We start from the raw sequence: 201,971 nt of genomic DNA, 5'->3' as shown, positions 1-201,971 counted from the left end.
GCACCGACGCTTGCGATCAGTGCAACTGACCTTAACCTGTCTGTAGGTGAAAGCACCACAGTAACCTTCACATTCAGTGAAGCAGTAACTGGCTTTGATGCAACAGATGTGACCTTGGCAGGTGGTACGCTTACTGGCTTGACCACAGCAGATGGTGGTGTGACCTGGACAGCGACCTTCACTCAAGATGGCAGTGCAACAGCACCGAGCATCAGTGTGGCGGATAACACTTATACTGACCTTGCAGGTAACCTAGGTACTGGTGCGGCATTGGCTGGTTTAGTGGCAGATATTGTTGCACCGACGCTTGCGATCAGTGCAACTGACCTTAACCTGTCTGTAGGTGAAAGCACCACAGTAACCTTCACATTCAGTGAAGCAGTAACTGGCTTTGATGCAACAGATGTGACCTTGGCAGGTGGTACGCTTACTGGCTTGACTACAGCAGATGGTGGTGTGACCTGGACAGCGACCTTCACTCAAGATGGCAGTGCAACAGCACCGAGCTTGAGTGTTGCAAATAACACCTATACTGACCTTGCAGGTAACCTGGGTACTGGCGCTAACCTTGCTGGTCTTGTTCTTGTGCCAACAATTACTGCACATGACAATGTAGATAGTGTGGCAATTGATATTGTTCCATTAACTACAACGGGTATTAATGCTGGTTCTGCAACCTATCTAGCATTGATAGGCGTAACTGAAGGTCTCAACGTATCGCTTCTAGGTACCCCGAGTGTGAGCTTCAGTATTGCTGCTGGACATACTTCAGACGCAACGATTAGCTATGGCGCTTTACTAAGTTTGTCTTTGCTTAACGACTATAAAATAGTGTTACAAAAACAAGCACCAGATGGTTCGTGGCAGAATGTTGCAGGTGATGCTAGTACGGGATTAATTAACGTCGGAATACTCGGTGGTAATGGATTCGGTGCGACTATCACAGACTTGGCAAGTGGTTCTTATAGAGCGTTTATGGTCTATACCGGTGTTGGTGTAGGATTGTTAGGCACAATGAGTGTGGTTCGCGATGACTATAATCACACAGTAGTACCTACATATAGTGCAGCAACAGTGAGCGGTAATGTGCTTACTGATGATGATTCAACTATATATGGTCCTTCATATGTACCAGATACAATTACTGGAACAACAGTTGTGTCTACTGTTGTGGGTGAGCAAGTAGGTGCAATACCAACATCTATTGGTTCTTCAACCCCAGTAATAGGAGCTTATGGAACACTTACTATTTCTGCAAATGGTTCATATAGCTATACACCAACTGCTAATGCTGCAAACATTGGTAAAGTAGATAGCTTCACTTACACGATTACTGATCCTGTATCAGGTGGTACTAGTACAGCGGTATTGCACATACAGATTGGGTCACCTGATGTCAGCATTACTTGGAATACAGCTAGTCCTGGAACGGATGGTACGACTCAAATCGTTGCCAATGCAGACCAAGCTGTTGCAACGGTTGACTTTAGCAACTCAACTGATACACCTGTAGATGTTCCAAGTCCGGTCGTATCTGTAAGTATAATTGGCTCAAATAGCGTATTATCAAATACCTTTACTGTTGGAGCAAATGACCTAGTAGATGTACAGGTGGCAGCAACTTATGCCAACCAACCTCTAGTAAGTGTGTTGCCAACTGTGAGTTATGTTGTTCAACAATTTGTTGGTGGAGTATGGGTTGATACTACTTATACCGGTTCAGCAACTGCACTTGGAAGTGTGGGAACAATTAGTTTGGGAACTGTAGCTTTCCAAGATGCTGTTCTACACTTAGGAGCTGGTACATACCGTGTTCAATATACGTTGACTGGAGTATCACTTGGAACAACAACGTTGGATACCCAAGTAACGACAACTACAACGCATTTGAATAATTATTCATCTGATTGGATTCATGGAAACATTGTCCATGGTGACACAATTGGTGGGGTTGCAGACAGTGGCATCTTTACCGCTGATGGTGTCAAACTCTATGTTGAAACAAGTCCTGGTGTGTATGTTGAGGCTACTGGACAATCTATCACTACTGCGAATGGTACGTTTGTGATCAATTCAAATGGTGACTATGATTACCGTGCCAATACTACATCGTTAACATTAACCAATCCAACCGATACCATTAACTATAAGTTGGTGGCAGCGAATGGTTCCGAGTCTTTATCATCATTGACAATTAACCTGACTACTTCTGATTACAATACTCATGTAATTAGCACAACAGGAAATGACACGTTCAATACGGATACTGGCACGATTGGGGCTGGTTCAGATACTCTCATTTATCATGTATTAAATAACGTTGCTATAGGTAATGGTGGTAATACAGGTGGTAATGGCGTAGATACTTGGACTAACTTCCATGTGGGTAATGTTGCGACAGATCAGCAAGCTGATTTGATTGATATCAGAGGATTACTCGATGGAGCTCAAACAGACCTTACTATTGGACAATATATCAATGTCGTTGTAAGTGGTGGTAATACAACTATTCAGATTGACCGTGATGGATTAACAGGAATTATTCCTACCAATAACTTTACGAATCTGTTGGTTTTACAAGGTGTTACGACTAGTGAGGCAGAGTTACTTGCTAATGGTCAAATTATCTATTAATAGATAATTAACCAAATAAAAAAAGAGCCTTCGGGCTCTTTTTTTATGTTTAAACAATACGTTAATCTAGCTTTTAGCTTGTCCGTGCTATGATGTATTGAAAATTTTATAGAACAACAATTAACGAATAGGGACTAAATTCGAGTGACGGCATTTTTAAAATTCCAAAGAAAAATGAGCCTTTGGTTAGAACACGTTGTTCAGCACATTCCGAGTCTTAAACAGGATATTATTTTATTTTTATCTTATGGTCCTAAAGACCAGAGATGTAGCGTTTGGCACAGTGAGAAAACAAATTTAGAGCAGGCCAAAAAACAATTATTAGATTTTATTAATGAACAGTTTGCACAGTCACCGCTGGATGATTATATAAAAATTGATGTGGCATACAACTTAACGAAACAAGCTTGGAAGGAAGTAGAGCAGCAGGTTCACCATCAATTTCACAACAATCACTACCGTAAAGGGATTGGATTTGATGAACACTGTTCAGTAGCTTTTCTCGAACAAGAGATTTATGGAAAAGCAATCATTCGAGGCCTGAGCTACGACAAACCGAACTTTTTTGATGAAACAAATCTGAATTATGCAGTTAAGCAAAAATATAACGCTCCAAAACCACAGATTAAATTACAAGAGCTGCAAGACATTTGGACTTTTGATACCTACGCAGCATTTTATGAAAATGAGGAATTTATTAACTTAGCGAGTGGTTATGATGTAAATGGAATTAGAGGAATTTCAAGCAATAAAAAACAGCATTTTCAGCATCTAATTGAGCAAAATTCGGCATTTCTGCATGACCAGATTCAAGAAAATGGCAAATTTATTTATGGCTATTTCTCTGCCTATGATCGGGACATTCGTAACTACAATACAGTGCGCCACTGTACCTCAGTATATGCCTTACTAGAAACTTTTGAGGTGCAGAGCAAGCCAGAATATTGGCCCAAAATACATGCTGCCATTCACTATGCACTGGCCAACTTTTATAAAGAAAAAGACTTAGAAACTGCTTTTATGATTGATGGTAAAGAAGGGGAATTCGAAATCAAATTAGGTGCCAATGCGGCCGCCATTTTAATGTTAACTAAATATCAAGAAATTACTCAAAAAAATGATTATCAAAAATATGCAGAAAAACTAGCAAATGGTATTTTAAAATTAGTCGATTCAAATGGCTCAACAACTCATGTATTAAATTATCCAGATTATGATTTAAAAGAAAAATTCAGAATTATTTATTATGATGGTGAAGCTGCTTTAGCTTTATTAAGGTTATATCAAATTAATCAAAATTCTATTTTATTAGAAACTGTTAAATTAATGTTTGAATATTTTATTAAAAATAGATATGAAAAATATCATGACCACTGGTTAAGTTATTGTACAAATGAACTCACTAAAATATGCCCCGAAGATAAATATTTTATTTTTGGTTTAAATAATTATTTAAAACATTTTATTTTTATTAAAAATCGAAAAACAACATATGCAACTTTATTAGAAATGCTAATGGCTGCTTATAAAATGGTGAACCGTTTAAAAGAGCAGGGGCGGACAGCACTTTTTGAGCAGGCGTATATGCCTGAGCTTCAAAAGCTAATTGAGTTTAGAGCTGATTTTCAAACTACAGGATTTTTTTATCCGGAAATGGCGATGTATATGGCTCGGCCAGATAAAATTTTACATGCGTTTTATATTCGCCATGATCGTTTTCGAGTACGGATTGATGACCAAGAACATAACTTATCGGGTTACATCGCTTACGTTAAAGATTACAAAGGTGATGAGCCATGAAATATCAGCCTGTTGAAATCAAGTTATTAGCACATATCGATACGACAAGTTTCGATGAAGATTTATGGCAATTCGAATTTGACGATGATATTTCAACACTACTGCTAATCGACTATGCATTAGAGCAATTTCAGCAAAAAAATGTACAAGCTCAAGATGACTATGTTGTCCCTGGACACCTATCTGAGCAATTAGGTCAGCAAAATCTAGGCTTAAAACCTTCGGAACATTACACTTTTACTGATCTATTGCAGTTGCTAATTTTCACCCAAGCAGTAGATGTGAAGGATGCTTTAAGCAATATGCTCTGCGGTACAGATGAGCAAGCCTATTTAATTTTGTCAAAAAGAGCTGCTACTTATAATTTAAATTTGAAAAAAGAAAGTACACAAAACCAGTTAAAACATTTGTTTTTATTAGTTAAAAATATTTATAGCCATCCAGCTGAAATTAGAAAACTTTTCTTTATAAAAGAGCTGAATTTTAAAGGAAAGTTTTATCTACCACAGACTCTATTAATGGCACAGAATGTAGTAGAGGTCTTATATCTTACAAATTCATTTAGAAAAATTTATCTGACGTTCTTTGAGGAAAACCAGACTATCGGTTTCTTTTCTTTCTTAGATGATATTCATCGTGCTGAGCACTTAATTCCTTATTATCACTGTTTTCAAGCACAGACTGTAAGACCTAAAGTTTGTTCTACCCCAAGTGGCATTATTAACATTTTAGGTGATACCTACTTTGGGGAAATCTACACCGAAAAACGTAAGGCTAAAGGGCAAATAGATGCTCTGCAACAGTATGGATATGACTATTCATTTAAAAAAATAAAAGCCTTTTTAGGGGAACATGACCTAAATATTGCTAACTTTGAAGCGGTTTTCTCTTTAGAAAAACAATCTCCTTTAGTACATAAAAAGTCATTTATTCTTAAAGCTGATGCAGAAGAAACATTAGCAGCGTTCAAAAATATTCACCTTAACCATGTGGTATTGGCAAATAATCATTTAAAAGATTATGGGGATCGTGGATTAGCCTATACATTACAACAATTTGATCAGGCTAATATTTCTTATATTGGTGCAGGCACAAATCAAAAAGATGCTCATAGCCACTTTGAAATCACTTTTAATAACAAGCATTACACTATTTTTAACGGCTATTGGCACAGAGACACTGCCTATCTAGATTATGATTTTTATGCCTTAGGTCCTAAGAGTGGAGTTGCATGTCTAAATGGGGTTTTGCTTGAACAAATAGGTCGTTATAAGCAGACTAACCCTGAGCATAAAGTTATTGTTATTTGTCATTGGGGCATCGATTTTAAGCCGATTACCAAGGAACAGAGCAAGCTTGCTGATATTTTGACTCAAGCTGGTGCGGACCTCGTTATCGGTCATGGAGCTCATACCATTCAACCGATTAAAGTGATTAATCAGAAGCCTGTGGTATTTGGTATTGGGAATGCGGTTTTTAATAGCAATGGTGAATATACAGAGCAAAACGCTTTGCCGTATGGATGTATAGCACGGCTAGATTTGTCAAAAGATCGACTGCGTTTATATCCAATCTATACCAATAATTTGAAAACATTTTGGCAACCGCATCCAGTCAATGAAGACGATTTTTCAGAGGCCAGCAATTATATAACTTCATTACTGACTCCTGAAAATTATTATGCAGCACAAGATGATTTAGGTTTTTACGTCGAAATGAGTTTTTAAAATCTTTATGGATAACGTTGGTAATTTTCTAAAATTGTTTGAAGTTGGACCGGTGTAAAACCTAAATTTCTAAGTCCACCGCTGCCACGTTTACATTCGGCACTCGCCATGATGTTGGTTGGTGTACGTTTTGTAGCATTCGGCGCGCAGACATGTTTTAGTCCGAACACATGCCCCATTTCATGTACGCTACCAGCCTGAATATTATAATTGAGTCGGTTCCAATCTAATAAAACAAAAGGTTTACCATTATTACGAAATGCTCTACTTGTTACATCTTCAAATTTCCATTTAGTAGAATAGGCATCATAAATAAAAACGATGACTTCCTTGCTGGCAGTTCTTTTAGGAAAGCAGGTGTTTACACTGGCAGGAATAGTTTCAGTAGAGATCGGGTAGGGTTGATTGATCTGCTGCTTTAAATCGCAATGTAATTTTGAAAACTCTTCGTAAGGGATATAACGGTGTAATTTGAATTTAAAAATCTTATTATTTTTATCATCTACATAATATTTATTTAATATTTTGATTTCTTTACGCATCTGTTGGTAATTATCAAACTTCGTAGCTTCTGGAGAATTAGTGGTAAAAACGAATGTGACAGGAACGATAGGGCGGCCATCTATTGATACTTTAGGTACTTCTCCTGAAGGAATAGGAGGGCGAGTAGTACAAGAAGCGCACAGTAAAGTCCCAGTAACCACCAATAATATTTTTTTCATGCAGATTTCCCTCAAGCCCACCTTGGATTGCATTTAGTTTTAGTCAAAAATTTTTATATGATATGAATTATGTCAATTTTTATGGAGTCCATTTTGACAACTCAGTATGAACTACATCGGCAGATTTTAGAAGTCATTGCTTTGATTCCTTACGGAAAAGTCGCAACTTATGGGCAAGTAGCTCGTATGGCAGGGTTACCTAAACATGCGAGATTAGTTGGCTATGTTTTGAAACATCTTGAAGCAGATCATCAAGTCCCTTGGTATCGGGTTATTAATTCTCAAGGCAAAATTAGCCTAAGTAAATTTAATGACAAAGGTGAAAATGTTCAGCAGTTAAAGCTAGAAGCTGAAGGAGTCTATTTGTTAAACGGTAAAGTAAACTTAAAGCAATTTGCTTGGCAGCCTTAAAGATCCTGAAAAGGCTTTTTTTAAATCATTGCCTAAATTATTAGAATTAACAAAATAGGCAATATTGAAATTATCGAACAATTAAAACAGGAATATGACTTTCGCCTAAGACTTTTTGTGCAACACTACCCAGTACAAGTTTTCGGACCCCTGTACGGCCATGAGAACCCATAACAATCAGATCTGCATTTAAGTCTTGAGCTGCCTGAATAATCTCTTCATGTACAACAAAACCTTCAAGTAGTTTGGTTTCGACAGTAATGCCTTCATCGGCAAATTCTTGTTTTGCGTGTTTTAAAATATCGAGTAAATAGGTTCTTGTCCGTTCAATCAAATCATTCGTTTGACCAGTTTTTACATAGGCGTCAGCAATAAATGGATCAAGAGCCATAACTTGCACAACCGTAATTTTGCTATTTAACGCTTTTCCCAGTTTGATTGCCTCTTTCATGGCAATTAAAGAAGTTTCAGAACCGTCAATTGGTACAAGAATATGTTGATATAACATGAGTGTTTTCCTTATTGTAATGATGCTTATTTATTCAATACTTTATACTTATTTTTTGACGATTTAAATTCAAGCACGTAATCATTTGTGAGTTTATACCAACAAATTTTTGTAGATATATTTTTATAGATTCCGCAAATTTTCCATATGTATAGATAAAGCATCTATATCTTCAGTTTGTAAATATTCGCGTATTTTCAAAATTTGCTTCTCATCCAAATCATAGAGTTTTAAAGCAAGCAGTTTATCGATTTGTTCTTGTGGAAAACGATATTTAATAATTTTTGCAGGTACGCCACCTACAATTGCATAGGGGGGAACATCTTTAGTGACCACAGCTCCAGTTGCAACGACAGCACCTTCACCAAGTGTGACCCCTTGCATAATCATTGCACGACTACCAATCCAGCATCCATCGCCAATTACAGTATTACCAGCTGCTAAAAAACTACGGGTATCAAAAGGGAAAGTCGAAATCCAGTCTGGTCTATGAAGTTGGTTGCCACCCATCATAATGACGCATTCAGCACCAAAGCAAACAAAATTACCAATATAAAGTTGGTCAATTGGTTTGTCTGGTGTCGAGGCTTTATCATGTAAGTAACGCACGACACAACGTTCAAAACCTTGATCCCAATAGGCTGAATAATATGAGTAATTACCTTTAATATGGATATTCGGGTTTTTAACAGTTTTATGGATAAATTCAAACTCACACCAATGACGAACTGGTGTGTTAATTAAAGAGTTATCCATGTGTGATTTCCCAAAAATATATCAATGATATTGAATAAAAACCCCTCATAAAGAGGGGCTAGTTGTGCATTATCTTAGAGATATTCTACACTTACGATTTCATATTCGACTTCGCCTTGAGGAGTCACGATTTTTACTTCATCGCCTTCACTCTTACTCAAAAGACCACGTGCGATTGGTGAGTTCACCGAGATTTTATTAATTTTAAAATCTGCTTCGTCATCGCCAACAATTTTATAAGTTTTACGTTCTTCAGTATCAAGATTTTCAATTGTTACTGTTACACCAAAAACAACACGGCCATTTTGCTCAAGTGTTTTAACATCAATTTCTTGAGCAGCGCCTAATTTACCTTCGATATCCTGAATACGACCTTCACAGAAACCTTGCTGTTCACGTGCAGCATGATATTCAGCATTTTCCTTTAAGTCGCCATGTTCACGTGCTTCTGCAATAGCTTGAATAATACGTGGACGTTCAACAGATTTTAAATGTTGTAATTCTTTCTCTAAGGCAATTTTACCTTCAGGGGTCATTGGATAGCGTTGCATTTTGGTCCCTCTTAATTTGAGAAAACACAGTTAAAAAAAATGAAAAAATCCCGCCACCGATAAGGTGACGGGACTTATCGGTAACAAATTAACCTACAGTTAAATCTTGCAAGCGGTATACATCCATTGGCAATTTCACATCAAAAGCTTGGCAAACAGCTTCTGCACCATTGATAGTCGTTGTGTAATACACTTTGCCTTGTAGGGCAGCACGACGAATCATTGCAGAATCATATTGAGCTTGTTTACCTTCAGTGGTATTGACAATAAGGTGTATTTCACCATTTTTCAAGCGGTCAACAATATGTGGACGACCTTCAGTCACTTTATTCACAGATTCGCATTCTAAACCTGCTTCTTTAAGTACTAGGTATGTACCACCTGTTGCAATAAGCTTGAAGCCATATGCAGCTAATTTCTTAGCGATATCTGCAATATATTTCTTGTCAGATTCACGTACAGATAAGAAAGCATGTTTTACTTCGCCTTCAGTCGGTAAACCTGGTAAGCGATCATTTGAGCCTAAAACAGCTTTATAGAATGCTTCACCAAATGTTTTACCAACGCCCATTACTTCACCTGTAGATTTCATCTCAGGTCCAAGCATTGGGTCTACGCCTTGGAATTTAGCGAATGGGAAAACAGCTTCTTTCACAGCAAAGTGCGTTGGAATGATTTCTTTAGTAAACCCTTGAGATTCAAGAGATTGACCAGCCATACAACGTGCAGCTACTTTTGCTAAAGAATCACCAATACATTTCGATACGAATGGAACTGTACGTGAAGCACGTGGGTTAACTTCAAGAACGTAAACATCATCGCCTTTAACTGCGAACTGAACGTTCATCAAACCAACCACACCAAGTTCTTTTGCCATCGCAACAGTTTGACGACGCATTTCATCCTGAATTTCTTTAGATAAAGAATAAGGAGGAATTGAACATGCAGAGTCACCTGAGTGAATACCTGCTTGTTCGATGTGCTGCATGATACCGCCGATCACAACGTCTTTACCGTCAGATACACAGTCAACATCAACTTCAGTTGCATCATCTAGGAAACGGTCAAGAAGAACAGGGGCTTCGTTAGATGCCTGAACTGCTTCACGAAGGTAACGTTTAAGTTCTTCTTCGTTGTATACGATTTCCATTGCACGACCACCTAATACATAAGATGGACGAACAACTAACGGATAACCTACTTTCGCAGCTTCAGAGATACCTTCTTCAGCAGATTTTACAATGCTGTTGTTTGGTTGACGAAGCTGTAAACGTTGGATCATTTGCTGGAAACGTTCACGGTCTTCTGCACGGTCAATTGCATCTGGTGATGTACCAATAATTGGTGTACCAGCTTCTTCTAAAGCACGTGCCAATTTAAGAGGTGTTTGACCACCGTACTGTACGATCACGCCTTTTGGCTTCTCAGTACGTACGATTTCAAGTACATCTTCAAGTGTTACAGGTTCGAAGTACAAACGATCTGATGTGTCGTAGTCAGTAGAAACAGTTTCAGGGTTACAGTTAACCATGATTGTTTCATAACCATCTTCACGCATAGCTAATGCAGCGTGTACACAGCAGTAGTCAAATTCGATACCTTGACCAATACGGTTTGGACCACCACCAATCACCATGATCTTGTCACGATTTGATGGATTTGCTTCACATTCTTCATCGTAAGTTGAATACATGTATGCAGTACCAGATTCAAACTCGGCAGCGCATGTATCAACACGTTTGTAAACTGGATAAACACCCAAGTTCCAACGTTGTTTACGGAATTGCTTTTGTGAAATACCCATGAGGTGTGCAATACGAAGATCAGATAAACCTTTGCGTTTGAAAGCACGGATATTGTCAGCGTTTAAGTCACCAAAACCTAAAGCTTTTACTTCAGCTTCAGTTTTAACGATGTCTTGAATTTGAATGAGGAACCAACGATCAATTTTGGTTGCTTCAAACACTTCATCTAAAGAGAAACCATGACGGAAAGCATCTGCTACATACCAGATACGCTCAGGGCCTGGAACTTTAAGCTCTTTTAAAATGGTTTCTTTTGCATTTGTTGCGCCAGCTTCGATTTTTTCATCGAAACCGCTTACACCAACTTCAAGACCACGTAATGCTTTTTGTACAGATTCCTGGAAGTTACGGCCAATTGCCATGACTTCACCAACAGATTTCATCTGAGTGGTAAGAACTGGTTCTGCTTGCGGGAATTTCTCGAAGTTAAAGCGAGGAATCTTCGTTACAACATAGTCAATCGATGGTTCGAAGCTTGCAGGAGTCACGCCACCAGTGATGTCATTTTTCAATTCATCAAGGGTATAACCAACAGCAAGTTTTGCTGCGATTTTTGCGATTGGGAAACCTGTTGCTTTAGAAGCAAGAGCAGATGAACGAGATACACGTGGGTTCATCTCAATGACAACCATACGTCCATCTTTCGGGTTAATACCGAACTGAACGTTAGAACCACCTGTTTCAACACCAATTTCACGAAGAACTGCAACCGAAGCATTACGCATCAATTGATATTCTTTGTCTGTTAATGTCTGAGCAGGAGCAACGGTAATTGAGTCACCCGTGTGAACGCCCATTGGGTCAAAGTTTTCGATCGCACATACGATAATACAGTTGTCGTTTTTATCACGAACAACTTCCATTTCGTATTCTTTCCAGCCAATTAAAGATTCATCAATCAATAACTGGTGAGTAGGAGAGAGGTCAAAACCACGTTCACAAATTTCAAGGAATTCTTCGCGGTTATATGCAATACCACCGCCCGAACCACCCATTGTAAATGATGGACGGATAATTACTGGGAAACCAAAGCGTGACTGGATTGCTAAAGCTTCTTCCATTGTTTCAGCAATGGCAGCTTTTGGACATTCCAATCCAATTTTACGCATAGCGATATCGAAGAGTTTACGATCTTCGGCTTTCTCAATCGCTTCTTTGCTTGCGCCAATTAATTCAACATTATATTTTTCAAGAACACCATGCTCATCAAGTGCGAGGGCACAGTTCAATGCAGTTTGACCACCCATAGTTGGTAATACTGCATCTGGACGTTCTTTTTCAATAATCTGTGCAACTGTTTGCCAAGTGATCGGCTCAATATAAGTTGCATCAGCCATTGAAGGATCTGTCATGATGGTAGCTGGGTTAGAGTTAACCAAAATAACACGGTAGCCTTCTTCACGAAGAGCTTTACATGCTTGAGCACCTGAGTAGTCAAACTCACATGCCTGTCCAATCACAATCGGGCCAGCACCAATAATTAAGATGCTTTTAATATCCGTACGTTTAGGCATTATTCGCTCCGTAATTACTGTTTAGATGCTTCGATAAGTTCGATGAAATGATCGAACAAAGGTGCACAATCATGTGGACCAGGACTTGCTTCAGGGTGACCTTGGAAGCTGAAAGCTGGTTTGTCTGTGCGGTGAATACCTTGTAAGGTGCCATCGAACAATGATTTATGCGTTGCTTTTAAGTTAGCCGGTAAAGTTTCTGCATCTACAGCAAAACCATGGTTCTGTGAAGTAATCATCACTGTACCATCTTCAAGATTTTGTACAGGATGGTTAGCACCGTGGTGACCATGGTTCATTTTTACAGTTTTTGCACCAGAAGCGAGTGCCAAGATTTGGTGGCCTAAGCAAATACCAAATACAGGTAATGTTGTGGTTTCAACAATAGTTTTTACAGCTTCGATTGCGTAATCACAAGCAGCTGGATCGCCAGGACCATTTGAAAGGAATACGCCATCCGGATTAAGTGCCAATACTTTTTCAGCCGGAGTTTCTGCAGGTACAACGGTTAATTTGCAACCGCGGTCTGCAAGCATACGTAAGATGTTGGTTTTGACACCGTAATCGTATGCAACTACATGATATTTTAATTCAGGTTGAGAGAAGCCCTGACCTAGAGTCCATGAACCTTCAGACCATTCAAAACCAGTTGGATCACAACATTCTTTTGCAAGGTCTAAGCCATTTAAGCCACCAAAAGCACGAGCTTTTGCAATTGCTTCTTCTTCAGTAATATTTTCACCAGCAAGGATGCATCCGTTTTGTGCACCAGTCTGACGTAAAATACGTGTTAATTTACGCGTATCAATATCTGCGATTGCAACAACATTGTGTTCTTGCAGATATTCGCTCAGCGATTGCTCAGCACGGAAGTTACTGTGTAGTAGAGGAAGGTCACGAATAATTAAACCATTCGCCCATACTTTATGGATACGACCAGATTCAACGTCTTCCGCGTTACAACCTGTGTTACCAATATGAGGGTAAGTTAATGTCACAATTTGTTGTGCATAACTTGGGTCAGTCAAAATTTCTTGATAGCCAGTCATGGCTGTGTTAAAAACGACTTCTCCAGTCGTACTTCCCGTTGCGCCGATTGACGTTCCTTTAAAGATCGTTCCATCTGCGAGGGCTAAAATGGCGGGGATGCTCAAACCAAAGCTCCTGAATTTCGGCTGTAAAAAAGCGAGTAGACCCAAAAAAGATCGGCAATGTTTGGATAAAACATGCCCTCCCTATCGGTCTGCCCGCTTGTAACTTAACAGCGCATTATACGCATGGAACCCCTAAAAGTCTATTTCTTTTCTGCTAAAAAATATAATTCATTGCTTGCTTTTTATAAAAAAATTATCCACTCATCTGAATCAGATACTTTTGATAAATTGTCTAACAATTTGCAAGGAGAATTCTTTGAACTGGATTTATTGTATTGCTAGTTAAAAAATAAACAATATGAGGAAATAGTATGAGCAATAATGAAGTTTCAAAAGAAGTGAGTGAAAAAACTCAAGCAGTAGTTGAATCAGTCAAAGCTGAGGTCAATGAAGTGAAAGAAACGATAGCTGCAACTACAACTAAGGCTAAAAAAACAGTAACCGCTAAAACTGCACAGGTAAAAGAAACTGTTGCTGAAAAAACTGAGCAAGTTAAAGAAGTTGCTACTGAAGCTAAAGCTCAGGTAAAAGAGGCGATTGCTGAAACTCAAGAACAAGTCCAAGAAGTTTTAAGCGAGGCTCAAGAGAAAATTGAAACTGAAACTCACGAGTTAAATAAAAATATTCAAAATCAATTTGTCCAAATTAAACAAGATATTTTACAACGTCTTGATGTGATTAAGGCTCAGTTTAGTACTTCGCAAGAAGGCTTATCTGATCTTAAAAATGCTTTGAAAGCAGAAATTAATGCGCTTATTGAAGATTTAACAAAAGTGAGCAAAGAGCTTAAAGGTGATATTAGCCAGATTTCTTTGAAACACAAAGATTCTCTAAGTGAAAGTATTAAACGTACTAAAAATAATGCAGTCGAAGCTTGGAATAAAGCACGAGACAATTAATGATCTCTGCTTTGGTCCAGCTATAAAAAAGCGAGAATTAATTTCTCGCTTTTTTATTTTTAGAACTGATGTAACCAGTCACGTTTATTATGGAAATCTGCACTTTTTCCACTATGCTGCATTGCATAGTACTGCATACCTTCTTTGGTTTTTAAAACTGTAGTTAAACCTAAATAAAGGTTTGCCCATTTCAAGCGATGCTGTTGCATAAATTGCCCTAAATCGAGACTAACATTTAAGCCATAGTGAGTACGCTTGAGATGATTCAGTTCAATATCGTAAGCAGCAAGGGGAGGTATACTTTCTGGATAGCGATATTCTTCAAACTGATATGATTGCCATGCTTGAGAAGGGGAAAGATTAATCTCCCGATAATAATCTTCATCATGCACGCCAACAAAAATTTCGAAACAAGTTTCTTCCCACAAAAAATCTTGACGAGGATGAGCCGCGACTTCTTGAGGCCAGATAATAAGTTGATTTGGATCACGAATCCAAAAACCGATATTTAAAGTATAGGGTGCTTGCTGTTCAATTGCGCCAACAACGGAAACAGCATGAAAACGATCAAAAGCTGAAAGTTCGTAACTTGCCATAGTTTGTCAAATTAAATTAGTTTGCTAAGTGAGCGTGACGAACAAGATTAGACAAATGCTGGTTTTGTTTAGCTGCTTTTTTGTAAAGCAAAACAATTTTACCAATTTTTTGCACAGCTTCTGCACCAGTTGCTTCTACAATTGCTTCAATTGTTGCAGTACGTGCTTCACGGTCTTCACCAGCAATCTTAACTTTAATAAGCTCATGGTCGTTTAAAGCACGAAGCGTTTCTTCGATTACCGCGTCTGTTAAGCCTTGTCCACCAATCATGACAACTGGATTAAGCACATGACCAATTTGACGTAAACGTTTACGTTCATGGATAGATAAAGCGGCCATTAAAAATACCTGATTTTAAAAACGGCTTAGTATAGCAAAAAACTTAAATCCAGATGTACGAAAAACTGTATAAATAATCGATCAACATTATTGGAAAAAAACTGTAAAACTTAGTGAGATTACGCTACATCCGTACTGTAATGAGAGTAATTTTCACGTACAATGAACGATCAGAAGTTTTTTTGATATTTAGTGAGTTATGGCAACACGCATTACAAACCAGAAATTGTCGAAAAGTAGTCGTGCGTGGATGAGAGAACATCTAGACGATCCTTTTGTTAAAAAAGCTCAAAAGGAAGGGTATCGTGCTCGAGCGGCCTATAAACTTCTTGAAATTCAAGAAAAATATAAGCTGATCAAGCCAGGCATGACGGTAGTAGATTTAGGCGCGGCTCCTGGTAGTTGGTCTCAAATCGCTGGGAAACTTGTTGGTAGCAAAGGTTTAGTGATTGCTTCCGATATTTTGCCTATGGATGCTTTGCCTGATGTCACTTTCTTACAAGGCGACTTTAGAGAAGAAGATGTATTTGAAAAATTGTTAAATATTTTAAATGGGCGACAAGTAGACATTGTAATTTCTGATATGGCCCCCAATACATCTGGTAATAGGGCTGTTGATCAACCTAGACAGATTTACTTATGTGAACTGGCTTTAGATTTTGCTCAAAAGGTTCTTGGTCCTAATGGACAACTTGTGGTTAAAGTGTTCCAAGGTGCAGGATTTGATGAGTTTCGTAAACAAGTAGTTGATAGTTTTGATGTGTTAAAAACAGTAAAACCAGCAGCTTCTCGTGCACGATCTAAAGAAGTTTTTTTGGTTGGACAAGGGCGTAAGAAAGCATTGCAATAAAGTTTACTTGCCAAGCTCCTAAAAATTGTGCATTTTGTACTTTTAGGTTATCCGCAAGCAATACAGTTGCTGCTTTTATGACGATCGGCCAAGATTGGGCATGATCAAATTAGATCGATATGGGAATAAAGCTTTGAGCGATTACTTCAAGAATGCCGTATTGTGGCTAATAATACTTGGTGTTCTGATTTTAATTTTCAGTAATATCAGTGACCGCAACAAGCCTACTGCGATGAAATATTCAGATTTCGTTGCAGCGGTGAATAGTGGCCAAATTAAGCAAGTCACAATTGACGGTTTAAATATTAATGGTGAAAAAACTAACGGATCACAGTTTGAAACTGTTCGTCCGCAAGTTGAAGACACTGAGCTTATGCCAAGCTTAAATAAACAAAATGTTGTTGTTGAGGGAACAGCTCCACAACGTCAAGGCATTTTGATGCAACTTCTCATTGCTAGTTTCCCTGTACTGTTAATCATTTTGTTATTCATGTTCTTTATGCGTAACATGGGTGGTGGTGCAGGCGGAAAGAATGGACCGATGAGTTTTGGTAAATCGAAGGCAAAAATGCTTTCTGAAGACCAGATCAAAGTCAATTTTTCTGACGTCGCCGGCTGTGATGAAGCAAAACAAGAAGTTGTTGAAATTGTTGATTTCTTAAAAGACCCTGCAAAATTCAAACGTTTGGGCGCGACTATTCCTCGTGGCGTACTTATGGTTGGTCCTCCGGGTACTGGTAAAACATTATTAGCTAAAGCAATTGCTGGTGAAGCGAAGGTTCCTTTCTTCAGCATTTCAGGTTCTGACTTTGTAGAAATGTTCGTAGGTGTGGGTGCGTCCCGTGTCCGTGATATGTTTGAGCAAGCGAAGCGTCACGCGCCATGTATCATCTTTATCGATGAGATTGATGCGGTTGGTCGTCACCGTGGTTCGGGTACAGGTGGTGGTCATGATGAGCGTGAACAAACCTTAAACCAGATGCTTGTGGAAATGGATGGTTTTGAAGGTAATGAAGGCGTAATCGTTATTGCTGCAACTAACCGTGTTGATGTGCTTGATAAAGCATTATTACGTCCAGGTCGTTTTGACCGTCAAGTAATGGTTGGTTTACCGGATATTCGTGGTCGTGAGCAAATTCTGAATGTACATTTGAAAAAATTACCTTCAGTTACAGGCGTAGATATGAAAGTGTTAGCACGTGGTACGCCAGGTTTCTCTGGTGCACAGTTGGCTAACCTTGTTAACGAAGCTGCATTATTTGCTGCACGCCGTAATAAAAATACGGTCGACATGCATGACTTTGAAGATGCAAAAGACAAAATCTACATGGGTCCAGAGCGTAAGTCGATGGTTCTACGTGAAGAAGAGCGTCGTGCAACTGCTTATCATGAAGCAGGTCATGCAATTGTTGCAGAGATCTTGCCTGGTACAGATCCTGTCCATAAAGTAACGATCATGCCACGTGGTTGGGCTTTGGGTGTAACTTGGCAGTTACCTGAACAAGACCAGATTAGCCATTATAAAGACAAGATGCTAAATGAAATTGCAATTTTGTTTGGTGGTCGTATTGCTGAGGAAGTGTTTATCCAACAGCAATCTACTGGTGCTTCAAACGACTTTGAGCGAGCTACTAAAATGGCGCGTGCAATGGTTACTAAGTACGGTATGTCTGACAAAATGGGCGTAATGGTTTACGAAGATGAAAACCAGAATGGTTTCTTTGGAAATGTAGGAAGCCGTACGATTTCTGAAGCAACTCAACAGTTAGTTGATGAAGAAGTACGTCGTATTCTTGATGAGCAATATAAAGTTGCACGTAATATCTTAGAAGGTAACAAAGATATTGCACATGCAATGGTAAAAGCTTTGATGGAATGGGAAACTATTGATCGTGATCAAATTCGTGACATTATGGAAGGTCGTGAGCCACAACCACCTAAAGTCTATGTTGCTGAAAATCCAGTGGCTGCATTTGAACCACCAAAAGATGGTCCATCTACACCACCACCATTACCAGCAATGAACTAAATGAGTTAAGCAAAAGAGCCACAGTCATGTGGCTCTTTTTTTATGCATGTATTTCAGACAAAGCCGAAAAGAAATCAGCAGTATATTGATCAGAGTCTTGTTAAAATGTTGCCGAATATTAAATTGGAGCTTGTCATGCAGTTAATGCCTTTACCTCAGCAAATTCTACAATGTGGGCAGCTTCAGTTGGATTTATCACAGCCTCATGTTATGGGTATTTTAAATGTCACGCCAGATTCTTTTAGTGATGGTGGAAAACATAATCAAGCAGATCAAGCTATTGCTCATGCGCTAATCATGATAGAGCAGGGCGCTACCATTATTGATATTGGTGGGGAATCTACCCGTCCGGGGGCATCTGAGGTAAGTGTAGAAGAAGAAATTAGAAGAGTTGTACCTGTAGTTGCAGCTTTAGCTAAACATGATGTGATTCTATCAATTGATACGAGTCAGCCAGATGTTATCCGTGCAGCAAAAGAAGCGGGTGCTCATATTTGGAATGATGTACGTGCGCTTACTCGACCAAATGCTTTAAAAACGGCAGTAGAGTTGGATATCCCTGTGGTGATTATGCATATGCGTGGTGAGCCCACCACAATGAATCAGCTAGATCAATATACGAATGTGACATTGGATGTAATGCAAGAGCTTCAGCAGCGCGTTGAAGAGGCTTTAACTGCAGGTGTAAAAAAACAGAATATTATTATTGATCCTGGATTTGGTTTTGCAAAAAATGCGCAGCAAAATTTAAGACTGTTAAATGAATTCTGGAAGCTTAGTGAAATGGGTTATCCAATTTTATCTGGCCTTTCTCGTAAACGTTTTATTGGTGAAGCTTTACACGGCGTAGCTGCAGATGAGCGCGCAGTGGGAAGCGTTACGGGGCATTTGCTTAGCATTCAGCAAGGAGCGTCAATTGTTCGAGCACATGATGTAAAAGCTATGCATGATGCAATTCTTGTTTGGAAAGCGATGAAACAAGCTTAAAAAATAGGCTTTTATAATCAGACTATGATTGATTAATTTCATGGGTTAGATGATTGAGTCAGGGAAAATTGTCGTTATTGTTTTGAAAATATGTTATAAGCGGCAGGTTTCTGCTGCTGTGTAAACTTTTGTATGTTCGAAGACTTACTTCTCCCAATGTTTGATGACGAGTATTATCCAGATATTTTAGTCGCTGAACTCAAGCAGTTAATTGAACAATTTGCCAAAAAAGTTCAGAAGCCTGCTTTAGCTGATCAGGATATTTATCGATATGCTCATCAAACTGTAATTGAAATCAATGAAATGAAACCTCAGTTCGAAGATCTAGATTCTTCCTTGGATGATAGTGCTGCTGACTATATTGCTGAAGCAATGATGATGGTGGCACAGGATGCAGGATATCTAGACCTTGAAATGGAAGAGCTAGTGATGAATCGAGAGTGGTGATTACTCTCGATTCACAATACCTTCAAATGCATCTAATAAATGACAAGATGCTTTTAAATGAATTTCATTTATTTCCTTAATCTTTAAAATTAAAACACTATCTTTTGAGAGTCGGCATCTGCTAATAAAGTGACCTAATAAGTTTCTTTTTTTGTTCTAATGCTTTGAATTTATCTATTATCTGTTTGGATGCTTTAATTAAATAGTCATGTTTGGTGATAGAGCAACCTGAAAAATACTAATGGTTATCTCTGAAATAAACAGTGCTAGAAAAAAGATCTGTAGCATGAATCTTTGTTAAGAGAAGAATGCTAAATAAAAGTAATAATATTCTTATCATACAATTCATTTTAATTAGGCATAAAAAAACCAGCTTACGCTGGATTCTTTGTAGCACCAAATTCAATATTTGAAAATGGTGCCCGGGGCCGGACTCGAACCGGCACGCTTTGTGGGCGGGGGATTTTAAATCCCCTGTGTCTACCTATTTCACCACCCGGGCATGTGCGCAATAATAGAGGACAAGTACGCGATTGGCAAGAGAAAATCAGATAGTTTGCTTTATTTTCAATCAGTTCTTGTTAGTATTTATATAAATTAACCAATTTATGTCATGATTTGTTCATTAAACTGAGATCAGTTGTTCATCTTATCTACTTAACTTTAAGACACTCATTGCTTAAAACTTAGGTAATTTTATGTCAGAGAAAATTTCACGCCGAGAATTAATTCAAAAAAGTCTGTTCGGTTTTGGGGCGCTATCTTTGCCTGTAGCTTTTTCGGGTTGTAATGATGGTTCCGATGAAGAAAGTTCGGAGGCACAAGCAGATTTTTTACATGGAGTTGCGAGCGGCGACCCTTTGCAGGATAAAGTAATTTTATGGACGCGTTTAACACCGGTAGATCTTAGTGCGCGCCTTAAGGTCACTTGGGAAATTGCTACCGATGACCAGTTTAAGCTGAATTTAAAGACTGGTGTGGTTCAAACGACTAAGACGGATGATTTCACCGTGAAAGTAGATGCAACAGGTCTACAGGCGGATACCATTCATTATTACCGTTTCCATTTTGGTAATAAAACTTCACCTGTTGGTCAAACTAAAACTTTGCCTGTAATTACCAATAAGGTCAGCTTTGCGGTATGTTCTTGTTCTAACTATCCTGCGGGTTACTTCTACGTTTATCGTGAAATAGCAAAACAGAGTGTGGATGTAGTCATCCATTTGGGAGATTACATTTATGAATATGGCTCTGATGGATATGCGACAGAAGATGCAGAAAAATTGGGTCGTACTTTGCCATCTGATAATAATAAAGAAATTATTAAATTAGATGATTATCGCAAACGTTATGCGCTATATCGTCAGGATAAAGACTTGCAGGCAGTTCATCAACGTCATCCTTTCATTGTAATTTGGGATGACCATGAGTTAGCAAATGATACTTGGCGTGATGGTGCGGAAAACCATCAAGATAATGAAGGATCTTTTTCTGATCGTAAGTTAGCTGCTCTACAGGCTTATTTTGAATGGATGCCAATTCGCCCTGTTTCTAACACAGATCATCTAAATATTTATCGTCAGTTTAATTTTGGGTCACTTGTACAACTAACAATGCTAGATACACGCATTATTGCGCGAGATAAACAGCTTGAATATAAGGACTATATGACAGCTTCTGGTTTAGATGCTCAAAAATTTCAGGCTGATTTAACAGATTCAAAGCGTACTTTAATGGGGCATACACAAAGAGATTGGTTGGTTGGTAAATTAAAGCAATCGACATCAACATGGAATGTGATTGGTCAGCAAGTCTTAATGAGTAAAATGTGGATTCCTGCTGAGTTGTTGGTCTCTCTGGGGCAGATTACTTCAGGTGGAACTTCGCCAGATGCGTTAGCTAAAATGAATGCGCAAATTACGGAATTAGTCACATTGAAATTGCGATTAGAGCAGGGTGATCCAACTTTAACTGTTCAAGAAAAAGCGCGGGTCACAACTTTAGTTCCATATAATCTCGATGCTTGGGATGGGTACTATGCTGAGCGGGAGTTTGTGTATGATAAATTGGCAGAGTTTAATAAGAAAATTATTGTTTTGGCCGGCGATACCCATAATGCATGGACATCTTACTTGTATAGCCAAAAAGGGAAGTATGTCGGTGTTGAACTGGCGACAAGCTCGGTTTCTTCGCCGGGTCTTGAAAAATATTTAAGTATTCCTTTGGATCAGTTGCAAAAGTTTGAATTTGCCTTTACTACACTTATCGATGAATTGACGTATTGTAATTTAAATCAACGCGGTTATTTGGTCGTTACACTCGATGATACGCAAGTGCAATCGGATTGGATTTTTGTAGATTCAATTAAAAATGCAGAATATAAAGTAGATTCAAGTCGACACTATCAATTAGTGTTAGATGCGAATTTAACGCCTGAACAAGATAAGCAAAAAACTGCTTAAATATATGGATGGGAAAGGGATGCTAATAAGTATCCTTTTTCTTAGGCATAAAAAAACCAGCTTACGCTGGATTTTTTATTGCACCAATTTCTATACTAGAAAGTGGTGCCCGGGGCCGGACTCGAACCGGCACGCTTTGTGGGCGGGGGATTTTAAATCCCCTGTGTCTACCTATTTCACCACCCGGGCTTTACCAAATTTGGAGGCGGAGGTCGGAATCGAACCGGCGTCCACGGAGTTGCAGTCCGCTGCATGACCACTCTGCCACCCCGCCTACATTTGGTGATGCACATATTAGCAACCTTTAGAAAAAAAACAATACTGTTTTGAGATAAGATGAACATAAAAGCAACATCTAGAATAAATTTGTCCAAATAATCATGTATTATTGGCACATTAAATTCATGTCTACCTTGGAGATGTGCTGTGGCATTGGTTTTAGACGGTCGTGCATTAGCAAAGCAAATTGAAGAAAATTTGTCAGTACGTGTTGAAGCTTTAAAAGCTAAAACAGGTCGTACCCCAATTTTAGCGACTATTTTGGTTGGGGATGATGGCGCATCTGCAACTTATGTACGCATGAAAGGAAATGCTTGCCGTCGAGTAGGCATGGATTCTTTAAAAATTGAGTTATCACAAGAAACTACAACAGAACAATTATTAGCTGAAATCGAAAAGCTAAATGCTAATCCAGATGTTCACGGTATTCTTCTACAACATCCAGTTCCTGCACAAATTGATGAGCGCGCATGTTTTGATGCAATCTCATTAGCTAAAGATGTTGATGGCGTAACTTGTCTTGGTTTTGGCCGTATGGCTATGGGCGAAGCTGCATATGGTTCAGCAACTCCTGCGGGCATTATGACCATTTTAAAAGAAAACAATATCGAAATTGCTGGTAAACATGCGGTTGTGGTTGGTCGTTCAGCAATTTTAGGTAAACCAATGGCAATGATGCTATTGCAAGCGAATGCAACAGTAACGATTTGCCATTCACGCACACAAAACTTACCTGAACTCGTGAAACAAGCTGACATTATTGTTGGTGCTGTAGGTAAAGCTGAACTCATCCAAAAAGACTGGATTAAACAAGGTGCAGTAGTTGTTGATGCTGGTTTCCATCCACGTGATGGCGGCGGTGTAGGTGACATCCAGCTACAAGGTATTGAAGAAATTGCTTCTGCTTACACGCCAGTACCAGGTGGTGTTGGTCCAATGACAATCACAACTTTGATTCGTCAAACTGTAGAAGCTGCTGAAAAAGCTTTAGGTTAATTTAATTTATTCACGACGGCGTCCTACCATTTAACGCAAATGTTAGGAGCTCGTATGTTACTTTTCTTTCGGGATGAGTAGCGAATGCTACGCAAGACCAAAACGGTTGCACTAATTAAAGCAGTGGAATTGAACTAACGTATTTTTAGTAACTAGCCACTATCATGCTTTAAGCTACTGTTTTAGTCTTGCTCACAATGTGGTTAATCAAATAGTAATTATAAATTGTTGAGCTTATTTATGAGCTGCACCTTTCAATTTGCCAAAGCCCCTGAACATTTACTTCAAGCCTTGCATGAAGTCATTCCTCATTGTGAGTTGATGGTACAACAGTTACCAGAAACACCTGTTTCCTTGTGGTTGATTCCACCCGTTTTCCCAACCGATCGCTTAGATGATGAAGTTATTCGCCGAATCTGGAATGATACGCCATATTGGATTTTTTGCTGGGCATCTGGTTTAGCAATGGCGCAGTGGTTACTTACAGAGCCACATCATGTTAAAGATAAAGTTGTTCTAGATTTTGGCGCAGGTTCGGGCGTAGTCGCAATTGCAGCTAAAATGGCTGGTGCTAAAAGAGTAATTTGTTGTGATATTGATCAAGTTAGTCTTGCTGCCTGCCGTGAAAATGCTTTATTGAATGATGTTGAGCTAGAATATCTAGACGATTTATATAAAGCAGAGCAAGTTGATGTTTTATTGGCTGCTGATGTGTTGTATGACCAGTGCAACCGTTTCTTTTTAGATGAATTCTTGAAATTTGCGCCAGAGGTTTGGGTCGCAGATAGCCGTGTTAAAAACTTTAGTCATCCAAAATATCAAAAAATTGATGAAAGAAGTGCATCGACATGGCCAGATCTTGATGAAGCTAAAGAATTTAGAAATGTAAGTTTTTATAAGACGCTGTAAAAGAACAGCGTCTTATTTATATTATGAGCAAGTATAACGAACTACTTTTAACGTACTTGGACGTGCTTCAAGTGCTTGGCGAGTCGCATAATCTTCACCATTGTTTAAGCTTGGCGTATTCGATAAACCAAATGAGGCACGAGTTTCACCCAATTGAACGCCATAATGTTCTTGTTGAGCTGGGTTTGAAATCTCATTAATGCTTAGAACTGATAATTTATAAACTTTTTGAGCGCCTAATACATTTTGACAAGCACGTTGCAATTTACGTTCATCTAACTGCTGATTATTGCGGCTAGCCAATGTGTAAGCTAAAGTTGCCGAAGTTTTTGTTTGGTTTTCAATCTGGTAGCCAGTTGAACCATTGTATTGTCGAGGGGTGGTTTGACAAGCGGTTAAAACAAACATACTGCTTAATGCTAAACATAAAATACTTCTATTCATCAGTATCATCCTTATATTCTTATCTCTAGTATCTCATAAAACACAGCGATTGTTGGGGCTTAATCGCACGATTTAAGCTAACATCGGCTGGCGATATTAGCTCTTTTGTTAAAATATTAATGTTCTTTAATTTTTGAATGATGCTTAGTATCTTTCATAAAAATATAAATAATAAGTGAAATGAAGATCATAATACTCACATAAATAAAGTACCAAGATTCATGTCCAGCTTCTTTAAAACTTAAAGCAAAGAACTCTGCTGTACCGCCAAATAATGTATTGGCAATCGCGTAGGGTAAAGCTACCCCTAAAGCCCGAATATGAGCAGGGAAAAGTTCGGCCTTGACTACAGCATTAATTGAAGTGTAGCCAGTCACCATCACTAGACCTCCAAAACATAACCAGAAAGCTGTCCAGTAGTTATGCGTATTTGCGAGTGCATCAAATAAAATATATGTGAATAAAACACCCGTTATTCCGAAGAAAATCATAAGAGGTTTTCGACCGATTCGGTCTGACAAAGCACCCGCTACAGGTTGTAAGCACATGAAAATAAATAGTGCTAACGTGGTAATTTGAGTGGCCTCGGGTTTTGTAAATCCGGACGTATTTACTAAATATTTTTGTAGGTAAGTGGTATAAGTGTAAAAAGCTAAAGTTCCACCAGCTGTTAAAAATAATACTGTAAAAGCTTCTTTAGGGTAGTGTTTGAATAAAGCAAACATGCCCGATTGTGGTTGGTCTTTTTCAGCTTGGGCATTTTTAAAGGATTGTGTTTCTAATAAACCACGACGAATACGGAACACAACAATGGCAAGTAAAGCACCAATAAAGAATGGAATACGCCATCCCCAATCATGTAACTGTTGTTCGGTTAATACCAGTTGTAATATTAAAAGAACACATAGAGCTGTCAGTTGTCCTGCAATTAAGGTGACATATTGAAAGCTCGAGAAAAAACCACGTCGATTTTTTTCGGCCATTTCACTTAAGTAAGTGGCACTAGCACCATATTCACCGCCTACGCTTAAGCCTTGAATTAAACGAGCGACAACTAATAAAAGAGGTGCAAATACACCAATACTTTCGTAACTTGGCGTCACAGCAATAAGAAGTGAGCCTACGCACATCAAAGTAACGGAAAGTGTGAGACCTGCTTTACGTCCTTTGCGGTCTGAATAGATTCCCATAATCCATGCACCAATTGGGCGCATTAAAAAACCTACAGCAAAAATTGCAGCCGCTTGAAGAAGTTGAGCTGTTTGACTTCCTTTTGGGAAAAATGCATGAGCAAAATAGAGCGTAAATGCGGCATATACGTACCAGTCGTACCATTCGACAAGGTTACCCGCGGAACCGCCCAAAATTGATTTTAGCCGGGTTTTTGTATCTAAATTAGAATGCGGAGTTGTTGCGGTAGAAGGTTGATCAACCATGAGTCGCTCCATGTTTCGCTTGGGTTGAATGCTAAAAAAGAGAAGTTTTATTCCGTTTTTACATATTATCTAGAGGAGTATTTCACTTTATTTTTTTTATGTCTGTAAAACAATGTTTATTATTTAAGCAAAGGAATAAGTTGAATATTCATGTGATTTCAAATTAGCCGATCAGCTCATTTTTATAGTCTTACTCCAATCTTTGACATACTATTTTTTCCAAGTAGTAAAAAGTGATAAAGAATGCGTAATGTTTAAGCCAAGAAAACCTATATCTCTTAAAAATAATGATATATTCCAAAGAAAATTTTAAATAAATACAGTTAGGCATGATGTCTTGGCATTGTGGACTAGATGTGTGTGGATAATGAAAGGGACATTCAGATGTCAAATTGCCCGAAAAAATATATTGTTGCTTTTGATCAGGGAACAACAAGCTCAAGAGCAATTGTTTTAGATCATGATGCTAACGTTGTAAGTATTGCTCAAAAAGAATTTACTCAGATTTATCCGCAGCCAGGTTGGGTTGAGCATGATCCTATGGAAATTTGGGCCACACAAAGTGCTGTTTGGGTAGAAGCTCTAGCTCAAGCTGGCATCAAGAGTGAACAAGTTGCGGCAATTGGAATTACAAACCAGCGGGAAACCACAATTGTATGGGATAAGAAAACAGGAAAACCTATTCACAATGCAATTGTTTGGCAAAGTCGACAGACAACTGAAATATGTAATCAATTGCATAAAGCCGGTTGGCAAGAATATATTCGTAAAACAACTGGTTTAGTTATTGATCCTTATTTTTCTGCTACCAAAATAAAATGGATTTTGGACCATGTAGAAGGAAGCCGTGAGCGTGCTGAGCAAGGGGAGTTATTATTTGGTACGGTGGACACATGGCTAATCTGGAAATTAACTAATGGCGCAGTCCATGTCACTGATTTTACGAATGCTTCACGAACCATGCTTTTTGATATTGAAAAGCTTGAGTGGGATGGAAAACTTTTACAAGCTTTAGATATTCCTAGAGCAATGCTACCAGAGGTGCGTAGTTCATCTGAGGTTTATGGATACACACATACCATTAGCGGGCAAGAAGTGGGGATTCCGATTGCCGGTATAGCAGGGGATCAACAAGCTGCACTTTTCGGGCAAATGTGTGTAGAACCTGGACAAGCAAAAAATACCTATGGCACAGGCTGCTTTCTACTCATGAACACAGGTAAAAAGATTGTTCGTTCAGAGCATGGTTTACTGACGACGATTGCGTGTGGTTCAAATGGTGAAGTGAATTATGCTTTAGAGGGCGCCGTGTTTAATGGAGGCTCTTGCGTACAGTGGCTTCGTGATGAGTTAAAGGTAATTAAGAATGCTAAAGACTCTGAGCTTTATGCAACACGTGTAAAAGACAGCAATGGTGTATATGTTGTACCTGCTTTTACAGGTTTAGGTGCTCCCTATTGGGACCCGACAGCGCGTGGGGCAATCTTTGGTCTCACTCGTGGAGCAGGTATAGAACATATTATTCGTGCAACTTTAGAGTCAATTGCTTATCAGACAAGAGATGTACTTGATGCGATGCAGCAAGATGCAGAAGAAGAGCTTCGTACACTTAGAGTCGATGGAGGGGTAACGGAAAATAATTTCTTGATGCAATTTCAAGCTGATATTTTATCAACCCCAGTAGAACGCCCAATAATGAAAGAAACTACTGCTTTGGGGGCAGCTTTTCTTGCAGGATTGGCAACGGGTTTCTGGCAAGATCTTCATGAGTTAAGAAATAAGTCTGCGATAGAAAAAGTATTTGAACCAAAAATGTCTTGTGAGCAATCTGAAGTTATTTATAAAGGTTGGCTGAAGGCAGTTAAGCGTAGTCAAAGTTGGGCTGAGGATTGATCTGTTCTTTAACTGGTTAAATTCAATAGTAGGGTAATCAATTAACGGTAAATACTCGGTTATTTAAAATTGATTATTCTACTTTTTTGATTGTTGTTTCATCAATTTGATGTTTTAATTTTTATAAGATCAACAATAAAAAGAAAATGAGAAATGACAGTACAGCCTAATGATTATTCAAAAATATATGACATTGCCGTGATTGGTGGCGGTATTAATGGCGTCGGTATTGCTAATGATGCGGCAGGTCGGGGATTATCGGTATTTTTATGTGAAAAAGATGATTTAGCAAGTCACACCTCATCTGCGAGCAGTAAATTAATTCACGGCGGTTTACGCTACTTAGAACATAAAGAATTTCGATTGGTTAGAGAAGCTTTAGCAGAGCGTGAAGTCTTGTTGGCTAAAGCTCCGCATATTATTAAACCAATGCGTTTTATTATGCCTCATCGGCCACATTTGCGTCCTGCGTGGTTAATTCGGGCAGGCCTATTTTTTTATGATCATTTAGGAAAACGAGAAAAATTATTAGGGTCAAATCTTATTTATTTCAAAGAAGATAGTCCCCTAAAACCCGCTATAACGCGTGGCTTTGAATATTCGGACTGTACTGTAGATGATGCACGTCTTGTTGTGTTGAATGCGCTACAAGCTAAAGAGAAGGGTGCCAAAGTTGTAACGCGGACAAGATGTGTTAAGGCTTATAGACAACAAGAACTGTGGCATTTGGAACTACAAAGCGGGGCTGAGTCTTATCAAATACGAGCAAAAGCCTTAGTGAATGCAGCAGGTCCTTGGGCCGAAGAAATTATTAGTGAAAACCTACAATTAAAATCGCCATATCAAATTCGGCTGATACAAGGTAGTCATATTGTTGTGCCTAAACTCTATGATTGTCATAAAGCATTTATTATGCAAAATGAAGACCGACGCATAGTGTTTGCCATTCCTTATTTAGAAAAATACACATTAATAGGTACGACAGATCAGGAATATTTAGATGATCCACAAAAGGTAGAGATTACCGATGTGGAAATAGATTACCTTTTGACAGTCACAAATTCACATTTTAAAAAGCAGCTCACCCGTACAGATATCGTCAGTCAGTTTTCTGGAGTTCGAGCTTTATGTGATGATGAGTCAGATAATCCGTCTGCAGTTACACGTGACTATACTTTGGCATTGCAAGTTGAAGATAAAACAGCTCCCTTGCTGTCGGTATTTGGTGGAAAGATTACAACTTATCGGAAATTAGCTGAATCGGCTCTGGAGCAACTTGGCCCGTTTTTTACAGATATGGGAGAGGAGTGGACTGCAAATGAAGTATTACCTGGGGCGGAGAATTGGACCACACTTGAAGATTTAGTTATAAAGATTCAAAACCAAGTTGAAGGGATAACCGAGCAGCTTGCTACTCGCTGGGCAAATGCCTATGGCTCTAGGGTTTGGGATATTTTGCATGAGCGAAAAGCTCTTGAGCAGTTAGGGCAAGATTTTGGTCACGGTTTATTTGAATCTGAAGTTCAGTATTTATGTGAAAATGAATGGGCAAATACGGCAGAAGATATATTGTGGCGTAGAACTAAGTTAGGTTTGGCATTTGATGAAAAACAAGTAAAAAATTTGGAAAGCTATTTGACTGGACGTCGACAAAAAGATGATGCCGCATAATAAAAAAGGCCGCACAAGGCGACCTTTTTTATATTTAGCAATTAGAAGCCAGTTTTTACAGCTTCAAGTAAAGCTGCTTGACGTTCTTTTAATGCTTTTGGTAAGCGCTCACCAAGTTTATTGAATAACTCAGTGTGGCTTTCAATTTCAGTAACCCACTGATCTTTATCTTGAGCTGTGATAAGGTCAAATTCTTCTTTAGAGAATTCAGTACCTTCCCAGTTCAAGTCATCGTAAGTTGGAACAAGACCAATTGGTGTTTCAACAGCGTTTGCACGACCTTCACAACGGTCAATGATCCACTCAAGAACACGCATGTTTTGACCGAAACCAGGCCATACGAAATTGCCCTCAGCATCACGACGGAACCAGTTTACATTGAAGATTTTTGGTAATTTATTACCAGCAGCTTCAGCTTTTGTGCTTACTTCTTGACCAAGGCTTAGCCAGTGATCGAAGTAGTCAGCCATGTTGTAGCCAGCAAATGGAAGCATCGCGAATGGGTCACGACGAACGATACCTTGTTGACCAACAGCAGCAGCAGTAGTTTCAGAACCCATAGTTGCAGCTTTATAAACGCCATCAACCCAATCAAAAGCTTCAGAAACTAAAGGAACCGTATCTGCACGGCGACCACCGAAGATAAATGCAGAAATCGGAACACCTGCTGGATTTTCCCAGTCAGCATCGATAGAAGGGCATTGACCAGCAGCAACAGTGAAGCGCGCATTTGGATGAGCAGCTTTTTCACCATTTACGTGAGGTTGACCTTTCCAGTTAGTTAAGTTAGTTGGAATTTCTTTAGAAAGACCTTCCCACCATACTTGACCGTCATTAGTTACCGCAACGTTTGTATAGATAACATCTTTGTGAAGAGTTGCCATACAGTTAGGGTTAGTCTTGGTATTTGTACCAGGAGCAACACCAAAGAAACCAGCTTCTGGATTGATTGCGTATAGACGACCGTCTTCACCTGGTTTGATCCAAGCAATATCGTCACCTACAGTCTCAATTTTCCAGCCTTCATAGCCTGCTGGTGGAATTAACATTGCGAAGTTTGTTTTACCACATGCAGATGGGAAGGCTGCAGCGATATAGTGTTTTTCACCTTGTGGGTTAGTCACACCAAGAATAAGCATGTGTTCAGCTAACCAACCTTGTTCGCGACCCATAACAGAAGCGATACGAAGTGCTAAACATTTTTTACCAAGTAACGCGTTACCGCCATAACCAGAACCGTAAGACCAGATTTCACGAGTTTCTGGGTAATGAACGATGTATTTTTCAGGGTTACAAGGCCATGCAACGTCTTTTTGCCCTTCAGCAAGTGGAGCACCTACGGTATGAATACAAGGAATAAATTCGCCGTCTGTACCTAGTACGTCATAAACTGCTTTACCCATACGTGCCATTTTGCGCATGCTAACAGCAACGTAAGGAGAGTCAGTTAACTCGATACCGATATGAGCAATATGGCTTCCAAGTGGACCCATAGAGAAAGGCACAACGTACATTGTACGACCTTCCATTGATCCTTCGAACAAACCATTTAACTTTTCACGCATAACAGCTGGTTCTTCCCAGTTGTTTGTCGCACCAGCATCTTCTTTCTTTTGAGAGCAAATGTAAGTACGATCTTCAACACGCGCAACATCAGATGGGTCAGAATTTGCAAGATAAGAACCAGGATGTTTTTCTTGGTTTAATTTCTGCATGGTGCCGTTAGCGATCATCAAGTCGATTAGACGTTGATACTCTTCTTCGCTTCCGTCACACCATTCGATTTTTGCTGGTTTGGTTAAGTTTGCAATTTCTTCAACCCATGCGATAAGCTTAGGATGACGAACGAATTCTGGTGCGTTCACTGTGGTCATGGTGAGGCCTATTCAAAATATGTACAACGTACAAGTCATTCATTGAGGTACAATGAAAGATCAAATAAAAAAGTGGCTGTATTAAAGCACAAAATCATAAAAAAAATAAGACTAAAGAATAAGAAATAGATATTTTGATTTTTTATTTTTTTTAATTTAAATCATATATTTATTGTTTTTTGGTGTATTTTATTCTTTACATTTTTATGTTGTATGTGTGTTATTTATATTATTTATTTTTTTTAAAATCAATAACTTGATGTTTAAATTTTTCTTGAGAATTATTATTGATTAAACAAATGATCATCATTCGAAATTTACATAAAGAGACTTTTATTAGGCGATTTTCTATACAAAATACAAGGTAAATCCTCTTTAAGATAATAAAAATGCGGACTTTAAAACCTCTCTCTATCATCTATAACCAGAAGTCGGGTTTTCATGCTTCAAAACATGAAGATATGTATGAACAATTAATGACTGCACTCACCGAATTTGGTTTTGAAATACAAGTTTTTGAATTAGCGGAAGATGTTTCATTTGATGATTTAATGAATCAAGTGATTCATCGGCATAGTCAAAAAGCAAATTTAGGTGTTGTTGTGGCAGCAGGTGGAGACGGGACGTTAAATGCAGTAGCATCAAAACTTCGTCATACCAATATTCCTATGGGAATTTTACCTTTGGGAACTTTTAACTACGTCGCTAAAGTTTTAGATATTCCTTTAGATTTGTTAGAGGCGGCTGAAGTCATTGCTACAGGAACACCCCGTTCTGTACATATTGCGACTATTAACGATCATATTTACTTAAATAATGCGAGCCTAGGCCTTTATCCATTGTTTATAAAAAAACGTGAGCTCTACAATAAATACTTAGGACGTTTGCCTTTACATGCGTATACCTCAGCTTTGGATGTTTTATTAAGAGAAAATAAATCTATGAAGCTCTCCGTCACAGTTGATGGAAAAAAATATCCAGTCAAAACCCCACTAATTTTCTTTGGTAATAATCAACTGCAACTTTGTGATATGAAATTAAGAATTGCTGATTGTGCTGCACAAGGGAGAGTCGCTGGAGTAGTCATTACAAAAAGTGATAGGCTTAGTTTATTACATATGCTTTGGCAATGGATTCAAGGAAAGGTTGAAGAGACAAAAGATGTTTATAGTTTTTGTGCTGATCATGTCATTGTTGAATGTGCAAAAAAATCAAAACTTACTGTAGCTTTAGATGGTGAAATTTTAGAGATGAAAACACCATTAAATTTCACTGTAGAAAAGAATGCTTTAAATATTATGGTGCCCAATGTTATTACATCTGTCTGATTTGCATTTTGGAACAGAAATTGAGGCCTGTTTAGATGCAATTCGGCTTTTTTGTACCGAACATAAACCTGAAGTTATTGTTGTGAGTGGAGATATCACTCAGCGAGCCAGATATCAACAGTTTTATAATTGTCGTCAGTTTTTAGATAGTCTTAATATTCCTTATCTTGTTGTGCCTGGTAATCACGATATTCCGTTGTACCATGTCTGGAACCGTTTTTTCTCACCATTTACTCGCTATCAATATTTTTTTGGCCAGCTTGAGCCAACTTTAGAAACTGAACATTTCTATATTGTTGGCGTAAACAGTATACGCCGCCGTTATCATACTCGTGGACATATTTCGATTGAGCAAATTCAAACTACATATGAGCGATTACAGCAAGGGCCAGAGAATAAAATCAAATTAGTTGTTTTTCATCAGCCTTTTTATACCCCACCTGATGATGAGCATGGTATTAAAGATTGTCCTGTATTAGGGAAAATGGCTCTCGAAAAATGGAGTAAGACAGGACTATTTGGTATGTTACATGGGCATCTTCATAAAATAGCCGTATATGATTTAACGCAAATTTATCAATTAGAAATAGATCATCCTATTTATGATATTCATGCAGGAACAGCGACATCTAGCCGTTTGCATTATCATGTTCCAAATAGTTTTAATGTCATTTCAAATGAAGGAAGAATTAATCATTATTGGTTTAATTATGATTTAAAGATTTTTCAATTAATTTAATTTATAAAAATTCTATAAGACATTTAACTTAAGAGTAGATTGATAAAATTTTATCCATTACAATGCCTAAGCTTTAAATTCTATATATGGGGAATAGGAAAACATTCTTAATGTTTTATCATTTTAAAAATAATATTAATGGATACATAAAAATTTTTAACTATATAAAAAGCCATGTTTTTAACTAGCTATAATAAGGGTTTTAGTCTTTTGTGAAATTTAATAATATTTTATAAAATGAGTATCTATTGACTTAATATTTTAGAAAAACTTAATAATATTTAAAATTTCATGGTGGATAAATGGTACAAGTATCATTAATGGCAAATAATGCTTCAAAAAATAATACAGTTGATATTGATGTAGGCCAGACAAAAACTATTGTAGTAGATCCTAAAGAAATCGCAAAGATCGATATAAGCCCAGAAAAAATTGCCTCAATAACAAGAGAAGGAAATAATGCAATTATTCATCTAAAAGATGGAACTGAAATTATTTTAGAAAACTATTTTATTAGCGAAAATCCGCAAATTCTTTTAAATGATGGGCAGAGTTATTGGACTGCCAGTTTAGGTGAAGATGCTACTGGACAGACTACTGTTAATTATTTAGAAGTAAAAGATGCACCAAAACTTATAGACTCTTCATCTTCTGTACCTCTCTGGACTGGGGTGGTCAGTGCTTTAGCAGGCGCAGGAACAATTGCTTTATTGTCAAGGAAAGATCCTAAAGACACGACGCCTCCTGAGCCAGGTCATTTGATTCTCAAAAATCTTTTAGACTCAGGCGCCTCAACAACCGACCAGATCACTCAAGATAAAAACTTCACTTTAAAGATTGAGGGACAGGAAAGTGGAAGTCGAGTAACGTATTTGGTCTCTACCGATGATGGTAAGACGTGGCAAGAAACAACAGTAACTCAAAAAGATTTAGTAGATGGAAGTTATCTTTACAAAGCTGTAGTAACAGACCGAGCTGGAAATACATCGGAAACCGCTATACAAAAAGTGGTTGTGGATACCACAGCACCACAAGCAGGTGAACTGACTTTATCTGATTTGACTGATACAGGCGTCTCAGCAACGGATCAGATTACGCAAGATCAAACTTTTGATTTAAAGATTAGTGGACAAGAAGTAAATAGCCAAATTACTTACTGGATATCGAAAGATGATGGTAAGACGTGGGAGGAAACAACAGCTGAACAAAAAGATTTAGCTGATGGAAGTTATCTTTACAAAGCTGTAGTAACAGACGTTGCAGGTAATACCTCAGAAACTGCTATACAAAAAGTGGTTGTGGATACCATAGCACCGCAAGCAGGTGAACTGACTTTATCTGATTTGAGCGATACAGGTGTTTCAGCAACGGATCGACTTACGCAAGATAATAATTTTACTTTGAAGTTAACTCAACCAATTGTGATCGGTGAACAAGCTGCTTTACTAGACCACTATGAAATTTCGAAAGATGAAGGAAAAACTTGGCAGGAAACAACAGCTGAACAAAAAGATTTAGCTGATGGTATTTATCTCTATAAAGCCGTAGTAACGGATCTTGCTGGCAATACCTCAGAAACCGCTGTACAAAAAGTGATTGTAGATAATTCTTTAAATGTTGAAGAAATTGCAGTAACTGTAAAGCCGATTACTGAAGACAATACAATAAGCCTAGTTGAAAAAGATCAAGTTATTTCTATAAGACTGGACGTAGATAATCTACCAACAGATTTAAATAGCTCACTGACTTCAATAAATACGACATTAAATGATGTTGTTTATAACTTTCATTTTGATGAGCTAACTCAAGAATGGGTTGCTGAAATTCCAGCAGAGTTCTTGTGGTCAGAAGAATCGCAAACCAATATATCAATTAATATTAGCCTTACTGATCAAGCTGGCAATACAGCGATTATTAAACAGATTCAAAATTATAATGTAGATCATACTCCGAATTCACCAACACTAGATTCACTAACCTTTAATAATATAGATGGAGCTATCATTTCGGGTAGCGCATATAAAGGAAGTAAAGTCGATATCTACAATAAAAATGGAGATTGGCTTGCAAGTACAATAGCCAATGAAGAGGGTAACTTCACCTTACAAAATCTTTCAATTAGCTCAAATAATGAAGTTTATGCAGTTGCTACTTATAATGGATACAGCAGCGAAAACTCATCAATTGGACTAGTTACTGAAGTTCCAGCTCTTAGTATTTTACGAATTAGTCCAGAAGGCGTGATCACTGGTTATGCGACTGAAGGCAGTCATTTTATTGTAAAAGATCAGAATGGAAATATTCTACAAGAGTTTAACTCTATTGCATTTGAGGGCTCAGGTATTACACCTTTTAGTGTAATGGAATTAGGTGAAGTTAGACCATTTACTTTGTCCCTCGACCAACCTTTGGAGGAAGGTACTCAAATTATTATCTCTACCGATAAAGATAATGTTTCAGGCCATCCACAATATATTACCGCAGACTATACGCCCGCAGTATTTTTAGAAACGCCACAATTTGATATCAGTGGTGAAACCTTATCAGTACATGTCAATGAACCTAACAGCCTTATTCTTGTGTTTTCCGGAACAGGAAATCTAATCGCTAACGGTGTTACAGATGAACAAGGCTTTGCAAGTTTACCTGTGTTCCAATTTTTAAAAGAAGGTGAGTCGGTTACCGTACAAGTAGTAGATAAAAATCAAAATACGAGTGAAGCCCTAATCGAAGTTCCAAACTTTGCTTATATTCCACATGTTGAACGTATTACACAAGAAGGCTTAATTTCTGGGTTTGCTGAAGATAATAGTACGGTAATTGTGCGTGATGCTGACGGTAATGAATTAGGAAAGGTTACATTAGGTGATGACAATAGTTGGAATGAATTTAGTCATTTTAGCTTGAGTGTAAACCGACCTTTAATTGATGGAGAGCAAATTTCCGTTCAAATTATTGATAATAAAGGTCTGATGAGCCCTGAGCAGAATATTGTTGTAGATCTGACTCCTCCACCTGTTCCAACAGATTTAAATTTTAATGATGCTGGCGATTTAGTTTATGGTCATGCAGAACCTTTCTCTGAAATTTTAGTTAAAGATGGACAAGGAAACATTCTTAATAAATGGTTTTGGAATAACTGGACCGACGAGAGTGGAAGTTTCTCGATAGAATTAGGTATGTTTTTAACCAATGCTGAGACAGTTTATGTTACGGCTACAGATGTAAATGGAAATGTAAGTTTAGCTGCTCGGATACAGGCGCCTAACTATGCTTTTGCCCCATATGTAGATAGCTTTACTTCGGATGGAGTGATAAGTGGGCAAGCTGAAAATAATAGTACTCTCATTGTTAAAGATACCAAAGGTGAAGTCGTAGCTGAAATTAAAGTCGGTGAAGATAACGGCTGGAATGGATCAACTTATTTTAAACTCCAGCTTGACCGCCCTCTTGTTGATGGTGAGCAGTTGTTCTTATCAATTAAGGATGCTCGTGGACAAATAAGCACCGATACTGTAATTACTGCTGATACAGTTCCTCCTACACCAGCCAGTAATTTAGTTTTCTCAGAAGATGGTTCATATCTTACGGGTGTAGCAGAACTGAATACTACAATTCAGGTTTTTGATCATAATGGTCAGCCATTGAATATATGGAATAATACCGTCAACTCGGACGGTACATTTACTGTTTTCTTAGGTAGCAATAATTTACATGGGGAGGCATTCACGGTCACCGTTAAAGACCAAGCTGGAAATGTGAGTGAAGCTGTTTCAATAAATGCTCCACTTGATGATATTGCACCGGATCCAATTAAAAATATTTTACTTGATGCAAACGGTCAAAACTTTACAGCGCAAGCAGAAGCAAATAGTCAGATCGAAGTTTTTGATTCATTAGGTAATCAGACGGGTTGGGGCTCTACAGATAGTGCTGGTAATGTCTCAGGCTTTTTCAATCAAATCTATTTACATGGTGAAGAACTTACTTTTGTTGTTATAGATCGAGCAGGTAACCGCAGTATCGAATTTAAGCAAAATGCTTTAATTGATACCATTGCACCAAATCCGATTGAAAATATCATCTTCAACGAAGAGGGCCAAAGTTTTACAGCTCAGGCAGAAGCTGGAAGCTCTATTGAAGTATTAGATCAGGCTGGAAATAAGATTGGTTTTGGTTACACCGATAGCTCAGGTAATGTATCTGGTTATTTTCAACAAGTTTACTTACACGGTGAGGAACTTACTTTTGTCGTAATCGATCGAGCAGGTAACCGCAGTGCAGAGGTCACGCAGAGTGCTTTGAATGATGATGTCGCACCAAATCCGATTGAAAATATTGTACTTGATGCGAACGGACAGAACTTTACAGCTCAGGCAGAAGCAAATAGCCAAATTGAAATCAAAAATAATAACGGTGACGTCGTAGGTTATGGATCAGCAGATAGTGCAGGTAATGTTTCAGGATATTTGTATCAAGTGCATTTACATGGCGAAGAGCTTACTTTTGTTGTCGTTGACCGAGCGGGTAACCGCAGTACAGAGGTCAAGCAGAATGCCTTGATTGATGATATTGCACCAAATCCGATTGAAAATATTATATTAGATATCAATGGTCAAAACTTTACAGCGCAAGCAGAAGCAAATACTCAAATTGAAGTTAAAAATGCTGTTGGTGAGATTGTTGGTTCAGGTTATGTGGATGGCGCTGGTAACGTGTCAGGTTATTTATATCAAGTCTATTTACATGGAGAAGAACTCACTTTTGTTGTCGTTGACCGAGCGGGTAACCGTAGTACAGAAGTTAAGCAAAACGCTTTAACTGATGATGTTGTACCAAATCCGATTGAAAATATTGTACTTGATGCGAACGGACAGAACTTTACAGCTCAGGCAGAAGCAAACACTCAAATTGAAGTCAAAAATGCTGCTGGTGAAGTCATAGGATCTGGTTCAACCGATAGCATGGGGAATGTTTCAGGTTACTTCTATCAGGTCTATTTACATGGTGAAGAACTCACTTTTGTTGTAGTTGATCGAGCTGGTAACCGTAGTACCGAGGTCAAGCAGAATGCCTTGATTGATGACATTGCTCCGAATGTGATTGAAAACATTATCTTTAATGAAAATGGTCAAAACTTTACAGCGCAAGCAGAAGCAAATAGCAAAGTTGAAGTTAAAAATGCTGTGGGTGAGGTTGTAGGTTTTGGTTATGTGGATGGTGCTGGTAATGTGTCAGGTTACTTGAATCAAGTTTATTTAAAAGGTGAGGAACTCACTTTTGTTGTGATTGATCAAGCCAGTAATCGCAGCGCTGAATTAAAACAAACAGCCTTTCTTGATAATACAGCACCGGAAAATGCGACTAATTTAGTATTTAGTGAAGATGGCTCATATCTAAGTGGTATCGCTGAGCCAAATGCGACGATTCAAATATTTGATCAGAACGGTCAATTATTAAATCTTTGGAATAATAATGTTAATTGGGACGGAACATTTAACATCTATTTAAATAGTAACTACATGCATGGAGAAGTATTTAAAGTAGTTGTAGTTGATCAGGCTGGTAATTTGAGTGGTGAGGTTACTGTAAAAGCACCGCTTGATGATATTGCTCCTGTAGCTGCAAGTAATCTGGTCTTTAGTGAAGATGGTTCATCCCTTTCTGGAGTAGCTGAACCAAATACTTTCATCCAGATTTTTGATCAAAATGGTCAGCAGATGAATACGTGGAGTCAGAGTGTAAATGTTGATGGTACATTTACTATTTTTTTCGGTATTTACAATTTACATGGTGAAGAGTTTACAGTCATTGTTAAAGACCTTGCTGGAAATGTGAGTGAAGCTGTTTCAGTTAAGGCGCCGCTTGATGATATTGCGCCTAATCCGATTAAAAATATTGTACTTGATGCGAACGGTCAAAACTTTACAGCACAAGCGGAAGCAAACAGTCAGATCGAAGTTTTTGACTCATTTGGTAACCAGATAGGTTGGGGCTCTACCGATAGCACTGGTAATGTGACGGGTTACTTCTACCAAGTTTATTTACATGGAGAGGAATTAACTTTCGTTGTCATAGATCGAATGGGTAACCGCAGTGTCGAACTTAAGTTAAATGCTTTGGTAGATACCATTGCGCCAGACCCAATTGAAAACATCATCTTTGACGAAAATGGGCAAAATTTTACGGCACAAGCAGAAGCCAATAGTTTTATTGGTGTCAAAAATGCTGCGGGTGAGTTTGTCGGTTATGGTTATGTCGATAGCACTGGTAATGTGTCCGGTCACTTCAATCAGGTTTATTTAAAAGGTGAGGAACTCACTTTTATCGTTATAGATAAAGCAGGTAATCAAAGTATTGAATTTAAGCAAAATGCTTCGATTGATGATATTGCACCAAATCCGATTGAAAACATTGTCTTAAATGAAAATGGTCAAAACTTCACAGCGCAAGCGGAAGCAGATAGTCGAATCGAAGTTAAAAATGCTGTTGGTGAGGTGGTAGGATCTGGTTCAACCGATAACATGGGTAATGTTTCTGGTTACTTCTATCAAGTGTATTTACATGGAGAGGAGCTTACTTTTGTTGTAGTTGACCGAGCGGGTAACCGCAGTACAGAGGTCAAACAGAATGCCTTAATTGATGATATCTCGCCAAATCCGATTGAAAATATTGTGCTCGACTCAAACGGTCAAAACTTTACTGCACAAGCAGAAGTAAATACTCGGATTGAAGTCAAAAATGCTACGGGTGAGGTTGTAGGCTATGGTTATGTAGATAGTACTGGTAACGTGTCAGGTTATTTTAATCAAGTCTATTTACATGGAGAAGAGCTTATATTTGTTGTAATTGATCAAGCAAGTAACCGAAGTATTGAGGTTAAACACAATGCTTTAATTGATGATGTTGCACCATCAGCTGCTTCAAATATTACATTAACCTCAGACGGATTGCTTTTTGGTGAGGCTGAGCCAAATGCAACGATTGAAATTATTGATCAATATGGTGCAGTTATCGCAACAACTTATGTTTGGTACGATGGCACATTTAATCAATGGATTAATCTGAGTCAATACCAGACACAAAATTTGAGTATTGTTGTCAAAGATATTGCTGGTAACCGAAGCGAAGTTGCTCATCAGTTAGTACCTGTATTTTCGAACTCACCAATTACTGCAACAGAGCTAAAACTGGATGTAGATGGTCATATTCTGACAGGAAAGGCAACAGCAGGAATGTCGATTGTTGTTACATCTACTGATGGTCAGATCATTAATGGAGGGTGGAATAATGTTGCGAATGAAGATGGTAGTTTTGCCATTCAGTTAATTGATTACTATCTACAGGGACAAACATTACAAGTTCGAGTTTATGACCAGAATATCAATCAATACAGCCTAATCTCTGAAATTATTGCGCCTTTAGACAATATTGCTCCAGTAATTAATGATGTGGTGATTAGTAATGACGGTTATGGTATTACGGGACAAGCTGATCCGAAAGTAATCATTAAAGTAATGGATGCGGATGGAGATTTTAGAGCAGAATTTCAATCGGATGAAGCTGGATATTTCAATGCTAGTATTTATCCACCATTATTACGTGGAGAGCAGTTATTTATCACGGCAACAGATTTAGCCAAAAATATAAGTACCCCACTTAATATTACTTTTAATCCAGACACTAATGCACCACCAACAGTAGATCAGGTCGTTGTATCTGAAAATGGTTTCTTTATTGAGGGAACTGCTTCACTTAATAGTGAGGTGCGTATTTTTGATGTGTATAGTAATTATATTGGTGGTGGTTCTGTAGATGAAACAGGGCATTTTAATATCCAGTTATACTCACCTCAGGCGAATGGGCAAACTTTACGCATTGTTGTGGAGCAAAATGGCTATCAAAGCGCTTACACCGAAATTAAGGCACCCATAGACATCGTCGCACCAAATGCAGCAACTCTGCTTGTCTTAGAAGATGGAAATATACTTTCAGGACAAGCGGAAGCATATTCAACGGTTAATATTTTTGATGTTAATAATAATTTAGTTGGTCAGACTACGGTTGGAAGTAATGGTACTTTCTTAGCGCAATTATGGTCACAATATTGGCATGGCGAAACATTGACGGTAAAAGTAGTTGATGCCAATCAAAATGTGAGTGTAGGTACAACGGTTGTTGCTACGAATGATACAACAGTACCGAATGTAGCCACACAGCTTGCCATAAATGGATGGGGAGAGCTCACGGGACATGCAGAAAGTAAGGCTACTCTTGAAGTTACATATCATTTTGCTGATCAAGAACCTTCTGTAACAAGTACGACGGTCATGGCAGATGGAACTTTCTCTACTTATATGTATGGGAATGCAACATCATTTGACCTTACCGTTATTGATCGTGCCGGAAACCGTAGTGAAACCATTAGCCAAATAATTAATGATTTACCTACCATCACTGTTGATCAGTTTAAAGGTGATGTTACTGATAATACTTATATAGTTGATCATATAAGTGATTTTGTTCAAGAGTATGGCGTTGCTACTGTTAATGTATTTCAGGATGTCTGGATAGATACAAGTCATTATGAGGAGCAATGGGTAGCTTCTGGTTATACTGATAATATATGGGTAGATACAAGCCATTTTGAAAATGTTTGGATTGACACAAGTTACTCCCAAGATATTTGGATTGATACAAGCTATTATCAAGATACATGGGTCGTTGATGGCGTAATAGACGTCTACATGGACTCAAATGGCATAAATTACTATTCAGATGATGGTTCGTATAATCAATATGTGAATACGTACTATGATTATAATTTAAATCAATGGCAGTCAGGATATGAACTATCAGGTCCTAATACTCTAGAGGTTGGACATCTTGAACAACAACTCGTTCAAGATGGGCACTATGAATCTCAATGGATTGAACAAGGTTATTATGAGCAACAATATGTGTTTGATGGTCATAATGAAGAGGTTTGGGTAGATACGAGTCATTACGAAAGTGTTTGGGTTCAAAGTGGTTATTCGGAAACACAAATAGTTGGGTCTGAACTTAAAGATACGGATTTTGGTGGACACGATAAAATAATTAGTTCTGTGAGTTATAGTCTGGTTGGATATTCTGATTGGTCGACAAATATAGAAAGTGGTCGTTATGTTGAAGACTTGGAGTTAGTTGGCTCTGCTCATCTAAATGCAACAGGCAATGCTTTAGATAATCTTTTAACAGGTAACTCTGGGAATAACGTTTTGAATGGGCGTGAAGGTAATGATACCTATATGACTAATGACGGTGCTGATACCATTTTGTTCCAATTGCTAAATAGCCAAGATGCGACTGGCGGGAATGGACATGACACGGTGTTAGATTTTACTTTAGGTGATGTAAGAACTGACCTCCAAGCTGACAAAATTGATTTAAGTGAACTATTAATTGACTATTCTAAAGATGTAAGCACATTAGCGAAATTTATTACTGTAGAGCAAGATGCAGGAAACACGACTATTAGTCTTGACCGAGATGGCGAAGGTACAATGTTTAGTAGTGTGTCATTGATAACTTTAAATCAGGTAAATACAACATTAGATGAATTGTTGAATAATCAGCAACTCTTTGTTTAACATTAAAATTTATCTTTATAAAAGAGGCTATGAAAATAGCCTCTTTTATTTTGTGCTTTAAATTTAATAAAAACTCTTCACAACCTGTTAAAAAATGACCAAAAAAGATAAGTTTTTTTTCATTTCCCCCTTGAAGCCTTTTTTTTCATCCCCACAAAAGTGACATCTAAATATTTTGTTATTGCTCTGGATTAAAGCAATAACGATTAATCAAAAAGACTTAGTCTGATGGAGTTAATTATGAGCAACATTCGTCCATTACATGATCGCGTTGTAATTCGTCGCGTAGAAGAAGAAACCAAAACTGCTGGTGGTATTTTACTTCCAGGTTCTGCTGCTGAAAAACCATCTCAAGGTGAAGTAATTGCAGTAGGTAATGGTCAAATCACTGAGAATGGCGTACGTGCTTTGGATGTTAAAGTTGGTGACAAAGTATTGTTTGGTACTTATGCAGGTACAACAGTGAAAGTAAGTGGTGAAGAACTCTTAATCATGAAAGAGTCAGACATTTTAGCTGTGTTGGAAGGCTAATCAATCCATAACTCAATTCATTATCAGATTCAGTATTTAAAAAGATTTGGAGTTTAATATGTCAGCTAAAGACGTAAAATTTGGTGATTCAGCTCGCTCAAAAATGATTGCAGGCGTAAACGTACTTGCAGATGCTGTTAAAGTGACTTTAGGCCCTAAAGGTCGTAACGTAGTGATTGACCGTTCTTTCGGCGCTCCGCACATCACTAAAGACGGCGTAACTGTTGCTAAAGAAATTTCATTAAAAGACAAGTTTGAAAACATGGGTGCTCAACTTGTTCGTGAAGTTTCTAGCAAAACTAACGACATCGCTGGTGACGGTACTACAACTGCAACTGTACTTGCTCAAGCAATTTTAAATGAAGGGATCAAATCTGTAACTGCAGGTATGAACCCAATGGATTTAAAACGTGGTATCGATATCGCAGTAAAAACTGTAGTTGAAAATATCCGTTCAAATGCAAAACCTGCTGATGATTTTAAAGCGATCGAACAAGTTGGTTCTATCTCTGCTAACTCTGACACTACTGTTGGGAAACTTATCGCTCAAGCGATGGAAAAAGTAGGTAAAGAAGGCGTAATCACTGTAGAAGAAGGTTCTGGCTTCGAAGACGCTTTAGACGTTGTAGAAGGTATGCAGTTTGACCGTGGTTACATCTCTCCGTACTTTGCAAACAAGCAAGATACTTTAACAGCTGAGCTTGAAAACCCGTTCATTCTTCTTGTTGACAAAAAAATCGGTAATATTCGTGAATTGATTTCTGTTTTAGAAGCAGTTGCGAAAACTGGTAAACCACTTCTTATCATCGCTGAAGATGTTGAAGGCGAAGCGCTTGCTACACTTGTTGTAAACAACATGCGCGGTATTATCAAAGTATGTGCTGTTAAAGCTCCTGGTTTCGGTGACCGTCGTAAAGCAATGCTTCAAGACATCGCAATCTTGACTGGCGCAACTGTTATTTCTGAAGAAGTTGGTATGTCTTTAGAACAAGCAACTCTTCAGGATTTAGGTACTGCACACAAGATCACTGTTTCTAAAGAAAACACTGTAATTGTTGATGGTGCTGGTGATGCAGCTGCTATTGCTGAGCGTGTTCAGCAAATCCGTGCTCAAATTGAAGAATCTTCTTCAGAATACGACCGTGAAAAATTACAAGAACGTGTTGCTAAATTAGCAGGCGGTGTTGCTGTAATTAAAATTGGTGCGGCAACTGAAGTTGAAATGAAAGAGAAGAAAGACCGCGTAGACGACGCACTTCATGCAACTCGTGCAGCAGTTGAAGAAGGTGTGGTTGCTGGTGGTGGTGTTGCGCTAGTACGTGCTGTAAATGTATTAGACAACCTAAAAGGTGCTAACGACGATCAAACAGCGGGTATCAATATTTTACGCCGTGCGATCGAAGCTCCACTTCGTCAAATCGTTTCAAACGCTGGTGATGAGCCATCTGTAGTTATCAATGCAGTTAAAGCGGGTGAAGGTAACTTCGGTTATAACGCTGCAACTGGCGAATATGGCGATATGTTAGAAATGGGTATTCTTGACCCAGCTAAAGTAACTCGTTCTGCACTTGAACACGCTGCTTCTGTAGCTGGTTTAATGTTAACTACAGAATGTATGATTACTGACATTCCAGAAGATAAACCAGCTGTTCCAGATATGGGCGGTATGGGTGGTATGGGCGGAATGATGTAATAACGCATCAACGCTTGAACTAAAAAAATCCCTGTTTATACAGGGATTTTTTATTTTACGTGATTTTAAGAAATAGTTAAGTTCAATAACTTATATTAAAAAACAGGAACAGCAGCTAGAAGTTCCTCTTTGTTACAGCCATGCTTATTTACTTATAAGCATGGTTTTTTTTATCCTAATAAAATGAACAACCATGTAATAGCAATAATAGAAAGCGCAACAAATTGAGCCGCACTTCCCATATCTTTTGCATTTTTAGAAAGCTGATGTTTTTCAAGAGACACTCGGTCAACAACTGCTTCAATAGCCGAATTGAACAGTTCAACAATCATTGCAAATAGACATACGATAATAAGTAAGACGTGTTCACTGCGGGTTACGTCAAGAAAAAAACTGACTGGAATTAAAATAAGATTAATCAAAACAATTTGACGGAAAGCTGCTTCATTTTTATATGCTGCTTTAAATCCGGAAATCGAGTAACCCGTTGCATTTAATATACGCTTAAGGCCTGTTTTACCTTTATAAGGAGAATAGCTATTCATTTACTTATATTTCTGACACATTTCATGCATTATATAATTTGGGTCTTAAAAAATTATTAAATCTTTTTTAAAGATTTTGACTTTATAACTGAATAGAGAAGAAGAGATGAAAAAATTATGTGTAGCTTTGGGTCTTGCATTTTGTAGCATGCATGCTGCGTATGCCGAACAAACTCCTACTCAACAAGTACCTGGATATTATAAGCATCAATTCGGAAAATACCGTGTAACATCTTTACTTGATGGCACGATTTATCTAAATCCTAACTTGTTTAAAAATTTAAATCAGACTCAAAAAACTAAAATATTAACGAAATATGCCGCTGTGAATGAGAAGGGTATTCAAACTTCGGTCAATGCATTTTTAGTAGATGATGGTAAGAATTTAACGCTTGTCGATAGTGGTGCAGCAAGTTGTTTTGGCCCACAACTGGGTTCGATTGCAAAAAATATTGAATTGGCAGGTTATCAACTTGCTGATGTAAAAACAGTATTGCTCACACATTTACACCCAGACCATGTGTGTGGTATTGCTCAAAATGGGAAAGCTGTATTTCCAAATGCAACCGTATATGCGCATGAACGCGAGGCTGATTATTGGTTAAATCCAGCTTTTGAAAAAACAGTACCAGCAGATAAAAAGCAAAACTATTTAGGTACTGTGAAAAACATAAAAACTGCTCTTGCTCCATATCAAGCAAAAAAAGCATTTAAGACCTTTAAAGATGGTGATGTTATTCAAGGTTTTGAAGTGATCGATACGCGCGGTCATACACCTGGGCATCATAGCTTTCGCTTAAAGAGTAATGATCAGCAAATCATTTTTGTTGGAGACATTGTTCATTCGCATTCTTTGCAGTTTGATGCTCCAAAAACTGGTGTGGATTTTGATGTGAATTCTGAACAGGCGATTAATACCCGTTTAAAAATGTTTGCTGAAATTTCAAATAAACAGCAATGGGTCGCAGCACCACATTTACCATTCCCAGGCATTGGTCATGTTTATAAAGTAAACGCTGAGCAATATCAGTGGATCCCACTTTATTTTGATAATGTTGTAGAGAAATAAAAAAAACAGGGCATTTATTGCCCTGTTTTTTTTATTAAAAACTTTAATTATTTTGCGGCTTTTTCATAATTAATAACGGCTTCACGGCCAAGTGCTGGGTCATCTGTAAAGACTCCATCAACACCCGCTTTGAAATAGGCTTCAAATTCTTTTAAAGCACCAGTTGGGCAGCGCTCAGCTGGTTTATCTTGACTGCATTTTAAAGGCGTTGGTAAGAAATTATTTTCTGGACGGAAAGTATAAGGATGTACTTTTAAGCCAACATTATGCGCATCAGAAATAAACGAAGTCGTTTGAACTGAGCCATTGTCATTAAAGTTTAGAATATAACCTTTACTTGGTCCTACACCGTTTGCATATTTAGCAACTTCTTTTAAGCTTTGTGCTGTGGCTAAATCACCATAAGTTTTAGTTTCACCAGATTCAACGAAGTCGGCTGGTTGCGAAGTTTTAGCATCATAAAGTTGAATGATTTGTGCGTGTTTAATGGTTTTATGAAGGTCGAGCTGATCTTTCAAATATTTTAAATTACTTACTTCAAAAGACTGTAGATAGACAGGTGCAATATCACGTGTATATTCATATTTGGCTAATGTTTTAAGAAGGGTATCTTCCATTGCCAGATTATGATTTTTAAAGTAAGTCGGATGTTTGGTCTCAATATATAAGCCGATAATTTTTCCCGTTTTTTTATAATTTGCTTCTGCCAGCTCAATCACTTGTTCTAGAGTCGGGACAGGGTAAAGGTCATTATAGGCTGTGTTTGCTGGTCGGAACTCTGGAATACGTTCACGAGCTTTAAGCTGCTGTAATTCATTTAAAGTGAAGTCTTCTGTAAACCAGCCTGTTAAGTCTTTACCATCAATATTTTTTGTTGTTTTACGGTCTGCAAACTGAGTTAAAGTGCTTACATTGGTTGTTCCACCAATCTCATTTTCATGGCGAGTAACTAACACGCCGTCTTTTGTAGACACTAAATCTGGTTCAATAAAATCTGCACCATCATCAATGGCTTTTTGATATGAAGCTAAAGTGTGTTCAGGGCGTAAAGCGCTAGCGCCACGATGTCCTATTACTAAAATTTTAGGAAGTTGATACTCTGGTGTAGTTGGCGTGTTTTCAGTTTTATCATCGTCATTACAACCAACCAAGCTAATTAAACTTAAGCATAAAATTGCTCTTTTAAACATAATTCTACTCATATTGTTTTAGTTGAAACGGCTCTAGTCTGCTTATTGAGTTTGACGTGATCATGAAGAATTCATGAATTTTCAGTGACACTTGTTAAAACCTTCTTTATAGGTTTGTAGGAAATGCCCATTCCTGCTTTGTTTTTGTCCTAATTGCATTTATTGTGTTAATTCTACTTGTCTTTTATATATCGCTCGTTGATGATCAAGATGCCGAATTCGGTATTGCCACCTGTTAATTGACGACTTAATTCTGAGCAGCCATGCTATCTAAATTTTTTATTCAGCGCCCTATTTTTGCCAGTGTACTTGCAATTATTGTTATGGCATTTGGTATTTTCTCGGTTCTGAATTTGCCAGTAGAACGCTACCCCGATATTGCACCTCCAAAAATTACAGTATCGGCAAGTTATAGTGGGGCAGATGCACAAACGGTTGAGCAAAGTGTTACTCAGATTTTAGAACAGCAAATACAAGGGATTGATCACTTACTTTATTTTAGCTCTACCAGCGACTCGTCGGGACGTAGCCGAATTACCATTAGTTTTGATAATGGAACAAATCCAGATACAGCACAGGTACAAGTACAAAATAGCATTAGTGGCGTGATAAGACGTTTACCAGATGAAGTACAACGCCAAGGGGTGACGGTAAGTAAGTCGCTGGGCGATACCTTTATGGTGGTGGGTTTATATGACTCGACTGGTAAAGCTGGGAATATTGAGCTATCAGACTATTTAACGACACACGTGGTCGATAACCTGAACCGGATTGAAGGGGTGGGTGAGTCTGATGTCTTTGGTTCGCAATATGCAATGCGAATCTGGTTAAACCCTGATAAATTAAAACAATATAATTTAATGCCAAGTGATGTTGCCAGTGCAATTACCGCTCAAAATACCCAAGTGGCTGCGGGTGCAATTGGTGATTTACCTGTTATTGATGGGCAATATTTAAATACTAAAGTTACAGCTGGTTCTCGACTAAAAACAGTCGAAGATTTTAAAAATATTGTAGTGAAATCAAACCAAACAGCGAGCTATGTCTATTTAAAAGATATAGCTAGAGTTGAGTTGGGTGCAGAAAACTATCAGTCTTTTAACACCATTAATGGTTATCCTGCCGCAGGTTTAGGTATTTCACTATCTTCGGGTGCAAATGCCATTCAGACCTCTAAACTCATCCATCAAACTCTAGATCAGCTTACAACTAAACTACCTGCGGGTTATAAAATTGTTTATCCACGTGATAACACGCCGTTTGTTCAAGAGTCGATTAAGGAAGTCGTAAAGACGCTTATTGAAGCGATTATTTTAGTTATTCTGGTAATGTTTTTGTTCTTGCAAAGCTGGCGCGCGACACTCATTCCGAGTATTACCGTTCCGGTTGTTATTTTAGGAACTTTTGCTGTTTTATATGTGCTCGGTTTTAGCATTAATACCTTAACCTTATTTGCACTGGTACTCGCCATTGGCTTGTTAGTGGATGACGCGATTGTAGTCGTGGAAAACGTTGAACGGCTTATGCATGAACAGCACTTAACTCCGAAAGAAGCAGCTATTGAGTCAATGGGCGAAATTAGTGGTGCTTTAATTGGGATTACATTGGTATTAACTGCTGTTTTTATTCCAATGTCTTTTTTAGGTGGCTCAATTGGGGTGATTTACCGCCAGTTTTCAATTACCTTAGTTGCTGCTATGGCATTATCGCTCGTTGTTGCATTAGTTCTAACACCTGCATTGTGTGCCTTAATTTTAAAGCCTAGCCCTCAGCCTATGCGTTGGGCAGTTTGGTTTAACCAAAAGATTGATCAACTTAAAAATCAATATATCAAGATCGTCCAAACAAGCATTCGTTACAGTAAGTCGGTTGTTGTGATTTTTGTGGCTTTAATTGCTGTATTCATGCTGTTCTATAGCGGTTTAAAAAGTGGATTTATTCCTAAAGAAGATCAAGGGATTTTAAGTGTTCAAATTAAACTTGTTGATAGCGCCCCGATTTCTCAAAGTCAGAAAATTGGTGAACAAGTTCGTCAATATTTCTTAACTCAAGAAGATAAAAATGTGGATTTAGTCTTAATCCGCTATGGTCGAAACAATTCGGGTACAGGGCAAAATTTAGCACAAGGGTTCATTGCTTTAAAACCGTGGGATGTGCGTACTGGAAAAGAAAACTCAGCGGATGCTATACAAAAGCGGGCAATGAAATATTTTAGTCAATTAAATAATGCTCAAATTAATGTGACTTTACCACCTTCAGTAAATGGTTTAGGTCAAACCGATGGTATGGATTTATGGATTCAAGATTTAAATGGGCAAGGACAAGATTTTCTAGATAGCACCTTCCGTCAATTGCAAACTCAAAGTAAAAATTATTCAACTTTTGAAAACTTTGATAAGCAATCAACCAATAGTAAAGCAAATCTCAATATCAAAATTGATCAGAAACAAGCATTAGCAAATGGTTTAGAACTACCCGCAATTAACAACACTTTGTCGAGTGCGTGGGGTGGAACATATGTAAATGACTTTATTGACCGCGGTCGTATTAAGCGTGTCATGATTCAAGGTGATGCCGAGTTTAGATCGAAACCTGAAGATTTATATAACTGGTCTGTGCGTAACAACCAAAATGAAATGGTGCCTTTTAGTTCATTTGCTAACTTTAGCTGGGGTGGCGCTCCTGAAATCGTAAAACGCTATATGGGTTATAGCGCCTTGCAGTTACAGGCAGATGTTGCGAGTGGTAGCAGTTCAGGTCAGGCAATGAAAGATATTGAACAACTTGTAAATCAGCAAAAAGACGTTGGTTTAGCTTGGACAGGTTTATCTTTTGAAGAACAGAAGTCGACAAATCAGGCCGTCTGGTTATATTTAATTTCGGCAGGCTTTATTTTCTTATGTTTAGCCGCTTTATATGAAAGCTTGAGCATTCCAGCCGCTGTGATGACCTCTATTCCGTTAGGTGTCGGAGGAAGTGTCATTTTCTCTTATATTTTCGGACTACCCAATGATGTGTATTTCCAGATTGCACTGTTAACCACAATTGGTCTGTCATGTAAAAATGCAATTTTAATTGTTGAGTTTGCAGCTTTGGCTCAAGAAAAGGGTAAGAATGCTATTCAGGCGGCTTTAGAGGGCGCTAGCTTGCGTCTAAGACCGATTTTAATGACCTCTTTAGCTTTTGGTGCAGGTGTGATTCCTCTCGTGTTTGCTCAAGGCGCTGGAGCTGTGAGCCGTCAAGAAATCGGTATTAGTATTTTAGGTGGTGTTATGTTTGGTACGGTGCTGGTTTTATTCTTTATTCCAGTTATGTATGTGTTATTGCGTTCACTATTTAGATCGAAAGCATCTAGTTAAAAGTAAACAATTTAAAAAGAGGCATTAAATCAAGTATATTAAGTTTAACTTCTCTTCATATATTTGATTTAGATGCCTCAAGAAAAAAAATTAACAGAGCAACAGGTCATCGCATTAGAACGAGACCTTGCCAAGTTTGCCACCATGATGGACAGCGCGGTGCGTATTCCTTTTACAAAGCAGGGCATTGGTGCCGATGCTGCACTGAGCACGATTCCGATTGCTGGCGATGTCGCAGGTTTTGTGCTGACGTGTTATGCGATTTATAAAGCTAAACAGATTGGTGTACCACAACACAAGTTAACCCCAGTTATCAAACTCGCTGTTGTAGATGCTGTAGTAGGTTTTGTTCCAGTTGCTGGAACTATTTTTGATATTTTTATACGCCCTAGTAGAAAAGCATTAGATGTGGTTCATACGCACATACGCGAAGAATATGCGATTCAAAGTGATATTCATGTTGTTCATCCATATTTGCATGAAAAACTCGAAAAGAAGCAGCAGCATTCAGCTTTTTGGCGTAATCCTGTGGTGAGTTGGTTATGGTTGCATATACCTGATTTATTAGGCGCGTTTGTACTGCTTTTAATTGGTTTCGCTGTGTGGTGGGGTGCAAGTTATCTTTGGGGTCTCTATCAAACCATGTAATAAAAATAAAGCCTCCAGTTGGAGGCTTTATTTCTTCACGTTAAACGTTTTATGGGCAATCTAATTGATGTAAAGCTGCCACACGTTGTTCAATTGTTGGGTGGGTTTGGAACAAAGCAGCTAAGCTAAAGCCTTGTTCTTTACCTTCCGCAATCGCGAAAGCTTTCATTTCTTTTGGCATTTGATCTGGCAATTCTGTCTCAGCTTGTAGACGTAATAATGCAGAAATCATTGCTTGTTTACCTGCTAAACGTGCACCTGCTTCATCAGCACGGTATTCACGATAACGAGAGAACCACATCACAATCGCAGAAGCGAGAATACCAAAGACGATATCTAATACCATGGTAATGAGGAAATAACCCATACCTGGGGCTTGATCATCTTGACGACCAAAAACATTACGGTCGATAAAATCACCGACTACGCGAGCAAAGAACATAACAAAGGCGTTCACGACACCTTGGATGAGTGCTAGGGTAACCATGTCACCATTCGCAACGTGACCAATCTCGTGCGCAAGCACAGCACGTAGCTCATCTTTGTTCATACGTTCAAGTAGACCAGATGAAACGGCAACTAAGGCATCATTCTTATTCCAGCCTGTTGCAAAGGCATTGGATTGATATGATGGAAAAATACCAACCTCTGGCATGTTAATACCAGAACGTTGAGAAAGTTCAGCGACTGTTTGCAATAACCAGCTTTCAGCTTGGTTACGAGGAGCATTCGGGTCGATCAGTTCTGTACCGGTCGTTTTCTTAGCCATCCATTTTGACATGAATAACGAGATTAAAGATCCCACCATACCAAACACAAAACAGATCACTAAAAGGTTGCCTAGATTCAAGCCACCCGCGCCATGGTAACTACCGACACCGAAGAGTGACAAAATAATGCCAGCTACAACCAGTACCGCGAGGTTGGTAAGCAAAAACAAACCAATCCGCATCATTGAGAAAATCCTCTTATAAATAAAATGTTATCTGATTTACAAATTTTAAATCATGCAGCTAATATGCGGGGCTTAGGGGAAAAATTCAAGATAAAAATAAGGAATTGATACATTCTTTCACGAAGTAGAATGTACCGAAATTCAAAGAATAATTGGCTAAATTCGCCTAAATGGTAAGGATCAGGTAATAGATCATTACAATTTAAAACACATAAACTTGACGGAATAAACCCTCAGTAAACGTTCTTACTCTATTCGAATATGTGCAATTGCTGTGGCATTGTTTGTGACATAAGTACCTGTAGGCGCATCAGTAAATGTTCCATTAGATAAAGTCACAATTTGACGAGAATTGGAATGTTTAGGAGCTGGTGCTGCTATTTGAGCTGTTGTGTTTTCCACTAAATTGGAAGATTGAGAAGTGACTTGTGCTGAAGTATTAGAAAAAGATGAGAAACCAGAACCAGATGAATACAAGTTTTGATATCGGCTCGTTACACGGCGTACATAGTCTTGTGTTTCACGAAAAGGTGGAATACCGCCGTATTTATCAACATTTCCTTCGCCAGCATTATAAGCAGCAAGCGCCATTTGAGTATTACCTCCAAAACGCTTGAGTAACCAGCTTAAATATTTTGCACCTGCAAAAATATTTTGCTGAGCATCAAAGGCATTAGTCACGTTAAATCGACGTGCAGTCGCAGGCATGAGTTGCATAAGACCTTGCGCGCCTACTGGAGAGCGAGCATTGACGTTAAATCCTGACTCGGTATGCATGACAGCCTTAATTAAGCCTTCAGATACACCATGCTGTAGAGCAGCTTGTTTAATAATATGATCAAAAGCATTTTTATTTTTATTGTAGCTTGGCAGAACAGAAGCTTCTGATGCTCCCCAGTTCGTATAACTATGAATATTACTATCAGGATAGTAAGTCACTTTTACTTTTTTAAGTGATTGATCATAACTTTTTCGGTTGGTCAGCAATGTACTACCATTTTTATCTTGGTAAATATACATTTGGCCTGCTGAACTCGAAGTTATGCCGACCGTAAAAGTGGTCATCCCCAGCAAACAAGAAATAAGAAATTGAACCGAATTTTTCATTTTATGTTATTCACAATTTTAAGGTATTTAAAACTTGTCAAAGAGTTTATCAAAAAATATTACTTAAAGAAGTTTTGTGTAATTTTTTTTATTTCGACTCTTTCAAAAAATCAAGCTGTTTTGTTCGAATGCTCATCAAAAAAAATTAAAAATTATTTTTAAAATGATTCTATTGACTTGAATAACATGTTGATATTAAAGGGTAAAAAACATTGGTTAAAAAATGATCAATTTAAATAAAACCCTTAACAGAAGGTCAAAACAGTTTGTCAAGTACGAAGAAATCCACAATTTTATCCACAGGTTTTGTGGAAAACTGTGGAAAAGTCCAAAAAGTAAGCATTTTGCACATTTTTTGAACGCTTCAGTCAAAAATAGAGCATCACTTTTGCATCATGCATGAGCAATGTGACGACTTCAAGAATTGAAACTATTCTTTTGATGCGATTCTCTTCTGAATCATATAAAATTGCGCGGTATTTTTATTTATGGGTATATCTCGTCTATGTACGCGCCAGTTGAGTCCAATCAGGGATTTAATTTTAAGCCTGAACTTCCAACAAGCTCGGCCTATTACCGTTTGCTCAAGAAGCTTCGCCGTCAAGTTGGGCATGCTATTCGTGACTTCAATATGATTGAAGAGGGCGATAAGGTCATGGTGTGTGTGTCTGGTGGTAAAGACAGTTATACCTTGCTCGATATCATGTTGCAGTTTAAACGTATTGCACCAATCAATTTTGATGTTGTTGCGGTTAACCTTGACCAAAAGCAACCGGGCTTTCCTGAAGATGTCTTACCTCGTTATATGGAAGAAAATAACATTCCATATTACATTTTAGAAAAAGACACCTATACCATTACTAAACGTTTAACACCTGAAGGTAAAACCTACTGTGCAGTATGTTCACGTTTACGCCGTGGTTCTTTATATGGCTTTGCACAAGAAATTGGTGCGACTAAAGTTGCTTTAGGACATCACCGTGATGATATTCTTGCAACGTTCTTCTTAAACTTGTTTCATGGCGGAAGTTTAAAGGCGATGCCTCCAAAGCTTTTATCATCGGACAAGAAGAATATTCTGATTCGTCCATTGGCATATGTTGAAGAAAAAGACATCATCAAATATGCAGAGTTACGTCAGTTCCCAATCATTCCATGTAACCTTTGTGGTTCGCAGGAAAACTTACAGCGTGCAATGCTTAATGAAATGCTGCGTGACTGGGATAAACAATATCCGAAACGCTTACACAGTATTTTCGGTGCGTTACAAAACGTATCACCGTCTCAGTTAGCGGACCGTGAATTGTTCGATTTCGAAGCTTTAGATTCTCAGCGCGAGTTAGATTTTAAAGATCCGGAAGAGCTTAAAAACCGTTTAGATGTCGTGAACTTAAGCTTTGCTGCTGAATAAACGCTAGACATAGACAATGTTAAAGGCACTTTATAAACAAGTGCCTTTAATGTATCAAAATACTAAAAAATGAATGTTCCGTACAAAAAGTCATAGCCCTAAATTTAAATTACATGCTATAACAACGCTCAAGCAGAATTGCTTCACATGATGTTGTCTGGATAGACAACTAGAGAAATTGAACAAATAAATTTGAGGAAGAATCATGCCTGCATTTTTAACTGAAGATTGGTTTGCTACTGTCGAAAAATTAACTGCTGAAGCAGGGGATCTTAATTTGCCACCTGCTCTTGCGAATTTGGCAATTAATTTAGTAGTTACAGATGCTTCTGGAAATACCGAATTAGCTTTAGATGGGGGTAAAATCCAAAAAGGTTTGTCTTCAAATGCCAAAACAACTTTAAATATGGATGCTGAAACTTTACGTAAAGTATTCTTAGAGTTTGATATGGCTGCTGCTATGCAGGCATTCATGACTGGTAAAATTAAAGTTCAAGGTGATATGTCTCAATTAATGGCTTTACAAACAGCTAAGCCAAGCCAAGAACAAAAAGATTTGTTTAAGAAAGTATTAGAGCATACAGCTTAAATCTAAAAGAATTCATATAAAAAGCTTACCCCAAGAGGTAAGCTTTTTATTCACACAAACAAAGAATTTATCAACTTTTAAATAATAAAATTAGATATTAATTCGTGTTTGCGCTGTTTTGATATGTTCAAGATAAGCACGAATACGCGTGACATATTGAACCGCTTGCTTATATCGACCATTACGCGTTTTATTACTTTGCAAATAATCGTAGAGATTAACCCATTGGTTCGGATCTTTCCCTTGTGCTTGCAAGCGCTTCTGAATCTGGTTTACCGCACCTGGTCCCATATTATAGGCCACCAGCGCATACCAGTTCCGATCAGGGAAAGGAATATCATCATATTCACTTAACATCTGGTCGTAATACTTCGCGCCACCTTGAATGCTTTGAGCTGGATCACTACGATTGCTCACACCCATTGCTCGAGCAGTGCTATTGGTCAGCATCATTAAGCCACGAACACCTGTGGGAGAAACAGATTCTGGCTTTAAATATGATTCTTGATAACCAATTGCGGCAAGTAAATGCCAGTCGAGATCGTATTTAGCTGCACTTTGTTTAAAGCTCGCTTTATAAATCGGTAAACGCGTCGTTAAGTCACGTTGAATGGTTGACCAAGCTTCTGGTTTCACCACATTACGATTATAGAAAGAAGCGAGTTGCTGAGTCACACCATTTTGCTTACTTTGGCATACAAAGCCACTAGCGGTCTGGGTGAGGGGGTCATCAGCTTGTTTAAACACCCAGCTTAACTCAGGATTTAAACCATTTTTTTGCAGATCGACTATGTCACCACAGCTTGCAGAAAAAGACATCAAACCTTTGTTCTCGATGGTACTTAAACCAGCGGTCGTCATCGCAAAGTTTGCTTTACCTTGCTGAACCCATCTAAGGGCAGTGGCATTGTCTGCCACGATTTTAAAGTCCAGCTTTACATTAAGGCTTTGTGCATAGTTACGGGCTAAGTCGTAACCAAAACCATGTAAAAACTGATCTTCTTTGAAAACGGTTGTCGGGCTTTCTACCGCAACAACAGTTAAAGTGTTTGTATTTACTACAGTATTGTACTGTAGGGTTTTTCCTGCATTAATACTATGAAATGGAAAAAGCATAGTACTAAGTGCAAGTGCTTTTAACGGGAGAGAAGAAAATAAAGAGTTAAGGCAAAGCCTCGACCCTGAACTTGAATTACTGTGCATGTTGTCTCCGCTACAGGTAATTTATGCCCCAAAAGTTAGACAAAAAGCTGCCATAACTTCTAAAAGTTGATAAATTCAATAAGGGGTGGGCAGTCATGACGTCATTCAAAATGACATGAAATGAAAAAAACAAACTGTGTAGAAAATCTACATAGTTTTCTAGAAGGTTAAAAATTGCTCAACATTTAATCTGCGCGCATCATAGTATTGAAAAAAAGTATTGTCAAATTTCGTACAATTAAATATTCGATATATCATCATAAACACATGAATTTCTTAAGGAAGAAAATTTATACACTTCTGATATGAGAAAATAGGGTATAAAATGCTACATCTTGTAAGCGATATGTTGTTAAACAGTGGTTTTTAATCATGAAATCTAACTTAATCACTCGATCTGGGCATGACAAATTAGTTGCTGAATTAAAACAACTTTGGCATGAAGAACGACCGGAAATCACAAAGAAAGTGAATTGGGCTGCAAGCTTAGGTGACCGCAGTGAAAATGCCGATTATCAATACAATAAGCAGCTACTTAGAAAAATTGATCGACGAGTACGCTATTTAGGAAAACGTTTAGAAGAATTAAAAATCATTGATTACGCTCCTGAACAAGACGGTAAGGTTTACTTCGGCGCTTGGGTAGAGATTGAAAATGAAGAAGGCGAGCAAAAAACTTTACGTATTGTAGGGATCGATGAAATTTATGATCATCACCCGCAGCATATCTCAATTGAATCGCCGATGGCTCGTGCACTGCTCGGCAAAGAAGTCGATGATGAGATTGAAGTACACACGCCATCTGGAAAAAAGCTTTGGTATATCAATACAATTCGCTATGAAAAGAACGAAAATCCAGAAAACTAAATTAATTTGTATTTATTTTGAGCGTTTGAATTAAAAGTTAAATAAAAGGTTTGCCAACTTGAGTTTTTATTTATATTATAGCGCTCGTTGGAAGCGTGGCAGAGCGGTTTAATGCACCGGTCTTGAAAACCGACGAGGGTGTGAGTCCTCCGTGAGTTCGAATCTCACCGCTTCCGCCAAATTCTTAAAAAGCCCTTGTTAATGACGAGGGCTTTTTTTTTACCTGTAATTTAAAACTGCTCAAGTGAAGAGAAAATACAGTATAGGTGTGATTCAATATGACTATTAAATTGTAGGAATCGTCCCACCATCAATCACATATTCAGTACCTGTAATTGCAGACGCACGGGATGATGCCAAAAAGGCGATAAGATTTGCTATTTCATCAGGTTTAGCTGGTCGTCCAATAGGAATTCCTCCGATTGAATCCATAACTATCTTTTTGCCACCCTCGTAATCTGTGCCAGCTTGTAAAGCCAGTCGCTCTGCAAGAGCAATAGATGCCTCTGTTTCAATCCATCCTGGAGAGACTTGAATAACCCGAATACCTTTGGGAGATATTTCTTTTGACAGGCTTTTACTATAAGTCGCTAGCGCTGCTTTTGCAGCAGCATAAGCTGTCGTAGCTTCTGGTAATGGAAGTGAACGTTGTATTGACGTAACGTGGATTACAACACCTTGGCCTTGCTGAATCATATTGGGAATTAGTTGACGATCAATACGTATTGCAGGCATCAGATTTAGGTGAAGTTCTTTATACCACTCTTCATCGGTTAATGCTGCGAATCCACCTGCTGGTGCAGATGAACCACCAAGCATGTGTATAATTATGTCCACACCACCTAATATCTCTTGTACTGATTGGACGATAGCTTCACAACCTTCTCGAGTTGTGAGATCAGCAGAAACAAAATGTGCATTATTCGGTAAATAATCTGGTTGAGTTCTAGCAGTAGTTAGTACTGTTGCGCCTAGTTCATGGAATAATTGAACTGTGGCAGCGCCAGTACCTTTTGTACCCGCAGTGATTAAGGCACGTTTTCCTTTTAAAGTAATAAAATCTTCCATTAATAAATCCTCAATTTAACAACTTTGCCATTTTCAAGTGTGAACTGAAACTTAAGTTTCACAGGGCTATTTGGAAAGTTGCCACTCCCTTGTGTTAAAACCGTGCTGATATGGTCTGTATTAGAAACCTCAATAATTTCAAGTGAGTACTGGTATTTTTCTTTCATTGCCAGCAACCATGTACGAATTTCCACAATTCCTCTGTATAGACTGCCATCGTCTTCAACAATGGCAGAGTCAGAAAAAATTTGGTTTAAAGCATCTACGTCGTTCGCTTGATCAGCATCAAAGTATGCGCTAACAATTTCTGGTATATCTTTCATGAGTCGCTCTTTTTCAATGATCTAAATTGATGTTTTAAATTTTATAATTTGACGATTGTTCTAACAATCCGTATAAAATGGGATGTTTAGTTGAATAAATCAGGATAATGGAACGAGCAAATTTAAATGATCTAAAAGCAGTAATGGCAATCGCCAAGCGAGGAACTTTTCGTGGCGCTGCGATTGAACTTGGGATGTCTACAACAGCTTTAAGTCATGCAATTAGTAAATTAGAGGAAAATTTGGGTGTACGTCTGTTTAATCGAACAACACGTAGTGTCTCATTGACAGAAGCAGGCAGACTTTTTGTAGAACAAGTCGGGCCTGCTCTTCAGGATATTCATAGTGCCTTAGATATTGTACGTTCGCAGAGAGAAACACCCTCAGGTACATTAAGAATCAATGCGGCCGCATTTGCAGCGAGAGAAATTATTTCTCCTGTGATTATCGAATTTCTTCGACGTTACCCAGAAATGAATATTGATTTGGTGACTGAGGGTAAACTTGTTGACATTATTGCTGATGGTTTTGATTTAGGTATTCGAGTTGCCCATCTTGTTCCAAGTGACATGATTGCAGTGTCTCTTGGTAAACTTCAAAGATATGTTGTTGTTGGTTCACCTGAGTATTTGGAGCGTTACGGAAAGCCAAAAATACCAACAGATCTTTTTAGACATAAATGTATTCGAGTACGTCTTCCTGATGGTGCACTATTTAGCTGGAAGTTTGAAAAAAATGGAGAAATTATTCAAATTGATGTGCAAGGACCGATTACCCTTGATGAAGCAAGCTTATCAAGAGCTACAGTATTAGAGAACATTGGCCTAGGATACTTTATGGAACAAGATGTTCGTACTGAAATTGAGTCAGGTCAACTTATTTCTGTTTTGGACGATTGGATGCCTTGTATGTCTGGTCTCTGTTTATATTATTCAGGAAGACGTAACCAATCTGCTGGTTTGAAAGCCTTTCTTGCCCTAGTTCGTGAAGTAGCGTTGTGCAATGAGTAATTCGTTATATATCAATTTTGAATAACGCTATTTAATTTTTATAAAAATATGTGCTTATATTTTTCCTTATTGTCATCTTAGTTTGATTTATAAGTAATAAAAATCGTTTGTTCTTCTCATTTAATAGTTCACTCTCCATTCTTAAAATAAAAACTTTAATCTTCATTTAAGTTCAACTCTTTAATTTATTACATAGCAATTGATTTCTTTAATAGGTCAGAAAAACTCAAACATGACTTTATTTTAGCTAAATCAAAAAATTAAAGTGAGTTATAAAAAATGAACCAATTCGTAACAAGTTCGAAGAATATTATTCGTGGTAAATTTCACCCCGAATTTTTGCAAGATGAAGTACTCGCCGATATTTTTATTCAAACTGCTCAAAATCTCTCAGATAAAACAGCTTTAATTGAAGCAAATAAAACGTTGACGTATGGGGAGTTATATCAGCAAGCCTTAATTATGGCTCAACATTTGACGATAAGAGGGGTAAAACCTGGTCATATTGTTGGGTTATGGGTACCTCGTGGTATTGAGCTTTTAAAAGCCCAATTGGCGATTTGTTTGAGTGGCGCAGCTTGGCTTCCTTTTGACATGGATACGCCAGCCGACCGTATTGCGGTTTGTCTTGAAGATGCCGAAGCTGTCGGGATGATTACTACCGATGAATGGTATGAACACTTAGCTGAAGTGCCACAAACCAAATGGACAAATACTGAACTTCAAAAGCCACTCAGTGAAAATATTCCTTTAGCTAAAACGACCTCCGATCAACCTGCTTATATTATTTATACGTCAGGCTCAACGGGTAAGCCGAAAGGGATTGTAATTACTCAAAAAAATATTTGTCACTTTCTACGTAGTGAAAATAATATTTTAGATATTCAAGAGCAAGACAAAGTCTATCAAGGCTTTTCTGTTGCTTTTGACATGTCGTTTGAAGAGATTTGGCTTTCTTACTTGGTGGGTGCAACATTGTGGATTGCACCTAAGTCGCTTGTGAGTGACCCTGAACGTTTATGCCAAACATTAAAGCAGGAACAAATTACTGTATTACATGCTGTTCCAACCTTACTGGCTTTGTTCCCTGAAGATGTACCTAACTTAAGAATTATTAACTTAGGTGGGGAGATGTGTCCAGACTCACTGGTGGACCGTTGGGCATTACCTCATCATCAAATGTTTAATACCTATGGCCCAACTGAGACTACGGTTACTGCAAGTCTTGAGTCGTTAGAACGCGGTAAACCCGTCACGATTGGTAAACCTCTACCAAACTATGGCATGTTAGTGATTAACGCTGAAAGAGAATTACTGCCTCAAGGTGAAACAGGTGAGCTCTGTATTTTCGGTCCGAGTGTAGCACCAGGCTATTTAGGCAGACCTGATTTAACGGCTGATAAGTTTATTGAAAACCCTTGGGCAATGAGTGCTGATGAAGAGTTGCTTTACCGTACTGGTGATTTGGCAAAAATTGATGAATTTGGTCAAGTCCATTGCTTAGGGCGTGCTGATGATCAGGTAAAAATTCGTGGTTTCCGTGTTGAACTCGGTGAAATTGAAGCGGCACTTTGTGATATTGATGGGATTGGTACCGCAGCGGTAATTTTGCGTCAAGAAGATGGAATTGATCAGCTTATTGCTTTTATTGCAGCTGAGCTTGATGCCAAACAACCGATAGAAATTAAGCAACTTCGACATACCTTAGCTCAACGTTTACCACCTTATATGGTGCCGAATCGTTTTGAGATTATTGAAGAAGTACCGCGTTTATTATCTGGAAAAATTGACCGTAAAGCGTTAAAAGTAAGACCACTTACGAGTGTAATTGACCGTAGTGAATCTGATCAGCCGCAAAATCCAGCGGAAGAAATTTTATTTGAAATTTTAAACCGCCTGTTTCCTAACATGCCTATTAAACTAGATTCGGATTTCTTTGATGATTTAGGTGGGCATTCGCTTTTAGCCGCCGTCTTAATTTCTAACCTGCGCGAACATCAAGAATATAGCCATCTTACAATTCAAAGCTTATATCAAGCGAGAAGAGTGGGGGCAATTGCTGCTTTAATGTTGGAACAGCCAGAACCGACATTATTTGATAGCCAGATTGGGCAAGACAACCCGCGTAATCAAACTTATAAATGGTTATGTGGTATTGCGCAGCTTGCGACCATTCCAGTTTTAATTTCAATTAATATTTTGCAGTGGTTAGCGCCATTCTTTACCTATCACTATTTTACAGGTGGAACCCGAGACAGCATTCCATATGCAATCGCGTTATCTTTATTGGTCTATGTAACTGTCATTATTAGTAGTTTTGTGCTTTCAATTACGGTGAAACGATTATTAATGTTGGGCGTTGGTGCAGGACGTTATCCACTTTGGGGAATGACTTATTTCCGTTGGTGGTTAGCAGACCGTATTAGCAATATTTCACCAGTTTATTTATTGTCAGGTTCAACTTTACTTAACCTCTATTTAAAAGCACTCGGCGCAAAAATTGGACATGATGTCACCATTAGTTCAGTTCATATTCGCATGCCATCTTTATTAACTGTTGAAGATGGCGTGAGTATTGGTTCTCAAGTGAATTTAGAAAATGCCAAAGTCGAACATGGACATTTGGTGTTGGGTTCAATTCACCTTAAAGAAGATAGTTATGTGGGTTCATATGCTGTATTAGAAGAAAATACAGTGTTAGAAAAACAAGCTCATGTAAATGCCTTAACTTCAATTGAATATGACACGGTTGTACCAGCCGGAGAAATTTGGGATGGTACGCCAGCTAAGAAAATAGGGCATGTAGATGAACACCCTAAAATGCCAGAACGTCCTAAATTATCGTTCATTCGTAAGATTGCTGAATATGGATATTATGGTGTTAGTGCGTTAATCATTGCTTGTCTGTTCTTTATTCCAATTTTCCCAAGTTTCCTTTTGGTCGATTGGTTAGATGTAAACGTATTTAATATCAATCCGAATAACCACCTGCAAATCGCACTTTATTATTTTGCTTTAGCGATTCCAGCGAGTGCAATGATGATGATGATTACTGCTGTTATTTCTTCAGCAATACGCAAAATTGCATTGCCTCGTCTTGAGACTGGAACTTACGCTGTTCATGGCAGCACCTATTATCGTAAATGGTTTGCATCTCAAATTTTAGAAACAAGCTTACAAACATTGCACGGCCTGTTTGCTACGATTTATGCGCCTACATGGTTCCGTATGTTAGGAGCGAAAGTTGGTAAAAATACCGAAATTTCTACAGCAAATGGTGTTATTCCTGAAATGCTGACTTTGGGCGAAGAAAGCTTTATTGCCGATGCTGTAATGTTGGGTGATGAAGAGATCAAAGGCGGTTGGATGACATTAAAATCGACCAAAATCGGTAACCGTAGCTTTGTCGGAAATAGTGCTTATATTGCTGATGGAACTATTTTACCAGATAACGTTTTAATTGGCGTACAGTCAAAAACACCAGATAACCTTGAAATGTATGATGGTCAAACTTGGTTTGGTTCGCCGCCATTATTATTGCCTGCACGTGAAGCTGCTGAAAAATATCCTGACCACTTAACGTTTAAACCAAGCTTCAAGCGCCGTTTCATGCGTGGTTTTATTGAAGGCCTTCGCGTTGTATTGCCAGCCGCACTCGCAATTGGTGTGGGGTATATGATTGTGCTTGAAGTGATTGATGTTATTAACAAATACAACATTCCAACTGGTTTATTGGCTTTAACGCTTGCTGGTTTGCTCTATGGTGTTGGCTGTTTCATTATTGTTGCATTGATGAAGTGGACTTTAATTGGTCGTTATCAACCGCGTTCAGCGCCAATGTGGACCATGTTTGTGTGGTTAAGTGAAGGGATTACCAGCTTATATGAATCAGTTGCGATTCCAAACTTCTTAAACTACTTAAGAGGAACGCCAATGCTGCCATTCTTCTTGCGTATTTTAGGTGTTCAAATTGGTAAAGATGTTTACATGGATACGGCTGACATTACAGAGTTCGACTGTGTAAGCATTGGTGACCGTGCAGAGTTTAATAGCTTCTCAGGCCCACAAACCCACTTGTTTGAAGATCGTATTATGAAAATTGGACAAGTGAATATTGGAAATGATGTGGTTGTAAATTCACGTAGTATTATTTTATATAACGCTAATGTTAGCCATCATGCAGTGTTAGGGCCATTAACTTTGGTGATGAAAGGTGAAAATATTCCTGCTAAATCTGCATGGATTGGTTCACCAGCTGTGCCTTGGGTTCATAAGTAATTAAAACTGAGCTTAACTAACTAATTTAAAAAGCCTTTGTGAAAACAGGGGCTTTTTTTATGCATACGGCATAAATTACAGTCATAGTTAGCTTAAATATTGCTAACAAATCCTGAAAATTTCATATAAATCAAATAAGTACATATTTTAATCAAAACTGTTTTATTTATATAATATGTTTTTTATTATCAGTCCCTTACCAAGAGCACATCTATATATCAAAATCGAACAAGTTATTTGTAGAATATTCACTTATTGATATATGATGATCCAATATTTAGAAACTGATTCAAAACATAATTCTGTTGTTCAGCGAGCAAGATCAAGGAAGAAATAAGGCTGAATTCAGGCTTCTAAACCCTTATATATCTGGAATTACTTCCAGCCAAATATTGCATTTCGACCCAATGGTTGGGAATGCCTCGCTCTTTTGTAGAGTAGGCGTTTCCTATTTTAGGATGTATCTATGAAAAAATTATTTAGTGTCCTGTTCAGTGCATCTGTACTCACACTGACTGCATGTAATAAACAACCTGCACAAACTGAAAATTCAGCACCAGCTAAAGACAAAACTGAGTCAGTACGCACAATTAAACTTGTTTCAACAGGTTCAGACACTGACGTATGGAAATATGTTGCAACGCTTCCTGAAACTAAAGAAGCGGGCATTAAACTCGAAGTGACTAACTTGACTGACTACGTTGTGTTGAACACATCTGTAGCAAGTGGCGAACAAGATGTAAACGCGTTCCAGTCATTTAACTATTTAGCAGCTTACAATGCTTCAAATACAGCTAAAGTTGCGGCTGTTGCGACGACTTACTTGGAACCAATGGGCCTTTATGCAAATAAAGTTAAAACTGTTGATGAGTTCCCACAAGGCGCTACAATCGCGATTCCAAACGATACTGCTAACGAAGCGCGTGCATTAACATTATTACAGTCTGCTAAACTTATTAAACTTAAACCAGACTTTGACCCTGTAAAAGGGACAACGAATGACATCGCTGAAAACCCTAAAGGTTTAAAATTAAAACCAATTCAAATGACTACAGCAGTTCGTGTTAAAAACGACGTAGATGCAATTGTATTGGGTAATACATTAGCACTTGAAGGCGGTTTAAACGTACTGAAAGATTCTATCTTCCGTGAACCTATTGACCAGTCTACAAAGCTTTATGTGAACTTATTAGGTGTGGCTGAAGCGAATAAAAATGACCCGATTTATACGAAATTGGGTGAACTTTACCACTTACCTAAAGTACAAAAGTTTGTGAGCGAAAAATTTGCAGGTACAAAAGTTGAAGTTAACAAACCTGTTTCTGAGTTTACTGACATCAAATAAGTAATTTTTTAATTTAAAATTATTTTTCAAAGCTAAGCCTCGGTGATCGGGGCTTAGCTTTTTTATTTAGATTAGCGTTATTGGGTTCGTTTTATTTTTATAATTCATATAATGCCCATTATTTGAAATTGAGAAAAAGATATATTTATTTAAAAATATAAGTATTAAATAGCAATGCCTATTTTTAATACAGATATACAATTTTCTTAGGACTCACCTTTGAAAAATATGAAGTTAAAGATTTAACAATTATGATACCAATACAACCATTCTCCTTTTTTGCAATTTTTCTGTTGTTTATTGCACCATTGATCGGTGTTGTACTAACACTAGGCTTATTGGTGAAAGCACTATTCTTTTGGCGAAAGAAGGCTCAAAAGCCTGTGAGATTTTTTTCTCGAAAGACATTGTTTATTACTGTATTGGCATTGATATGTGACCTATGGGCAGGTTATTTATTTTATATGACTGCATCGGTAAAGTATGAGTTCGCACTCGAGCAGCATTACAAAGAAAGTCGCAGTCATTTCGTTTTATCTCAAGATGTACAATATGGCGAATTGTTGATTCCCAAAGGGAGTTTAATTAGTCGCTATGATGCTTTTGACAATGGTGAGCCACAATTACCCTTAAGTTTACGGGGATTACAGGCTGTACGTTTCCCTCATCCTGTAAAAGTCGCAGGGATGTGGGTAACTGCGATGGAGCCTCCTCGAATGGAGTTGGCGTGGGATCAGCAAATAGGTCGAGTTATGCGCTTTGATCCTAATGAGGAAAATGGTTATGGTAAATGGGTTTACGACACAAAGCATCCTACAATCGCTTGTTCTCGTGGAGACATCGTACTACTTGAAATTCCATTAATTGATCATGATATTCAAAAGGAATTTGGTAAACCTGAACCCGATGGATCTAATGCGCGTTTTCGCCCTAGTGAGTGGGGTGTTCAAGAATGCGAAAAAGGTCAAGGATCAATTAAAGTTAGCTCTGCATATACTGGGACTGCACCAAAGAAACCTTGGTTTCAACTATCTGGCTGACAATAACCCATGTTTAAAAAACCTTTATTTAGTCTAATAATTCTCAGTTGTAGTATTGCTCTCTATTTTATTTTTAGAATTTAATAGAGTTAATGGTTGTTTAATTTTTGGTTATTAAAGACGAAAATATTCTGGCTAAATCTGCTTGGATTGGTTCACCAACTGTGTCTTGAGTTCATAAATAATTTAGTTGTTAAATTGAAAAAGCCTCTGCAGAACAGGGGCTTTTTTTGTAGATAAGCAATGATTAAACTGCTTAGCTTAGGCCTATTTAGAAAGGTGTGTTTAAACTACTGTACACCTAAAACTATATTTTTATATTTTAGATAATACCCATAATGTTAAATGAATGGACATAAATTTCTAATTTAACGTATATAGTTGCGATTGATTAATTGGGAAAGTCCAACCTAGTTTTTCTACCAATCCTTTTATCATATCAACAAACCATTTGGGCGAATCTGGTGCAATTACTAGTTCTTCAATGAGAATAGATGGATCACAGGCTATTTTAATTACAGGTAGAGAGTTTAACTTTATTTGTTCCACATCAATACCTGCGGCAGCAAAGGCGAAGATTTCCTGATTTGGAAGAGCTAAAACTCTATATTCTTTTTCATGTTCAAATGAAGGTCTTTTTGAGTATAAAAAATTTAAAGGATGTATATTGATTACTTCTCCAGGTTCACGATCTGCTTCATAAAAACAACGTAAACTATCGACTGTTGTATCATAGTTTACCAATCCAAACTCTAATTTTTGATTAGTAATTGTTGAATCTAATGAGGCTTTTAAAGATTTAACGGAAGTTTTTATTGCTACAGTATCTTTTTGATTTCCATATAATTTCCACATTGCTGCAGATTCATTTTGATTAGCATGTAAACAAAGTACATGGGATTTATACTTTACTTCTTGATACCCCTTTATTGCTGATTTCTCGAACATTTCGATTAGATCATCAGTAGCTCCTTCAGCATGTAAAATATCTGATGTAGCTTTAATATAGTCTGAATGATTTCCCTCATAAACATCTTCAAAAAAATCTGGACGGCAGAAGCTAATACTTTCTGTTATTAAAATATCTACAAATTTAGATAAAGGCATATATCTCCAAAGGATATCATCATCATCAGTATCGCGATAATTCTTTGACATAAACTCAATATTCACAGTAAAAGCTAAATTATATCAGTATATTGTTTTAAATATCCCTTAGATAAATCTCTAACCTCATTTTTTAAATGAAGATTTTATTTCTCGCTTTGTTAGTTATATTTCATAGAGTTCCCATGTATGTAGAATAAAGAGAATTTCTTTTAATGATTTTATATTGATAAATATGTATATAATAAATACATGTTTATCAAAAAGAATTTGAAATGACAAAGATAGCCATTCTTTTAGCAGCAAGTGAATATGAGTTATATGATCCTTTAAATGCATGTAAAAATGATCTAGAAATGATGAAGAATCTATTAGAGGCATCAGGAGAGTTTTCTAATATTTTAACATCTCTAAATGATTCTGCATCTATAGCTCAAGATAAAATTATTGATTTTATTAAGATTTTTGAAGGGAAAGAGATTGAGCAAATATTCTTTTACTTTAGTGGTCATGGCTATAGAGACTCAAATAACTTCTATTTCTGTTTTAAAGATACGAATTTAGAGCTTTTAAAAAGTACAACTATTACTAATGACGTTATAGATAGCTATCTCAAAAGATTAAATCCTAAGGTAGCTGTCAAGGTCGTTGATGCTTGTTATTCTGGGGAAAATTATATAAAAGAAGCTGAAGATTCTTTGATTAGGAAAAATTTAGATAAAGAATACTCTTTTGATGAAGTTTATTTTATGTATTCATCTAGAGGAAATGAAACTTCGGAAGCAACTAATAAATATAGTAAATTTACTAAATTATTTTTCGATGCGATTCTTAAACAAAAACAATCGGATAGAATAACTTATAAAGCAGTTATAGATTACATCTCTGATTTATCAGAAAAAAGGTTAAGTCATACTCCAATTTTTGTAACCCAAGGAGCTTATTTAGCATATCTCTTCAATAGCTTAACTGCCCCTAAAGAAATATTATCTGCAATTGATTTAATAACACCAATAGTTACTGGCAGTACTCCTTTAGAAAGAGCTCCATCATTAATTGAAATGATTAAAAAAGAGTCTGAGATGTATTGTTCAGAGGAAGAGGGTATAAAAAAAATAAAACAAATATTCAATTTAATTGAAAAACATAAATTTTCGCAAGATATAGAAACTTTATTTACTCTAGATTTATCAAAGTCTGATATCGTTTTATTCAATGCTAAAGATATCGGAAACTGGTTAGTCGTTAACAAAGATAAAGATGAGTACTTGGTTGAAGAGCATTACCATGAAATAGAAGTTCCAGAAAAAAAGTATATTAAGTATCCTAGAAAACCTAGGTCTTCTATTGGTAGTTCTTCTTTATCTTTTTTATTAGGATTAAATTCTGAAGATGATTATCGATTGGAAGATGTTGTAGTGAAAAAGCAAGTTTTAGATGGAATTAGATACTTAGTACCTCTGGAGCAAGTATTTTTATCTATACGTTTTTTACCAAAAGAAGATTTTCAAAATTTAAAAAATTATTCAGCTTGTTTTGCAGTTATTTTTTCAAAAAAAGAAATTGTACTTTTTTACAGTATTGAAAAGCTTAAAATATTCAATTGGACTTCTAGTTATCAACCTGAATGTTCTAAATGGAATTATGTAACTATGCTTTTGAAGGATAATAATCAAAAAGTAATAGATAAAATTTGTCAAAAGATTGAGGAATTTATATTTGATGACGTTAAAAAATCTTTAGCCTTAGTTAAAGATAGTACTAAGCAGTCGGAAACTAAGAGTTAATTTAAGATCCATAAATTATCTATTTAACTTTCCTTAAATAGATAATTCTCCTTACTACATACATCCACTCTAAACAGCCTCCTAAGGCTGTTTTCCCTCCCTTTATAAACCCCACTTTAACAATAACTCTCTCATTATTTATCCTTACTTTTTAATGATCTAATTTAAAGCAAATGTCATTTTGTGTGCTTGACTGCAATAGGGCGGAGCACTATCCTTTGCCTGCTGGCCTACATTGCCAGTCGGTTTTAGCAGACCGTACTCAAGAGCATTGAAAAAACTCGTTTTTTTAATGTGAACTCGTTCGTCTCCCTTTTGTTGCGGTAGGACGGAAGGGGGACACCTTCGGGTGTGCTGGGTCTTGAGCCAGTCTGCTAACCCCCTTTCGTTCTGCCACCATAATTCCTATTCATGTCTGGCAGAACTCCCAATAAAAAGGAGTTGGCTTTGCACATTCTTAATTTCTTGGCAGCCTTTGCCAAAGTCTATATCGACACAACTTAAACTTTTAAAGCAGTTTGATAGCCATTGGGCTTTTCAGGCTTTAAATCGTCACGTCCAAAAAACTTAATCAACAATAAAACTTGAGATGTGCCATGCACAGTCTTTATGGCTTTGCTATGCCTTTTTTTCTCCCAAAAAAGTATCTCGTTTATCTACAACAAGAATTTAATAACGGTAAAACTATGCGACATTTAGTGATCTCTCCACGTGCCATACAAGTCGTAAATAAATCGATTAATCTGTTTCACAATCACGGATTTCATACTGTTGGAATAGACAGAATTGTGAAAGAATCTCAAATTCCAAAAGCGACTTTTTATCATTATTTTCACTCTAAAGAGTGGTTTATCGAAATCTGTTTGAACGTTCAAAAAGAACGCTTAAAAGAAAAAGTAGTTTCAATTGCTGACTACGACCAAGGTGCAGATGTGATGGATAAACTTAAAACACTTTATCTTTTACATACTGATTTAGAAGGGCTGTACTACTTATTATTTAAAGCCATTTTTGAAACGAAACTGACCTATCCCAAAGCCTATCAAATCGCAGTGAGGTATAGAACGTGGTTACTGAATGAAATCTATAGCCAACTTATAAAACTAAAAACCGATGTTTCCTTTCAGGATGCCAAACTATTTTTATATATGATTGAAGGCGCGATTATTCAGCTTTTAAGCTCAGATAAAAAAGGGGAGCGAGAGATGATATTAGAATGTTTTTTGAAGCAGTTTAAAGCGGCGTAATATGTATCATTCATCGTTTTCAAGTTTAGCTATTTCATAGAAAAGCCCTTCTTATCAAAGGGCTTTTTATAAAATCTATTCTTTATATTGCCATGCTTTTAAAAAGGTCCGGCAAACTTCTTCATTTAACTGCTGTAGCTCTTGAGGAGTCGGAATGTTTCCGCTAATCAGCGTAGCAGGATATGCATATCCCATTACAGCACCGAGGAATGCTTTTGTTGCTTCCTCTGGCTGATCAATTTTAACAATGCCTGCATTGTGTGCTGTTGCAAGAATATCGGTTAACGATCTTTTAATATTTCCTTGAGTACGCTGTTGAATTTTTGGAAGAATTTCCTTCATTTCAACTAATGCAATAATCAGCAATCTTTGCAGACGAATGACGTCAATATTATAAAAATGATTTTGTACAGCCTGCCCAATTTCTAAGAGTAATTGATCTAGGCGCTTATTTTTTAATTCATGTTGTTCAACAAAAGGCACTTCCATTTCTGTTTTTAAATGATCAAAAACTTCAATAAGTAGAGCCGTCTTAGTTGGGAAATGGTTATATAAAGTTTGTCGATTTGTTCCTGCTTTAGCTGCGATAGCTTCTAAACGAACTTCTAATCCATGCTCAAGAAATAGTGCACGTGCTGCTGCAAGGATAGTAGGGCGAATTCGAGAAGGACGACCTGGAGATTTTTTTAACATATGAGGATTTCTTGCACATCTTATTTATTTACTTTACAGTAAAGTAAATAAATTGTCTATAAGTCTGGGGTCCCAGATATGCTTGTTTTTAATTTTTTTCATCGTAATACATTGTGTTTATTGCCTTTGTTGCTTTTCTTGAATGGCTGTGATGCTGACCAGCCTGCGACCAAAAATATTCAACAGGTGGGCACAATCACTATAAAACCAGAGACGATTGAATCTACCTATCAATTGGCTGGAAGAACTGTTGCCTCTGAGATTTCTCAAGTGCGGCCACAAGTAAATGGCGTGGTGGTCGAGCAATTGTTTAAAGAAGGCTCTCAGGTGAATAAGGGGCAACCCCTTTATAAAATTGATTCTTCACTTTATCGGGATAGCGTTGACGAGGCCGCGGGTAACCTTGCACTTGCTAAAGCAACAGTCAATTCGACTCGTTTGCAAGCCGAGCGCTATAAAGAATTGATTAAAGTAAATGGCGTGAGTCAGCAAGAGCTTGATAATGCTCAAAGTGCATATGAACAAGCAAAAGCCACCGTGACAGTAAATGAAGCCTTACTGAAAACGGCACGAACCAATTTACGTTATACGCAAGTTACGGCGCCTATTTCAGGACGGATAGGGCGCTCTTCAATTACACGTGGAGCTTTAGTCACCTCGGCCCAAACAGATCCTTTAGCAACGATTCAAAAACTGGACCCCATGTATGTTGATTTGACTCAGTCGAGTGACGAATACATGGCGCTGCGCAAACAGCTTACTGAAAATGGAATAAAACCGACTGAGCTTTCAGTACGTTTACAGCTTGAAAATGGCACGAACTATGCGGAACAAGGAACATTTAAATTTAGTGATATTGCAGTAGATGAAGCCACTGGAAGTGTCACGTTACGTGCTGCGTTTTCTAACTCGAATAATGCTTTATTACCGGGAATATATGTACGGGCGGAACTTGGAACAGGCACACGTCCTAACAGCATCTTAATTCCTCAAGGTGCGCTGTTCCGAGATGCAGAAGGAAATGCGCTTGTTTGGGTTGTTGGAAAAGATAATAAAGCCGAACAACGAAAAATTACTTTAGGGAGTGCGATTGATAATCGTTGGTTAGTGACCTCTGGCTTGAAAGCGGGAGATCAAGTCATTGTTGATGGTCTGCAAGGTTTAAGTGCCGGCATGACGATTGATCCTACCCCAATGAGCTGAGGATTCTCTATGTTGTCGAGTTTTTTTATTGCACGACCTATTTTTGCTTGGGTTCTCTCTATTTGTATTATGGCATTGGGGACGATTTCGATTTTAACGTTACCCATTGAGCAATATCCTGACATTGCACCACCAGGTGTAAATGTCACTGCGAATTATCCGGGCGCATCGGCCAAAACTGTTGAAGACAGTGTTACCCAGATTTTGGAGCAACAAATTAAGGGTATTGATGGTCTTCTTTATTTTTCATCGAGTAGTAGTTCGGCAGGACAAGCACGCATAAGTCTTAGTTTCGATCAAAATACCAATCCCGATACCGCGCAAGTGCAGGTGCAAAATGCTGTGAATCAGGCGCTGAGTCGATTACCTCAAGAGGTTCAGCAGCAAGGGATCACTGTAACAAAATCACAGGGTGATAGTTTACTGGTCTTTGCGCTTTACGATGAAAGTGGGACTAGATCTTCTGTCGACATATCTGACTATATGGTGAGCACACTTCAAGACCCATTAAGTCGGGTCGATGGAGTAGGTGAAATCACTGTATTTGGTGCTCAATATGCAATGCGTATCTGGCTTGATCCTCATAAATTAAACAGTTATGGATTAATGCCATCAGATGTTAGAACCGCAATTGAAGCACAAAACACTCAAATTACTGCGGGAGAATTAGGCGCATTACCCACGCGTGATGGGCAGGCTCTAAATGCAACAGTAACAGCATTATCTCGGCTACAAACCGTGAGCCAATTTGAAAATATTATTTTGCGGACACAAACAAATGGTGCGGTTGTATTACTTAAAGATGTTGCCCGAGTCGAGCGTGGTGCAGAGAGTTATCAGACGTCTACACGTCTGAATGGAAAGCCAGCTTCGGGAATGTCTATTCAACTTGCATCCGGTGCCAATGCATTAGAAACGGCTGAACGAGTTAAAGCTGAGGTCACACGATTAACTGCCTCTATGCCAGCGGGTTTAAAAGTTGCATACCCACGCGACAGTACGCCATTTGTAGAAGCTTCGGTAAATGGGGTGATTAAAACTTTAGCTGAGGCGATTGTTCTCGTCATTATTGTCATGTTCTTATTTTTGCAGAGCTGGCGTGCGACTTTAATTCCGGCAATTGCAGTTCCGGTCGTATTGTTAGGAACATTTGGTGTGTTGAGCGTACTTGGCTATAGCATTAATACACTGACTTTGTTTGCGATGGTTTTGGCAATTGGTTTGCTTGTAGATGATGCAATTGTGGTCGTGGAGAATGTTGAGCGGGTTATGCATGAGCAAAATGTTGATGCTCGGCAAGCCACCTTAATTTCAATGCAAGAAATATCTGGCGCGCTCGTTGGTATTGCAATGGTACTTGCGGCAGTATTTTTACCTATGGCATTTTTTGGTGGCTCAGTCGGGATTATCTACCGCCAGTTTTCGGTAACGCTCGTATCGGCTATGGTACTTTCTGCAATTGTTGCTTTAACACTTTCACCTGCGCTATGTGCAACCTTACTTAAACCTGCAAATGAAAAGCATAAACAGAGAAAATTTTTTACTTGGTTCAACCGTAAAGTAGAGCAAGGTCAATCAGGCTACCGCACAAAGCTAGTTGCTGTTTTAGGTAAACCCAAAATATTTATGATCATATTCTTAGGTATTACAGCTTTGTTAGGCTGGCAATATACGCGTATGAATACTGGGTTTTTACCACAAGAAGACCAAGGCTCGGTTATGGTCCAGTTTAGTACACCTGTAGGCACGACACTCGCTGAAACAGAACGGGTAGGTAATCAGATCGCAGATTATTTCTTGACGAAAGAAAAGGATAATCTCAATGTGATTTTCATGGTGATGGGTAGAAATAATGCGGGCAGTGGTCAAAATGTGGGAATGGCATTTGCTGGACTCAAACATTGGGATGACCGAGAAGGTAGTGAAAATACAGCCGAAGCTGTGATTGCTCGCGCAAATGCACATTTTAAGTCGCTGCGTAACGCACGTGTTCAGGTACTTTCACCCGCTGCTGTAAGGGGTCTTGGTCAATCAAGTGGTTTTGAACTTTGGTTGCAAGATGCGGAAAATAAAGGACGAGATGCTTTAATTGCTGCACAAAATAATGTGTTAAAAGCAGCAAATGCTGATTCTGGCCTAGCAGCAGTACGTTTGAATAGCTTAGAAGATAAAGCCCAGTTACAAGTCGATATCGATCAACGAAAAGCCAGCGCTCTTGGTTTAGCCCAAGCTGATATCAGTAATACATTATCTTCTGCTTGGGGCGGATCTTATATTAATGACTTTATTGATAGGGGACGTGTTAAGCGAGTTTATTTACAAGGCGAAGCGAACTATCGTTCTTTACCTCAAGATATTGGGCAGTGGTATGTTCGTGGCGCTACTGGTCAAATGACACCATTTTCTAGTTTCTCTTCTGTGAAATGGCAAATGGGGCCTCAAATGTTGCAACGCTTTAATGGTCTTTCAGCCGTCCAACTTCAAGGCTCTGCTGCAACAGGTGAAAGTTCTGGCGGGGCTATGGATAAAATGCAGCAGTTAGTTGACCAGCAACAAGGCTTTAATCTTCAGTGGAGTGGATTGTCTTATCAAGAGAAGTTAGCGGGTGGCCAAACGATCTGGTTATATTTAGCCTCAATCATCTTTATCTTTTTATGTTTGGCAGCACTTTATGAAAGCTGGTCTATTCCTGTCTCTGTCATGTTGGTTATTCCTTTAGGTCTTATTGGCGCTGTAGTTGCTGCAAGTCTGGCAGGTTTTGTTAACGATATTTACTTTCAGGTCGCTATGCTTACCACGATTGGACTTTCTGCCAAAAATGCTATTTTGATTGTTGAATTTGCGGCAGCCAAATTGGAGGCTGGTCAGGCATTAATGGACGCCATTATTGAAGGTGCGGGTCAGCGATTACGGCCAATTATTATGACATCTCTGGCTTTTGTTGCAGGTGTTCTACCATTGGCTGTATCTACAGGAGCAGGAGCTGTAAGCCGAAAAGAAATTGGTATCGCCGTCACTGGTGGGATGATTTCGGGAACTCTACTTTCTATTTTCTTTGTGCCTTTATTTTTTCTTTTAGTTCGTCGTTTAACCAATAAGTTAAATGCCCAAAAGGCAAAATGATTTTACAAAACAGAATGTCTTTAACAATTAGACCCTCATGCTATAAGAAGCATGAGGGTCTAACTCCGACTAAAAACTTAGAATGTATTTTGAATAATGACATCATCGTAAGGAAGTTTGCCCACACGTGGGTAAGGCTGAGAGGCTGACTTACCAACTGCAATCATTAAACACACCACATGATCTTCAGGTAAGTTAATCAGCTTTGCCATGGCATCAAAGTCAAAACCATCCATAGGGCAACTGTCTAAACCATGCTCTTGAGCAAGTAACATTAAAGTTTGAGCAAAAATACCCGCACTACGCATAACTTCATCACGTTGAGTTTGTGGGCGGTCACGGTAATATTGATCAATCGCACCTACCATAATATTTTGCACTTCTGGAGTCGCGCCATCCCACACGCGTTTAGCGTCGGCTTCCCACGAGCTTACTTTTGCGCATAACACAATGAGTAAAGAAGCCTCGGTAACTTGTGGTTGATCCCATGCAATGGTGCGAATTTTTTGTCTTAACTCAGCATCTTCAATCACAACAGGGCGCCAGTGCTGCAAATTAAACGCACTTGGAGCATTTGCTAAAACTTCTTGTAATAACTGCTTTTTATTATCGTCAGAAAGTTGAAATGCAGGGTCAAAGCGTTTAACTGCACGGCGGTTACGGATGGCGTCAATAACATTCATAAGATTTTCCTACTTGAGAATTGGGTAGCAGTATTAGTTAGTTTTATAACGTTGGGCTACATCAGCCGAAGAAAAGTTTGGTAGTAATGTGATACGTGATTTTTCAAAATTATTCCATTGATTTTCGTCTTTCAGCACAGGAATTGTAATCGTTTCTTTGCGGTCAAAACCAATCAGAGCCGCATCGACCAAATCATTGACATCCATTAATGGTGGAACTTGGCTTAAGTCGATGCCTGAACGTTCCCAAATTTCGGTTTTAGTTGCAGATGGCAATACGGCTTGAACATGCACGCCATGATCTTTTAATTCTAAATATAAACCTTGGCTAAAAAATTGGATGAAAGATTTACTTGCGCCATAAATGGTCGAACCAAGTTCAGGAGCTAATCCAAGCACTGAACCTAAATTAATAATCGCGCCTTTACCTTTGCGTAGAAGAGGTTGCGAAATTGCATGAGACAACCGAACAACTGCGGTCATATTTAAAGTTATAAGTTTTTCAATGTCTTTAATATCTTGAGTCAAAAAGTTTCCATTCAGTGCAATCCCAGCGTTATTTACCAAAATTTCAATATCAGCATCGTTTTTGAGTACATCTTCAATTTTAGTGATGTCTTGATCTTTTGATAGATCGGCTTGAATGAACTCGACCTGTACACCGTATTTTTCTTGAAGGTCTTTTGAGATTTTATCTAAGCGGTTGGTGTCTCGTGCAACCAAGATTAAGTTATGGCCACGTTGAGCAAATCGGTCTGCATACACAGAACCAATTCCTGACGAAGCTCCTGTAATAAGTACTTTTGATTGAGCTGACATGTGATGTCTCCACGCTTTAATTTTTAGATGATGACTACAATCTAAAATATACAATTTTTGATGTCAACCATAATCAATGTATAATTATGACCAGTAGGGTGAATAAAAAGTGAGTAGGCCAACATGAAAGTCAGTAAAACTCAGGTAAAAGAAAACCGAGATAAAATTGTTGAAAAGGCGACTCAACTCTTTCGTAGCAAAGGCTATGACGGAGTTGGCATTGCCGAGTTAATGTCTAGCGCGGGCTTTACTCACGGCGGCTTTTATAAACATTTCACTTCGAAGACCGCCCTTGTCTCAATTACCGTTAAACATGGACTTGAGCAGGTTTTAAAAAGAATAGAAGGTTTAAACTTAACTCAATTTATTCAGCTTTATGTGTCCCGCACTCATCGAGACAACCGAGATTTGGGATGTACCTTAACAGCGTTATCTTGTGATGCTGCAAGACAGCCAGACGAAGTAAAAGTCGAATTTGAAGAGGGTATTGAGCAACTTATTCAGTTCATTATGAATGAACGAGCCAAACAAGTTTCTTTGGAAGCGCCAGAGTTGAGAAAGCAAGCCATTAATATTCTTGCCCAATCTGTAGGGGCAATTGCATTGTCTCGCGCATGCCCAGACCAATCAAACCTTAGCGATGAAATATTGGAAAGCTGTAAAGAAAGCCTTTTAAAGTTAGCTGATTAAACTTTTTTATCTCTCAAACTGGTTTGGCTAAATTGAATTAACCTCGCAATATCGACAGTTCTTTCATAAATAAGTTTGGCCGCATGTTCGCAGGCTTGTTCTAATGTGATCGGGCCATTAGTTAGCGAAAATGCAGCTGTAACGCCGTGCTCATAAAGCGCTTGATAGCCTTCGCCTAATGTTCCTGCAATGACAATGACAGGAACATTGTGTGTTTTGGCAATTTGACTCACCCCAAAAACTGTTTTACCACTTAAGGTTTGTTGGTCAAATTTACCTTCACCCGTAATGACCCAATCTGCATTAGAGATTTTTTGGGCAAGCTGATTGAGTTCGGCCACAACCTTAACTCCAGCCTTAAACTCAGCATTTAAATAACTTTTGGCTGCAAAACCTAAACCTCCCGCAGCGCCAGAACCCGCTTCATCTCGTTTATCGAAACCTAAAAGCTTAAGTGAGACATCGGCAAAATGGGCAAGAGCTCCATCGAGTAACTTTACTTGAGCAGGTGAAGCACCTTTTTGTGGACCAAAAATATGAGATGCGCCGTTTGGACCACAAAGTGGATTGGTCACATCGGCAGCTAGTAGAAACCGTGTGTGCTGAATACGTGGGTCGAAATGCGTTAAATCAATTTTTGATAGGCTTTTAAGCGCGAGTCCACCTGCGGGTAAAACGTTGTGGTTAGCATCGAGCAAAACTGCGCCCAAAGCACTGAGTAACCCTGTACCACCATCATTGGTTGCACTGCCACCCACAGTTAAAATAATATCTTTTGCACCTGCGTCTAAAGCATCTAAAATGAGCTGGCCTGCGCCAAACGTTGTGCTTCGGCAGGCATCACGCTCAGATGGTGGTACTAACTGTATGCCGCTCGCTTGAGCCATTTCAATGATGGCGATTTTTTGTTTTTCTAACCATCCCCATTTTGCTTGAACAGGCTGACCTAATGGTCCCATTACGGTTTTTTCACGCCATTCCCCTTCACAGACCTCTAACACCGCTTCTATGGTTCCTTCACCACCGTCTGCCATTGGACATATCAGTGTTTCAGCATTTGGAAAAACCTCTTGCCATCCTTTGGCAATGGCTTGAGCGACGCCCAAAGCCGATAGGCTGTCTTTAAAAGAGTCTGGCGCAATCACAACCTTCATAAGTTCTCTGAATCTGTTTTTTTCAATTAATTTATACTGCTTAAACCCATAAAAACCTACTTAAAATGACGTAAATTTCAGCTCATTACATCATTTCTATTTTTTAAAAATATAAGGTGAATTATGTTTTTATCTGTAAAAAACAGGTCATTTTGTTTTTAAGGTATTGTTATTATTTAATTTAAATAATTTTTGGGTTTTGGCTGAATGATTGTAATTATAAAAAATATGGCACATATTATAACTAGCGTTGAGGCTGCCTCTAAATATCATGAGTAAGATAAAAGTGGATTTTTACTTATTAAGATAAACAGCAAATAGCGTAGATATAACCATAATTAAGTTGTGATTTATTGCACCTATAGAATGTGTAAAAAGTAATAAGAGGATGACAAAGTGGATAATTCAGAAGAACAAAAGCATATTCAGGAAAATAACGGCTTTGCACGAATTGAACCCTATACTCATCCTGCGGGCGGATGGGGAGCACTTCTTAGTGTCGCTCGAAACTTAAAGCGGCAAGATATTTTAAAAAAAGGTTCGATTACCTTACTCAATATTAACCAGCCTACAGGGTTCGACTGTCCCGGTTGTGCATGGCCAGAAAAGAAAAATGCTCATGCCTTTAACTTCTGTGAAAACGGCGCAAAAGCAGTTGCATTTGAAGCAACCAGTAAAACAGTGACTCCCGAATATTTTGCAGGTCATACCGTCAGTTGGTTATCAGAACAAAGTGATTTCTTTCTAGAAGACTTAGGTCGCTTAACAGATCCAGTTCGCTACGATGCTGCAACCGATAAATATGTGGCAATTTCATGGGATGAAGCATTTCAGATTATTGCTAAGCATCTTCATGCCTTAGATAACCCAGATCAAGCTGCGTTTTATACCTCTGGCCGTGCAAGTAATGAGGCAGCATTTTTATATCAATTGTTTGTGCGAAGCTTTGGAACAAATAACTTCCCAGACTGTTCGAACATGTGCCATGAAACCACAAGCGTTGGATTACTTGATTCGATTGGTTTAGGAAAGGGCACAGTCACCCTAGAAGACTTTGATTTAGCTGATGCAATTTTTAGTTTTGGGCACAATCCCGGAACTAATCACCCACGTATGTTAGGTACTTTGCGTGAAGTGTCTAAACGTGGCGGTAACATTGTTGCGATTAACCCAATTAAAGAACGAGGACTTGAACGTTTCCAAGACCCACAAGCACCACTTGAAATGATGACTAACGGCAGTACCCCAATTAGTCGTTATTATTTCCAACCTAAAATTGGTGGTGACTATGCACTGATGTTAGGGATTTTAAAGCACCTAAATGAGTGGGATAAAAAGGCGCTCGCTTCAGGTAAACCAAGCGTTTTTGACCGAAACTTTATTGCGGTGAATACAATCGGTTTCGACGAGATGATTGCCGAGGTTGAAAAAACTGAGTGGGAAGATATTTATAAACACTCGGGTCTATCACCAGAGCATTTAGAAAAACTCGCTAAGCTCTTTTTAGAGTCTGAGCGCTCAATTTTCTGTTGGGGGATGGGTATTACTCAACATCGCCATGGAACAGCTAATGTGTATATGTTGGCGAATTTATTATTGGCTCGTGGGCAAATTGGTCGTCCGGGTGCAGGGCTTTGTCCAGTTCGTGGGCACAGTAATGTGCAAGGCGACCGAACTATGGGCATTAATGAGTTACCTAGTCCTAAATTACTCGACAACATTGACCGCGTGTTTGGGATTAAATCTCCTAGAAAAAATGGGCATGGTGTCGTTGAAACGATTAAAGCTATGGCTGAAGGTGAGGTCAAAGTCTTTATTGGTTTAGGTGGTAACTTTGCAGTTGCGACGCCAGATACACCGTATACCCAAGAAGCGCTTAGAAAGTGTAATTTAACCGTTCATGTTGCAACCAAGTTAAACCGTAGCCATTTGGTTTGTGGTAAAGAGGCGCTGATTTTGCCATGTTTAGGCCGTACCGAAATTGATGAGCAGCTTCATGGTCCGCAGGCCATTTCAGTCGAAGATTCGATGAGTAATATTCATTTGTCGGCTGGGCGTAATACCCCAATTTCTGAAAATATTTTATCTGAACCCGACATCGTGGCAAGAATGGCTGAAGCCGTGCTACCAGATAGTAAGATCAAATGGAAATGGTACATTGAAAGCTATGATCGTATTCGTGACTCAATTGCTGAGGTCTTTGATGAGTTCCATGATTTTAATTTACGTGTCTATAACCCGGGTGGTTTCCATCTAGAGCATCCAGCCAATCAGCACATTTGGAACACAAAAAGTGGTAAGGCGCAGTTTATGATTACACCTCTGAGTGAAGTCTATGGCGATAAAGAAAATCAATATGCTGCTGCTTATACTGACAGCAAAGTTTATACCTTAATGACCACTCGCTCTCACGATCAATACAACACGACGCTATATGGTCTCGACGACCGTTACCGCGGAGTTTTTGGGCAACGCCGTGTTTTGTTTATGAACCAAGCAGACATTGATGAAGCTGGCTTTGAAGCAAATCAGTGGGTTGATATTGAAAGTGTTTTCTCAGATGGGGTTAAGCGGATTGTACATAGTTTCCGTATTGTGCCTTACAACATTCCACGTGGCAGTTTAGCTGCGTACTATCCAGAGACTAATCCTTTAGTGGCGTTAAGCAGTCATGATAAATACGCCAAAATTCCAGCTTCAAAAAGTGTTCCTGTGATATTGCATGCTGGTGATGCGCCCGCACACTTTAATTTGGCAACGGCAGTTGACCCTGAAGATGCAGATAAGAAAGTAAGTAACCTTTAAATTAACAGCGATATTAAAAATGTAATTCAAACAAATGGCGCTCTAATCAAGCGCCATTTCAAGATAAAGGAAATTATTTTGACACCACATTCTTATGGGGTTGAAACATTACAAGTAAAGCGGTTTAAGAAAACCGAATCTGAAAGTGTTTTAGATAATATTGTTCAAGAGCATCCGATTGCTTTGGTATATAACGGCATTTCTCATGCAGTAATGATGGCTACACCTACCGATGTGAGTTTGTTCGCTAAAGGTTTTAGTCTGTCCGAAGGAATTTTAACGAGCTTAAAAGAGTTGTACGCCATTGAGGTTCATGAAAGTGAACTGGGAATTGAAGTGAATATGACCATTTCATCCAGAGCATTTGCTGCGTTAAAAGAAAGGCGACGGATGTTAATGGGGCGTACAGGATGTGGTTTATGTGGCATTGAAAGTTTGGAGCAGCTTCAGCTCGATATTCCTAAAATTACCATCGAACCTTCCAAAGAGTGGCTCGAACAAATTCCAGTCGCGATTTCTCAATTAAAAGATCAACAAAAAATTACTGCCTTGACGGGTGGCGCTCATGCCGCTGCTTGGGTGGTTCAAGGCAAAATCATAGCTTTATTTGAAGATGTCGGCCGTCACAATGCCTTAGACAAACTACTAGGTTATTTAGCTCAAGAAAACTACGACACCAGTTTAGGTTTTGTTGTTATGACCAGTCGTGCAAGCTACGAATTAATTCGTAAATGCGCTCAGCTTAATATTGGTTTATTGGCTTCAATTTCTGCTCCAACCAGTATGGCTATTCGACTCGCAAAAACTTCAGGCCTAACTTTAGCAAGCTTTTGTCGTGGAGATGATTTCGTTTTATACACATAAAGCTCATGCATTGAAATATTGATCATATCAGCTCAAATGCTAAGAATGATCAAACATAATGGAAATATACATTTCTATTTTGCCTAATTTTAAGTTAAGCACGAACTTTATACTTTATGATCAGACTTATGTAGTTCAGAGTCTGTCCAAATGTCTTGGTTACAATCACTAAAAGAATGGGCAAAACGTCTAAAAAAACAAATTATTATGCTTTGGTTTGCATCAAAGCATCCTCAAATGCCATGGTTCCCAAAAGTTATTGCTGTGGTGGCTGTGGCTTATGCCTTTAGTCCCATCGATTTAATTCCAGATTTTATTCCTATTTTAGGCCTTTTAGATGAGGCCATCATTTTACCGATACTCATTTGGTTAGCGCTTCGATTTACGCCTCAACAAGTTATTTTCGATGCAGAACAGCAAGCTAATGAATGGCTAGAAGAACATGAAAAAGGGCCACGAAATTATTTGGTTGCTGTACTTATTATTTTAATGTGGCTCACTCTTGCGGTGATGGCTTATTTTTATTTCGGCGGTGGTTTGTAGGTGAACTACGCTTAGAAACCTTCTCGTAATTTAACGCCCTGAACATTGTGCTTTGCTACAACTCAAAGGATAATAAGGTTTTTATAAGCTTTGAGTTGCAGATAATGAAAATCGTCGCAGATGAAAACTTGGCATTTACCGATTACTTTTTTTCAGAATTTGGCGATATTCAACACCATGCAGGACGCACCTTAACGCACGCAGATGTAAAAGATGCTGAAGCTTTATTGGTTCGCTCAGTCACCGCAGTAAACGAAAGTTTAATTCAAAACACCGCTTTAAAATATGTGGGTAGTGCCACAATCGGCACCGATCATTTAGATATTTCTGCTTTAGAAAAACAAGGAATTACATGGGCGAATGCAGCAGGTTGTAATGCGCAGGCAGTTGCTGAATATGTCATTACTGCTTTACTTCATTTAGATGCCAACCTTTTAGAACAACAAGAAAAATTTACCCTAGGCATTGTGGGGCTTGGAAACGTCGGTAAGCGTTTGGCATACATGGCCCAGTTGCTTGGCTGGAATGTGATTGGTTTTGACCCATTTGTGCAGTTAGATTCAATTAAAAATGTAAGTTTAGAAACCCTTTTGCAACAAGCGAATGCAATTTCAATTCATGTGCCTTTAACCAAAAATGGTGAACATGCGACGTATCATCTTTTTGATGAGCAAGCGTTTGCTGCACTTCAACCAAACACGATTTTAATTAATAGTGCGCGTGGCCCAGTCGTTAAAGAAGCTGCTTTAATCGAAGATATTCAGCGTACCCAACGTAAAGTTGTGCTCGATGTGTTTGAGCATGAACCAGTCATATCTGAAGAACTTATAGACATGTTGGCGTTGGCAACACCGCATATTGCAGGTTATAGCCTTGAGGGGAAGGCTCGAGGTACGCAAATGATTTATGAAGCATTCTGCCAAAAGTTTGGGTTTGATATAAATAAACGTTTCGAGACTCAGTTACCTGCATGCGAAGACTATTTTTCAGGACATGATTTAAAGGCAGTGCTCAAGCAAAAATTAGCTAAAATTTATGATATTGCTCAAGATGATGCCAACATCCGTGCCTGTGTTAAAGAAGGTAAAGTAGAGCAAAAAGCATTTGATTTATTACGTAAGAATTATCCGCTGCGCCGTGAATGGGCAGCACACGGGGGACCACAGGCATGAGTTTAAGTTATCAACCTACTTGTTCAATTGATGCTTTAAAGGCTCGTGCTAAGCTTTATAACCAGATTCGTCAATTTTTTGCTGAACGTGATGTCATGGAAGTCGAAACACCGATTGTTTCACAAGCAGGTGTCACCGATGTGCATTTAGCATCTGTTCAGGCTTTACGTCATATTAATGGCAAATTGCAGACTCAATATTTACAGACCTCGCCTGAGTTTGCTATGAAACGGTTATTGGCAAGCGGTAGTGGGCCGATTTATCAGATTTGTAAGGTTTTTCGAGACGATGAACATGGGCGTAAACACAATAGTGAATTTACCATGCTCGAATGGTACCGTCCGGGTCTAGACTTAAAAGCTTTAATGCATGAAACTGCCGATTTATTGCAGACTTGTTTGCAGCATCGTTTTGGTGAAGTTCGTCCGTTTATTTTAAGTTATAAACATGCTTTTCAAGATCGCCTCGATATCAACCCTTTACAAGCAACATTGAAGCAACTCAAAGATACTGCAAATCGTGTGGGATTAAATCTTGATTTAGGCGATGATCGTCTAGCTTACATGGATTTATTATTTTCTCATTTTGTTGAACCAAGTTTAGGATTTGATGCGCCAGTCTTTTTAACTGACTTTCCACCAGAAATGGCATCTTTGGCAAAAGTGAAAGTAGATGAAGATGGGGAAGAGGTCGCAGCACGTTTTGAGGTTTATATTGAAGGTTTAGAGCTTGCCAATGCTTACGATGAATTGCTCGACGCAGAGGTGTTACGTTCACGTTTTGAAGCAGACAATGCAGAGCGTGCTAAGCAAGGCCTTCATGTTATGCCTTTAGATGAACACTTGTTAGCAGCACTGCCTCATATGCCAGAATGTTCAGGGATTGCTTTAGGTATAGACCGTTTACTCATGGTTGCAATGGATCAGGTCAAAATTGAAAAAGTCATTACATTCCCAGCTGAAATTGCTTAAAAACTGACAAATAAAAAAGCCACAATATTGTGGCTTTTTTATTGAGGGTTTATTTAGCTTAAGCTTGTTGAATACCTGCAACAACCCAATCTTGCTGAGAACCAGCAGGTTTAACAAAGTGCCAGATTTCAGTAAATGGTTGTGGCAAGCTGTTTAAATCTTCACTTACTGTACCTGTAAAGCGTACGCTTACAACGTATTGACCATTTTCAGTCGCACTGTCTACAACCATCGCATTCAGATTGCTAAATTCAGCAACGTCTTGATCTTGGTTTTCCATGATGTCGTTATACATAGAACTATAAAGTTCTGGTGTTAAGTAACGGCGAATTTCTTCAATGTTACTTGCAGTATTCATCGACTGGATGTGATTAAAACGTTGACGTGCAATACGTAAGAAAGCAGCAGGTTCACTACCATCTGGAAGTTGATTGCCATTGCTCGTTGTTGCACCGCCAAAAGGAGCTTGGGTTGCTGCACCGCCACCAACAGATTGACCAAAGATATTTGTATTATCTCCAGCATTACGTGGTGTCGCTTGTGGTGCAGCAGAACGACCAAATGGGTTTTGACCGTCGTTATTTGGTGCGTAAGGATTATTAGCTGCTAATTTTTTTTTTGCGCCCAATTTGCGGAAAACAAAAAAGGCTAAAGCTGCTGCAAGTAATACCCAAAGCCAGCTAGGAATTCCACCTTTTTTCTCTTCTTGTTGCGCTTGAGCAGCTTGTTCTGTTCCAGCTTGAGTTGCTTGATGTTCAGTTGATGTTGGTTTGTCATCAGCTAAAGCATTTGCTGCAACAGCACCTACGGCAGCACCAGCCACACCAGCTGCAACCATTGAACCAACACCCGGACCTGATCGTTGAGGTGCAGTAGCAGGTTGTTGAGCAGGAGTCACTTGACGAGGTTGTTGATAAGACTGGCTTGAAGTAGTAGAGCGTGCCATACCGTGGCTTTTACCACCACCTGCACGTTTAGCTTCAGCAAGAGGCGAAATTGCTAAAGCAGCCATTAAAATACCGGTAATCAAGCCACGCTGGTGTACTTCCATAGGAAATTCCTGTCTAAAATTAAATTGTAATAGTATTTATGAAGGTATTTACGCTAAATTTCAACCATAAAAGTATGTTTTTTTATGTCAATTCATCACTGAGTTGCATTGCCTCAGTCAATGCTTCATGCAGACGGGCAACCGCAATGACTTGTACGCCTGGAATTGCTTTTTGCGGCGCATTACCTCTAGGCAAAATGACATACTTAAAGCCATGTTTTGCAGCTTCTTTTAAACGCTCTTGGCCATTTGGTACAGGACGAATTTCACCAGAAAGGCCAACTTCTCCAAAAACGGCAAGTTGCTGAGGCAATGCTTTGGTTCGTAAACTTGAAGCACATGCTAATAAAACTGCTAAGTCTGAACCTGTTTCGGTAATCTTTAAACCACCGACAATGTTGACATAGACGTCTTGTCCGGTGGTTTGAACACCGCCATGGCGATGCATTACAGCAAGCAGCATGTTCAAACGGTTTTGTTCCAGACCCAATGCTACGCGACGAGGTTGTCCTTGAGCATCATCAACTAAAGCTTGGACTTCGACCAAAAGAGGGCGAGTTCCTTCACGGCTAATCATTACAATTGAACCCGGAATCGCTTCATCATAACGGCTTAAGAAAATGGCAGAAGGGTTGGCAACTTCACGTAAGCCTTTATCTGTCATGCCAAATACGCCAAGCTCGTTCACCGCACCAAAACGGTTTTTAACAGCACGAATCATTCGATAGCGTGAGTCTGATTGGCCTTCAAAATAAAGTACACAATCCACCATGTGTTCTAAAACACGTGGACCAGCCAGTGCACCTTCTTTGGTCACGTGACCAACAATGAAGAGTGCAGTGCCACTATTTTTTGCATAACGAGTTAATAAAGCAGCAGATTCACGAATTTGCGAAACACCACCCGGTGCCGATTGAAGTGTTTCTGTATAAAGCGTTTGGATCGAATCTAAGATCGCCACGACAGGTTTTTCTTGTTCTAAGACTTCGCAAATACGTTCAACACAGGTTTCTGCCATGACTTTTAACTGGTCAGTAGGTAGGTCAAGACGTTGAGCGCGAAGTGCAACCTGAGATAAAGATTCTTCACCGGTAATATAAAGTGCAGAGCTTTTTGCACTTGCCATATAGGTTGCTGTTTGCAAAAGAATAGTCGATTTACCAATACCGGGGTCACCACCAATCAATACGACTGAACCCGTAACTAAGCCTCCGCCAAGTACGCGATCAAATTCGCTGATGCCTGTCGGTAAGCGTGTTTCATGGGAAAAAGTGACTTTATTTAGAGTTGTAATATTGGCAGCTTGACCAGCATAGCCCCCAACTTTTGGACGTGCGCGGTGAGCGGTGGTTGGCTCAAGTTTGACTTCAGTCAAAGAATTCCATTCACCACACTCTGAACATTGACCTGCCCATTTAAGATGATCGGCACCACATTGTTCGCAACGGTAAACAGTTTTGACTTTGCTCATATTCGACTTCAGTTAAAAACTTCTTAATTAATAGTAGAAACGGAGTATAACAAAACCAAAATAGAGAATCAGTTTTGAAGTGGAATACATTTTGCTTAATTTAAAACAACGAGAATATTAGGTCATTGTCATGTGTTAGTTAATTTAAAAGATTAAGGTCGAGCAGGGGTGTTTTTAATAAACAGATGAAGGACTGAAATGAAATTGAAGATTAGAAAATGGTCAATTGAGTCGTCTTTTTAATTTAAAAATCAGACAAGTTCAAGTCATGTTTTTAGACCGTAAAGTGCGTTGTATTGCTATGGGCTTGTGCGTATTATCAGATTTAATTGTATGTAGCTTGAAATCATCAGCAATACAGATAAAAATCGGTTAGCTGAAAAATTATCAAAAAATATACATTTAAAAGATACCTGCAAATGGTGCGATATCGTCTTTTTGATTTTAGCTAACGGACTAAAAAAAATTACTGGAGTGTATTGATAAGATGTCGAATCAAAATCTGAATGAGCCTCATGAACAAGGTGAGCTCCATCGTAGCCTTTCAAATCGGCATTTACAGCTGATCGCGATTGGTGGTGCAATTGGTACGGGATTGTTTATGGGATCAGGCAAAACGATTAGTCTTGCTGGCCCTTCAATCTTATTTATTTACCTGATTATTGGTGTGATGGTGTTTTTTGTCATGCGTGCGCTTGGCGAATTACTTCTTTCAAATCTTGCCTATAAATCATTTATTGATTTCACAACAGATTTAATTGGCCCATGGGCAGGTTATTTTGTAGGTTGGACCTATTGGCTGTGTTGGATCACCATTGGTATTGCCGATCTTTCTGCAATTATCTATTACTTACAATTCTTCAATAATGGTCTACCTTTCTCGCCAGTCGAAGGTGCCATGATCAGTGTTGCAGCCATCGTATTCATTATGGGTTTGAACTTGTTAACAGTTCGCCTGTTTGGTGAGTTGGAGTTTTGGTTTGCGCTTATCAAAATCCTAGCAATTATTATTTTAATTGCTGTGGGTCTATGGATGATCTTTACGGGCTTTACCTCGACTACTGGTGAAGTGGCATCCTTTACTCATTTGTGGGCAAATGGTGGTTTCTTCCCGACGGGTGTACATGGCTTCTTGGCAGGCTTCCAGATTGCGATTTTTGCTTTCGTTGGTGTAGAGCTTGTCGGAACAACGGCTGCGGAAACTAAAGATCCTGAACGTAATTTGCCTAAAGCAATTAACTCAATTCCAATTCGTATCATTATTTTCTATGTGTTCGCATTAATTATTGTAATGTCAGTAACACCATGGAATAAAATTGATCCGGCGATCAGCCCGTTTGTAAACTTGTTTAGTCAAGCAGGCGTTGCGGCAGCAGCAATCTTAATGAACTTGGTTGTGTTGTCATCAGTGATGTCATCAATGAACAGTGGCGTGTTTTCAACAAGCCGTATGTTGTTTGGTCTATCTCGTGAAGATCAGGGACCAAAAGCTTTTGGTAAATTGAACAGACGTGCGGTACCTGCAAATGCATTGTATTTCTCTGCTGCATGTTTATTGTTAGGTGCAGCATTACAGTATTTTGTACCAAATACTGTTGAGGCGTTTACACTTGCAACAACACTTTCAACGATTCTGTTCATTTGTGTGTGGTTACTCATTATCTGGAGTTATATCCGTTACTACACTACACGTCCTGAGCTGCATGCAAAATCAACATTTAAATTGCCGGGTGGGCTATTTACATGTTGGATCACGATTATTTTCTTTATTGGTATGATTTACGTGTTGTCTTTAGAGCCAGATACGTTTAAAGCGCTTAAAGTCAGCCCAATCTGGTTTATTATCTTGATCATTGGTTATTTCTTCTTCTATAAACCGCGTCATAAAAAGTAATTAAATTTATTTGGTTATGATTAAACGCTGGCTGAAAAGCTGGCGTTTTTTATGCATATTGTTTTTCTCTTTAAGTTTACTCTTTAGCCGCCTGCATGATCACGGTATACTGCATCGAATTGTTTAAATCAGGTGCTCAGATGCGTCGTGTCATTTGCCTCATCAGTTTATTGAGCAGCAGTATTTTGCTAAGCGCTTGCGGTCAGTCAGGAGCATTACAGCTACCTTCTGATCCGAATTATGACAAACGCGCGAAATACTTGCTCTATCGTAATAAAGAACAGAAACAAGTTGTGCAACAGGATGAACAAGCTGATCAGCCAGTTGAATCATCAGCCCCAACCCAAACAACTTCACCTTAAGCTTTGAAATAAGGACACATTCATGAGTTTCACTCGCATTAATGGAGTATTGCACGCAGAGCAATGTTCTATGGAGCAGCTTGCGCAGCAATTTGGCACACCTTTGTATGTTTATTCAAAAGCAGCTTTTGAAAAACATTACTTAGATATGGATCGTGCTTTTGATTTTATTGATCATCAAATCTGTTTTGCGGTGAAATCTAACTCAAATTTAGCTGTTCTTAATGTATTGGCAAAACTTGGTGCTGGTTTTGATATCGTATCAGGTGGTGAGCTTGCACGTGTTTTAAAAGCGGGTGGAGATGCATCTAAAGTTGTTTTTTCTGGCTTAGGTAAAACTGAAGCCGATATTGAAACATCGTTAAATGTAGGCATTGCTTGCTTTAATGTAGAGTCGTATGCCGAACTAGATCGTCTTCAAAAAGTTGCAGCTCGTCTAGGCAAAAAAGCGCCGATTTCTTTACGTGTAAACCCAGACGTAGATGCAAAAACACATCCTTATATTTCAACAGGTCTTAAAGAAAATAAATTTGGTATTCCAAGTGATACCGTTTATGAAACTTATCAATATGCTGCATCTTTACCAAACCTTGAGATTATTGGTATTGACTGCCACATTGGTTCACAATTAACCGAGACTAAACCATTCGTTGATGCTTTAGATCGTGTCATGGTGATGATTGAGGAACTAAAAAAACTTGGTATCAATCTTAAACACATCGATATCGGTGGTGGTTTAGGGGTTTGCTATAAAGATGAAACACCACCAAGTGTTGAAGAATATGCTAACTCAATGAAACCTGCTTTAGAAAAGCTGGGTCTTAAGGTTTATATGGAGCCGGGCCGTAGCATTAGTGCAAATGCAGGTGTGCTTTTAACCAAAGTGGATTTGCTCAAACCAACGAGCCACCGTAACTTTGCCATTATTGATGCAGCAATGAATGATTTAATTCGTCCTGCATTATATGAAGCGTGGATGGATATCCAACCTGTAGTACCAAGTTCTGATACTGAAGAAAAAACTTGGGATCTTGTTGGTGCAATCTGTGAGACAGGTGACTTTATTGGTAAAGATCGCTCATTGGCTTTAAAAGAAAATGACTTGTTAGCTGTTCTTGGCGCTGGCGCTTATGGTTTTGTAATGAGTTCAAATTACAATACACGTGGACGTGCCGCAGAAGTGATGGTGTCTGGTGATAAAGCCTATTTGATTCGTGAACGTGAAACAGTTGAATCCCTTTGGGAAAAAGAAAGTTTATTGCCTGAGGAGTAAATGAAATGTTATTAGAATTTACTAAAATGCATGGCCTAGGCAATGACTTTATGGTGGTTGATCTGATCAGCCAACGTGCTTATTTAGATGCAGAAACAATCCAACGCTTAGCCGATCGCCATTTCGGTATTGGTTTTGATCAACTTTTAATTGTTGAACCACCTGATTTACCGGAAGCAGATTTTAAATATCGTATTTTTAATGCTGATGGTTCTGAGGTTGAACAATGTGGTAATGGTGTGCGCTGTTTTGCTCGCTTTGTACATGAGCGTCATTTAACAACGAAAACTAGTATTACTGTTCAAACCAAAGCAGGGATTGTTAAACCTGAATTGGGGCAAAATGGTTGGGTTCGCGTGAATATGGGCTACCCGAAATTCTTGCCGAATGAAATTCCATTCATTGCTGAACAACCAGAAGCTTTATATACACTTGAGTTAGCCAATGACCAAAACATTAGTATTGATGTGGTCAATATGGGCAATCCTCACGCTGTAACGATTGTTCCTGATGTACTCACTGCAGATGTTGCTGGCATAGGCCCACAAGTTGAATCACATAAACGTTTCCCTGAACGTGTAAATGCTGGCTTTATGCAAATCATTGATGAAAAGCATGTGCGTTTACGTGTATTTGAACGCGGTGTAGGTGAAACCCTTGCATGTGGTACAGGGGCTTGTGCTGCTGCGGTAAGTGGTATGCGCCGTGGCTTACTTGCTAATTCTGTAGAAGTTGAACTTGCTGGTGGTAAGCTACAAATCGAATGGCAAGAAGGTGATGTGGTCTGGATGACGGGTCCAACAACTCATGTATATGATGGGCGTTTGGATTTACGTTATTTCCAAGGCTAATAGCATTACCTAAATAGAGGCCTCTTTTATTAACTAAAATGATAAAAGAGGCTTTCTTTTATATACAATAATTTTTTAATTTTATTACTTTATAAAAATATGAATAATCTAATTTTCTTACCTGGCGCATCAGGTAGTACAGCATTTTGGCATCCATTAATTGAAAAATTACCTCAGCATTACCAGACAAAAATTATTGGTTACCCCGGTTTTGGAGATACACCAGAATCCTTTGAGGTCAAAAGTTTTGAAGACCTAACAAATCATGTGGTCGATCAAATTAATGAAGAATCTGTAATTGTCGCGCAATCTATGGGTGGCATTTTTGCTGTTGCGGCAGCGTTGCAAAAACCTCAACTGATAAAAGGGTTAGTCTTGATTGCAACTTCGGGTGGAATTAATCTTGAAAGATTTAATGTGCAAGACTGGCGAGAAGCATACCGTCAAGCATTTTTAAGATATCCAGATTGGTTTGTTACCACTAATGCCAACTATGAAGATTTTTTATCAGATATAAATATTGAAACTTTATTAATCTGGGGCGATAGCGATCCAGTGAGCCCCGTTCAAGTGGGTCAATATTTAAATCAAAAGTTTGAAAATTCGACGTTATATGTTGTGAAAGGTGGGGACCATCAATTAGCAGAAAAACATGCCGATGAAGTTTCAGTCCAAATAGAAAACTATTTAAAAAAATAATGTAAATCTTTAACTATTATTTAGCGTGCTATGCGTTAGCACGCTTTTTAAAATTTATCTTTTACTCAAAGCCAATTTTAAAGCAAACAACACAAAAATACTGCCCGTAATCCGGTCCATATATTTCACAAATTTGGGTTGCTTAAGATAACGTGATAGTGGTTGCATAGCCAAAATTAATAAAATTGACCATAAGGTTCCAATCACCACATGAATCATCACAAGCCCCATAATCCAAGTGACAGCCGATGCTTGTGGTGGAATAAATTGTGGAAGAAATGAAATATAAAAAATACCGACTTTTGGATTAAGTAAGTTACCCAAAAAACCTTTAATAAACCAATTCTGTGAAGAAGGGACATTGGAGCTGTTTTCTTGAATGTCTGCAAGTTGGCTACGCGGTTTTAAAATCATATTTAAACCCAGCCAAGCTAAATAAGCAGCCCCCATCCATTTCAAAATATTAAAGGCTAGATCAGAAGCCATGAGTAAAGCCCCTAGACCACAAGCAACCACAATTCCCCATGCAATACAGCCAAGGCTAATACCTACTGCTGCTTGAAATGCTTTCGACTTGCCTTCAAGAGTAGCGGTACGAATAATTAAAGTTGTATCCAGACCAGGTGTAAGCGTAAGTAAAGTAATGGCAATTAAGTAGGGAATGAGTATGGTAGTCATGACAGCAGGGTTCCGACGAATACTTAAAGTGAAGTGTAATATATAAGGTAATGAGTTGTTATGCTGTACGATCTTAAATTTCCTGAACAACTACTTTTTGATACACTGAAAAAAATAAAATGAGCAAATAAATGGAAAGTAATTTGAATTTTGCATTACAGCTGCTCTCAATGTGGTTAAAAGAAAGAAAAATTCAGAACCAGTCTGAGCACACGATTACAGCTTATGAAAGAGATGTTAAAAGTTTTCTTGAGTTCTGCGAGCTCAAAAAAATTGATTTAAGAAATATTGAAGCTTCAGATTTACGTGAATATTTGGCCCAGCGTGTTGAGCAGGACCAGTTAAGTTCAAGCAGTATGCAGCGTCATCTCACTTCAATTCGCCAGTTTATGAAATGGGCTGAACAAGGGAAATATCTAGAAATTAACCCTACTGATGACTTTAAGCTTAAACGTCAGCCTAGACCCTTGCCGGGTATGATCGACATAGAAACGGTTAATCAAATTTTAGATCAAGCTATGCCTGAAAAACCAATTGATCAGCAATTGTGGTTAAGAGATAAAGCCATGCTCGAGTTACTTTACTCAAGTGGTTTGCGTCTGGCTGAACTGCAAGGCTTAACAATTAAAGATATCGATTTTAACCGTCAACTGGTACGTATTACGGGTAAAGGAAATAAAACCCGTATTGTACCGTTTGGAAAAAAGGCTAAAGAAAGCCTATTGAATTGGCTGAAAATTTATAAAATCTGGAAAGGCCATTTTGATCAAAATGCTTCTGTTTTTATTTCTCAAAGAGGTGGGGTGTTAACCCCGCGACAAATTGAAAAGCGTGTAAAACTTCAAGCGCAAAGAGCAGGTGTGAATGTAGATTTGCATCCTCATTTATTACGGCATTGTTTTGCTAGCCATATGTTATCAAGTAGTGGTGATTTGCGATCAGTACAAGAAATGTTAGGCCACAGTAATTTGTCAACGACACAAATTTATACGCATATCGATTTTAATCATTTGGCGCAAGTCTATGATCGAGCTCATCCGAGAGCACAAAAGAATGAACACTAAAGAAGGTTTGATTTTATCACTTGATCAAGATGCATTTAGACAATGTAGTATCTTGATTGAGACAATTTTACAGGAATATCAAACTACGATTGATGCAGATTATCAAGGCTACCTAAATCACTGTAAACGTGTGGCAGCATGCTGTTTAATATTAAGCCAAGATAGTAATGAAGAGACTATACGTAAAATAGCTATTGCAGCTGCCTTTCATGATATTGGGATATGGACAAGTAAAACAATTGATTATTTAGAGCCATCCGTCAAAGTGATGTTAAGTTATTTGACTGCGCATCGGTTATTAGATTGGCAAATAGAAATAACATTAATGATTACAGAACATCATAAATTAACAATGACAAAGTGTTCAGAATATCCATTGGTTGAATATTTTAGACGAGCTGACTATGCAGATTTCTCTTTAGGCTTATTACGTTCAAATATTCCTAAAAGTGAGTTCAAAAAGTTAACACGCCAATATCCAAATGCTGGATTCCATAAAACGCTAGTTTATTTAGGATTAAAGTGTTTTTTACAAAAGCCTTGGAGTCCTTTGCCTATGTTTAAATGGTAACTTAATATTTTGTTTTTAATAGAAATATATGCTGAAAAATTAAGTAATTAGCAGTAAGTGGCTTTTTATTTTGTTCAACATTTATTTATGGATGTTCTTACCTAATTGCCAATTTTTCAGAGTACCGTGAGTGCTCTCATACGGGGGGGGAATTGTGCTTTTGTTGTTTTTTTCCCCTCTAAAATTAAAGGATTTTAAGCTACCATATTTTATAAAATATTAAGAAATTCAAGGTTTAAAATTTGTTTGGCTTATTTGCTAAATTCATTGAGCGAATAAGCAATTTGAATTAGTGAACTGGGCATTTCATCTTTTTTATAGCAGTAGCGAAAATTGTGACTTGACCGAAATGCCAAACACATTGCAAGATAGGGTACCTAAAAAATTTTAATTGAAGAGTTAATATACTTTTCTCAACATTTACTTTTGCTAGAACAGCCGAGGATTACATGAAGGCTCTTGTTGCTGTAAAACGCGTGGTTGATGCCAACGTCAAAGTTCGTGTTAAGCCGGACAATAGTGGGGTTGACCTAACTAACGTTAAAATGTCAATTAACCCATTTTGTGAAATCGCAGTGGAAGAAGCGGTTCGCTTAAAAGAAAAAGGAACAGTAACAGAAATCGTTGTTGTTTCTGTGGGTCCTAAAGAAGCTCAAGAACAAATTCGTTCTGCAATGGCTTTGGGTGCAGACCGCGGTATTTTAGTTGAAACCACTGATGAAATTGGCGCTTTAGAAGTTGCTAAAATTTTAAAAGGTGTTGTTGAAGCTGAAAAACCAGAACTTATCCTTCTTGGTAAACAAGCAATTGATGATGACTCTAACCAAGTTGGTCAAATGCTTGGCGCATTATTAGGTGCGGGCCAAGGTACATTCGCTTCTGAAGTGAAAGTTGATGGCGGCAAAGTACAAGTAACTCGTGAAGTTGACGGTGGTTTACAAACTGTTGAACTGGCACTTCCAGCAATCATTACAACTGACTTGCGTTTGAATGAGCCACGTTATGCAGCATTGCCTAACATCATGAAAGCTCGTAAGAAGCCACTTGATACTAAATCTCCTGCTGATTATGGCGTTACAGCTGGTACTAAGCTTAAAACTGTTAAAGTTGAAGCTCCAGCAGAACGTAAAGCTGGCGTACAAGTGAAATCTGTAGATGAGCTTGTTGAAAAATTGAAAAATGAAGCGAAAGTGATCTAATACGGAAGGATAAAATCATGAGTATTTTAGTTATCGCTGATCACAACAACCAAGTACTTAACGGTGCTACTTTAAACGTTGTTGCTGCAGCACAAAAAATCGGTGGTGATATTACTGTATTAGTTGCTGGTTCTGGTGCTCAGGCAGTTGCTGATGCTGCTGCTAAAGTTGCTGGTGTAAGCAAGGTTTTACTTGCTGACAATGCTGCTTATGCAAACCAGTTAGCTGAAAACGTAGCTGCTTTAGTTGCTGATTTAGCTAAAGGTTACAAATACGTATTAGCTGCTTCTACAACGACTGGTAAGAACATTCTTCCACGTGTTGCTGCTCTTCTTGATGTAAGCATGATCACAGACATTATTTCTGTTGAGTCTGCGAACACATTCAAGCGTCCGATTTATGCAGGTAACGCGATTGCGACTGTTCAATCTGACGAAGCAATCATTGTGGGTACAGTTCGTGGTACAGCATTTGATCCAGTAGCTGCTGAAGGTGGTTCTGCTGCGGTTGAAGCGGTAAGTGAAGCGAAAGATGCAGGTATTTCTCATTTTGTATCTGAAGAAATCGTTAAGCTTGATCGTCCAGAATTAACTGCGGCTCGTATCGTAGTTTCTGGTGGTCGTGGTGTAGGTTCTGGTGAAAACTACCATAAAGTACTTGATCCATTAGCTGACAAGCTTGGTGCAGCACAAGGTGCTTCACGTGCGGCAGTTGATGCGGGCTTCGTACCTAACGACTTCCAAGTGGGTCAAACTGGTAAAATCGTTGCGCCTGACCTTTACGTTGCTGTAGGTATTTCTGGTGCGATCCAGCATTTAGCTGGTATGAAAGATTCTAAAGTTATTGTTGCAATCAACAAAGACGAAGAAGCGCCAATCAACAGTGTTGCTGACTACTGGTTAGTTGGTGATTTGAACACTGTAGTACCAGAGTTAGTAAGCAAGTTGTAATTTACAGCTTGTCACTTATTCGAAAAACGCCCTTGTGCTATAAATAGCCAAGGGCGTTTTTTATTTAGATCATCATTATGAATATTAATTATTCCGCTTCCATAGAGGCCCACCAATTGCATCAATCACTTGTGAGATTGGCACGGGCAGATATGGCACGAGATTATTTATGTATTCGTTCGAAAAATCAGCATGGACTGTCCAATATTAAAGTTAGTCAGTTGCACATGGGATTTATTTTATATGGGCAACAACAATTAAATCTTCAAACAAAACAAATCAATTTTAGTGCCGGTGATCTATACATTATAAAACCCGATACGGTTATCGATGCAATTAATCTGCCTGACCCTATAACGGGTGAATATCTCACTATTCTTGTGCCTATGTGTGAAGAAGTCATTCAAGCTGCACAAATGATTTGGGCTAAGCCAGTTGTAGACAGAACTGAAGCAATATTAAAGTTTTCAATTGATGATTTCGCTACATCTTTAGCTGAGTGGCAAGCGGCTTTATTTAATCATGATGTGGTGAAAGCACGTTTATGTATTACTGCTATACTTGTACAGTTATGCCAACAGCATTGTTCTGATGTGCTAATTGTACCACCACCTAAATTGACGAAAATCATTCATGATTGGGTCATAGAGAATCCACAGCACCATTGGCAGTCTAGTGAGTTTGAAATGCGACTAGGTTTGAGCAGTGCCACACTTCGCCGCAAGCTTAGCCATGAAGACACAACCTTAAGAGAAACGATTACGCATGCACGGCTTACTTTTGCACTTGAGCTGTTGTATTCGAAAAAGTTACCTATGAAAACTATTACAGCAAAATCTGGGTACCAGTCTGTTGCTATTTTTCGTGATCGCTTTGTAGAGCGTTATGGTATAGATCCTGCTGTGCTAGCTGCCGAATAAGTCAATTTGAGCGTTTCTTATCGCTTATTGAGCGATTTAAATAGATAAAAACCAATAGAGTTAAAGTATGAAAATACGAAGGACTCTATGATGAAATCATTAAAATCACTTACGATATTATTGCTACTGAGTGCCAGTACAGTTATATATGCAGAACAAAAGCCAAGTGTACATCAAGTTGATGGTTACTTTTTACAACCAGTAGGAAACCTTAAGGTAACAGCATTGTTTGATGGCGAGTTGGGATTACCTCGAAGTGATTTATTGGGTATTTCTGCTGAAAAAGCCAATCGATTGTTTGCAGAAAACTTTGTCCCTGTAGATGAGCATAATCAGATTGTCACAGATTTCTCTGCCTATCTTGTTCAAACACCCACACAAAATATTTTAATTGATGCTGGCACTGCAAAATGTTTTGGTCCAACCTTGGGTCATGTACGTGAAAATTTAAAGAACGCAGGCGTACAGCCTGAACAAATAGATACCATCTTGATTACACATGCCCATCCTGATCATTTATGCGGTATTACACTCGATGGCAAAATGGCTTATCCGAATGCGAAAGTTTATCTGGCTAAAGAGGATGTAGATTTTTGGACATCACCAGCGAATGAAGCAAAAGCTACCGATTTTTTTAAGCCAATATTTAAAATGACGAGAGATGCATTGCAGCCATATCAAAAGGCAGGGCAACTCGTCGCTTTTACCAAAACCTCTTTTAACGTACCGAATGTTCAACTCATCGTTACTCATGGTCATACTGAAGGTCATTCTTCATATTTAATAGATGGACAAAACGGTCAAAAGTTTTTAGGTCTTGGTGATGTTGTGCATTACGGTGCAGTCCAATTTCCTTATCCTGAAGCAAGCTACAAACCCGATACTCACTCGAATCAGGCTATAGCTGTTCGTAAGAATATCTTTGAACAAGCTTATAAAAACCAATGGTGGGTGGGAGCTGCGCATGTTGCTTTTCCTGGCATTGGACACATTGGTAAAGGCTCAAAAGGATATCAGTGGATTCCTGCTCAATATCGGCCTACAAAATGATATTTCAAACCTATTATTAAAAGAATAATAGGTTTACAACAAGGCAAGTATGTTCAAGCTAAATATTATTTATTTTGGCTAATAAACTAGGTTTTGTTTTTAAGATTAGATGAAAAGTGCTCTAAAGAGAGCACTTTTGTGTTGTCTATATTTTGGTCGAACTGTTGAGTTTTAAGAAATACATTTAAAACTAGAATTCTCTAATTTTAACTTATTAATTCTAATGAAATTTTTATTGTAAAAAAATGCTATTTTCAGATTGCTAAACTCCCAGTTAACGAGCAGTTTGTGCTATACTATACAGCTATATTTTTTTCGATTTTAGTTCAGTTTTCAGAACTAAATTTTTTGCAAGATCAAGACATATTAGCAGATGGAAATTTCTATCTGTAAGAAGGAGTATGCATGAGCGTATCGGAAATCCGACCGATTGCCATTGAGGATGAACTCAAGCATTCATATTTAGATTACGCAATGAGTGTAATCGTATCTCGTGCATTGCCGGATGTGAGAGACGGTCTGAAACCTGTTCACCGTCGTGTGCTATTTGCCATGCACGAATTGGGCAATGACTATAACAAAGCCTACAAGAAATCTGCACGTGTTGTTGGGGACGTAATCGGTAAATATCACCCTCATGGTGACTCAGCTGTTTATGAAACTATTGTACGTATGGCTCAGGATTTTAGCTTACGTTATTTATTGGTAGATGGTCAGGGTAACTTCGGTTCAATCGATGGTGATAGTGCGGCTGCAATGCGTTATACCGAAGTCCGTATGACTAAGTTAGCGCACGAGCTTCTTGCAGATCTAGAAAAAGACACAGTTGACTGGGAAGATAACTACGACGGATCTGAGCGTATTCCTCAGGTGCTTCCAACACGTGTTCCTAACTTGTTAATTAATGGCGCTGCTGGTATTGCCGTAGGTATGGCAACCAACATGGCACCGCATAACATGACAGAAGTTGTGAATGCATGCTTAGCCTATGCTGACAATCCGAATATCTCGATTGAAGGATTGATGGAATATATTACTGGTCCTGATTTTCCTACTGGCGGTATTATTTACGGTAAATCAGGCATTGTTGATGCTTACCGTACAGGTAAAGGCCGACTACATATTCGTGGTAAGTACCATTTCGAAGAAGATGAAAAGACAGGCCGTACAACTATCGTCTTTACTGAAATTCCATATCAAGTCAACAAGGCAAGAGTTATTGAGCGTATTGCTGAGTTAGTTAAAGAGAAAAAACTTGAAGGTATTTCAGAGCTTCGTGATGAGTCTGACAAAGACGGTATGCGTATTGCGATTGACTTGAAACGTGGTGAAAACGCAGAAGTCGTTGTAAATAACTTATTCTTAAATACGCAGCTTGAAAACTCATTCAGCATCAACATGGTTTGTCTTGATAACGGACAACCAAAATTGATGAATCTGAAAGATATTATTGCGGCATTTATTCGTCACCGCCAAGAAGTAGTGACACGCCGTACCATGTTCGAATTGCGTAAAGCACGTGAACGTGGCCATATCTTAGAAGGTTTAACTGTTGCTTTAGCCAATATTGATGAAATTATTGAAACCATCAAAACTTCTGCTAACCCAGCTGAAGCGCGCGAGCGTTTACTAGCAGGTGAGTGGGCTGGTGGTGGCGTTATTTCTTTACTTGAAAAAGCTGGCGCTATTTCTGTTCGCCCAGATGAAATCGAAGGTGAAAACCCAGATCGTCCATTTGGTCTAACTGAATCAATTTACCGTTTATCACCAACGCAAGTGGGTGCAATTTTAGAATTGCGTTTACATCGTTTAACGGGTCTTGAGCAAGACAAATTACATGCAGAATATACTGAAATTTTAGGTCAAATTGCTGAACTTACGGCAATTCTTAATGATTTCAATTTATTGATGGCTGTAATTCGTGAAGAATTAGCGCAAGTACTACAACAGTATGGTGATGGTCGTCGTACAGAAATTATTGAATCACGTATTGATTTTAGCCGTGAAGATTTAATTCCTGAAGAACAAGTTGTATTAACGGTTTCACAAACAGGTTATGCAAAAACTCAACCACTTTCAGACTATCAGGCTCAGCGCCGTGGTGGACGTGGTAAGTCTGCAACCTCAATGAAAGATGATGACTTTATTCAACATCTCATTGTGGCTTCAAACCATGCGACTGTACTCTGCTTTACTAACGTAGGTAAAGTGTATCGTCTTCGCGTATTTGAAGTACCTCAAGCATCACGTGGTGCTAAAGGCCGTCCGATTGTAAACTTGTTACCTTTAGATGCGAATGAAACAGTTACAGCTATCTTGCCGTTAACTGAATTCCCAGAGAACCATTATGTATTTATGGCGACAGCTTCAGGTACGGTTAAACGTGTTGATTTGGAGCAGTTTGCTAACATTCGTTCAAATGGCTTACGTGCAATTGAACTGAATGAAGAAGATACCTTGATTGGTGTTGCGATTACTGATGGTAATCAGCAAATCATGTTGTTCTCGAATGAAGGTAAGGCAATTCGTTTTGCAGAAACCGACGTGCGTTCAATGGGCCGTACTGCTAAAGGCGTCCGTGGTATGCGTGTTAGCTTTGCAAGCAGCACTTTAAGTGAAGAAGATGCTGAAGTTGAAAATGATGAATCTGATGACAATGAAGATTCAGCAGATTTAAATGTAGTAAGTCGCATCGTATCGCTTGTTGTTGTTCCTGAAACGGGCGAAGTACTGTGTGCGAGTGCCAATGGTTATGGTAAACGTACTCCTGTAAATGACTTCCCAACCAAAAAACGTGGTGGTAAGGGTGTTATTGCGATTAAGACAAGTGAACGTAATGGTGAGCTTGTAGGTGCAGTATCTATTGATGAAAGCAAAGAACTATTGCTTATTTCTGATGGCGGTACATTAGTTCGTACTCGTGCTGCTGAAGTTGCAATGACTGGTCGTAATGCACAAGGTGTTCGTCTGATTCGTCTAAGCGAAGAAGAAACTTTAGTGGGTGTTGTGTCTATTGAAGCTGTCGAAGATGAAGAAGAGTTTCTCGAAGGAGAAGTTGATACTTCAGATGTAGATGGTGAAGATGCAGTTTCTACGAATGACGATATGTCAGAAGAGTAAGTCTTAATTAAATAAAAAAGGAAGCGTAAGCTTCCTTTTTTATGGTTTATTTGGAGTTATTAAAAATAAACACATCATAATTTCGATAATGGAGTGTTTTAACAGATGGAGCTTTAGTTGCAAAATTATGAGGTTGACTTACGACAATCAAATCTTGCTTTTGCGTTAAAGCATCTTGAAGCTGTTGCTCACTCCATAAGTATTTTTTGCGTTGTGGTTCAAACAATAAACCATCTTTAATTTCTAAAGAAGCACTATCTGAATGTACTGTATCCCATTGATTTACAATATATACAGGCTGTTTTAGCTGTAAAAGGAAAGGCACATCATAGAAATAGTAATTGTAGAAAACTATTTTTGTTGATGGTGTCATATATTCAGAAAAACTCGTTTGTCCCACATTATTTTTGGTATCTAAAATACGAACGGCGAAGGGGACTGAACTACATAGAACAATTAAACTGATAAAAATATAGTTTAAATAGTTTAATTTCTGCGTTTTATATAACCAGACTAGAGCCAGGGGAAGCACAACTAATAGTAAGCCAATGATATAAATAAATACCGCTTGGTTTTGGAAAAAGGGTTGATGTGCACGCATGAAATGCGGTGTAGCAGCAATACCTATTCCGACAAGCATAATAAATATAGGTAAACCCCAAACCTGTAATTTGGTTTTATATTCACTTTCAAGTACTTGGTTGATAACAAGAGCCAAGAAAACAGCGAGTGGAGGCACAGCTGGTAAAATATAGCCAGCTAGCTTAGAAGGCGGAATAGAGAAGAAAACCGTAACAGAAATAAACCACCATATAAGCAGGGCCAGTAAAGCGGACTTCTTGTAATTTTGAAATACGGCTTTAATAGATCCAAATCTACTCGACAGAATCCATGGTAAAAAGCTGAACATCAAAATAACAAGATAGAAACACCATGGTTGCTTATTATTAAACTCTTTTGAGCTAAATCGACTAAATTGTTGGTCGATAAAGAAATAATGCAAAAATTGAGGATATTTAAGTTGGACTGCATAGAGCCATGGACTAACCAATAATATAAATAACAGAATCCCCAAAGGGTTAAGCAATGAAGGGATTTTTTTCCATTGTTTACTGTAAAGCAACCATGGTAAGAGAATCATGCCGGGAATTAATACACCAATCAGGCCTTTACTTAAGAACGCAGCCGCACCTGCAAAATATCCTAAAAATAAAATAGATTTACGCGCTGAAATTGTGAAATCAACAAAACATAAAACACTGACTGTAATCCATGAAGCAAGCAGTAGATCATGGTTAATATATTCACTACTACCAAAAAACAGTAAATTGGTGCCTAAAATAATGGCAGTAAGTTGGGCTACACGTTCTGAAATATGCTTTCTAACGAATAAAAATAGGCTGACTAGCATGAGTGTAGCTGCTAACACTGGAACTAATCTCAAGACCCAAATATGCATACCGAAAAGTTCCATAAATATAGAACTTAACCAGTGTAATAGAGGGGGCTTATGCATAAATGGCAAGCTATTGATACGGGGAATCAACCAATCTCCCGACTCAAACATAGATCGACTAATATCTCCGTAGCGTCCTTCATCTGGCACAGAGAGGGGTCTTATCCAAGACAAAACAAACAACCAAATCGGTAAAAATATTAATAAGAATTTGGAACTACGAAGCCATTGCTGCATACATAATCCTTAATGTTGAAATGCAAAAAAACGGTTAAGCAAGAAAGTCACAATTGAAGTCAGGACAATAGCTACACAAACCAATGTTGAAACAGAGGCGCTGAAATACAGATTAGAAAGCAAGAGAAAACTCTCATTAAATAAAAAACCTAATCCAGCGACTAACGTAAATTTGGGTAGTGTGTGTCGATGAGAAATATGCTGGGCTTTAAAAGTAAAAATACGATGCCCAAAATAGCTCACCCAATAGGCAAGTAGAAAGGCCACTAAATTGGCATACTGCAATGCAATGTTTCGTTTAAACAAGAGCATGACAATACTGTAGTGTGTAAGTGCCGCCGCGGCCCCAGTCGTGGTAAACCGCGCGAGCTGAAAAATATGTGCAAACATTAGAAACTAGAGAACGTATTTTCGGAGTGAGTAATTGGGTGTTCTTGCTTAATACGAGAATGTTCGGTTGAAACAATATATTTTGGTCGATTTTTAACTTCTGCATAAATTCGGCCAATGTATTCACCTAAAATTCCAATGAATAACAATTGTATGCCACCTAATAGCGTCATGCCTGCCGCAAGAGTTGCCCAACCAGGTACAGAAATTCCTTCAATTAAGGTTTTGATAATGATCCAGACACCGTAACTCATAGCTCCTAAAGCCAATAGGGCGCCTAGATAAATACAAATTCGTAAAGGTAAATCTGAAAACCCAGTTAAACCAGACATTGCCAGATTGAATAATGACTTTACGTTAAAACTAGAACGACCATGTTGACGATCTTGCTCGGAGAAATTGATTCCGATACTTTTAAAACCGACCCATGCATAAAGGCCTTTCATGTAGCGATTTTTTTCTGGTAGTTGTTTAATCGCTTCAACAACTTTTGCGTCAAGAAGTCTGAAATCACCAGCATTTTCAGGAATATCAATAGGAGAGCTTAAGTTTAAAATACGATAGTAACCTTGGGTTAAAGTCCGTTTTAGCCATGATTCAGTGGTACGATTACGAATGCCATAAACCATGTCATAACCATTTTTCCAAAGGTTAATCATGGTCGGAATTGCTTCAAAAGGATGTTGAAAGTCAGCATCAATCAATAACGCAACTTCACCATTTACATGGTCTAAACCTGCGCTCAAAGCAGCTTCCTTACCAAAATTTCGTGATAATTCCAGCACCACTAAAGGATAATCTTCGATCATCGTTTGCAAGATCGGAATAGTATCGTCCTTACTGCCATCATCGACCACAATAATTTCATAGCTAAGATTTTGTTGCTTTAAGCTGTTTGCTAAAGCTGGAATAAATGTCTTTAAATTCTCTGCTTCGTTATAAGCGGGAACAACGCAGGATAAAAAAGGTTTTGTGCTCATTGCATTGCCCCTAGTCTGGTAAGTTGGATGCCATTTTTCTGGCAATCAAGAGGGAACTGATCAGAAGAAAAATATTGGTATTCTTGGATACGTGCATGCTGGATTGGGTCTTGCTCACTTGGTGTAGAAAGTGAGGGATGGCACATAATCAGTAAGTGATCTTTTGCTTGAGCAAGCCAATATTGATTCAGTTCGGCATAATCAGTTTGTTTAAAGTCATAGATACCAGCGAAATATTCATTTTGGCTAAACTGGTAGGTTTGGCATGCCTTTGCTAAGGCATTTGAGCCAAGTGCAGAAAGCATATGAGTTTTAAAACGATAATGGGGTAGATAAATTGGATGTTGTAAATTACGTATCCAACCAGTGAAATTTTTCTCTTTTAAAAGCTGTAGCAAAATATCCCGTATGAACGGAAATTGATGAACATGTTGGTGTCCATCAATAAAATCGGGCTGCTTTCCCATGACTGAAACAAATGCATCCCATTGTTCTTCAATACACTGGGTAATTAATTCACGGTTAAGATTTGATGACCATGCACGAAACATAAGTGCAGGTAATGAGAAGACTGTATTACCTGAAGTAAATGCATGAGTGAAATTTAAGTGTAGACCAATATCAATTTGATTCGAGAAAGGTTTGAGTTTGGCAGCAGCTGTTTCCCAGAGTTCAGATTGGGTCATACATGAGGTCGCTTGAAGTGCTCCTCTTTCAATTAACTGAATAATTGCATGAGATATCTCTGCATTCATTGCAAAGTCATCTGCGCAATAACATACCTTTGCCATATCAAATTCCGTCATAGAGCAGGGTAGCAGAGTTACCCTTTTAGGCTGCTGAAAAACTAAACAGTTTTACTATGGAGAAATTTTCTTAATTTCAACTTAAAGTTTTTTTAAGGTTTTATGACAATTGTTACCAATTAATAATTTGAATTTATTGGTTTTTTTATATTTTTATGGTCAATAGTTTTTAAGGAATGACTTTTAACTATCAGATTTTATAGTAAATAAAAATATAATTTATGCTCCAAGTTCAGAAAACTCTTCACTTGGATGCTTTTAAACGTGAATATGCCCAGATTAAAAAAATAAGACCGATTGTCGCAAGAAATATCAGTTTTGGTACAACTGTGGCTAAAGGAACACCCATCTGGTTAAGTTGCACAAACATTTGTACCCCATGTGTTGATGGTAAACACCACGCAAACCATTGTAACCATTCAGGCATTGCTTGATGTGGCCATGCAGCACCAGTTAATAAGAATAAGGGTACAGAGCTAAACACAATAATATGTCCAGCACGTTCTGGCATATCTAAAAGTGAGCCAATCAACATGCCTAATCCAATCACACAACTAATAAAAATAGGAACAGCAACGAGTAAACCTGTGAAGTTTCCACCGTGTGGATAGTCGTTGAACCATAAGGTAAAACCAAAAAGATAAAAACTACTTAAACAACCAATGGTAAATATACTTGCGAAAATTCCAGCGAAGCGAACAGCTGTAATTTTTTGGTGTTGTTCACGGTAGCTTGCAATCAGCATCGCTAAACCTAACACAATGGTTTGATGGATAATTAAAGATGCAACAGCCGGAAAAATATAACTTCCATAGCCTGAAAGGGGGTTAAATAAAGGAACCTGATGAATAGAAAGCGCGGGTTGGAAATGAGTGCGCTCTCCAAATTTTTCGACATATTCTTTTAAGGTCGCTTCGATGGATGTAGCTAAGCCTAAACCAATTTCTTTAGTTTTTAAAAAGTTGGTTGTACTTAAATATAAGCCAATTCCGCCTGTTTCTCCGCGGCGTAGGCTCTGTGTTAAGTTACTTGGCAAAAGCAAAATACCATCTGCTTTTTGCTCGCGAACCATTTGTTCTGCTTGTAAGAAATTGCTTGTAACAGTAACAATATGAACATGTGGGCTAATTGCACTTTGACCGATTAATTGAGAAGTTAAGAGACTTTGTTCTTCATCAACAATGACAATAGGAATTGATTCTGCCCGCTCAGCTTTATAGGCGGTCGGGTAAAAAAAACTATAAAGAATGACTGATAAAATCAGAGTCGTGAAAACTGAACTATTCCCTACAATATCTTTAAAAGTTTGCAAATATGCATTTAAAAACTCTTTCATTGTGCTGCTCCCTGAATTAGTTTTTTAAGAAGCAGACAACTTAAGAAGAAATAAATAAGGCAATAACCCATAAGTATTAAAAAAGGAATCATTGAAATGAAAACTGGACTTCCAATTACCCATTGTTCAGTTTGCAGCTTGGCATAAGGGGTATAGGGAATAATGAGTGACCAAAACTTAGTGAAAATCGGTGCATTATTTAAAGGCAGAGTAACGCCTGCAAAACTTAAAGATGACCCACCATAAACAGCGATAAAGCCAAAAGTTTTGCTTAAATTTTTGGTTGCTAAAATAACTGTGCTGCTAATCAAAGCATAGGCAAAATAAAGTAGGAATTGTGCGCATAGCAATAAACTAAGAGAACCCGCTACAAACCAGCCACGGATTTCAACCAGCCAAAACATCCATAACCATGTCCAGAAACAAAAAATAAGGCTATAGAGCAAATTTTTAGCCAATAAGCCTTGAATAAAACTTTCTCGGTTTACCCATGTGGTTAATGTGCCACGTTTCAGTTCTTGTCCAATGGCAAAGGCAACACAGCAGCATAGCAATAGATGCAATACAGCAGGAACCATGAAGGGTTCTAAATAAAACTCATAGCTCATGCTTGGGTTATAAAGCGTTGATATTTTGACATGAGCAGTAGGAACATCTAAATAGGGGATATTATTTGCTAAATAACTCTGGCCTGCATAGTCTGCTAAAGCATTGAGGGTACTGATCAACATTGCTGAAGAAATTGTATTCCCGACACTAAAAAAAGACTGGTTAAATGCAATGCTGATTTGAGCATCTTGCGCTTTCACAAAGCGTTTTTCAGCGCCGTCTGGAATGAAAACATAGCCCCATATTTTGGTTTCATTGAGTAGTTGTTCCGCTTCTGTGGAGCTTGCCGTAACTGTTTTAATCTCTACTGTATGATTTAAAGAAAGATACTTTTCAATATTACGGCTGAGTTCACTTTGGTCCTGATCAATAATTGCAATTGGTAAGTATTCAGCTTTACCTGCGTAAAACATGCTGCTAAACATAAAAATGATAAAAGCGGGGATGAGTGTCACCATACACAAATCCCATTTGTTGCTTTTTAGATAGTTTAGTTCACGTAATATACTTGCAAACATGCTTTATTTTTCTTCTTTAATTTTAAATAGAACACTCATCCCAACTTTTAAATCTTGCACTGGACGCTCAGGCACAAGATGCAGTTTAAAGCTGCGAATATCATAGCCTCCAGTTTGGCGAGTCGTTTTTATGGTGGCAAATTCACCTTCAGCATCTATATTTTTAATTTTAAAATTCACATTCTGATTAAGTGCTGGAATGAATCCTTCAAGGGTTTTATTTTTATAAACAGAGGCATATTGATTTTCACCCACGTTTAAGCTTACCCATAAATCATCATCTTCTAAAATGCTGACAACAGGTACACCCATAGCGACTAACTCAGAAGGTTTGCCATAAGTTTTTGAAACTGTACCTGAAATAGGAGAGAGTAAACGTGTTTCTTCCTCTAGTGCTTTTGCTTCACCTACAGCTGCTTTTGCAATTTCAACCTGTGCATCTGCTGTAGATTTTTGTTGGCTCGTACTGCCACGTTTTGCACGAGCATATTGTTGATAAGAAGCTTCACTTAATTCTTGAGCAGAAGTTTGTGCTGCAAGCATTTCATCTCGTCTTTGACGCGAAATGACACCTTGTCTATATAAATTTTCACCACGTTGGTAAGTGGTTTTTGCAAGGTTTGCTTGTGCTTTTGTGCTTTGCCAGTTGGCATAAAGAGTATCGATATTCTCTTGTTGAGAACCACGATCTACCGTAGATTGAAATGCTAAAGCAGATTGTAAGGTAGCCAAAGCTTGTTGCTTTTTAGCTTCTATTTCCGGGCTAACCAAACGAACAAGTGGCTGGCCTTTAGAAATTTTCTGGCCTTCTTGTATATAAATTTCTTCAATACGACTCGGAACTTTTGTGCTTACATGAATTGTTTCGGCTTCAACACGGCCTTGTAGTTCAATAGGCTTTGGCTGATAACTTTTCCACAAACCAAAAATAATTAAACCCAATAGGGCAATAATAATTACACCAATAATCAGTTTAATTTTTGAATTTTTAGGTGGTTTGGAGTCACTTTTATTTGTGCTTGATTCTTGATGATCACTTGCTTGATCATCTTTTTGAACTGGGTTGTTTTCTGCCGTATCCGCAACAGGAGCATCTTGTTCTGAATGAGCTGAGTCTTGATTCATTTTATACTCCCCTTAACGAATATAGTCGGTATGTGGTTGATTAACGTATGCTTTAAACTCATCAATTGAACCGTGACTTTGTAGTAAAGTCGCGAGTGACATGACATATTTATAAGCATTTAAAGCCATTTCAGTTTTTAACGCGCTTAATGCATTTTGTGCATCAATTACTTGGGTTGCTGTACCCATTCCTTCACGGAAAGAAAGCTCTTGGATACGTAGGTTTTCTTGAGCGGCATTTACGTTTCTTTGTAAGAGCTGATGACTTTGTTGAGCAGAATTAAGTTCGTTATATGATTTATTCAAAAGAGCTTCAATCTCTTGTTTAGTTCGTTCAGTCATGAGTTCAGAGGCATAGCGCTTCAATTCGGCAGCGTGAATATTCTTATTTTTATCTACACCTGAAAATAGGTTGTATTTTGCCATTACACCGACAATCCAGTTTTCATTTTTATCGAGAGCATATTCACCAAAAGCAAAAAGACTTGGTTTTTTTGCAGCTTCCTGAGCTTGAATATTTACATTAGCCAGTTGAGTATCCATCTGCATTTTTTGTACAAGGCTAGATTTTTGTGAATAACTGCTTAAAAGTGATTCTAGAGACTGGCTTGGGGTGTTATTTACAAATAGTGGCGTACTTAAATCTATATTGTTTTGTTGATGTAAAAGATTATTAAGACTAAAGCGACTGGCATTTAAGTTGGCTTGAGTATTTTGTAAAGTACGTTCTGCATTATTACGCGCGACTTCAAATTGCATGCGTTGCCCTTTACTAATAAATCCCTGTTGTTCGAGTTTTAGGGCATTGCTGTAATGTTTCTGCATCGCATTAAAGTTAAATAAACTACTTGCTACCAGTTGCTGCTGTAATTGAACATTAAAGTAACTTTGTACCACTTCAAACCGCTGTATATCTTGTTGTTGCTGGCTTGAAAGCTCCGAACGCTGTGCTTGAATATTTGCTAGTTTTTTTGCACTGCTAGTTAAGCCGCCTGTATAGAGTGGCATAACGACCGAAATAGAAGGGCGTACTACCTGATCTTCAATGGTCAGATTCGCATAATCTGGAAATCGGTTTATACCGTCATGTATGGTTTGATTGGCGCCTTCTTGAACTTGTCCCAGCACATCCGATGGAATGACATTGTTCCACTGTGAAAGTTTGTCATTCAGCCCTTGGCTTAAATCATTCTCAAGTTTTTGTTTAAAAGAGCCAAGAGGTACATCTGTTTCACTATGAAAAGCATAGGCTCTCACATTTAAATCAACTCGAGGCAATCCGAGGCCCTTTACTGCTTCAGCTTCTAATTGAGATGCTTGCTGTAATGCTTGGTTGGCTTGAGTACTATATGAACTTTTCAAAGCTTGTTGTTCTGCTTCTGCATAACTTAAGCTTTGGGCATATAAATGATTAGTGAAAAAAAAGCCTAAAGCCAAAGCAATATGTTTAGGTTTAAATGAAAAGGGAAAAATAGACTGTCTATATCGATGTGCTGGCATTTTAAATAACAATTTCTGGCATCCCTTATAGTTTAAATTTCTTGTTATTAAATTCAATTATCATATTGTTTATTATACATTTGTATAAAAACATTTTGATTTTAGCTCCTTTAATTATTGAATTTACTAAGCCAATATTTTTTCTAATATCTATCAAGGTATGTGAAATTGTAATCACAAGTCAAGTTGATCTTTTTGCTTAAAAATCTTTTTAAACTTGGAAGGCAGTAATTAAAAGTAAGTAAATAACGGCACTAGTAATTGAAAAAATAAACTTAAATACAGTCCAGCATTGAAATATTTACTTGAGAAGCTGCTGCAAGCTTAAGCAATCTGTGGTTAAATGCCATTTTTATTGTGTTTGACTTTATACAAGGGAAAAATCATGCGCGCGTACAATTTCTGTGCTGGTCCTGCTGCATTACCTACTGCCGTTTTAGAAAAAGCTCAACAAGAATTGTTGGATTGGCAAGGTAAAGGTCTATCCATCATGGAAATGAGTCACCGTAGTGCTGACTATGTTGCTGTGGCTGAAAAAGCTGAAGCAGATTTACGCAAGTTAATGAATATTCCAGAAAACTATAAAGTACTGTTTTTACAAGGCGGTGCGTCATTACAATTTTCTGCGATTCCTTTAAACCTTTTAGGTAAGAACAGTAAAGCTGATTATATTGACACAGGCATCTGGTCTGAAAAAGCGTTAAAAGAAGCAAAACGTTATGGCGACATTAATGTTGTAAATGCTGGTATTAAAGTAGATGGCAAGTTCGCAATTTCTGAACAAAGCGAATGGAATTTATCTGACGATGCAGCCTATGTACATTATGCGGATAATGAAACGATTGGTGGCTTACAGTTCGCAGGAATTCCTGACGTAAAAGCTCCACTCGTTTGTGACTATTCATCAAGTATTTTATCTGCTCCATTAGATGTGACCAAGTTTGGTTTAATCTATGCTGGCGCACAAAAAAATATTGGTCCTGCTGGTTTAACAATTGTCATTATTCGTGATGACTTACTTGATCAAGCTAAACCAGAAATTCCAAGCATTTTAAAATATGGTGATCAAGCGAAAAATGGTTCTATGGTAAATACACCATCGACTTACGCTTGGTACTTGTCTGGTTTGGTATTTGAATGGTTGCTAGAGCAGGGTGGGGTAGATGCTATCCATAAAGTTAACCTGGAAAAAGCTCAGTTGTTATATGGTTATATCGACTCAAGTGATTTCTACAATAACCCGATTGCAATTCCGAACCGTTCAATTATGAATGTACCGTTTACCTTGGCAGATGAAGCTTTAGACAAGCAATTCTTAAAAGAAGCAGAAGCAAATCATTTGTTAAATTTAGCTGGACACCGTTCTGTAGGTGGTATGCGTGCAAGTATTTATAATGCTGTACCATTAGAAGGTGTACAGGCTTTAATTAGCTTTATGGATGATTTTGCAAAACGTAATGGTTAAGCAAATCAAATAAATAAAGCCCTCAAATGAGGGCTTTATTTTTGAATAAATTTTATAAACTAAAAAGGCACTAAACCAAGTTGGTGCATGAATATGGCAGCTAAAAACATACCCAATACAAAAAAGCAAAACGCACCAGTATCGACCTTTACGCGCAGGCTACTAGATTGAATGAGGCTGGTGGTTTGTTCGGGTATAATCTTCATTCAATAACCTAATTATTAAAATATTAGTGAAATTCAATTAGTTTCACCCTTTTTAGCACAAATAGTCGCCTGAATCCAGATATTACCGCGAATATATTCGCCAATATTAAAGTTTTTATACAAATCGTTTTTGGTCGCAATGCGCACTAATATGGCAGGAAGATCATCTTCTAAAACCAAAGTGACATCATAAAGGGTATATTCTGCCCCCATAAATGTCATAGAAGTTTTGCCAACAATATTACCTTGGAACCATGCTTCATCTTCTTGACCAAGATTTTCGCCATATAAATATGCAACCATTTTAGAAAAATCAACAGTTACAGGTTCTTGATCTTCTGGGGTTTTTGGCTGCCATTCATTAATGAGTTCCTGTAAGTTTTCAGGAGCAACACCATTATGTTCAGTCAAAATTGCATTTAATGCACGGTGATGTTTAATTGAAGCTGGGTCATCAACAACAATTTTCTCGCCTGCTGGTACCGGTTCTAATTCATAAGCCCATGCATTAAATTGAACTTGATAGTTTTGATTTTTGTCATATTGACAAGCGTTAACGCTAAATAAATTATCAAATGCATAAACAGTTGTATTTTTATTTAGTCTTAAACTTAACACGGCTTGCGTCGCAGAGTCACAAGTAATGATACGTTCAATTTTTGCATTATATTGATATGGACTTTCAAAACTTGGAAAGGCTGTTTTGAGTGCTCGAGGCTTTTGGTTTTCAACAGCAATAATCTGGTTGATTGTAACTTTTTGGTTTTGTGGGCCTTGAATCAACCAAAAAGATTGATCCATATCTTCTTCATGTTCGCATAAGCCCATCGGCATTACAGGTGCATCAAGTGCTAGTCCTAACCATTTTGGTACATCTGTTTCAGGATGGGACGTCAATAGATTCCAATGTTCGCCATGACTACCAAAATTTTGGTCATTTACTTTAATTACTTCTGGACTGTTTTGATTTTTCATAAGCACGATGCTGTTGGGTTCACATTACTTGTTATATTAAATCGAGGGTGTTTACTATTTTTCAAGTCATCATGTGTAAATTCTCTTGTAAAAGCACATATTTAGTCATTTAAAAAGAAATGCGGCTTCTATTTATAAATTAAAAGTAAGCTTCATCTATAAAAACTTTAATGTTGAAATTAAAAATAAGTTTAATGTTTATTTCTACTCACCTTCGAAAAGCATCTGTTAGACTTAGATTTTTAGTGGAAATAGAGAATAACGTGCTGCCATTTAAGCTATGGGTAGACGCAGACGCCTTACCAAAAATTTTACGTGAAGTAATTTTGCGTGCATCAGATCGTTATCAATTAGAAGTTATTTTTGTTGCCAATCAGAATGTTGGGATTACACCTTCTGTTCGTATTAAGTCAATACAGGTTTTAAGTGGTGCTGATCAGGCCGATAAAGAAATAGTTGATCGTATGATTGAAAATGACATTGTCATTACGCAGGATATTCCACTGGCAGCTCAAGTGATCGAGAAAGGAGGTGTTGCTATTCATCCACGTGGTGAAGTCTATACAACGGCGAATGTTAAAGCACGTTTACATCTACGTGATTTTATGGATACGCTTCGTGGTGCGGGTGTGCAAACTGGTGGACCACCGCCTATTTCCGAGCGAGATAAGCGTGAATTTTCAAGTTCATTAGATCAAACAATTTTAAAGCAAAAACGTAAAACAGCTAAGTGAGCATCACATGCCATCGCAAACCAATTTGGCTTTAACTTATGCCTTGTTAGTGTTCATTTGGGCAACCACTCCATTGGCTATTGTTTGGAGTGTGTCTGATTTACATCTGATGTGGGCACTATTATTACGCTTTTTTATTGCATTGCCTTTGGCTGTCATCATATTACTGATTTTAAGAACACCTTTTCCGACTCATCGACAAGCAGTTCATAGCTACATTGCCGGATCTTTTAGCTTAATTGGCTCCCAAATTTTTACTTATGCTGCAACCCAATATTTGAGTTCAGGCATGATTGCACTTATGTTTGGCTTAGCACCTATTATGGCAGGGCTTATTGGTCGGTTTGCATTTGGTCAACAACTTTATAAGCTGCAATGGCTGGGCATGGCAATTGCGGTCAGTGGGCTAGCGATTATTTGTCTGAGCGGTGCAAATCAGCATGTGCATCCGTTTGGTATTGTCCTTATGCTGATCAGTGTGTTCGTTTATTCTTTTTCAATTTTCTGGGTTAAAAAAGTTAATGCGCAGATCCAGCCGATGGCTCAGGCAACAGGTTCTATTTTAGTGTCTTCTATTTTTGCTAGTTGTTTTATTCCATTTATTTGGCAATATGCACCGACACATTTACCAGAAGCTAAATCTTTATTTGCCCTAATTTATACGGTACTCATGGCTTCATTAGTCGCCATGTTTTGTTATTTCAAACTTATACAAAATATTCAGCCAACGACTTTATCTTTAACGACAGTAATTACACCAATGTTAGCGATGATGATTGGAGCTGCTTTAAATCATGAACAACTTTCGATTATGGTTTTTGTAGGAGCTTTAATCATCTTGTCTGGACTCTTTTTATATTTCTATAAAGACATTCAGGCAAACCGGAACTTTGCTCAACATATGAAGTCTAAATAGGAGAAGATTGGGGTAATTTGTTGAGCTTATTCATTAAATTGTTCTAATTCGTAGCGAAATGCATGATCAAATTGATCTCCTAACTTAAGTAGTAGAAAATAGCGCAGCAATATAATATTAGGATTGTTAAGGGAAGATCAGAACTTACTGATTTTTAAACCTTAATACAGCATCTAACGATATGGCCAAATAGTAAATGTGAATGTAATTTGACATTGGCATCTGCTATTTCCCATCAATCACCTTGGATTTAGAAGGTATGTTTAAACCAATCTCACTGTATATAGGGTTGAGATATACTCGCGCAAGACGCAGTAATCATTTTATTTCTTTTATTGCATTGGTTTCGATGGTCGGTTTGACACTAGGTGTCGCAGTGCTGATTACGGTACTTTCTGTAATGAACGGTTTCGATCGCGAATTGAAAAACCGTGTTTTGGGAATGGTGCCGCAAGCGACAGTTTCATCTACACAAATCCTTACGGATTGGCCTGAACTGGTAAAGCGAGTTGAACATCATCCACATGTAACTGGGGTTGCACCTTTTACCCAATTGCAAGGTATGTTAACCGCGCAAGGGCAAGTCGCTGGTATTATGGTGACTGGTATTGACCCAAAATATGAAAAGAATGTTTCTATTATTCAAAATCATATTGTTGCCGGGAGTCTAGATTCACTTAAAAAGGGTGAGTTTGGTATTGTGCTTGGTAAAGATATGGCTGATTCATTAGGCTTACGCCTAAATGACAGTGTGACATTGGTTTTACCTGAAGCAACACCATCTCCAGCCGGTGTTGTACCTCGTTTCAAGCGTTTTAAAGTGGTGGGTATTTTTAGTGTAGGCGCTGAAGTCGACTCTATGGTGGGTTATATCGCTCTATATGATGCTTCAACCTTATTACGCTTACCAGATGGTGCTCAAGGTGTTCGTTTAAAACTAGATGATATTTTTGCCGCGCCACAAGTTGCAGATGACTTGGTAAAAAGTTTACCAAGCAATTTCTATGCAACGAACTGGACCTATACGCATGGCAATCTGTTTAATGCCATTCAAATGGAAAAAACACTAGTTGGTTTGTTACTTGTACTTATTATTGTGGTTGCAGCATTTAATATTGTTTCGTCGTTAGTCATGGTTGTGACTGATAAAAAATCAGATATTGCCATTTTACGTACATTAGGCGCGTCACCATCAATGATTACTAAAATCTTTATGGTGCAAGGCACCGTGATTGGTGTGATTGGTACGGTTGCTGGTACAGTTTTAGGTGTAATTTTAGCTTTAACCATTAGCGATATCATTTCATGGTTTAACAATGTGTTGGGCTTAAATCTATTTGATGCTTACTTCGTGCATTACCTTCCTTCTTATTTAAGATGGCAAGATGTGACGATTATCGTGATTGTTTCTTTACTTTTAAGCTTCTTGGCGACTATCTATCCGGCGCTTCGTGCTGCCAAAGTTCAACCTGCCGAGGCACTGCGCTATGAGTAAAATTGTTTTAGAAGCGAAAGAAATATATAAACATTTTGATGACGGTAAATCTAAAGTTGAAGTCATTAAAGGTCTTTCTTTACAAGTTGAAGCAGGGCAGTTTGTTTCAATTGTAGGTGCGAGTGGTTCAGGTAAAAGTACTTTGCTTCATGCGTTAGGTGGTCTAGAGCAACCAACACAAGGACAAGTATTTTTAAATGGTCAGCGTTTTGATAATTTAGGTGAAGCTGAGCGTGGTTTTCAACGTAACAAATACCTTGGTTTTGTTTATCAGTTCCATCACTTATTACCTGAGTTTTCTGCACTTGAAAATGTGGCAATGCCTTTAATGCTTCGAGCAGACAGCCAATACAAATCGGTAAAGGCACAAGCTGAATATTTACTAGATCGAGTGGGATTATCTCACCGTATGGATCATAAACCTGGTGAGCTTTCAGGTGGTGAGCGACAACGTGTTGCTTTGGCGCGTGCTTTAGTCACTAAACCTGCCGTAGTTTTAGCGGATGAGCCAACGGGTAATTTGGACCGTAAAACAGCTGTTGGTATTTTCGAATTACTGACTGATCTTAAGAAAGAGCTCAATATGGCTATGCTTATTGTGACTCATGATGAGCAATTAGCTCAGGCAGCAGATTCAATCTTGCATATGGAAGATGGTCTGTGGGTAAGCGGTTCTTAAAAAATTGTCATTAAATCACATTGTTAAAGCCCACTCAGTTGGGCTTTAATTTTGCCCCTAAAAAGATAACGATATGATTTTAAATGTTAAAGCTTATTTTATTGGGGTGGGTTGTAGGTATTGCATTTATGGGAATAGATATTCCTCTCATAACGCAATATGGTTGGATTGGTAAAGTTTTGCTCTTTATCTGCTTAATGTTTTATATTTTTAAGCGCCATCTTGTTGTAAATCGTCCCATATTAAAAGGAGTTTATTATTTAATCTGTGGTCTAAGCCTTTTTATTATAGGCCATCAGTATGCTCAGCATGCCTTAAATGAAAGACTACAAACACGGGAGATGCAACCTGAGTCTTTAGAGATTGTGGTTTATATAGACCGAATAAGTGAAGAAAAAGATAATAAGACACAGCAACTCGCTCAGGTTCTAGGGCGGTCATCCGATGTGGTGAATTGGTTGTTATATTTAAAAAATGAAAATGAGAGTGCATTAATAGAGGGACCAAAATTACAATTAGGTCATTACTATCGAATTTCGGGTAAAACCAGACCAGCTCATAGTTATGCAGTATCAGGTGCTTTTGATCAAGAACAATGGTTCATTCAACGAAACATAATGTCAGGTTTCAGTGTTCAGCATATTGAGCCTTTAAACTCTAATGAAATTTATCGGTTGGGTTATCAAAATCACTTAAAACAGCAACAAAATTTTTTGACTAGACAACAATTAAATATAGAAAAACTCCGTCTAAAATTTAGATTAATGCTAAAAAAATCTCCATTTCAGAATAAAGGATTGCTATTAGCGCTCCTAACTGGGGATGAAAGTCTTTTAAATGAAGACATTAAAAATCAATTTAAGCAGTTAGGAATCTCTCATTTCTTGGCCATTTCAGGACCTCATGTCCTCATTTTCGCAATCTTGTTATCTTGGGGATTACATCAATTAATACGACGTTATTATCCCCAGCTTTATTTGTGGCAACCCAAGCAAATTTTAGCAATGATTCCGTTATGTTTTGGGGTTTTGATTTATACAGCTTTTGTCGGCTTTGAAATTCCAGCCTTAAGAACGTTACTTTCAGTATTTTTATTTGCCTTTTTATTGTTGGTCAAACTGCCTATTAAGCCATTTACACTCTTGGTTTATAGCGCAAGTCTACTTTTACTTTTTGATCCATTTAGTGTTTTATCGGCAGGTTTTTGGCTCTCTTATGGTTCTTGCTTTATTTTATTACGCATTTATCAAACCATAGTACAGGTTCCAAATCTTGCCTCATTGAGTTTGCTATCTAGAATAATTCTTTTAGCTAAAACCCTAATTGAATCTCAGGGCAAAATATTTATTGCTCTGTGTCCTCTAATGTTGATTTTCTTTCAGCAGATTTCATGGGTAGCACCTCTTACAAATATTATTGCTGTTCCTCTGTTAGGAGGAGTTATTGTTCCTTTAAATATTTTCGCTGCTTGTGTGTGGCTTATTTTTAATTCACTTGGAAATGCACTCTTTCAGATTAATGATATTTTGCTCAGTATGGTGCTGACATGCTTTAGTCTTTTAGAGAAATTATCTCTACCGTTGCAAGGTTTTAATCTGACACCACTGGCTTTGATAGGCTTAAGCTGTGCCATTATTATTCTATTTTTACCGCGTGGTGTTTTACCAAAATCTTGGAGTCTTATATGTTGTTTACCCTTAGTCATTCCGAATAAAACCTCACAGCAAATTCAATTAAATGTTATAGACGTAGGCCAAGGACAAGCGATTTTTCTACAACATCCAGAGCAGACATGGTTAATTGATACGGGTGGTTCTTATGATGAGAAGGCTTTCAGTATTGGTCAAAATGTAGTAATTCCATATTTACGTCAGAAAGGTATTAAGCAACTAGATCATGTAGTGTTATCTCATCTTGATCAAGATCATAGTGGGGCATTTCCTTTTATCGCTCAGGCTTTTCCTATCAAACAAGTCATATCAAATCAGCTATGGGCAGAGAAGGTGAAAGAACCATTTACCTATTGTCATCAAGGGCAAAAATGGCAATATCCACAGTTAGATATTGAGATACTTTGGCCTAAAGAAAATGATTTAAATTTAGTTACTACTAACCAAAATGAATTTTCTTGTGTCGTTTATATTCATTTAAAACAGGTAAAGGGTTATCAGAATTATTTAATTATGGGGGATGCGGGATGGGAAGCGGAATATCAATTGATAAAAGAATATCCTGATTTAAAAATAGATGTTTTGGTATTAGGTCATCATGGTAGTAAGCATAGTTCAGCCTATGACTTCTTGGCGACGTTAAATCCCAAGCTTGTTATTGCATCTGCCGGCTTTAATAACCGATATGGTCATCCAAGCAAAGAGGTTTTAGCGAGAATACAAGAACTTAATATTCCATTTAAAAGCACAGTTGAGCAAGGAACATTAAGTTTTGTATCTGAGAATCATCAAATGATTTTATACACTCGACGTTTCGAGCGTACTTGGCTTCACAGAAATTTGTGAAGCTTCTGCTTTAAGCTTATCCACAATTTGAAGAGCTTCGGCTGGATCAATATTATAAATATTATCTAAAGCAGGGTTTGCTTTAAAACGTTTATAGCTCCAGTGGTAATGTTCTGGATAACGATGGATGAGTTGTTCAATAGCCTGATGAATGACATAAGTTCCATCATCGGCACTACCTTCGTAGATTTTCTCATCCATAGGTTCAACGTGCATCGTAAAACCGTCATTTTCGTTACGAATCGCGTAAAGGAATAAAGCTTTTGCTTTAGTTTTTTGAATAAGCTTGGTACTTAAATTACTTGAGGCAAGGGGAACACCAAAATAATTGATCATACTGCCGCCGACGTTAGGCGTATGGTCAGGTAAAATTACGGTAGTTTCACCTTGTTTTAAGGCTTTAAAAATTTGTCTTACACCAGTTTCGTCAGTAGGAACCAAGTGAGCTTGTTCACGACTACGTGCTTCTCGAACAAAACGGTCTGCATCTTCATTTTTTACGGGCTTGTATAAAATTGTCATTGAAGTGAACTGGGCACACCAAGCATTCAGGACTTCCCATGTACCAAAATGTGGAACAATCAAAACCACACCTTTTTTTGCTGCAAGTGCTTCGTGAAAGTAATGTTCACCTTCAATATGGTGAATACGTGAAATATTCTTACTATTTGATGAGCCCCAAATACTTAAAAATTCAAAGTATGAGGTGACTTCATTACGAATAGCTTGTTGCGTAATTTCTATTCGCTGCTGTGGCGTTAAATGTGGGAGGGCGATTTGTAGGTTTAGTTCTATACTTTTTGATGTTTTAGTAATTTTTAAAGTATTAATTAACCCTGCCAACATACGAGCAAGAAAACGTCCAAATTGAATTGGCTGGCGGCTAAAAGTTTTGAGTAGGTAGTAGTTCATGCTTTTTGTATCTAATTTGGTCATCTATCGCGGTAAAAAGGAAGCAATAATTAAAAAAAGATAAAATTATTATAAATGAAATCATATTATTTAGACAGTTTTTATCAAATCAACGTATATAATGACATCATTTTAGATTAATTTGGATTGGAATTTTATGTCCGATTGGCCACCAAAACCACAAAATGAACCTATAATCCCTAAACAAAATGGACCAGAATGGCAAATTCTTGAGAAGGCTGTACTTGCTTCAGTAGAGGAACAGCGCCGTAGTCGCCGTTGGGGAATCTTCTTTAAAACATTAACTTTTATTTATTTATTATTCATTATTGTACTCATGGGTAAAGGCTGTTCAACCAGCAAAGAAGGCTCTGCTGTAAGTAGCAGTAGTGCTCATTTGGCAGTAGTGGATATTATTGGAACTATTGATGCTTCGAGTAATCAATCAGTAAATAGTGAAGATACAAATAAAGCGCTTAAACGTGCTTTTGAAGCTTCAAATAGTAAAGCTATTGCACTTAATATTAACTCGCCTGGCGGTTCCCCAGTTCAGTCTGATGAAATCTGGCAGGAAATTCGTTATTTGAAAAAACAGCATCCAGATAAAAAGGTTTACGCTGTAATTGGTGATATGGGCGCATCAGGTGCGTATTATATTGCGTCTGCTGCGGATGAGATTATTGTCAATCCATCAAGTCTAGTCGGCTCAATTGGTGTAATTATGCCTAACTATGGGATTACTGGTTTAGCTCAGAAACTTGGCATTGAGGATCGTACTTTAACTGCAGGAACCAATAAAGACATTTTAAGTATGACAAAACCGATTGATCCTGTGCAAAAGCAACATATTCAATCTGTTCTTGATAATGTTCACACTCACTTTATCACTGCAGTTAAAGAAGGGCGTGGAAAGCGTTTGAAATCGAACGATCCAGCTATTTTTTCTGGTTTATTCTGGACTGGCGAACAAGCAATCCAATTGGGCGTTGCTGACCGTTCAGGTAACATTACGAGCTTGATGCGTGAACTAAACCTTGATAATAAAGTTGACTACACAATTGAGCGCAACCCATTACAATCCATTTTAGGTCGTATGGGGGCACAAATCGGGCAAGGGGTAAGTGAATCTATTGCTCAAGAAGTGCAGACTCGTCAAAGCGCAAAATTACAATAAAATCTGTTTTAGGATAGCGGTATGTCAATGAAACCAGTTATACACTTTGCTCATGCGAATGGCGTGCCATCAAAAGTGTATCAAAAACTGTTTGACCAGTTGAAAGAGGAATATGACATTATTTATGTTCCCCTGATTGGTCCTGATAAACGTTATCCTGTGACTAACCATTGGCCTGCTTTGGTTGATCAGGTAATTGACAGTATTGTGCGACAGGCGAAAGGACGTAAAGTGATTGGACTTGGCCATTCTCTTGGTTCTGTTTTAACGTTGATGGCATCTTTTCAGCGTCCTGAACTCTTTTCTCAAGTTATTATGTTAGATCCGCCTCTTATTTTAGGGCGATATTCATTTGCATTTCATATGGCAAAATTATTTCGTCCTAAATTGGTTGATGCGATGACTCCAGCAGGCTTATCTGCACGCCGTCGTGAACATTGGGAATCAAGAGAGCAGGCTGCTGAATTACTGCGTCCCAAAGGTTTCTATAAAGATTTTGATGAAGATTGTTTTCAAGCCTACATCGACTATGCTTTGAAAGAAGATTCGGTTCGCGGTGGAGTAACTTTAACGATTTCTCGTGAGGATGAAGTTGCAATTTTCCGTAAGAATCCTTCTTGGTGGTGGCTGCCTATGCCAAAACCTAAGATGCCTGTGCATTTAGTTGTAGGTAAAGGAAGTGATTTCTTAAAAAGGGGCTTTCCTCAAATGGCAAAGCGAAAAATGGGAATCCCATTTACTGTAGTTGAGGGTGGGCATATGTTTCCTCTAGAACATCCAATTGATACAGTGAATTCTATAAAGAAATTGATTCATCATCAGCCAAATTAATTTTTAGACTTATAAAAAAGGACATGCTGGCATGTCCTTTTTTATTTTTGCTTTTGAGTAAAAAGTTTTACCAATTTGCAAAACGAATAGGGTGTTCAAGAACTTGATCACGGAAATAAGCTTGGCCATTTTTCCATGTAAGTTGACCGTTACATAACCACTCTGCTACTTGTGGGTAGATAAAGTGCTCAAGTGCATGCACTCGATTTGCTAATGAAGCGGCAGTATCATGTTCTTTAACTGAAATAGCGGATTGGGCAATTGATTGACCAGAATCCAGTTCAGCCGTTACAAAGTGTACGGTACAACCATGTAAACGATCACCTGTGTTTAAAACACGTTGATGAGTGTTCACACCTTTATAAGCTGGAAGAAGTGAGGGATGTATGTTCAGCATTTTCCCTTGCCATTTGTTGACAAAGGTGGGAGTTAAAATGCGCATGAAACCGGCTAAAATAACCACATCTACTTGCCAAGCTAAGAGCTGTTGATGCATTGCCTCATCAAACACTTCACGCGTTGGAAAGTCTTTATGAGAAATAACGGCCGTAGCAATATTGGCTTTTTGAGCACGCTCTAGGGCATAAGCATCTGCTTTATTAGACAGTACACCTACAATTTGCCCTGATAGATTTGCATCTATCAAGGCTTGTAAATTACTGCCGTTCCCAGAGACTAGAACAGCAATTTTTATCATGCAAAGATCACACGAATTTTTTCGTCTGCGCCTTCCACTGATTCAGCATTTTCTTGGATGTGTCCAATTTTCCAAGCTTTTTCACCTTGAGCATTAAGCACTTCAATTGCTTTTTCTGCATCATTTGCATCGACAGCAATGACCATACCTACGCCACAGTTAAACGTACGGTACATTTCAAAGCGCTCTACATTGCCTTCGCGTTGTAGAAGTTGGAATAACTCAGACCATTCCCAAGAAGCTTCATCAATGACCGCTTGAGCACCATTTGGTAATACACGTGGTAAGTTACCCGGTAAACCACCGCCAGTGATGTGTGCCATAGCATGTACATCAACTTGTTTGCAAAGTTCAAGAACTGGTTTTACATAGATACGTGTTGGTTCCATTGCAACATCTGCAAGAGGACGACCATCAATCACTTGAGTTAAATCAACGTTTTTAACGTCTAAAATTTTACGTAGTAATGAGTAACCATTCGAGTGAGCACCACTTGATGCAACACCGATAAGTACGTCACCAGACTTTACTTTAGAGCCATCAATAATTTTGCTTTGCTCAACAACACCAACAGCAAAACCAGCAAGATCGTAATCTTCGCCTTCATACATGCCTGGCATTTCTGCGGTTTCACCACCTACAAGTGCGCAACCTGCAAGCTCACAACCTTTACCAATACCAGTAACAACATTTGCAGCAACGTCAACATTTAAGTGACCAGTCGCGTAATAATCAAGGAAGAATAATGGTTCTGCACCACAAACTAAAAGGTCATTTACACACATAGCCACAAGATCTTGGCCGATTGTGTCATGACGATTAAGATTAAGTGCCAAACGTAATTTAGTTCCTACACCATCGGTTCCAGAAACTAAAACAGGCTCTTCATAACCTTTAGGAATTTTGCATAGTGCACCAAAGCCACCAAGACCGCCCATTACTTCAGGACGACTTGTACGTTTAGCGACTGACTTGATACGATCGACCAGTGCGTCGCCCGCTTCAATGTCGACACCCGCATCTTTGTAGCTTAAACCGGTATTTGGGGTAGAAGTTGAGTTGCTCATAAATGAAGTCTCCGCATTGGCGGCAGATTATAACCTGAATATACGAAACTCTTATGTTATTTATGCTCGAAAATGCTATCTTTAATAAAAATATTTTTTCATTTATAACGATTAAATCAAAAAAGGCTAGATTTTATGCAAGATCGTATACTGCGCCGTATTCTTTTACTCGCAGGTATTGTATTGCTGGTATGGGTATTGTACTTACTCAAGCCTGTAGTCATTCCTTTTATCGGTGCTTTTTTCCTGGCTTATTTATTCAGTCCACTCGTTGATGTTCTGGTAAAAATCAAATTGCCTCGCTGGTTAGCAATTAGCGTGGTGTTCATAGGAATTGGTGTAACACTAACCATTGCATTATGGTATTTGGTTCCTCTGATCTGGAAACAATTGGTTTACGCCCGAGATAGCATTCCAGCAGGAATTCACTGGATTAATGCAGAACTATTGCCATGGGTTTCTTCGACATTTAATGTTCAGCAAATGGAAATTGATACTGATCAAATGTCCAAAGCTGTCATGGATTATGTTCAGACAAATTACAGTGCCGATAGTATTCAAGCTGTCTTATTAAAGCTTGCACAATCAGGCCTCAATTTTATTCAAATTGGTGGAACAGTTGTTCTAATTCCAATTATTGCTTTTTATTTTTTATTAGACTGGGACCGTATGCTACAAAACTTACGCCGTCTCATTCCACGCCCATATGAAGCAACTACTTTACAGATCGTTGGTGAATGCCATAGCGTTTTAGGAGCGTTTGTTAAAGGTCAGTTTCTCGTCATGCTATTGCTAGGCGTAGTATATGCAGTTGGTTTGCAGCTCATTGGTTTGGAAGTTGGTCTTATTATTGGTATGGTAGCTGGTCTTGCCAGTATTATTCCTTATTTAGGATTTGCCGTAGGTATTATTGCAGCTGTTATTGCCAGCTTGTTCCAGTTCGGTTTGGATTGGATGCATTTATTACTGGTTGGCGTAGTATTTATGATTGGCCAAGCGGTAGAGGGTTATATTCTTCAGCCATTCCTACTGGGTGATAAAATTGGTTTATCTCCTGTGGCAGTTGTTTTTGCCGTATTGGCAGGTGCACAGCTTGCAGGTTTCTTAGGAATGTTAATTGCATTGCCTGTTGCTGCTGTTATTGTAGTGTTGTTGAAGCATTTAAGAGAGAATTATGAAAGAAGCTCACTTTATGCTCCACCTTCTACATTAGTGATCCAACATGGCGATATTGAGCAAATTCATGTAGAAACCGAAAGCACTAAGCTTGATCTTGAAGTTAAAACACAGCAAGATACAGATGAACTGAAATCCCCTAACCAGAAATAATTTCAAGGTTAATTCAATATATGCGTCAACTCCAACTGGATATAGAACCTCAACTTGATGCCCGAATCAGTGATTTTTCGGGACCAAGTTGGGGGAATGTAGTCGATGCTGTGCGTCAATTACATGCAGGTCTGGTGAGTAGGTTTTATATCTACGGTGGAGCAGGGACAGGAAAGAGTCACTTACTTTCCGCAATTTGTGACTCTTATTTAGAAATAGGCAAATCTGCAATTAAAGTTTCTTTGCTTGAACTCCTTGATGCTCCTATCGAAGCAATTACTTCTTTAGAGCATTATGATCTTGTCGCTTTGGATGATATTGAATCAATTAGTGGTGTGCCTCATTGGCAAAAAGCTGTCTTCCATTTAATGAATAATCACGAAGGACAGCTAGTATTCTCTTCACGTGTAGCGCCTATCGAATTAAAGCTAGAATTGCCAGACTTACAGTCACGACTTACGCAAGCCGTTAGCGTTAAAGTGCCGAGTGGAAGCTTATATGCGGACCGCTACTCTTTAGTTACGTCTGTAATGTCTAGACGTGGTATCCATTTTGATCAGCAAATTGTTGACTACTTATTATTACATGGCCCTCATCAAGCCTCTCTTTTACTACAGACAGTTGCTCAGTTAGAAAAACTTCTCAAAGGTGAAAAAACAAAACTTTCGAATGCAACTTTAAGACAAATTTATGCTTTGATTGATGAATATCAACCATAGATATCCTTTAATCTTGTCTATTGCCTCACTTGTGCACATAAAAAATTATTAAAATAGAGTCTTGGACAAAAAATTCTAATTTCAGAGCACTTGCCTCTATATCTTTTTAAAGCTTCTTCTAACTTTAAAAAGTCACATTTTTGTATTTAAAAAAGTTTTTTTAAATGTATGAAGCTTTTTGTAAGCTGGTTCAAAAATGACTCTACAGACCGACCAAAATGTCTTGAGAAATTCTACTTGCTGTGACAAAGTACGCACAAAGGATGCGATTGCAAAAGCGGAAATTTTGCAATATTGACAAAGAAAAATGAAAAAAGATGTAAGGAGATGGGTATGCTCAAACGGAGCATTGCTTTTGCTTTATTGGCTGCTGCTGGACACGCTTATTCTGCCGATATTCAAGTCACAACTACAACTGATGAAGACGTGGATAATACAGTCTGTTCATTACGTGAAGCTGTAGAGCTGATAAATAAGCGTAATTCAAGTGATTCTACTGTTGTTGCTTCTGTAAAAGATGGTTATCACGGCTGTGTGAGTAGTGACTCAAACAATATTATTTTGCAGCGAGACAAAGAGTACACACTTAATGAAAAAATAAAGATTACAGCCCCTTTAACAATCAGTACTGTTAAAAATGATTCTACGTTAGTTGATACCGATCAACCAGGTTCACATAATGCTACAATAAAAATGGTTGGTACTGATCAGTTATTTATAATTGATGATGAAAGTGTTGAGAAGGCATCACTCTCTGTTTCTCTAACTGATCTTAATTTACAAGGTGCAGGTTTAAAATCTAAAGCCTTTACTGGTGGATTAATCGATAATCATGAAATGTTGAAGATCCAAAATTCACGTTTAATCGATGGATACGCAACTCAAGGGGGAGCAATTTATAATCGAGGGCTGGTCGCGAAAAGTGGTCAGACTTATGGTTTCGTCACTATTACCAATACTCTTATTCAAAATAATAAAGCAACAGAAGGTGGAGTAATTTATAGTGAACAGCCTTTGTATTTGGTCACTCAGTCTGTGATCCGAGATAATGAGGTTAGTTCTGCAACTGGATCACTTTTTTTTAATGCAAATAAATTTGATGATGCAAGCACAGCTGGATACTTAAGTCAGCGCGATACTGGATTGAGTAACAGTACTTTTTTCCACAATAAAGTAGGTTTTATTGCAAATATTCGGGATGGAATGTTTGTTAATAACATTACGATGATTAAAAATGATAAAGGATTATTTCTAGATGCTCCACAAGGTAATGCTTCTATCTCAAATAGTGTTTTAGTTGGAAATACAATCAATTGTCAGGCTAGTACTACTGATAAAGCAATTATACAAAGTAATTTAGTGACAACAGAATGTAATAGGAATGCGACATCTAAGCTCCCTAATATTCTTTATCCCGCTAATGAAAAATTAATAGCAGGTAGCACAGATGAAGGTGTCTGTGATGTAACAGCAAAAGAAGGCTTATTTTGTCCTTTTAATACTCCTAAAGATAGCTTCTTAGGTTTTTTTAAACCTCGACTTTTAGAAAGTTATAATACTTTAGCTGACTCCTTAATTATTAATAAAGGTCGTTTATATAGTGATGGCACTTCAGTAGGATTAGCAAGCTGTGAAACCGTTGATCAGCGTGGGAAAAAACGTAGCGGTTATGATGAGCTGTGTGATCTTGGTGCAATCGAATATATTTTAGATACAGAAATATCATCAGTAGGTCAAGATATTAGATATGGCCAAGTTGCTAAATTTAATATTCTGGGTTCTTTAAGTGAAGCAGATTTGGTTACTCCAGCTACATGCAAACGTTTATTTGGTGAGCGTGCTGATGGCAAAGAATGGCAACCCGGATGTCTTCGAATTAAACAAAGTTTGGATACTCCAATCTCTAAAGGCACTATAACTCTAGATCAAAATGGGAATGTAATTTATACACCAAACGGGAACTGGCATGGTGCAGATATTTTTAGCATTCAGGTTGTTACGAGTGTGTCTCGATTTAATGAAGGCGTAGAGTTTCAATATATCACTATCCCGACAAGAATTGTTCAGGACCCTGTATCTGGAATTGAAGACAAATCTGTGAGTGCTGGTGGTGGGGGCAGTGTTGGTGGCGGCTTTATTTTAAGTTTATTGGGTTTAATTGCTTTGCGCCGTTTCAAGTCATAATCAGGGATGAGGACTATGAAAAATTATAAAAAAGCATTATTAGCATTAGCAGTGCTTGCAAATATGCCGCTTTTTGCTGATACCACAAATCAAAGAATTGAGGTTACAACTTTTGCTGATGAAGATGGTGAAAATGCGAATGCATGTTCATTAAGAGAGGCTATTAAAGTTGCTGAAACTCGTAAATCGGCTTATGGATGTACTGTTTTTAATCTTAATACCGATCAGGTAATTCAGCTAAAAGCTGGAACTTATACTTTAAATAAGGAATTAGTCCCAAATGCTAATATTTCTATTTATGGTTTCGGAGAGCGTGAGCAAGATAAAATTTGGTCAGAAAAGAATGTACTAACAAATGATTATCCTGCTTTACCTCTTCTTCAAACTCGTATTAATGCGGCAGGTAAGTCACGTATATTTAATACAGCAGAAAATCAAAAAGCATTATTTCTGCAAAATATTATTTTAGAAAATGGTACGGCTTCAAATCAAGGCGGGGCTATTTATGCGGGTGGTAATGTTACCTTATTAAATACTCAAATTTTGAATTCACAAGCGCAGAAAGGTGGAGCTGTCTTTCTTGGTGGTAGCGGGGTAAATTTATCGGTAACTCACTCCTTATTGCAAGGCAATCAGGCAACGACTGGTAGTGTGTTAGCAATGAGTTGTCTTAATGGTACTGAATATGCCAAACGAGAAGTTACTTTTACATCATCAAGTATTATCAAGAATGGTTCAAATAATTCTGCTAGTACATTTGAATTTTGTGGAGAACCCAAAGCCACCTTTACAATTAATACAATTGCTCAAAATATGGCAAGTACTGTAAATGGAGTAATTTTAAAATTTACAGGAGATGCAATTCCTGGTAGTACAACGAATTCATCAACCATTTTAAGTGGTGGAAGTAGTTTAAAACTACAAAATAATACGATTGTCGAAAACAGTGCCCATACTACTTTTCTCTATGATAGTTTAGGTGGAAAAGAATTAAATTTTAATATAATTGGATATAATCCAAGTGGTTATGCATGTCGATATTTGGCAGGCTCAGCAGCTGATTTGAAAAACTCTGGTCTTAGATTATCTTTTAATGCACTAAATTTAAGTAATAGCACAGACAAATGTGATTTACCAACAGAAGTACTTTCTTCAGCTAATAAGACAATTGATATTTCAGGTGTTCCATTTAATTCTTTACTTGAACGCCATGATGCTACAGCAGTAACAGGCTTCTTACCGCTTTATTTTCCACTAAAATTACCAGAAGGAAAAGAAGATCTGATTGATGTAGATTCTGATGGTAAAGCTGTATGTGCTGATATAGATCAACGTGGTTTGGCTCGACTGCCAACTAATAAATTATATTATCAGCCAGTAAATATTGCTCGTAATAGCTGTGATATAGGTTCAGTAGAGTTAATGAAGTTAACTGCTGGTGATTTAAGAGGTTTAGGTAATACATCTCTTACGACTTTACTTGAAGGATATCAAACACAATATGATACTGTAGAAAAAAATCTCACTAATCCACTTTATTCATATTTATGGGATGTCTTAAAAATAGATTTGGCAGATTATAAAAATCTCCTTGATCAAACTAAGGCAAATGCAAAATATCGAGCGATCTATATTGATTTGAAGGCAAATGGTTTGCCTTTGCCAAATGAAGATAGTAGCCATCTTCTAAAATTTTTTAACAGTACGGACTATAACATTAATCTTGAATCTGTTGGAACAGGATTGATAGACGACAAAGTTTCAAGCACGAAAAAAGATGATAAACTTTTTTGTGAGTGGAATAGTGCTTTACAGCAAATTATATTTTATCGATCGGATGATATTACTACACAAGCTGGTGATTATAATTATTGTAAATATACGGTTAGTAGTAAAGATGGGTCTATTCAATCATCTGGACTGTTAGAAGCCCGATTTGATAATGTTGCACCAGTAGCAAGTGATAGTAAGGTGGTATTTCAATATTTAGCAAATGAAATTATTCCATTAAACTTACTTAAATATGCAAATGATGATGGGGATGGCCCAGCTAATACACTTATTACAAAGCCAAATAAACCTCAGTTTGCAGATTTGCCTATCTATTTACCAAGTAAAAGCTCAAAAGATGGAATTTTTACGGTCGTGAAGGCAGATAGAGAAGGCCCTTGCCCAGGCGATGATAAGGATAATACTTGTTATGGTGGTAATATTTATATTCAGGCTAAGAATAGTTTTAATAATTTCAATGATACGTTAACTTATTACGTATATGATGCTGATAATAAAATTTCAAATGCCGGTACTCTGAGTTTAGTTAGCAGTAATACTGCTGCTGGTGGAGGGAGTAGTGGTGGCGGTGGTAGCTTGGGAATTTTGTCTTTAGCATCTTTACTTGGTTTAGTGGTCTATAGACGCTACCGTAAATAAACGATATAAAATAAAACAGCCTCCAATTGGAGGCTGTTTTATAGAAAATTATTTAAGACATTAAATTCACTGCGTACGAATTTTACAGAGTTATATTTAATGTTCTAAATACTTGTTCATATACTCTTCACGAATAGCTGTTCTTTCTTCGCCATGCGCTTTAAGCATACGCTGGCGTAAATCATTACGCTCTTGTGTACTCATTTTTTGCCATGCTTCACGCATTTTTTCTTTTTCAGCATCGGGGAGTTGAGTAAACCAGTCCATACGTTGCTGTAGATTCGTACTTTGATTCGCTGGTAACTCTTTTAAGCTCTGGTAGCGTTTAATAACTGCACGTTGTTCTTCTTCAGAAAGAGCATTCCATGTGTCATCAACTTGTGTATTGGCATCCTTAGAAAAAATCCAAAATCGTTCAAAACCTGCAAAACTCGTTTGCAGGAAACTTAATGAACAAAGGATAAGTGCTAATTTTTTAGCTGCCATGTTGTACTTTATCCTCACCCAAGACCATTAGCATTTCTAAATCCTCCACCATTTGTGGAGATAATTTAGGATTTACAATCACTTGATTTTGTGGCTTATCAACAATATCTGCTGAATTAGGTAAAATTACAAAACCTGTGATCGCAGCTGCAAGTGCAAAACCAGACATTTTCCAGACACTATAAAAAGAGGCTGGTTTTTGTTGAATATGGTCAAGCACATGATTCATGACCACTGTTTTATTTTTATGGTGATGTGCCAAACTATCAAGTTTAGACGTCACCTTTTTAGTGAAATCATCATGATTCATCAGAACCTCCCAAGGGATTTAAATGGGCTAAGTACTCTCTAAGTCCCTGAATTGCTCGGTGATAATGGGTTTTTACACTACCTTCAGTACAGTTCATGATCTGAGCTGTTGTGTGTGTGTCAAAACCTTCCCACGCACGTAACATAAATGCCTGTTGTTGACGAACAGGTAGCTTTGAAATTGCTTCTCGAATTTCTTCGATAGTCACTGCTTGATCAAGAAAATCCGCAGGATTAATGGCTTTTTCATCAACTACATCAATAACTTCATCGTCGTCATTATCCAGACTAACTTTTTTGAAAAATGAAAATGGGTTTGCTCTACGAGATTCTTTGCGGCGCCAGTCCTGAAGTTTGTTGTTTAAAATAGTATAAAACAGGGGATACCATTCTTCAGTACTTTTATCGGCATAAGATTTGTGTAAAGCAATAAATGCTTCTTGAACCAAATCCATCGCAATACCTTGTTGACCTTGGGTAGCACTCTCCATCATCACCAAAGCGCGACCAGTAACATCTTGCATGAAAACTTTCAGGCGTTGTTCAGCCGTGCTTGCATGAGCACTAGATGTTTCCGATCGAGACTTTTTCGGTGCTAAATCCATGGAGATGGAAAATCCTGTCATTGGACATACCCACCTTAATCTTCAATATATCTCTTATATAACGTTGAAAAGAGGTGGGAGGTTGACAACAATCGGTTATTTTTTACTAGTGTAATTGATTTTTTTCACAAATATGTGAGATGTAAAATAAATTAACGTTTTATTGGCGTTGACGAACCATCTCAAAAAAACAAATTGATCCTGCAATTGCTACATTTAATGACTCTTGTCCACCAGGCTGAGGAATAGTTACAGATTCTGCATGATCTAAGGCGTAATCACTTGCACCTTGGCCTTCATTTCCTAAAATCCAGACACATGGTTTTGAAAGATCTTTTGAATAAAGACTGGTTGAGCGATGAGAGCTTGTAACAAAAACTGGAATTTGAAATTTTGGAAGAATATCTGTGAGTTGAAAGTTTTCAAAACAATGTAAGCTAAAATGAGCTCCCATGCCTGCTCTTAAAACTCGTGGTGACCAAAGTGATGCAGATCCTTGAGTGCAAATAATTTGTTTAATATTTGCCGCTGCTGCTGAACGTAACAATGTGCCTACGTTACCTGGATCTTGTATATTTTCCAGAATTAAAGTATCTACTTTATAGTCAATTGTTGATGCAGTTTTAGGTAAATCAATAATAGCTAAGCAAGGTAAGCTTGTACCTAATGTACTCAAATCTCTATATAAAACTTCACTAATAACAAAGATATGACCTTGATGCAGTTCAATTATTTTTTTTAAATCAGTATGTTCTAATGCTTGTTCGGTCGTAAATAAAGAAAAAATCTTCTTTTGCTGTTGTAGCCACGTCAAGCAGAGATGGGTACCTTCAAGGACTGTTTGTTGGTGCTTTTTTCGGGCGCTATTAAGTTCGATTAATCCACGCAAATGTTTAATTTTTGCATTGTCTTTTGATTCTAAAAAAATAACCGCCATGAGAAAATATCCAACAAAAGGGCATCATGATACTATGATGCCCTAAATAATTAAAATTATTAATGATAGCTTGTTACACGCTCAACTTCATTTTTAGAACCAATAATTACAGGAACACGTTGGTGAAGTTCTGTCGGTTCAATATCTAAGATGCGAACACGACCTGTAGTTGATGCGCCACCAGCTTGTTCAATCAGCATACTCATTGGGTTTGCTTCATACATTAAACGTAAGCGACCTGCTTTTTTCGGATCTTTTAAGTCGTACGGATAAAGGAAAATACCGCCGCGGCATAAAATACGGTGAATATCACCCACCATACATGCTACCCAGCGCATATTGAAATCTTTTTCACGTACAGATGTTTTACCTGCAAGTAATTCATCAATATATTGTTTTACAGGTTCTTCCCAATGACGTTGGTTAGATGCGTTAATTGCAAACTCTTGAGTATCTGCTGAAACTTGAACATTGTCAGTAGTAAGCAAGAATGTTTGAGTTTCTGGGTCTAAAGTAAAGAATACTACGCCATTTCCTACAGTTAAGGCCATCATGGTTGATGGGCCATAAAGTACGTAACCAGCAGCAACTTGCTGTGTACCTGCTTGCATGAAATCTTCTGCTTGGGTTACCGCATTTTTTGCAGGCAGAATAGAGAAAATTGTGCCTACACACATATTGATGTCGATGTTACTTGAGCCGTCTAATGGATCAAATAAAACCAGATATTTACCATTTTCTTGTGCAGGTGTGAACTCATCAAGCTCTTCAGAAGCGAGGCCACCCACTTGTGGATGAACTTTTAAAGCATCAATTAAATAGTCATTAGAAATCACATCAAGTTTTTTCTGTGTTTCACCTTGAACATTTTCATTACCAGCACTACCCAAAATACCAGCGAGTGCACCTTTTTGTAAGGCTTGATCGATCGTTTTACAGGTGGTGGCGATAGTGTCGATGACTTGAGCCAACTCAGGTGTTAGATTCCCTTTTTGTTGTTGTAAAAATTGGGACAATGTGAGGTTGGACATAAAAAAAGCTCCTGTGCTTCAAGCATCAAAATGAGTCAGATAAATACGTGGCATATTCTAGATGAGAATGTCACAAAATAAAAATTATCTTACTTTATTTGTGTTGGATTTATGCTTACAACCCCCATTTTAAATGGTATGTTGATTATATGACAACGGACTGTATATTTTTAGGAGAATCGAAATGACAACAAAGAAGTTTGATGCGACCCCAACAGCAGGTGAACCAATCAATCTAGATGAAATTTCGAAAGAAAATGTTCAGGAAGCTTGGAAAGACTACGAGGCTAAGCCTGAATATAAAGATTTTAATAAGCATGATTTGATTGAATCTATGCAACATTCTGAAGAAGAAAAGAAATCTTCTTAAGTTTTGTTGTTATAAAAAAACGCTCATAAAATATGAGCGTTTTTTTGCATATGCCTTATTTTAATAAAGGAGGCACTGCTTCGTAATTAATTTCAACGCGGCGATTTTCTTTCCACGCAGATTCGTCATGTCCTGCATTCACAGGAGCTTCTTTACCATAACTTACAGCTTCAAGTTGCTGTGGGTTCACACCATTGGTAATTAAGTAGCTTTGTACAGCTTTAGCACGACGTTCACCTAAAGCCATATTGTACTCACGCGTACCACGTTCATCTGTATGACCAGTTAATGCAACTTTTGAATTTGCATTTGCCATAAGGAATTGAGCGTGAGCTTGAAGCGTTTGATAGTCTTCAGTAGATAAATCACTGCTGTCATAATCAAAATGAACAACGCGTTTAGCCAAAGCAGCTTTATTTGCTTCAGTTACACCTTTCGATGAAGCACCAGCCAAATTTTGAGCATTTAATGCCGCATCTTCACTTAAACCAGAAGTGTTAACTGTACTTGGATTCGTGCCAGTTGCAGTAGTTGCTGCTGGTTTGCGGCTAGCACAACCCGTCATTACAAGTGCTACGCTAAGAAAGGGTAAAGCTAAATATTTGATTGATTTCATGATCTTCTCCATCAATGGAATTAAAAGTTATTTTGGTGCCCAAGCTGGTTCACGTACTTCACCTTGTTCACTTGGTAAATTCATACGGAAACGTCCATCAGTAGACATGATAGATAACAAGCCACGGTTACCTTCACGAGTCGCGTAGACCACCATTTGCCCATTCGGTGAGAAACTTGGTGATTCGTCTAAACTGGTTGGAGTAAGAATATTGGTGATGCCAGTATTAATGTCCTGAATTGCAACTTTATAACTGCTGCCACTTGGGCGATGAACAAGAGCAATCTTTTTGCCATCTGCACTCAAAGTTCCGCGTGCATTAAATGAACCTTTAAACGTTAGACGTTTTACAGAACCATCAGCAAAGGTATAACGATAGATTTGGGCTGAACCACCACGGTCAGAAGTGAAAATAAACGATTTTCCATCTGGTGTATAACGTGCTTCTGTATCAATTGCCGAGTCGTTTGTCATACGTTTAACTTGGCGAGTTGATAAATCCATTTGATAGATTTCTGGATTGCCATTCATAGATGCTGTAAATAGCATTGATTGACCATCAGGTGAAAAACTCGGTGCGCCATTTAGGCCTTTAAAGCTAGTGAGTACTTCACGTGTTCCAGTAGATAAATCTTGTAGATAAATTGCTGGACGTTTGGTTTCAAAAGAAACGTAAGCAATTTTCTTGGCATCGGGTGTCCATGCCGGAGAAAGAATTGGGTCACGAGATGACAAAACAGTTTTTGGCTGTTCACCATCGGTATCTGCAATTTGTAGAGTATAACGCTCTGCAGGGGTGGCAGGGTTTCTGAGTACATATGCAATACGGCCGCTAAAATCACCTGGAATACCAGTAAGTGCCTGATAAATAGCATCACTCACCATATGGCCAGCTTGACGTATGCGTGAAGCGGGTACATTTAAAAGTTCATTTAAAATGTATTGTTGCTTTTGTACATCATAAAGTTGGTAATGAACTTCAAAACCTGTAGCTGTTTGTTTAATTTGTCCAGTAACTACATATGGAATTCCGGCAGCTTGCCAGTCAGAAGCTTGGATCTGATTAATTGCAGCATTGGCAGGCAAATTTTTAGATGAGCTTGTAAAGCGTCCAGAACGGTTTAAGTCAGTTTCAACAATAGGAGAAAGCCCATTGTCATTGTTAAACGGGACAATAGCAATTTTTGGTGCCTGATCTGGTGCTTTGGCAATTTCCAGATATAACTGGGCAAAAGCAGTTGTAGAAGCAATAGGGCTTAAGGCGGTGATCAATGCTAAAGATAGCAGGTGTTTGCGGCTCGTATTCATAAGTTTAAAGTCATAGCAGGTATTTTTGTGACTGTTGATTTTGTAGCATAGTTACATGCCTTAAACTATTTAAAGCATGTAACTCTTTCAAAATTATTGCGCTCTAAATGTAGAGTTAACACTTCTTGCTTCGCGTCTTGCATCAGGGTCTGATGGCATAGGATATGGTGCAGATGCTTGAATTGCGGCCTTAATACTTGCATCTAAAGCATCATCGCCACTTGAACGTGTGATCACAATAGAATTAACGCTACCTGAGTCTGAAAGGGTAAAACGGACACCAACTGTTTTACCGCTACTGCCAGTCGGAACATCCCAAGAGCGTCGAATTTTTTGCTCAAAATCACGTCTAGCTGAAGAAGCAATTTTTTTGGCTTCAGCTTTCTTCTGAGCTGCTTCTTCTTGCGCTTTTTGAGCAGATGCAGCTTTTGCTTCGGCCTCAGCTTCAGCTTTACGTTTAGCATCATCAGCAGCTTTTTGCTGCTTAGCTTTTGCATCAGCTTCAGCTTTGCGTTTAGCGTCGTCAGCTTTTTGCTGTTTAGCTTTTGCGTCTGCTTCAGCTTTGCGTTTAGCATCGTCATTGGCTTTTTGCTGTTTAGCTTTTGCGTCTGCTTCAGCTTTACGTTTAGCATCGTCATTGGCTTTTTGCTGCTTAGCTTTAGCATCTGCTTCAGCTTTACGTTTAGCATCATCATTAGCTTTTTGCTGTTTAGCTTTAGCGTCTGCTTCAGCTTTACGTTTAGCATCGTCATTGGCTTTTTGCTGCTTAGCTTTAGCATCTGCTTCAGCTTTGCGTTTAGCGTCGTCATTAGCTTTTTGCTGTTTAGCTTTAGCATCTGCTTCAGCTTTTTGCTTAGCTTCTTGCTGTGCTCGAAGTTTAGCGTTTTCGGCTTTTTGAGCCTCACGTTTTAGCTTTGCATCGGTCTCTGCTTTTTGTTTAGCTTCTTCAGCAACTTTTTGTCTTGCCTTGGCATCTGCTTCAGCTTTTGCACTTTGTTCAGCCTTACGTTTTTGTTCGGCTTCGGATTTTATTTTAGCCTCAGCTTGGCGTTTAGCTTCAGCTTGCTGCTTTTGTATTTCCTCTATACGTTGCTGTTCTGCTGCTTGTTTAGCTTTTGCAGCTTCTTCAGCTTTACGCTTTTGTTCAGCTAATTTTGCTTGCTGTGCCTGTTCGACCTTTTGCTTTTGAGCAGCAAGTTGTTGAGCGGTCGGAGGAGGGGGCGTAGCCGGAAGATTTTCAGGAAGCGTTTCATCCACAATAGGGGTTAACACCTCTTTTGCTTCATTTGTAGCTGTAGTCTCTTGTTCAACTTCTTTGGCTAACGGAGGAGGTAAATCTTCTGGCTTAACTAAAATAGTTGTTAGCTTTTTTGGCTGTTCAGGTGGTTTACTCAAGCCTAAAAAAAGCAAGCCAACAATGGCAATTGCATGAACTCCTAGTGTGAAGCTCAATGCAATCGCATTTTGTTTAAAGTGTGGCTTTTGATTTTTATTCATAGCTTATTTTAAAGGCTCTGTCAGAAGGCCAACTTGAGTTAAACCTGCTTCTTGTAAACTTGCCATCAATGATACGACTTCTCCATAAGGACGAGACTTATCACCATTGACTAAAACTGTGAGTTGTTTATTTTCTTGTTCAGCTTGCTTTTGAGCACCGCTTAAAACTTCTTCAAGTTTTTCACGAGACAATGGTTCACTATCTTTGTAATCTTCATACTGAAGATAAATATTGCCATCTTTACCAATAGTGACCATGGCTGGCATATCTTTTGATTCGATTGGATGGTTATTTGCTTGAGGTAAATCGACTTTAATACCACTAGTAATCATGGGAGCAGTCACCATGAAAATAACCAAAAGTACGAGCATAACGTCAATATAGGGTACGACGTTCATATCACTTTTTAGTGGTTTTTTTATGCGCTCAAAGCGCCCTGAACGCTGAATTGCCATTATGCATCTTCCTGTGATGAACCCACAGACTGACGTTGCAATAAGGCAATCATCTCTTCAGCAAATAAAGCACGATCAGAGTAAACACTTTCACTTTTAGAAGTGAAGTGGTTAAAAGCCAATACAGCAGGAATTGCAGCAAATAAACCAATTGCGGTTGCAATAAGTGCTTCGGCAATACCAGGTGCAACAGTTGCCAAAGTGACTTGATCAACAGCAGCTAAACCGATAAATGCATTCATAATCCCCCAAACGGTACCGAATAGACCGATGTAAGGAGCTACAGAGCCAATACTTGCTAAAGTACCTAAGCCGTATTCTAGATGGCTCTGATCACGACTCAAACCTACACGTAAAATACGTTCAGTCCCTTCAATTGTTTGTGAAACAGGGGCCTGACGTTTTTTAAGTTTAAAAAATTCACTCAACCCTTGATAAAAAATATCTTCAAGACCTGAGCGTTTTGAGTTGAGCTGAGCATTGTTGTAAAGCGTATTGAGTTCAGCACCCGACCAGAACATTTTCTGGAAATGTTCATCTTCTTGATGTGCTTTTTTATAACTCATATGTAACTTGGCAATCAGATACCAACTAAAGATTGATGCTAACAATAAAATTAGCATGACCAACTGAACGACTGGACTTGCCTGTAAAATAAGGTCAGAAATATGCAGGGTTGATTCAATGTTTGTTGCCATAGTTACATATGCCGGTTGTTTTTTTAGTCTTGTTCCAATTCTTTACGAATAAGATCACGTATTTCTTCTGGAAGACGACGAGCTACAAGTTCTTTGCTTAAACATGCCAACTCAACCTCGCCAGAAGCAAGCAAGATTTCACCACGATAAATATTTTGTTGCAACACAAATGACGCAGCTTTACATGAAACTACACGTGCTGTAACAGTAATTAAATCATCCATTAAAATAGGACGCATGTATTTTACGTCAATTTTGTGTACGACAAAGTTGTAGTCTTTTTGATGCCAGTAATGATCAACGCCAGAAGCACGGAGCCATTCAGTACGGGTACGTTCCATATAGCGAATGTGGTTGGCATGGTAAACAATACCGCCTGCGTCCGTATCTTCAATATAAACACGAATGTTGAATTCAAAATGATTCGCCATGAGAGGATTCCGTTTTAGTTCACTATAGAGCTTTATATTTAAAATATGGCTTTGAATAAAACATTAGTTCCATTCAAAAGCCATACATCTGCTTTTAAATACGGGGCAGTTTAGCAGATTGCATACTAAGTCCTATGGCACAACCTTTCAATTGCGATTGCTGAATTTCTAATCTAAAAACGCTACATCTTATGGCTAGCAAGCTTTTTAAGTTAAGAGGGCTTCCATGAAGTTTGGACTTGTTTTGATATATTCGGATAATCTAATACGAACCTTACATGTAGCTCGGTTCCAGTTTTTAGAGCTTTGTCATCTACAATAAAATAGGGATTATGATTCAGTGCAGCCTGAGTTAAGTCTTGATTTTCTGGTGTCGCCCCTAAAAAAACAAAAAATGAGAGCATTAACTTGCCATAATAGGCAAAATCTTCACTAGCGCTTGCATTGTGATCAAGCACATGTAGTTTTGAATCTCCTACAACTTTGGCTAATGTTGGCTGAATAAGTTGAGTAAGGTTTTTATCATTCATGGTTACTGGTGCATAAGGTGCAATTTCAACTTTAGCTGTTACATCATTGGCTTGAGCATTGCGCTCTATCATGACTGGTAAACTTTTTAAGATGTTATTTCTTATTTCTTCGTTATTAGAGCGAATAGTACCAATCATATTGACCTGTTCGGGAATCACATTTCCTGCTACACCACCTTGAATATTGCCAATACTGACTACGCCCATACTTTGGGTTAGATCTGTTCTTCGGCTAATAAGACTTTGTAAATTATTAATCATTTGTGCCGATGCATAAATCGGATCTCTCCCTAACCATGGCGTCGAACCATGAACCTGCTTGCCGTTGACCTGAATACGTAAGTGGTCTGCACTATTTAAAATGGCACCATCTTTATAATAAAGATGACCACTTTTCATACCTGCAATGACATGCATTCCAAAAATAGCTTCTGGTTTATAGTCTTTAAAAGCACCATCAGCAATCATTTTTCGTGAACCGATTTGATCACCCTGAGTGAAGTTATCTATATCTGCACCACCTTCTTCAGCAGGTTGGAAAACAAAAATAACTGTGCCCGATATTTTATCTTTATTCGCAGCTAAAATTTTTGCTGCGCCTAATAACATTGCAGTGTGTGCATCATGTCCACATGCATGCATTACATAGGTTTCCTTACCTTGATAAATTGCTTTTTGTTTACTGGCAAATGAAACACCACTCTTTTCTTCCATAGGTAAAGCATCCATATCCGCTCTAAGCGCAATAATAGGGCCGGGTTTATTACCTTTTAAGATGCCAATTACACCTGTTTTCGCATAGCCTGTTTTGACTTGAATGCCATAAGATTTTAATTCTTTTTGAACAAGGGCAGACGTTTTAAATTCCATATTGCCGAGTTCAGGGTGTTGGTGAATGTTTTGTCTTAACTGAATGACTTGATTTTCATTTTGTTGAGCAGCATCGTTTACCTAATCTGCTAGGCTCAGTTGACTCATTAAGGTGAGTGGCAAAAGTAAAGCGGCTTTCTTATACATATCCTTATCCTAAAAATATTATTGTTCATAAGATTTAATAACTAGATTTCTTATAATTCAGTTTTTAAAAATATTAAAAAATCAATAAGGTATAAAGAAAGACCTAAAAGGTATAGAGTGGCTAAGTTATTGATAAAAGAATTGTTATTTAATTTAAAGGAATGGACGAATTAAAAAAGGAAGAGAAAATTCTCTTCCTTTGATTAGTTTTTAGGCTCAGGTGGTGTCATTCCAAACTGTAAATAAGATTGGTTCGTTGCAATGCGACCTCGCGCAGTACGCATCACATAACCTTGTTGAATTAAATACGGTTCAATCACATCTTCAAGTGTGCCGCTATCTTCAGCCATTGCTGCTGCAAGCGCTTCGACTCCAGCAGGGCCACCATCAAAACGCTCTAGCAGCATGCTCAAATAACGGCGATCTAGGGTGTCTAAGCCAGCTTTATCAACATTGAGCATATCAAGCGCACGTTGTGCCATTTCATGAGTCACTTCACCTGTACCTTTCACTTGGGCATAGTCACGAACTCGACGTAATAAACGATTGGCAATACGTGGTGTACCACGTGCACGGCGTGCAACTTCTTCTGCACCCTCAACTGTAATGGGTACATTCATCAAGTTTGCAGAGCGTGACACAATATGAGTGAGGTCTTCTACAGAGTAAAACTCAAGACGTTGCACAATACCGAAACGGTCACGTAGAGGTGAGGTGAGCAAACCTGCACGTGTTGTAGCCGCGACAAGTGTAAAAGGGGGTAAATCGAGTTTAATTGAACGAGCAGCAGGCCCTTCACCAATCATAATATCTAATTGGTAGTCTTCCATCGCTGGATAAAGAATTTCTTCAATCACTGGAGAAAGACGGTGAATTTCATCAATGAACAAGACGTCGCCTTCTTCAAGGTTGGTCAGCATTGCAGCTAAGTCGCCCGCACGCTCCAAAACTGGCCCTGAAGTAGATTTAAGATTACCGCCCATTTCACGCGCAATAATGTTGGCAAGGGTGGTTTTACCTAAGCCCGGTGGACCAAAAATCAGCGTGTGGTCAAGTGCTTCACCACGACCGCGAGCTGCGCCAATGAAAATTTCCATTTGCTCGCGTACTACAGGCTGTCCGATGTAGTCGGCAAGAGAAGTTGGTCGAATAGCCCGATCAAAATGATCTTCAGGCTTTTCCGCTCCACTGATTAGACGGTCTTGCATAAGTATTTTACTTCATCATTGATTTAAGAGCAGCACGAATAATATCGGCTGATTCTGTGTAATCGGCTTTAACCGCAGCAACAGCTTTTTGCGCTTCAAGTGGCTTATAACCTAAAGATTGCAAAGCGGCTTCTGCTTCTGCTACAGGCGAGTTTGCAGCAAACTGAATTTGAGGCAGGCTAGCTGAAGTAGAAGTACCTTGGGCTAATGTTTTGAAACGGTCACGAAGCTCAATCATTAAACGTTCAGCTGTTTTTTTACCAACACCTGGAACTTTTACTAACGTGTTAATGTCGTCATGTTCAATTGTGTGAACCAATAGCTCAACGCTTAGTGTCGATAGAATACCCAATGCCATTTTCGGACCAACACCATTTACTTTTAATAAGGTGCGGAAAATTGTTTTCTCTTGAGCATCACTAAAACCGTAGAGTTGTTGAGCATCTTCACGAACAACTAAATGTGTCCATAACGTAACTTTCTGGCCTTTTTGTAATTGGCAAAATGTTGAAAGTGGCGTATCAATTTCATAACCCACACCATTTACATTTAGTAAGACAGTAGGGGCTTCTAGGGCAAACACTTCGCCAATTAAACATCCGATCATTGAATCTTTCACTTATTTGTTAATGGTTGAATAGTAGATGCCATTTGTTCTAAACGCAAAATGGCTTTTAAAATTTCCTTTCGATTTCGTGTGGATTTTATCCATGCAGGTAGACGCGAAAAGTAACTGCTATTACCAGTCTGTTTCGTTCGTTCTCTTAGATTAGCTTCAACAAACATTTTTAATTCTTTTAAATGCGTAGGATTATAAACGTATATATCTCCATGCCTACTTGAAGTTTTCAAATAAAGTTCAAGTCCATAGTTTGTATAACCAAATTTTTGGTCTAAAACAAAAGCTACATTATATTTTTCAAATTTTGAAAAATTTTGGCATAGATGACATTTAGCTTGAATATACGGAGGATAAGCTCCTGAATTATTCAGCTTTTGATTTGCTTTGAGCCATGACCCACCACAACTGTGGCAACGCTGATAAGCTATGGCGTAAAAATGACCATTGTGACTACTCGGTGTTGAACTATCTTCAGCTTTAATTTGATAACAACAATTTAGACAAGTAAAAGAAAAAGTTCCGTGATAAGGTGCATTTACTGGTGACAAAGGACTGTCATATTTCAAGATACTCAGATGAGAACATTTAGGACATTTTACCCACTGATCTGAATACATAAAAAAAGATGGATAGAGCCCTCTATCTACATGTCGACTTAACATTAAAATAGACCTATTTTATTACCTTGTAGCTCTTGAGCCAAGCTATAAGCCTGATGATCTGAAAACTTACTGATAATATCGAGTACTTGCATAATATTGCTGTAATGATTATTGCTAAAGTTAGCACCATACAGATTAAGGATAGACATTAAACGTTGTTCTTTAAAGCTTAAAGATTTATGTGGTGTGGTCAGCGGTACAAATGCATCTAAAATTGTTTGCAAACTTTGATGCGCAATAATTTCTAAACCAGACTTTTGTGGATGCTCAAAAATCTTATCACGTGCTAGATTTTTGGCTGTTTCGATACCAATTGCAATATCGGGTGAACAATATTGCAAAAGGTTGCCTTTAAGCTGACCTGTAATGATTTCATAATGATGTTTAGCAAAGGCTGTAGTGACTTCATCTACAAGCCGTTTCATAACCCGACCACGTAATGCCGAAATCTTTTGTTGCCATGTACTATTTGGATGTGACAATTCTTCAGGCTGACCATAGTCGGCAATAAGGTTTAAGAAAATTGGCTCAACTTCTTGGTAACTCAGCATATTTAAGATAATGCCATCTTCTAAGTCAATTAAGGCATAGCAAATGTCATCCGCAGCTTCTAATAAATAGGTGAGCGGGTGACGGCAATAATGGTATTCACCTAATTGAATAAGTCCGAGTTGTTCTGCAATCTGTTTTAAAATTTCTTTTTCAGATTGATAACAACCAAACTTTGCTCGTTGATGAGAAGGGCGATCACCTTGTGACGCAATAGTTTTTGAAAGCCATGGATACTTTAAATAAGCCCCTAAAGTTGCATAGGTTAAGCGCATTCCTCCATCATTTGGATGATAGTCAATGCGGCTTAATAAACGTAATCCTTGAGCATTGCCTTCAAACTGACGTACATCGGCCTCTTCTTTGGGACTTAGCTTTTTTAAAAAATCATCATGTGAGGCATCATCGAACCACTCGCGGATTGCATATTCACCTGCATGTCCGAAAGGTGGGTTGCCAATGTCGTGGGCAAGACAAGCTGCTTGAATAATTGCGCCGACATCAGCAGGGGAAATCCAGACAGGTAATTCATTTTTTATTTTTTCTGCGGCAAGCATACCCATCGAGCGGCCAATACAGGAAACTTCAAGAGAGTGAGTTAAACGGGTATGAATGCCATCATGCTGTGCGAGTGGGTGAACTTGCGTCTTACGGTTTAACTGACGAAAACTTTGCGAAAATATAATACGGTCATAATCTTTATGGAATGGGCTACGAGCCAGTTCTGTACTGCTTTTTTTACTACCTAAACGAACTGCAGAAAGCAGCTCTAACCAACGCATTTGTTCCATTTATCATTATTCAAAACTGTAAAACCTGATCATGCCAAAAAAAAGTTAAAAGCACTAGCTTGGTGCGACATAGTTTGTCTTAGTTCAGGTTTTATTATGTTATTGAATAAACATGAAACAATTTATTTTTAGCTAGAATGCCTAAAAAAATGATTTTGAACAAAAAACTACTCACTTCTTGCAGAATTAGGTTACAGAATACTGATTCTACATCTAGCTGATTTTAGCAAGAAGCAGTAGAATATGCGCTCTCTCTAAAGTCACATTGCGGTAAGGTTCACAAGACCTGCCCGTGGAGCCAAAATCAACATGTTTATCGTGGCCGGTGCAGCAGCACATTCTTCTTTTAAGAAAGCTCAACTATTAACACGTTTATCGTCAATTAGTTCTGTTCAATCTTTTGACAGCCAATGGGTCTATTTGTTTGATCAAGCGCTCAACGAGCAGCAACATCAATCTGCTTTGCAATTATTGAATGACGGTGAGTCTTTTGAACTTCGTCAATCTGCAAGTGATGAGATTCAGATTTTAGTTACACCACGTGTGGGTACTATTTCACCTTGGTCTTCTAAGGCAACTGATATTTTCAAAAACTGTAATACACCAGTACACCGTTTAGAACGTGGTCTTTTATTCACGTTAAAAGGCGTTACTGAAATTACGAATGAAGTTAAACAAGTACTTCATGACCGTATGACAGAAACAGTTTTTGCTCAAATTGATGATGCAAAAGCATTATTTTCAGAAACTGCTCCAAAACCATTAAATTCAATTGATATCTTGGGTCAAGGCAAAGAAGCTTTGGTTAAAGCTAACAATGAGTTTGGTTTTGCGTTATCTGAACAAGAAATTGATTACTTAACTGAAGCATTCGGTAAGCTTGGCCGTAATCCAAATGACATCGAGTTAATGATGTTTGCACAAGCAAACTCTGAGCACTGTCGTCATAAAATCTTTGGATCTGAATGGACAATTGATGGTGAAAAACAACCATTATCATTGTTCCAGATGATTAAAAACACTTATAAAGAATCTCCAACTGATGTGTTATCTGCATATAAAGATAATGCTTCAGTGATTGTGGGTTATGACACGATGCGTTTTTATCCGAAAGCGGATGAAAATGGTCACTTTGTTTATAAATATAAGAGCCAAGCTGCTCATATTTTAATGAAGGTTGAAACTCATAACCACCCAACAGCAATTTCTCCATTTGCTGGTGCTGCAACTGGTTCAGGCGGTGAAATCCGTGATGAAGGTGCAACAGGTCGTGGTGGTAAGCCAAAAGCTGGTTTAACAGGTTTCACAGTTTCAAACTTAAACATTCCTGGTTTTGAACAACCTTGGGAAGAAAACTACGGTAAACCTTCACGTATGGCTTCGCCATTACAAATCATGATTGAAGGTCCATTAGGCGGCGCGGCATTTAACAATGAATTCGGTCGTCCTGCGTTAAATGGTTATTTCCGTACTTTCGAACAGAATGTAAATGGTGAAGTGAAAGGCTTCCACAAGCCAATCATGATTGCTGGTGGTTACGGTAATATCCGTCCTGACCATGTAGAAAAAGATGCGATTCAACCAGGTGATTTACTCATTGTATTGGGTGGACCTGCAATGTTAATCGGTCTTGGTGGTGGTGCAGCATCTTCTGTAGATAGCGGTACAATGGGTGAAAGCCTTGATTTCGCTTCAGTACAACGTGAAAACCCAGAAATGGAACGCCGTTGTCAAGAAGTCATCGATACTTGCTGGCGCTTAGAAGACTTCAACCCAATCGTTTCTGTACATGACGTTGGCGCGGGCGGTCTATCAAATGCTATGCCTGAACTTGTAAACGATCATGAGTTAGGTGCAGTTCTTAACCTTCGTAAGATTCCTTCATTAGAACCGGGCATGAGCCCAATGGAAATCTGGTCAAATGAAGCACAAGAGCGTTATGTTCTTGCTATTCGTCCAGAATCTTTAGAGCAGTTCGAAGCAATCTGTGCACGTGAACGTTGTCCGTTTGCTGTGTTGGGTGAAGCAACTGAAGCACGTCATTTAACAGTTGAAGATCCATTGTTCCAAAATGATGCTGTTGATATGCCAATGCAGGTAATGCTTGGTGGTACGCCACGCATGCAACGTTCTTATGAAACTATTAAACGTAGTGGCGATGATTTTGACGCTTCAAAAGTTGATTTGAAAGATGCGATTTTCCGCGTATTGAAAAACCCTACAGTTGCGTCTAAGTCATTCTTGATCACCATTGGTGACCGTTCAATTACAGGTATGGTTGCTCGTGATCAAATGATTGGTCGTTGGCAGGTTCCTGTTGCGGATGCAGCAGTAACGACAACAAGTTTGCAAGGTTTCACTGGTGAAGCAATGGCAATGGGCGAACGTCCACCAGTTGCATTGTTAAATCCAGCAGCATCTGCTCGTTTGGCAGTTGCTGAAGCAATCACCAATATTGCATGTGCAAACATTGAACAAATTAGCGATATCAAACTTTCTGCAAACTGGATGGCTGCTGCTGGTCAAAAAGGTGAAGATCAAGCACTGTTTGAAGGCGTGAAAGCAATTGGTATGGAAATGTGTCCTGCTTTAGGAATTGCGATTCCAGTAGGTAAAGACTCACTTTCAATGCGTACGACTTGGAATGACAACGGTGAAGATAAAGCCGTAACTTCTCCAATGACGGGTGTAATTACTGCATTCGCTCCAGTAACTGATGTTCGTAAGACCTTAACACCTGAACTTAAAAATTTAGAAGATTCAGTACTTGTACGTATTGATTTATCTAAAGGTCAGTTCCGTTTAGGTGGTTCGATTCTTGCTCAAGTATATAAAGCAATCGGTTCAATCACTCCAGATGTTGATAGTTTTGATGATTTCAAAGCGTTCTTCGCTTTAATCCAAGACTGGAACAATCGTGGTTTGATTCAAGCTTACCATGACATCGGTGATGGTGGTTTATTAGCTTCTGTAGCTGAAATGATGTTTGCTGCACGTTTAGGTGTTGCGTTAGAAAACCAGACTACTGCGGGCTTATTTGCAGAAGAAATTGGTGCAGTACTTCAAATCAAAGCAACTGATTGGGAAGCTTTACAAGCAGAAATCGCAGCTTCTAGCTTAAAAGATGCAATTGCTGTAGTTGGTCGTGTAAATAATTCAGATCAATTATCTGTAAATGGTTTAACTTTAGATCGTGCTGAATTACAACAAGCTTGGTCTGAGGTATCTCATCAGATCCAACGTTTACGTGATAACGTAGAAACTGCTGATCAGGAATTTTCATTAATTACTGACAATACGCATCAAGGTTTGATTGCTAAACCAACATTCGACTTGAATGAACCTATTGAAGCGCCGTTCATTAATACACGTCGTCCTAATATGGCAATCTTGCGTGAGCAAGGTGTAAATGGTCATATTGAAATGGCAGCAGCTTTTGACAAAGTTGGCTTTAATACGATTGATGTACACATGAGCGATTTACTTGCTGGTCGTGTAAGCCTAAGTGATTTCGAAGGTTTAGTGACTTGTGGTGGTTTCTCTTACGGCGATGTAATGGGCGCAGGTGGTGGTTGGGCAAAATCAGTATTGTTCAATGCTAAATTACGTGATCAGTTTGAACAGTTCTTCCATCGTGAAGAAACATTCAGCTTAGGTATCTGTAATGGTTGCCAAATGTTGTCACAATTAGCACCGCTTATTCCGGGTGCTGAGCACTGGCCACGTTTCCATCGCAATATGTCAGAAGTTTTTGAAGCTCGTAGCGTAAACGTTCGTGTTGAAAAATCTGTTTCTGTATTGCTTGATGGTATGGAAGGTTCAATCTTACCGATTGCTGTTGCACATGGTGAAGGTCGTGCTGTTGCAAGTGAAGCTAACATTGCAAGCTTGAACGCAGCTAACCAAATTGCATTGCGTTATGTTGATAGCCACGGTAACCCGACTCAACATTATCCATTGAACCCGAATGGCTCACCTGAAGCGATTACTGGTGTTACTTCTAAAGATGGTCGTGCAACGATTATGATGCCGCATCCAGAGCGTACTTTCCGTGCAATTCAACACTCTTGGAGTCCAGAAGAGTGGACTGAAGATGGTGCATGGTTACGTATGTTCCGTAATGCACGTAAGTTTATTGGTTAATAGAAAAATTGAAATAAGCCACCGTAAGGTGGCTTATTTGTATGTAGTACAATGTAAATAGAATAAATAGTAGAGAAGAAAAATGAAATCAAAAATCCATTTCCGTGAATTTGCATTGCTCATGGCATTGCTCATGTCGATTGTTTCTTTTTCGATAGATGCAGTTTTGCCTGCTTTAGGCGAGATTGGACGTATTTTTGAATTAAAAAATAATAACCAGTCACAGTGGGTCATCATTGGTATTTTTTCTGGCATGACCATAGGGCAGCTCATAGCGGGGCCTTTATCCGATGCGATTGGGCGTAAACGCATTTTATTCACAGGAATTATTATTTATTTTCTGGGAAGTTTATTGTGCTTTACAACACAAAGTTTTGAGTGGTTTTTAGTTGGACGCTTTATTCAAGGTATTGGTGTTTCAGGGCCTTATGTTGCTACTATTTCAATTGTTAGAGATAAATACAGCGGAGCTCAAATGGCTCGCATCATGTCTTTAATCATGATGGTATTTATGGTGGCTCCAGCAGTTGCACCGAGTTTAGGGCAGCTCATTATTCATTTCTTTGGTTGGCGTGAGATCTTTGTTTTATATATGGTTTATGCCACAGTGATTGGAGCATGGGTTGCTTTACGATTAGAAGAAACATTACTTCCTGAAAATCGTTTACCTATGCGGTTGCAAGCATTTCAAGAGGGCTTTAAAGAAGTTGTAAGTAATAAAACCACTATGAGCTATTTGCTATGTGCAGGCTTTTGCTTTGGTGGATTCATTGGTTATTTGGGAACTTCTCAACAAATCTTTATGCAGCAGTTTAGTAAAACAGGACAAGAGTTTAGTGCTTATTTTGCCGTGCTTGCTGGTGTGATGGGAATCGCCTCATTTACAAACTCTAAAATTGTTATGAAGTTTGGTATGCGTCCAATCTGTATTTATGGCTTTTTAGGTTTGTGCTTAATTTCTTTAATTTTCTTGGGAATTCAGCTTTTAGGCGTGGCTGTATCATTCTGGATGTTTATGCTTTATGCCTGTATTTTATTTTTATTATTTGGAACTCTATTTGGTAATTTAAACGCGATTGCGATGGAACCAATGGGGCATGTCGCTGGAATGGCATCGGCTATTATTGGTGCAGCTTCCTCTGTCTTGTCACTTATTCTTGCCTCAATTATTGGGCAATTATATAACGGTACATTAATTCCAATGACTTGTGGTTTTGTCATTTTGTGTGGTTTGGCTTTCGCTATGACAATATATGAGAATAGATATTTAAAGAAATCGGATGCTTAAAATTATAGGGATGAAGATAAATCATTGAATTTTCAAATTTCTTCAAACTAATAGCTGCATATGGATTGTTGAAGCTCTTGAAGCATTTTAAAAAAACGTATAAAAGTATAGGCAGCTTACTATTTAACCACTTATGCTTTATTTGAGCTTGGTTCAATTTTTGCTTTCTCTGTAACAACGATAAAAAATCGGAGATCAAAATGATGAAAAATGAAAATCACATAAAAACGTTTTATAAAAAAGATATGGGCTGGCGTTTATTTGGCTTAGCGCTTGCGATTCAAATCCTCTTTATTGGAGCAAATTATTTAGTAATGATGAGCTGACTTTGATTCTGAGGCTTTTTTAACGGTATGATTTAAAGCACGTTCGCTAGTTTTGAGTCATTTTGCCCATGTTAAAGCTGATTTATTACGTACCTGAGTCACATCTTGAGTCGACTAAACAAGCCATTTTCTCTGCTGGTGCAGGTGGTATCGGTAATTATGAACACTGTGCATGGCAAGTGAAAGGAATAGGGCAGTTTAAGCCAGTCAAAGACGCAGATCCTTACATCGGAGAGCTGGACGAACTTGAACAAGTTGATGAGTGGCGTGTAGAAACAATTGTAATTGAAGAAAGTGCCAAGGCTGTAGCGAAAGCATTAAAGGCAAGCCATCCTTATGAAGAGCCTGCCTTTGAGTTTATTCAAATCATCGAAATTGATTTTAATTAAACTGAGAGAAATCTGGTTTACGTTTTTGCATAAATGCTTGTACTGCTTCTAACATTTCAGGTGAGTGAACGCGTTGCATAAAGATTTCAGCTTCATGATCAATACATTCAATAATTTGCTCTAAATTATGCTTCATAAGCGCTTTTGTCTGCTTCAATGATGCAAGAGGTAAGGCTGCTAAATGCTGAGCTGTTGCCTGAGCAGATGCGTAAGAATCTTCAACTACTTCATTAACTAAGCTTGCTTGTACTGCAGTTTCAGCCTTGAATTTTTTCGCAGTAAGCAGAAGCTCAGCTGCTTTGTGATAACCCGCTTGTTGAATGAGTAATTGACTTGCACCACCTTCTGGAGAAAGGCCAAGACTTACAAATGGAATTTGGAATAGGGCAGTGTTGTCAGCAAAAACTAAATCTGCATGTAATAAAATCGTAACGCCAATTCCAATTGCCACACCTTTTACCGCAATAATAAGTGGTTTTGAGAATTTGGCAGCGGCTTTAAGTAGAACGAATGGCGGAACTTCTCCAGCTGGACCCATGTTTGGATTTTGTACAAAACCCATAAAATCTTTCATGTCATTGCCAGCGGTAAAATCTTGCTCGACACCACGTAGAATAACTACTCGAACATCTTTATTAAGGTCGGCTTCATTCAGTGCTTTGGCAATCCATAAATAAAGTTCGCCATAGAGTGCATTTTTTGCATCTGGGCGATTTATGGCTAAGGTGAGTACGCCACCTTCTAAATTTGCGTTTAAATGTTGATGAGGTTGTTGAATACAGCTAAGTGTCATCGTACTATCCTTGCTTTAAACCACGTTGTTAATTTTTAGGTTCTCATTATGGCGCATATTTTTTGTAATGAGCGTTACTGATGAGTTCATAAAAAGTGAAAATCTAATTATGTATAAATTTGACTATCTCGTTTTTATAGGGCGTTTTCAACCATTTCATTTGGCTCATATGCAGACCATTGAAATTGCCTTACAACAAAGCCATTATGTGGTTTTGGCGTTAGGCTCTGCTCAAATGGAACGTAATATTAAAAATCCGTTCTTAGCAATAGAGCGTGAGCAAATGATCTTGTCAAATTTTTCTCTAGAAGAACAAAAACGCATACGTTTTGTACATGTGGTAGATGTTTATAATGACGAAAAGTGGGTGAAACAAGTCAAATCTTTAGTGAATGGCGTAATTGAACCGAACTCAAAAGTTGGTTTGATCGGACATTTTAAAGACGAATCTTCCTATTATTTGAGACTGTTTCCTGAATGGATTATGGTTGAGCTTGATAGTTTAAAAGATTCAATTTCGGCAACGCCAATGCGTGAAGCTTATTATCGAGGTGAAATCCAAACGGAATTTTTTCCTGTAGGAACGATTAAATTTTTAGATGAGTTTAAAGAGACGGAAGTTTATGCTGAACTCCAGCGCAAATATCTTATAGATGATAAAACCAATCTAAATTAATTCAGCTTGTGGTTCGTGTACTTGATAAAGATCCTGCAACTACATTTGTAGTCATTGATGAAGTTGAAACTGATAACTGGGGTGTTGCAGGTGAAACTGTTTCTGCGATACGAAAAAGACAAAGTTTGAGTACTTAAAATGCAAAATAATCCGATTACTGAGATTCAGAAACAACTAGAACAATATTTTGATGGTTTGTATTTTTGTGATGTGCAACTTCTAAATAATGTTTTTCATCCTGATGCCATATATATCAATGTAGCCGAGCAACCCGTACTACGGCTTAGCATGGCTGAATATTTTCCAATTGTTGCGAGTCGGATTTCTCCAGCTTCAAAGCGACAAACACGACAGGATAAAATCAGTTCAATCAATTTGATTAATGAACGGTTGGCGCTAGTCCATGTTGAATGCGTTATCCACCCTAAATATTTTTATGATGCACTTACATTTGTGTTTGGAGATGGTAAATGGAAGATTATATCGAAAGTATTCCATTATCAAATTTTAGCGGACTGAATGATTAAGCATCTGCCCAAAAGATAATTCGGTTGGAAAAAGGATCGGTGATGCTGAGTTCAAGTGTTTCCCAATCTGTTTTTTCAACCTGAGGTTTAGAAAATTTATAATCTTTTTTGCTTAGTTCAGTTTGCAGTTCATAAATATCTTCCCAATAAATACGAATTGCACTATGTGGACTTACATCACCAAAATGCTCGGATAAATGAATAACGCAATCATCTTTGGAAATTTGTAAATATAAAGGAAAGTTATCTTCAAATTGATGTCGCCAATCAAGCTGAAAACCTAAAAACTCAAGATAAAATGATTGAGCTAAATCAACATCAAAAATTCTTAAAATTGGAGTGATTGAACCAGATTGCATCATTTTTCCTTTTAACGTGTACCAAATTGTTGAGTCCAATAACTCTTTTGCTTCACAGACTGATCAGAAGCACACGCGATTGCGTAAGTGGTGAATTTTGGATTCATTAGATTACTACAATGCAAGGGACTTGTTAGCCATCTAGACATAACTTGCCTTAAAGTTTTTTGGCCACTAGCGACATTTTCACCATTGGCTTTACCAAGGGTATTGTAAATTTTCAAACGTGATTTTAAGTCCAGACCTGTTGAGCCAACATGCCCGAGAAAGTTGTGTGCAGCCATATCTTCACTATGAGAAAGTGCACCTTTATATAAATTATTACTCCAGCTCAATGGTTTGGTTGCTGGGAAATACTGCTGACCACATTGGCGTGATTGCTGTCGGATCTGATTAATTGTGCTCAATACAGCTTGTTGATAGGCTGGGTTTTGTAAATCTTGGCAGCTTATTTCATTGAAATTGTTTTGAATTTGAGCAATTGATGTGGTGCTATCAGTGGGCATTACTAATGTATTTGCACTACATGCACCGATAAAAAGAGTAGCAGGCAGCAAAGAGCAAGTTTTGAGTAGACTCATATCATTGCCTTAAAATAATTATTCTAATATTTTATGATACGCCAAAGTCAAAGTATTGGGTAATGCTTTGCAAACAAAAAGCGAGTGTGAAACTCGCTTTTTGTTAGTTAATTTTATTAAGCTGTTTGAAGGGCTTTTAAGTCTTCTAGAACTTGTTCCGCATGCCCAGCAGCTTTAACTTTACGGTAGCTTTTAACTAAAGTTTTGTTATGGAAAATGAAAGTAGAGCGTTCAATACCCATTACTTTTTTGCCATACATATTTTTTTCTTTAATCACATCGAAGTGCTTACACAGTACTTCTTCTTTATCACTAATCAGATCAATAGTCAGTGCCTGCTTTTCTGTAAAATTTTGGTGGGCTTTTACTGAGTCGCGCGAAACACCAAAAATACTGGCACCTAAAGCATCAAACTGATCTTTTAAACAAGAAAAACCAACTGCTTGTGTTGTACATCCTGGAGTTGAATCTTTAGGGTAGAAGTAAATGATTAACCATTCATTTTCGACCTCAGTCAAGTTCACTTCACCTTGTGTTGTTGGGAATACCTGATTTGGTAATTGGATATTGTCAGTCATTTCTCATCCTTCAAAAAAGCTAAATTTGATCTAATTCAAGTGGTAAAAAAGCATATTCTTCATGATAAACAATATCGAGCTTTCTTACAGGAATTGGTTTGTTAAAAATTGGGCCATCAATCACAGTCGTATGAAATTCACCACCTTCACCACATGGATCAATACCGCGGTTTTCAAGTTCTTTTATATATTCTAAGTTTAAAGTTTTTCCTAAATCTTCAATTGTCATTCCTAGTTTTAAGTTCACTGTCACAAGAACACTACGGAAACCAAGATTAATAAATTCTTCAACAACTTCACGATGTGGGCGAAGCCAAAGAGGCATTCCTAATTTAAGTCCCACCTGTTGAGTTATTCGATCATGCCAACAGCCATGTTCAGGCATATCTAGATCACCTGTAACAAGTACCTCGGCACCTTGTTGTTTTGCCTGAATGAGTAATTCAATAAATTTAGCTTCATAGTCATTCCAGCTTGAAGAAGCCATAAATACGGGTAGGCCAATTGCTTCAGCTTGAGCTTGAATAATATCAAGTGGCATAGCATGCGAACGAGAGCGCTGACCTTGCTCTTCTAGCATGACAATGAGTCCATTAACTGTACCAGTTTGCATTGCATGGTAGAGTGCAAGGGAGCTGTCTTTGCCACCACTGAATGAGACAATAGAGGTCTTATTTATTGCGTTAGTTTTCCATTGTTCTTGCATGGTTTATTTCAGATGAATTGTTCAAGTTCGATAAGGTCATTTTAACAGAGCTACAAAAAAGCCTGCATAAATGCAGGCTTAATTTGGAATAACAAAAGCTTATTTTTTAGGAGCTTGTTGTTGAGCAGCTTTCATTGCATCTTCAGTTAATTTTTCAAGTTTAGTTGTTAACTGAGGACCGAAACATGCTTTAAGATCACGGTTTTGTTGTTGTACAAATCCTAGAGAGCTTGGGCTTTTCTTCGCATTGATTGCACTTTGGATTTCCCATTTTTGTGCTTCAGTCACTTTACCTTGTGCTTCAACTTGGCAGCTACAGAATTTGCTAACTTCAGATGAACTTAGTTTGCCGCCTTTAGCTGTTTGATCTTTACAAACGTTAACTAATGCACCTTTAACGTTGGTACTTTTATATGCTGCTTGAACTGGGTTTTCGGCAGCATGTGCTGCACCAGCCATAAGAGCAACTGTTGAAAACAAAGATGAAAGAATAAGATTTGATTTTAACAACTTCATAAATTTTACCTACTTATTACGGTATATAGCGTGTTGGGTCGGCAACACCAGCCTCGATAAAGCCTTCTTTACGCAAACGGCAACTGTCACATTTGCCACACGCACGTCCTTGAGCATCTGCTTGGTAGCAAGATACCGTTTGACTATAGTCTACGCCATGTTCAATCCCTAAACGTATAATATTCGCTTTGGATAAATGTAACAGTGGTGTTTCAAACTTAAGTGGTTTTCCTTCTACGCCAGCTTTAGTTGCTAAGCGTGCCATATTCGCAAAAGCATCAATAAATTCAGGACGACAATCAGGATATCCTGAATAATCAACAGCATTGATACCAATAACAATCGCTTCAGCATTAAATACTTCAGCTGCGGCTAGAGCATAAGAGAGGAAAATAGTGTTACGCGCTGGTACATAAGTTACAGGAATACCTTCTTGTAACTGTTCTGGTACGGCAATGTTGTGGTCTGTAAGTGCAGATCCACCTAAATTAGCCAAATCGATATTAATTACACGATGTTCAACGCCTGCCCGTTGAGCTAATGCTTTTGCTGCATCTAGTTCAGTCGTTGAGCGTTGGCCATACATAAAACTAATAGCAATACATTCATAGCGTGCTTGTGCCCAAGCTAGGCAAGTGGTTGAGTCTAAGCCGCCTGAAAGCAAAACAATGGCACGAGGGCGCATATTTTTCTCCATATTCGGAATGATTTATTTTGTTGAGTGATTAACGGCCTGATTCATCGTTCCAAAGCAGTTTATGTAACTGAAGTTGGAAGCGAACGAGGAGTTTATCATCAAGTATCCACTGTGCCAGATCACGTGCTAGACGTGGCAGGCCAACAGCACCTTTTTCAACTGCAAAGGCAGGGGAGAACCAAACGGTACTGACTTTTTTATGCAGTTGATATTTTTCAACTTGCTGCTTTGACCATTCATAATCTTCGCGATTACAAATGACGAATTTAATTTGATCGTGCGCAGTCAAATGATCAAGATTGCTGATGAGATTACGATGTTCCTCACCAGAAGTTGGAGTTTTTAAATCAAGAACTTTAGAAACACGCGAATCTACTTTTGAGACATCGAGCGCGCCACTGGTTTCTAAAGAAACATCAAAGCCAGCTTCACATAGACGTTGTAATAAAATTAAACAGTTTGGCTGTGCAAGTGGTTCACCACCAGTTACACAAATATAAGGAGTTTGATATTGGGTAGCTGTTTCAATGATATGTTCAAGTGAAAAACGTTCACCGCCTTCAAAAGAATAAGTGGTATCACAATAACTACAACGTAATGGACAGCCCGTTAGACGGATAAATACAGTCGGTAGGCCAGAGGCGTTTGCTTCACCCTGCAACGAGTAAAAAATCTCGGTAATGCGTAAACCGGACGCAGGGTCTGAGACAGGAATTGCAGAGGAACGTAAGGAAGCCATTCTAGAAATACCACACTATATAAAAAATAAAATCTCTACGATCAGTGTTGACCGTAGAGATGTTTGATCAAACTGAAATTAGTCAGCGCGTAACAAATCGTTCAAACTTGTTTTTGCACGTGTTTGCGCATCAACTTTTTTCACAATAATTGCAGCATATAAGCTGTATTTACCATCAGCTGACGGCAGGCTACCTGCTACAACAACTGAACCTGCTGGAACGCGACCATAATGGACTTCGCCAGTTGCACGGTCATAAATTTTAGTTGATTGACCAATGAAAACGCCCATTGAAATAACTGAGCCTTCTTCAACGATAACGCCTTCAACGATTTCTGAACGCGCACCGATAAAGCAGTTGTCTTCAATAATGGTTGGGTTAGCTTGTAATGGTTCTAAAACACCACCGATACCTACACCACCAGACAAGTGAACATTTTTACCGATTTGAGCACATGAACCTACAGTTGCCCATGTATCAACCATTGTGCCTTCATCTACATAAGCACCAATGTTTACATAAGAAGGCATTAACACTACGTTTTTAGCTTGGAAGCTACCACGACGTGCTACAGCAGGAGGAACAACACGAACACCTGCTGCTTTAAATTGTTCTTCAGTCCAACCAGAGAATTTAGTTTCAACTTTGTCGTAGAAACGAAGATCACATGACTCGATTGGTTTATTGTCATTTAATTTAAATGATAATAAAACAGCTTTTTTTAACCATTGGTGAACAACCCATTCACCATTGATCTTTTCAGCAACTCGAAGTGTACCGTTATCTAAACCAGCAATTGCTTCTTCAACAGCTTGGCGGATTTCGCTTGAGCAATCTGCTGCAGTAAAGTTTGCGCGGTCTTCAAATGCTTGCTCAATGATCGTAGAAAGCTGAGACATGATCTTCCTTCCATAAAAAATTTTAAAGATTTTACACTAATTTGTGACAAGAATCTTTGAAAAAACGTGTTACGTTTAATCGAGGATATAAATGAGGTAAATGAAAATAAGCTTATTAGATAATCAAGTGTTTTTTACACAAAAATGATTTGAAAATAAAAATTTAACTCAATTTGTATCAAAAAATAACAGAAATCTACCACTTTTTGTATAAAAAAGACTCTAAGCTCTCTTTATTATGATTTCAGTCACAAGATGAATAAATTAAAAACAGAGCCTTTTTGAGGAGAAAACTATGAAAGCATTACGTGTTTTAGTAACAACAACAGCTTTATTCGCTGCTGGTGCTGTAATGGCAGATGAAGCAGTTGTTCATGACAGCTACGCATTTGACAAAAACCAATTAATTCCTGTGGGGGCGCGTGCTGAGGTAGGTACAACTGGTTACGGTGGTGCTTTATTGTGGCAAGCAAACCCATATGTAGGTTTAGCACTTGGTTATAACGGTGGTGACATTTCTTGGTCTGATGACGTAAAAGTTAATGGCTCAACCTATGACATCGATATGGATAATAACAATGTTTATTTAAATGCTGAAATTCGTCCATGGGGTGCAAGTACTAACCGTTGGGCTCAAGGCCTATATGTAGCGGCTGGTGCAGCATATCTTGATAATGATTACGATTTATCTCGTAATGTTGATGCGACCCGTTCATTCCGTGTCAATAACCAAGACTTTATTGCGGGTGCCGATGGTGTAAAAATTAACGGTCAAATGTCTTATAAAAATGATATCGCTCCATACCTAGGTTTTGGTTTTGCGCCTAAAATCAATAAAAACTGGGGTGTATTCGGTGAAGTAGGTGCTTATTACACTGGTAACCCAACAGTTAAACTTGTTTCAACAGGTTCAGCGGTTACAACTGGTGATCAATCACTTGAAGAAGCAGTAAATGCGGAAGCTCGTAAAATCGCGAATGATGATAAATACCAATGGTTACCAGTTGGTAAAGTTGGTGTGAACTTCTACTGGTAAGATCTAAAAGAAAAAACGAGCTACGGCTCGTTTTTTTTTTGCATCTCATAAAATAAAAGAGCTAAAAAGCTCTTTTATTTATTTGTAATCTTTATTCATCTGGGTAAGCAATTTTCTTAAGCGCTTTAATATCGGCATCAGGTGAGCATAAAGAAATAAACTCGTAACCATAACCGCGTAGTAAATGGCCTTTACGAACTGCAATCCATGTCGTATTGACACCAAAAATATCAGTTTTAGTTTGTTTTAAGCGATGATCACGTTCTGTGTCATAGGCCACGTCATTGACAATTCCGACTCCCATGCCCAATTCGACATAAGTCTTAATAACGTCTGCATCAAGAGCCGACATTACGATATCTGCATCAAGGTGAGCTTCTTCGAAAGCTTTATCAATTTTAGAGCGGCCTGTAAAACCGCCATGATAAGTAATGAGTGGGTAATCCGCTAAAAGTTCAAGCGTAATCTTGTCTGCCTTTACTAAAGGATGATTTTGCGGTGTGATAATGCTGTGTTGCCATTGATAGTAAGGAATACTAGCCAGATTTTCTTCAGTTGTTAAAGACTCTGTGGCAATTCCAATATCTGCTTCACCTTGTAAGAGCATTTCTGAAATTTCAACAGGGCTGGCTTGTTGTAAAATCAAATGAACTTTAGGAAATAACTTCTTAAATTGGTTTACGATCGGAGGTAGCACATAACGTGCTTGAGTATGGGTCGTTGCGATCGTTAATGTACCTTCATCAACTTTATTAAAGTCTTCTGCAAGGCGTTTAATATTTTCAGCATCAACCAACATGCGTTCAACGATGCCAAGAAGAGATTGTCCTGGTTCTGTTAAACCTAGAAGACGTTTACCTTTTCGTATAAAAAGCTGTACACCTAGCTCATCTTCTAGATCTTTAATATGTTTACTTACACCAGATTGAGACGTGTAGAGTGCAGCCGATGCTTCGGTTAAGTTAAAGTTTTGGCGTACAGTTTCTCGGATAATTCTTAATTGTTGAAAGTTCATTCACACTTTTCCTCAAAAGAGGTGAGGAATTGCTTTAGTTCCGCAAGATATTTCCTCACCAAATATATTTCTTAAGCAACTTGATCTGCAAATAAGTGCAATTGAGATGCACTCACCCAAACAGCTTGATTTGGTTTAAATGCATGTAATTTTGCAGCTTCACTGCTCAGAGCAATTTCAATTAAACGTCCATTACGGTCTTGTAATTCCGCCACAACTTTTCCAGCAATCCAGATTTCACGTACAAAAGTCGCTTCAATCGTATTCGCTTGCGGTTGCGAGTGAATATGTAACTCATCTGGACGGGCAAAAGCAATCACTTTTCCTTGAGGTGCCTCAACTGCCGTTGGTAATTCAATACGGTCATTGCCAATACGAATAATACCGCCGGCATGTTCACCTTCAAAACGATTTGCCTGACCCAAGAAATCAAATACAAATGGAGTTGCAGGTTTTTCATAAACTTCACGAGGTGAGCCGATCTGCTCGACATTGCCCTTATTCATTACAATAATTTGGTCTGCAACCTCGAGTGCTTCCTCCTGATCGTGGGTTACAAAGATTGACGTAATATGCAATTCATCATGCAAGTTACGTAACCAGCGACGTAATTCCTTACGGACTTTAGCATCTAGCGCACCAAATGGTTCATCAAGCAATAAGACTCGTGGTTCTACTGCTAAAGCACGGGCTAAAGCAATACGCTGACGTTGTCCACCAGAAAGCTGAGCAGGGTAGCGGTCTGCTAAAAATCCAAGCTGAACTAGATCAAGTAAACGAGTAACACGTTTTTTAATTTCAGCTTCTGAAGGGCGTGTTGCACGAGGACGAACACGTAAACCAAATGCAATATTGTCAAATACAGTCATATGACGAAATAAAGCATAGTGCTGAAATACAAAGCCAACCTGACGCTCGCGTACATGTACATTGGTCGCGTCTTCACCTTCAAGTAGCACTTGACCACCATCAGCTGATTCTAATCCTGCAATAATCCGAAGGAGGGTTGTTTTACCACAACCAGATGGGCCGAGTAGGGCAACCAGTTCACCTTCCGGAAAATCTAGAGAAATATTTTTAAGCGCATGGAATGCACCAAAGTTTTTTTCAATATTTTTAACTTGAATACTCATGATTTCATTCCTTACGAATCAGTTGAATGTGGTTCTGGTTTGTCTTGATGTAGTTCTAACCACGTTTTCAATACCAGCGTTAATAGGGCTAAAAAAGCAAGCAATGAGGACACGGCAAACGCTGCGCTAAAGGTGTACTCGTTATATAAAATTTCGACATGAAGTGGCAGGGTATTGGTTTCACCACGGATATGGCCAGAAACTACCGATACTGCACCAAACTCACCCATTGCACGGGCATTACACAAAATCACGCCGTAAATCAAACCCCATTTAATGTTAGGTAATGTCACTTTCCAAAAGGTTTGCCAGCCTGAAGCACCCAATACAATCGCTGCTTCTTCTTCCTCTGTTCCTTGAGCTTCCATGAGTGGAATTAACTCACGTGCTACAAAAGGGACTGTAATAAAGATGGTTGCTAAAACAATTCCAGGTACTGCATACAAGATCTTAATGTCATGGTCCATTAACCAGCCGCCAAACCAACCTTGAGCACCAAAAATAAGTACGATCATTAAACCTGCAATAACGGGTGAAACCGAAAAAGGCATATCAATGATGGTGGTTAAAACTGCCTTACCTCTAAATTGAAACTTAGAAACAGCCCATGCTGCGGCAACACCAAATATCACGTTAATCGGAACTGCAATTGCTGCGGTTAATAAAGTTAATTTCACTGCTGATAACGTATCTGGATCAATCAAAGCCTGAACATAGACTTCAAGTCCTTGTTTAAATGCTTCTACAAAAACCAGAATGAGTGGCAACATGAGACAACTGAGGAAAAAAATCAGCGCAATTGTAATTAAGGTATAACGTACCCAAGTTGGTTCGCGTGTTGCATCTCGTGATTGCAATTTAAGCGCAAGTGCATTGCTGTCAGTATGTAGGTTCATGTGATATTTCTCCCTGTACGACGGTTTGCCCACGCTTGAAGTAAATTAATGGCAAATAAAATGATGAAAGAGAGAACTAACATGACCGCAGCAATTGTTGTTGCACCTGCATAATCATATTCTTCAAGGCGTGAAATGATCATGAGCGGAGCAATTTCTGTTTTAAACGGCTGGTTACCTGCAATAAAAATAACTGAACCATATTCACCGACACCGCGAGCAAATGCTAAAGCAAAGCCTGTGAATAGGGCTGGTAGTAATATTGGTAAAATAATCTTAGTAATTGTCTGCCAGCGATTTGCGCCGAGTGCCGAAGCTGCTTCTTCAAGTTCAGTTTCGATATCACTGAGTACCGGTTGAACTGTTCTTACAATGAATGGAATACCAATGAATATTAATGCCAACGTAATACCGATTGGCGTATATGCAACCTGAATACCGAGTGGTTCTAAATACTGACCGATCCAGCCAGTGGGTGCATAGAGTGAGGTAAGCGCAATACCTGCAACTGCAGTGGGAAGAGCAAAAGGTAAATCGACTAATGCATCAACCAAGCGTTTCCCAGGAAAGTTATAACGGACAAGGCACCAAGCTAAAAGTAAGCCAAACACAACATTAATAAAGGCTGCGATTAAAGCTGAACTAAAGCTGAGCTGAAGCGATTTTAAAATACGCTCAGAGGTTAAAATTTCCCATAATCCGTCCCATCCAATTCCAAATGATTTGATAAAGACTGCGGCTAATGGAATAAGCACAATAAAAGAAACGTAGGCGAGGGTGAAGCCCAAAGATAGACCAAACCCAGGCAGCACTCGGGATCGCTGCGACATGATATTTCCTCAAAGAGAAAAGCCTGCTGAAACCAGTAAGCGAATAAATAAAGATAAACGGTGCGATATAAAGCTGGGTATTAAGCAAATTTCAAAGAGAAATGAGTTTTTACCGGGTCGATAGATGAGTGACTACACATCGAATCTTCTGGAATCAAATAATTCAGCAAATCTGGAAACGGGCCAAAACCTGAAGCAACATTAATATGGCCGACTTCACCAAGATTAACAGGGTTTAATTTCCATGATTTCGCAAGTTGTAATGCATCAAAAAAAACAAGCCATGGATCATTTTCACTAATGAGGAGCGTTGTAGGCACATCAATTTTTAATTGATGAAAATAATCTTTGTAGTCAGTCAAACTATGTCGAGCAAACCCTGCTTCCCCAAAGCGTGCTGGATTTGCCGGAGCGACTAAAATAAGTTTCTTAACTCGGTTTTTTAACTCTGGATGCTCAGCTAAAGCAGCGACACTTGTTAAGCAACCAAAGCTATGAGCAACAATTTGTACAGGAGCTGGTGCTGCTTGAACCGTTTTAACGAATTGCTCAACCCATTCACTTAGTACAGGTCTATCCCAGTTTTTTTGCTCAACACGAGAACTAGACACGAGTTTACGCTGCAACCAAGATTGCCAATGCTGATGTTCACTTCCACCTACACCTGGAACAATTACAGTATGAATCATGTCTGTTCTCCTTATTTTTAGTACAAAGAATTACTTCTCTGTACTATTGATTTTCACGATTTGATCGAAAACACCACCATTGTCGAAGTGTTTCTTTTGTACTTTCGTCCAACCACCAAACTCTTTATCGATAGTTACAAGCTTCAATGGCTTAAATACGTTGCTGTATTTCTTAAGAACGGCTGCATTGCGTGGACGGTAGAAGTTGCGTGCTGCAATTTCTTGGCCAGCTGGTGAATACAAGTAGTTGAGGTAACCTTTAGCAATCGTTAAGTTGCCTTTTTTCGCAGCATTTTTCTCAACAACAGCAACTGGTGGTTCAGCTAAAATTGAAAGAGATGGGGTAATAATTTCAAATTTGCCAGGCTGTTCACGAGTAGCTAAATATGCTTCATTTTCCCAAGCCAGTAACACATCACCAATGCCACGTTCAGCAAACGTCGTGGTTGCACCGCGTGCACCCGAATCTAGAACCTTAGTGTGTTTATAAATTTGGCGAACATACTCTTGTGCTTTAGTATCGTTACCCCCTGGTTGATGTTTTGCCCAAGCCCAAGCTGCAAGATAATTCCAACGAGCACCACCTGAAGTTTTCGGGTTTGGCGTAATAATTTCTACACCTGGTTTGATTAAATCACCCCAGTCTTTAATTTGTTTTGGATTACCTTTACGCACTAAAAACACAATTGTTGAAGTGTATGGGGTAGAGTTCTGCGGTAACTTTTTCTGCCAGTCAGCTGGAAGTAATTTTGCTTTTTCCGCAATTTCATCGATATCCGCTGCAAGTGCTAATGTCACTACATCTGCATTTAAGCCATCAATCACTGCACGCGCTTGCTTACCAGAACCGCCGTGTGATTGTTTGAACTCAATATCTTGACCAGTACGTTGTTTCCAGTAAGTACCGAACTGTTTATTGAAATCTGTATATAACTCACGAGTAGGATCGTAAGAGACGTTTAAAAATTCTTGCGCTGCAAATGATGAAACAGACAGAAGTGCAGCGATAACCCCGACTTTTAACTGAGAAAAACGCATGAGATAAGTCCTCAAAAAATATGAAATGTTCAAAACATGAACGCAGAATAGCGCTAGTCTTTATTCTAAAAAAATAATAAAAAACGAATTTAATATGAAAAAAATAGAAATAGTAAAAACAGATAAGTTATTCTTAAATCTTGATATAGAACAAGTTTCAAAAGTAGATACGAAATCGGTATAATTTTTTAAAATCAGTCATTTATTATTTAAATGAAAGGTGTTGTATTGTTGGGTCGTTTTAAGCAAAGGGTGGATTAAACATGTGGTGTTTTAAAAATGGGCAACCTGTTGAAACCATTCCTTTACTGGATCGAGCATTTCATTATGGAGATGGATGCTTTAGCACAATTCGTGTTTTTCAAAATCAGATTGAGCTTAAAGAAAGACATTGGGAGCGCCTAAAACTTGCATGTCAAAAACTGTCTTTAATTGCGGATTTTGAACTCATAGAACAGAGCTTAGAGCAATTACAAAAGCAAAATCTTGTACTCAACGGTACTTTAAAAATTGTGATTAGTCGTGGGATAGGTGACCGTGGTTATAGTTTGCCAAAGCATAATGCTGATATTTATATCTGGTTTTATCCGAAAGCTTTAGAGCCATTTCAGCCAGACTTTATTCAGTGTGGTGTTTTAAATCAGGCCTTAGGTTTAACCATGCCAAGCTTGGTTGGGCTTAAATCTTTAAACCGTCTTGAACAAGTATTGCTAAAAAAAGAAGCAGATCAACTAGGGTGGGCTGAAGCATTAGTTACTGATGTACAAGGTTATATTGTTGAAGGGGTTAGTAGTAATTGTTTTATTCGTTTAAATGATAGATGGATTACTCCTGAACTTCGTTATAATGGCGTCCACGGTGTAATGCGGGCAGAAATTCTGGCGCGTATGCAGCACCATGGTATTGCCTGTGAAGTACGTGTAATTGAGTTAGATGAAGTATCTGAAATACAAAGTCTATTCTTTTGTAATGCTTTAAACCCTATGCGAGTAGTTTCTCATTTAGGCGAGAAAACGCTAGATACACAGGTATGCATAGATTTATTTCATATCCTTAACTTAAATCAGATTCATTAATATGCCGAAGCCACCTGTGAATGCGAAAGCAAAAAACGCCAAGAAAAATAACAAAAAACAAGCTCCAAAATTTTCTAAGCGATTGGTTTTAATTGGCCTTTTTATTGTTTTAATTTCTACTTTTGCCATTTTATGGTCGAGTCTATTTAAAGCTTATCCTATTGAAGGCAAAAAACAGATGTTATCTATTACATCTGGTGAAACCTATTCTGGTTTTATTGATCGTTTGGCGAAAGAAGGCAAAATTAGCTTTCCAGTGGTATTGAAGCTTTATCAGAAATTTATGATTCATGACAGCATGAAAGCTGGTGTATATGAAATTGAACAGGGAATGAGTGTAAGGGAAGTATTAGAGATGCTATCTGATGCAGATAATGCTCAGATGAACCGTGTCTTGGTCATTGAAGGTACAACTTTTAAACAGCTTATTACTGCACTCAAAAATGATAAAAATGTAAAAAATACAATATTAGATTTACCAGATGATCAGCTGATGAAGGCGCTTGGGATTCCTTATGGGCATCCTGAAGGCTTGTTCGCACCTAATACTTATTTCTTTGCCAAAGGTGAAACAGATAAGAAAATTCTTACCGATTTATACCACCGTCAAATAAAAGCACTAGATGCAGCTTGGGCAAATCGTGCGCCGAATTTACCTTATAAAGATAAATATGAAGCATTAATTATGGCTTCTATTGTTGAGAAAGAAACAAGTTTAGACAGTGAACTTACACAAGTTTCAGGCGTTTTCGTTCGCCGTTTAAAAATTGGTATGCGTTTACAAACGGATCCAACTGTTATTTACGGTATGGGTAATAACTATAAAGGCAATATTACCCGAGAAGACCTCCGTACCCCAACAGCATATAATACTTATACTATTAATGGCTTACCGCCAACGCCAATTGCTTTACCAAGCCAAAAAGCAATTGAAGCTGCATTGCATCCAGATGATTCAAATAACATCTATTTTGTAGCGACTGGCAATGGTGGACATAAATTTACGGCAAGCTTGCAAGCGCATAATCAAGCGGTGCAAGAGTACTTATCCGTGTTGAGATCGAAGAAATAAGGAAAAGAGATGTTTATTAGCTTTGAAGGCACGGAAGGGGTAGGTAAAACTACACTTATTCGAAAAATTCATCAGTATTTTGAAGAGCAAGGTAAACAAGTTATTTTAACACGTGAACCGGGTGGTACGCCGTTAGCAGAACAAATACGTTCAATGCTTTTGGCGGTGAATCATGATGAAAATATGAGTCATGATACCGAGTTATTACTCATTTATGCGGCACGTGCTCAACACTTACAACAAGTTATTTTGCCGGCTCTAGAGTCTAATAAAATTGTTTTAAGTGATCGTTTTACCGATGCAAGCTTTGCTTATCAATGTTCTGGTCGTGGTTTAAGCCAAAATAAATTACAGCTTTTAAATCAGAACTTTGTTTCGCGCATGCCTGAGGTGACTTTCTGGTTAGATGCACCGATTGAACTCGGGATGAACCGTGCACGTGAACGTGGAGCTTTAGACCGTTTTGAACAAGAAAAGTTAAGCTTCTTTACTAAGGTTCGTGAAGGCTATGAAACCTTATGGAAAGCTGAACCTGAACGTATTAAGCGAATAGATGCAACCCAAAGTCCTGATCAGGTATTCGAACAGGCATTGCAATATTTAGGATAAGCAATTGGATGAGCCACTCTTATAAAATATGGGAGTGGTGAAAAATGACGTTAATTCTGATTTAAAACGTCATAGAAAATATCTGCTATTTTCTTATGCTATCTTACATATGATTTATAGATTGAAGAATAACAAGGATGAAAAGCTCAAAAGAAGAAATCGTGGCATTTCTAGAAAAGGAATTTCCACCAAGTCTTGAACATTGCACGATTGAATCAGTCACGCCTAAAGCTGCTGTCGTTTATTATCATGTCGATCAAAGACATCAGCGCCCCGGTGGTACCATATCTGGTCCAACGATGATGACTTTGGCTGATTTTGCTTTATATATTGCAATATTAGGTGAAATTGGAATTATTGGTTTAGCTGTGACGACCAATTTTAATATTAATTTTCTAAGAAAACCCGCAGGTGATCAAGACTTACGTAGTGAATGTAAACTCATGAAAGTCGGAAAGAGCTTGGTCGTGGGTGAGGTCTGGATTTATTCAGTTGGGTTAGAAGAACCCGTTGCACATGTGACCGCGACTTATTCAATTCCACCTAAATCATAAATATCAAAGCAAATAAAAAGCACAGTCTGAACTGTGCTTTTTTTTAGAAGAACAGCTTAAATATCAGTATTAACCAATGGCTGTTCTACTGCAAAATTTGGAGGAGTTAAAACTGTTTTACGAATCTCACTCGAAGTTTCTGGATAATCAAGCGTGTAATGTAGACCACGTGATTCTTTGCGTTGCATAGCACAGCGCACGATCATCTCAGATACTAAAACAAGGTTACGCAGCTCAATTAGGTTTTTGCTAACACGGTAGTCTTGATAATACTCAGTGATTTCACGCTTTAACATTTCAATACGATGCAAAGCACGTTCTAAACGTTTTGTAGTTCTTACAATACCAACATAGTTCCACATGGTCGAACGTAACTCATCCCAGTTTTGTAAAATCACCACATCTTCATCAGGGTTGGTTACTTGTGAGTCATCCCAAGTTGGTACTTCAGGTAATTTGAAGTTTTCATCAAATTTATTTTCGATATCTTTTGCTGCACTCATGCCGTAAACGAAGCATTCAAGTAATGAGTTACTTGCCATACGGTTTGCACCATGTAAGCCCGTATAAGACGTCTCACCAATCGCATATAGACCTTCGATATCCGTCTGGCTATTTGAGTCAACTACGACACCACCACATGTATAGTGCGCTGCTGGCACCACTGGAATCATGTCTTTGGTAATGTCGATACCTAACTCAAGCAATCGCGCATAAAGTGTAGGGAAGTGCTCTTTGATAAACTCTGGTGATTTGTGTGTAATGTCTAACCACACATGACGAATACCGAGGCGTTTAATTTCATGGTCAATGGTACGTGCCACAATATCGCGAGGAGCCAGTTCTGCACGATCGTCAAAACGTAGCATAAAACGCTCGCCATCAGGTAAGCGCAAATAAGCACCTTCACCGCGCATGGCTTCAGTAATTAAAAATGAGCGAGCTTGAGGGTGATACAGACAAGTTGGGTGGAATTGGTTAAATTCCATATTGGCTACACGGCAACCTGCACGGAAGGCCATTGCAATACCATCACCTGTAGCAATATCTGGATTAGATGTGTAGAGGTAAGCTTTCATCGCACCGCCGCAAGCCAGTGCGGTGAATGGTGCAAGGAATGTATGAACTTTTTCCGTATTTTCATCTAAGGCATACAAACCAATAGCGCGATTCGCTTGATCGGTATGACCTAATTTATGCGATGTAATTAAATCAATCGCAATGTAATTTTCAAAAATAGTAATATTTTTACGTTCTTTGGCACGTTCAACCAAGGTGGTTGAAATGGCTTTACCTGTTGCATCAGCAGAATGGATAATGCGTCGCTGTGAATGGCCACCTTCGCGTGTTAAATGAAGTTGTTCATCTTCATCTAAAGTAAATTGCACACCTTGCTTTAAAAGAAAATCAACAGAAGGACGACCGCCTTCTACGGTATGTTGTACCGCATCCATTTCACATAAATGAGCACCTGCAATCATAGTGTCATTAATGTGCTGTTGAATAGAGTCAGTCTCATCAAGAACAGCAGCAACACCACCTTGAGCATAGAAGGTACTTGCTTCGGTTAAAGCAGCTTTGGCTAAAACTGCAATATTAAAATGATTTGGTAACGATAAAGCCAGACTTAAACCAGCACCGCCGCTGCCCACAATAATCACGTCAAAGTGGTGAATTGTCTGTAAATTAGGCATGTCCATTCGCAACAATCTAAAACGTCCGCTAATGACACCCCTTTTTATCTAAAAAGGCAAGAGCTTAAGCGCTCTAACTCAGAGAAAAATTGCAATTGGCTTAAAAAGTTGCAATGCGTAAAATAATGATTGTAAGGATGCCTTACAAATAAACATATTGTTACGCACAACCCCAAAGCGTTGTGATACAACAGTTTTATTCTTATTCTCGTAGACCAATTGTGGGTGAGCACCGAATGAAAACTCGCTATTTACAACAAGGAATGTATGCAGCGGTATTTACAGTTGCTGCTGTTCAGGCAAATGCTGCTGTTGATTTTTCAAACCTCGTTGAACAAGTTAGTCCAGCAGTGGTGAGTGTAAACGTCGTAAAAAAAATGACTCAGGATGAACTATTGCAGCAGCAAGTCCCTGAAATTTTGAAACGTTTCTTTGGAAATCAGGTCATCATTCCACAGCAACAGGGTCCACAAGAAAAAACTGCATACGGTAGTGCATTCTTTATTAGTAAAGATGGTTACCTACTCACCAACCACCATGTGATTGAAAATGCCTCACGCATTAGTATTACTTTAAATGACCGCCGTGAAATTGATGCAACTGTGGTTGGGAGTGATGAGCGTACAGACGTTGCATTGTTAAAGGTGACTGGAAATAGCTATCCAGCTTTACGCGTAGGAAATGTTGACCGTTTACGAGTGGGAGAGCCCGTTTTAGCAATTGGTTCGCCTTTTGGTTTTGACTATTCTGCGTCGGCAGGTATTGTGAGTGCTAAATCACGAAATATGAGTGGTGAAACTTCGGTACCATTTATTCAAACTGACGTTGCGCTAAACCCAGGTAATTCGGGTGGTCCATTATTTAACCAAAATGGTGAAGTAGTCGGGGTAAACTCTCGAATATTTAGTGGTACTGGCGGCTATATGGGCTTGTCTTTCTCTATCCCGATTGACGTAGCAATGGATGTTGCCGAACAGCTTAAAACTAAAGGTAAGGTAACACGCTCTTATCTTGGTGTGATGATGCAAGACATTGACCGCAACCTTGCCGATGCTTACAAGTTACCAAAACCTGAAGGTGCTTTAATTACTCAAATTTCTCCAAACTCGCCTGCACAAAAAGCAGGCTTGCGAGCTGGTGATGTGATTTTGAAATATAACGGTAATCCGGTATCGCGCACGAGTGAATTACTCTACGCATTAAACAAAGTACAGCCGAATCAAACTGTTCAGTTTGAAGTATTACGTGACGACAAAACACGTAATATTTCAGCAACTTTAACGACTGCCCCAGATGAAACACCTGCCACAGGTGCACAAAGTACTGTATCTAAAGGCCCAGTTTTAGGAATGAGCATTCGTGATTTAGCTGAGCCAGAAAAAAGTGCTTTAAGTGTAAAAGGTGGTATCTATGTACAAGATGTTCGCCGTGGTGGCTTAGCATCATTGTCAAATATCATTCCGGGTGATGTGATTGTTCAAGTCAACAATAACCAGATTTTAAATAGTCAGGATTTTGCAAAAGTTGTTTCTAACTTGCAAAAGAATACGGTAGCGCGTGTTGCAATTATTCGTCAGGGACAACGTGCAATGCTTGGTTTACGTATTCAGTAAACTTAAAAAAGAAACAATGAACCACCCTAGACATGGGTGGTTTTTTGTTATTTATCTTGAGCGTATAGTGATATCTACCTAAAATTATTTCAGTTTAAAAGTTAATAAATAAGAGTAAACATTTGTGAGTAGTATTTTTGATTTACATATTCAAGTGCAGCCACATCATATTGATGCTTTAGGACATGTGAATAATGTGATGTATGTACAGTGGATGCAAGATGTAGCTGCTGCTCATGTTGAGACCTTAGGAGTCGGGGTAACTAAATATCTCGAGCTAAAACATGCAATGGTCGCGGTTGAGCATCATGTGCAATATCGTAAAGCTGCATTTGAAGGCGAACAAATTGTATTACGTACATGGTTAGATGATATCAATGCTCTTTATTCGTTCCGCCAATATGTATTTTTCCGTCCATCAGATCAGGCCGTATTATTTGTCGGAAATACTAAATGGGCATGCATTGAAATTGCTACAGGACGTCCAAAACGAATGTCTCCAACTTTTACCCATGCATACAAGCCGCTTGATTCAAGCATAAACCCTTATGATTTTACTATTTCGTATGCTCAATAACCTGAAGTAATAGGCTCACTTTGATTGTCATTTTTAAAACATAAGTACAAAGCTCATGATTATTTTGGATACTTTAAAATATCCATCTGTTATAATCTCACGCAATTTATTTAACTGCTTTGGCTGTGTATTAAAACAAGCTACATAGCACTCTATATTTTCTCAAGGTAACCCATGGCGCAAGCTAAAAAATCCGTCGATATCAAAAATATACGAAATTTCTCGATTATTGCTCACATTGACCATGGTAAGTCTACATTGGCTGACCGTTTTATTCAGATGTGTGGTGGTTTACAAGATCGTGAAATGCAAGCTCAAGTCTTGGACTCAATGGAGCTTGAGCGCGAACGTGGGATTACCATTAAAGCCGCTTCAGTTACGCTATATTATACTCATCCTAATGGTCAGGAATATCAACTTAACTTTATTGATACTCCCGGACACGTAGACTTCTCGTATGAAGTTTCTCGTTCATTAGCTGCATGTGAAGGTGCGTTATTGGTTGTAGATGCTGCACAAGGTGTAGAAGCACAATCAGTTGCAAACTGTTATACCGCGATTGAACAAGGTCTCGAAGTTCTTCCTATTTTAAATAAAATTGATTTACCGCAGGCTGAACCTGAACGTGTAATTCATGAAATTGAAGAAATTATCGGGATTGAAGCGACAGATGCACCAACCTGTTCAGCAAAAACTGGTTTAGGTGTTGAAGGTGTTTTAGAGCGTTTAGTCGATGTTATTCCGGCGCCAGAAGGTGATCGTGAAGCACCATTACAAGCATTAATTATCGACTCATGGTTTGATAACTACTTAGGCGTAGTTTCTCTTGTTCGTATTAAACAAGGTCGTATCCGCAAGGGCGACAAAATGTTGGTTAAATCGACAGGACAAACTCATCCGGTCACTTCTGTAGGTGTATTTAATCCTAAGCATACTGAAACAGATATTCTTGAAGCTGGTGAAGTAGGTTTTGTTATTGCGGGTATTAAAGATATTTTTGGTGCGCCAGTAGGTGACACGATTACGCTTGCATCTACCCCTGATGTTGCGATTTTACCCGGTTTCAAAAAGGTTAAACCACAGGTTTATGCTGGTCTTTTCCCGATTGATGCGAGTGATTTTGAGCCATTCCGTGAAGCGCTACAAAAATTGCAGATTAACGACTCGGCTTTATTCTTTGAACCAGAAAGCTCTGATGCATTAGGTTTTGGTTTCCGTTGTGGGTTCTTAGGGATGCTACATATGGAGATTGTACAAGAGCGTTTAGAACGTGAGTATGATCTTGATCTCATCAGTTCTGCACCTACCGTAATTTATGAAGCATTAACCAAGAAGGGCGAAACGATTTATATCGACAGTCCATCAAAAATGCCGGACGGATCTACTGTAGAAGATTTGCGTGAACCAATTGCTGAATGTCATATCCTTGTTCCTCAAGAATACTTAGGGAACGTAATGACGCTATGTATCGAACGTCGTGGTGTACAAAAAGATATGAAATTCTTGGGTAACCAAGTTTCTATTACATTTGAAATCCCGATGGCTGAAGTCGTTATGGATTTCTTTGACAGATTAAAGTCATGCTCTCGTGGCTTTGCATCTTTAGACTATAACTTTGTACGTTTTGAAAGTTCAGCTTTAGTTAAGGTGGATGTGTTAATTAATAGCGAAAAGGTTGATGCCTTGGCTATGATTTGTCACCGTAATGATGCACGCCATCGAGGTATTGCATTGGTTGAGAAAATGAAAGACTTGATTCCTCGCCAAATGTTCGATGTTGCTATTCAGGCAGCAATCGGTGCGCAAATTATTGCTCGTTCTACTGTAAAAGCAATGCGTAAAAACGTATTAGCAAAATGTTATGGTGGTGACGTTTCACGTAAGAAAAAACTACTTTCTAAACAAAAAGAAGGTAAGAAACGTATGAAACAAGTGGGAAGCGTTGAAATTCCACAAGAAGCGTTCTTGGCTGTATTGAAAGTAGAAAGATAAGAAATGAAGGTCGGGGGAAGTAAGACATTACTTTTCCCTACTTTAAGACAAGCAGCTAGGCTGCGAGTGAGGTCGTGTGGATTTTGATTTTAATTTAATTCTTGTTCCAGTTACGCTGATTCTATTTGCAGTGTGGTTGTTAGATAAACTTGTATTCAAACAGCGTGCAAATAAAGGGCGCGGGAACGAAAATTTTGTTATTACATGGGCTTATGACTTTTGGCCAGTTTTAGCTGTAGTACTTGTACTTCGTTCATTCCTTTACGAACCATTTAATATCCCATCAGACTCTATGGTCCCTACTTTAGAAACTGGTGATTTTATTCTGGTGAATAAATTTGATTATGGTGTGCGTCTACCTATCGTCAATAAGAAAATTATTGATGTGGGTGAACCAAAGCGTGGTGATGTGATTGTATTCCGTTATCCGCCTCAACCTACCATTAGTTATATTAAACGTGTAATCGGTTTGCCAGGCGATCATCTTGTTTATGATCATGGACAATTGATTATTAACGGACAAAAAGTACCGAAAGTATTAACACAGTTTAGCCGTGAAAAAGATGTATTAGATACACCAACGTCTATTTATCATAAAGAGACGATTGGTACGCATACCTTTACAATGCGCGAACTTGAAGGCGTAAATGTGGCGCGTCAAGCACCGTTTATCAACTATGTTGAAAATGGTAAATATGCAAACCAAGACGGTTTATATTGGGAAGTGACTGTTCCAAAAGGACATTACTTTGCAATGGGGGATAACCGTGATCAAAGTGCAGACAGTCGTTTCTGGGGCTTCGTTCCTGAAGAAAATCTAACAGGACGAGCATTCTACGTCTGGATGCATAAAGAACCGGGCTTACATCTTCCTAACTTTGGCCGAAATGGAAAAATAGATTAAAAACAACCATTAGGAAAAAAAGAAATGCGTAAGGCACAACAAGGTACTTCGTATTTAGCAATTTTATTTGGGGTGGTTATATTTGCGGTTGCAGTAAAAGCTGTACTTGCAGTTTGGCCAGCATATTGGGATGATCGATTGATTAATAATCAAATAGAAGAGCTTTTACAAGAAAGCTCTTCTGACATCACCCCGCAGAAGTTTATGACACAAATGGATCAGCGACTGGAAATGAACAATATTCGTGATCTTCATTTCAAAGAGATTGCGCAAGTGTTTAATGAGTCTGGTCTAAAAGTCCAAAAGAAATATGAGGTAAGAAAACCCTTCTTATCAAATATTGATTTAGTTTTAACATTTGAGAAGAGTTTTGATAAAACATCAGTTCAAACTAAGTGATCCTCGCTTATTGAGTCGAATCGGATATCAATTCAAGCAGCTTGAATTGTTACAGTTAGCTTTGACTCATCGTTCGGTGAGTCATAAATACAATTACGAGCGCTTGGAGTTTTTAGGCGATTCATTATTGGGCATGATTATTGCCAATTATCTATATCATGCCTATCCAAATGAAAACGAAGGCCGTCTAACGCGTATGCGAGCGACTTTAGTACGTCAGGAAGCGTTAGGTAAGATTGCAACCGATTTGCAACTTAGTCGGTGTTTAATATTAAGTACGGGTGAATTGAAATCTGGTGGTCATCATCGTGAGTCAATATTGGCTGACACGGTAGAAGCCATTATTGGTGCAATTTATATTGATAGTGGTGATCTCAACTTACTTACAGATATTGTGCTAAAATGGTATGTACCGTATTTAGACCATATTGAGCCTACGGATCAACTTAAAGACCCTAAATCACGTTTACAAGAGTATCTACAAGCACGTAAAAAACCTCTCCCTGTTTACGAGGTTGTAGATATTCAGGGTGATGCACCTCACCAGCACTTTAAAGTTGAATGTTTGATAGATGGCTTATCAAAGATTCATGGTGAGGGTTCAAGTCGTCGTTTTGCCGAGCAGGCAGCAGCGGCGGAAATTTTAAAGTTATTGGAGCAATAACCTGCATGTCGATGCATTCTGATCAAATCAATCCAGATTCAAATGAGAACCAAGATCCTAATAATCTGATTGATCAATTTTTTAGTTCCAAAGGCGTTACAATTCCTTCGGATTTTAAGAGCGGATTTGTGGCGATTGTGGGACGTCCAAATGTGGGTAAATCTACCCTCATGAACCATTTGTTAGGTCAAAAGCTTTCTATTACTTCGCGTAAACCTCAAACAACACGTCATAAAATTATTGGTATTGATTCGCGTGAAAAAATGCAGGCGGTATATGTAGATACCCCGGGTATGCATAAAAAAGAAGTGCGCGCTATTAATAAAATGATGAATCGTGCAGCTCATTCTGCATTGCGCGACGTCAATTTGGTCTTATTTGTTATTGATGCTTATAAGTGGACGCAAAATGACGACTTAGTCCTTGAAAAACTCAAGAATGCTGAAATGCCAGTTATTTTGGTGATTAACAAGGCTGATACTTTTGAAGATAAAAGAGATATTCTTCCTTTGATTCAAGAGCGCGCTAAGCTTATGAATTTTGCCGAGATCGTTCCTGTATCTGCATTACGCGGAGCAAATCTGGAACACTTAAGCGAAACGATTGAGAAGTATCTTCCTTACCAAGCACCTTTGTATTCATTTGATCAGATTACTGACCGTTCTGAACGCTTTTTAGCTAGCGAAATTATTCGTGAAAAAATCATGCGTCAGTTAGGTGAAGAATTACCTTATGATTTAACAGTACAAATTGAATCTTTCAAAACGGAAGAAGAGACTGTTAATGAAAAAACTGGTCGTTTAAAGCCAGCTTGTACTTATATTGATGCAACGATTTTTGTAGATCGTGCAGGCCAAAAAGCGATTGTGATTGGTGAAAAAGGTGCCAAGCTTAAAACAATCGGTATGGATGCTCGTAAAGACATGGAAAAAATGTTTGAACAAAAGATCATGCTTACTTTGTGGGTTAAAGTTAAAGGTGGATGGTCTGATGATGAGCGTGCTTTAAAAAGCTTAGGGTATAGTGATATCTAAAGGATAAGGATGCTGGTATGAAAACAATTACATCATTGGTTGCTATAATTGGATGTACATTGATGTTACAAGGTTGTGTATATAAGCTTGTAACCGTACCAGTAGGTATCGCCTATAAAACTACAAAAGGTGTTGTTAAAGGTACAGCGGCTGTTGTAGGGGCGGTAATTCCTGACGGTGATGATGAGGACGACAAAAAAGAAAAAGAATCTGAGGAATAGTTTCTTTTTATGATGCGCAATGAAGTCCTCCATGGATATATGATTCATCACCGGAAGTACCGTGAAAAAAGTCATATTGTGCATCTTTTTACTCAGGAGTATGGGCGAGTCGATGGTATTTTAAGACAGACTCCGCCCCCTCAATATCAGCCTATCCGCTTGCAAGCCACGGGTAAAAGTGAGCTGAAAAACTTTACAAAGCTTGAAATCTTAAATCAGCCTGTTTTCTTTTTTGGTGATGCTTTTTTTGCCGGATTTTATTTAAATGAAGTTGTTCTTAGACTTTGTCCCTTAGAAGAGACAATGCCACAAACGTTTGAGCAATATCAGTTAACGTTACTTCAATTACAACAATTATCTTCCCACGAAAATCCTGACCTTTTTCTTCGGCAGATTTTGCGCCAGTTCGAGCATATTTTACTTCCTGAACTTGGATACGCGATTGATTTCTCAGTCGATACCCAACAACAGCCTATCCAGGCTCATCAGTTTTATCAATTTCAAGTGACAGAAGGTTTCGCTCCTGTTGTGCAGGCGAGTCGTTCTTCTTTGTCTGGGAAAGCGATTTTGTCTATGTTGGATTATGAGCAAGGGCAGGATTTTTCTCTCGAACAATTGCAATTATTAGGTAAACTATACCGTCAAATGATTACATCGCTTTTAGGTGATCGTCCCCTAAAAAGTCGACAATTGTGGATTCAAAACACTCAAACTCAATCGTAATTAGGATTTATTTATGGCTGCATTGCTTGGTGTAAACATAGACCATGTTGCTACTTTGAGACAGGCGCGCGGTACTACTTACCCAGATCCTGTAGAAGCTGCTCTTATTTGTGAACAAGCTGGTGCAGAGGGCATTACTTTGCATTTGCGTGAAGACCGTCGCCATATTCAAGATGATGACGTACGCCGCATGCGTCCATTATTAAAAACACGTATGAATCTTGAGTTGGCTGTTACTGATGAAATGATCGAGTTTGCGAAAGAAATTCAGCCACAGCATGTTTGTTTTGTTCCTGAAAGACGCCAAGAAGTAACCACTGAAGGTGGTTTAGATGTAGTAGGTAACTTTGAAAAAGTTAAAGCTGCAACTCAGACTTTAGCTGCTATCGGCTGCGACGTATCATTATTTATTGATGCAGATTTAGCTCAAATTGATGCAGCAGTTGCATGTGGTGTACCTACGATTGAGTTACACACGGGTGCATATGCAGATGCGGCAACAGAGCAAGATCAACAGGCTGAGCTGGCGCGTATCATCAAAGGTGTTGAATATGCAGCTTCAAAAGGTTTAGTTGTAAATGCTGGTCATGGCCTTAACCTTAAGAATATTGCTCCAATTGCTGCTATCTCGCAAATTCACGAGTTAAACATTGGGCACTCAATTATTGCAGATAGTGTTTTTGTGGGTCTAGTTCAAGCTGTTAAAGATATGAAAGCAGCAATTCAGGTGGCAGGTTAATTGGTTATGTCGAGTATCAATTACGATGAATTAATGCAACCTGTTTTGGCTTTTTTAGGCTGTCAAACGCCAAAAGCATGGTTAGATGAGGCAATCAATAATCTAGATATTTTGATGCAAGATCATGCGAATTGTGAAAAAAAAGCAGCTAGTACAGCAATGAACTTAATGTTTCGTTATAGCTTTTTCCCTGATTTGCAAGTAAAGCTTGCACAGCTGGTACGGGAAGAAATGCTTCATTATGAACAAGTGCTTGAGCTTATGGCTAAGCGTGGTCAAAAATGGGATGGCTTAAGTGCAGGGCGCTATGCTGGTGGGTTGCGTAAAGAGATTCGTACTTATGAGCCAGAGGCTTTAATTGATGTACTTGTGGTAGGTGCTTTTGTTGAGGCGCGCTCATGCGAACGCTTTCATGCTCTTGCCCCACGTGTAGATGATGAGTTAGGACGCTATTATCGCTATTTGCTTAAGTCGGAGTCTCGTCATTTTGAAGACTACTTGGCACTTGCATTTGATGTTGCAAAAACTGCAAAAATGAAAAATCCTAAAGAGGATATTCAGCAGCGCATTGAGCATATTCGTGAGGTTGAAAAGAATCTGATTTTAACGCCTGATGATACCTTCCGTTTTCATAGCGGTGTGCCTGCATAATATTAGAATTTTTAAATAAAAAGTTTACTGTAAAAGGTAAACTTTTTTATTAGGTGAGCTTTATTTCTTCGGTGGTAGGCATGTTCTGCTTTTAGTTTTTTAATGCATATAATTATTTAATAAATATATTTTTTATAAATTTTAATTTCTCTTAAAATTTTTTAAAAAACTTTTATTTTTTAAAGCAATAACGAATATTATGTAAATATAAAGATAGTTTTGTTCATAATCGGTTCAACTGAAGTAGTCAAATATTTTAAGGATATAAGAATGTTAGCATTAGTTACAGGCGCCTCTGCGGGCTTTGGTTATAGTATTTCAAAAAAACTGATTGAGTTAGGTTACAAAGTTATTGGCTGTGGAAGACGGGCAGAAAAACTAGAAGAACTAAAACAAGAACTTGGTGAAAAGTTCTATCCCTTAGTATTTGACATGACAGATACCGTAGAAAATATAAATAAGGCACTAGTTGATTTACCAACCGAATTTCAAATCAGTCAAATTGATTTATTGGTAAATAATGCTGGATTGGCCTTAGGGTTGGAGTCAGCAGATAAATCAGATTTAGATGATTGGTACACTATGATTGATACCAATGTTAAGGGGCTTATTACTGTTACCCGACTAATTTTGCCAAGCATGGTAAAGAAAAAGTCTGGCTTAATTATCAATATGGGCTCAATTGCAGGTACATACCCATATCCGGGGGGTAATGTTTACGGTGCCACCAAAGCATTCGTGGAGCAATTTAGTTTAAACCTTCGAGCTGATCTATCAGGTACTGGCATTCGAGTCACTAACATTGAGCCAGGGCTTTGTGGGGGTACAGAGTTTTCTTTGGTACGTTTTAAAGGTGACCAAGAAAAAGTGAACAGTCTTTATGATAAAAAGAATCCAATCTTGCCGGAAGATATTGCCAATACGGTAGCTTGGGTTGCCTCACAACCTCCGCACATTAATATTAATCGTATTGAAATGATGCCGACCACTCAGTCTTTTAATCCTTTAAAAGTAGTTGAAATGGAGTAATGATTTAAGAAAGGAATATCTTTTTCAAACTTAGATTAGATCATTAAGTCAAGTAAATGGTTTAAGCATGAAAATTAAATCCTCTATCTTGATAGGGGATTTTTTATAACTATTAATAAAATTATGGCAAAAAAAAACCCGCTTTAATGCTGCAGGCTTTTTAGTATTTGGCTCTCCCACCTGGGCTCGAACCAGGGACCTGCGGATTAACAGTCCGTCGCTCTACCGACTGAGCTATGGGAGAATCTGCATGCGATTATAAGGAGATTTTGAGAAGGGTCAAGTCTAAATTGTCATGTTTACTTCATTTTTGTGTTGTATGCTTTTTATTTGACCAGTTGGGTGCTGTGTTAAGAAATTACTTGCACTTTAAAAAGTCAATTGCTAGATTCAAGAAAGAACAAGCGTTTGGAGAAATCCAAACAGTGTGGATTTAAACCAACTTGCCAGCACTAAAATGGCTAAATCGGAGATAAGTATGAAAACGCTTACGATCGCTTCTATTTTTTCTAATTTTGATTTTTATCAACAAAATTATATTAATGTCTTAACTCAATCAGAATCTTATTACACACCTGTAGAAGATGCATGGATTGATGCTTATCCTTTCAAAAAACAGAACTTATATTTAGGTGATTTACTGCAACTTTGGTTTAGCTCTAAATGGAATGTGCATAATTCACTTAAAATTTTAAAAAGCTCAAAATTATTAAACTCCTCTAAATCTCTATATATTTTTCAATTAGAAGGGGAGTTGTTGTTGGGTAAAAATAAAGTGTTAGCTTGGTCTACTGAGCATCAAGAAATTATAGAACTTCAACTTAAAAATATTTGGGCACCTTATGTGATTGCGCAAACTTGTGAACGTCCAAATAATCAAGATTACTCAATAAAAAAGGCAGCGGTTTAAGGCTGCCTTTAATCCTTAGAGCCGAATAATCATGCAGGTTGCTGTTGCGTAGGCATACAGTTTACCTTCCTCATCAATAATCTTTCCTTCGGAAATACCTAAATTTTTACTTAAATTAATAACTTTACCTGTCGCAATTAAAGGATGGTTCTTTGGAATCGGACGGCACATTTTTACGTTAAGGTCGATTGTGCCATAGCCTACACCCGCGGGTAACATCGTATGTACTGCACAGCCAGTCACCGAATCTAGGACTGTTGCAGCAAAACCACCATGTACGCCACCGAGTGGATTTAGATGGTTATGATCCGCTTGGGCTTTGAAAGTAACAGATCCTTCTGAGATTTCAGTAGGCTGCATAGGTATAGTTTTGCTAATACTTGCAGGAGGAATATGGCCTTCTATCATGGCTTGTAAAAATTCAAGGCCAGTCATTTCCATCGGATTTTTCATTTTTTGAGTCCTTTAATTCTTTAAGTTCTAAAATAGAACTTGATGTTAAATTAGGCGTTAAAATACATATTGTCAAGTACAAGAAATATAGGCCACTTTATAGTTTATAAACTTGTAAATTTTGGTTGAGCAGAATATTTTATAACTCTAAAAATATAAACTTAGTGTGGAAAATAATAATGAACGGTCAGTGTTTATGTGGTGAAACAACTTTTGAAGTTGAATTAAAAAATCATGATGTACATGCTTGCCATTGCTCGATGTGTCGTAGACAAACCAGTGGTGTCATTATGACAATTGATGTGGTCAAAGGTAGTTTAAAGTTTATTCAGCAAAAGCATCTTAGTGTATTTAACTCTTCTGACTGGGGAGAACGAGGTTTTTGTAATGCTTGTGGAACAACAATTTTTTGGAGAACCAAAGATCAAAGCTACTGCAACATCAATGCATTTTCTTTAAATGAGCCCGTAGAAGACTTGAATTTGGATATGGAAATTTTTATTGATTCAAAACCCGATTTTTATACTTTTCAAAATGATACAAAGAAATTGACTGAGGCTCAGGTCGCTGCGTTATTTAACCTATAATAATTTTAATTATAAAAAAGGCCTCAATTTTGAGGCCCTTTTAATTTTTACAGATTATTTCGCAGCTTTTTCAGCTTCGATTGAAGCGATAGCAGCATCTACACCTTCAATTGAGTCAGCAGCTTTTTTGATACGTGCTAACGCATCAACAAGTACTTCGTCAGCTGTTGCATATGAAATACGCATAAAACCGCCTAAACCAAATGCATCACCAGGTACTACTGCTACGCCAGTTTCTTCTAATAACCATTCAGAGAACTCTGTGCAAGATTTTAAGCCTTTTGCACGAATAAGAGGGCGAATGTTTGCATAGGCATAGAAAGCACCATCAGCAGGTAAGCAAGAGATACCTTTGATGTCATTTAAGCCGTTTACAACTAAGTCATGACGGCGTTTAAATGCTTCAATCATCGGTTGTAAAACGTCTTGTGGACCATTCAATGCAGCTTCAGCAGCAACTTGCGAAATAGAAGTTGGGTTAGAAGTTGACTGTGATTGGATCTTTTTCATTGCACCAATGATTTTTGCTGGACCGGCTGCATAGCCAATACGCCAACCAGTCATTGCATATGCTTTAGAAACACCATTTAAAACAATCGTGCGGTCGTATAAATCTGGAGCAACAGTTGCGATGTTGTAAAACTCATCTTCCCAACGAATTGGTTCATACATATCGTCAGATGCAACAAATACTTGTGGGTGGCGACGTAGAACTTCAGCTAAAGCTTCTAATTCAGCTTTGCTATAAATCATACCAGTCGGGTTAGAAGGGCTGTTTAATACAACTAAGCGAGTGTTAGGTGTAATAGCAGCTTCTAATTGTTCAGGAGTGATTTTGAAGCGTTGGTCTTCGCCACATTTCACAATGACTGGAGTACCTTCAGCAATAATGACCATATCTGGATAGCTTACCCAGAAAGGTGCTGGAATGATAACTTCATCGCCTTTGTTTAATAGAGCAAGTGCCAAGTTAAAGAAGCTTTGCTTACCACCACATGAAACCAAAATCTGATTCGCTTGATAATCAAGATTATTATCACGCTTAAATTTAGCAATAATTGCTTTTTTTAATCCAGGAGTACCATCTACAGCCGTATATTTGGTGAAACCATTATTAATCGCTTCAATTGCAGCATCTTTGATGTGTTGCGGGGTATCAAAGTCTGGTTCGCCAGCCCCTAAACCAATCACGTTCTTGCCAGCAGCTTTAAGTTCAGCAGCTTTGTTGGTTACAGCAAGTGTAGGGGACGGTTTGATAGCATTGACACGATCAGAAAGACGTACGTCCACGGCAATATTCCTCTTATGGGATTAAAAAATAAAAAGCATACTATCTTATCGCAAAAATTAAGTAATTTGCGGATGTGGGTATTTTTAGATGTAAAAAAGTTTGATTTAAGAAAGATCTTGTCTCTGTTTTATTCAATTGAAGCTTTTTTGGAAAGAAATGATAAAAATCATTTATAATAAGTCGCAATCGAAATTTCGAGAATGAATCATGACTGAGCAACAGCCAAAACAGAAAAAGGCTTTGGTGAAATTGCCATTCCCAATGCCGAATGAAAGCAATCAAGCCGACGATGCGGTACACAACCAAGTACGTCCTAAACCAGAGCAATACGCAGATAGAACGTGGATGCCTCCACGTGGTACGCGTCGTTCTATGGGAAAACGCTAATTTTGAAAAACAGGCAATATGCCTGTTTTTTTATTGATTGAGTAAAATCTCCTGATAATAACTTTTTTTCTTTTGATACATGTGATGGTCCGCTCGCTTTAACATGTCCTCAATTTGTTCATTTGTTTGAGTAGTTGCATGTCCAATTGCGATGCTAATTGGGTGACTTGAATAATATTGATTGTCGATATTAAAAAGTTCCTGAATGGTTTGAAGCATAATAAGAACATTCGCCTCATCTGCCCCCGGCATTAAAATCACGAATTCATCGCCACCTATTCTAGAAGCCGTATAGGGCGTATTTAAAATGGCCTGACTTAAAATATTTCCAACGCGACGCAATAAACCATCCCCAATATCATGACCAAACTGATCATTGGTTTCTTTTAATCCATTCATATCTAAGAAAATTGAAGAAACAGGGCGAATAATGCTTCGATTTAAACGATTCAGTTCTTCTGTAAAAAAAGCGCGGTTATATAGTTTGGTAAGAACATCGTGTTGTCCTAAATATTCAAGGTAGTTTTCCGCTTTTTTTCGCGCGGTAATATCGGTAAGTGCAACTTGTACCAGTCCCCAAGTCTCTTCGTATCCGGGAAAAACGGTAAATTGAAGCAACACATTTCTTATTTGGCCATCTAAAGCGTAGTTAATGGCTTCACGTTTATGATGAATATTACCTTGCCATAATTCGATGAGTTGCTCGCGAAATGTTTCAATCATCTCTTCAGCAAAAACCTTATGTGTATTTCTGAAAAGTGTGGATTTATCAGGAGCCTTAAATAAATCGAGAGTTGCCTGATTAACATCTAAAATCAGAATATCTTCTACACACTGACGGACAAATTCAGGATGAACATCTAGAAAAGTTCTAAAATCTTCAATTCCCAATAGCCTAAGTTGATCAATTCTATTTTTTATACGGCTGAAATCTTCGACCCAAAGAGACGTGGGTGAGTAGATAAACATGGATTCAGCCAAGCGACGATTTTTTTCTTCTTCACGAAGCGCATTTTGATAAGGCGTTACGTCTTCGGTGGTAATTAATACACGTTCAAAGGTTGATTCAGAACCGGGTAAAATGGATCCTCTTAACTGAACATCAATACGTTTGCCCGATAAAGTGTAATTTACAGTAGTGCTTGAAAAATGGGTCTTACCATTCCATAGTTCTTGTAATTCATTAATATGTGATTCAAACATCTCTTTTTTAAAAATAAGATTTAAACTCGAATATAGTTCTTCGTGAGTTTTTGCTTCAAAAAGTTCTAATGTTTTTTGATTCACACGAACAATTTTAATTTTATGAGCACATTCAATAATTAAATTTTTATTTTGGCTTAAAAATTCATGGAGGTTTTCAATACCTTGATTTCTCCATAGATCAAATTGTTGTTTAACTTCACTGAAATCCTCAATCCACATTGGAATTGGGCTAAGGTCAAAAATTGAAGAATCTAAAGTTTCCATATGTTTCTTTAAGTATTCAGTTCGCCTTAAAGTATAATGAGAAAAATTAAGATTTGGGAATATAAAGAACTTAAATTTATTAGAATAATTAAAAATAAGAAAATTAAATCTAAGTAAAAATAAAATAATGAGAAAGCAGATATTATCTGCTTAGCTCATAAGTTTATTAGAGAAATTAACGATTAATAGGGTGGTCAATATTCTTTTCACCACGCCATAATTTGATAAAGTCTTGCTCGTCAAAATCATAAAGTTCCATGAGTGCAACGACTGCGCTCACAAAAATCATGGCACCCTCAGAGTTGCCGTGCAGGTCAAAAATTTTACCGTTGAGCTTACCTAAAATATCACTAAGCTCATGATCACGACCTCGGCCATATCGATCTCGAGGGTAGAGCTCTTCATTTAAAACAATAAGAGCAATCGCTTTTTCAGCAGCCGATAAATCTGTTTTATCTAAGGCTTCTTCAAAAGATTCACTTCCATGATTGAAGTAAAAAATTACTTCATCATTAATGAAACTTTTTACCATCTTTTGAGTTAATGTTGGAAATTGTGAAACTGCATTATCTTCAACATAGGGTTTAAAAGATTCTGGAAAGATAACGTTGTGATCAATATCTTTAAAGAGTGGTGCAATTTCAGAAACTTTATAACCTGCAATGCCACAACCTAAAGCAGTGACAAAATATTTCATTTTAGGATGATTTTTTGCATATATCTTAAAATCTTCAACGTAGTGCTCAATTTGTGAAAGAGGCATTTGTTGAATATGTTCATTTAAAGTTGGAATTGCAAAGCTTTGACCAGCCCAGCCGCGACCCACACCTTCAACTGCTCCGAAGTGTTGACTGGCAACGCGTGCTGCGCCGCTACCATGCTGTCCAGCAAGGTTACTACCAAATACAAAAACTGTATCTTCTGGAAGTTCGGTTACAATACTTTCATCATGATATTGATAGGTCATGGTTATGCTTTTTATTTAATGGATAGCTTCATGTTGCAACTGATTATAGTATTGGTCAAGTGTTAAGATGCTTAATCTTTTACATTGAATTTCCAACTCAATTTGCACTTTAAATTAAGATAAAAATCCCCATTAAAAGGGGAGACGTTAAATTCAATTTTTTCATAAAGAGAGATAACTTTGAACGAAAATCAACCTTTTGATTTGGTCACTCATTATCAGCCAGCAGGTGATCAGCCACAGGCAATTGAAAAGCTGGTCAATGGTATCGAGCATGGTTTTCGTAATCAGTTATTGCTAGGGGTAACTGGCTCAGGTAAGACCTATACCATGGCAAATGTGATCGCTCAAACACAACGCCCTACAATTGTGATGGCCCATAACAAAACTTTGGCTGCCCAACTTTATGGTGAGTTTAAGTCTTTCTTCCCCAATAATGCGGTTGAATATTTTGTAAGTTATTACGATTACTACCAGCCAGAGGCTTACGTTCCATCTTCGGATACGTTCATCGAAAAAGATGCAGCTATTAATGATCACATTGACCAGATGCGATTATCTGCAACACGAGCTTTATTAGAACGTCGCGATGCAATTATTGTGGCATCGGTGTCTGCAATTTATGGTTTGGGTGATCCAAATGCTTATATGCAAATGTTGCTGCATGTGGTCGAGGGTGACCGAGTAAGTCGTGATGAAATCATCCGCCGTTTGGTTGAAATGCAATATACGCGTAATGAACTTGAATTTTTACGTGGTACTTATCGAATTCGCGGTGAAATTATTGATATTTTCCCAGCAGAATCCGATCAACATGCCATTCGCATTGAACTATTTGATGATGAGGTTGACTCAATCCGTTGGTTTGACCCGCTAACAGGGAAAATGGTTCGTAAAGTTTCTCGAGTAACGATTTATCCGAAAAGCCACTATGTCACGCCAAAAGATCATCTAACACGTGCCATCGATACAATTAAGGATGAATTACAAGATCAACTTAAATTCTTCCGTGAACATGACAAATTGCTCGAAGCACAGCGTATTGAGCAACGGACACGTTACGATCTGGAAATGATGCAACAGTTGGGTTATACCAATGGTATCGAAAACTACTCACGTCATTTGTCTGGGCGTCCATCTGGTGAAGCTCCGCCGACTTTATTCGACTATATTCCAGAAGATGCTTTGCTGATTATTGATGAGTCACACGTTACGGTTCCACAAATTGGAGCGATGTATAAAGGTGACCGATCACGTAAAGAAAACTTAGTAAATTATGGCTTCCGTTTACCAAGTGCGCTTGATAACCGTCCAATGAAGTTTGAAGAGTGGGAGCGTATTGTACCGACTACCATTTTTGTAAGTGCAACACCTGCTAAATATGAATTAGAAAAGTCAGACCAAATCGTTGAACAGGTGGTACGTCCAACAGGTCTCATCGACCCTGAAATTGAGATTCGTCCTGTCTTAACCCAAGTGGATGATGTTCTTTCTGAAATTAATATTCGTAAGACTTTGAATGAAAGGGTATTAATTACGACTTTAACGAAGCGTATGGCAGAAGATCTGACTTCATATTTAAAAGAATATGGCGTTAAGGTGGCTTATCTCCACTCAGATATTGATACCGTTGAACGTGTCAAAATTATTCATGAATTACGTACAGGCGTATTTGATGTTTTAGTCGGTATTAACCTTCTACGTGAAGGTCTGGATATGCCAGAAGTTTCTTTGGTCGCTATTTTAGATGCAGATAAAGAGGGCTTTTTACGTTCGGAACGTTCACTCATTCAGACAATTGGTCGTGCTGCACGTAATGTAAAAGGTAAAGCAATTTTATATGCTGACCGAATTACTGACTCTATGCAAAAAGCTATAGATGAAACTGATCGCCGTAGAGCCAAGCAAATTGAATTTAATGAGTTGCATGGTATTACGCCGCGGAGTGCGGTTCGTCAGGCTGTCAAAGAAATTGACTCGGGTGAGGTACTTTCAGACGACGAGATTGATGAAAAAGTACTTGAACAAGCACAAGCATTGAGTGCCGATGAAAGACATATTCTTTCAGACCCTAAATTGTTTAGTAAACATATTACTAAGCTTGAAAAAGATATGTTGAAGGCCTCGAAAGATTTACAGTTTGAGCAAGCAGCGCGGATACGTGATGAAATTCTTCGATTAAAAGCGCAGATGTTGCAATAAATGAATACATAACGCTACATAATGTGTTTAAAAAACAAGCTACTGTAGATATTTGAGTTCTTTTGTATTCACAACTAATCGTTGAGGGCAACAATGGCATTTCGAAATAATGTTCCGCAAGCCAGTTGGCGTTTGGCTAAAATTGCGTTAGGCGGTGTCGTTTTGGCTGGTTTAGCTGTTGGAACCTATGTCTATGCTCAGCCGAAACCCTTGCAAACTGTTTATAAAGTTGAACTGGACCGATATTTAGGTGTTTGGTATGAAGTCGCCCGTAAGCCTGCATTTTTCCAAAAAAAATGTGCTTATAACGTATCTGCAACTTACACCTTAAATGAAAATGGAAATGTGGTTGTAGATAATCGCTGCTATGACAATAGAAAACAATTACAGCAATCTATTGGTGAAGCCTTCGTGGTTAACCCGCCATATAACAGCAAATTGAAGGTGAGTTTCTTACCGGAAGCTGTGCGATGGATTCCAGTTATTCGCGGAGATTACTGGATTTTAAAAATAGATGAAGACTATCAAACTGTTTTAGTAGGAGAACCTTCTCGTAAATATCTTTGGGTATTATCAAGAACTCCTCATCCTGAACAAGAAGTGGTGGATGAATATCTAAATTATGCAAAAACATTGGGTTTTGATATTCGCGATATTATCCGTACAGAACATAAAGAATAAATGTAAATGTCTGATTAAGAAAAAACCATGTTTTCACATGGTTTTTTCTTTTTTATAGTGGATAAATCAAGTATTGTGGTGAGCTGTTTTTACTAAAGTCTAAGAGGGTGGTGATGTTTAAGGGCGTGAGCTTGTCTGTCATGGCATCTGTCACTTTTGGTGTACTTTATTTTTATACTCAATTGTTAGGCCAGCTTGATAGTGAACAAACTTTCGGATGGCGGATTATTGCAACAATCCCATTTCTAACTTTGTTTATGTGGTGGAGTGGCGATTTAGCGTATATCAAAAATATCTACCAGCGTATTTTGGCTAAGCCATCTTTATTATTGTTGTTAATCACAACCTCCGTTTTAACTTCAGTCCAACTTTGGCTGTTTTTATGGGGGCCTATGCATGGGCGAGGCCTACAAGTATCTTTAGGATATTTTCTATTACCGCTTGTTTTAGTATTGGCTGGAAGTGTGCTATATGGCGAAAAAATATCAAAATTTCAATGGGTCGCAATTATTCTTGCTGTCATTGGTGTGGGCCATGAAATCTGGCGTTTAGGAAGCATTGCTTGGGAAACTGCATTGGTTGCGGTTGGTTATTCTGCCTACTTTTTATTGCGTAAAAAAATTAAAACAGACAATTTAGGCGGCTTTTGGTGGGACTTAGTCATTATTTTGCCGATTGCGATTTATTTAACCCATACAGGTTCACTCCCTTATAGCAAATTTATAGATCAACCGAGTCTTGCTTTGATCATTATTGGGCTTGGAATTTTAAGTGCTATTGGTTTGGGAAGTTATATTCTGGCAAGTCGCTTTTTACCTTTAGTTGTGTTTGGACTTTTAGGATATCTGGAACCAGTTTTGCTTGCTTTAGCTTCTCTAGTTTTAGGGGAGAGTATTGGCCAAGAAGAATGGTTTACTTATATTCCGATCTGGTGTGCAGTATTTGTACTCGTTTTAGAAGGCGCAGTTCACCTTTATCAACAACGTCAAAAAGCCAAAAATTTGCAGCTAAACGTCGCAAAATATCAAAAAAGATTAAAAAATGATGCTCATGATTAGAGCATCAGAATCTAAAAAGTAAGAAAAAGCAAAAATTTAGCTGCTTTAAACAATAAGATAATAAAAAATAATTATAGGTATTTTATGAATTTATGATGAATTTTAGGAAAATCTAGCCACTAACGTCAGCTTTTGATTCATTCTTGTCGATAATTCCATTACAATTACGGGGTTTAAAAAATCACGCCTAGATATAATTAATTAGAGGACGTATCTGTGAGCAAAGACACTATCATCGCCCTGCATGCTGAACACCAAGGCCGTTGGAAAAACCGTGAAGAAATCGCGGAACGTATGATTGCCGTAATCGGTCAATTATACCGTGAAAAAAATATTGTCGTATCTGTTTACGGTCGCTCTTTAATTAACCGTTCTGTTATTCAAATTTTGAAAACTCACCGTCGTACACGTGTTGTAGATGTTGAGCTTTCTGTTGTAAATACTTTTCCAATTTTAGAAGCTTTAGCAAAAGTTGAAAACATTGGTTCTGCAGAAGTTGATATCGGTAAACTTGCTGTTGAATATAAAGAAAAAGGCGGTGATGTTGACGCTTTTGTTGCTCAAGCAGTTGAGTCAATTAAAGGTAGTGCAACTTCTGAACAGCCTAAAGATGTAGTTCTTTATGGTTTTGGTCGTATTGGCCGTATCTTGGCTCGTTTAATCATTAGCCAATCAGGTTTAGGTCGTGGCCTAAGCCTTAAAGCAATCGTTGTGCGTAAATCTTCTGATGGCGATTTAGCAAAACGTGCTTCTTTACTTCGTCGTGACTCTATTCATGGCACTTTCGCTGGTACAATCGCTGTTGATGAAGAAAATGAAGCAATCATTGCTAACGGTAACTTCATTAAAGTGATTTATGCATCGAGCCCAAGTGAAGTTGACTATACTGAATACGGTATTCAAAACGCACTTTTAATCGATAACACTGGTAAATGGCGTGATGCTGAAGGTCTAAGCCAACACTTGAAATGCCCAGGCGTTGCACGTGTTGTATTGACTGCACCAAGTAAAGGCGAAATGAAAAACGTTGTATTTGGTGTAAATAACACAGATATCTTAGATGAAGACAAAATCATCTCTGCTGCAAGTTGTACAACAAATGCAATTACTCCAATTCTTAAAGTATTGGATGACAAATATAAAGTTCTTAACGGTCACGTTGAAACTGTTCACTCATTTACAAATGACCAGAACTTAATTGATAACTACCATAAAGCAGATCGTCGTGGTCGTGCTGCTACATTGAACATGGTTATTACTGAAACTGGTGCTGCTAAAGCTGTTGCTAAAGCATTACCTGCATTGAAAGGTAAGTTAACTGGTAACTCTGTACGTGTTCCTACGCCAAACGTATCTCTTGCTATCTTGAATTTAACGCTTGATAAAGAAGTTGATCGTGAAGAAGTGAACGAATACATTCGTCAAATTTCGATTAACTCTAGCCTTCAAGGTCAAATTGGTTATACCAACTCGACTGAAGTTGTATCGAGTGACTTTATCGGTTCTCGTACTGCTGGTGTTTATGATGCTCAAGCAACGATTACTTCTGGTAACCGTTTAACTGCTTATGTTTGGTACGATAACGAAGTTGGTTATAGCTGTCAGGTATTACGTATCGCTGAACAAATGTGCGGCGTAAGCTACAAAAAAATTCCAGCAGAATTGAATGCTTAAGATCATTTAACGATCTATAAAAGATTTTCACAAAAAGACCCAGTTTAGACTGGGTTTTTTTACAACCGTACAAAATATATGCTGACTATTTTTTTTAAATAAATGAGAATAGAAATTAAGGAAAAAAAGAAAATAGTAAGGGATAGGAATTGTCGCAGTTTAAACGTTTGTTGGTCGTTTTTATATTCATCATTATTGCCAATTTATGTGGTGTACTCATTGCAATATGGGTGTTTAAGCATTTTAATATTTATATTCCATTGAAGAATCAAGCAGTTGCTATTGACTTGCAAGAACCTCTACAAGTTAAGGTTAAAGTACAAGATGCTTTAAATGTGGATGTAAAAGGGCGGGTAAATGCCAGTATTCCAATTGATGAAAAACTGAATATTCCATTAACCCAGACATTAACGCCACGTGTTTACTTCGATAATATGGTGCCGATTAGCACCACAATTCCTGTCAAAGAAACATTAAAAGTTGAGCAGAATTTACCAATCGATACGAAAGTTCAGGTGAGGGTTTTGGGGCGTGATATTACGTTGCCATTGAAAGGAACAATTCCATTAAAACTAGATGTTCCGATTGATATTAATGTTCCGCTTGAGCAAAAGGTTCATTTAAAATTTGATGCACCAGTACGGACGGTATTAAAAGAAAATTTACATATTCCTCTAAAAGCAAGATTGGATACTAATATTCCAATTGAGGGTAATTTGAATGTCCCGGTTAAAACAGCACTAAATGCTTCGGTTGATGTGAAAAACACATTGCCTGTGAAGATTGCAAATGGTGAGTTGAAAATTCCTCTGTCCACTATGCGATTAAATCGGGTAGTAGATTCAGAAACATCGCAGACAACAACTGATCAATAGGGTGAATAGTAATGTTTCGTTCACTCAAGAGTATGTTAATCAGTTTTTTCTTAATGATGATTCTTGCTGCTGTTATGTTTTGGGTATATCTCAATATTCAAGCTAATTTAGTTGTTTCGGCTCATAATGCCGATATTAGTTTGCCTGACTCTTTAGAAACAAAGATTCAAGTTGGCAATACTTTACAGGTTCAATCTATTGGTAAACTTGATACCACATTAGATATAGACCGCCAACTAACTTTACCTTTAAAAGGGAAATATCTGGCAGATTTAAATTTTGCTGTAGAGACACCAATTACAGTGAGTGTTGACTATTCAACAACTTTAAAAATTGATCAGGTTATGCCTCTTGAAACTACGACAGACCTCGTCTACCAAAGTAAATTTTTACCAAAATTTCCACTTAAACTAGATATTCCCATCAAGTTAGATGTTCCTTTTAATTTAAAACGTAGTTATACCATTCCAGTTAAAATTGTTTTTGATGGTCCTGTTTATTTTGAATTTGATGAGCCAGTAAATTTATCGGTTAAACATCGGTTTAACCCAAGTCTACAAGTGAATGACCCTATGGAAATGGGGAATATCTCTTCATTTAATGCCATCATGTATAATTCGGTTCCAAAAACAAAAGCAAATCTTGATATGCAAATGACCTTGCCATTACGCAATGTGCATCCTTAAAAATTAAATAGTTATTCTGCATTTTATGTTGGGTAAAGCCCGTATTTGTAAATCTAAATTGCTTTTGATGACTTAAAGATAAAAACAGATCGTTATAAATGGGAATTGTCCCATTTTCTATTCGAGAATTTTATGAAAATATGGCAGAATAGGCGGTTTTAGAGTTTTTAGAGGATTGGCAGATGCGCTTTGTTGATGAAGCAGTCATTACCGTAGAGGCTGGCGACGGTGGCAATGGCGTAGCCAGTTTTCGCCGTGAAAAATTTGTACCATTTGGTGGCCCAGATGGTGGTGATGGCGGACGTGGTGGAAGTATCTATATTCAAGCTGATGATGATACGAGTACGCTAGTCGATTACCGTTACACACGTAAGTTCCGTGCTGAGCGCGGAAAGAATGGTGCAGGCGCTAACTGTACTGGACGTGGTGGTGAAGATGTGGTTTTAAAAGTACCCGTTGGTACAACAATTGTTGATACAGATTCAGGCGATATTATTGGCGATTTGGTTGAAGATGGCCAAAGAATTCTGGTTGCAGGTGGTGGTGATGGTGGTTTGGGGAATACCCACTTTAAATCATCAACTAACCGTGCTCCGCGTAAATGTACGACAGGCATCAAAGGTGAATTTCGTGAAATTCGTCTTGAATTAAAAGTATTGGCAGATGTTGGTTTATTGGGTATGCCAAATGCTGGTAAATCAACCTTTATTCGTGCTGTAAGTGCTGCAAAACCAAAAGTAGCAGATTATCCATTTACAACCATGGTTCCAAACTTGGGTGTTGTAGATGCTGACCGTCATCGTTCATTTGTAATGGCCGATATTCCTGGTTTGATTGAAGGTGCAGCGGAAGGTGCTGGTTTGGGAATTCGTTTCCTTAAACATTTGGCACGTACGCGTATCCTTTTACACATTATTGATGTGCAACCAATTGACGGTTCGGATCCTGCGCATAATGCAAAAGCAATTATGAATGAGTTAGCTAAGTTTTCTCCTACTTTGGCTAAGCTTCCAATTGTTTTAGTACTAAATAAACTGGATCAGATTGCTGAAGAAAGTCGTGAAGAGTGGTGTCAGCATATTTTAGATGAACTAGAGTGGACTGGACCTGTCTTTAAGACATCAGGTCTATTAAGTGAAGGTACAAAAGACGTTGTGTATTACCTCATGGATCAGATTGAACAACAACGTGAACGCGAAGTTGAAGATCCTGAATATGCAGCAGAAGTAAGAGCTTTCCGTGAACAACTAGAAGTTGAAACACGTGAACAAACCATTGCGGCAAAAGAAGCATATCGCGCTATGCGTCGAGCACAACGTCTTGAAGGCATGTTGGGCGATGATGATGATTTTGACGATGATGAAGACGACAATGATGTAGAAAGCATCTACGTTCGTGACTAAAAAACCGAGGAAAACATGATAGAAGTGGTCGATGGGCAACGTCAGCTCAGTGAGTGTAAACGAATCGTTGTTAAAATCGGATCATCTTTACTCACAGCCAATGGGCAAGGTTTAGATTTGAATGCTATTTCGCATTGGGCGAAACAGATTGCAGATCTACACAATGCCGGACACGAAATTATTTTAGTGTCTTCTGGAGCTGTGGCTGAAGGTATGGTTCGCATGAAGCTTGCAAGTCGACCCACCGATCTACCCAGTCTACAAGCCTGTGCTGCGATTGGGCAGATGGGTTTAATTCATACTTGGTCTAGTGTGCTTGAAGAACATGGCATTCGTACTGCTCAGGTTTTACTCACCCATGATGATCTAGCGGACCGTCGTCGTTATTTAAACTCATGTGATGCTTTGCAAAACTTGATTGATTGGCGCGTGATTCCGGTTATTAATGAAAATGACACGGTATCTACCGACGAGATTCGCTTTGGTGATAACGATACTTTAGCTGCGATGGTTGCAGGTCAGGTTCATGCAGAATTGTTGATCATTTTAACTGATCAGCAGGGTATGTTTGATTCAGATCCGCGTCACAACCCTGATGCGAAATTACTATCTACTGTTCGTGCCATGGACGATGTTTTATTCGAAATGGCTGGCGGTGGTGGTGTGCTCGGCAGAGGTGGTATGGTGACTAAGGTTCGTGCCGCACGTTTAGCTGCTAAGTCGGGCTGTCCAACGCTCATTGCGAGTGGTGAAAGTGACAATGTCTTGTCACGTGCGATGGCGGGTGAAATGCTCGGTACGTTGTTTACTACAGATAAAGACCGTATGACTGCTCATCAACAATGGCTCGCTGCTCATTTACAAACAGCAGGTCGTCTTGTAATTGATGATGGTGCTGTTGAAGCGATTAAATTAAAACATCGCAGTTTGCTCCCTGTAGGAGTTAAAACTGTTGAAGGACATTTTGATCGTGGCGATGTGGTTGAATGTGTAGATAAACAAGGTAAGCGTATTGCAGTAGGTCGAGTGAATTTCAGTTCACGATCTGCTGAAATTATTAAAGGCTTAGCCTCAGATAAGGTTTATCAAGTGTTAGGTGAAGCTCGTTCACTTGAAATGATTCATCGTGATCATATGGCAATTTATTAAGTTATGTCTAAATAAAAAAGCTCGCTTTATGCGAGCTTTTTTTCTGGCGTTAAACTAGGTAAAACACGGTCTTCACCCACCATATAGGGGTGTGTCGCGAGACTGAGCATATCTATGTCTTCTGAGCTATTACCATATGCATAAACTTGATGGTAATGCTGGAGCGTATATTGCTGATGTATTCTTAATTTCTTTTGTTCACTACTACAATCTGGGGTGGAGTAATAACCTGTCATCATACCGTTTTTAATTTGAGTTTCAGTACAAATTAATTCGATATTCAGTAGTTTGCAAAGTGGAGCAAGGTAGACATCAATTGAAGCTGAAACCAGTACCACTCGATCACCACGTAACTGATGATGTTGTAACTGTGCGAAAAGTTCAGGTGAAAGCGAAGAGACTAACTCTTGTGCATATTCTTCACCTAATCTTTGCAGCTCAATTGCAGGGGTATTTTTGAACATGCTGCGAAATAACTTGGCACGCATAGCATGAGCTGGATAAAAGTTAAGATAGTAGGCTTGAATCCATGGCAGGATTTTCAAACCTTGTTTAACAATATGGCGCTTAGACAAAGCATAAAAGATGAACCCTGTAAAACTATCTTTACTACACAAGGTTCCATCAAAATCGAACAGGGCGAGACTTTTTATAGTCTTATGCGTTTCGCTCGTTGCATACATGATTCATATCGTCCGTTTACGCGGGTTGCATACCAGTTGGTATTATAGTCACGACTTAATTTTGGCCCAGAAATGACCACTTGCGGCATGATTGCATAGATAGGTTCTTTACCTGTCTTTGCTTTATAAAGTTTCGTCAGAGCAATATAGGTTTGAGTACTTTCAAACTTTTTCTCTTTTTCTAATTTAAGATCATCACGAATTTGTCGTGGGGTAACCAATACATTATTTTTTGCAAATACAGTAATCAGTTCTTTTTCTGACTGGCTTTGAGTCGGACGCGGATCACCATCTTTTGTATAAAGAAGTAGATCACCATCAAGACTGATTTCTGTATCTGTTAGGTCATTTAACATGCTTTGAAAAGCAGCATTACGGCTAGAATACATACCTGAGTTATAGTCTGCAAATCGATAAATGGCTTTATCGTAGTCTGCTGGATAAACCATTAAACGATGAATACCATAATATAAACCGCCATATTCAGTATATAAGTCATCACGAAGTGCAGCAGTATTCATGCTTGAGCGTTTATTGGCTTTCGCATAGTTAATATGAACTTGCATAGAACCCAAGGTCGTAATAGGGTTCATTTTCTCGCCAATATCTTGCCCAACTAATTTGGCCGCACCTGTTAATGCACTCACATGGTAATGCTTAGCCATAAAATCGAAAATTTCTCGGTAAAGTAAATCGAGGTCTTTCTCGGTTTTAACCTTACGCATTTGACTCATATAGTTGTTATCGGGAGAAGGCTGAGTTCTTAGCACTTCTTCAAAATAACCGGCAATTGTTCCACCAATGGTTTTGCCAAGCTTATCTTCAAACTTTTCATTTAAACGTGTGCTAACTTCTTCAACTGCTTTTTGGCCTAATCCCGGTACTTGAGGGTTGGCAACAAAGTTAGATTCTTGATCTACTACAGCCACAATACTACAGACATTTTTCTTGGTTTTAGGAATATCCAAGTCTTTCATAATGTCGTCAATATCTTTAGCCCATGACTCACGATCATGTACACGTGATGGGATTAGACGTTTAATCTGTTGGCTTTCTAATTCAGGCTCATCATTATTTGACCACCAAGCTTTATCTCCACAAGCAGCTAAACTCATGCACACGGCAACCATACCGAATGATTTTAATAAAAAACGGGAAGACAACGGTTTGTTCATGGCGAGGAAAGTACCTGCATAAAAAGATGAGTCGATTAAGCGGATGAAGTATACTATGTTGATCATCAATTGTATGAATATATATGTATATTGGTCCCTATCAACTGTCAAATAATTTAATCGTTGCTCCTATGGCCGGGGTCACTGACCGTCCATTTAGAACGCTCTGCAAGTATTTTGGCGCAGGCCATGCAGTCAGTGAAATGATGACTGCCGATAAGACTTTGCGGATGAGCAAAAAAAGCCTTTACCGTGCAAATTTTGACGGCGAACTCGCTCCAATTTCTGCTCAAATTGCAGGTTCTGATCCTGAGCAATTAGCAGAAGCTGCACGTTATCAAGTGGCAAATGGCGCACAAATTGTTGATATCAATATGGGATGTCCAGCCAAAAAAGTATGTAACAAACTTGCTGGTTCAGCATTATTACAAGATGAAGATTTAGTGGCACGAATTCTTGATGCAGTGGTCACTGCTGTTGATGTTCCTGTGACATTAAAAACCCGTTTGGGCTTTTTAAATGGTCAAGAAAATATTTTAAGAGTTGCAAAAAGAGCAGAGGAAGCGGGAATTGCTGCATTGGCCTTACATGGTCGCACCCGTGAAGACATGTATTTAAATACAGCACGTTATGATTTGATCAAACATGTCAAAGAGTTAATCAATATTCCAGTTATTGCGAACGGTGATATTGATAGTCCTGAAAAGGCAAAATATGTACTCGATTATACAGGTGCTGACGCAATCATGATTGGTCGTGCTGCTCAAGGTCGACCATGGATTTTCCGTGAAATTGCGCATTATTTAAAAACTGGAGAGCACTTAGCTGCACCTAATATTGAAGAGGTGAAGCATGTGCTACTTGGGCATTTATCAGAACTTTATCAATTTTATGGTGAATATTCTGGATGTCGTATTGCCCGTAAACATATTGCTTGGTACACAAAAGGATTACGCTCAAGTAACGAATTCCGCCAAAATATGTATAAAGTTGAAAGTACTGCTGAACAAGCATTAGTGGTCGAAAACTATTTTAATCAGTTATTAGCTGAAGGCAATTTGATGAGTGATGTGCAAGTTGAACAGGTTAACTTATTAGAAACTCATTAAAGAAAAAGCCAGTAAATTTACTGGCTTTTTTAAATTTACTCATCTTCCAGCATTTCTACCACTAACTGATTAACTAAATCGGCAGCAGCTAATTCACGTATTTGAGAGACATTACTACCCGCCCAAAAAGCACCGAAGCCATAGTCTTTATTCTTACTTGCAATTGCATTGAGTTGCTTGGCTAAATCATAGGTATAGGGATATTCGGGTTGAGGAGGGCGATTAGGTAAATCAATTTGTGTGTGCCAATGATTGAGCAATCCACGGGCCGGACGTCCAGAAAGACTGGCACTAATTTGCGTCACAGGCTCACTAAATAAAGCTTTACGGTACTCGGCAGATGCATTTGAAGATGGACATTGAACAAAAGCAGTTCCGAGTTGAACAGCTGTAGCTCCTAAACTCAACATATGCCGTGCTTGTGAGCCATTCATAATACCACCAGCGGCTACCACAGGTCGTTTGCAATGTTTGACAATCAGATGTACTAAATCACTTGTTTTAATTGCTGCATCAAAAGTCTTATTAAAGATTCCTCGGTGTCCGCCTGCTTCAATCCCTTGAGCAATAATAATATCTATACCAGCCGCTTCAATAGCTTGTGCTTCAACTAAATTGGTAGCAGAAACCATAGTGATAATTCCGGCATCTTTTAATGCCTGAATTTGATGGGGATGGGGAATGCCAAAATGAAAACTTACAGCTTTAGGTTTAGTTTCTAATACGACATTTAGAAAATCATCGTTATCAAGAAAACT

178 protein-coding genes, 5 tRNA genes and 3 pseudogenes (1 of these 186 cut by a window edge) are annotated in these 201,971 nt (G+C 38.3%); 103 read left to right on the top strand and 83 right to left on the bottom strand.

From position 1 onward, the window contains the following. The 3 genes from AC1PJP_RS06835 to AC1PJP_RS06825 all read left to right on the top strand — a co-directional run. On the top strand, positions 1 to 2,634 hold a 2,634-nt coding region (locus tag AC1PJP_RS06835; protein ID WP_479766716.1), incomplete at its 5' end, for a BapA/Bap/LapF family large adhesin. A gap of 144 nt (positions 2,635 to 2,778) precedes the next feature. Continuing rightward, the gene (locus AC1PJP_RS06830) at positions 2,779 to 4,434 is read left to right on the top strand and encodes a poly alpha-glucosyltransferase (RefSeq protein WP_252058862.1); all 1,656 of its coding nucleotides are present in this window, start codon (positions 2,779 to 2,781) and stop codon (positions 4,432 to 4,434) included. Beyond that, the gene (locus AC1PJP_RS06825) at positions 4,431 to 6,161 is read left to right on the top strand and encodes a CapA family protein (protein WP_479766715.1); all 1,731 of its coding nucleotides are present in this window, start codon (positions 4,431 to 4,433) and stop codon (positions 6,159 to 6,161) included. The genes AC1PJP_RS06830 and AC1PJP_RS06825 overlap by 4 nt, the downstream gene beginning before the upstream one ends. A gap of 5 nt (positions 6,162 to 6,166) precedes the next feature. Here AC1PJP_RS06825 and AC1PJP_RS06820 read toward each other — a convergent pair whose 3' ends face one another. Next, positions 6,167 to 6,883: a zinc metalloprotease gene (locus AC1PJP_RS06820; protein WP_479766714.1), complete on the bottom strand. Its 717-nt coding sequence runs from the start codon at positions 6,881 to 6,883 to the stop codon at positions 6,167 to 6,169. Between the two features lie 81 nt (positions 6,884 to 6,964). Here AC1PJP_RS06820 and AC1PJP_RS06815 point away from each other — a divergent pair, with 81 nt between their 5' ends. Further along, positions 6,965 to 7,294: an MGMT family protein gene (locus tag AC1PJP_RS06815; RefSeq protein ID WP_081309557.1), complete on the top strand. Its 330-nt coding sequence runs from the start codon at positions 6,965 to 6,967 to the stop codon at positions 7,292 to 7,294. Between the two features lie 70 nt (positions 7,295 to 7,364). On the opposite strand, the gene AC1PJP_RS06810 is transcribed toward AC1PJP_RS06815, so the two are convergent. The 5 genes from AC1PJP_RS06810 to carA form a co-directional block, all read right to left on the bottom strand. Then, on the bottom strand, positions 7,365 to 7,802 hold the full coding sequence (locus AC1PJP_RS06810; protein ID WP_192455087.1) for a universal stress protein: 438 nt from the start codon (positions 7,800 to 7,802) through the stop codon (positions 7,365 to 7,367). Between the two features lie 123 nt (positions 7,803 to 7,925). Further along, positions 7,926 to 8,558, bottom strand: a complete 633-nt coding sequence (locus tag AC1PJP_RS06805; protein ID WP_447499853.1) for a CatB-related O-acetyltransferase — start codon at positions 8,556 to 8,558, stop codon at positions 7,926 to 7,928. A gap of 74 nt (positions 8,559 to 8,632) precedes the next feature. After that, on the bottom strand, positions 8,633 to 9,109 hold the full coding sequence (gene greA / locus AC1PJP_RS06800; RefSeq protein ID WP_005307940.1) for a transcription elongation factor GreA: 477 nt from the start codon (positions 9,107 to 9,109) through the stop codon (positions 8,633 to 8,635). An 88-nt stretch (positions 9,110 to 9,197) separates the two neighbouring features. Then, the gene (carB, locus tag AC1PJP_RS06795; RefSeq protein WP_192455085.1) at positions 9,198 to 12,428 is read right to left on the bottom strand and encodes a carbamoyl-phosphate synthase large subunit; all 3,231 of its coding nucleotides are present in this window, start codon (positions 12,426 to 12,428) and stop codon (positions 9,198 to 9,200) included. A 14-nt stretch (positions 12,429 to 12,442) separates the two neighbouring features. Then, positions 12,443 to 13,582: a glutamine-hydrolyzing carbamoyl-phosphate synthase small subunit gene (carA, locus tag AC1PJP_RS06790; protein WP_005307938.1), complete on the bottom strand. Its 1,140-nt coding sequence runs from the start codon at positions 13,580 to 13,582 to the stop codon at positions 12,443 to 12,445. A gap of 123 nt (positions 13,583 to 13,705) precedes the next feature. On the opposite strand from carA, the gene AC1PJP_RS06785 reads away from it, so the two are divergent. Both AC1PJP_RS06785 and AC1PJP_RS06780 read left to right on the top strand, forming a co-directional pair. Continuing rightward, complete coding sequence (locus AC1PJP_RS06785; RefSeq protein ID WP_081399114.1) at positions 13,706 to 13,864, top strand: hypothetical protein; 159 nt, start codon at positions 13,706 to 13,708, stop codon at positions 13,862 to 13,864. Between the two features lie 29 nt (positions 13,865 to 13,893). Continuing rightward, positions 13,894 to 14,481 (top strand): hypothetical protein, encoded by a 588-nt coding sequence (locus AC1PJP_RS06780; protein ID WP_192455084.1) that lies wholly within the window; start codon positions 13,894 to 13,896, stop codon positions 14,479 to 14,481. A 59-nt stretch (positions 14,482 to 14,540) separates the two neighbouring features. Here the strand turns inward: AC1PJP_RS06780 and AC1PJP_RS06775 are convergent, their stop codons facing one another. Together AC1PJP_RS06775 and yhbY are read right to left on the bottom strand one after the other, a co-directional pair. Beyond that, on the bottom strand, positions 14,541 to 15,077 hold the full coding sequence (locus tag AC1PJP_RS06775; RefSeq protein WP_004790459.1) for a DOMON-like domain-containing protein: 537 nt from the start codon (positions 15,075 to 15,077) through the stop codon (positions 14,541 to 14,543). A 16-nt stretch (positions 15,078 to 15,093) separates the two neighbouring features. Then, positions 15,094 to 15,417: a ribosome assembly RNA-binding protein YhbY gene (gene yhbY / locus AC1PJP_RS06770; protein ID WP_004790462.1), complete on the bottom strand. Its 324-nt coding sequence runs from the start codon at positions 15,415 to 15,417 to the stop codon at positions 15,094 to 15,096. Positions 15,418 to 15,616: 199 nt separating this feature from the next. Between yhbY and rlmE the strand changes: the two genes are divergently transcribed. The 4 genes from rlmE (at position 15,617) to AC1PJP_RS06750 (ending at position 19,730) form a co-directional block, all read left to right on the top strand. Further along, positions 15,617 to 16,267, top strand: a complete 651-nt coding sequence (gene rlmE, locus AC1PJP_RS06765) for a 23S rRNA (uridine(2552)-2'-O)-methyltransferase RlmE (protein ID WP_004790464.1) — start codon at positions 15,617 to 15,619, stop codon at positions 16,265 to 16,267. Between the two features lie 133 nt (positions 16,268 to 16,400). Beyond that, complete coding sequence (gene ftsH, locus AC1PJP_RS06760; protein WP_034591375.1) at positions 16,401 to 18,296, top strand: ATP-dependent zinc metalloprotease FtsH; 1,896 nt, start codon at positions 16,401 to 16,403, stop codon at positions 18,294 to 18,296. Positions 18,297 to 18,431: 135 nt separating this feature from the next. Continuing rightward, positions 18,432 to 19,283, top strand: coding sequence for a dihydropteroate synthase (gene folP / locus AC1PJP_RS06755; RefSeq protein WP_479766713.1), 852 nt, complete (start codon positions 18,432 to 18,434; stop codon positions 19,281 to 19,283). 132 nt (positions 19,284 to 19,415) lie between these two features. Then, complete coding sequence (locus AC1PJP_RS06750; RefSeq protein WP_005307931.1) at positions 19,416 to 19,730, top strand: DUF5713 family protein; 315 nt, start codon at positions 19,416 to 19,418, stop codon at positions 19,728 to 19,730. 416 nt (positions 19,731 to 20,146) lie between these two features. Here AC1PJP_RS06750 and AC1PJP_RS06745 read toward each other — a convergent pair. Beyond that, positions 20,147 to 20,232, bottom strand: a tRNA-Leu gene (locus AC1PJP_RS06745). A 196-nt stretch (positions 20,233 to 20,428) separates the two neighbouring features. Between AC1PJP_RS06745 and AC1PJP_RS06740 the strand changes: the two genes are divergently transcribed. Further along, on the top strand, positions 20,429 to 22,192 hold the full coding sequence (locus AC1PJP_RS06740) for an alkaline phosphatase D family protein (protein WP_479766712.1): 1,764 nt from the start codon (positions 20,429 to 20,431) through the stop codon (positions 22,190 to 22,192). Positions 22,193 to 22,295: 103 nt separating this feature from the next. Here the strand turns inward: AC1PJP_RS06740 and AC1PJP_RS06735 are convergent. Both AC1PJP_RS06735 and AC1PJP_RS06730 read right to left on the bottom strand, forming a co-directional pair. Beyond that, positions 22,296 to 22,381 (bottom strand) — tRNA-Leu (locus AC1PJP_RS06735). 11 nt (positions 22,382 to 22,392) lie between these two features. Continuing rightward, positions 22,393 to 22,466, bottom strand: a tRNA-Cys gene (locus AC1PJP_RS06730). Positions 22,467 to 22,618: 152 nt separating this feature from the next. On the opposite strand from AC1PJP_RS06730, the gene folD reads away from it, so the two are divergent. Both folD and AC1PJP_RS06720 read left to right on the top strand, forming a co-directional pair. Beyond that, positions 22,619 to 23,467: a bifunctional methylenetetrahydrofolate dehydrogenase/methenyltetrahydrofolate cyclohydrolase FolD gene (gene folD, locus AC1PJP_RS06725; protein WP_003650084.1), complete on the top strand. Its 849-nt coding sequence runs from the start codon at positions 22,619 to 22,621 to the stop codon at positions 23,465 to 23,467. Between the two features lie 240 nt (positions 23,468 to 23,707). After that, positions 23,708 to 24,376, top strand: coding sequence for a class I SAM-dependent methyltransferase (locus tag AC1PJP_RS06720; RefSeq protein ID WP_416715844.1), 669 nt, complete (start codon positions 23,708 to 23,710; stop codon positions 24,374 to 24,376). A gap of 21 nt (positions 24,377 to 24,397) precedes the next feature. Here the strand turns inward: AC1PJP_RS06720 and AC1PJP_RS06715 are convergent, their stop codons facing one another. Both AC1PJP_RS06715 and AC1PJP_RS06710 read right to left on the bottom strand, forming a co-directional pair. Continuing rightward, positions 24,398 to 24,820 (bottom strand): hypothetical protein, encoded by a 423-nt coding sequence (locus tag AC1PJP_RS06715; RefSeq protein ID WP_479766711.1) that lies wholly within the window; start codon positions 24,818 to 24,820, stop codon positions 24,398 to 24,400. A gap of 116 nt (positions 24,821 to 24,936) precedes the next feature. Beyond that, positions 24,937 to 26,268, bottom strand: coding sequence for an MFS transporter (locus AC1PJP_RS06710; RefSeq protein ID WP_192837182.1), 1,332 nt, complete (start codon positions 26,266 to 26,268; stop codon positions 24,937 to 24,939). Between the two features lie 372 nt (positions 26,269 to 26,640). Here AC1PJP_RS06710 and glpK point away from each other — a divergent pair, with 372 nt between their 5' ends. Together glpK and glpD are read left to right on the top strand one after the other, a co-directional pair. Beyond that, a complete protein-coding gene (gene glpK, locus AC1PJP_RS06705) occupies positions 26,641 to 28,149 on the top strand; it encodes a glycerol kinase GlpK (RefSeq protein WP_479766710.1) in 1,509 nt (502 codons plus the stop codon). A 153-nt stretch (positions 28,150 to 28,302) separates the two neighbouring features. Further along, positions 28,303 to 29,820 carry a glycerol-3-phosphate dehydrogenase gene (glpD, locus tag AC1PJP_RS06700; RefSeq protein ID WP_151768409.1) on the top strand — a complete coding sequence of 506 codons (1,518 nt, stop codon included), beginning with the start codon at positions 28,303 to 28,305 and terminating at the stop codon, positions 29,818 to 29,820. A 41-nt stretch (positions 29,821 to 29,861) separates the two neighbouring features. Here glpD and AC1PJP_RS06695 read toward each other — a convergent pair whose 3' ends face one another. Beyond that, positions 29,862 to 31,694 carry a phosphoenolpyruvate carboxykinase (GTP) gene (locus AC1PJP_RS06695; protein WP_005307903.1) on the bottom strand — a complete coding sequence of 611 codons (1,833 nt, stop codon included), beginning with the start codon at positions 31,692 to 31,694 and terminating at the stop codon, positions 29,862 to 29,864. Between the two features lie 389 nt (positions 31,695 to 32,083). Between AC1PJP_RS06695 and AC1PJP_RS06690 the strand changes: the two genes are divergently transcribed. The 5 genes from AC1PJP_RS06690 (at position 32,084) to groL (ending at position 45,617) form a co-directional block, all read left to right on the top strand. Continuing rightward, a complete protein-coding gene (locus AC1PJP_RS06690; RefSeq protein ID WP_151768408.1) occupies positions 32,084 to 33,022 on the top strand; it encodes a diacylglycerol/lipid kinase family protein in 939 nt (312 codons plus the stop codon). Then, entirely contained in the window at positions 33,003 to 33,761 is a 759-nt protein-coding gene (locus AC1PJP_RS06685; RefSeq protein WP_250375248.1) for a metallophosphoesterase family protein, read from the top strand. The genes AC1PJP_RS06690 and AC1PJP_RS06685 overlap by 20 nt, the downstream gene beginning before the upstream one ends. A 302-nt stretch (positions 33,762 to 34,063) precedes the next feature. Next, positions 34,064 to 43,393: a biofilm-associated Ig-like repeat protein Blp1 gene (gene blp1, locus AC1PJP_RS06680; protein ID WP_479766709.1), complete on the top strand. Its 9,330-nt coding sequence runs from the start codon at positions 34,064 to 34,066 to the stop codon at positions 43,391 to 43,393. A 240-nt stretch (positions 43,394 to 43,633) separates the two neighbouring features. After that, on the top strand, positions 43,634 to 43,924 hold the full coding sequence (locus AC1PJP_RS06675; protein ID WP_002120604.1) for a co-chaperone GroES: 291 nt from the start codon (positions 43,634 to 43,636) through the stop codon (positions 43,922 to 43,924). 58 nt (positions 43,925 to 43,982) lie between these two features. Then, on the top strand, positions 43,983 to 45,617 hold the full coding sequence (groL, locus tag AC1PJP_RS06670) for a chaperonin GroEL (RefSeq protein WP_005307896.1): 1,635 nt from the start codon (positions 43,983 to 43,985) through the stop codon (positions 45,615 to 45,617). A 170-nt stretch (positions 45,618 to 45,787) separates the two neighbouring features. On the opposite strand, the gene AC1PJP_RS06665 is transcribed toward groL, so the two are convergent. After that, positions 45,788 to 46,162, bottom strand: coding sequence for a diacylglycerol kinase (locus AC1PJP_RS06665; protein ID WP_016137277.1), 375 nt, complete (start codon positions 46,160 to 46,162; stop codon positions 45,788 to 45,790). Between the two features lie 106 nt (positions 46,163 to 46,268). Between AC1PJP_RS06665 and AC1PJP_RS06660 the strand changes: the two genes are divergently transcribed. After that, positions 46,269 to 47,231, top strand: a complete 963-nt coding sequence (locus AC1PJP_RS06660; RefSeq protein ID WP_479766708.1) for an MBL fold metallo-hydrolase — start codon at positions 46,269 to 46,271, stop codon at positions 47,229 to 47,231. 47 nt (positions 47,232 to 47,278) lie between these two features. On the opposite strand, the gene AC1PJP_RS06655 is transcribed toward AC1PJP_RS06660, so the two are convergent. Next, the gene (locus tag AC1PJP_RS06655) at positions 47,279 to 48,421 is read right to left on the bottom strand and encodes a glycerophosphodiester phosphodiesterase (protein ID WP_479766707.1); all 1,143 of its coding nucleotides are present in this window, start codon (positions 48,419 to 48,421) and stop codon (positions 47,279 to 47,281) included. 263 nt (positions 48,422 to 48,684) lie between these two features. On the opposite strand from AC1PJP_RS06655, the gene AC1PJP_RS06650 reads away from it, so the two are divergent. Continuing rightward, positions 48,685 to 51,780 (top strand): multidrug efflux RND transporter permease subunit, encoded by a 3,096-nt coding sequence (locus tag AC1PJP_RS06650; protein WP_479766706.1) that lies wholly within the window; start codon positions 48,685 to 48,687, stop codon positions 51,778 to 51,780. A gap of 72 nt (positions 51,781 to 51,852) precedes the next feature. After that, positions 51,853 to 52,428, top strand: coding sequence for a DUF4112 domain-containing protein (locus AC1PJP_RS06645; protein ID WP_013197011.1), 576 nt, complete (start codon positions 51,853 to 51,855; stop codon positions 52,426 to 52,428). A gap of 49 nt (positions 52,429 to 52,477) precedes the next feature. On the opposite strand, the gene htpX is transcribed toward AC1PJP_RS06645, so the two are convergent. Next, entirely contained in the window at positions 52,478 to 53,383 is a 906-nt protein-coding gene (gene htpX, locus AC1PJP_RS06640; RefSeq protein ID WP_005307880.1) for a protease HtpX, read from the bottom strand. A gap of 246 nt (positions 53,384 to 53,629) precedes the next feature. Then, positions 53,630 to 54,490: a lytic transglycosylase domain-containing protein gene (locus tag AC1PJP_RS06635; RefSeq protein ID WP_205668988.1), complete on the bottom strand. Its 861-nt coding sequence runs from the start codon at positions 54,488 to 54,490 to the stop codon at positions 53,630 to 53,632. 505 nt (positions 54,491 to 54,995) lie between these two features. Here AC1PJP_RS06635 and ttcA point away from each other — a divergent pair. Both ttcA and AC1PJP_RS06625 read left to right on the top strand, forming a co-directional pair. Further along, the gene (gene ttcA, locus AC1PJP_RS06630) at positions 54,996 to 55,901 is read left to right on the top strand and encodes a tRNA 2-thiocytidine(32) synthetase TtcA (RefSeq protein WP_005307874.1); all 906 of its coding nucleotides are present in this window, start codon (positions 54,996 to 54,998) and stop codon (positions 55,899 to 55,901) included. A gap of 205 nt (positions 55,902 to 56,106) precedes the next feature. Then, on the top strand, positions 56,107 to 56,490 hold the full coding sequence (locus AC1PJP_RS06625) for an SCP2 sterol-binding domain-containing protein (protein WP_002118641.1): 384 nt from the start codon (positions 56,107 to 56,109) through the stop codon (positions 56,488 to 56,490). Between the two features lie 90 nt (positions 56,491 to 56,580). Here the strand turns inward: AC1PJP_RS06625 and AC1PJP_RS06620 are convergent, their stop codons facing one another. Continuing rightward, positions 56,581 to 57,693 carry an MltF family protein gene (locus AC1PJP_RS06620; protein ID WP_479766705.1) on the bottom strand — a complete coding sequence of 371 codons (1,113 nt, stop codon included), beginning with the start codon at positions 57,691 to 57,693 and terminating at the stop codon, positions 56,581 to 56,583. Positions 57,694 to 58,065: 372 nt separating this feature from the next. Between AC1PJP_RS06620 and greB the strand changes: the two genes are divergently transcribed. Both greB and AC1PJP_RS06610 read left to right on the top strand, forming a co-directional pair. After that, positions 58,066 to 58,560: a transcription elongation factor GreB gene (gene greB / locus AC1PJP_RS06615; RefSeq protein WP_004790517.1), complete on the top strand. Its 495-nt coding sequence runs from the start codon at positions 58,066 to 58,068 to the stop codon at positions 58,558 to 58,560. Between the two features lie 89 nt (positions 58,561 to 58,649). Continuing rightward, positions 58,650 to 58,739: transfer RNA gene (locus AC1PJP_RS06610), tRNA-Ser, on the top strand. A 106-nt stretch (positions 58,740 to 58,845) separates the two neighbouring features. Here AC1PJP_RS06610 and AC1PJP_RS06605 read toward each other — a convergent pair. Both AC1PJP_RS06605 and AC1PJP_RS06600 read right to left on the bottom strand, forming a co-directional pair. After that, positions 58,846 to 59,628, bottom strand: coding sequence for an SDR family oxidoreductase (locus tag AC1PJP_RS06605; RefSeq protein ID WP_192833994.1), 783 nt, complete (start codon positions 59,626 to 59,628; stop codon positions 58,846 to 58,848). Then, a complete protein-coding gene (locus tag AC1PJP_RS06600) occupies positions 59,628 to 59,951 on the bottom strand; it encodes a nuclear transport factor 2 family protein (RefSeq protein WP_199986580.1) in 324 nt (107 codons plus the stop codon). Before AC1PJP_RS06600 ends, AC1PJP_RS06605 begins: the two co-directional genes overlap by 1 nt. 107 nt (positions 59,952 to 60,058) lie before the next feature. On the opposite strand from AC1PJP_RS06600, the gene AC1PJP_RS06595 reads away from it, so the two are divergent. The 4 genes from AC1PJP_RS06595 to AC1PJP_RS06580 all read left to right on the top strand — a co-directional run bounded on the left by AC1PJP_RS06595 (position 60,059) and on the right by AC1PJP_RS06580 (position 67,624). Beyond that, positions 60,059 to 60,961 (top strand): LysR family transcriptional regulator, encoded by a 903-nt coding sequence (locus AC1PJP_RS06595; RefSeq protein WP_416706909.1) that lies wholly within the window; start codon positions 60,059 to 60,061, stop codon positions 60,959 to 60,961. Between the two features lie 279 nt (positions 60,962 to 61,240). Beyond that, entirely contained in the window at positions 61,241 to 65,239 is a 3,999-nt protein-coding gene (gene posA, locus AC1PJP_RS06590) for a delta-poly-L-ornithine synthetase PosA (protein ID WP_479766704.1), read from the top strand. A 466-nt stretch (positions 65,240 to 65,705) separates the two neighbouring features. Further along, entirely contained in the window at positions 65,706 to 66,584 is an 879-nt protein-coding gene (locus AC1PJP_RS06585; RefSeq protein ID WP_005307722.1) for a MetQ/NlpA family ABC transporter substrate-binding protein, read from the top strand. Positions 66,585 to 66,877: 293 nt separating this feature from the next. Then, complete coding sequence (locus AC1PJP_RS06580; RefSeq protein WP_479766720.1) at positions 66,878 to 67,624, top strand: hypothetical protein; 747 nt, start codon at positions 66,878 to 66,880, stop codon at positions 67,622 to 67,624. Between the two features lie 363 nt (positions 67,625 to 67,987). Here the strand turns inward: AC1PJP_RS06580 and AC1PJP_RS06575 are convergent, their stop codons facing one another. Beyond that, positions 67,988 to 68,782, bottom strand: a complete 795-nt coding sequence (locus AC1PJP_RS06575; RefSeq protein ID WP_479766703.1) for a DUF2971 domain-containing protein — start codon at positions 68,780 to 68,782, stop codon at positions 67,988 to 67,990. Between the two features lie 224 nt (positions 68,783 to 69,006). On the opposite strand from AC1PJP_RS06575, the gene AC1PJP_RS06570 reads away from it, so the two are divergent. Both AC1PJP_RS06570 and AC1PJP_RS06565 read left to right on the top strand, forming a co-directional pair. Continuing rightward, on the top strand, positions 69,007 to 70,518 hold the full coding sequence (locus AC1PJP_RS06570) for a caspase family protein (RefSeq protein WP_272406477.1): 1,512 nt from the start codon (positions 69,007 to 69,009) through the stop codon (positions 70,516 to 70,518). A gap of 686 nt (positions 70,519 to 71,204) precedes the next feature. Further along, on the top strand, positions 71,205 to 71,765 hold the full coding sequence (locus tag AC1PJP_RS06565; RefSeq protein WP_479766719.1) for a TetR/AcrR family transcriptional regulator: 561 nt from the start codon (positions 71,205 to 71,207) through the stop codon (positions 71,763 to 71,765). A gap of 75 nt (positions 71,766 to 71,840) precedes the next feature. On the opposite strand, the gene AC1PJP_RS06560 is transcribed toward AC1PJP_RS06565, so the two are convergent. Next, complete coding sequence (locus AC1PJP_RS06560) at positions 71,841 to 72,458, bottom strand: TetR/AcrR family transcriptional regulator (RefSeq protein ID WP_005307701.1); 618 nt, start codon at positions 72,456 to 72,458, stop codon at positions 71,841 to 71,843. Between the two features lie 78 nt (positions 72,459 to 72,536). Here AC1PJP_RS06560 and adeD point away from each other — a divergent pair, with 78 nt between their 5' ends. Beyond that, positions 72,537 to 73,661 (top strand): multidrug efflux RND transporter periplasmic adaptor subunit AdeD, encoded by a 1,125-nt coding sequence (adeD, locus tag AC1PJP_RS06555; protein ID WP_479766702.1) that lies wholly within the window; start codon positions 72,537 to 72,539, stop codon positions 73,659 to 73,661. Positions 73,662 to 73,670: 9 nt separating this feature from the next. Further along, positions 73,671 to 76,784 (top strand): multidrug efflux RND transporter permease subunit AdeE, encoded by a 3,114-nt coding sequence (adeE, locus tag AC1PJP_RS06550; RefSeq protein ID WP_479766701.1) that lies wholly within the window; start codon positions 73,671 to 73,673, stop codon positions 76,782 to 76,784. A gap of 77 nt (positions 76,785 to 76,861) precedes the next feature. Here the strand turns inward: adeE and AC1PJP_RS06545 are convergent, their stop codons facing one another. Continuing rightward, a complete protein-coding gene (locus AC1PJP_RS06545; RefSeq protein ID WP_107883001.1) occupies positions 76,862 to 77,467 on the bottom strand; it encodes a nitroreductase family protein in 606 nt (201 codons plus the stop codon). A 33-nt stretch (positions 77,468 to 77,500) separates the two neighbouring features. Then, entirely contained in the window at positions 77,501 to 78,286 is a 786-nt protein-coding gene (locus AC1PJP_RS06540; RefSeq protein WP_479766700.1) for an SDR family NAD(P)-dependent oxidoreductase, read from the bottom strand. A gap of 123 nt (positions 78,287 to 78,409) precedes the next feature. Between AC1PJP_RS06540 and AC1PJP_RS06535 the strand changes: the two genes are divergently transcribed. Further along, complete coding sequence (locus AC1PJP_RS06535; protein ID WP_479766699.1) at positions 78,410 to 78,976, top strand: TetR/AcrR family transcriptional regulator; 567 nt, start codon at positions 78,410 to 78,412, stop codon at positions 78,974 to 78,976. Here the strand turns inward: AC1PJP_RS06535 and AC1PJP_RS06530 are convergent. After that, positions 78,973 to 80,130: a glycerate kinase gene (locus AC1PJP_RS06530; protein WP_479766698.1), complete on the bottom strand. Its 1,158-nt coding sequence runs from the start codon at positions 80,128 to 80,130 to the stop codon at positions 78,973 to 78,975. The genes AC1PJP_RS06535 and AC1PJP_RS06530 overlap by 4 nt on opposite strands. A 396-nt stretch (positions 80,131 to 80,526) precedes the next feature. Here AC1PJP_RS06530 and AC1PJP_RS06525 point away from each other — a divergent pair, with 396 nt between their 5' ends. From AC1PJP_RS06525 to epmA, 5 genes are all read left to right on the top strand, one after another. Further along, positions 80,527 to 82,935 (top strand): FdhF/YdeP family oxidoreductase, encoded by a 2,409-nt coding sequence (locus AC1PJP_RS06525; protein WP_479766697.1) that lies wholly within the window; start codon positions 80,527 to 80,529, stop codon positions 82,933 to 82,935. A 78-nt stretch (positions 82,936 to 83,013) separates the two neighbouring features. Beyond that, positions 83,014 to 83,799, top strand: a complete 786-nt coding sequence (gene fdhD / locus AC1PJP_RS06520) for a formate dehydrogenase accessory sulfurtransferase FdhD (protein ID WP_479766696.1) — start codon at positions 83,014 to 83,016, stop codon at positions 83,797 to 83,799. Positions 83,800 to 83,949: 150 nt separating this feature from the next. Further along, entirely contained in the window at positions 83,950 to 84,342 is a 393-nt protein-coding gene (locus AC1PJP_RS06515) for a YkvA family protein (RefSeq protein ID WP_151827521.1), read from the top strand. 104 nt (positions 84,343 to 84,446) lie between these two features. Continuing rightward, positions 84,447 to 85,514 carry a 4-phosphoerythronate dehydrogenase gene (locus tag AC1PJP_RS06510; protein ID WP_199942896.1) on the top strand — a complete coding sequence of 356 codons (1,068 nt, stop codon included), beginning with the start codon at positions 84,447 to 84,449 and terminating at the stop codon, positions 85,512 to 85,514. Then, a complete protein-coding gene (gene epmA, locus AC1PJP_RS06505; protein WP_174744014.1) occupies positions 85,511 to 86,485 on the top strand; it encodes an EF-P lysine aminoacylase EpmA in 975 nt (324 codons plus the stop codon). Before AC1PJP_RS06510 ends, epmA begins: the two co-directional genes overlap by 4 nt. A 58-nt stretch (positions 86,486 to 86,543) precedes the next feature. Here epmA and AC1PJP_RS06500 read toward each other — a convergent pair whose 3' ends face one another. Together AC1PJP_RS06500 and radA are read right to left on the bottom strand one after the other, a co-directional pair. Then, positions 86,544 to 87,536, bottom strand: coding sequence for a Tim44 domain-containing protein (locus AC1PJP_RS06500; protein ID WP_013197042.1), 993 nt, complete (start codon positions 87,534 to 87,536; stop codon positions 86,544 to 86,546). A gap of 82 nt (positions 87,537 to 87,618) precedes the next feature. Beyond that, positions 87,619 to 89,007 (bottom strand): DNA repair protein RadA, encoded by a 1,389-nt coding sequence (gene radA, locus AC1PJP_RS06495; protein WP_013197043.1) that lies wholly within the window; start codon positions 89,005 to 89,007, stop codon positions 87,619 to 87,621. 487 nt (positions 89,008 to 89,494) lie between these two features. On the opposite strand from radA, the gene AC1PJP_RS06490 reads away from it, so the two are divergent. From AC1PJP_RS06490 to AC1PJP_RS06470, 5 genes are all read left to right on the top strand, one after another. Then, complete coding sequence (locus AC1PJP_RS06490; protein ID WP_005307657.1) at positions 89,495 to 90,901, top strand: amino acid permease; 1,407 nt, start codon at positions 89,495 to 89,497, stop codon at positions 90,899 to 90,901. 140 nt (positions 90,902 to 91,041) lie between these two features. Beyond that, positions 91,042 to 91,263 (top strand): LPS translocon maturation chaperone LptM, encoded by a 222-nt coding sequence (lptM, locus tag AC1PJP_RS06485; RefSeq protein ID WP_004790575.1) that lies wholly within the window; start codon positions 91,042 to 91,044, stop codon positions 91,261 to 91,263. A gap of 22 nt (positions 91,264 to 91,285) precedes the next feature. Then, on the top strand, positions 91,286 to 92,536 hold the full coding sequence (lysA, locus tag AC1PJP_RS06480) for a diaminopimelate decarboxylase (protein ID WP_416684084.1): 1,251 nt from the start codon (positions 91,286 to 91,288) through the stop codon (positions 92,534 to 92,536). Positions 92,537 to 92,541: 5 nt separating this feature from the next. Continuing rightward, the gene (gene dapF / locus AC1PJP_RS06475; RefSeq protein ID WP_479766695.1) at positions 92,542 to 93,387 is read left to right on the top strand and encodes a diaminopimelate epimerase; all 846 of its coding nucleotides are present in this window, start codon (positions 92,542 to 92,544) and stop codon (positions 93,385 to 93,387) included. A 99-nt stretch (positions 93,388 to 93,486) separates the two neighbouring features. After that, positions 93,487 to 94,086 carry an alpha/beta fold hydrolase gene (locus AC1PJP_RS06470; protein WP_479766694.1) on the top strand — a complete coding sequence of 200 codons (600 nt, stop codon included), beginning with the start codon at positions 93,487 to 93,489 and terminating at the stop codon, positions 94,084 to 94,086. Between the two features lie 54 nt (positions 94,087 to 94,140). On the opposite strand, the gene AC1PJP_RS06465 is transcribed toward AC1PJP_RS06470, so the two are convergent. After that, positions 94,141 to 94,764 (bottom strand): LysE family translocator, encoded by a 624-nt coding sequence (locus AC1PJP_RS06465; RefSeq protein WP_479766693.1) that lies wholly within the window; start codon positions 94,762 to 94,764, stop codon positions 94,141 to 94,143. Between the two features lie 170 nt (positions 94,765 to 94,934). Between AC1PJP_RS06465 and xerA the strand changes: the two genes are divergently transcribed. From xerA to gyrA, 7 genes are all read left to right on the top strand, one after another. Then, positions 94,935 to 95,828, top strand: coding sequence for a site-specific tyrosine recombinase/integron integrase (gene xerA / locus AC1PJP_RS06460; protein ID WP_479766718.1), 894 nt, complete (start codon positions 94,935 to 94,937; stop codon positions 95,826 to 95,828). Next, positions 95,818 to 96,399, top strand: coding sequence for an HD domain-containing protein (locus tag AC1PJP_RS06455; protein WP_479766692.1), 582 nt, complete (start codon positions 95,818 to 95,820; stop codon positions 96,397 to 96,399). The genes xerA and AC1PJP_RS06455 overlap by 11 nt, the downstream gene beginning before the upstream one ends. Positions 96,400 to 96,848: 449 nt before the next feature. Continuing rightward, positions 96,849 to 97,598, top strand: coding sequence for an electron transfer flavoprotein subunit beta/FixA family protein (locus tag AC1PJP_RS06450; RefSeq protein WP_004790585.1), 750 nt, complete (start codon positions 96,849 to 96,851; stop codon positions 97,596 to 97,598). 17 nt (positions 97,599 to 97,615) lie between these two features. After that, positions 97,616 to 98,548: an electron transfer flavoprotein subunit alpha/FixB family protein gene (locus AC1PJP_RS06445; protein ID WP_004790587.1), complete on the top strand. Its 933-nt coding sequence runs from the start codon at positions 97,616 to 97,618 to the stop codon at positions 98,546 to 98,548. Positions 98,549 to 98,625: 77 nt separating this feature from the next. Next, on the top strand, positions 98,626 to 99,468 hold the full coding sequence (locus AC1PJP_RS06440; protein ID WP_479766691.1) for a helix-turn-helix domain-containing protein: 843 nt from the start codon (positions 98,626 to 98,628) through the stop codon (positions 99,466 to 99,468). A 90-nt stretch (positions 99,469 to 99,558) separates the two neighbouring features. After that, on the top strand, positions 99,559 to 100,518 hold the full coding sequence (locus AC1PJP_RS06435) for an MBL fold metallo-hydrolase (RefSeq protein ID WP_479766690.1): 960 nt from the start codon (positions 99,559 to 99,561) through the stop codon (positions 100,516 to 100,518). Positions 100,519 to 100,923: 405 nt separating this feature from the next. Then, on the top strand, positions 100,924 to 103,638 hold the full coding sequence (gene gyrA, locus AC1PJP_RS06430; protein ID WP_479766689.1) for a DNA gyrase subunit A: 2,715 nt from the start codon (positions 100,924 to 100,926) through the stop codon (positions 103,636 to 103,638). Positions 103,639 to 103,684: 46 nt separating this feature from the next. On the opposite strand, the gene AC1PJP_RS06425 is transcribed toward gyrA, so the two are convergent. The 8 genes from AC1PJP_RS06425 to AC1PJP_RS06390 all read right to left on the bottom strand — a co-directional run bounded on the left by AC1PJP_RS06425 (position 103,685) and on the right by AC1PJP_RS06390 (position 112,595). Continuing rightward, positions 103,685 to 105,331, bottom strand: coding sequence for an ArnT family glycosyltransferase (locus AC1PJP_RS06425; protein ID WP_479766688.1), 1,647 nt, complete (start codon positions 105,329 to 105,331; stop codon positions 103,685 to 103,687). 9 nt (positions 105,332 to 105,340) lie between these two features. Further along, entirely contained in the window at positions 105,341 to 105,721 is a 381-nt protein-coding gene (locus AC1PJP_RS06420) for a GtrA family protein (RefSeq protein ID WP_479766687.1), read from the bottom strand. Then, positions 105,721 to 106,701: a glycosyltransferase family 2 protein gene (locus tag AC1PJP_RS06415; RefSeq protein ID WP_005307620.1), complete on the bottom strand. Its 981-nt coding sequence runs from the start codon at positions 106,699 to 106,701 to the stop codon at positions 105,721 to 105,723. Before AC1PJP_RS06415 ends, AC1PJP_RS06420 begins: the two co-directional genes overlap by 1 nt. Continuing rightward, a complete protein-coding gene (locus tag AC1PJP_RS06410) occupies positions 106,698 to 107,492 on the bottom strand; it encodes a ChbG/HpnK family deacetylase (protein WP_440202666.1) in 795 nt (264 codons plus the stop codon). Before AC1PJP_RS06410 ends, AC1PJP_RS06415 begins: the two co-directional genes overlap by 4 nt. A 259-nt stretch (positions 107,493 to 107,751) precedes the next feature. Then, on the bottom strand, positions 107,752 to 108,843 hold the full coding sequence (locus tag AC1PJP_RS06405) for an A1S_2622 family ABC transporter permease subunit (RefSeq protein ID WP_479766686.1): 1,092 nt from the start codon (positions 108,841 to 108,843) through the stop codon (positions 107,752 to 107,754). Then, entirely contained in the window at positions 108,840 to 109,970 is a 1,131-nt protein-coding gene (locus AC1PJP_RS06400; RefSeq protein ID WP_479766685.1) for an ABC transporter permease, read from the bottom strand. The genes AC1PJP_RS06405 and AC1PJP_RS06400 overlap by 4 nt, the downstream gene beginning before the upstream one ends. A gap of 3 nt (positions 109,971 to 109,973) precedes the next feature. Next, a complete protein-coding gene (locus AC1PJP_RS06395; RefSeq protein ID WP_199942891.1) occupies positions 109,974 to 111,095 on the bottom strand; it encodes an HlyD family secretion protein in 1,122 nt (373 codons plus the stop codon). 12 nt (positions 111,096 to 111,107) lie between these two features. Next, complete coding sequence (locus AC1PJP_RS06390; protein WP_199986598.1) at positions 111,108 to 112,595, bottom strand: TolC family protein; 1,488 nt, start codon at positions 112,593 to 112,595, stop codon at positions 111,108 to 111,110. Between the two features lie 385 nt (positions 112,596 to 112,980). Here AC1PJP_RS06390 and serC point away from each other — a divergent pair, with 385 nt between their 5' ends. Further along, positions 112,981 to 114,060: a 3-phosphoserine/phosphohydroxythreonine transaminase gene (serC, locus tag AC1PJP_RS06385; protein WP_005307603.1), complete on the top strand. Its 1,080-nt coding sequence runs from the start codon at positions 112,981 to 112,983 to the stop codon at positions 114,058 to 114,060. Positions 114,061 to 114,119: 59 nt separating this feature from the next. Here the strand turns inward: serC and AC1PJP_RS06380 are convergent, their stop codons facing one another. Together AC1PJP_RS06380 and AC1PJP_RS06375 are read right to left on the bottom strand one after the other, a co-directional pair. Beyond that, on the bottom strand, positions 114,120 to 114,266 hold the full coding sequence (locus AC1PJP_RS06380; RefSeq protein WP_004790612.1) for a hypothetical protein: 147 nt from the start codon (positions 114,264 to 114,266) through the stop codon (positions 114,120 to 114,122). 33 nt (positions 114,267 to 114,299) lie between these two features. After that, positions 114,300 to 115,241, bottom strand: a complete 942-nt coding sequence (locus AC1PJP_RS06375) for a hypothetical protein (protein ID WP_111854492.1) — start codon at positions 115,239 to 115,241, stop codon at positions 114,300 to 114,302. A gap of 245 nt (positions 115,242 to 115,486) precedes the next feature. Here AC1PJP_RS06375 and AC1PJP_RS06370 point away from each other — a divergent pair, with 245 nt between their 5' ends. Further along, positions 115,487 to 115,975: a YaiI/YqxD family protein gene (locus tag AC1PJP_RS06370; RefSeq protein WP_081310814.1), complete on the top strand. Its 489-nt coding sequence runs from the start codon at positions 115,487 to 115,489 to the stop codon at positions 115,973 to 115,975. 7 nt (positions 115,976 to 115,982) lie between these two features. Next, positions 115,983 to 116,891, top strand: coding sequence for a DMT family transporter (locus tag AC1PJP_RS06365; protein WP_005307596.1), 909 nt, complete (start codon positions 115,983 to 115,985; stop codon positions 116,889 to 116,891). Between the two features lie 29 nt (positions 116,892 to 116,920). Here the strand turns inward: AC1PJP_RS06365 and AC1PJP_RS06360 are convergent. Beyond that, positions 116,921 to 117,001 (bottom strand): annotated as a pseudogene (locus AC1PJP_RS06360) (PilZ domain-containing protein); the annotation flags it as partial. A gap of 149 nt (positions 117,002 to 117,150) precedes the next feature. Between AC1PJP_RS06360 and AC1PJP_RS06355 the strand changes: the two are divergent. The 3 genes from AC1PJP_RS06355 (at position 117,151) to AC1PJP_RS06345 (ending at position 121,581) form a co-directional block, all read left to right on the top strand. After that, positions 117,151 to 118,386 carry a lipoprotein-releasing ABC transporter permease subunit gene (locus tag AC1PJP_RS06355; protein ID WP_004790618.1) on the top strand — a complete coding sequence of 412 codons (1,236 nt, stop codon included), beginning with the start codon at positions 117,151 to 117,153 and terminating at the stop codon, positions 118,384 to 118,386. Further along, positions 118,379 to 119,065, top strand: coding sequence for a lipoprotein-releasing ABC transporter ATP-binding protein LolD (lolD, locus tag AC1PJP_RS06350; RefSeq protein ID WP_005307591.1), 687 nt, complete (start codon positions 118,379 to 118,381; stop codon positions 119,063 to 119,065). The genes AC1PJP_RS06355 and lolD overlap by 8 nt, the downstream gene beginning before the upstream one ends. Before the next feature lie 83 nt (positions 119,066 to 119,148). Further along, a complete protein-coding gene (locus tag AC1PJP_RS06345; protein ID WP_479766684.1) occupies positions 119,149 to 121,581 on the top strand; it encodes a DNA internalization-related competence protein ComEC/Rec2 in 2,433 nt (810 codons plus the stop codon). On the opposite strand, the gene AC1PJP_RS06340 is transcribed toward AC1PJP_RS06345, so the two are convergent. Beyond that, positions 121,534 to 122,517, bottom strand: coding sequence for a lysophospholipid acyltransferase family protein (locus AC1PJP_RS06340; protein WP_416662045.1), 984 nt, complete (start codon positions 122,515 to 122,517; stop codon positions 121,534 to 121,536). The genes AC1PJP_RS06345 and AC1PJP_RS06340 overlap by 48 nt on opposite strands. A 133-nt stretch (positions 122,518 to 122,650) precedes the next feature. Here AC1PJP_RS06340 and sppA point away from each other — a divergent pair, with 133 nt between their 5' ends. Together sppA and AC1PJP_RS06330 are read left to right on the top strand one after the other, a co-directional pair. Then, the gene (gene sppA, locus AC1PJP_RS06335) at positions 122,651 to 123,667 is read left to right on the top strand and encodes a signal peptide peptidase SppA (RefSeq protein WP_004790623.1); all 1,017 of its coding nucleotides are present in this window, start codon (positions 122,651 to 122,653) and stop codon (positions 123,665 to 123,667) included. Positions 123,668 to 123,688: 21 nt separating this feature from the next. Next, entirely contained in the window at positions 123,689 to 124,498 is an 810-nt protein-coding gene (locus AC1PJP_RS06330) for an alpha/beta fold hydrolase (RefSeq protein ID WP_479766683.1), read from the top strand. Positions 124,499 to 124,565: 67 nt separating this feature from the next. Here the strand turns inward: AC1PJP_RS06330 and purN are convergent, their stop codons facing one another. Both purN and purM read right to left on the bottom strand, forming a co-directional pair. Next, positions 124,566 to 125,195, bottom strand: coding sequence for a phosphoribosylglycinamide formyltransferase (purN, locus tag AC1PJP_RS06325; RefSeq protein WP_004790628.1), 630 nt, complete (start codon positions 125,193 to 125,195; stop codon positions 124,566 to 124,568). Then, positions 125,192 to 126,262: a phosphoribosylformylglycinamidine cyclo-ligase gene (purM, locus tag AC1PJP_RS06320; protein WP_005307576.1), complete on the bottom strand. Its 1,071-nt coding sequence runs from the start codon at positions 126,260 to 126,262 to the stop codon at positions 125,192 to 125,194. The genes purN and purM overlap by 4 nt, the downstream gene beginning before the upstream one ends. A 135-nt stretch (positions 126,263 to 126,397) precedes the next feature. On the opposite strand from purM, the gene cxpE reads away from it, so the two are divergent. The 4 genes from cxpE (at position 126,398) to AC1PJP_RS06300 (ending at position 132,924) form a co-directional block, all read left to right on the top strand. Next, complete coding sequence (gene cxpE, locus AC1PJP_RS06315; RefSeq protein WP_004790632.1) at positions 126,398 to 127,591, top strand: chloramphenicol efflux transporter CxpE; 1,194 nt, start codon at positions 126,398 to 126,400, stop codon at positions 127,589 to 127,591. A gap of 20 nt (positions 127,592 to 127,611) precedes the next feature. Further along, on the top strand, positions 127,612 to 128,310 hold the full coding sequence (gene hda / locus AC1PJP_RS06310) for a DnaA regulatory inactivator Hda (protein ID WP_004790634.1): 699 nt from the start codon (positions 127,612 to 127,614) through the stop codon (positions 128,308 to 128,310). Between the two features lie 333 nt (positions 128,311 to 128,643). Next, a complete protein-coding gene (gene rbtA, locus AC1PJP_RS06305) occupies positions 128,644 to 130,494 on the top strand; it encodes a rhombotarget A (protein ID WP_479766682.1) in 1,851 nt (616 codons plus the stop codon). Positions 130,495 to 130,509: 15 nt separating this feature from the next. Then, complete coding sequence (locus tag AC1PJP_RS06300; RefSeq protein WP_479766681.1) at positions 130,510 to 132,924, top strand: CSLREA domain-containing protein; 2,415 nt, start codon at positions 130,510 to 130,512, stop codon at positions 132,922 to 132,924. Positions 132,925 to 133,020: 96 nt separating this feature from the next. Here the strand turns inward: AC1PJP_RS06300 and AC1PJP_RS06295 are convergent, their stop codons facing one another. From AC1PJP_RS06295 to AC1PJP_RS06275, 5 genes are all read right to left on the bottom strand, one after another. Next, a complete protein-coding gene (locus AC1PJP_RS06295; RefSeq protein ID WP_479766680.1) occupies positions 133,021 to 133,410 on the bottom strand; it encodes a DUF3106 domain-containing protein in 390 nt (129 codons plus the stop codon). Then, positions 133,400 to 133,720 carry a hypothetical protein gene (locus tag AC1PJP_RS06290; protein WP_004643705.1) on the bottom strand — a complete coding sequence of 107 codons (321 nt, stop codon included), beginning with the start codon at positions 133,718 to 133,720 and terminating at the stop codon, positions 133,400 to 133,402. The genes AC1PJP_RS06295 and AC1PJP_RS06290 overlap by 11 nt, the downstream gene beginning before the upstream one ends. Further along, complete coding sequence (locus tag AC1PJP_RS06285; RefSeq protein ID WP_004790645.1) at positions 133,710 to 134,324, bottom strand: RNA polymerase sigma factor; 615 nt, start codon at positions 134,322 to 134,324, stop codon at positions 133,710 to 133,712. Before AC1PJP_RS06285 ends, AC1PJP_RS06290 begins: the two co-directional genes overlap by 11 nt. 160 nt (positions 134,325 to 134,484) lie before the next feature. Next, the gene (locus tag AC1PJP_RS06280; RefSeq protein ID WP_005307562.1) at positions 134,485 to 135,261 is read right to left on the bottom strand and encodes a TrmH family RNA methyltransferase; all 777 of its coding nucleotides are present in this window, start codon (positions 135,259 to 135,261) and stop codon (positions 134,485 to 134,487) included. 59 nt (positions 135,262 to 135,320) lie between these two features. Next, positions 135,321 to 136,292 carry a class 1 fructose-bisphosphatase gene (locus AC1PJP_RS06275; protein WP_004790649.1) on the bottom strand — a complete coding sequence of 324 codons (972 nt, stop codon included), beginning with the start codon at positions 136,290 to 136,292 and terminating at the stop codon, positions 135,321 to 135,323. A gap of 184 nt (positions 136,293 to 136,476) precedes the next feature. On the opposite strand from AC1PJP_RS06275, the gene AC1PJP_RS06270 reads away from it, so the two are divergent. Continuing rightward, positions 136,477 to 136,662 (top strand): NF038105 family protein, encoded by a 186-nt coding sequence (locus AC1PJP_RS06270; protein ID WP_004790651.1) that lies wholly within the window; start codon positions 136,477 to 136,479, stop codon positions 136,660 to 136,662. 55 nt (positions 136,663 to 136,717) lie between these two features. On the opposite strand, the gene pal is transcribed toward AC1PJP_RS06270, so the two are convergent. From pal to AC1PJP_RS06215, 11 genes and pseudogenes are all read right to left on the bottom strand, one after another. Further along, positions 136,718 to 137,278, bottom strand: a complete 561-nt coding sequence (gene pal, locus AC1PJP_RS06265) for a peptidoglycan-associated lipoprotein Pal (RefSeq protein WP_004643699.1) — start codon at positions 137,276 to 137,278, stop codon at positions 136,718 to 136,720. A gap of 27 nt (positions 137,279 to 137,305) precedes the next feature. Beyond that, on the bottom strand, positions 137,306 to 138,586 hold the full coding sequence (gene tolB, locus AC1PJP_RS06260) for a Tol-Pal system beta propeller repeat protein TolB (protein ID WP_016137340.1): 1,281 nt from the start codon (positions 138,584 to 138,586) through the stop codon (positions 137,306 to 137,308). Positions 138,587 to 138,679: 93 nt separating this feature from the next. Continuing rightward, complete coding sequence (gene tolA / locus AC1PJP_RS06255) at positions 138,680 to 140,083, bottom strand: cell envelope integrity protein TolA (protein ID WP_479766679.1); 1,404 nt, start codon at positions 140,081 to 140,083, stop codon at positions 138,680 to 138,682. A 3-nt stretch (positions 140,084 to 140,086) separates the two neighbouring features. After that, the gene (gene tolR, locus AC1PJP_RS06250) at positions 140,087 to 140,539 is read right to left on the bottom strand and encodes a protein TolR (protein ID WP_004790658.1); all 453 of its coding nucleotides are present in this window, start codon (positions 140,537 to 140,539) and stop codon (positions 140,087 to 140,089) included. Continuing rightward, a complete protein-coding gene (gene tolQ, locus AC1PJP_RS06245) occupies positions 140,539 to 141,237 on the bottom strand; it encodes a protein TolQ (RefSeq protein ID WP_004790660.1) in 699 nt (232 codons plus the stop codon). Before tolQ ends, tolR begins: the two co-directional genes overlap by 1 nt. Positions 141,238 to 141,260: 23 nt before the next feature. Then, positions 141,261 to 141,668, bottom strand: coding sequence for a tol-pal system-associated acyl-CoA thioesterase (gene ybgC / locus AC1PJP_RS06240; RefSeq protein WP_004699892.1), 408 nt, complete (start codon positions 141,666 to 141,668; stop codon positions 141,261 to 141,263). 212 nt (positions 141,669 to 141,880) lie between these two features. Next, positions 141,881 to 143,215 (bottom strand): annotated as a pseudogene (locus AC1PJP_RS06235) (M20 family metallopeptidase). A 203-nt stretch (positions 143,216 to 143,418) separates the two neighbouring features. Next, positions 143,419 to 144,423, bottom strand: a complete 1,005-nt coding sequence (ruvB, locus tag AC1PJP_RS06230; protein WP_004790665.1) for a Holliday junction branch migration DNA helicase RuvB — start codon at positions 144,421 to 144,423, stop codon at positions 143,419 to 143,421. A gap of 7 nt (positions 144,424 to 144,430) precedes the next feature. Beyond that, complete coding sequence (gene ruvA / locus AC1PJP_RS06225; protein WP_005307546.1) at positions 144,431 to 145,030, bottom strand: Holliday junction branch migration protein RuvA; 600 nt, start codon at positions 145,028 to 145,030, stop codon at positions 144,431 to 144,433. An 8-nt stretch (positions 145,031 to 145,038) separates the two neighbouring features. Continuing rightward, positions 145,039 to 145,707 carry a hypothetical protein gene (locus AC1PJP_RS06220; RefSeq protein WP_479766678.1) on the bottom strand — a complete coding sequence of 223 codons (669 nt, stop codon included), beginning with the start codon at positions 145,705 to 145,707 and terminating at the stop codon, positions 145,039 to 145,041. Next, complete coding sequence (locus AC1PJP_RS06215) at positions 145,707 to 147,047, bottom strand: deoxyguanosinetriphosphate triphosphohydrolase (protein ID WP_479766677.1); 1,341 nt, start codon at positions 147,045 to 147,047, stop codon at positions 145,707 to 145,709. Before AC1PJP_RS06215 ends, AC1PJP_RS06220 begins: the two co-directional genes overlap by 1 nt. 309 nt (positions 147,048 to 147,356) lie before the next feature. Here AC1PJP_RS06215 and purL point away from each other — a divergent pair, with 309 nt between their 5' ends. From purL to AC1PJP_RS06195, 4 genes are all read left to right on the top strand, one after another. After that, positions 147,357 to 151,190, top strand: a complete 3,834-nt coding sequence (gene purL, locus AC1PJP_RS06210; protein ID WP_479766676.1) for a phosphoribosylformylglycinamidine synthase — start codon at positions 147,357 to 147,359, stop codon at positions 151,188 to 151,190. Between the two features lie 82 nt (positions 151,191 to 151,272). After that, positions 151,273 to 152,478 carry a multidrug effflux MFS transporter gene (locus AC1PJP_RS06205; protein ID WP_479766675.1) on the top strand — a complete coding sequence of 402 codons (1,206 nt, stop codon included), beginning with the start codon at positions 151,273 to 151,275 and terminating at the stop codon, positions 152,476 to 152,478. A 200-nt stretch (positions 152,479 to 152,678) separates the two neighbouring features. Further along, entirely contained in the window at positions 152,679 to 152,804 is a 126-nt protein-coding gene (locus tag AC1PJP_RS06200; RefSeq protein WP_005307535.1) for a KGW motif small protein, read from the top strand. A gap of 68 nt (positions 152,805 to 152,872) precedes the next feature. Continuing rightward, positions 152,873 to 153,193 carry an NGG1p interacting factor NIF3 gene (locus AC1PJP_RS06195; protein ID WP_479766674.1) on the top strand — a complete coding sequence of 107 codons (321 nt, stop codon included), beginning with the start codon at positions 152,873 to 152,875 and terminating at the stop codon, positions 153,191 to 153,193. On the opposite strand, the gene AC1PJP_RS06190 is transcribed toward AC1PJP_RS06195, so the two are convergent. Then, positions 153,186 to 153,986, bottom strand: coding sequence for an enoyl-CoA hydratase-related protein (locus AC1PJP_RS06190; RefSeq protein WP_479766673.1), 801 nt, complete (start codon positions 153,984 to 153,986; stop codon positions 153,186 to 153,188). The two genes, AC1PJP_RS06195 and AC1PJP_RS06190, sit on opposite strands and share 8 nt — an antisense overlap. 109 nt (positions 153,987 to 154,095) lie before the next feature. Here AC1PJP_RS06190 and AC1PJP_RS06185 point away from each other — a divergent pair, with 109 nt between their 5' ends. The 3 genes and pseudogenes from AC1PJP_RS06185 to AC1PJP_RS06175 all read left to right on the top strand — a co-directional run bounded on the left by AC1PJP_RS06185 (position 154,096) and on the right by AC1PJP_RS06175 (position 155,181). Beyond that, a complete protein-coding gene (locus tag AC1PJP_RS06185) occupies positions 154,096 to 154,662 on the top strand; it encodes a nicotinate-nicotinamide nucleotide adenylyltransferase (RefSeq protein ID WP_111854610.1) in 567 nt (188 codons plus the stop codon). A gap of 5 nt (positions 154,663 to 154,667) precedes the next feature. After that, positions 154,668 to 154,799, top strand: a pseudogene (locus AC1PJP_RS06180) (tautomerase family protein); the annotation flags it as partial. A gap of 1 nt (position 154,800) precedes the next feature. Beyond that, positions 154,801 to 155,181, top strand: coding sequence for a nuclear transport factor 2 family protein (locus AC1PJP_RS06175; RefSeq protein ID WP_479766672.1), 381 nt, complete (start codon positions 154,801 to 154,803; stop codon positions 155,179 to 155,181). Between the two features lie 4 nt (positions 155,182 to 155,185). Here the strand turns inward: AC1PJP_RS06175 and AC1PJP_RS06170 are convergent, their stop codons facing one another. The 8 genes from AC1PJP_RS06170 to dapD all read right to left on the bottom strand — a co-directional run bounded on the left by AC1PJP_RS06170 (position 155,186) and on the right by dapD (position 160,265). After that, positions 155,186 to 155,548, bottom strand: a complete 363-nt coding sequence (locus tag AC1PJP_RS06170; RefSeq protein ID WP_479766671.1) for a glyoxalase superfamily protein — start codon at positions 155,546 to 155,548, stop codon at positions 155,186 to 155,188. Positions 155,549 to 155,559: 11 nt separating this feature from the next. Then, positions 155,560 to 156,129, bottom strand: a complete 570-nt coding sequence (locus tag AC1PJP_RS06165; protein ID WP_479766670.1) for a CAP domain-containing protein — start codon at positions 156,127 to 156,129, stop codon at positions 155,560 to 155,562. A gap of 116 nt (positions 156,130 to 156,245) precedes the next feature. Beyond that, positions 156,246 to 156,707: a peroxiredoxin gene (locus tag AC1PJP_RS06160; RefSeq protein WP_004790699.1), complete on the bottom strand. Its 462-nt coding sequence runs from the start codon at positions 156,705 to 156,707 to the stop codon at positions 156,246 to 156,248. Positions 156,708 to 156,726: 19 nt separating this feature from the next. Beyond that, a complete protein-coding gene (locus AC1PJP_RS06155; RefSeq protein WP_005307517.1) occupies positions 156,727 to 157,413 on the bottom strand; it encodes a Dph6-related ATP pyrophosphatase in 687 nt (228 codons plus the stop codon). 99 nt (positions 157,414 to 157,512) lie between these two features. Continuing rightward, positions 157,513 to 157,929 carry a hypothetical protein gene (locus AC1PJP_RS06150; RefSeq protein WP_003650267.1) on the bottom strand — a complete coding sequence of 139 codons (417 nt, stop codon included), beginning with the start codon at positions 157,927 to 157,929 and terminating at the stop codon, positions 157,513 to 157,515. Positions 157,930 to 157,945: 16 nt separating this feature from the next. After that, the gene (gene queC / locus AC1PJP_RS06145) at positions 157,946 to 158,614 is read right to left on the bottom strand and encodes a 7-cyano-7-deazaguanine synthase QueC (protein ID WP_004790702.1); all 669 of its coding nucleotides are present in this window, start codon (positions 158,612 to 158,614) and stop codon (positions 157,946 to 157,948) included. 40 nt (positions 158,615 to 158,654) lie between these two features. Then, complete coding sequence (gene queE, locus AC1PJP_RS06140; RefSeq protein ID WP_005307514.1) at positions 158,655 to 159,365, bottom strand: 7-carboxy-7-deazaguanine synthase QueE; 711 nt, start codon at positions 159,363 to 159,365, stop codon at positions 158,655 to 158,657. A gap of 78 nt (positions 159,366 to 159,443) precedes the next feature. After that, positions 159,444 to 160,265, bottom strand: coding sequence for a 2,3,4,5-tetrahydropyridine-2,6-dicarboxylate N-succinyltransferase (gene dapD, locus AC1PJP_RS06135; protein WP_005307511.1), 822 nt, complete (start codon positions 160,263 to 160,265; stop codon positions 159,444 to 159,446). A gap of 295 nt (positions 160,266 to 160,560) precedes the next feature. On the opposite strand from dapD, the gene carO reads away from it, so the two are divergent. Further along, positions 160,561 to 161,301 (top strand): ornithine uptake porin CarO type 3, encoded by a 741-nt coding sequence (gene carO, locus AC1PJP_RS06130; RefSeq protein WP_111854472.1) that lies wholly within the window; start codon positions 160,561 to 160,563, stop codon positions 161,299 to 161,301. Between the two features lie 91 nt (positions 161,302 to 161,392). Here carO and AC1PJP_RS06125 read toward each other — a convergent pair whose 3' ends face one another. From AC1PJP_RS06125 to AC1PJP_RS06100, 6 genes are all read right to left on the bottom strand, one after another. Then, on the bottom strand, positions 161,393 to 162,316 hold the full coding sequence (locus tag AC1PJP_RS06125) for a CysB family HTH-type transcriptional regulator (RefSeq protein ID WP_004790709.1): 924 nt from the start codon (positions 162,314 to 162,316) through the stop codon (positions 161,393 to 161,395). Positions 162,317 to 162,387: 71 nt separating this feature from the next. Then, positions 162,388 to 163,449 carry a sulfate/molybdate ABC transporter ATP-binding protein gene (locus AC1PJP_RS06120; protein ID WP_479766669.1) on the bottom strand — a complete coding sequence of 354 codons (1,062 nt, stop codon included), beginning with the start codon at positions 163,447 to 163,449 and terminating at the stop codon, positions 162,388 to 162,390. An 11-nt stretch (positions 163,450 to 163,460) separates the two neighbouring features. Then, positions 163,461 to 164,345 (bottom strand): sulfate ABC transporter permease subunit CysW, encoded by an 885-nt coding sequence (gene cysW / locus AC1PJP_RS06115; protein WP_005307502.1) that lies wholly within the window; start codon positions 164,343 to 164,345, stop codon positions 163,461 to 163,463. Then, entirely contained in the window at positions 164,342 to 165,175 is an 834-nt protein-coding gene (gene cysT, locus AC1PJP_RS06110; protein ID WP_005307499.1) for a sulfate ABC transporter permease subunit CysT, read from the bottom strand. The genes cysW and cysT overlap by 4 nt, the downstream gene beginning before the upstream one ends. An 80-nt stretch (positions 165,176 to 165,255) precedes the next feature. Beyond that, positions 165,256 to 165,864: an RBBP9/YdeN family alpha/beta hydrolase gene (locus AC1PJP_RS06105; protein ID WP_479766668.1), complete on the bottom strand. Its 609-nt coding sequence runs from the start codon at positions 165,862 to 165,864 to the stop codon at positions 165,256 to 165,258. A 30-nt stretch (positions 165,865 to 165,894) separates the two neighbouring features. After that, positions 165,895 to 166,902 (bottom strand): sulfate ABC transporter substrate-binding protein, encoded by a 1,008-nt coding sequence (locus AC1PJP_RS06100; protein WP_416668992.1) that lies wholly within the window; start codon positions 166,900 to 166,902, stop codon positions 165,895 to 165,897. 263 nt (positions 166,903 to 167,165) lie between these two features. Here AC1PJP_RS06100 and pabC point away from each other — a divergent pair, with 263 nt between their 5' ends. From pabC to AC1PJP_RS06080, 4 genes are all read left to right on the top strand, one after another. Next, the gene (gene pabC, locus AC1PJP_RS06095) at positions 167,166 to 167,978 is read left to right on the top strand and encodes an aminodeoxychorismate lyase (protein WP_479766667.1); all 813 of its coding nucleotides are present in this window, start codon (positions 167,166 to 167,168) and stop codon (positions 167,976 to 167,978) included. 1 nt (position 167,979) lies between these two features. Further along, positions 167,980 to 169,050 carry an endolytic transglycosylase MltG gene (gene mltG, locus AC1PJP_RS06090; protein ID WP_416662028.1) on the top strand — a complete coding sequence of 357 codons (1,071 nt, stop codon included), beginning with the start codon at positions 167,980 to 167,982 and terminating at the stop codon, positions 169,048 to 169,050. A gap of 9 nt (positions 169,051 to 169,059) precedes the next feature. Next, a complete protein-coding gene (tmk, locus tag AC1PJP_RS06085; protein WP_479766666.1) occupies positions 169,060 to 169,659 on the top strand; it encodes a dTMP kinase in 600 nt (199 codons plus the stop codon). A 137-nt stretch (positions 169,660 to 169,796) separates the two neighbouring features. After that, positions 169,797 to 170,213, top strand: coding sequence for a PaaI family thioesterase (locus AC1PJP_RS06080; protein ID WP_174743532.1), 417 nt, complete (start codon positions 169,797 to 169,799; stop codon positions 170,211 to 170,213). 56 nt (positions 170,214 to 170,269) lie between these two features. On the opposite strand, the gene nadB is transcribed toward AC1PJP_RS06080, so the two are convergent. Next, on the bottom strand, positions 170,270 to 171,913 hold the full coding sequence (nadB, locus tag AC1PJP_RS06075; protein WP_013197095.1) for an L-aspartate oxidase: 1,644 nt from the start codon (positions 171,911 to 171,913) through the stop codon (positions 170,270 to 170,272). A 230-nt stretch (positions 171,914 to 172,143) separates the two neighbouring features. On the opposite strand from nadB, the gene AC1PJP_RS06070 reads away from it, so the two are divergent. From AC1PJP_RS06070 to AC1PJP_RS06015, 12 genes are all read left to right on the top strand, one after another. Beyond that, entirely contained in the window at positions 172,144 to 173,520 is a 1,377-nt protein-coding gene (locus tag AC1PJP_RS06070; protein ID WP_005307484.1) for a Do family serine endopeptidase, read from the top strand. A gap of 124 nt (positions 173,521 to 173,644) precedes the next feature. Then, on the top strand, positions 173,645 to 174,097 hold the full coding sequence (locus AC1PJP_RS06065) for an acyl-CoA thioesterase (protein WP_004790729.1): 453 nt from the start codon (positions 173,645 to 173,647) through the stop codon (positions 174,095 to 174,097). Between the two features lie 174 nt (positions 174,098 to 174,271). Further along, positions 174,272 to 176,089 carry a translation elongation factor 4 gene (gene lepA / locus AC1PJP_RS06060; RefSeq protein WP_479766665.1) on the top strand — a complete coding sequence of 606 codons (1,818 nt, stop codon included), beginning with the start codon at positions 174,272 to 174,274 and terminating at the stop codon, positions 176,087 to 176,089. Positions 176,090 to 176,165: 76 nt separating this feature from the next. Further along, the gene (lepB, locus tag AC1PJP_RS06055; RefSeq protein WP_004790734.1) at positions 176,166 to 176,993 is read left to right on the top strand and encodes a signal peptidase I; all 828 of its coding nucleotides are present in this window, start codon (positions 176,166 to 176,168) and stop codon (positions 176,991 to 176,993) included. A gap of 24 nt (positions 176,994 to 177,017) precedes the next feature. Beyond that, positions 177,018 to 177,392, top strand: coding sequence for a DUF4845 domain-containing protein (locus AC1PJP_RS06050; RefSeq protein ID WP_005307477.1), 375 nt, complete (start codon positions 177,018 to 177,020; stop codon positions 177,390 to 177,392). Beyond that, positions 177,364 to 178,056: a ribonuclease III gene (gene rnc, locus AC1PJP_RS06045; protein ID WP_004790741.1), complete on the top strand. Its 693-nt coding sequence runs from the start codon at positions 177,364 to 177,366 to the stop codon at positions 178,054 to 178,056. Before AC1PJP_RS06050 ends, rnc begins: the two co-directional genes overlap by 29 nt. An 11-nt stretch (positions 178,057 to 178,067) precedes the next feature. Further along, entirely contained in the window at positions 178,068 to 179,090 is a 1,023-nt protein-coding gene (gene era / locus AC1PJP_RS06040; protein WP_081399272.1) for a GTPase Era, read from the top strand. A gap of 17 nt (positions 179,091 to 179,107) precedes the next feature. Further along, on the top strand, positions 179,108 to 179,311 hold the full coding sequence (locus AC1PJP_RS06035) for an NF038104 family lipoprotein (RefSeq protein WP_004790744.1): 204 nt from the start codon (positions 179,108 to 179,110) through the stop codon (positions 179,309 to 179,311). A gap of 9 nt (positions 179,312 to 179,320) precedes the next feature. Further along, positions 179,321 to 180,034 carry a DNA repair protein RecO gene (gene recO / locus AC1PJP_RS06030; RefSeq protein WP_144732074.1) on the top strand — a complete coding sequence of 238 codons (714 nt, stop codon included), beginning with the start codon at positions 179,321 to 179,323 and terminating at the stop codon, positions 180,032 to 180,034. 13 nt (positions 180,035 to 180,047) lie between these two features. After that, positions 180,048 to 180,773 carry a pyridoxine 5'-phosphate synthase gene (pdxJ, locus tag AC1PJP_RS06025; protein WP_479766664.1) on the top strand — a complete coding sequence of 242 codons (726 nt, stop codon included), beginning with the start codon at positions 180,048 to 180,050 and terminating at the stop codon, positions 180,771 to 180,773. A gap of 6 nt (positions 180,774 to 180,779) precedes the next feature. Next, complete coding sequence (locus AC1PJP_RS06020; protein ID WP_479766663.1) at positions 180,780 to 181,424, top strand: MiaE family protein; 645 nt, start codon at positions 180,780 to 180,782, stop codon at positions 181,422 to 181,424. Positions 181,425 to 181,694: 270 nt separating this feature from the next. Continuing rightward, positions 181,695 to 182,453: an SDR family oxidoreductase gene (locus tag AC1PJP_RS06015; protein ID WP_479766662.1), complete on the top strand. Its 759-nt coding sequence runs from the start codon at positions 181,695 to 181,697 to the stop codon at positions 182,451 to 182,453. Positions 182,454 to 182,621: 168 nt separating this feature from the next. On the opposite strand, the gene AC1PJP_RS06010 is transcribed toward AC1PJP_RS06015, so the two are convergent. Beyond that, positions 182,622 to 182,697, bottom strand: a tRNA-Asn gene (locus AC1PJP_RS06010). A gap of 46 nt (positions 182,698 to 182,743) precedes the next feature. Here AC1PJP_RS06010 and AC1PJP_RS06005 point away from each other — a divergent pair. After that, complete coding sequence (locus AC1PJP_RS06005; protein ID WP_081399273.1) at positions 182,744 to 182,890, top strand: hypothetical protein; 147 nt, start codon at positions 182,744 to 182,746, stop codon at positions 182,888 to 182,890. Between the two features lie 41 nt (positions 182,891 to 182,931). Continuing rightward, positions 182,932 to 183,363 carry a hypothetical protein gene (locus tag AC1PJP_RS06000; RefSeq protein ID WP_479766661.1) on the top strand — a complete coding sequence of 144 codons (432 nt, stop codon included), beginning with the start codon at positions 182,932 to 182,934 and terminating at the stop codon, positions 183,361 to 183,363. Positions 183,364 to 183,378: 15 nt separating this feature from the next. On the opposite strand, the gene AC1PJP_RS05995 is transcribed toward AC1PJP_RS06000, so the two are convergent. Then, positions 183,379 to 183,816 carry a PaaI family thioesterase gene (locus AC1PJP_RS05995; protein WP_479766660.1) on the bottom strand — a complete coding sequence of 146 codons (438 nt, stop codon included), beginning with the start codon at positions 183,814 to 183,816 and terminating at the stop codon, positions 183,379 to 183,381. Positions 183,817 to 183,995: 179 nt separating this feature from the next. Between AC1PJP_RS05995 and AC1PJP_RS05990 the strand changes: the two genes are divergently transcribed. Then, entirely contained in the window at positions 183,996 to 184,403 is a 408-nt protein-coding gene (locus AC1PJP_RS05990; RefSeq protein ID WP_005307454.1) for a GFA family protein, read from the top strand. 54 nt (positions 184,404 to 184,457) lie between these two features. Here the strand turns inward: AC1PJP_RS05990 and AC1PJP_RS05985 are convergent, their stop codons facing one another. Continuing rightward, on the bottom strand, positions 184,458 to 185,693 hold the full coding sequence (locus AC1PJP_RS05985; RefSeq protein WP_002118408.1) for a pyridoxal phosphate-dependent aminotransferase: 1,236 nt from the start codon (positions 185,691 to 185,693) through the stop codon (positions 184,458 to 184,460). A gap of 208 nt (positions 185,694 to 185,901) precedes the next feature. Between AC1PJP_RS05985 and AC1PJP_RS05980 the strand changes: the two genes are divergently transcribed. Continuing rightward, positions 185,902 to 186,081, top strand: a complete 180-nt coding sequence (locus AC1PJP_RS05980; protein ID WP_002118942.1) for a hypothetical protein — start codon at positions 185,902 to 185,904, stop codon at positions 186,079 to 186,081. A 30-nt stretch (positions 186,082 to 186,111) separates the two neighbouring features. On the opposite strand, the gene AC1PJP_RS05975 is transcribed toward AC1PJP_RS05980, so the two are convergent. Both AC1PJP_RS05975 and AC1PJP_RS05970 read right to left on the bottom strand, forming a co-directional pair. After that, positions 186,112 to 187,551 (bottom strand): sensor domain-containing diguanylate cyclase, encoded by a 1,440-nt coding sequence (locus AC1PJP_RS05975; RefSeq protein WP_199986631.1) that lies wholly within the window; start codon positions 187,549 to 187,551, stop codon positions 186,112 to 186,114. Between the two features lie 175 nt (positions 187,552 to 187,726). Continuing rightward, positions 187,727 to 188,518 (bottom strand): A1S_2505 family phage non-structural protein, encoded by a 792-nt coding sequence (locus AC1PJP_RS05970; protein ID WP_004790757.1) that lies wholly within the window; start codon positions 188,516 to 188,518, stop codon positions 187,727 to 187,729. A 180-nt stretch (positions 188,519 to 188,698) separates the two neighbouring features. Here AC1PJP_RS05970 and uvrB point away from each other — a divergent pair, with 180 nt between their 5' ends. The 8 genes from uvrB to proB all read left to right on the top strand — a co-directional run bounded on the left by uvrB (position 188,699) and on the right by proB (position 198,246). After that, positions 188,699 to 190,720 carry an excinuclease ABC subunit UvrB gene (gene uvrB / locus AC1PJP_RS05965; RefSeq protein WP_005307447.1) on the top strand — a complete coding sequence of 674 codons (2,022 nt, stop codon included), beginning with the start codon at positions 188,699 to 188,701 and terminating at the stop codon, positions 190,718 to 190,720. A 93-nt stretch (positions 190,721 to 190,813) separates the two neighbouring features. Further along, complete coding sequence (locus AC1PJP_RS05960) at positions 190,814 to 191,401, top strand: lipocalin family protein (protein ID WP_005307444.1); 588 nt, start codon at positions 190,814 to 190,816, stop codon at positions 191,399 to 191,401. A 110-nt stretch (positions 191,402 to 191,511) separates the two neighbouring features. Beyond that, positions 191,512 to 192,459 (top strand): EamA family transporter RarD, encoded by a 948-nt coding sequence (gene rarD, locus AC1PJP_RS05955; RefSeq protein ID WP_479766659.1) that lies wholly within the window; start codon positions 191,512 to 191,514, stop codon positions 192,457 to 192,459. A 216-nt stretch (positions 192,460 to 192,675) separates the two neighbouring features. Beyond that, complete coding sequence (locus AC1PJP_RS05950) at positions 192,676 to 194,133, top strand: glyceraldehyde-3-phosphate dehydrogenase (protein WP_004790760.1); 1,458 nt, start codon at positions 192,676 to 192,678, stop codon at positions 194,131 to 194,133. A gap of 149 nt (positions 194,134 to 194,282) precedes the next feature. Then, positions 194,283 to 195,008 (top strand): MFS transporter, encoded by a 726-nt coding sequence (locus AC1PJP_RS05945; RefSeq protein WP_479766658.1) that lies wholly within the window; start codon positions 194,283 to 194,285, stop codon positions 195,006 to 195,008. An 11-nt stretch (positions 195,009 to 195,019) separates the two neighbouring features. Then, positions 195,020 to 195,694, top strand: a complete 675-nt coding sequence (locus tag AC1PJP_RS05940; protein WP_479766657.1) for a hypothetical protein — start codon at positions 195,020 to 195,022, stop codon at positions 195,692 to 195,694. A gap of 182 nt (positions 195,695 to 195,876) precedes the next feature. Then, positions 195,877 to 197,097: an Obg family GTPase CgtA gene (cgtA, locus tag AC1PJP_RS05935; protein ID WP_004790763.1), complete on the top strand. Its 1,221-nt coding sequence runs from the start codon at positions 195,877 to 195,879 to the stop codon at positions 197,095 to 197,097. Positions 197,098 to 197,112: 15 nt separating this feature from the next. Beyond that, entirely contained in the window at positions 197,113 to 198,246 is a 1,134-nt protein-coding gene (proB, locus tag AC1PJP_RS05930) for a glutamate 5-kinase (RefSeq protein ID WP_004790764.1), read from the top strand. A gap of 26 nt (positions 198,247 to 198,272) precedes the next feature. Here proB and AC1PJP_RS05925 read toward each other — a convergent pair whose 3' ends face one another. Further along, the gene (locus tag AC1PJP_RS05925; RefSeq protein WP_479766656.1) at positions 198,273 to 198,929 is read right to left on the bottom strand and encodes an HAD-IB family hydrolase; all 657 of its coding nucleotides are present in this window, start codon (positions 198,927 to 198,929) and stop codon (positions 198,273 to 198,275) included. Continuing rightward, positions 198,896 to 200,104 (bottom strand): DUF1615 domain-containing protein, encoded by a 1,209-nt coding sequence (locus AC1PJP_RS05920; RefSeq protein ID WP_479766655.1) that lies wholly within the window; start codon positions 200,102 to 200,104, stop codon positions 198,896 to 198,898. The genes AC1PJP_RS05925 and AC1PJP_RS05920 overlap by 34 nt, the downstream gene beginning before the upstream one ends. An 83-nt stretch (positions 200,105 to 200,187) precedes the next feature. Here AC1PJP_RS05920 and dusB point away from each other — a divergent pair, with 83 nt between their 5' ends. After that, positions 200,188 to 201,213, top strand: a complete 1,026-nt coding sequence (dusB, locus tag AC1PJP_RS05915; RefSeq protein ID WP_416704465.1) for a tRNA dihydrouridine synthase DusB — start codon at positions 200,188 to 200,190, stop codon at positions 201,211 to 201,213. A gap of 35 nt (positions 201,214 to 201,248) precedes the next feature. On the opposite strand, the gene AC1PJP_RS05910 is transcribed toward dusB, so the two are convergent. Next, positions 201,249 to 201,971 carry the 3' portion of an NAD(P)H-dependent flavin oxidoreductase gene (locus tag AC1PJP_RS05910; RefSeq protein WP_479766654.1) on the bottom strand. 324 nt of this gene lie beyond the right edge of the window, so the window shows 723 of its 1,047 coding nt (coding positions 325-1,047); the start codon falls outside the window, past its right edge; the stop codon is at positions 201,249 to 201,251.

It is taken from the genome of Acinetobacter sp. V116_7, assembly GCF_056735735.1.
The sequence above is the reverse complement of the archived record's forward strand: the minus strand, read 5'-3'. Positions and strand labels throughout refer to the sequence as shown.

Excerpts from the sequence above, each read along its gene's own strand:
- AC1PJP_RS06380 (WP_004790612.1), bottom strand. The coding sequence starts at position 114,266 with ATGAAGATTATACCCGAACAAACCACCAGCCTCATTCAATCTAGTAGC.
- AC1PJP_RS06120 (WP_479766669.1), bottom strand. The coding sequence starts at position 163,449 with ATGAGTATTCAAGTTAAAAATATTGAAAAAAACTTTGGTGCATTCCAT.
- AC1PJP_RS06820 (WP_479766714.1), bottom strand. The coding sequence starts at position 6,883 with ATGAAAAAAATATTATTGGTGGTTACTGGGACTTTACTGTGCGCTTCT.
- tmk (WP_479766666.1), top strand. The coding sequence starts at position 169,060 with ATGTTTATTAGCTTTGAAGGCACGGAAGGGGTAGGTAAAACTACACTT.
- AC1PJP_RS06105 (WP_479766668.1), bottom strand. The coding sequence starts at position 165,864 with ATGATTCATACTGTAATTGTTCCAGGTGTAGGTGGAAGTGAACATCAG.
- ttcA (WP_005307874.1), top strand. The coding sequence starts at position 54,996 with ATGTACGCGCCAGTTGAGTCCAATCAGGGATTTAATTTTAAGCCTGAA.
- yhbY (WP_004790462.1), bottom strand. The coding sequence starts at position 15,417 with ATGGCCGCTTTATCTATCCATGAACGTAAACGTTTACGTCAAATTGGT.
- lolD (WP_005307591.1), top strand. The coding sequence starts at position 118,379 with ATGAGTAAAATTGTTTTAGAAGCGAAAGAAATATATAAACATTTTGAT.
- AC1PJP_RS06300 (WP_479766681.1), top strand. The coding sequence starts at position 130,510 with ATGAAAAATTATAAAAAAGCATTATTAGCATTAGCAGTGCTTGCAAAT.
- xerA (WP_479766718.1), top strand. The coding sequence starts at position 94,935 with ATGTGGTTAAAAGAAAGAAAAATTCAGAACCAGTCTGAGCACACGATT.
- cysW (WP_005307502.1), bottom strand. The coding sequence starts at position 164,345 with ATGAACCTACATACTGACAGCAATGCACTTGCGCTTAAATTGCAATCA.
- groL (WP_005307896.1), top strand. The coding sequence starts at position 43,983 with ATGTCAGCTAAAGACGTAAAATTTGGTGATTCAGCTCGCTCAAAAATG.
- AC1PJP_RS06595 (WP_416706909.1), top strand. The coding sequence starts at position 60,059 with ATGGAACGAGCAAATTTAAATGATCTAAAAGCAGTAATGGCAATCGCC.
- carB (WP_192455085.1), bottom strand. The coding sequence starts at position 12,428 with ATGCCTAAACGTACGGATATTAAAAGCATCTTAATTATTGGTGCTGGC.
- AC1PJP_RS05920 (WP_479766655.1), bottom strand. The coding sequence starts at position 200,104 with ATGAACAAACCGTTGTCTTCCCGTTTTTTATTAAAATCATTCGGTATG.
- AC1PJP_RS06750 (WP_005307931.1), top strand. The coding sequence starts at position 19,416 with ATGTTCGAAGACTTACTTCTCCCAATGTTTGATGACGAGTATTATCCA.
- cxpE (WP_004790632.1), top strand. The coding sequence starts at position 126,398 with ATGCAAGATCGTATACTGCGCCGTATTCTTTTACTCGCAGGTATTGTA.
- AC1PJP_RS06185 (WP_111854610.1), top strand. The coding sequence starts at position 154,096 with ATGTATAAATTTGACTATCTCGTTTTTATAGGGCGTTTTCAACCATTT.
- AC1PJP_RS06775 (WP_004790459.1), bottom strand. The coding sequence starts at position 15,077 with ATGGCAAGTTACGAACTTTCAGCTTTTGATCGTTTTCATGCTGTTTCC.
- blp1 (WP_479766709.1), top strand. The coding sequence starts at position 34,064 with ATGGTACAAGTATCATTAATGGCAAATAATGCTTCAAAAAATAATACA.
- AC1PJP_RS06710 (WP_192837182.1), bottom strand. The coding sequence starts at position 26,268 with ATGGAGCGACTCATGGTTGATCAACCTTCTACCGCAACAACTCCGCAT.
- AC1PJP_RS06445 (WP_004790587.1), top strand. The coding sequence starts at position 97,616 with ATGAGTATTTTAGTTATCGCTGATCACAACAACCAAGTACTTAACGGT.
- adeD (WP_479766702.1), top strand. The coding sequence starts at position 72,537 with ATGCTTGTTTTTAATTTTTTTCATCGTAATACATTGTGTTTATTGCCT.
- AC1PJP_RS06080 (WP_174743532.1), top strand. The coding sequence starts at position 169,797 with ATGAAAAGCTCAAAAGAAGAAATCGTGGCATTTCTAGAAAAGGAATTT.
- AC1PJP_RS06375 (WP_111854492.1), bottom strand. The coding sequence starts at position 115,241 with ATGAAAAATCAAAACAGTCCAGAAGTAATTAAAGTAAATGACCAAAAT.
- AC1PJP_RS06205 (WP_479766675.1), top strand. The coding sequence starts at position 151,273 with ATGAAATCAAAAATCCATTTCCGTGAATTTGCATTGCTCATGGCATTG.
- AC1PJP_RS06605 (WP_192833994.1), bottom strand. The coding sequence starts at position 59,628 with ATGGAAGATTTTATTACTTTAAAAGGAAAACGTGCCTTAATCACTGCG.
- tolB (WP_016137340.1), bottom strand. The coding sequence starts at position 138,586 with ATGAATACGAGCCGCAAACACCTGCTATCTTTAGCATTGATCACCGCC.
- AC1PJP_RS06720 (WP_416715844.1), top strand. The coding sequence starts at position 23,708 with ATGAGCTGCACCTTTCAATTTGCCAAAGCCCCTGAACATTTACTTCAA.
- lptM (WP_004790575.1), top strand. The coding sequence starts at position 91,042 with ATGCGTCGTGTCATTTGCCTCATCAGTTTATTGAGCAGCAGTATTTTG.
- AC1PJP_RS06390 (WP_199986598.1), bottom strand. The coding sequence starts at position 112,595 with ATGCCAGCACATCGATATAGACAGTCTATTTTTCCCTTTTCATTTAAA.
- AC1PJP_RS06560 (WP_005307701.1), bottom strand. The coding sequence starts at position 72,458 with ATGTTAAAAAAATCTCCAGGTCGTCCTTCTCGAATTCGCCCTACTATC.
- greA (WP_005307940.1), bottom strand. The coding sequence starts at position 9,109 with ATGCAACGCTATCCAATGACCCCTGAAGGTAAAATTGCCTTAGAGAAA.
- AC1PJP_RS06015 (WP_479766662.1), top strand. The coding sequence starts at position 181,695 with ATGTTAGCATTAGTTACAGGCGCCTCTGCGGGCTTTGGTTATAGTATT.
- rbtA (WP_479766682.1), top strand. The coding sequence starts at position 128,644 with ATGCTCAAACGGAGCATTGCTTTTGCTTTATTGGCTGCTGCTGGACAC.
- AC1PJP_RS06270 (WP_004790651.1), top strand. The coding sequence starts at position 136,477 with ATGACAACAAAGAAGTTTGATGCGACCCCAACAGCAGGTGAACCAATC.
- cgtA (WP_004790763.1), top strand. The coding sequence starts at position 195,877 with ATGCGCTTTGTTGATGAAGCAGTCATTACCGTAGAGGCTGGCGACGGT.
- AC1PJP_RS06785 (WP_081399114.1), top strand. The coding sequence starts at position 13,706 with ATGGAACCCCTAAAAGTCTATTTCTTTTCTGCTAAAAAATATAATTCA.
- AC1PJP_RS06810 (WP_192455087.1), bottom strand. The coding sequence starts at position 7,802 with ATGTTATATCAACATATTCTTGTACCAATTGACGGTTCTGAAACTTCT.
- purM (WP_005307576.1), bottom strand. The coding sequence starts at position 126,262 with ATGAGCAACTCAACTTCTACCCCAAATACCGGTTTAAGCTACAAAGAT.
- radA (WP_013197043.1), bottom strand. The coding sequence starts at position 89,007 with ATGAGCAAAGTCAAAACTGTTTACCGTTGCGAACAATGTGGTGCCGAT.
- ruvA (WP_005307546.1), bottom strand. The coding sequence starts at position 145,030 with ATGATCGGATGTTTAATTGGCGAAGTGTTTGCCCTAGAAGCCCCTACT.
- AC1PJP_RS06805 (WP_447499853.1), bottom strand. The coding sequence starts at position 8,558 with ATGGATAACTCTTTAATTAACACACCAGTTCGTCATTGGTGTGAGTTT.
- pabC (WP_479766667.1), top strand. The coding sequence starts at position 167,166 with ATGTGGTGTTTTAAAAATGGGCAACCTGTTGAAACCATTCCTTTACTG.
- AC1PJP_RS06280 (WP_005307562.1), bottom strand. The coding sequence starts at position 135,261 with ATGGCGGTTATTTTTTTAGAATCAAAAGACAATGCAAAAATTAAACAT.
- glpK (WP_479766710.1), top strand. The coding sequence starts at position 26,641 with ATGTCAAATTGCCCGAAAAAATATATTGTTGCTTTTGATCAGGGAACA.
- AC1PJP_RS06565 (WP_479766719.1), top strand. The coding sequence starts at position 71,205 with ATGCGACATTTAGTGATCTCTCCACGTGCCATACAAGTCGTAAATAAA.
- AC1PJP_RS06365 (WP_005307596.1), top strand. The coding sequence starts at position 115,983 with ATGCCATCGCAAACCAATTTGGCTTTAACTTATGCCTTGTTAGTGTTC.
- hda (WP_004790634.1), top strand. The coding sequence starts at position 127,612 with ATGCGTCAACTCCAACTGGATATAGAACCTCAACTTGATGCCCGAATC.
- glpD (WP_151768409.1), top strand. The coding sequence starts at position 28,303 with ATGACAGTACAGCCTAATGATTATTCAAAAATATATGACATTGCCGTG.
- AC1PJP_RS06575 (WP_479766703.1), bottom strand. The coding sequence starts at position 68,782 with ATGTCAAAGAATTATCGCGATACTGATGATGATGATATCCTTTGGAGA.
- AC1PJP_RS06470 (WP_479766694.1), top strand. The coding sequence starts at position 93,487 with ATGAATAATCTAATTTTCTTACCTGGCGCATCAGGTAGTACAGCATTT.
- AC1PJP_RS06695 (WP_005307903.1), bottom strand. The coding sequence starts at position 31,694 with ATGACCACAGTGAACGCACCAGAATTCGTTCGTCATCCTAAGCTTATC.
- AC1PJP_RS06190 (WP_479766673.1), bottom strand. The coding sequence starts at position 153,986 with ATGACACTTAGCTGTATTCAACAACCTCATCAACATTTAAACGCAAAT.
- AC1PJP_RS06275 (WP_004790649.1), bottom strand. The coding sequence starts at position 136,292 with ATGTCCAACCTCACATTGTCCCAATTTTTACAACAACAAAAAGGGAAT.
- adeE (WP_479766701.1), top strand. The coding sequence starts at position 73,671 with ATGTTGTCGAGTTTTTTTATTGCACGACCTATTTTTGCTTGGGTTCTC.
- AC1PJP_RS05980 (WP_002118942.1), top strand. The coding sequence starts at position 185,902 with ATGACTGAGCAACAGCCAAAACAGAAAAAGGCTTTGGTGAAATTGCCA.
- AC1PJP_RS06290 (WP_004643705.1), bottom strand. The coding sequence starts at position 133,720 with ATGAATCATGATGATTTCACTAAAAAGGTGACGTCTAAACTTGATAGT.
- AC1PJP_RS06510 (WP_199942896.1), top strand. The coding sequence starts at position 84,447 with ATGAAAATCGTCGCAGATGAAAACTTGGCATTTACCGATTACTTTTTT.
- lepA (WP_479766665.1), top strand. The coding sequence starts at position 174,272 with ATGGCGCAAGCTAAAAAATCCGTCGATATCAAAAATATACGAAATTTC.
- AC1PJP_RS06400 (WP_479766685.1), bottom strand. The coding sequence starts at position 109,970 with ATGTTTGCAAGTATATTACGTGAACTAAACTATCTAAAAAGCAACAAA.
- dapD (WP_005307511.1), bottom strand. The coding sequence starts at position 160,265 with ATGTCTCAGCTTTCTACGATCATTGAGCAAGCATTTGAAGACCGCGCA.
- AC1PJP_RS06685 (WP_250375248.1), top strand. The coding sequence starts at position 33,003 with ATGTTATTACATCTGTCTGATTTGCATTTTGGAACAGAAATTGAGGCC.
- queC (WP_004790702.1), bottom strand. The coding sequence starts at position 158,614 with ATGCGCCCTCGTGCCATTGTTTTGCTTTCAGGCGGCTTAGACTCAACC.
- AC1PJP_RS06545 (WP_107883001.1), bottom strand. The coding sequence starts at position 77,467 with ATGAATGTTATTGACGCCATCCGTAACCGCCGTGCAGTTAAACGCTTT.
- AC1PJP_RS06570 (WP_272406477.1), top strand. The coding sequence starts at position 69,007 with ATGACAAAGATAGCCATTCTTTTAGCAGCAAGTGAATATGAGTTATAT.
- AC1PJP_RS06215 (WP_479766677.1), bottom strand. The coding sequence starts at position 147,047 with ATGGAACAAATGCGTTGGTTAGAGCTGCTTTCTGCAGTTCGTTTAGGT.
- AC1PJP_RS06465 (WP_479766693.1), bottom strand. The coding sequence starts at position 94,764 with ATGACTACCATACTCATTCCCTACTTAATTGCCATTACTTTACTTACG.
- AC1PJP_RS06715 (WP_479766711.1), bottom strand. The coding sequence starts at position 24,820 with ATGAATAGAAGTATTTTATGTTTAGCATTAAGCAGTATGTTTGTTTTA.
- AC1PJP_RS06665 (WP_016137277.1), bottom strand. The coding sequence starts at position 46,162 with ATGAATAGCTATTCTCCTTATAAAGGTAAAACAGGCCTTAAGCGTATA.
- AC1PJP_RS06395 (WP_199942891.1), bottom strand. The coding sequence starts at position 111,095 with ATGAATCAAGACTCAGCTCATTCAGAACAAGATGCTCCTGTTGCGGAT.
- AC1PJP_RS06405 (WP_479766686.1), bottom strand. The coding sequence starts at position 108,843 with ATGAAAGAGTTTTTAAATGCATATTTGCAAACTTTTAAAGATATTGTA.
- AC1PJP_RS06675 (WP_002120604.1), top strand. The coding sequence starts at position 43,634 with ATGAGCAACATTCGTCCATTACATGATCGCGTTGTAATTCGTCGCGTA.
- sppA (WP_004790623.1), top strand. The coding sequence starts at position 122,651 with ATGTCCGATTGGCCACCAAAACCACAAAATGAACCTATAATCCCTAAA.
- AC1PJP_RS06585 (WP_005307722.1), top strand. The coding sequence starts at position 65,706 with ATGAAAAAATTATTTAGTGTCCTGTTCAGTGCATCTGTACTCACACTG.
- AC1PJP_RS06690 (WP_151768408.1), top strand. The coding sequence starts at position 32,084 with ATGCGGACTTTAAAACCTCTCTCTATCATCTATAACCAGAAGTCGGGT.
- AC1PJP_RS05960 (WP_005307444.1), top strand. The coding sequence starts at position 190,814 with ATGGCATTTCGAAATAATGTTCCGCAAGCCAGTTGGCGTTTGGCTAAA.
- AC1PJP_RS06620 (WP_479766705.1), bottom strand. The coding sequence starts at position 57,693 with ATGCACAGTAATTCAAGTTCAGGGTCGAGGCTTTGCCTTAACTCTTTA.
- nadB (WP_013197095.1), bottom strand. The coding sequence starts at position 171,913 with ATGGACATGCCTAATTTACAGACAATTCACCACTTTGACGTGATTATT.
- AC1PJP_RS06285 (WP_004790645.1), bottom strand. The coding sequence starts at position 134,324 with ATGGATTTAGCACCGAAAAAGTCTCGATCGGAAACATCTAGTGCTCAT.
- htpX (WP_005307880.1), bottom strand. The coding sequence starts at position 53,383 with ATGATGCGGATTGGTTTGTTTTTGCTTACCAACCTCGCGGTACTGGTT.
- AC1PJP_RS06160 (WP_004790699.1), bottom strand. The coding sequence starts at position 156,707 with ATGACTGACAATATCCAATTACCAAATCAGGTATTCCCAACAACACAA.
- AC1PJP_RS06155 (WP_005307517.1), bottom strand. The coding sequence starts at position 157,413 with ATGCAAGAACAATGGAAAACTAACGCAATAAATAAGACCTCTATTGTC.
- AC1PJP_RS06175 (WP_479766672.1), top strand. The coding sequence starts at position 154,801 with ATGCAAAATAATCCGATTACTGAGATTCAGAAACAACTAGAACAATAT.
- AC1PJP_RS06100 (WP_416668992.1), bottom strand. The coding sequence starts at position 166,902 with ATGCGTTTTTCTCAGTTAAAAGTCGGGGTTATCGCTGCACTTCTGTCT.
- queE (WP_005307514.1), bottom strand. The coding sequence starts at position 159,365 with ATGGCTTCCTTACGTTCCTCTGCAATTCCTGTCTCAGACCCTGCGTCC.
- gyrA (WP_479766689.1), top strand. The coding sequence starts at position 100,924 with ATGAGCGTATCGGAAATCCGACCGATTGCCATTGAGGATGAACTCAAG.
- AC1PJP_RS06340 (WP_416662045.1), bottom strand. The coding sequence starts at position 122,517 with ATGACCAAATTAGATACAAAAAGCATGAACTACTACCTACTCAAAACT.
- AC1PJP_RS06635 (WP_205668988.1), bottom strand. The coding sequence starts at position 54,490 with ATGAAAAATTCGGTTCAATTTCTTATTTCTTGTTTGCTGGGGATGACC.
- folP (WP_479766713.1), top strand. The coding sequence starts at position 18,432 with ATGCAGTTAATGCCTTTACCTCAGCAAATTCTACAATGTGGGCAGCTT.
- AC1PJP_RS06650 (WP_479766706.1), top strand. The coding sequence starts at position 48,685 with ATGCTATCTAAATTTTTTATTCAGCGCCCTATTTTTGCCAGTGTACTT.
- ybgC (WP_004699892.1), bottom strand. The coding sequence starts at position 141,668 with ATGGCGAATCATTTTGAATTCAACATTCGTGTTTATATTGAAGATACG.
- dapF (WP_479766695.1), top strand. The coding sequence starts at position 92,542 with ATGTTATTAGAATTTACTAAAATGCATGGCCTAGGCAATGACTTTATG.
- AC1PJP_RS06645 (WP_013197011.1), top strand. The coding sequence starts at position 51,853 with ATGCCTCAAGAAAAAAAATTAACAGAGCAACAGGTCATCGCATTAGAA.
- cysT (WP_005307499.1), bottom strand. The coding sequence starts at position 165,175 with ATGTCGCAGCGATCCCGAGTGCTGCCTGGGTTTGGTCTATCTTTGGGC.
- AC1PJP_RS06450 (WP_004790585.1), top strand. The coding sequence starts at position 96,849 with ATGAAGGCTCTTGTTGCTGTAAAACGCGTGGTTGATGCCAACGTCAAA.
- AC1PJP_RS05970 (WP_004790757.1), bottom strand. The coding sequence starts at position 188,518 with ATGACCTATCAATATCATGATGAAAGTATTGTAACCGAACTTCCAGAA.
- AC1PJP_RS06200 (WP_005307535.1), top strand. The coding sequence starts at position 152,679 with ATGATGAAAAATGAAAATCACATAAAAACGTTTTATAAAAAAGATATG.
- AC1PJP_RS06020 (WP_479766663.1), top strand. The coding sequence starts at position 180,780 with ATGTCGAGTATCAATTACGATGAATTAATGCAACCTGTTTTGGCTTTT.
- AC1PJP_RS06170 (WP_479766671.1), bottom strand. The coding sequence starts at position 155,548 with ATGCAATCTGGTTCAATCACTCCAATTTTAAGAATTTTTGATGTTGAT.
- recO (WP_144732074.1), top strand. The coding sequence starts at position 179,321 with ATGATGCGCAATGAAGTCCTCCATGGATATATGATTCATCACCGGAAG.
- posA (WP_479766704.1), top strand. The coding sequence starts at position 61,241 with ATGAACCAATTCGTAACAAGTTCGAAGAATATTATTCGTGGTAAATTT.
- AC1PJP_RS05925 (WP_479766656.1), bottom strand. The coding sequence starts at position 198,929 with ATGTATGCAACGAGCGAAACGCATAAGACTATAAAAAGTCTCGCCCTG.
- AC1PJP_RS05995 (WP_479766660.1), bottom strand. The coding sequence starts at position 183,816 with ATGAAAAATCCGATGGAAATGACTGGCCTTGAATTTTTACAAGCCATG.
- AC1PJP_RS06440 (WP_479766691.1), top strand. The coding sequence starts at position 98,626 with ATGAATATTAATTATTCCGCTTCCATAGAGGCCCACCAATTGCATCAA.
- ruvB (WP_004790665.1), bottom strand. The coding sequence starts at position 144,423 with ATGCAAGACCGTCTAATCAGTGGAGCGGAAAAGCCTGAAGATCATTTT.
- AC1PJP_RS06740 (WP_479766712.1), top strand. The coding sequence starts at position 20,429 with ATGTCAGAGAAAATTTCACGCCGAGAATTAATTCAAAAAAGTCTGTTC.
- AC1PJP_RS06535 (WP_479766699.1), top strand. The coding sequence starts at position 78,410 with ATGAAAGTCAGTAAAACTCAGGTAAAAGAAAACCGAGATAAAATTGTT.
- proB (WP_004790764.1), top strand. The coding sequence starts at position 197,113 with ATGATAGAAGTGGTCGATGGGCAACGTCAGCTCAGTGAGTGTAAACGA.
- AC1PJP_RS06435 (WP_479766690.1), top strand. The coding sequence starts at position 99,559 with ATGAAATCATTAAAATCACTTACGATATTATTGCTACTGAGTGCCAGT.
- AC1PJP_RS06000 (WP_479766661.1), top strand. The coding sequence starts at position 182,932 with ATGAAAACGCTTACGATCGCTTCTATTTTTTCTAATTTTGATTTTTAT.
- AC1PJP_RS06295 (WP_479766680.1), bottom strand. The coding sequence starts at position 133,410 with ATGGCAGCTAAAAAATTAGCACTTATCCTTTGTTCATTAAGTTTCCTG.
- AC1PJP_RS06420 (WP_479766687.1), bottom strand. The coding sequence starts at position 105,721 with ATGTTTGCACATATTTTTCAGCTCGCGCGGTTTACCACGACTGGGGCC.
- pal (WP_004643699.1), bottom strand. The coding sequence starts at position 137,278 with ATGAAATCAATCAAATATTTAGCTTTACCCTTTCTTAGCGTAGCACTT.
- AC1PJP_RS06220 (WP_479766678.1), bottom strand. The coding sequence starts at position 145,707 with ATGTTAAGTCGACATGTAGATAGAGGGCTCTATCCATCTTTTTTTATG.
- carO (WP_111854472.1), top strand. The coding sequence starts at position 160,561 with ATGAAAGCATTACGTGTTTTAGTAACAACAACAGCTTTATTCGCTGCT.
- tolR (WP_004790658.1), bottom strand. The coding sequence starts at position 140,539 with ATGGCAATTCAGCGTTCAGGGCGCTTTGAGCGCATAAAAAAACCACTA.
- AC1PJP_RS06415 (WP_005307620.1), bottom strand. The coding sequence starts at position 106,701 with ATGAGCACAAAACCTTTTTTATCCTGCGTTGTTCCCGCTTATAACGAA.
- pdxJ (WP_479766664.1), top strand. The coding sequence starts at position 180,048 with ATGGCTGCATTGCTTGGTGTAAACATAGACCATGTTGCTACTTTGAGA.
- AC1PJP_RS06345 (WP_479766684.1), top strand. The coding sequence starts at position 119,149 with ATGTTAAAGCTTATTTTATTGGGGTGGGTTGTAGGTATTGCATTTATG.
- AC1PJP_RS06600 (WP_199986580.1), bottom strand. The coding sequence starts at position 59,951 with ATGAAAGATATACCAGAAATTGTTAGCGCATACTTTGATGCTGATCAA.
- mltG (WP_416662028.1), top strand. The coding sequence starts at position 167,980 with ATGCCGAAGCCACCTGTGAATGCGAAAGCAAAAAACGCCAAGAAAAAT.
- era (WP_081399272.1), top strand. The coding sequence starts at position 178,068 with ATGCATTCTGATCAAATCAATCCAGATTCAAATGAGAACCAAGATCCT.
- AC1PJP_RS06780 (WP_192455084.1), top strand. The coding sequence starts at position 13,894 with ATGAGCAATAATGAAGTTTCAAAAGAAGTGAGTGAAAAAACTCAAGCA.
- AC1PJP_RS06655 (WP_479766707.1), bottom strand. The coding sequence starts at position 48,421 with ATGTTTAAAAGAGCAATTTTATGCTTAAGTTTAATTAGCTTGGTTGGT.
- serC (WP_005307603.1), top strand. The coding sequence starts at position 112,981 with ATGCGCGCGTACAATTTCTGTGCTGGTCCTGCTGCATTACCTACTGCC.
- AC1PJP_RS05940 (WP_479766657.1), top strand. The coding sequence starts at position 195,020 with ATGTTTCGTTCACTCAAGAGTATGTTAATCAGTTTTTTCTTAATGATG.
- AC1PJP_RS06500 (WP_013197042.1), bottom strand. The coding sequence starts at position 87,536 with ATGGAAGTACACCAGCGTGGCTTGATTACCGGTATTTTAATGGCTGCT.
- AC1PJP_RS05975 (WP_199986631.1), bottom strand. The coding sequence starts at position 187,551 with ATGGAAACTTTAGATTCTTCAATTTTTGACCTTAGCCCAATTCCAATG.
- AC1PJP_RS06825 (WP_479766715.1), top strand. The coding sequence starts at position 4,431 with ATGAAATATCAGCCTGTTGAAATCAAGTTATTAGCACATATCGATACG.
- AC1PJP_RS06195 (WP_479766674.1), top strand. The coding sequence starts at position 152,873 with ATGTTAAAGCTGATTTATTACGTACCTGAGTCACATCTTGAGTCGACT.
- AC1PJP_RS06410 (WP_440202666.1), bottom strand. The coding sequence starts at position 107,492 with ATGGCAAAGGTATGTTATTGCGCAGATGACTTTGCAATGAATGCAGAG.
- AC1PJP_RS06125 (WP_004790709.1), bottom strand. The coding sequence starts at position 162,316 with ATGAACTTTCAACAATTAAGAATTATCCGAGAAACTGTACGCCAAAAC.
- AC1PJP_RS06815 (WP_081309557.1), top strand. The coding sequence starts at position 6,965 with ATGGAGTCCATTTTGACAACTCAGTATGAACTACATCGGCAGATTTTA.
- AC1PJP_RS06355 (WP_004790618.1), top strand. The coding sequence starts at position 117,151 with ATGTTTAAACCAATCTCACTGTATATAGGGTTGAGATATACTCGCGCA.
- AC1PJP_RS06165 (WP_479766670.1), bottom strand. The coding sequence starts at position 156,129 with ATGAGTCTACTCAAAACTTGCTCTTTGCTGCCTGCTACTCTTTTTATC.
- purN (WP_004790628.1), bottom strand. The coding sequence starts at position 125,195 with ATGATAAAAATTGCTGTTCTAGTCTCTGGGAACGGCAGTAATTTACAA.
- AC1PJP_RS06425 (WP_479766688.1), bottom strand. The coding sequence starts at position 105,331 with ATGCAGCAATGGCTTCGTAGTTCCAAATTCTTATTAATATTTTTACCG.
- lysA (WP_416684084.1), top strand. The coding sequence starts at position 91,286 with ATGAGTTTCACTCGCATTAATGGAGTATTGCACGCAGAGCAATGTTCT.
- AC1PJP_RS06455 (WP_479766692.1), top strand. The coding sequence starts at position 95,818 with ATGAACACTAAAGAAGGTTTGATTTTATCACTTGATCAAGATGCATTT.
- AC1PJP_RS06035 (WP_004790744.1), top strand. The coding sequence starts at position 179,108 with ATGAAAACAATTACATCATTGGTTGCTATAATTGGATGTACATTGATG.
- AC1PJP_RS06540 (WP_479766700.1), bottom strand. The coding sequence starts at position 78,286 with ATGTCAGCTCAATCAAAAGTACTTATTACAGGAGCTTCGTCAGGAATT.
- epmA (WP_174744014.1), top strand. The coding sequence starts at position 85,511 with ATGAGTTTAAGTTATCAACCTACTTGTTCAATTGATGCTTTAAAGGCT.
- AC1PJP_RS06660 (WP_479766708.1), top strand. The coding sequence starts at position 46,269 with ATGAAAAAATTATGTGTAGCTTTGGGTCTTGCATTTTGTAGCATGCAT.
- AC1PJP_RS06150 (WP_003650267.1), bottom strand. The coding sequence starts at position 157,929 with ATGAAGTTGTTAAAATCAAATCTTATTCTTTCATCTTTGTTTTCAACA.
- rlmE (WP_004790464.1), top strand. The coding sequence starts at position 15,617 with ATGGCAACACGCATTACAAACCAGAAATTGTCGAAAAGTAGTCGTGCG.
- dusB (WP_416704465.1), top strand. The coding sequence starts at position 200,188 with ATGTATATTGGTCCCTATCAACTGTCAAATAATTTAATCGTTGCTCCT.
- AC1PJP_RS06515 (WP_151827521.1), top strand. The coding sequence starts at position 83,950 with ATGTCTTGGTTACAATCACTAAAAGAATGGGCAAAACGTCTAAAAAAA.
- AC1PJP_RS06070 (WP_005307484.1), top strand. The coding sequence starts at position 172,144 with ATGAAAACTCGCTATTTACAACAAGGAATGTATGCAGCGGTATTTACA.
- AC1PJP_RS06050 (WP_005307477.1), top strand. The coding sequence starts at position 177,018 with ATGCGTAAGGCACAACAAGGTACTTCGTATTTAGCAATTTTATTTGGG.
- tolA (WP_479766679.1), bottom strand. The coding sequence starts at position 140,083 with ATGAATAAAAATCAAAAGCCACACTTTAAACAAAATGCGATTGCATTG.
- tolQ (WP_004790660.1), bottom strand. The coding sequence starts at position 141,237 with ATGGCAACAAACATTGAATCAACCCTGCATATTTCTGACCTTATTTTA.
- purL (WP_479766676.1), top strand. The coding sequence starts at position 147,357 with ATGTTTATCGTGGCCGGTGCAGCAGCACATTCTTCTTTTAAGAAAGCT.
- greB (WP_004790517.1), top strand. The coding sequence starts at position 58,066 with ATGAAATCTAACTTAATCACTCGATCTGGGCATGACAAATTAGTTGCT.
- AC1PJP_RS05990 (WP_005307454.1), top strand. The coding sequence starts at position 183,996 with ATGAACGGTCAGTGTTTATGTGGTGAAACAACTTTTGAAGTTGAATTA.
- AC1PJP_RS06625 (WP_002118641.1), top strand. The coding sequence starts at position 56,107 with ATGCCTGCATTTTTAACTGAAGATTGGTTTGCTACTGTCGAAAAATTA.
- AC1PJP_RS06330 (WP_479766683.1), top strand. The coding sequence starts at position 123,689 with ATGTCAATGAAACCAGTTATACACTTTGCTCATGCGAATGGCGTGCCA.
- AC1PJP_RS06490 (WP_005307657.1), top strand. The coding sequence starts at position 89,495 with ATGTCGAATCAAAATCTGAATGAGCCTCATGAACAAGGTGAGCTCCAT.
- AC1PJP_RS06530 (WP_479766698.1), bottom strand. The coding sequence starts at position 80,130 with ATGAAGGTTGTGATTGCGCCAGACTCTTTTAAAGACAGCCTATCGGCT.